We start from the raw sequence: 227,240 nt of genomic DNA on the forward strand, positions 1-227,240 counted from the left end.
GGCGAACTGGTTACCAAGGGTGAGCGCACCGCCGATGTCTTCAACCCGTCCACCGGCCAGGCCGTGCGCAAAGTCGAGTTGGCCAGCCGCGCGACCGTGCAGGAAGCGATCGACTCCGCCAAGGCGGCCTTCCCGGCCTGGCGCAACACCCCGCCGGCCAAGCGCGCCCAGGTGATGTTCCGCTTCAAGCAGCTGCTGGAGCAAAACAAGGAGCGCATCGTCCAGCTGATCAGCCAGGAGCATGGCAAGACCATTGAAGACGCCACCGGCGAGCTGCAGCGCGGCATCGAAAACGTGGAGTTTGCCTGCGCCGCACCGGAAGTACTGAAGGGCGAATACAGCCGCAACGTCGGCCCGAATATCGATGCCTGGAGCGATTTCCAGCCGCTGGGCGTGGTGGCCGGCATCACCCCGTTCAACTTCCCGGCCATGGTGCCGCTGTGGATGTACCCGCTGGCCATTGCCTGCGGCAACTGCTTCATCCTCAAGCCGTCCGAGCGCGACCCCAGCTCCACCCTGCTGATTGCCCAGCTGCTGCACGAAGCCGGCCTGCCCAAGGGCGTGCTGAATGTGGTGAACGGTGACAAGGAAGCCGTTGATGGCCTGATCCAGGCACCGGAAGTGAAAGCCATCAGCTTTGTCGGCTCCACCCCGATTGCCGAATACATCTACACCGAGGCCAACAAGCGCGGCAAACGCGTACAGGCGCTGGGCGGTGCCAAGAACCACGCCGTGGTGCTGCCGGATGCCGACCTGGACAACACCGTCAATGCGCTGATGGGCGCGGCCTACGGTTCCTGCGGCGAACGCTGCATGGCCATTTCCGTGGTGGTAACCGTGGGCGACCAGGTGGCCGACAAGCTGGTGGAAAAACTCAAGCCCAAGATTGCCGAGCTGAAGATCGGTGCCGGCACCTCCTGCGGCCTGGACATGGGTCCGCTGGTGACTGGCGCGGCGCGCGACAAGGTGGTGGGCTATATCGACAGCGGCGTGGAGCAAGGCGCAACCCTGGTGGTGGATGGTCGTGGCCTGAAGGTATCCGGCTGCGAGGAAGGCTTCTTCGTCGGCGGCACCCTGTTCGACCACGTCAAGCCCGGCATGAAGGTCTACGAAGAAGAAATCTTCGGCCCGGTGCTGTGCATCGTGCGGGTGAACAGCCTGGAAGACGCCATGCAACTGATCAACGACCACGAATACGGCAACGGCACCTGCCTGTTTACCCGTGATGGCGAGGCTGCGCATCTGTTCTGCGATGAAATCGAAGTGGGCATGGTGGGCATCAACGTACCGCTGCCGGTGCCGGTGGCCTATCACAGCTTTGGCGGCTGGAAGCGTTCGCTGTTTGGCGACCTGCACGCCTACGGCCCGGATGGCGTGCGCTTCTACACCAAGCGCAAGACCATCACCCAGCGCTGGCCGCAACGCGCCAGCCACGAGGCTTCGCAGTTCGCCTTCCCCAGCCTATAAGCGCAGTACAGCAGACGGCTACAACAGCCCCCGTCCGGTGATGCCGGGCCGGGGCTGTTTTGTCTTGTTGCGGGCAAAAATCGCCAAATTGCTGCCAACAGCGGCATCCTTGCATTAATTTACACGGGATCAATACTTGGCACACAAGTGGTTTACAAATTGCATTTAGCATTCAGGCTTTGGAAATCACTGTCCCTGGCCCATGAAAACCCCGTCCTCCCTGCCCGCCCTGCTGTCCCGCAAACGTCTGCTGCTGCCCTTGTCCGTCCTGCTGCTTGGTGCCAGCGGCTTCCTGCTGTTCAAAAGCCTGTCACATGCCCAGAACATGCCACCGCGCGACATGGTGACACCGGTACAGGTGGCCAGCGCCCGCCGTGCCGACGTGCCGGTCTACCTCAACGCCATCGGCACGGTCACTGCCAATGTCAGCGCCACGGTTACCAGCCGGGTGGATGGCGTGCTGCAGGCGGTGTACTTCACCGAGGGCCAGTGGGTGAAACAGGGCCAGTTGCTGGCGCAGATCGACCCGCGCGCCTATCAGGCCAGCCTGAAGCAGTACCAGGGTGCGCTGGCCGAACACACGGCCTTGCTGCACAGCGCCGAGCTGACGCTGGAGCGCTACCGCAAGCTGTACGCCAGCGACTCGCTGGCCAAGCAGGATCTGGACAGCCAGATCGCCAGCGTCGAGCAATACCGTGGTGAAGTCAAAACCGACCAGGCGCAGATCGAGTCCGCCCGGCTGAACCTGGACTTCACCCGCATCACCGCCCCCATCAGCGGCTTTGCCGGCCTGCGCCTGACCGACCCGGGCAATATGGTGCATTCCACCGACACCACCGGCATCGTCGCCATCAGCCAGTCGCGCCCGATTACCGCCACCTTCAGCCTGCCGGAGGCCAATCTGGCCGATGTGCTGCCGCTGTTGCGCCAAGGCAAGGCGCTGCCGGTGGACGCCTATAACCGCGAACGCAGCACCCTGCTGGCCCATGGCGAAGTGAAGTTCATCAGCAATGCCATCGACACCAGCACCGGCAGCGTCAAGCTCAAGGCGGTGTTTGCCAATACCGACGACAAGCTGTTCCCCAACCAGTTCGTCAATATCCGTCTGCAAACCACCACCCTGCCGCAGGCCGTCATCGTGCCATCGGCAGCGGTACAGCTGGGCAGCAATGGCAGCTATGTCTATGTGGTGAACGGCAACCACACCGTCAGCAAGAAAAACGTCAGCACCGGCCCGGCAAACGGTGACTGGGTGGTAATCAGCAAGGGCGTGGACGCCAGCGCCAGCGTGGTAACCGCCGGCATCGACCACCTGCACGAAGGTGCCAAGGTAGCGCCGGTAGGCGACAACAGCCGTGGCAGCAAGGTGGGCCAATGAACCCGTCGCGCTGGTTTATCGAGCGGCCGGTCGCCACCATCCTGCTGATGGTGGCGGTGCTGCTGTCCGGGCTGTTTGCCTACCGCATGCTGTCCACCTCGGCGCTGCCGCAGGTGGACTACCCCACCATCCAGGTCAGCACCCTTTACCCCGGTGCCAGTGCCGAGGTGATGACATCGTCCGTCACCGCGCCGCTGGAGCGCCAGTTGGGCCAGATGGCCGGCCTCAGCCAGATGTACTCCACCAGTTCCGGCGGGGCCTCGGTGATTACCCTGCGCTTTTCGCTGCAACTGTCACTGGATGTGGCCGAACAGGAAGTGCAAGCCGCCATCAATGCCGCCAATGCCTATCTGCCGGACGACCTGCCCAATCCGCCCACCTATAAGAAGGTGAACCCGGCTGACAGCGCGGTGATCAGCCTGGCGGCCAGTTCGGACGACCTGCCGCTGACCCAGGTGCAAGATCTGGTCAACACCCGGCTGGCACCCAAGCTGTCGCAGATTTCCGGCGTCGGTCTGGTCAGTCTGGCTGGTGGCCAGCAGCCGGCCATCCACGTACAGGTGAACCCGGCGGCACTGGCCGCGCATGGCCTGACACTGGCTCAGGTCAATACCCTGATCAGCAACAGCAATGTGAATGGTTCCAAGGGCGGTTTTGACGGCCAGCACCACTCCATTACCATCGACGCCAACGACCAGATCCGCTCTGCCGACGAGTACGGCGCGCTAATCCTCACCTACCAGAACGGCTCGGCATTGCGCCTGCGTGATATCGCCAGCGTCAGCCAGGCGGCGGAAAACCGCTATCTGTCGGCCTGGGCCAACAACAAGCCGGCCATCATCATTAATGTGCAGCGCCAGCCGGGCGGCAATGTCATCAATGTGGTGGACAGCATCCAGCAGGCACTGCCCACGCTGCAGGCCGCGCTGCCGGACAGTGTGAAAATCAGCGTGCTGTCCGACCGCACCCAGACCATCCGCGCCTCCATCGACGATGTGCAGTTCGAGCTGTTGCTATCGGTGGCGCTGGTGGTGATGGTGACCTTCCTGTTCCTGCGCAATGTGCAGGCCACGCTGATTCCCAGCATTGCCGTGCCGCTGTCGCTGGTGGGCACCTTTGGCGTGATGTATCTGGCCGGTTTCAGCCTGAACAACCTCACCCTGATGGCGCTGACCATTGCCACCGGCTTTGTCATCGACGACGCCATCGTGGTGGTGGAAAACATCGACCGCCTGCTGGCCAGCGGCAAATCGCCGCGCGAGGCGGCGCTGCTGGGTTCGCGCCAGATCGGCTTCACCATTATCTCGCTCACCTTCTCGCTGATTGCGGTGCTGATTCCGCTGCTGTTCATGGGCGATGTGGTGGGCCGGCTGTTCCGCGAATTTGCCATCACGCTGGCGGTGTCCATTCTGGTGTCCATGGTGGTGTCGCTCACCCTCACCCCCATGCTGTGTGCGCAGCTACTGCGCCATGTGCCACCGGAGCGCCAGAGCCGCTTTGCCCGCCGTGGTGGTGAAATCTTCGATGCCATGGTGCGGATGTACGACCGCCTGCTAACCGTGGTGCTGAACCATCAGCGCCTGACCCTGCTGGTGGCCACGGCCACCCTGGCGGTGACCGCGCTGTTGTACGTGCTGATGCCCAAGGGCTTTTTCCCGGCGCAGGATACCGGGCTGATCCAGGGCATTACCGTGGCGTCACAGGATGTGTCCTTCAGCGAGATGGGCCGCCGCCAGCAGGCGCTGACGGCCATTCTGGCGCAGGACCCGGCGGTGGACAGCATTGCCTCCACCATTGGCGTGGACGGCAATAACAGCAGCCTCAACACCGGCCGCCTGCAAATCAGCCTCAAGCCCTTTGCCCAGCGCAGCGAACGCGCCCCGGCCATCATCCAGCGCCTGAACAGCGCGGTGCAGAAGGTAGCCGGCATCACGCTCTACCTGCAGGCCGCGCAGGACCTGAGCATTGATGACCAGGTGACCCCGGCGCAGTACCAGTTCACCCTCAGCGACCCGGACAGCAGCCGGCTGGCCAGCCTGACCCCGCGCCTGCTGCAGGCCATGCGCCAGAACCCGGTATTCAGCGCTGCCACCAGCAATCTGCAAAACCAGGGCATGGTGGCCGACATTCATCTGGACCGCGATGCCGCCGGTCGCTACGGCATAACTGCTGCCGATGTGGACGCGGCCCTGTACAACGCCTATGGCCAGCGTCTGGTCTCCACCATCTTCACCCAGGCCAACCAGTATCGCGTGGTGCTGGAAGTGGCAGCCGACTACCAGCGCAGCCCGCAGGCGCTGGAGGACATCTATCTGGCACCGTCCACCACATCAAGCAGCAGCACATCCAGCAGTAGCAGTTCCAGCAGTCTGGTGCGTCTGGGCAGCATTGCCACGGTCAGCCAGCGCAGCGGCCCGCTGATGTATGGCCGGATCGACCAGTTCCCGGCGGTCACCTTCTCCTTCAACCTGGCCGCCGGACACTCACTGGGCGATGCCCACGCCGCGCTGCAGCAGATTACCGACACCCTCAAGCTGCCGGACACCACCACGCTGAGTTATCAGGGTGCCGCAGCAGCCTTCCAGAGCGCTTCGGCCAACACGCTGTGGCTGATTCTGGCCGCGCTGCTGACGATGTATATCGTGCTGGGCATGCTGTATGAAAGCTTCATTCATCCGGTCACCATCCTGTCCACCCTGCCCTCCGCTGCGGTGGGGGCCATGCTGGCGTTGCTGCTGAGCGGCAGCGAATTCAGCATGATTGCGCTGATCGGGGTGATCCTGCTGATCGGCATCGTCAAGAAAAACGCCATCATGATGATCGACTTCGCGCTGCAGGCCGAGCATGAGCAAAGACTGTCGCCGCGCGAGGCCATTCATCAGGCTTGCCTGCTGCGCTTCCGTCCCATACTGATGACCACCATGGCGGCGCTGATCGGCGCGCTGCCGCTGATGCTGGCCTCCGGTTCCGGGGCCGAGCTGCGTCAGCCACTGGGACTGGTAATCGTGGGCGGGCTGATCTTCAGCCAGATTCTTACCCTGTTTACCACGCCGGTGATCTACCTGCTGTTTGACCGGCTGGCCGTGCGCTGGCGTGCCGCCATGGCACAACGTCGTCAGCAAGAGGCTGCGCGATGAATCTGCCACGCTTTTTCATTGCCCGTCCGGTGGCCACCCTGCTGCTGACACTGTCCATCCTGCTGCTGGGGATTCTGGGCTTTACCCTGCTGCCGGTGGCACCGTTGCCGCAGGTGGCGTTTCCCACCGTGATGGTGTCGGCCTCGCTGCCCGGGGCCAGCCCGGAAACCATGGCCGCCACCGTGGCCACGCCGCTGGAGCGCAGTCTGGGACAGATTGCCGGCATCACCGAGATGACCTCCACCAGCTCGCAAAGCTCCACCACCGTCATCCTGCAATTTGCGCTGGACCGCGACATCAACGGCGCGGCCCGGGATGTGCAGGCCGCCATCAACGGGGCGCGCAGCCTGCTGCCCAGCAGCATGCCTTCGCTGCCCACCTACCGTAAGGCCAATCCGTCCGACGCGCCCATCCTGATGCTGGCACTCACCTCCAAAAGTCGCAGCCGTGGCGAGCTGTACGATCTGGCATCCAGCTATCTGCAGCAGAAAATCGCCCAGGTCAACGGCGTGGGCGAGGTATCGGTACGCGGCGGTTCGCTGCCGGCCGTGCGGGTGGATCTGCAGCCACAGCAGCTGAGCCATCAGGGCATTGCGCTGGACACCGTGCGCAGCGCCATTGCCAATGCCACCTCCAATATCGCCAAGGGCCAGCTGGATGGTGACAGCACGCGCTGGCAGATCCACAGCAACAGCCAGCTGGACAAATCGGCCGACTACCGCACGCTGGTGATCACCCGCGCCAATGGCAGCATTGTGCGGCTGAGCGACGTGGCCCGCGTCTACGATGCGGTGGAAGACCAGTACACCGCCGGCTATTTCAACCAGCAGCCCTCGGTGATGATAGGCATCACCCGCCAGTCCGATGCCAACATGCTGGAGACCATCGACGCCATCAAGGCGCAGTTGCCGGCCCTGAGCAAGTCCCTGCCCGGCGATGTGGAACTGCACATCGCTACCGACCGTTCCGGCACCATCCGTTCCTCGCTGCATGCCACCGAGGAAACCCTGCTGATTGCCGTGCTGCTGGTGATCGTGGTGGTGTTCGTATTCCTGCGCAATCTGCATGCGGTGCTGATTCCCGCCCTCACCCTGCCGGTATCGCTGATCGGCACCTTTGCCGTGATGTATCTGTGCGGCTACAGCCTCAACAACCTGACGCTGATGTCGCTGATCATTGCCACCGGCTTTGTGGTGGACGATGCCATCGTGGTGCTGGAAAACATCACCCGGCATATCGAGGCCGGCATGCGGCCCTTGCGTGCCGCGCTGCAAGGGGCCAGTGAGGTCAGCTTTACCGTGCTGTCGATGACGCTGTCGCTGATTGCCGTGTTCATTCCCATTCTGCTGATGGGCAGCATTGTCGGCCGCCTGTTCCGCGAGTTTGCCGTCACCCTGGCGGTGTCGCTGATGATTTCGCTGCTGATGTCACTCAGCCTCACGCCCATGCTGTGTGCCTATCTGCTGCGCAAGCACCAGCCGGGCGAGCGCGCGCCCAACCGTCTGTCGGGCTGGGTGGAGCGCGTGCTGCAAAGCCTGCAGACCGGCTATGCCCGCGCGCTGGCCGGGGTGATGCGCCACCGCCTGCTGACGCTGCTTAGTTTGTTGCTGACGGTGGCGCTGAATGTGTGGCTGTATACCGCCGTGCCCAAGGGCTTTTTCCCCGATCAGGATACCGGCATGCTGATGGGCCAGCTGCAGGCAGACCAGAACGTCTCCTTTGCTGCCATCAAGCCCAAGCTGCTGCAGTATTCCGCCATCCTGCTACGTGATCCGGCGGTGCAAAGCGTGATGATTTCCACCGGCAGCGGCGGCTTTGGTTCGCGCAACAGCGCCAATCTGTTCGTGCAGCTGAAGGACCAGAGCCAGCGCCAGGACAACGCCTTCCAGATTGCCCGCCGCCTGAGCATGCGCACCCACAATCTGCCCGGTGCCCAGCTGTTCCTGATGCCGGCGCAGGACTTGCGCATAGGCGGGCGCAGCGCCAATGCCACTTATCAGTACAGCATTCGCACCGATGATCTGGCCGTGCTGCGCAGCTGGACTCCGCGCGTGGAGGCGGCACTGAAAAAACTGCCGCAACTCACCAATGTCAGCTCGGATGCCCAGGCTGGCGGGCAGGAGGTGATGATCACCATCGACCGTGACAAGGCCAGCGCGCTAGGGGTGAACATGAACACCATCGACACCCTGCTGAACAATGCCTTCAGCCAGCGCCAGGTGGCCACCATCTACCAGTCGCTCAACCAGTACCACGTGGTGATGATGCTGGCACCGGACTACACCGCCGATCCGCAAACCCTGCAGGACATCCAGGTGGTGACCTCGGCCGGTACGCAAATTCCGCTGTCCAGCTTTGCCAGCTTCAGTGGCAACAGCGCCGCATTGGCAGTAGCCCATCAGGGACAGGCGGCCACGGCTACCGTGGCGTTTGATCTGGCTGCCGGCGTATCGCTGGATCAGGCCGACCAGGCCATCCGTCAGGCCATGGTGTCCATCGGCCTGCCACGGCAGATCCAGTCCGGCTTCCAGGGCACGGCCAAGGAGTTCGAGGCGCTGACGCGCACCATGCCCTGGCTGATCGTGGCCGCGCTGGCGGCGGTGTATATCGTGCTGGGCGTGCTGTATGAAAGCTATATCCACCCGCTCACCATCCTGTCCACCCTGCCCTCGGCCGGGGTGGGGGCGCTGCTGTTGCTGCAGCTTAGCGGCATGCAGCTCACCGTGATTGCGCTGATCGGCATCCTGCTGCTGATCGGCATCGTCAAGAAAAACGCCATCATGATGATCGACTTCGCCCTGCATGCGCAGCGCAGCCGCCAGTTGAGCGCGGCACAAGCCATCGTGGAAGCCTGCCAGCTGCGTTTTCGCCCCATCATGATGACCACGCTGGCCGCCTTTTTCGGCGCGCTGCCGCTGGCGCTGGGCCATGGCGGCGACGCCGACCTGCGCAGCCCGCTGGGGGTGGCCATTGCCGGCGGCCTGGCGCTGAGCCAGCTGCTTACCCTGTTTACCACGCCGGTGGTCTATGTCTATCTGGACCGCCTGAGCCAGTACACGCGCGCGCACTGGCGCCGCCTGCTGTCCGCACCGAAAGAACACGCATGAGCCACACCATCAAGCATCGTCCCCTTACCCGCCTGCTCGGCCTGGCCCTGCTGGGCCTCGGTCTGGCTGGCTGCGCCGTCGGCCCGGACTACCAGCGCCCCAAGGTGGATGTCTCCACCCGCTTCAAGCAGATGGATGGCTGGAAGCAAGCCAGCCCCGCACACACCAGCCTCAGTGCCAACTGGTGGGATGGCTATGGCGATGCCGAACTGTCCGCCCTGCTGGCACAGGTGAGCGTGTCCAACCAGAACGTGGCCAGCTATCAGGCCGCCTATCAGAAAGCCAGGGCGCTGGTCAGCGCCGCCAATGCCGGCTTCTTTCCCACCGTCAGTGCCAGTGCCGCCAGCAGCCGTTCCGGCGGCAACAGCACCAGTACCAGCCGCAGCAACAGCGCCGGCCTGAGCGCCAGCTGGGAACCGGACTTGTGGGGCAAGCTGCGCCGCACTGCCGAGCAGGATAGCGCCAGCGCCCAGGCCAGCCAGGCCGAGCTGGCCGCCGCCACCCTCAGCGCGCAATCCACGCTGGCGCAGGATTACTTCCAGTTGCGGGTACTGGACGAACAAATCCGCCTGTACCAGCAAACCGTCAGCGCCTACCAGCGCTATCAGCAGATCATCCAGCAGCAGTACGCGGTGGGCAGCACCTCGCGCGCCACCCTGTCCACGGCGCAGACCCAGCTGGAAAGCGCCCGCGCCGCGGTACTGGATGTGCAATGGCAACGCGCCCAGCTGGAACACGCCATTGCCGTGCTGATCGGCAAGCCGCCGGCCGAATTCAGCATCAGCGCCAAACCGCTGGCCTACACCATTCCGGCCATTCCGGTGGGCCTGCCCTCGCAGTTGCTGGAACGCCGTCCCGACATTGCCTATGCCGAACGTAATATGGCCGCCGCCAATGCCGCCATCGGCGTGGCCAAGGCCGCCTACTTCCCCGACCTCACCCTCAGCGCCAGCGGCGGCTATAGCAGCTCGGCCTGGCGCAAGCTGTTGAGCGCACCCAATGCGGTATGGTCGACCGGGCTGGAATTGAGCGGGACGGTGCTGGATTTCGGTGCCACCGCCGCCAGTGTGCGCCAGGCCGAGGCCAGCTATGCCGGCCAGCTGGCCACCTATCGCCAGACCGTACTGAGTGCGCTGCAGGAGGTGGAAGACTATCTGGTAGAACTGCACACGCTGGAACAGGAAATTGCCACCCAACGGCTGGCAGCAGGCAGTGCACAGGATGCCGAGCGGCAATACCGCAACCAGTATCAGGCCGGCATGATCAACTACCTGAACGTGGCCACGGCCCAGGCCACCAGCCTGAGCCAGCAGCAAAGCCTGCTCAGCCTGATCAAGCAGCAACTGGTAAGCAGTGTGGAGCTGCTGGTGGCACTGGGTGGCGGCTGGGATGCCGCCAGCCTGAACCGGCAACAGGCGGACTGAGTACCAGCAGACTGATTGCAGGCATGAAAAAGGGAGTCCCAGCGGGACTCCCTTCAGATTATTGACAAACCTCTTCTCGCTTTCTGAATAGAAAGCGAGGCTCCCTTTCTGGGAAAGGGCGGGGGGATTGGGAATAGATGGGAAGGCTGCGGAATCAAGTGCGTGGTCGGAAGGCCCGGCTTTGCCGGGTCCAGTACAAGCGCATCAAATGACTTTGTCAGCAGCCTGAAGGGAGTCCCATCGGGACTCCCTTGTTGTATCCGCTCGTGATCAGAAGCGGTATTCGGCATTCACCCCATAGGTACGCGGCGCGCCCACATAGAAGCCGGTGGTACGCATGCCCAGCACCAGTGTCTGGTTGAAGGCATTTTTCACATAGCCACGCAGGGTGATGTCATGCGTCAGCGCATAGCTCAGCCCCATGTTGACCAGGGTGTAGTCACCGCCCATGGCCGTCTTGGAGTTGGCCGCATCGGTGTAGTACTTGCCGACATACTGCGCATTCAGCCAGCTTTCCCATTGGCCCCAGTGGCGTTTCACGCTGGCCGAAACCGTGGTTTCCGGTGCGTAGGTCAGCTGGTTGCCGGTGGCCGCGCTTAGCCCGCTGGGGGCCTGGTCGATGCGGCTTTGCAGCAAGCCGATACTGGCACCCAGCTCCCAGCCACCGGCCAGTGGCAGCTCCGCCCCCAGCTCCAGGCCATCGGTATGCGCCTTGGGCATGTTGTAGAGGATGGACGAGTAGCTCATCTGGTAGTTGTCGTAATCGTTGTAGAACAGGTTGGCGCTGAATTTCAGCTGCTGCCAGCGCGTCTTGAGCATGGCTTCGTAAGAATTCACGCTTTCGCTGTCGTACTGGTACACCGCGTAGTTGTGGCTGGTGTCAAACGACACGCCGCCCGGGTTATAGCCCTTGCGCACCACGAAGTTGAGATTGGTATCGTCCGACCAGCGATAGCTGACCCCGGCCTTGGGCAGCAGGCTGGTCTTGTCGATGTCGGCCTGCAGGCGGTGGTTGTTGTAGACGATATTGCGCTGCTGTTCTTCCTTCTCCACCCGCACCCCGCCCAGCAAGGACCAGGCCGGGCTGAGTACCCACTCGCCATCACCATACACGGCACCGGTCTTCACGCTATCGCTACCGGACAGCGTGGCGGCACCATAGGCGCTCAGGTCCTGGTCGCGCTGGTACAGGTACATGCCCAGCACGCCATTGACCGCACTATCCGGGCGCTTGAACACCACGCGGCCTTCCACGGTGTGGTTCTGGTCATCCATGCCCAGCGTCATCGCGGTGGGGCGTTGCACGAAGCCGATATGGTTGTCGCTGAAGCTGTACTGCAGGTAGCCGGTGACGCCGGCAGCAAAGGCATACTGCGATTCCAGCGTGGCGGTGGTGTTGTTGGAATCCTGCGTGCGGTAGTTATTGCTGGTGGAAGCAATATAGGTGTAAGCCGATACCGGATTGCTCACCTGGTTCAGGTAATCGCCCTGGTACTGGCGATGCGACAGCGTCAGCTTGGCCTGGAAATCCGGCATGGATGCCGGCGTCCACAATAGCTTGCCGCGTACATCGTAGTTTTGCACATGGGACGGGTTGTCATTGCCGGTCTTACCGGCGTACTGGATGTAGTCGTTCCCCCTCACCCCCTGCGCGGTCAGACGGTAGGCCAGCTCATCCTTTACCAGCGGGCCGGATACCATGCCGGCGGCGTTGGCACGGCCATCGGCGGTTTCCCAGCCCAGGCGCAACGCGCCTTCCGGAACAAAGCTGGGATCGCGGGTCTGTACCAGCACCGCACCGCCAATGGCATTGCGCCCCTGGGTGGTGGATTGCGGGCCGCGTAGCACTTCCACCTGTTTCACATCCCACATGTCGGCATCCATATACTGCTGGCCGGTCCAGGCCTCGGCCACGCCATCCAGCATGGTGGCTACCCGCGGGCGGGCACCGCCAAAGAAGGTATACAGGCCGGTGGCCGGGCCGGTGCTTTCCACGCCGCGGATATTGATGCCGCCAGCCGGGTTCACCACGGCATTGGGTACTTTTTGTGCCAGTTCGTTGACCGAGGAAATATCCCCCTTCTCCAACTGGTCCGCCCCCACCACGGTCACCGCCGTGGTGGCCTTGCTCAGGCTGCGCGGCATTTTCTCGCCACTCACCACCACGGTGTCCAGCTGGCTGTCCGTGGCAGCTGCTGCCTCGCCATGGGCCGCGCCGGCTGCCAGTGACAGCAGGCTGCCGGTCAGTGCCAGCAGCACCTGTCGTGCCAGGGGATTCAGTCGAAGTTCATCACGCTGTGTCATCTTGCGGTTCTCGTTAAGGTCGGTAGTCGATGGGGAATCAATCCGGGGCAAAAGCCAGGCGTAGTACGCGGGCGTAGGCGTAGATGGCCATTTCGCCGTGGTCGTGGTCGGGTACCACGCGGAAATCGGTGTCAAGGCCGGGCACGGCCTGCATGCGGGCGGCAAAGGCTTGTGCCTTTCCCAGCATGTTGCGGGCCTCTACCCGCGTCTTGCGTGCAGGATCGGCACTGACTGCGGCAGCTGGCTGCTCGTTACCGCCTATCCACAAAGCCAGCCGTGCCGCAGGTGGCTGACTGAAGCCCATGTCGGCTACCCGGCCCTCGGCAGCCCACAGCGAGGGGCTGATGGCAAAGTAGCGCTGGAAGGCGGCAGGCTGTTGCAACAGCCGGTACAGGGTGAACAGGCCGCCATAGGAATGTCCCAGCAGCGACTGGCGAGCCGGATTGATAGGAAAACGGGCGGCAATCTGCGGTTTGAGTTCGCGTTCGATGAACAGGGCAAAGGCATCGGCCCCGCTGGGGCTGGAAGTGGATTGCAGCGGCGGCAGGTAATCGCGGCTGCGCAAATCCCGTGTTTGCAGCATGTCACGCCCGTAGCCGATGGCCACCACGATGCCGGGGTCTGGTGCATTGCGACCATGCGCGGCCTGCATGGCCAACGCCTCTGCCGAACGCGGATTGGCCAGATGCAGGGCCGGGAAGCTGCTGTCACCATCCAGCGCATACAGCACCGGGTAGCCACCTGTTGGAGCCGGGGCGTCCGGTACCGACAGGTAGATGATGTAGTTTTGCCCGGTGTAACTGGATGTCATCCCGAACTGGCTGGCCCCGCGCAATAGCACCACGCCATCCTGCCCTGCCGCCAGGGCTGACGCTGTCCCCAGTCCCAGCCACAAGGCAAGGCAGGTAAGAAAATGGAAAACGGCTTGAAACTTGGCATTCATTAAATGATAATCCTTCTCATTATCATTAGTACGGCAGCCATTATCCGGTTTTGTCGTGCGCATTACCTTTGATCAAGATGCAGAATGCTTTTCCGCCCATGCACAATTGTCCTTCCCCCACCATGTGGTCGCAGGAGGCCAGCCCGGGCTTTCTGATCAGCGCCAACAGCCGTCAATCCCATAGCCATGGCCACCAGACCACCAATGCCCCCGGCCTGCGCCTGATCATGGTGCTGGAAGGGGAAATCGACTGCTGCCTGGACCGCGAGCACTTCCTGCTCAGCGCCCGCCAACCGGGGCAGAGCGCCATCCTGATTGCCAACCTGCACGATGAAGTCCGCTTTGAACGCCGCGCCAGCTGCATCGAGCGGGAAAGCAAGCTGTGCCTGACCATCAGCCCGCAATGGCTGGCGCAACACGATCTGCTGCTGCCGCCGGAACTTGGCCAGCGGCCGGGCAAGGCCGCCGTGCACGCCAGCGACTGGCAATGCAGTGGCCGGCTGGCCCAGCTGGGCTGGCAGCTACTGCGTCACCGCACCTCGCGCCCGCTGCTGGACAAGCTGGAAAGGGAAATGCTGGGCCTGCAGCTGCTGGCGGAAACCCTGGCCTGCCTGCTGCCGGAAGCCCAGCCCCGCAGCGGCCCGCATCGCGATAGCCTGCTGCGGCTCAAGGCCATGATTGATGCCGGTGCCGCCAATGACTGGGATATCGGCCAGCTGGCCGCCAGCGTGCACATGAGCAGCAGCACCCTACAGCGTCATTTCCGCCGCGAATTCGGCTGCAGCGTGATGGACTACCTGCGTGTGGCGCGACTGGAACAGGCCAGACAGGCACTGACAGAGGGCCAGTACAGCATCACCCAAATTGCGCTGGATGCAGGCTTCAGCTCCCCAGCCAATTTTTCCACCGCCTTTCGCCGCCGTTTTGGCATCACCCCGCGCGAAGCCATGCGTTGACACAGCACATTGCCGCTGCAGCAAACGTGCTTGCCGTGCCGGCAAACAAATGCAAGCCCGCTACCCGGCATACTGCAGCAGCAATCTGCATCATTTTTTTTCCGCGCACTCAGGCTCTTCAGGACCCATCATGACCCCCTTCCGCTTCTTGCCAGGCCGTGCATTGCACCTTGCCTGCGCCCTGCTGCTGACTTCATTCATGGCCACGGCCAGCAGCGTGGTCGACATTGCCGGCCGCAAGGTCGATATCCCGCCCACGGTGCAACGCGTGCTGCTGGGCGAGGGCCGGCTGTTCTATGCCATGTCACTGCTGGAAGGCAAACAGCCCTTTGCCCGTATTGCCGGCTGGCAAGGCGACTTCCGCCTGCTGGACAAGCAAGGCTACGCCGCCTACCGCCAGCGCTTTCCCCAGATCGACAGCATCCCGCTGATCGGCCAGACCAGCGAGGCCACCATCAGCCCGGAAAAGGTGCTGACCCTGAAACCGGATCTGGCCATCTTCAGTATCTCCGGCCACGGTCCCAATCTGGGCAGCCCGCTGGTGGACCTGCTCACCCGCGCCGGGGTACCGGTGGTGTTTGTGGATTTCCGCGAAAAACCGCTGGAACACACCGTGCCCAGCATGCGCATACTCGGCGCGGCACTGGACCGCCGCAGCCAGGCCGAAGCCTTTGTCCGCTTCTATGAAGACAAGCTCGCGCTGATCCGCCAGCGGGTGGCACGCCTGCCGGCACAGGCAAAACCACTGGTATTCGCCGATGTCCGTGCCGACACCTTTGATAATCTGATGACCGCAGGCAAGGGCAGCTTTGGCGAAATGCTGGAGGTGGCCGGTGGCCGTAATCTGGGCAGCAGCCTGCTGGCAACACCGCTGGGGCCCATCAATATCGAGCAGGTATTGGTCAGCCAGCCAGCCTACTATCTGGCCAGTGGCGCTGCCGCGCCGGGCAGCAGCAAGGGCTTGCAGCTGGGAGCCGCCACCGATGCGGCTACGGCCCGGGCCTCGCTGCAGCGCGTGGGCAATCGCGCACAGCTAAAGGGCCTGCCCGCAGCCCGAGGAGCACATGTATTTGCCGCCTGGCACATGTTCTATGACATGCCGCAACACATCATCCTGATCGAAGCACTGGCCAAATGGCTGCATCCGCAGCAGTTCCGCGATATCGACCCGCAACGCAGCTGGACCGAGATGCATCAGTGCTTTGGCGCCATGCAGCCGGGTGGCACCTACTGGCTGGCACGGCAATGAGCCAGACGCCAACGCCAAGCCTGGCCGCAACACCGCCCCGCAGTTATGCCAGCGTGCAGTGGCGCAAAGCCGCCGGCCTGCTGTGCGCCCTGCTGCTGATAGCGGGCAGCCTGCTGCTGGATTTCACCATCGGTCCTGCCGGGCTAAGCCTGGCACAGCTGGCTGCCGCGCTGCAGCGGCAGGGGGATGCCATGCATGTACTGGTGGTATGGGATATCCGCCTGCCCATGGCCTTACTGGCGGTAACCGTAGGCATGGCGCTGGGCCTGGCCGGGGCAGAGCTGCAAACCGTGCTGGGCAATCCGCTGGCCAGCCCCTTCACCCTGGGTCTGTCGGCCGCCGCAGCACTGGGCGCGGCGCTGGGCATGTTGCTGCAGGATCACCTGCCGGCTTACGGCGGCAGCTGGCTGGTACCGACAGCGGCCTTTGCCTTTGCCATGAGCGTGGCACTGCTGCTGGATCTCACGGGCAGGCTGGCTCGGCTTAGCAGCACCGGCATCATCATGTTCGGCATTGCCTGCGACTTTTCCTGCCATGCGCTGCTATCGCTGGTGCAGTTTGCCGCCACCACCGAGTCGCTGCAGAACATCGTGTTCTGGACCATGGGCAGCCTGAGTCATGCCAGCTGGCAGGCAGTGGGCCTGCTGACGCTAACCCTGCTGCTGAGCCTGCCCTGGGCGCTGACCGACAGCTGGAGGCTCACCGCCCTGCGCATGGGCGAGGAACGTGCCAGCAGCTTCGGCGTGAATGTCGCGGCGCTGCGGCTGCGTGCCTTGTTCCGGGTCAGCCTGCTGGCTGGCACGGCAGTGGCCATGGCCGGCACCATCGGCTTCATCGGCCTGGTGGCACCGCATATCGCCCGTTCGCTGTTCGGTGAGGATCACCGCTTCTTCCTGCCGGCATCCATGCTGGTGGGCGGCATTATCCTGTCCTGCTCCTCGCTGGTATCGCGCCTGCTGCTGCCAGGCATCATCATTCCGGTCGGCATTGTCACCGCGCTGGTCGGCATTCCCTTTTTCATGGTGATTGTCTGTCGCAACGGGAGAAGCAACTGATGCAAGGACTGACTGTGCAAGGACTGACTGTGGAAGCGCTGAGCGTGCATTACGGCCGCCAGCGTGTGCTGGACAATATATCCACCGGCCTGCTGCCGCGCGGAGAGGTCACCGTGCTGCTGGGCCCCAATGGCTGCGGCAAGTCCACCCTGCTCAAGGCCATGGCCGGCCTGCTGCCCAGGCAGGGCCGCATGCTGCTGGATGGCCGCGAGCTGGGCCGTGGCCGGGGGCCGGCAGAGGGCAAGCTGGTTTACTTGCCGCAGAACCTGCCCGGCGATGTAAGACTGCGGGTAGATGAAAGCGTGATGGTGGCGGCCAATGCGCTGCGCAGCGGGCTGGGCGACGACAGCAGGCCGGCGGTGGAACAGCTGCTGCACCGCCTGGGCATCAGCCAGCTGGCCCATCGCCAGTTGGGTGAGTTGTCCGGCGGGCAAAAGCAGATTGTGGCGCTGGCACAGGCGCTGATCCGCGAACCGGACATCCTGCTGCTGGACGAACCGCTGTCGGCACTGGATCTGCGACGGCAGTTTGAAGTGATGCGGCTGATCCAGACCGAAACCCGCCAGCGCAATATGCTGACGTTAATCGTGCTGCATGACCTCAATATCGCCCTCAAGCACGGGGACCGCACCTTGCTGCTGAACCAGGGCCGGCTGCAAGGCTGCGGCCTGCCAGCCGAGGTGATTACTCCGGCACAGCTGGCCAGGGTGTTCGGGGTCAGCGCCCGGGTGGAGCACTGCTCGCACGGCAGGCTGAATGTGCTGATTGACGCTGCCCTGCCAGCCAGCGCCCACTAAACGCGGAACCAGCCCTTCAGCCGGCGTCAGCCTGCCAGCCCAGCCCCAGGCTCTTGTGCAAGGTGGCAAAGGCCTGCAGTAATGCCGCCCGGCTGTCCTGCTCCGCCAGGGTGGCTGTCAACACATTGCGCCGGGCATCGATCAGTTGGCTCTGGTCGGCCACCCCGGCCTGGCGCCGCTGTGCCATCAACTGCGCTTGCTGACTGGCCGAGGCCAGCAGCGCCTGCTGCTTGAGCAGGGTGTCGCGCTCATGGGCGTAGCGTGACAGCGACTGGTTGGCGTCCTGCAGCGCATGCAGCACGGCAGACCGGTAATTGGCATCGGCCTCGTCGCGCTCGGCCTCGGCCTGCTCCACCGCTGCGCCGGTGCGACCAAAGTCCAGCCAGTCCCAGCTGATATAAGGTGCCGCCAGCAGCATGCTGCTGCTACGCGACAACAGCTTGCTGGCCGAGGTGGCCCCCAGGCCGATATCGCCCAGCAGCGTCAGCTTGGGAAAGTAGCCGGCCTTGCGCTGGCCAATACGTGCCGTGCTGGCCACCAGCTGGCGCTCGGCGCTGCGGATATCGGGCCGCTGGCGCAGCAGGCTGGCCACATCGCCCACCGCCACCTCCGCCGGCACCGCCGGAATCTCCCCCACCGTTGCCAGCTCGGCATCCAGCGCACCGGATGGCTGACCGCACAGCAGGGCCAGTTGGTCCAGCGCCTCGGTCAGCGTCTGCCGAGCATCCTGCAGCGCACGCTGGCTGTCCAGCAGATGGCTGCGCTGGCTTGCCAGTTCCATATCGCCAATCACCCCGGCGCTACGTCGTTGCTGCACCAGCTGCAGCAGGTTTTCATCCAGTTGCAGCAGCTGGGTACGCACCTGTACTTCATGTTGCCGCAACCGCAGCTGGGCATAGGCCTGCACCACATCCGCCAACAGGGAAACCTGCGCGTCAGCCAGCCTGGCCTGCGCCTGCCCGGCCTGCGCCGTGGCCGCCTCCACCGCCCGCCGGTTGCCGCCAAACAGATCGACCTCCCAGCTGGCATCCAGGCCCAGATTGTAAAAGCGCAGGCTCTGCGCCGAGTCGGTACCCGGCCCCATGTCCAACGCCAGGCCAACGGCGCTGGCCGCACTCTTGGGCCGGGTATTGGCCTGCTGCTGTGCCAGGCCGGCACGCGACTGGCGCAGGCGCGCCTGTGCCGCTGCCAGATCAGGACTGTCTTGCATGGCACGGGCCAATAGCCGGTCCAGCTCTGCATCGTGCAGGCTTAGCCACCATTGCGCCGGCTGTACCAGCGGGAATGTTGCCGGCGTGGTGGCGCGCACCAGTTGCTGTCCGGTGGGCAGCAGCGGCGCACCGTGGTAATCAGGGCCTACCGTGGTGCAGGCAGTCAGCGGCAGCGCGGCCAGCAGGCCGCTCAGCAACAGGCGGCGGGAGAATTGTGAACGAAACGGCATAAGCAGGCTCTCTTGGAAAACAGGTTCAGTGCGCACCGGGCATGGCCTTTTGCTGGCTGGTCTTGATCAACAGAGCCAGCGGAATGCAGCACAGCATCACCAGACACAGGGCCTGGAAAGTCTGGGCGTAGGTCATCACCATGGCCTGCTGCTGGATCTGCCCGGCCAGCTCGCCCAGCGCCTGCAGTCGGGCGTGGGCAGCATCGCCCACCTGAGCCAGATGGCTGGCAGCACTGCCGGCAATGCGCTCTTGTGTCAGCACCGCATTGGCCGACACCGCGCTATTGAGGGTTTCGCTGTTCAGCGCATTGCGCCGGTCGATGAAGCTGCCAATCACCGCCAGCCCCACCGAACCACCCAGATTGCGCGCCATGTTGTACAGGCCGGCGGCATCGCCGGATTCCTCGCGCGTCACCGCCGCCATTGAGGCCTGGTTGAGCGGCATCATCGCCAGCATCTGCCCCACCCCGCGCAGCAGCTGCGACAGGGTGAAGTCGTGGTCGGCACTTTGTGCGGTAAGGTGGCCGTCCAGATAGCAGCTATAGCCAAACAGCAGCAGGCCGGATACCACCAGCAGACGGTAATCCACCTTGCCGCCCAGCAACAGCGGCAGTAGCGGCATCATGGCAATGGCCGGGATGCCGGACATCAGCAACACACCACCAGACTGCTGGGCGTTGTAGCCGGCAATCACCCCCAGGAACTGCGGTAGCAGATAGGACACGCCATATAGCGCGGCACCAATGGCAAACACGATGATGATCACGCTGGCATAGCTCTTGTTGCGCATCAGGCTGAGCCGCACGATGGGCTTGGCCGCCAGCCGCTGCGACAGCGCCACCAGCAGCAGGCCCAGCAGCGAGCAAGCAGTCAGAAAAATGATCAGGTCGGATTCGAACCAGCGTTCACGCTGCCCCTCTTCCAGCAAGGCAGTCAGCGTGCTCAGGCCCAGCGCCAGCCCGGCAATGCCCAGCCAGTCGGCATCACGAAACGCCTGCAGGCGAGCGGGCTCCGGCGGCAAACCGGCCAGCAACAACAGCACCAGTACCGCGCACACCGGCACATTGAGAAAAAAACACCAGTGCCAGCTGAGGTTTTCCGCCAGCCAGCCCCCGACAACCGGCCCCATCAGCGGCCCCAGCAGCACGGTCATGCCAAACAGCGTCATGCCCTTGGGCAACTGGTGGCGTGGCAAGCGGGTGCGGATGATGGTCTGCGCAGTGGGAATCATCGCGCCACCGGTAAAACCCTGGCCGATACGCGCCAGAATCAGCATGGGCAGACTGCTGGAAATGCCGCATAACATGGAAAACAGGGTAAACAGCAAGGCAATGCCCACCAGGAAATTGCGTAGGCCGAATACCCTGGTGAGCCAGGCGGCCAGCGGGATGATGACGATTTCGGCCATCAGGTAGCCGGTGGAAATCCAGGTGCCCTCAGTGCCGGTGGCGCCCACCGAGCCCTGCACTTGCGGCAGGGCCGAGTTGGTGATGGAGATGTCCAGCACTGCCATCAGCGCGCCCAGCGCACCGGCGATGACAGCAATCCAGTCGGCCATGCTGGCATCGGCTTCGCGCATGGCCTGTGTCGGTCCGGCCTTAGCCATGACTGGCCTCGTGGCGGGTATCCACCTCGGCCGTCACTGACAGGCCCGACAACAGCCGTGCGCGCAGGGCGGGGGGAATATCCAGCCGGATGCGCACCGGCACCCGCTGTACGATCTTGGTGAAATTGCCGGTGGCGTTTTCCGGCGGCAACAGGGCAAACTGCGCCCCGGTTCCCGGCGAAAAGCTTTCCACCACGCCATGCAGTTCGACATCCGGCAGCGCATCAACATGCAGACTGGCGCGCTGCCCCACCTGCATGCGCTGCAGCTGGGTTTCCTTGAAATTGGCCACCAGATACATCTGCTGTACCGGCACAATGCTCATCAGCCGTGTACCGGCCTGCAGCAACTGCCCTACCCTTACGCTCAGGTCGCCCACCCGGCCATCCTGCGGGCTGCGCAACACGGTATCGTCCACATCCAGATGGCTTTGCCGCTGTGCCGCTTCGGCAGCCTTGCGCTGTGCTTCCGCCTGGGCAAGTTGGGCCTGACTGGTGACCAGCCGGGTAGTGGCCGCCTTCAGTACCGCGCTGGCCGCATCCAGATTGGCCTGTGCCTGCGCCTGGTTATTGCGCAGCTCGGCCAGGCGTTCGTCACTGGCAGCTCCGGTAACACTCAGGGGGGCATAGCGCTTCACCTCCTCACTGGCATGTGCCAGCGTCAAGCGCGCCACGGTTTCCTGCGCGCGCGACTGGGCAATTTGCGCCTGTTGCTGGGCGATGTCGGCCCGCGCACGCTGCAAATCGGCCTCGCGTGCTTCCAGCTGTGCCCGGCTCTGTTCCAGCATGGCCTGGTATTGCCGGCCATCCAGCCGCACCAGCGGATCGCCGCGCCGCACCTGCTGATTGGCCGTTACCAGCACCTCACTGGCATAGCCGCCGATCTTGGGGGCAATCACCACGCTATCTGCCTTGAGATAGGCATCATCGGTCGTTTGCAGATAACGCCCGGTTTGCCACCAGTAGCCACCCCAGGCAACTGCCCCTGCGGCGACAGCTGCCAGACCCAGCCAGGCCAGCCGGTAATTGCGCCGTACCGGCGGTGTGGAAGACGGTGCAGTGTGTTCAGCAACAGACATGGTCAATCCAATTTATAACAGATGGTATATTTTTCAGATTCGACAAAAATATGTCAATTGTTATATTTTTAAATTTTTGTAAGACAGGCCCGCCCATGCAGAGCAGCAAAAGTCCGCGCCATCCCAGCGCCGGGGGCTACGCCCGTGGCGAGGAAACACGCCGTCGCCTGATTGAGGTTGCCATCAGGCTGTTTGGGGAAAGAGGCTACGAAGGGGCATCGTCGCGGGAAATCGCGCGGGAAGCCGGTGTCAATGCACCGGCATTGCAGTACTACTTTGACAGCAAGGAAGGCTTGTACCAAGCCTGCGCCCTGCATCTGGCCGAAACAGCCGCCAACCATTTTGGCCCTGCCATTGCCGTGGCCGAAACCCTGCTGGACAAGAGCGATGCGACAGCAGCAGAGCTGATCGAGGCCTTTCTGGGCTTGCAGGACAGCATTGCCGATTTCCTGCTATGTGGCGAGGAAGCCCAGCAGCGCCGCCTGTTCATTGCCCAGGAACAAGCGGGCAACGGTGCCAGCGCACCAGTGCTGGACAGGCCGGAGCGACATCGCATGGGCCACACCTGCAGCGCCATCATTGCCCGCCTTACCGGCAGGCCACTTGACGACCCGCTGACCCGGCTGCGCCAGATGACGGCCAACGGCCAGCTGATGGTGTTTCACGTCGTACCACGCACCGCGCTGCAAGCCATGGGCTGGCAGCATCTGGAAGGCGACAACCTGGCCTTCCTGAAGCAGACCGTGCGTGCGCAAACCCGGGTACTGATTGCCAGCTGGATGCAGCAGGCCGGCAAACTAGCCTGACGCAGGCCAGCCAGCCCGGGCTTCAGGCTCACCGTGCAGGCATAAAAAAACCCGCACGAATGCGGGTTTTAACAAAATGGCGATCAGGACTTGTCGCCATCGTCCTTGCCTGGTGGCACATAACCGGGGAAGGTGAAACCGCTGAACAGTTGCTTGGTCTGCTCCTGCATACGGTTCTGCATTTCCAGGAACATGCCGGTACTCTGCTCCATGTAGCTGGACATCACATTCTGGATGGCCGGCCCCTGCAGCTTCATGAACTCACCCCACATGGTGGAGTTGAACACCGCCTTGTCACCGTATATGGCACGGGTCTGCTCCTGCAATTTCTGCTGCATCTGACCAAACAGCTGCAGGTTCTTTTCCAGGAAGGGGCCCATCATGCCCTGCATGGCCTGACCATAGAAACGGATGAACTGGGTCAGCACCTCGTAACTGAACATGGGCATGCCGCCATTTTCCTCCTCCAGGATGATCTGCAGCAGCACGCTGCGGGTGATGTCATCCTGCGTCTTGGCGTCGACAACCTGGATATCCACGTTTTCGAGCACAAGCTGCTTTACGTCTCCCAAAGTGATGTAGGAACTGGTCGCCGTATCGTACAGGCGACGGTTCGGGTACTTCTTGATGACCCTTTTTTCAACACTCATGTAACACTCCCGGATTATTGTCGTTGGTGTTGTGCACCCGCAATTTATCATAAATACAACAAGCTAGAGCAAAACTTCTATGCCCTTTACGCGGCGCATGCTACATTCCATCTTCATTGTGCAGTGCAATATAAAAAAGATATAAAAGTCCAATCAACACAGAGCTTGTCGGTCATTTCCACGAAATCCAATGATGAGGGTTAAAAACATGTTCAATACCAACGATCAACTGAGCAAGATCTCCCTGTCCGGCTTTGAAGCTGCCCTGCGCGTAGCCCAGATCTCCCTGGACAGCGCCGAACGTCTGGTGAAGCTGAATCTGGAAGCTTCCAAGCAAACCCTGGAAGAAAACGTGAAGGTTGCCAAGGCTCTGGCCGGCGCTACCGATGCACAGGAAGCCCTGAACCAGTTCAACCAGTTGACCAGCCAGTCGGTTGACAAGGCAGTAGCCAACTCCCGTAACGTGTACGAAATCGTTTCCGCCGCTCAGACCGAACTGTCCAAGCTGGCTGAAGAAAATCTCGGCAGCTTCAACAAGAACCTGATCACTGCCCTGGAAGGCGCTGCCAAGAATGCTCCGGCAGGTTCCGACAATGCGCTGAACGCCGTCAAGACCTCGCTGGCTGCTGCTGCAGCTGCCGTCAACAGTTTCAGCAAGGCTGCCCAGCAAGTTGCCGAATTCACCGACAGCAGCATCAAGGCCGCCAGCAGCGCCACCGCTGATGCCGTGAAGACTGCCACCAAGCGCGCTTGATCCTTCGAGCAAGGCTGCATAACCCCGCCGCGGCGGGGTTTTTTGTTTTCCTGATGCGCGCGAGCGACTGCAGGTTTACAATTCCGTTTTTGAGTTCCCGCAAAGACCACAGGTTCAACGCATGAAAATCAGCAGCAACTTTGACGCAGGCAGTATCGACATCGTTTCCATGGAGAGTTTCGACGACATCCAGCTGCGGATTCCGCGTGACAATGCCTCTGACTTTGCCCAATGGTTTTACTTCCGCCTGCAGGGTGCGGCTTATCAGGCTTGTACGCTGCGCTTTCTGAATGCGGGTGAGTGCGCCTATCCGGAAGGCTGGACCAACTACCAGCTGATGGCCTCCTACGACCGCATCAACTGGTTCCGCGTACCTGCACAGTACGATGGCCAAGTGATGACCGTTGAGCACGTTCCGCTGGCCAATAGCGTGTACTACGCCTATTTCGAACCCTACTCGCACGAACAGCACCTGAACCTGCTGGGTCAGGCACAAGGGTCCGGCCTGTGCCAGATTCACGATCTGGGCTTTACCGTGCAGGGCCGTGACATCAACCTGCTGACCATCGGCCACGAAGTGGAATCCGACCTGAAAATCTGGGTGACTGCCCGTCAGCACCCGGGTGAGACCATGGCGGAATGGTTTGTCGAAGGCTTCCTCAACCGCTTGTTGGACCCACTGGATGCCACCTCCCGCGCCCTGCTGGACAAAGCCACTTTCTATGTGGTGCCGAACATGAACCCGGATGGCTCGGTACTGGGCAATCTGCGCACCAATGCCGCCGGCGCCAATCTGAATCGCGAATGGCTGGAGCCAAGCGCCGACAACAGCCCGGAAGTACTGCTGGTGCGCAACAAGATGCAGGAAACCGGCGTCGACCTGTTCCTGGACATTCACGGTGACGAATCCCTGCCCTATGTCTTTGTCGCCGGCACCGAAGGCGTTCCTTCCTATACTGACGCCATCCGTCAGCTGGAAGACAAGTTCAAGCACTATCTGATGGTGTCCAACCCGGACTTCCAGGACGAAGTCGGCTACGACAAGGATGCACCTGGCAGTGCCAACCTGAGTCTGGCCACCAACTGGGTGGGTGAAAACTTCAAATGTCTGGCCTTCACCCTGGAAATGCCATTCAAGGACAATGCCAACCTGCCAGACGACGACTATGGCTGGAACGGCCAGCGCAGCCTGCGCATGGGGGAAGCCATACTGACCCCGATCTACGCCGTGATCAACGAATTGCGCTGAGCTGCAAATAGCAGACGCAAAAAAGCCGGAGCACAGACTCCGGCTTTTTTATTCCTGCAGTTCTGCAAGACGCTTACATCACCAGCGGCAGCTTCTCCAGCGCCTTCACCAGCTCGATCTCGGCCAGGCACCAGTCACTCCCCTTTTCCAGCACCTTGCCTAGCGCAATCTGAAAATGCTTGCTGCGCGCTGTCATGTAGTACTGCTTGCCCAGCGTATATACAGAAATCGGCATGATCAGAGCGTTGATGCGTCGCCCCCCTCTGTCAAACGGTACAAACAGGGAGATATGCCCGGACAGCCAAACCATATCCGCCGGCAGGCTAGGATCAATCAGCTTGCTGTCCACCGGGCGAATGGACGCGGCTACCGGTCGGCTGGACAGCGTTTCCAGACCCAGGTAAATGCGCTCGCGCTGACTGGCTCGCTTAACCCGGCGAATAAGGCCCAGGCTCCAGTTGTTGCTATCCACGTCACGATAGCCTACCAGGCCTCCCAGATTGACCCACTCGTTCCCCAGCGAATCCAGGGTAACGCCCAAGCCGGTCTGGCTGACATTCTCCACCGACCAGCGCAAAAACTCGTCACGCGCATGCACGACAGGCTGCGGCATATCAGTGGAAAGGTTCAGCGGTGCCAGGGCCAGCGTGCTACGGTCACGCTTGCGGCTGGTGACAAAGCCATAAATGCGAATATTGGCAGCATCATCAAAGCTGTCGGTATCTGCCTGCCGCGTCTGCACCATGCTGGCCTCGTCCGGCTGGCGAATCAGCCGATGCAGAGCTGACAGGCGGTGCGCCACTTCGAGATTGCGGTTGGTCACGGCCATACGCTCGGCACGTTCAAAACGCACCGGCTTGGCAGCCCACTCACGACACAGCATGCGCAATAAGCCGGCATCGATACCCGGCTCTACCAGCGGCTTCAGCTCGGGCGGCAAGCGCCCGCCCTCCATGACCGTGGCCCAGCCATGAATGATTTCCACCATGTCGGCGGTGGACCAGAAACGGGCGGCGTCACTGACAAAACCAGCATGAGCACGTGCTGCCGGCATCGCTTCGGTCAAGGTAACGGCAAAACTGGCCTCTTCCGAAAACTGCGGCTGCAGTGACATGCGGTTGGAAACCAGGCAGAGAATCTGATAAGAGAAATTGAACTGACGCAGGCTCAGGTTGCCGCTGCTCAGCAGGGACAGCATCAACATGATCAGATACTGGTCCTGCACCGTCGTCCCCGGGCTTTCCTCGCCAAACAGAAAAACCGGAGTAGAGTCGATGCGCATTTGCTCGGCAAAGCGGTAGAGCTGATTCACATTCAGCCAGAACACATCATCGGGACTGAAATGCCGCAGATACTGCCAGCGGGCAAATTCGCCAAAATAATGCATCATCCGTACCAGAACCAGCGGCAGCATGGCCCGTAGTCGTTCCTCCTGCTGCATATCGGTATCGACAGACAGTGCACGCTGGTAAAACTCGAGAAACTGTTTGCCAAAAGACAGGATTTGCGAACGCAGCTGACCTTCCAGCACCTTGGGCATGCGCGTGTTCATGAAATACTGCGAACACAGGTTTTCATGCAAGGGCTGTATTTCCAGATTCAGCGTCAGCACTGCGTCCAGCAGATCTGCCGTTACATGCGGGGAAAGAGCATTCACCTCCGCCAACATCTCGGTAATTCTCTCATGCGCAGCCGCACCATATTCCTGCTTTAGCGTATCGGCATAAGCCTTGGCGGCAGCTGCATTGGCCAAAGGGTCTGACTTGTTCTTTGAGCCTCGGGAGAAAAAGTCCAACATGTCGTAACTTTCAGTCGGTCATGGTGACAGGGAGCGTTGATGGAGCAGCGGGTGCCGCATTTATTCTTATCAGTATTTATACAAGCAGGCAAATCAGCAAGAAGAACTTGCGTACAAAAACAAAAAGCGCCCATGCAGGCGCTTTTTTCAGGCACTTGGCAGGCCATGTTACATCAGATGGCCAGATCTTCAAGCGTTTTGCCAGCGTTCAGCAGTTCCTGTACCCATACCGGTTTGCGACCACGGCCAGTCCAGGTCAGTTCGGTATTTTCCGGGTGACGATACTTGGCTTCCACCGGCTTGCGAACAGCACCGCCCACCTTGCCCAGCACCTCTTCCACGCTCAGGCCATAAGCCTTTGCCAGTTCGATGATCTGTTTTTTGGCCTTGGTTTTTTCTTCGGACTCACGACGCTTGATTTCGTTTTCAACGTCGTTTTTCAGTGCAACCAGCTCGGTAAAGCTCAGAGTGCTAATATCCATTTTTCCGCCCTTATTATTCAGTTAGACAACAACGATTTCAATTTAGCCAAAAGGAAGTCCATTCGTCAAGACAAAACAGTTAAAATTCCGTAAGCAAACCAATTGCTTATTCATCCTGAGTAACATAGGGCAAAGTCAGACACACCAGCTGATGAAGATATTCCGCTTCCAGGTAAATACCTTTTTCCCAACAAGCGGATTGCACAACCACCAGTGTTTCGTATTCGCCTTCAGCAACTGGACAAATGGCAGCAATCATTCCAATGGATTGTTCAGGTACTTCAGGACTGAATAGCTTGCTGCCCACCGCAGCGAAAGAAGACAGCCTGGCCTTGAATAAGCGTCGTTTCAACTTGCCAAGATATTGGGTGCGCGCCACAATTTCCTGCCCGGGATAGCAACCCTTTTTAAAGCTGACAGCACCAATCAATTCCATATTTGCCATCTGGGGAACAAACTGTTCCTGCGTTGTCTGTGCCACCCAGGCAATACCCGCATCTATATCACGGATATTCCACGCCATGGATGACACCGCAGTTGCCTCTTCAGCAAGCAGTGTCGGCAACAAAGCAGAGCCCTCATCAAGCTGAAGCAGATAACCACCTTCTGGCAAGGCGATGGCTGTTTCCGTGCCCCCCTGCAGCACAGTCAAGGCTACGGGTGCTTCAGCAGCAAAATACTGCTCAATCAGGGCCTGTACTTGCGCACCACGCACACCGGCAATACTGGTCTGTTCAGAATCCAGCACATTCACTTTCACTCTGGAACGCATGACAAACATGGCCAGACGCTTGGCAACCGCCTGACAGATATCCGACGCTACAATCAGGTAATAAGCCGACTGCTGCTTCCAGATAAGAAAACTGGCAAGCATGCGCCCCTTGGCCGTGGAATAGGTGCTGAACCGTGCCGCACCATCGGTAACATCCCGAATATCACCTGACAATTGGCCTTGCAGAAAAGTTTCGGCATCCTCGCCTTCTATCCGGATAATGCTGAAACTATCCAGCATTGCCAGTGCATTTCCATCACGCACAGCCGCAACTTGCCGGAAAACATCCGGAAACTCCAGCCGGTTTTCCGTACCGATATAGCCCTGATTTTTTTCTACCCACGCCTGCCATGTCTTGTTCATGTTGCAACACCTGTGATTAGCACACCAAATTAGTCAAGAATTTTACTTTTTCCCATCAATTTCTGCCAGTACGATAACAATAGCTACTCCCATGCCGCCGCGATATTCTTTTCGCGTCATGCACTTAGTTACACCTCGATACCAAGGCAAAGAAAAAGCTGCCAAAATCACCGCCAAAGCGTTGACAGGCCTGATTCCCATCGGTATAGTTCGCACTCTCTTGGATGTTCCCTGATAGCTCAGTTGGTAGAGCGACGGACTGTTAATCCGCAGGTCGCAGGTTCGAGCCCTGCTCGGGGAGCCAAGACCCCACAATCTAAGCATTGCCCGGTTATTCCCTGATAGCTCAGTTGGTAGAGCGACGGACTGTTAATCCGCAGGTCGCAGGTTCGAGCCCTGCTCGGGGAGCCACTCTCGCAATGCATGCTGTTTTATTCCCTGATAGCTCAGTTGGTAGAGCGACGGACTGTTAATCCGCAGGTCGCAGGTTCGAGCCCTGCTCGGGGAGCCAAATACCTTCACAGAGAACCGCCTTCATGAGGCGGTTTTTTGTTTTATATCTGCCTCTTCTGCCTTCCGCCCACCTGGATTCTTTTTTCCTTTTGACAAGCTCTGCATTGATACCCAAGAATGCGCTGAGCAACATATCAGCATATTCATGCTAAACTAGAGTTTGGTTAACACTGTATTAAACAAAACTCAAAGGATCAGTCATGTCCATTCTGAAAGAATTCAAGGAATTTGCCGTCAAGGGCAATGTAATCGACCTAGCCGTTGGTGTGGTTATTGGCGGTGCCTTCGGCTCCATCGTCAAATCGCTGGTCGATGACGTAATCATGCCCCCTATTGGCCTGCTGGTAGGCAATGTCGACTTTGCCAACCTGTTTCTGGTCCTGAAGGAAGGCGTCAAGCAGGCTGGGCCTTACGCTTCAGTGGCAGCCGCCAAACAGGCTGGTGCAGTGACAATGAATATCGGCCTGTTCATCAATTCGCTGGTGAGCTTTACCATTGTTGCCTTTGCCATTTTCATGCTGGTGAAGGCCATCAACAGACTAAAGCGGGAAGCCCCGGCGGAAGCCGCTCCCACTCCGGCTACCAAGGAATGTCGTTACTGCCTGTCCAGCGTGCCGCTCAAGGCCAGCCGCTGTCCGTGCTGCACCTCGCAGCTGGACTGAATCCTCCTGCAGGCAGGAAAATGAAAAGAGGCCCAAAGGCCTCTTTTTTCATTCTGGCTTGCCATTCAGCGCTTGGTCTTGTTTTCCAGGCCAGCCGCCTCCAGCAGGCTGCTGGGATCAAAACCCAGCCGCAGCGCCCCCCAATGCCGGCCATCCACAAAGACCGGCAATGTCAGCTCGGAAAGAATCTCGCCGGTATCCCGCATATAGGTATGCAGCAGAAAAGGCTCGGTATTACGTGCTGATTTCAGCCCGGCCGGATCAGCAAACATGCGCTTGTCGCGACTGTTTACCAGATCTTTCTCTTCATCGCCGCTCAGGGGCTGGCTATACCAGCTATTGTGCGTTGGGGCGTAGCCATTGGTATCAACCAATAGACAAAAGCGTCCTCCGACTACATCACGCACCAGTGCGTCGTAATGCGGCTGCACCAGCCCTGCCAGCTTCTCGTCATAAGCAGTATGGTATTTGGTTGGTTTGCTGCCGGGAATCGCCTGATAGCGCTTATCAAAGATATCGGCACCACCTTGCAGCTGCTGTTGCAGCATGCCTTGCAGATGATCGCGCAGATGACGTGCCAGGCCGATCATACGGTCAAACTCGCCCTCTCCGATAATGAAGCGGGATACCATTTCCTGAACCTGCTCGGCCACACCAGACAGTTCGTCAGCCACCTGCTCGGTATGATTCAGGCGCTCGGTTACCTGCTGGCCAAGCCCGTGAATCTCGGAGACGTGGCGATTGACCTGCCGGTTGGTTTCGGCAAAGTCCTCCATGGTGCCGGCTATCTGGGTCAGACTGCTGGCGGTAGTTTCAAAATCGCCCATCATGCGGCCAAAATGCTGCGATGCACGGGAAACCACGTCTCTTGCCTGGTGGGTACCGGCAGTAATTTCGTTGGTTTCCACCTGGGTATCCGACACCAGGCCCAGCATGCCATCGATATTGCTGGAAATTTCGTCGGTAGCCTTTTTCACCTTTTCCGCTAGCTTGCGCACTTCATCTGCCACCACAGCAAAACCGCGTCCGGTTTCCCCGGCCCGGGCTGCCTCGATAGCCGCATTCAGTGCCAGCAGATTAGTCTGATCAGAAATATCCTTGATGAGATCGACAATTGTCTTGATGCTGGCCGAACGCTGGCTCAGATCTTCCACGGTCTGATTGAAATGACCCACTTTCTGGCTGATGTCGAAGATGCGATCTGCAACGGTTTTCAGCTCGTCATATGACTCGCGGGCAACATCCAGATTGGACAAGGTGGAAGAGGAAATGGACTGGGTCTGGCCGGTTACCTGGTTGATGCCGCTTGTTGTCTGGTCGCTGGCATCCCGTACCCGGGTGGCAAATTCGTCTTGTCGTACCGCGCTACCCAGCGATTCGCTGACATTCTTGCGGGTACGCGCCGAGTCCATGGCAATACGTACTGTCATCAGGCGCACATTGCTGATGATTTCCCGCATTTTCAACTGGAAGCGGTTATAGGAAACCGAAACATCACGGATTTCATCATGGGTGATGGTTGGAATATCACGCGACAAATCCCCCTCGCCCGCCCCGATTTCATTGAAGATGCCAATAATCATCTTCAATGGCCGTACGATCAGATAGCGCAAGTACCAGACCATGAAGCAAACAAATACAAAACCAGCCAACCACAAGCTTGCAGACCAGAAAATGGCCCCGTCTATGCTGCTGCGAATGCTTTCCAGCGTTGTCGCGCTCATTCCCGAACCATTGAGCTGGCCACGAATATCCGTCAACACCAGATAGACATATACCAGCATGATGAGCTGGAACAGGCTCAAAAAAAAGAAACTGCACAATTTCCTGGTAAGTGTGTAGAAAATCGTCTTCTCAACCAGAGTATAAATGCGCCAGAACCACTCCATGCTCTCTCCTTACGACCTGCTGGTATTACTTGTTATATGTTTAAAGCGGGCGCTACATTTTTACCTGAAATTTGTGAAATGACTACTCAAATTTAGGATAAAACTGATTGCTATCAAGAACCATTACCATCATGGTCATAGAAAACAAAAACTGTAAACAAAGAAACTGAAAGATCATCACTCCCCGCCACTCGCTTCCGCAGGTAGACGCTGCCAAACCATCCAGAACTCCTGACCAGCAAAGACGGGGATGGTGGAGTCAACTGCCCGACACTCCTGCAAGACAAAGTGTCCGGAAAAAAGCTGCTGCAGCGCCGGCAGGCTGGTACCAAACGGTGGTCCCTTCGGTTTCTCGGCCAGAAAAAACACCCCTGCCAGGTAACCACCGGGGCAAATCAACTGACTCATCTTCTGGGTATAGTCGTCCCAGCGGCCTGGCGGCAAGGCACAGAGAAAAGCACGTTCAAATATTGCGTCATAAGCTTGCCGGGCCGGCAGGGCAAAGAAATCTGCCTGCCATAAGCGGGCCGGGGTGTCTTGCAAGGCAAGCGTAGCGCGCTGGATGGCTTCAAGACTGAAGTCGATGGCATCCACTTGCATGCCCGCTTTTACCAACCAGGGCACGTCGCTGGCACTGCCGCAGCCAGGCAGAAGAATCCTGCTAGCTGCAGGCAGCGTGGCAATGAAACGATGCATCTGCTCATCTGGGCTGGCACCTTCCCAGGGGGTCACCCCCTGCTGATAGCGCTGATCCCAGAATTCTGGCAGCGAGCTGTCTTGCGCCATACTTCAGTCCTCTCTTTAATGCTAATTTGCTAACGTAATATATTGGTGCAGTTGCGCTTCCACCCCATCCAGCCCTTGTTCCATGGCCAGCGGCAAGGCCCGGCCATCGGGCAAGCGCAGTTGCAGTTGTGCGTTATGCAGACGTAGCAGGATCGCCCGGCCCTCCAGCCGTACGACACCCCACTCAATGCCGTCCAAGTTTTGCAAGTCGAGCAAGGTACCCAAGCGTTCGGCAATATCCAGCAGTGGCTGGCGTAGCGGCAACCGTTGCCACACCTGTTCGCGCTCTGTGCCTTCCATGAAGCACCAGTTGGAAATCTCGGCAAAACTGCGGGCACAACCACGACAGACATTGTCACCTACCGCAGTCGTGCAACGTGCGATACATGGGGAGTCGGGACGCTCCAACACTATTGATTACTCCTGAATGAAACACTTCCGTCATATTTCTTGACGAACGCAATAAAAATGTCAGATAACTGAAAGACCGCTGCAACACGATAAAGCCCAATGCCTCGCAACGAATTATTGGTTTTCAGAATATTACGCATTCTGCGCGCCAAGCAGGTGCAATATCTGGATGAACGCCAGATCATGACAGCCATCCGGCGCGAAACGGGGGACGAGTTCAACGAGCCCACCATCCATGCGCACCTGCATTACATGCAGCAGCATGGTCTGCTCAAACCGGTCAACCTGAAGCAGCAGGGACGCGGCTATGGGCTGGACTGGGCCGGCTACGACTATCTGGATGCGTCCTGAAGCTGCGGCCCGGGAGCAGAATATCAAGTATACCGACCGACAACACTGGCCCTTGCCTGCACTGGCCTGAAAACACAAAACCCCGGCTTCCCGGGGTTTTTTCATGGCCTGGCCTTGCAGCTCAGGCTGTGGTTGCAGGTGGCTGCGCCAGCATGGCCAGTTCCTGTTCGGTAAACAGGCGCGACAGGGTTACAAAACGCATGCCTTCACTCCCCTCCAACGAAAAGCTGCTGCTGCGCCCTGGCTGGGCATCGATGGTCAGTTGGCAGTTCTGCCAATAACCATACAAAAACGCGCTGATATAAAAAGGGCAGCCGCCGATTTCTCCCAGCAAAATGTCATGATCGCCAACACGGAATTCCTGCTGGGTAAAGCACAGTGGCGCGCTGCCGTCACAACACCCACCAGACTGGTGGAACAGCAAGGAACCATGACGCTGGCACAACACCGACAATAGTTCCGCAGCACGCTCAGTCATGTTGACGCGGGAAATCATGTCATTCCTTTGCGAGATACCGGCGGCGCCAAAGCGAGAGCGGCTCGCGCCACCCCCAAGGAGGACCGCTACTTGCAAGCGGTCACGACCAGGCAGGCCGTGACCGTGCAATGGACTGCTGCCGGCCAGTCGACAGCGTGCGGATGAGCCCCACGCCGCCTATAGCCGGATACACCGTGATTTAGAAGAAGCCCAGTGCCTTCGGGCTATAGCTTACCAGCAGGTTTTTGGTTTGCTGGTAGTGATCCAGCATCATTTTGTGCGTTTCACGACCGATACCGGATTTCTTGTAACCACCAAAGGCAGCATGTGCCGGGTAGAGGTGGTAGCAGTTGGTCCAGACACGGCCAGCCTTGATCTCGCGGCCCATGCGGTAGGCGGTATTGCCGTCACGGGTCCAGACACCGGCTCCCAGGCCAAAGGCGCTGTCGTTGGCAATGCGCAGGGCTTCTTCCTTGTCCTTGAAGGTGGTGACCGCAACCACCGGTCCGAAGATTTCCTCCTGGAACACGCGCATCTTGTTGTGGCCAGCCAGAATCGTCGGCTGCACGTAGAAGCCCTCGGCCAGTTGGCCACCCAGATGTGCCTGACCGCCGCCAGTAAGAATCTGTGCACCTTCGGCACGACCGATATCGATGTAGGACAGGATCTTGTCCAGCTGCTCGCGTGAGGCCTGGGCACCGATCATGGTTGCCATGTCCAGCGGGTTGCCCTGCTTGATGGACTTGACGCGGGCGACCGCACGCTCCATGAAGGCTTCGTAGATGGACTCCTGCACCAGCACGCGCGACGGGCAGGTACATACTTCACCCTGATTCAGGGCAAACATGGCAAAGCCCTCCAGCGCCTTGTCAAAGAAGTCGTCATCTTCGCGCATCACGTCTTCAAAGAAGATGTTGGGCGATTTGCCACCCAGCTCCAGCGTCACCGGAATGATGTTTTCGGCTGCGTATTGCATGATCAGGCGGCCGGTGCCGGTTTCACCGGTAAAGGCCACCTTGGCAATGCGCGGATTGGTGGCCAACGGCTTGCCGGCCTCCACGCCAAAACCGTTCACCACATTGAGCACGCCTTCCGGCAGCAGGTCGGCAATCACTTCCATCAGCACCAGAATGGCCATCGGGGTCTGCTCGGCCGGCTTGAGCACGATGCAGTTACCAGCAGCCAGCGCCGGAGCCAGCTTCCAGGCTGCCATCAGCAGGGGGAAGTTCCACGGGATGATCTGCCCCACCACGCCCAGCGGTTCGTGGAAATGGTAGGCCACGGTGTCTTCGTCCAGCTCGGACAGCGAGCCTTCCTGCGACCGCAGGCAGGAGGCGAAATAGCGGAAGTGATCCACGGCCAGCGGCAGGTCGGCAGCATTGGTTTCGCGGATGGGCTTGCCGTTGTCCAGGGTTTCCACCAGCGCGAGGAAAGGCAGGTACTCTTCCAGACGGTCAGCAATCTTCAGCAATACATTGGCACGCACAGCCGGTGCGGTGCGGCCCCAGCGGTCGGCGGCGGCATGAGCGGCATCCAGTGCCAGTTCGATATCGGCAGCGGTGGAGCGGGCAATGTCACACAGCGGCTTGCCATCGATCGGGCTGATGTTGGTGAAGTACTGGCCCTGTACCGGTGCCACCCAGCGGCCGCCGATGAAGTTGTCGTAACGGGATTTCAGCGGGAGTTTCTTGCTGAGTGCTGCGAGCGCTTGCTGATACATGACGTTGCCTCCTGGCTATTAGAATCGGAGCGCCGGCGTGTCTACCGGCTGCCAGGTCATTGTGCGAAATCGCCCTGCATTCCTCTATTCGACTTTGGTCTTAGAAAAGTAGCAGCAAGCCTGTCAGCTTGATCAGCAGCCGGTAGGCTGTGCCAGTCGGCCCAGATGACCGATGAGCGCGCGCAATTTGGCCGGACGTACCGGCTTGGTCAGCATCGCCCAGTCGCCGGCAGCAATTTCAGCGGCGACTTCCGGCGTACGGTCCGCCGTGATGATGGCGGCCGGAATCCTTTGCTGCAGTTGCTGATAGAGCGCGCGGATCACCTGCGGCCCACGCTCGTCGTGGTCCAGATGGTAATCGGCCAGAATCACATCCGGCGGCCGGCTCAATTGCGCCAGCAAGGCCAGCGCCTGCTCAGCACCACCAGCAGCCAGCGGCAGGCAACCCCAGCCGGATAGCAAGGTGCTCATGCCGGCCAGAATGGCCGGCTCATTATCGATCAGCAGTACTGACAGGCCTTGCAGCTCCGACGGACCGGATACCGCCACCCGCTCCTGCTGGCGTGGCATGGTACTGACGGACTCGGCCTGGCCATAGGGCAGCACAATACCAAAGAAAGAGCCACGGCCATAATGCGAACGCACCACCAGCCGGTGTTGCAAACGACCGGCCAGCCGCTTGACGATGGCCAGTCCCAGCCCCAGGCCCTTGCTGCACATGGCACTGTGCTCGGACAAGCGCTGGAACTCTTCGAACACCAGCGACAGCTTGCCTGCGGGAATGCCCTGCCCCTGGTCCCACACTCCAACCAGCACGCCTTCGGCAGTTCGCCGTGCGCCCAGCAGCACGCGGCCCTGCTCGCTATAGCGCAGCGCATTGCTGAGGAAGTTGCGCAGGATACGCCCCAGCAACACCCAGTCGGTATGCACCACCACCGGCAAGGGATGGCAACGCAGGCTTAATCCGCGCTCGGCCAGCAAGGGGCTAAACTCGATGCTGATCTGACGCAGTAGTTGGTCCAGATGAAAGTGGCTGTGCTCTACTTGCAGCGCACCTGCATCAATGCGGGAAAGCTCCAGCAGCGTATTGATCAAATCATCCACCGCCTCCAGCGAGCTGGCGGCATGTTGTGCCAGGCGCATACCGTCACCGACAGTTTCGCGCTCGGCCAGACTGGCAACAAACAAGCGTGCCGCATTCAACGGCTGCAACAGATCGTGGCTGGCTGCGGCAAAAAAGCGCGTTTTGCTGCGATTGGCCTCTTCTGCCGCCACAATGGCCTCACGCAATTGGGTATTGGCCTGGCGCAGTTCGACGGTTCGTGCCGTCACACTCAACTCCAGCTCTTCTTTGGCCTGCTGCAGCACCTGCTCGGCACGGCGGGTCTGGGTGATGTCCTGGATCAGCGCATAAAAACCATGCACAGCACCATCTTCGCCAATATGGGGAATGAACGCCGCCTGGGCGTATTCCACCGAACGCTTGGGGGCTGGCATCTTGAGTTCGAAGACCGAGGAAATGCCGGCCAGCGCCTGCTCGACAAAATGGCGGCGCGGGTCATACAAGGCGGGTCCCAGCACATCGCGCAGGGTATGGCCGTTGATTTCGTGCACCGGTTTGCCAAACCAGTCTTCATACCCCTTGTTGGTGAAACGGTAGACCTGGTCTTTGTCGACATAGGAAATCAGCGCCGGCAGCGCATCGGTAATCAGCCTTAGCTTGGATTCACTCTCGCGCAGCGCGCGTTCATCGTGCTTGCGGGCAGTGACATCGCTGCAGGTAATCACGAAACCAGCATTGGGCATGGGACAGGATTCGATCTCCAGCACCAGGCCGTGGCCGGTTTCCACTTCGTAACTGCCGTGAACCGGACATAGCAGCGGGATTTCCGCCTCCAGCGGCAGCGCCTGGCCGAGGCGCAGGGTTGAGGGCGGCAGGCCGGCCAGTTCGCAGAAGCGGTGGTTCCAGGCCAACAAGCGCGAGTGCTGGTCGAACACGGCAATACCCTGGCGCAGGCTGTTGACCGTGGCTTCCAGCAACTGACGGTGCGCCGCCTGGTCTTGCTGGCGCAACAACTGCTCCTGGCGCTTGATTTCGGTAATGTCGGTGTAAATGGCTACCCGGCCACCATCTGCGGTGGCGCGTTCGCTGATGCGCAGGCAGCGTCCGTCGCTCAGCGGCTCCAGATAGCTGCCACTACTGTCACGGTGCAGGCTGCTGCGCTGGGCACGCCAGTGATCTGCCTGCCCCAGCGCTTCCAGCGCACTGCCGGAATCAGCCAGATGATCCAGATATTCAGAAAAATACATGCCGGTGTGTACATGTCGTCGCAATGCTGGCTGCAAATCAACAAAGCGCTGGTTGAAGCGCACCAGCCGGTCGTGCTGGTCCCACTGGGCAAAACCGTCTGCAATGGTATCCACCGCCACACCCAGCCGGTTATTAGCCTGCTCGGCCACCAGCCGGGCTTCCTCCAGCGCGATATTGCTGGTTTTCAGGTCGTTGATGGCACGCTCCAGCGCGTGGGTACGCTCCTGGATGCGTTTTTCCAGCTCAGCCGAAACCTGGAAAATGGTAAAGGAATTGCCATTGTCCGCCATGCCGCTTTCCACGCGGTAGATCAGCGCATTGTTGATCTTGCGCAGCTTGGCATTGTCCTTTTCCAGCAGGGCAATGTACTGCAGCAACGCAGGCTTGTCGGCAAGATTGATGTCAGCAGCCGAATCCATGCTTACCCCCGGAATTATCCTGCACGATCAGCGGCATAACCGATGGCAATGCCGGTGAAGGTCTGGTTCACATGCATGGCATTGAATTGCTCGCCATAGGTATTGAAGCCAACAACCCGGTTCTGTACCAGCAGGTGGGACAGCCGGCTTTGCGCATCGGTATTGCTGATCATGATGCGACGCAGTACACAGTCACAACCCAGCACCACCTGCAAGGGGCCAAGCTGGCTGCGCACGCGGGCAAAGGTCTGATCCAGGCTGGCCACCAGATCCTGCGCCTGCGTACCAGACAGCACCACGCCCTCGTCCACGCTACAGAAAAAGGACAACGACAGGTCGGAATTCACGCGCTGGATGGAGCGCACATACGGCACGCCGCCTACTTGCAACACCAGCGGGTGGGCAGCAAAGGTATTGGCGTCCAGCTGGTCCGGGTCCAGCCCCAGCGTGCGGCAATATTCCACCGCGGCCGGCTCGGCATTGATTTCCGTTACCAGCCGGCTGTCGACATCCGCTTCGGTAATCACCATGCGCTCGCCGCTGCGGGCGGCATGTTCGGACTTGAACATTTCAAAGGGATGGCGGCTGGCCACCATGACAAAGGCAGCCGCCTGATTATGAAACCGGCCATCCAGCAATACGGCGGTGTTTTCGAAACGCATATTGTCACCGGCAGACCCCCCCAGCAGCGGGATATTCCCCAGTGCAGATGACAAGCGGCTGGCTACCCGCTCCTCGCAGGCTGCCAGGCCGTCTATCAGCATCAGCGCAAAGCTGTTACGGTCGATGGCTTTGCCGCTGTTGCGCGCCAGCTCGTGCCTGGCCGTCATCACCGCTTCAAATGCGTCGGCCAGCTCGAAAGCGTGCAGATTATCCAGCCGGGAAGCCACGGCAAAAAAATCCGGCTCTGCAAAGCTAACGCCGCTGATGCTGCCTTGCTGATAACCATGGCAGCCGATTTCACCGGCCGTGGTACATCCCACCACCAGCGCAGTACCAAAATGCTGCTGCAAAGCAGGTGCCAGCCGGGTCAGATCATAAGCCGGGGAAATGAACAGCAGCACCAGGGACAGCGCTGGCTGATACAGCTGAGCAAACAGCTCAGCCGCAGCCGGCAGCGGATCCTGCTGCTGGGTGCTGCCCAGCAATACCTGGGGCTTCTCCATCTTGTCTCCACCTTGCTGCCCGGTGCTGCAGGGGCAGCCATTCTTGTGAGTTGGCCGGTTTTATTGATTGATATGCACCGGCTCGTACTTTTGTTGCATGGCAAAATCCGGTCGGCCCTGTCAGGCTTGCCCGAATCCGTTCATTGCATTCTAGCGCTGCATCTGCAGCAGCGGCCAATGCCATCAACAAGATGATGATGTGCAAACATGCTTTTGGTGCAGCATGTCGGGCTCATGCTGCCAGCATCAGCGGTTTCAGGCTATAGTCTTGAACGCTGTCAACGCCGGGCAGCCACTTTTGCGAGGCCGATTCAAGATGGATATGAGTGTATTGATTGCCGATGATCATCCGCTGTTCCGCGAGGCACTGAAGGACGTGGTACTGGAAGCGTTCGGACGAGATATCCGTCTGATTGAATGCACATCACTGGAAGAAGTACAGGCCGCCATCAATGACGACTCTCTGGAACTGGCATTGCTGGACCTCAACATGCCCGGCATGCATGGCCTCAGCGGCATTGCCCTGCTACGGCAAGCCGCACCGGTAGTACCGCTGGTGGTGGTTTCCGCCGACGAGCGCAACGAAGTGGTAACAGCGGCACTGCAACTGGGTGTATGCGGCTTCATACCCAAATCCACCCCGCGCAAACAAATGGCCGATGCGGTACGCCGTATTGCCGAAGATGGAGAAATCTACCAACCTGCGCAACTTGCCGGTCACGACACCAACAGCCTCACACCGCTGCCGCTGTCCCCCGAACAACTGGCCATGCGCAGCCGCATTGCCAGCCTTACCCGACAAGAACGCTGCGTACTGGAAGCCATTGTGGCAGGCAAGCCCAACAAGATTGTCGCCCACGAGTTGAACATTGCCGAAAGCACCGTCAAGGCACATGTCTCGGCCATCCTGCGCAAACTGGAAGTCAATAGTCGAACCCAGGCAGTGATCAAGGCTGGGCCATTACTGGGCTAAAAATAAGCCCTTGCCATCCATTCGCCATCATTTCGCTGACATAACCCATGGTCGGTTGCCCAGGTATGGCAAGCAGCACAAAACCATCACGCCCTGCAAAGCCTTCCCTCGCTCTGCTTTTATCTTACCAATATCAAAAACAGCAGCATGAAATTCAACTAACAGAATTTTCAATTAAGTAGAAAGAAAATAATTTTTACTACTCAGAAAATTACATAAGTACATAAGGAAATAAGACTGAGATTACATATTGACTGATCAAATATAAAACTTGAGGATATAACCACCTGACGCATCAGAAAAATGCATCAGTCAGGTCATATTGCAAACTCAAGGAGCCTACACATGTCTGCAAAACTGCATATTCTCATTCTGACTGCCCTGTTAAGCAGCTCTGGCCTGGCCATTGCCTCCAATGACTCCAGCAAGAGCAGCACTTCGCCTGCCAAATCACCAGCCAAATCACCAGCCAAATACTCAATCAGCTGCAATGACTATCTGGTGCTGAAGGAAACCGACAAACCGGTCATTATCGGTTACGAAATCAGCAAACACAAAAATGGCAAAGTATCCGCAGCGGAAATCATTGCAGACGTTGAGAAAATCGGACCGGAGCTTGATGCCTACTGCAAGGTAAACAAAGATAAAACCATGTGGCAAAAAATCAAGAGTGTATTCTGATCTTATCCTGAATAGCAGGATCAATTTTGATATTCTGCCTAATGTACTGCCTCGACACTTAAATCAATCAGTATAAAACATCATCCTGAAGTGTATTGGCCTGACACTGGTCTTTGGTTTTCTGATTGTTGTACCAGTAAACATATACCCAGGATGACTCCTCGCAGGAAAACCGGAAGCTACAAGCCCCCCTGCTTGCAGCTTCCGGTTTAGCCAGGGCAGCAGCCTAGCATGGCAATTACACCTTATATTGCGCTACAGCCTTGCTCATGCGCTCCACATTGATTTGCAGCTGGCTGGAATCTGACTCGGTGGCGCGTGCAATCTGGAGATTCTGATCTGTCAGCGCAGCCACGGATTCCAGGCTTTGTTCCATCAGATCCATCCCTGCTTTCTGCTCATCTGCCGAATGGCTTATTTCACCCACCATACCCACTGCCCTGCTCATTTGCAGACTGATTTCATCTAGCACCCCATGCGCCTGGTGCACCAGATTCACACTGGTATTCACCTGAGCTGCACTTTGTCGCATGCTGCCAACAGCACCGCTGGTATCCGCCTGGATACGAGCAATCATCTTGTCGATTTCCAGCGTGGCCTTGGCGGTACGCTCAGCCAACTTGCGTACTTCATCAGCCACTACTGCAAAGCCGCGGCCGGTTTCGCCTGCCCGGGCTGCTTCGATGGCAGCATTAAGCGCCAGCAGATTGGTCTGCTCGGCAATGTCCTTGATGACATTAGCCACCTTGCCGATATCCTCGGTTCGCACGCCTAGCTGCTCCACCGTCTCTGCCGAGCCAATCACTGACACCGCCAGAGCACGGATGGTTTCAGTTGCATGCTCGGATAAACGGGAAGCCTCTTCCGCCTTGCTGCCAACATCCCGGGTGACCGATTCGGTATCGTGGGCATGACGTGCAATCAGGCCGATGGAGGCCGCCAGCTGCTCTATGGTTGCAGCTGATTCACTGGTTTTATCCGTCTGCAGGGACGCGGCAGAAACCATTTCAGCCACGCTGCGGTTCAGACTGCCAGAAGTATCCTGCACATTACGCGCAGCATTCTGCATGACCTGCAGTGTCGCCGCGACTGCTGCAGTCTGGTTGTCCAGCTCTGTAGCAATATGGCTGATGATATCGTTGCGCGTAGGCTGCAACGAAGCCTGCAGATTGCCGGTACTGAGCAGGTCATTGAGGAAATGGTGAATGCGGTTGAGTCGACCCATTGTCCTTGGCATCGTGACAAACAACTGCCACAAACCAAACAGCAAGGCCAAGGCAGCCACCCAGTAAAACTGGGAGGTAATATCACTGAAACGGGTAGACAGCAAACCCAGCACCAGGCTGGCCAATAACAAGAACAGCGTAAAATAGAGCTGGAAACCAAAGCCTTTGGCCATCATTCGCCAGGCAGCCTGGTTGCGGACAACCCGACCATTCTCGATACGGATTGAACGGTCCCCTTGCCGGATACGCCGATACAATTGCTCGACAGCGACTACCTCATCGCGCCCCGGCGGTGTTCGCACCGACTGGTAAGCAACAATTCTTCCCTGCTCGCGAACTGGCGATGCATTGGCCCTCACCCAGTAGTAGCCTCCATCCTTGCGCCGGTTTTTGACCAGCCCGCGCCATGGACGACCCTGCTTCAGATTGCGCCACATATCGGCAAAAGCCTCCTCCGGCATGTCCGGATGGCGAATCAGGTTATGTGGCTGCCCCAGCATTTCCGCTTGTTCAAACCCGCTTATTTCTGCAAATGCCTGGTTTGCCTCGGTAATATTTCCTTGTGTGTCGGTTCTCGAGTAAATAAAAACACCATCTGGAACAATGGTTTCCTGCTGGCTGACTGGCTGATTGTTGCGCATGTTTTTATAGATGAATGGTTTGATGTTGAGATTTGTTTTGCAGACCCGTATCCAAGCACAATGCAAGCGGCATCATAGCCAGTAATATTTACATAACCATGATGATTACATTGTTTTTCATCTGCGCGCAATCAATAGGAAATGTTTAAACTATTCCAGCAAAAATTATTGATCAAACAGAAAAACCAAGAAGCAACCAGCCAACTTAATTCGGACACACCAAGCGCCTACATCCAGCCACCAGCAGCAACACCGACCAGTCACCTCCCCCTGAGATGACAACCATGCCAAAATCATAAAAATTTACCAAAAGGTCAAATACAGTTCATCACCAGACCCGGAATTTATCCTTCAAGCCCTACACAACAGTCGTCGCCCCTCGCCTCTGCTCAGCAATATTGCACAACTGAAAATTACATTAGTGCCAAGGTATTATTTACGGCATCAATTCAAAGGAGAAACCCTGCCTGGGTGAGCTACTGCGTTATGTCAGCAACTGCCACGTTTGCTGCGATAGCCGGGCTTGAAGAGGAAATCGGCTACGCCATTGCATAGCAGCTCACTAGTTGAGCCACGACATACCGTGTCCGGAGTCAATGCCTGCTGGCCCGGCTTTCAGGATATGCCGCCAGCACTGGCAACCGTAATGATATTGGCATTAATGAAACAAACCTGCATCCAGGGCCTGCACCCCTTTCCGGCCCCAGATCAACATACGGTGGGCGTTCATATTGATATCTGCCATGTGATCGGTACGCCGGTCGGCATGAAGGTGGCGGGAAAATTGAGCTGATCGAAACCGATGGCAGGACCTTGCTATTCAAAGTCACCTGCCATGACGAGACGGGCCTGATTGGTGAAGCCTTGCATCGGCGCGCATTCATCAACATTGCGCGCCTCATGCAGCCGCTGCAGAAGCAAAGCCCCACTCGGCAATAGCCCCACAGCGATAGGTTTCAAGCGGTATTGGAAATGCTTGAGCATGAACCGATGTCTGCACAACCGATAAAAAACGAACTCGCAATAGAAAGTCCCAGGTATTTTCCTGCTGCCAGATGGCTTCCGCGCTCACCGAGGATGGGTTATTTACAACAATTAACATGATGTTTGTTTGATATAGATCAATAGACATCCTGCGCGAGATGTGTTTTCCCCTGTCCGGCTTAGGCTTTCAGTAAGCGCTTCGTCTTAGAATAATTACGGGAGCTGGACATGAAAAAACCCTACCACCTCGCATGTCTGTCTGTTTTATATCCCTTGTTGATGTTGCTGTTCCAACAGCATGCTTTTGCCTTGCCAAGCTATGCCCGACAAACGGGTGAAGCATGCGTGGCCTGTCATGTCAGCTTCCCGGAGCTGACTCCCTACGGTCGACTGTTCAAATTATCCGGCTACACATTGGGTACGACACAGCGCTTTCCCGTTGCGGCCATGGCAGTAGCCTCTGTCAGCAAGGTATCCAATACGCAAGGCAATGACAGCAGCTACCCGCGCAATAATGAGCTGCAGCTGGAGGGTGGCAGCCTGTTTATTGCCGGCAAGATCGGGGACCATGTCGGCATGTTTTCCCAATGGACCTACAACAACCTCAACAGCACAAGCCAAGCCGATGGCAGCACGACCTTCAGCGGCAAAACCACCGTAGACAACAATGATTGGCGGCTGAGCTGGCACCTAGCCAAGACTGACCTTGACCTGATCTACGGCCTGACACTGAATAACAACCCGACGGTACAGGATGCATGGAATTCCACGCCGGCGTTCGGTTATCCCTACCAATCCTCGCGGCTAGCCGGCGTCTGGGGAATCGGACCACAGGCAACCCTTATTGAAGGGGGACTGGCCCAGCAAGTGGCCGGGCTGAGCGCCTATGCTTTTCTCAACAAGAACTGGTATGCCGAGATAGGCAGCTATCGCGTGGCAGATGGCCCGTTCTCCTTCCTCAGTCACGGGGTGGATCTGAGCAACCGCCTGAGCGGCAACAATCCCTACTTGCGTTTTGCCTATAACCGGGACTGGGGGCTGAATTCCCTTACTGTCGGTGTGTTCGGCATGGATGCCAAAGTCCACGCCGATAGTAGCGACACCAATTCACCGCTGGATCATTACCACGACCGTGGAATCGACATGCAATACCAGTACTTGTCTGATCCGCACATTTTCACCACCCAGCTTTCCTATATTCATGAAAGTACGGACTGGGATGCCTCACATGTCGGCAATGACCGGGCGACAAGCAATAGCAAGCTGAACAGCATTAGGGCCAAGACCAGTTACTGGTATCAGCACACTTATGGACTGACCCTGGGGTATTTTGGCGAACATGGCACAACTGACTGGACCGCCTGGAGCAATACCGGCAGCCCGGATACGACAGGCTATATGCTTGAGTTCGATTACATGATCAAACCCTACTGGCGAGTCGGGCTGCAATATACCGCTTTCATGAAATATCAGGGTGCCAGTCACAACTATGATGGCAATGGCCGTAATGCACGGGACAACAACACGACCTATCTTTACACCTGGATAGCCTTCTAGGAGCGATGGCCATGAAAATCACGAGAATTGCACTGCTTGGCATGCTGATCCTGACTCCACTGCATGTTGCAGCAGCTGGTGCGGCTGAAGATCTGGCACGACAGTGGTGTGCCAATTGCCATGCTGCGGATGGAAATAGCAGCTCCCCTCTGTTTCCACGCCTGGCCGGCCAGCAGGCCGGCTATATCGTGCAGCAATTGCAGGCACTCAAAAACCATAGCCGCAGTGATGAATCCGCCCATGACTATATGTGGGGAGTAGCTGCCACCTTGGATGACAACACCATTGCCAGCATTGCGGAGTATTTTGCCGGGCAAAAGCCGCTGCCCAACCCGGCCACGGTAGCGGCCTCCCTGGTCGACCAGGGAGGGATGCTGTTCAGGAATGGCAATGAAGCCAAGGGAACTCCGCCTTGCATGGCCTGCCATGGACCTAATGGGGAAGGCAGTGAGAGCGGGCCGCGGCTGGCGGGTCAGCATGCTGCCTATGTAGACAAGCAGCTACATGTATTTGCCAGTACACAGCGGCCTTCCGCCGTAGAGATGCAGGCGATTGTCAGAACACTGGATGACAAGGAAATCCGGGCACTGGCAGCCTATATCCAGGCACTGCACTAGCCTGCCACCAGCCGGCTGCCGAATATAGCCAGGGTGCTGCCACGGGATGCTGTACGGATATTATTGCGTCGCAGCCGGCAGTTGCCCACGGGCCGCTGCCAGAAAATCACGCAGCAGATGCATCTGGTACATCAGCCAGCAGGGCACCAGCGCCAACTCTTGAATGTGCGCTTACCTGGCCTCAACTGGCAGGGACGCAGCCATCGAAGAACGCGAATTCCTTTGCCTGGCTCCTGCTTCATCTCCTGACGGGGCTCAGTCTTGCCCGGCGTGTAGTCGCCAGCACTGGCTATATCGGATAGGCCAATGCACAGGCAGGCCATGATGGCAAATTGATAGGGTTTCACTTGGTAATCCGGAGCCAATGAGGCCAATGACAGGCATTATTCCTGAATATCATAAATCCCACCCCAATTCTTTGACCGTCCTTAGGCCCGCACCGCTTAAATGTAGAAAAGCCCACCATGACAGTGGGCTGTACGCGAAGGTGATGCGCTGCTTTTATTGGTGATGCTCAGGCAGTAGTGTCTATTCTTGTCCCGATAGTACCCGATGCCTGTGTAGCTTTCTGCTCGACTTCGTTGGCCTTGCTGTTGTCGTTGTCACCATCACGATCAGTGACACGCTGCGTAGCTTGGCTTGCTGCCCTGCTGACTGATTGATAACCCTGATAAGACGTTGCGCTGCTTACACTCGATATCATGGCCTTGTCCTCTTGATTGAGAGTCTCTCGACATTACTTTCGCAGAACAAGATTAAACGAACCTTAAATCGAGCAATTATTCCCATCATGGGCAAGCCTGGTGGTTGGAATCCAAGCGGCCATGCTCAGACAACCAGTTCGGTGGCAATGTGTATCTCGCCGGTCAGCAGTTTGTGTATCGGGCAGCTGTTGGCTACTTTCAGCAACTGGGCTTGCTGCTCCGGGCTCAACGCCCCCTTTACCTTGATCCGGCGCGTAATCATATTGCCGTTTTCTGGTTTGCCTTCCGGGTTGAGCTGTAATTCAACCTGTACCCCCTGCAATGGGAGTTGGCGGCGGGTAGCCACCATCTGCAAGGTAATCGCCGTGCAAGCACCCAGGCTGGCCAGCAGCAGCCGATCCGGCGTTGGTGCTGTATTGCCCCCACCCACCTCTTCTGGTTCATCGGCCGCCCAGCTATTGCCGAGGTCATCGGTAAATATCACACGGTAAGGCGTGTCTTGCAGCAGGGCCTTGACGGTGGCAGTAGACATTTTCTTCTCCTTATTCAGACAGCAACGCTAAGGTGTTCGGCATGGACAGTCGCCAGTACCTCAACCTTGCTGGCTGCAGCCATGCTCAAACACGCAAGCCAGGCGAATACCGGATCGGGTAGCTATCGGCAATGCGCGGTATGCAGCAGATAGATTACAACATCATCCCGCCGGAAGCCTCAATCCGCTGACCGGTTATCCAGTTGCTTTCAGCAGTAAGCAACGCAGCAATGGCGTCGCCAATGTCACTGGGCAGGCCCGCACGTCCCATCGCCGTATTGGCTGCGATCATGGCATTAACCTGTGGATTGTCGCGCGTGCTGCCACCGCCAAAGTCGGTTTCAATGGCTCCTGGAGCAAGCACGTTTACCGAAATACCACGCGGGCCGAGTTCCTTGGCAAGGTAGCGCGTGAGGGTTTCGATCGCCCCCTTCATCGTGGCGTAAGCAGCGTAGCCGGGAAAGCTGAAGCGCGCCAGGCCGCTGGATATATTCAGAATACGCCCACCATCGGCAATCAGTGGCAGTAGTGTTTGGGTGAGAAAGAAAACACCCTTGAGATGCACATTCATCAGTGCATCGAATTGTTCTTCTGTGGTTTCTGCAAAACTGCCATAGATACCCATACCAGCATTATTGACAAGGTAGTCGATCTGCCCGGCTTGCCACTTGGTCTGCAGCAGATTTTTCAATTGCGCTGTGAAGTCGGCAAAGCCACGCACATTACCTGCATCAAGTTGCAGCGCAGCTGCGCCGCGCCCTAGCTTTTCGATTTCAGCAACCAGTGCCGCAGCTTCATCCTGCCGGGTGTGGTAGGTGAAGATGACGTCAACGCCCTTGGCTGCCAGCTTGAGGGCTGCATTTTTACCGAGACCGCGGCTGCCGCCGGTGATGAGTGCGATGCGTTGAAACATGGTGATCTCCTGATTAGGGTGAGATGGCTCAGGGGCATTGCCGTCCTGATGCTTCGCAGTCTATTGGCAATAAATTACAGGATAAAGCATCAATTTATGGCTAAACTGTCCAATATTTACAAACAAATTCCTGCTCACCATGAACCAGCTCGATTCCATGCAGATTTTTGTGCGTGTTGCCGAACTCTCCAGCTTTACGGCGGCGGCGGAGAGCCTGGGGCTACCCAAGGCAACGGTTTCACTGGCGGTACAGCAGCTTGAGAATCTGCTCGGCACTCGCCTGCTGCACCGCACAACGCGCAGCGTGCAGATGACACAGGACGGGCGAGCCGTGTTCGAACGCAGCAAGGATCTGCTGGCTGATTTTGCTGAACTGCAGCTTCTGTTTCGCAAAGAACCTTCCGCAGTCAGCGGGCGCTTGCGGGTGGATATGCCGATTGCCATCGCACGGGATCTGGTGATTCCTAATCTGTCGGCCTTCCTGCGCCAGCATCCGGCACTGGAATTGGAACTGAGCAGCACCGATCGGCGCGTGGATCTGGTACGCGAGGGTTTCGATTGTGTGTTGCGGGTGGGAGCCTTGCTTGATTCCAGCCTGATTGCCAGGCCGCTTGGGCAGTACCACATGATCAACTGCGCCAGTCCTGCCTACATTGCCGAGTACGGTTTGCCGGCATCGCTTGCCGACCTCAGCCACCACCACCTGGTCCACTATCTCACCAACTTCGGTGGCCGCGAACCCGGCTTTGAATACCTTGATCCCGATACACCTGGCAGCATGCGCCATGTTCCCATGGGCGGTGTGCTCACCGTGAATAACTCCGAGGCCTATACGGCGGCCTGCCTCGCCGGGCTGGGCATCGTACAATCACCCGAGCCGGGCATGCGCAGCTATCTTGCTAACGGGCAACTGGTGGAATTACTACCCGCCTATCGCCCTGCGCCCATGCCCGTTTCTTTGGTTTACGCGAATCGCCGCCATTTGCCACAACGCGTGCAGGTGTTCATGAGCTGGATAAGCAGCCTGCTGCAGCCACGCTTGCTGGATGCTGCCAAGCTGTAACAAGCGGTATACATCCTGGTTTCAATGTCCATGCTTGCCCCTCAGTAAAAAATGGTGGCCCGCATAGTAGGTCTGCTCCGGTAGCCCCCAGCCTTGCCCAGATACGGCAAGACAAACCAGAGCGGCTCACCCAGAGCATACCTCCGGCTTAACGCTTGCCCGCAGCCTCTTCACGCCGGCGCTTGGCTTCTGCCAGCAGATAAACCTGGTAATCGTCCAGATCGCCATCAAAGTCGCTGACGCCACCACGCGACACCATCCAGAACTCGTCACACACCGCACGCAGCAGGGCTCTGTCATGGCTAACCAGCATCACCGAGCCTTCAAACTCGTTGAGCGCTACGCTCAGCGCCTCGCGCGTGGCCAAATCCAGATGGTTGGTCGGTTCATCCAGCAACAGCAGATTGGGACGCAGCCACACAATCATGCACAACACCAGCCGTGCTTTTTCGCCGCCGCTCATGCTGCCTACTGCCTGCTTGACCATGTCCCCACTGAAATTGAAGGTGCCAAGGAAATTGCGCAGCCCCTGCTCACGGCAGTCATTAGCCGGTGGGCGCAGCTGTGTCGGCGTTTCCCGCACCAGCCGCATCATGTGCTGCAACGGGTCGTCTTCCGGCCGTAATACATCCAGCTCCTGCTGGGAGAAGTAGCCGATACTCAGGCCCTTGCCGCGAATAATCTCACCGCTGATGGCACGCAGCGCTTCGGCCACCGTTTTCACCAAGGTAGATTTGCCCTGGCCGTTGGCACCTAGAATGCCAATACGCTGGCCGGCCAATACCGAACGATTCACACCCTGGACAATCACGGTGGGCGGCGTATCTGCCGGAGCACCTTCTGCAGGCGGATAGCCAAACGAAGCCTGTGACATGGTCAGCATGGGGTTGGGCAAGCTACCTGGTTCCTTGAATTCGAACTGGAAGTCGGCATCGGCCAGCACCGGCGCAATCTTCTCCATACGCTCCAGTGCCTTGACCCGGCTTTGTGCCTGCTTGGCCTTGCTGGCCTTGGCCTTGAAGCGGTCGATGAATTTTTGCAGGTGTGCCATCTTTTCCTGCTGCTTGGCCTGTGCTGCCTGCTGCAGAATCATTTGTTCGGCGCGCATGTCCTCGAACTTGCTGTAGTTGCCGCCGTAGCGCACCAGTTTGCCGTGGTCGATATGCAAGGTGACATTGGTTACCGCATCCAGAAATTCACGGTCATGGCTGATCACCACCATGGTGCCGGCGTACTGCTTGAGCCAGGCTTCCAGCCACACCAGCGCATCCAGATCCAGGTGGTTGGTCGGTTCGTCCAGCAGCAGCAAATCAGACGGACACATCAGCGCCCGTGCCAATTGCAGACGCATGCGCCAACCGCCAGAAAAACTGTTTACCGGCTGCTGCAGCTCGGCCACACTGAAGCCCAGCCCCAGAATCAGCGCCTGCGCCCGGGCCGGGGCATCATGTTCACCAGCATCATTCAGCGCGGTATAGGCATGCGCCATGCGCATATAGTCTTCACCGGCCTCGGCTTCCGCCACTTCGCGCCGCGCCGCCAGCAAGGTGATATCACCCTCCACCACAAACTCTGTGGCGGTCTGGGACGTCTCCGGCATGTCCTGCGCCACCTGCGCCATGCGCCATTGGCTGGGAATGGAGAATTCACCGCCGTCTTCGTGCAGGCTGCCATTCAGTACCGCAAACAGCGACGACTTGCCCGCGCCATTACGCCCGACAAGGCCGACTTTTTCGCCGGGGTTGATGCTGACTGTTGCGCTGTCCAGCAAGACTTTGGTGCCGCGACGCAAGGCCACGTTTTTCAGAATGATCATGAGGGAATAGCCGTGCTGCAATGTTTAGGAGGCAAAAAACAGTAACCAGCAGCTACTGTTTTTCGACGGGATCCGATAAAAAAACAGAGCCCCCGGACACATAGGCCGAGGGCGCAGCACAGATTATACGCAGATAAACCCTCGTGCAGTTCACGGCGTTCTCTTGCCCGGCAGAAGACACTCCAGCAAATAGCCAAACGGTATTGATAGGGTCGCACATGGCGCTGGAGCGATGAAGGACCAGGCATCCATTCTCTGCAGGACCAGGTAAAAAACGCCGCAGACAACACATTTGAACGACTCAAGTACCGCCATGCAGAAAAGACTGGTGCGGTGTTTGGCCAGTCCGCCATCGTCTTGATCGAAGCGGAGTGGCTATACCCGCTGGCCATGGCCCATTGAGATCAGCGCGGAGGATTGCGGCGAGCAGACCAGTAGTCGCAAAGTGAAATCGCAACAGCGCACAACCACGCCAGCCCCCGCGCCAGTAGCGGAAGGCTGCCAAAAAACAGGATAGCCACCCCGCAAAGCAACATCAGCAAGCCACCGGCCAATACCGGTGCACCCAGTATCAATAACCATCCCGTCATGCTGTCTCCATGCATTATCTGGATGTTGCGCTGCAGCTCAGTTTAAACGGCCAAATCAAGCTCACATCTCCATCAATCAACCGGTCCCATCACTCAGGAGGCTCTCCGGACCCGAACGTCTCACGATCATGGGTTTCGCCCGGACTGGATGCGACCAACTTCGCAGAGACTCAAGCTGCCTGCAACTGCCCCGATGAAACTCGAGGCAGCACCGCCGCAACAAATCCGTCATTTGACTTGAGTCTATATTTCTATAAACTTGGAAATATGGAAACCTTAAACGCTGCCGAAATCCTCGCCGCCCTCGGGCACGAGTCCCGTCTCGCCATCTTCCGCCTGCTCGTGGAAGCCGGCCCGGAGGGTATCAACGCCTCTGCCATTGGTGAACAACTAAGCATTCCGAATGCCACGCTGTCCTTCCATCTGTCGCACCTGAGCCGTGTTGGCCTCATCAAGGGCGAGCGTGAGAGCCGCTTCATCCACTATTCCGCCGAATACGAGACGATGGATGAGCTGATTGCATTCCTGGCCCACAACTGCTGTCAGGGCAAGGCATGTCTACCAAAGACTGCAGCATGTGACACGGTTGCCAAGCGTCGCACCAAAAAAAACTGAACCCCAAGAGTAATGACCATGAGCCATCCCAAAACCGTCCTCGTCCTGTGCACGGGAAACTCCTGCCGCTCCCAGATGGGCGAAGCAATTCTCAACAACGACCTGGCGGGCCTGGTGCGCGGCATTTCCGCCGGGACAAACCCGCAAGCCAAAGTAGCTGATGGTGCTATCGAAGCCCTGAAGCTGGCAGGTCTACCGACGGAAGGCTTGTTCCCGAAAACAGTCGAAGACGTGATGGAACAGGATATCGACCTGGTGGTCAGCGTCTGCGACAACGCCAAGGAAAGCTGCCCCATCTTCCCGCGTCCGGTAAAGCGTATCCATGTTGGCTTCCATGACCCGCACGGCGAACCGCTGGATAGCTTCCTGGCTGTCCGCGACGACATTCGTGCTCGGCTGGTGCCGGCTGTACGCGAAGCCCTGGGCTTGTAAGGAGCTGCCATGTCTGTTGTGCAATGTGAAGTCAGCGCCAAGGCCGCCGCCGGTGCACCCATGAGCGTCTTCGAGCGCTACCTGACCCTCTGGGTGTTTCTCTGCATCATTGCCGGTATCGCTGCCGGCCAGCTGGCACCCCAGGTATTTCAAGCTATCGGCCACATGGAGGTCGCACAGGTGAATCTGCCGGTCGGCCTGCTCATCTGGGTCATGATTATTCCGATGCTGGTCAAGGTTGATTTCGGTGCCTTGCATGAAGTGAAGCAGCACGTCCGAGGCATCGGCGTCACGCTATTCGTGAACTGGCTGGTGAAGCCGTTTTCGATGGCTTTTCTGGGCTGGTTGTTCGTGCGCAATCTGTTCGCGCCCATGCTTCCGGCCGACCAGTTGGACAGTTATATCGCCGGGTTGATTTTGTTGGCCGCCGCGCCCTGCACCGCCATGGTCTTTGTCTGGAGCCGGCTGTCCAACGGCGACCCGCTGTTCACGCTGTCGCAGGTGGCGATGAACGACACCATCATGGTGTTTGCCTTCGCCCCCATCGTCGCTTTCCTGCTGGGCATATCTTCTATCACCGTGCCATGGGACACGCTGCTGACCTCGGTTGTCCTCTACATCGTGATTCCGGTCATCCTGGCCCAACTTCTGCGCAAGGCCTTGCTGGCCAAGGGGCAGCCTGCCTTCGATGCCGCCATGGCCAAGATTGGCCCGTGGTCCATTTCGGCGCTGCTGGCCACCCTGGTGCTGCTGTTTGCCTTCCAGGGAGAAGCCATCATCAAGCAGCCCTTGGTCATTGCATTACTCGCCGTGCCCATCCTCATCCAGGTTTTCTTCAACTCGGCACTGGCCTACTGGCTGAACAAAGTAGTCGGCGAGAAGCACAATGTCGCTTGCCCATCGGCACTCATTGGGGCATCGAACTTCTTCGAACTGGCCGTGGCGGCTGCCATCAGCCTGTTCGGCTTCGAATCCGGCGCGGCTCTGGCCACCGTGGTGGGCGTGCTCATCGAGGTGCCGGTGATGCTGCTGGTAGTGAAAGTGGTCAATGCATCCAAGGGCTGGTACGAAGCCCAAAACGTATAAGGAGTGGATCATGAAGAAACTCGAAGTATTTGACCCGGCCATGTGTTGCTCCACGGGTGTTTGCGGTGTTGACGTTGACCCGGTACTGGCCCAGTTCGCCGCCGACCTGAAATGGGTGGAACAGCACAGCATCATCGTTGAGCGCCACAACCTCGGCCAGGAACCGCAGGCATTTGCCGCCAATCCGGCCGTGGTCAAGGAAATGGAAGCCGGTATGGACCGGCTGCCTATCCTCGCCGTTGATGGTCACATCGTCTCCACCGGCATGTACCCGTCGCGTGCCCAATTGGCCCAGAAGCTAGGCATCACGCTGACAAGTGCCGAGAAACCGCGCATCAAGGCAGGTGGCTGCGGCTGCAAGCCGGGAACCTGCTGAAAGAGGAGTTAATCATGTCGCTGCCCACTATCCAGACCCGCTACCTGTTCTTTACGGGCAAGGGCGGCGTCGGTAAAACATCACTCTCCTGCGCCACCGGCCTGGCGCTGACCGAGGCTGGCAAGAAGGTGCTCATCGTCAGCACCGACCCCGCCTCCAACCTGGACGAGGTACTGGGCGTAGGGCTGAACCAGTCACCGACTGCCATTCCCGGTGCGCCTGGTTTGTTTGCCTTGAACATCGACCCGGAAGCCGCCGCACATGCCTACCGGGAACGGATGGTGGCACCGTATCGCGGCATCCTGCCAGCCGCAGCCATCCAGAGCATGGAAGAGCAATTCTCAGGTGCCTGTACTGTCGAGATTGCAGCCTTCGACGAGTTCTCGAAGCTACTGGGCGAGCCGGCAGCGACGGCTGAGTTCGACCACGTTATCTTCGACACGGCCCCCACTGGCCACACGCTACGCCTGCTGACGCTGCCCTCGGCCTGGGACGAGTTCATCTCTTCCTCGACTGGCGGTGCCTCCTGCCTGGGCCCCTTGGCCGGCCTGGAAAAACAGAAGGCCTTATATGCTGCAACGGTGGCTCGCCTCTCTAGCGCCAACGAGACGACCGTCGTTCTGGTTGCGCGTGCAGATACGGCCTCCTTGCGTGAGGCCAACCGCACCCGCCTCGAGCTGACTGACCTGGGCATTTGCAACCAAACTCTAGTCATCAACGGCTTGCTCTCTGGCGACACAGCTGGTGATGTGATTGCTGCTGCAATGGTGGCTCGCGCCGCGGCAGCCATCGAAACCATGCCATCAGGACTCGCTGACTTAGCACAAACACGCATTCCCTTCCTGCCACGTGGCACGGTGGGTCTGGATGCCCTGCGCGAGATGGCACATCCCGAGACCGTCATCGCACCCACCAGTACCGTCATGCCACAAACTTCTCTACCACCTAATCTTCGCGGTCTTGTCGAGGACATTGCAGCAACGGGGCATGGGGTCATCATGACCATGGGCAAGGGTGGTGTCGGCAAGACGACGGTGGCGGCAGCCATTGCGGTTGCACTGGCCAAGAAAGGCCACCAGGTGGTGCTATCCACCACCGACCCGGCTGCCCACACAGCGGCAGCCATTGATGGTGTCGTACCCGGACTTGTGGTGACACGCATCGACCCCGTGCAGGAAGTGAAGCAATACAGCGAGGAGGTACTGGCCAAGGCTGGGCAGCATCTTGATGCAGGCGGGCGCGCCATGCTCGAAGAGGACTTGCGCTCACCATGCACCGAAGAAATCGCCGTCTTCCGCGCTTTCGCCCGCACCGTCGATGAAGGCAAGGATGGTTTCGTGGTGCTGGATACCGCACCAACAGGGCATACCATTCTCTTGCTCGATGCGGCTGAGGCGTACCACCGGGAAGTCATGCGCGCCCAGGGCGACATGCCCGAGGCCGTGCTCCAATTGCTGCCGCGGCTGCGCGATCCCAGCTATACCCGGGTGCTCATCGTGACACTACCGGAAGCCACACCAGTCCATGAGGCCGAACGGCTTAGCGCCGACCTGGCCCGGGCAGGTATCCAAGCGCATGCCTGGGTCGTCAACCAGTCGCTCTTGGCGAGCGGAACAAAGCATCCCATTCTTTGCCAGCGTGGTGCTTATGAAGTGCCTTTCATTCGTCGCGTTGCTGACAATCTGTCCAAGCAATCGGCGCTGATACCGTGGCTAGCAGAAGCACCAGTTGGCGAGCGTGGGCTGGAGCACCTTGTCGGCACCTAACTCGAAGGGTAAATGCGCGGGGTGGATTTCGACTGCTCTGCGCATTGTTTCAGCCATTTTGTCAGCGAAGCGAACGACAGCTGCCGATCATGAGATGCACTCCGACAGACTGTCCTGACCCAAGCGATGCCTGTCGCCTGCCGACATGACACCCTGCCTTCACGCAGGGTGTTTTCATTTTCGGATAGCGGTAGAGCATCGATAAGTCGTCTGGATAGGCGGTAAACGCCGCCAGGCCAAACACATTCTGCCGCGGTTCCCGGAGCATAGCTGCTACGTGGAGCCGTTCTGTGGCGCAGCAGCCCTGTACTTCATGAAGAAGTCCGCCACGGTCGAGGTGCTTAACGACATCTTGGGCGAACTGGCAAACCTCTAACGGCATTACGCCATGGCAAGCGTTTGGCTTTGCCGGTATGGGGTCGCAGGAACAGCGACAGGGCGGGCAGTACAGTAACGGCAAGTCAACATCACGACGCGCGGTATCAGAAGCGCAGAGGTATCAGCGACTTCAGCCTGCAGCCTTGCCGGTATGCATAGCTACACCAACTTCCTGGCAGCCGGCGATAGTCAGGGTGCTGGAAGGTATTTGTTCCAGGCTCGCTGTGCATTTTCGGATGCAGCCATGGAGAATGGCGATCATGCCTTCATTGGCCTGCAGGCCAATATTCCCACGCCGGCCAATGTTGAACCCAATACTGAACTGTCCGGACCTGGCGCAGCTATCTGGTGATAGCGCCCTGCTTTACCTGGTATACGGAGAAACTACGGTACAGAGTGCGATTCCTCTGGGTGCGAACTTCCCGCCAATGAAGTCAATCGGTGTGACGGGTGGCACGCGGTATGACCTGATCCGGTACACGCCACCAGGAGAAAATGGTTCGGTCTATGCCAGTATTGAGCAGGTTGGCATGCAGTATGCTGCCGAATAGCCACTATCTCGAGTTGGGACACAATGCAACAGTCAACAACATACTGCTCCCAAATTACCGGCTTGGTGACCGAAGGATTGAAGAAATTTTAGAAAAGGAAGCTGACCGGATACCTTTGAGTAGTAACGGACAAGGCTCACTGTTCTAAACAAGAAATGGCCCCCATGGGGCCATTTTTTTAACTATCACAAGATGTTATTAGTTGGCTAGATAGATAAGGTACAACGAGGTACGGCCAAGTCAAGCCAGAACAATTCTGGCTTTCCCCGCATGTTTGGCATCATACATTGCTCTGTCCGCACGGTTGAGCAAGGCTTCGATATCAATATCATCGCCTGGCCGATGCAAGGCGATACCGATACTTGCATTGACCTGAACAGTCGTCTGTTCAAAAGAGAAGGGCGTTGCAATCTTGGCTAGCATTTTCTGAGCTATTTCCTGCGTTCTATGTGACTCTGGATCTAAGTTTTCCAGAATAACAACAAACTCATCCCCGGCAAGGCGGGCAACGGTATCGGTTTCTCGCAGCAGGCTGGATAAACGTTGGCCAATCTCCCCCAAGAGCAAATCACCAGCATGGTGTCCTTGATCATCGTTCACAGCCTTAAACCCATCCAGATCAATAAAAAGGAGTGCCAGAGCTTGATTACTGCGCTGGCAGCGTACAATGGCCTTGGGTAGCGTCTCAAAAAAAGCACGGCGATTCGGAAGACCTGTCAATGTATCAATCCGAGCTTCTTGCTCACGTAATGCCTCCATCTGTTTGCGTGCAGAAATGTCATGCAAAAATGCACTGAACAATATCTCATCATCAAACTGTAACGCCTGGATACGGACCTCGACAGGGATGATGCTGCCGTCCCTTTTCATTGCTGCAAGCTCTAGCCGGTGGCCAATGACGTCTGATGTTCTCGACTGAAGATAATGCTGCAGTCCCTTGCGATGCCTCTCCTGCATGACCGGGGGAATAATCAGCTCTTCCAGAAGGCTACCAACGGCTTCATCCTTACTCCAACCAAAAGTAATTTCCGCCTGCTGGTTCCACGCACTCACAACACCAGCTTGATTGATGCACACATAAGCATCATTCGCATTTTCAAGAATGGCGCTTAACTCTGTGTCACGTTTGCGTAATGCTTGTTCTGTTTGCAATTGCTGGTTAATGACCGATGCAAGCATTTCGTTGGCCGACCGCAGCTCCTTTGTCCTATCCTTGACACGCTCTTCCAGCGTCCGTCTTAAGTCAGCAAGTGAACTCTCAGCTTCTTTTCTGGATTGGATGTCTTTGATGATTGAGACAAAGTACTCCAGTTGTCCATGTTTATTCAGCTGCTTGGTCACTGTCAAATTGATCCAGACTAGCTTGCCGCTTTTATGAATGTATCGTTTATCCAGTTGGTAACGGTCAATCTCACCCGCCACTAGCTGCTCAAGCATGCTCAAGTCGGCATTCAGATCATCAGCATAGGTAATATGCTGGAACGTCATATGGACTAATTCTTCACGCGTGTAACCCACGATGTCGCATAGTGCATCATTGACCCCGATCCACCCACCGTCAGGGGCAACCATTGCGATCCCGACACCGGCACGCTCGAAAACGGTGCGAAAACGTATTTCCACCGCGTCAATGACATCCTGCGAGTGATTTATTTCTGCCTCAGTCAACAAAAGTGTTTCACGCAATTGCATTTCACGACTGACCATTTCCGCAAAATCAACCAAGATCGCAATCTGATCAGGACTAAGTGTACGAGGGCTCGTGTCAATGGCGCATAGTGTCCCTAATGCTAGACCACCGCAGGACCTTATCTGTACCCCAGCGTAGAAACGGATGTCTGGGGCACTGGTTACCAAGGGATTATGGGAGAACCGGGAGTCAAGTTGTGTATCTTCTACAATCAATGGGTCGGCCTGTGCGATTGCATGTGCGCAGAAGGCGACATCTCTCGGTGTTTGCGCGGCAGTCAGACCCACCTTGGACTTGAACCATTGGCGGTCCTCGTCAACCAGGGAGACCAGTGCAATCGGCACCTTCAACAACTTGGAAACAAGTCGGGTAATTCGGTCAAAAACTTCATCTGGAGGGGTGTCTAGAATGGCCAGCGCATGCAGCAGCTGCAGACGTTCAGGCTCGTCGGGAGGGATTGGATATGAATTTAATTGTATATTCATTGACTATTGTCGCAGGTATCTCTTGTAAAGTAAGCGTAGACCGAATGCAAGAGTCTGGCTATAAATTATGTGTCTCAGCCAAGAGCGGCAACGCAAGACTACATGCCGGCCATTTCCCTGCCGTCGACACCGCGAGCCGGCCTTTCCCTGGGAGGAGGCATGTCCACCATTCTGTACAAACCAGCAATTAGACGCCATCTTGCTGACAGCTGGTTTGAGCCGAACTTAAGACGTATGCACTGTTTATCAGCAATGGTTGGTTTGACCTTAAGCGGCCAAATTTTCCTTTATGCCAGCTTACGATCCAAAGCTGCTGCCGTAACTTGTGAAAGCAGACCTTACACGACAAAGCTCAGCAACCAGCAGATAGAAAACTTGATTGTTTATTCGCGGAAACAACCTGCCATGCAATAAAACCACCTAGGCAGTTAGCTTATTTTTTTCTTCAAAATAAAGCCTTTTAGAATTTCTATAAAGATACCAAGCGATCACGGAGCCAAGAGCAAGCTGAAAAGCATATTTAAAATAAAAACCACCAACCAAGCTAATCAGAAATACAAGTGCAAGCACTGACACGCTTATCGATAGAACTATAGCGATGGGTCTAATTGATGTTGCCAGTAATTTATCCAGCTTTAACCCAACATACAAATAGCCTGCCGCCAATGAAAACTGAACAAGGCAGAATATCCCAACAATCACGTTGAAGTTAGAGCCCTTTGCCATACCAATTCCTTGCAAGGCAGTAATAGTGCCAGCAAAAACAAAATACGCCCTCAGAGACTTCACACTCTCACGCATAGCCATAATTACTCACCTTAATATTAAACAGGGCCGTTGTCACTAGCAACTTCAAATGAAAGAAGTAACTAACTTTCTTTAGCCGTGCTAGTTAACTGCAAGGCTACTTGAGTCCGAGCGCATGCAAATGACCATAACCTTTGCGTCAAAGACTGCTTTGAGCTAATGCCGCGAGAGGACTGCTCTTGGCCAAAAGCAGTAGTTCTAAAAATATCCACTAGAATCTTCGCTCCAGCTCGACCAGAGTAGCCAGCCGGTATGGTGCAGACTACGGTCCGATTTACACAGAATTCTGATAGACCCATTTTTCGCTGCACCCTCCATACCAACCATCGATCTTGATATTAATACAGGCCAGACTAGTACCTTTTGCAAGTATTTATCTCGCCACACAAAATCAACACGCAAAAAATTAAACAACCTACTGCACGCCTTGGATATATTTATCCAAATTATTCAACATGTAAATAACTCGCTGAGACACTTCAATTGGATTCTTAACTTCAATTTCTTTCATCGGAGGATTTTCATCACAAAAAGTCCTATCCAAGTAGTAAAACATTCCACCCTTTGTCGTCAGGACTTTTCCTTTCGAATCATCCTCTCTAACATTGAATGCCCTTATATCATACAAATCCATATCCTTACCATGGGAAGTATAGTTAGTACTATAATAAGAAGTATGTCCGAATTGGATTGTATTATTATCACAATCCAGCGCTATCGTTTTCATCACACCAGACGGGATAGGATAAGCATGCGGCGCATAAGGGCTTGGAGTGTTACGATACAATTTCTGCATAGACAATATTTTGATTGTTTTCACACCACCAGATTCACTGATAGAATTTTTATCATAAAATTCAACTGTGCCTCCTGCGATGTTAAATAAAATCCATCGCCCTTCTATGGTATAAGTCGCCCCTGCCATTGCCAGTCTAAAAAATAATAATAAAAACAAAAAAACCAACTTTCTCATTACACACTCCTTGCGATAAATCTCAAAAATTTAGCTGCTAATTATTGAGTCTCAATCTGCTCAATCACATAGCCATAATACTCACTTGGCATTGTCATGAAAAGCCTCAACTCCCCCCTACTTTCCATACCGCCTGCTCAGAAGCACCGACCCCCTTCCCAATCTGACCACTCCCTGACTTTCCCTACGATTTGCCTCATGACCTGCATCAGGAAATATCGTGTCCCGCACCATCAAACTGATCGTCATCCACTGCGCCGCCAGCCCCAACGGCAAGGTACTCAGCTCCGCGTCTAAATCGGCTGTAGCCGTCATTGACCAGTGGCATGCTCAGCATGGTTGCACCGCCAGCCGGCCGCCATTGCCGCCCATAACCCCAGCCTCAAGGCCATCGGCTACCACTTTGCTATGGATGTCGACGGGACCAAGTCCACTGGCCGCGCCCTGAATGAAGTCGGCGCGCATGTGGCTGGCCACAATGCCAACTCCACCGGCACCCGAAATCCGCTGCGGCCATTGCGGCCGCAAACTCGCCGAGGGCCACGTGCTGGTCCTCAGCATCAAATGCCCGCGCTGCCGGGCGCACAATTATCTGAAGGCCGCCGAGCCTCCTGCCAGCGCGTCATCGCACGCCACTGCAAAGGAAGCACATGCATGGCCCACACCCCACCATCGGTAGCCTGTTCGCCGGCATCGGCGGCTTCGACATCGGCTTTGAAAACGCCGGTTTCACCACTGCCTGGCAAGTCGAAATCAACCCCATCTGCCGCGCCGTCCTCGCCGACCGTTTCCCCCACGCCCGCCAGTTCGACGATGTGCGCACCGTCGGCGCCCACAACCTCAGCGCCGTTGACGTCCTGGTCGGCGGCTTTCCCTGCCAGGACCTCTCCACCATGGGAGCCCGGCAAGGCCTGGCCGGCCAGCGCTCTGGCCTGTTCTTTGAAGTCTGCCGCCTCGCCCGCGAGTTACAACCTCGCTGGCTGGTCCTTGAAAACGTCACGGGGCTGCTCTCTTGCCGAGATGGCCAGGATTTCCAGACAGTCATTTCCACGCTTGCCGAATGCGGGTATCTGGGATGCTGGCGGGTGCTGGATGCTTCATGCTTCGGAGTCCCCACAAAACGCCGTCGCGTATTCATTATTGCCGGTCTTCACGAGCATCCCCCCATCGAGCTGCTGGCTAACGCCAGCCCAGTGGCAACTGTTCCTGGCACGCCGCCAGCGCAACAATACGGGCTCAAGCCTTTCCCTAGACTACTTGCCGGACAGGCCCCCAGCCAGATCCCTATCCATGGTGCAGGCCTCATCGCTCAAGCCGACGGACGGGATTCGATGGCTGAGCGGGCCGGAGCGTCTGAGCATCATGGGCTTCGCCTAGGACTGGATGCGACCAACTTTGCAGAGGCTCAAGCTGCCGGCAACGCCGTTGTGCCGCAAATCGTGGAATGGATCGCCCGGAAGCTGAGGGGGACTTATGTGTAGGGTGGGAGGATAAACAGGACGAAGGGGGCAAAGGCCCCCTTTTATGCATTGTGGATTGGGAGTAAGGTGGCGGGTATCGGCCAGGAGCGGACATAGGGAGAATTGCTCCAAAACAGCCGTAGGTAAGAGGCACTCACAGGATGACAACCGGGAGTGTGACTGGAACAATCCCGACGTCATTGCTCTGCGCCGCATATGTCTGTCATATATTCTCGTGGATATCGCCTGAAATCTCCTGCTCCTGTATCGGTAAGGCTTCCTAGCGGCCATGCTACCCAAGATATACGGCGCGTTGACAGAGTTATATGAAAGTAATGCCATCTATTTTACGTTATGCACCGGATTAATCACTATGGCTAATCGCAGCTATCTCTACTCAACCAACGTCATTCCTGGGCAGAACGCCAAGGCTAATGGTCGAAAACTAGTTGGTATTTCGGAGTGGAACTATGATATACCAATCGTTTTTAAGCTTCTTCTCTCCGGCAATCCCCAAACTTGTCTTTCTTCGATTTGGGACAACCCGGAGGAAATAGCTCTGGTAGGTGATTACTCTGCTGGCGTGAAAAACCTTGAGGAGTTCTTGTCGCAAATAGATCTTCCTGAAGCTCAGGGCTTGATTGCCGAAGCTATCGAGTTTTTGAACAAACCAGAGAACCGAAACCAATACTTCGTTTTGGAGTGCGGCGAAATTTTTGACATGGGTGAAACACCGATTCTTGAGCAGAATTTAGTGCTCCTCGAGGAAGTAAAAAATATCCAGCCAGAAGTAGAGCAGGCGTTACAGTCTTTGGTGCCACCTCCTGTAGTGCCGCCAAAACCAGTTGGTTTCTTCTCAAAACTGTTTGGCCGTACTCCAGAACCTCTGAGCTCTGCACACGATGTGATGAAGCCTGTGTATCACCTCGGACTAGGAAACTGGTCAAACGTCTTGTACTTCGATTTCACCAATGCATAACAAGTCCGGTTACATCCCAGCATAACCGAATGAAAAACATGTCCGATGTGAGCGTGATTGCTAACACTTCATTCAACCCTGACGCGCCAAAGCACTCCGGTTAATTTGGAAATTAGAAGCTATGACAGTGTACGCTTATGACTTGGAAGCCATTCTTCCCCGAATTGTCGGCCCCTTACGAGAAATTTTGGAAGTGGAGCTGAAGGCTGGGAATTCTGTTCAAGAGGTTGCTGCTCCGTGGCCGATGAAACAGGCCAATGTTTGGTTGGCTCAGCGATTTCACAAGGATTATGCTACCGACTACCCTTCGCTTCGCTACACCTACTTGGGCGACCCAAGGAACTGGATTGAAGAATATACGGATGTTGAAAATCAAATCATGGTGGCTGTAAGCGGTTCTGCTCGCTTCTAGACAAGAATAACAGGTCGTTCCAGCGAGCAAGCAGCCAGATTCGCTGTCCGCAAGTTGCTGAACTTCATCGTTGAAGGTCCGCTTTCACAAATCACTACCGACCGTTTTGGGTCGAAAGCAGTCGACAACCAACATGACACCCTGCCTACATGCAGGGTGTTTTCATTTCAGGTAGTGGTAGAGCACGGAGAACCAGGACTGGACCACCCTCCTCCATCACAGGGAAAGGTAGCGGTAAGGAAGTGTTAGATTTTACGATCCGGTGACAAAAGAAGCGCAAATAGTGCCAAAAATCCTGCAAATTGGCAGTGACAATAAAAGTGCAAACGAGTGCCAAAACTGCCGCAAAGTTACACACCCTCCTCCATCACAGGAAAAGGTAGCAGTAAGGAAGCGTTAGATTTTTGCGTACCGGTGACAAAAGAAGCGCAAATAGTGCCAAAAACCCTGCAAATTGGCGGTGACAATAAAAGTGCAAACGAGTGCCAAAACTGCCGCAAAGTTACAGTAAGGTCGTGGCCCCGTGCCAGTCGGCAGATGACCCTGACTTTGTTGCTTACATCCAGTGGGTAACAGAGGGGAATCAACCAGCCGTTAAAGAGGAGACAGAAACAGCCTGATTTGCAGGCTGTTTTGCACTTGTTTCAGCGGCGACTCAGTGCAAAAAGCTGCGCGAAAATGTGCAAATAAGGTCGCGACGCTACAAAAAGTCCCGCACGATATTTGAAGACAACAAAAAAGCCTCCATGCATGGAGGCTTAAGTGTTTGATACTTCTAGTGTTCTTGTGGTCGGGGTGAGAAGATTCGAACTTCCGACCCCCTGCACCCCATGCAGGTGCGCTACCAGGCTGCGCTACACCCCGACTCAAGAGAAACGCATTGTAACCGTTTATTTACTGTTTGCCAACACCTGAATCCAGCCAATTCAAAATTGCTTCCAGTTCGGACCGTACTTCCTGAGCAGTAATCGGCCGTTCCATTTCACCACCGACACCCAGCCGCTGGCGTGCGCCCTGGATGGTAAAGCCATCGTCGTACAGCAGACCACGAATACGACGCACCAGCAGCACTTCGTGGTGCTGGTAGTAACGACGATTGCCACGGCGCTTGACCAGGCGCAACTGGGAGAATTCCTGTTCCCAGTAACGCAGCACATGCGGCTTCACCCCGGTCAGCTCGCTTACTTCGCTGATGGTGAAATAGCGCTTGGACGGGATTGCCGGCAGATCAGCCTTGCTTGTTAGCATGGTATTGCTCAACCATTCCTTTGAGTTTCTGACTGGCGTGGAAGGTCACCACGCGGCGTGCCGTGATGGGAATTTCTTCCCCGGTCTTGGGATTGCGGCCTGGACGTTGCGGCTTGTCGCGCAGCTGGAAATTACCAAATCCGGACAGCTTTACCGAATCACCTGCTTCCAGCGCGATACGGATTTCCTCAAAAAACGTTTCAACCATGTCCTTGGCTTCACGCTTGTTCAGACCTACCTGGTCAAACAACAGGTCGGCCAACTCAGCCTTGGTCAAAGTCATGACTACCCCTTAACTTCTTGAATATACAGATGGAAGGCGGACATTATGCCACGCCTTCCGGCAATAATGGCTTACAGGCGCAATTGGGCTGCGTGTGCGCTTGCAACAGCATCCAGCAGCTTCTGGATGGCCGGCTCGACATCTTCGTCGGTCAGGGTGCGGGCATCATCCTGCAACACCACGCGGAAGGCCAGACTCTTCTTGCCCTCTTCCACACCCTTGCCACGATAGACATCAAACAAGGCCACTTCCTTCACCAGCGCGGATGCATGCTGATGGAAAGTGTCCAGCATAGCAGCAACCGTTACCTGCTCGTCAACCACCAGCGCCAGATCGCGGCGTACCGGCTGCAATTTGCTGACCGGCTGTGCCTTGATGGCAGCGCGTTGTTCAACCGCGGCCAAGTCCAGTTCAAACAGAACCGGCGGGGTTGGCAGACCGTATTGCTGCGCCCACTTGGGATGCAGCTCACCCATCACGCCAATCACCTTGCCATTCAGGCTGATTTCAGCACAACGGCCAGGATGGAAGGCCGGGTGTGCCGCCTTGGCAAAGCTGGCTTGCGCCGGCAGCAGCAGGGCTTCCACATCGGCTTTCACATCGTAAAAATCGATGCGCTCGGCCTTGGTACCCCATTGCTCGGCGACACGCGGACCCCATGCCAAACCGGCCACTTTTTCCGGCTGGGTGGTTTCGTCGGCCTTGCCAGCAGCATTCTTGCCGAACACGCGGGCCACTTCGAACACGCGCACACGCGGCTGTTTGCGGTTGAGGTTGCCTTGCAGCACATTGACCAGACCACCGATCAGGGACGAGCGCATCACGCTCATTTGCGAGGCAATCGGGTTGATCAGGCGCACCGGGTCGGTATTGCCGGCAAAGTCACGTTCCCATGCTTCTTCGACAAAGGCATAGCTGACCACTTCCTGATAGTCGCGACCAGCCAGAAAATGGCGGATGTCTTCACGCGGGCGACGCTCTTCCGGCAGCGCCAGCATGCGCAGGCGGGCAGCCGGTGCTTCGTAGGGGATGGCATCGTAACCATGTACGCGGGCCACTTCCTCGATCAGGTCCTCTTCGATCTCGATGTCGTAGCGGAAGGACGGTGCATGCACCAGGAAACCATCTTCCTGAGTATCGAAAACCAGACCCAGACGGGTGAGAATGGTAGCGATCTGCTCGGCAGACAGGGTAATGCCCAGCAGGCGAGCTACGCGCGCAGTGCGTACTTTCACGCCTTTGCGGACAGGCAATTCGGCAACCTGTTCGTTGAGCGGGCCGGCTTCACCACCGCAGATGGACTGCACCAGTTCGGTGGCGCGCTCCATCGCTTCGCGTTGCAGTTCGAAATCCACACCGCGCTCGAAACGGAAAGAGGAGTCCGAGCCGAAACCCCAGGCGCGGGCCTTGCCGGCAATGGCTGCCGGGGCAAAGAAGGCACTTTCCAGCATGATGTCGGTACTGGCAGTGGTGACACCACTTTCTTCACCACCCATGATGCCGGCAATGGCCAGCACTTTGGCATCATCGGCAATCACCAGATTGTCTTCAGCCAGCGTGACGGTTTTTTCGTTCAGGCACAGCAGCTGCTCGCCAGCCTTGGCCATGCGCACCTGGATACCACCTTCCAGCTTGGCCAGATCGAAGGCGTGCATGGGCTGACCTTGTTCGAGCAGCACATAATTGGTGACATCAACAATGGCGGAAATGGAACGCAGGCCGGAGCGCTCCAGACGGCGCTTCATCCAGTCCGGGGTAGGCGCAGCGGCGTTGACATTGCGAATCACACGGCCGATGTAACGACCGCAGGCTTGCGGAGCAGCGATGGCAACCGGCACCACGTCGTCGATTTGCGGCGCGATGGCGGTGATGGCTTGCAGCTGCAGTGCAGCACCGGTCAGTGCCGCCACTTCGCGCGCAATGCCCTTGATCGACAGGCAGTCGGCACGGTTAGGGGTGATTTTCAGCGTGAACAGCTGGTCGTCCAGACCCAGGTAGTCACGGATGTTCTGGCCCACCGGCGCATCAGCCGGCAGCAGCATCAGGCCATCCACATCTTCCGGCACGCCCAGTTCCTTGCCGGAACACAGCATGCCGCCCGATTCCACGCCACGCATCTTGGTGGGTTTGATCTTGAAGTCACCCGGCAACACCGCGCCTGGCAGTGCGCACGGAATGCGTACGCCCACTGCCACATTCGGCGCACCACAGACAATCTGCACCAGTTCGCCAGTACCGACATCCACCTTGGTCACGCGCAGGCGGTCAGCGTTTTCGTGCTTGACGCATTCCTTGACCTCGCCAATCACCACACCGGTGAAGGCCGGTGCCGCAGCGGTGGTTTCTTCCACTTCCAGACCGGCCATGGTCAGCAGGTAGGACAGTTCCTCGCTGGAAAGGGAAGGATTAACCCAGTTTCTCAGCCATTGTTCGGAAAATTGCATTGTTTATCCCTGCCTGCGCTTAATTGAACTGTTTGAGGAAGTTGAGATCGTTCTCAAAGAACAGTCGCAGGTCATTCACGCCGTAACGCAACATGGCGAAACGGTCCAGACCGATGCCAAAGGCAAAACCGCTGTACTTTTCCGGATCGATATTCACATTGCGCAGCACATTGGGGTGGACCATGCCGCAGCCCCCCACCTCCAGCCAGCCACGCTCGCCCAGCACGTCGATTTCGGCGGACGGTTCGGTGAACGGGAAGAAGGACGGACGGAAACGCACTTGCAGGTCGTCACGCTCGAAGAAGCGGCGCAGGAAGTCGGTCACCACTGCCTTGAGGTCGGCAAAGGACACGCCCTCTTCTACCCACAGGCCTTCCATCTGGTGGAACATCGGCGAATGAGTGGCATCGGAATCCACGCGATACACACGACCGGGAGCCACGATCTTGATCGGCGGCTCGTTGTTCAGCATGTAACGCACCTGGATCGGGCTGGTATGGGTACGCAGCACATCACCACCTTCCACATAGAAGGTGTCGGCCATGGCGCGGGCCGGGTGGTTTTCCGGAATGTTCAGTGCCTGGAAATTGTGGAAGTCGGTTTCGATTTCCGGACCGTCCGCCACCTGGAAACCCATGGAACGGAACAGGGTGGCAATACGCTCCAGTGTCAGCGCCACCGGGTGCAGGCCGCCAGTGGACAAGCCACGGCCTGGCAGGGTTACATCCAGCGACTCTGCAGCCAGCTGGGCTTCCAGCTTCTGGGCATTGATCAGGTCACGACGGGTATTGTGGGCAGTTTCGAAAGCCTGCTTGGCCACATTGATGGTGGCACCGGCAGCCTTGCGCTCCTCTGGAGGGAGCTTGCCCAATTGTTTGAGGAGTTCGGTCAGCTCGCCGCTCTTGCCGAGGTAGCGTGCCTTGACCTGCTCCAGTTCGATGAGGTCGGACGCCGCCTCGACGGCAGCCAGACCGGCTTGGAGAATCGCGTCAACGTTAGTCATTGGGTCTCACACCGTATGCGTCTTTCCGGCCTGACAGCCCGCGATGTGGCAACCATTGCATGACATCAGCGGTACCTTGCATCAACCGGCAGACCGGAACAAAAAGGCTGACCACACTCATGGCAGTCTGGTCAACGCTCTTGCAACATTCTTAAACTACAGGCAAATGAAAAAAAGGGAGGCCTTAGCCTCCCCTTTTACAGTCTTGCTATCAAGCGAGGCTAGCTTTCGCCTTTTCAACGATCTGGGCAAAAGCGGCCTTGTCGAACACGGCCAGGTCGGCCAGGACCTTACGGTCGATTTCGATGGCGGCTTTCTTCAGACCGTTCATGAACTTGCTGTACGGCAGACCGTTTTCACGCGCAGCGGCGTTGATACGGGCAATCCACAGCTGACGGAACTGACGCTTTTTCTGACGACGGTCGCGGTATGCATATTGACCCGCCTTCATCACCGCCTGTTTGGCGATGCGATAGACGTTCTTGCGACGGCCGCGATAGCCTTTCGCCAGGGCAAGGATTTTCTTGTGACGAGCACGTGCGGTTACACCGCGTTTAACGCGTGGCATTATTCAGTCTCCTTATGCGTAGGGCAGCATGGCGCGAACAGAAGCCATGTTGGTAGCGTGTACCAGAGTGGTACCGCGCAACTGGCGCTTGTTCTTGGTGGTTTTCTTGGTCAGGATGTGACGCTTGAACGCATAAGAGCGTTTTACACCGCCATTGCCCAGCACGTTGAGACGCTTTTTCGCGCTCGACTTGGTCTTCATTTTCGGCATGGAAAACTCCTGCAGAATTTCTGAGTTAGATTAGACACAGGGTGACCCGAAGGTACTTGAAACCACTGCGTCACGCTTTTGCGCGGAGCGTTTCCGCCCCACAAAATCAACACGGCAGGGTAGACCCTGCCGTATTGAGAAAACGATTATACCCGATTATTTCTTTTTCGGGGCAATCATCATCACCATTTGACGACCTTCCAGCTTGGGAAACTGCTCTACTGTCGCAATTTCAGCCAAATCGGCCTCAACACGCTTGAGCAGCGCCAGACCGATGTCCTGGTGAGCCATTTCACGACCACGGAAACGCAGGGTGATCTTGGCCTTGTCGCCATCATTGAGGAAACGGATCAGGTTACGCAGCTTGACGTTGTAGTCGCCATCATCAGTACCCGGACGGAACTTGATTTCCTTGATCTGGACCTGTTTCTGCTTCTGCTTGGCTTCGTGACGCTTCTTCGACTGTTCGTACTTGAACTTGCCGTAGTCCATCAGTTTGCAGACCGGGGGCTGAGCGGTCGGGGAAATCTCCACCAGATCCACATCATTTTCCTCGGCCAGTGCCATTGCCTCACGCAGACTGACAACGCCAATCTGCTCACCTTCCATACCTACCAGACGAATCTCGCGAGCGGTAATCTCGCCGTTGATCCGTGCTTCGCGTTCCTGAGCTATAGCCAAATCTCCTATTAATCTATCAAATGCCTGCCGCTGCCGGATCAGGCCTCGGGCATCTCAGCCTTGAGGCGGGCAATGAATGCATCCAGCGTGAGCTGACCCAGGTCTTCACCACGGGCGCGCACGGCAACCAGTTCGCCTGCTTTTTCCTTGTCGCCCACGATGATCTGGTACGGCAGCTTTTGCAGACTGTGCTCGCGGATTTTATAGCCGATCTTCTCGTTTCTCAAGTCAAGATCAACGCGGAAGCCTTGTTTCTGCAATGTTTCCACGATTTGTGCAGCATAATCCGCCTGCGCTTCGGTAATATTCATCACTACCATCTGCACCGGAGCAAGCCACAAGGGGAAGGCCCCGGCGTGGTTTTCAATCAGAATACCCAGGAAGCGCTCCAGCGAACCCAGCGCAGCGCGGTGCAGCATCACCGGACGCTTGCGGCTGTTATCATCGGCCACATACTCGGCATCCAGACTTTCCGGCAGCATGAAGTCCAGCTGCAGGGTACCACATTGCCAGGAGCGACCCAGCGCATCCTTGACGTGGTATTCGATCTTCGGCCCGTAGAAGGCACCCTCACCCGGCAGTTCTTCCCAGGCCACACCGCAAGCCTGCAGTGCATCGCGCATGCCCTGCTCGGCCTTATCCCAGGTTTCTTCCGCACCCAGGCGTTTTTCCGGACGCAGCGCCAGCTTGATGGACACCTTGTCAAAACCGAAGCGCTCATACACTTCCATCACCAGACGATGGAAAGCCTTGGCTTCCTGGTTGATCTGGTCTTCGGTGCAGAAGATATGGCCATCATCCTGCACGAAACCACGTACACGCATGATGCCATGCAGCGCGCCACCCGGTTCGTTACGGTGACAGGAACCAAACTCGGCATAGCGCAGCGGCAGGTCACGATAGGAACGCAGGCCGCTGTTGAAAATCTGGATATGGCCCGGGCAGTTCATCGGCTTGACGGCGTAGTCGCGCTTTTCCGATTCGGTGATAAACATGTTTTCCTTGTAGTTCTGCCAGTGACCCGACTTCTTCCACAATTCCACATCCATCATCATCGGCGTGCGAACTTCCTGATAACCCTCTTTCACCAGCTTGCCGCGCATGTATTGCTCGACGTTCTGCCACAACTGCCAGCCCTTGGGATGCCAGAACACCATGCCCGGCGCTTCGTCCTGCAGGTGGAACAGGTCCATCTGCACGCCCAGCTTGCGGTGGTCGCGTTTTTCCGCCTCTTCCAGCATGTACAGATAGGCTTCCAGGTCTTCCTTCTTGGCCCAGGCCGTGCCGTAGATACGCTGCAGCATTTCGTTCTTGCTGTCGCCGCGCCAGTAGGCACCGGCCACCTTCATCAGCTTGAACACTTTCAGCTTGCCGGTGGACGGCACGTGCGGGCCACGACACAGGTCGGTGAATTCGCCTTCGCGGTACAGGCTCAGCACCTCACCCTGCGGAATGGATTCGATGATCTCGGCCTTGTAGGCTTCGCCAATGCTCTTGAAGTAGGCAATGGCTTCATCACGCGGCAGCTCGTAGCGCTCGACCGGAATATCCTTCTTCGCCAGTTCGCTCATCTTCTTTTCGATGGCGGCGAGGTCTTCCGGGGTAAACGGGCGCTTGTAGGCGAAGTCGTAGTAGAAACCGTTTTCGATTTCCGGCCCGATGGTCACCTGCGCCTCGGGGAACAACTCTTTTACCGCATAGGCCAGCAAGTGGGCGGTGGAGTGGCGAATGATGCCAAGGCCATCGGCATCCTTGTCGGTCACGATGGCCAGATCGGCATTGCGGTCGATGCGGTACGAGGTATCCACCAGCACGCCATCGACGCGACCTGCCAGCGCAGCGCGCGCCAGACCGGTACCGATGGACGCAGCCACTTCATGAACCGTTACCGGTTTGTCGAAGGATCGAACCGAGCCGTCAGGCAGGCGAATGTCAGGCATGTCAACTCCAAACAGGGCGTAATATCGTTGCGAAGGGTAAAAAAAAAGAGCGGCCTGAGCCGCTCTTTTTTGCATGGTACAACCCGCAAGGCTCAGCTAACGTGAGAAAGTCGGGTTGTGGTAGTTCGCCAGTGTTTCATCTGGGATAACTCCATGCTGTGTATTTGGTAGGCACGATTGGACTCGAACCAACGACCCCCACCATGTCAAGGTGGTGCTCTAACCAGCTGAGCTACGTGCCTGTCGTCGAGTTGGCAATACTAAAGGCCTGGCCGCGAAAAAGCAAGCCCCTGACCGCATGAATCCGCAAGACAGGCTGTTGCAAAGGCTGCCTGACCTGAAGCACCCGGCCAGTCTCATCCGCCCCGTACATTGACATCTTCTGCGGGGATTTTCCCTGCCACGGCAACAGCCACGCCCGCTTGCTGTATACTAGCGCGCTGATTTTGCATAACAAATACACCCCATGCTGAAGTTTACCGTACACAAAACATCCGGCGGCGCGCGGCGCGGCACACTGGAACTCAACCACGGCACGGTGGAAACCCCGGTTTTCCAGCCGGTAGGCACCTATGGCTCAGTCAAGGCCATGAGCCCGGTGGAACTGAACGACATCGGCGCGCAGATCATTCTGGGCAACACCTTCCACCTGTGGCTGCGCCCGGGTCTGGAGGTGATCGAGCAGTTTGGCGGCCTGCACGAATTCATCGGCTGGGACAAACCCATTCTGACTGACTCGGGCGGCTTCCAGGTTTTCAGCCTGGCCGACATGCGCAAGCTGACCGAGGAAGGCTGCACCTTCCAAAGCCCGATCAACGGCAACAAGCTGTTTTTGAGCCCGGAAATCTCGATGAAGATCCAGACCGTGCTCAATTCGGACATCGTGATGCAGCTGGACGAATGCACGCCGGGCCAGGTGGATCATGCCACCGCGCAGAAATCGCTGCAGATGAGCCTGCGCTGGGCCGAGCGCTCGCGCCGTGCCTTTGACGACCTGAAAAACCCCAATGCCCTGTTCGGCATCGTGCAAGGCAATCTGTATACCGACTTGCGTCAGGAGTCGCTGGAAGGCCTGCTGCAAGTGGGCTTTGACGGTTACGCCATTGGCGGCCTGTCGGTAGGCGAGCCCAAGCCGGAAATGTACCGCATGCTGAGCGAGCTGAACGGCATGCTGCCGGCGGATAAGCCGCACTACCTGATGGGCGTGGGCACACCGGAAGATCTGGTGCACGGCGTGGCCAACGGCATCGACATGTTCGATTGCGTGATGCCCACCCGCAATGCGCGCAACGGCTGGATCTTCACCCAGTACGGCGACATCAAGATCAAGAATGCGCGCTACAAGGATGACAAGAAGCCACTGGACGAGGAGTGTGGCTGCTACGCCTGCCGCAACTTCAGCCGCGCCTATCTGCACCATCTGCACCGCGTGGGTGAAATCCTGGGCGCACGCCTGAACACCATTCACAATCTGTATTATTACCAAGAGCTGATGCGCGAAATGCGCAAGGCCATCGAGGAAAACCGCTTCGAAGACTTCCGTCTGGAGTTCGCCGACAAGCGCGCACGCGGCGTGTCATAAAGCGTGGGAACCTGCCACTTCGCCAAGTGGTCTGAGCCTGCGTTCAGGCCGGAAGGTTGGAAAAGACACGCAGCGTGGCTACAATGGCCCGTTTGTTTCACCATCAACACTATAACAAGGGAGCAAATCCATGCCCTTTATTGACAAGGCTTTCGCCGCTGGCACCGCACCGGGCGGTTTTGACATCATGTCTTTTCTGCCGATGATCGTCATTTTCGTACTGTTCTGGTTCCTGATGGTGCGTCCGCAGCAAAAGAAAATGAAAGAACACCAGAAGATGCTGTCAGAAATCCAGAAGGGTGACGAAGTTATTACCCAGGGTGGCATTCTGGGCCGGGTAGTGAAGTCCGGTGAGCAGTTCCTGACCCTGGAAATCGCCAATGGCGTGGAAATCAATGTGCAGCGCCCGGCCGTTACCGGCAAGGTGGAAAAGGGCACGCTGAAGTCCCTGTAATTCCCCAGCATGGCCGTCAGCCCGGTATCACCGGATGACGGCCAGTTTCGTTTCCTAGCTCCGATATCACTCATGAACCGCTATCCTCTCTGGAAATACCTCGTCATTGCGGTAGCCCTGATCATTGCCACGATCTATACGCTACCCAACTTCTACGGCGAGACTCCCGCGGTACAGGTCTCCAGCACCCGCCAGTCCATTCCGGTGGACACCGCCCTGATGGGCCGCGTGGAAGAGGCACTGAAAGCCCAGAACATCAGCCCGGACGGTCTTTATCTGGACGGCAGCAGCCTGAAGATCCGCTTCAGGGATGCCGACACCCAGATCAAGGCCCGGGATGCCATCCAGCGTGCGCTGGGTGACAGCTACATCATTGCGCTGAACCTGCTGCCGGCATCGCCGCAGTGGCTGGCCGACCTGAAGGCCTACCCCATGTTCCTGGGTCTGGACTTGCGCGGTGGCGTGCACTTCCTGCTGCAGGTTGACATGCAGGCTGCCATCGACAAAACCATGGAACGCTACGCCGGCGACATCCGCCGCGAGCTGAAGAACAAGCAAGTGCGCTACGGCACCATCAAGCGCAATGGCAATGTGCTGGAAGTGCAGCTGCGTGATGCCGACACCCTGAAGGCCGCGCAGGCTGTGGTAAGCCGCACCCTGCCCACCCTGGTGCTGAACAGCGACGATGCCAATTACAAACTGACCGCCACCCTGAAGCCGGAAGAAGTCACCAAGATCCAGGGCGATGCGGTCAAGCAGAACATCTCCACCCTGCACAACCGGGTGAACGAGCTGGGCACGTCTGAACCCATCATCCAGCAGGCCGGCCCCAACCGCATCGTGGTGGAACTGCCCGGCATCCAGGACACGGCCCGCGCCAAGGACATCATCGGCCGTACTGCCACGCTGGAAGTGCGCATGGTGGAAGACGACCAGGGCAAGGTCAGCGACGCACTGGCCGGGAATATTCCGGCCGGTTACGACCTGCTGGACGAGGCCACCTCGCATGGCGACAGCAAGATTCTGGTGAAGAAGGACGTGGAACTGACCGGCGACAACATCAACGACGCGCAAGCGGGCTTTGATGAAAACGGCGCACCGGCAGTACACATCAATCTGGACTCCACCGGCGCTTCCATCTTCCGTCAGGTGACTGCGGAAAACATCGGCAAGCGCATGGCGATGATCCTGGTGGAAAAAGGCCGTGCCGAAGTGGTGACTGCCCCTGTCATCCGCTCGGAAATCGGTGGTGGCCGCGTGCAGATCTCCGGCAGCATGAACCCGGCCGAAGCCAATGACACCGCCCTCTTGCTGCGCGCCGGCTCGCTGGCCGCGCCGATGAACATCATCGAAGAGCGTACCGTCGGCCCGAGCCTGGGTAAGGAAAACATCGAGAAGGGCTTCCACTCCACCCTGTGGGGCTTTGCTGCCATCGCGGTGTTCATGGTGATCTACTACGGCGTGTTTGGCGTGTTCTCCGCCATCTCGCTGGCGGTCAACGTGTTCCTGCTGCTGGCCATCCTGTCCATCCTGCAGGCCACGCTCACTCTGCCCGGCATTGCCGCCATTGCGCTGGCGCTGGGTATGGCGATTGACGCCAACGTGCTGATCAACGAGCGTATCCGTGAAGAGCTGCGCAACGGCGTGCCGCCGCACTCTGCCATCCAGGCCGGTTACGGCCATGCCTGGGCGACGATTCTGGACTCCAACGTCACCACCCTGATTGCCGGTCTGGCCTTGCTGATTTTCGGCACCGGCCCGGTACGCGGCTTTGCCGTGGTGCACTGTATCGGCATCCTGACTTCCATGTTCTCCGCCGTACTGGTATCGCGCGGTCTGGTGAACCTGTGGTACGGCCGCCGTCGCAAACTGACCTCACTGGCCATTGGCCAGGTGTGGAAACCTGAGAAATAAGGACGGGACAGACAATGGAGCTTTTCCGCATCAAACGGGACATCCCGTTCATGAGCTACGGCAGGTTGACCACGGCAATTTCGCTGGTCACCTTCATTCTTGCCGTGTTCTTTCTGGCGACCCGCGGGCTCAACTACAGTGTTGAATTCACCGGTGGCACCGTGCTGGAAGTGCAGTACCAGCAGTCAGCCGACCTGAACCTGATCCGCGATACCGTGGACAGCCTCAAGCTGGGCGAAGCCACCGTGCAAAGCCTGGGCAGCAGCAGCGACGTGATGATCCGCCTGCCCAACAAGCCGGGCACCACCTCGGCCCAGCTGTCGGAAAAGGTGATGGGCCTGCTCAAGGCCAAGGACGGCACCGTACAGCTGCGCAAGGTGGACTTTGTCGGCCCGAGCGTGGGTGAGGAGCTGGTTTCCCACGGCCTGACCGCTGCCATCCTGGTGTGCCTGGGCATCATGGCTTACCTGGCCCTGCGCTTTGAATGGCGCTTTGCCGTGTCGGCCATCATCGCCAACATGCACGACGTGGTGATCATCCTTGGCTGCTTTGCCTTTTTCCGCTGGGAGTTCTCGCTGACCGTACTGGCCGGCGTACTGGCGGTACTGGGCTATTCGGTGAACGAATCGGTGGTGGTGTTCGACCGTATCCGGGAAAACTTCCGCAAGCCGGGCCTGCGTGGCAAGACCACCGCCAGCATCATCGACAATGCCATTACCGCCACCATGAGCCGTACCATCATCACCCACTTCTCCACCGAGATGATGGTGGTGTCGATGCTGGTATTCGGCGGCCCGGCGCTGCACGGCTTTGCCATGGCGCTGACCATTGGCATCATCTTCGGCATTTACTCCTCGGTACTGGTGGCCAGCCCGATCGCACTGTGGCTGGGTGTCAGCCGCGAGCACATGATCAAGCCGACCAAACCGAAAGAAGAAGCGGTGGTCTGAGCCTGACCCTGCATCTGCTGTAATGACTGGCCGGCTTGTCCGGCCAGTTTTTCATCCTCCACAGACCAAACCGGTGTCCCCATGGAAGCCATCACTTTTCTGCTCGACTTCATCCTGCACATCGACGTCCATCTGGCCCAGCTGGTGGCTCAGTACGGCGTCTGGATCTACGCCATCCTGTTCCTCATCATCTTTTGCGAAACCGGCCTGGTGGTAACGCCCTTCCTGCCGGGCGACTCGCTGCTGTTCGTCGCGGGTGCGCTGGCTGCCATGGGCAAGATGGATGTGCACATGCTGGTGCTGCTGCTGACCGTGGCCGGCATCCTGGGCAATACCGTCAACTACACCATCGGCAAACTGCTGGGCGCACGGCTGCTGCAACGCTTTCCGCGCCTGATCAAGCCAGAATACCTGGCCAAGACCCACGCCTTTTACGACCGTCATGGCGGCAAGACCATCATCTTCACCCGCTTCGTGCCCATCATTCGCACCTTTGCGCCGTTTGTGGCCGGCATCGGCAGCATGGGCTACCGCCAGTTCACCGTGTACAACGTGGCCGGTGCGGTGCTGTGGGTGGCCGGCTTCTGCTATGCCGGTTACTTCTTTGGCAACCTGCCCTTCGTGCGCAAGAACCTGGAGCTGCTGATCTTCGGCATCATCTTTGTGTCCTTCCTGCCCGCCATCATCGAGTTCTGGCGGCACAAGCGCGCCGCACAGCGCCAGTAAGCCTTGCCCGCTCCCGCCCGCTGCGGCGGGAGCATTGCCCTACCCTTCCTGCCAGTCCGGCATTATCATCAACGGCCTATGAAACGCATTCACAAGCTCCCTGATCACCTGGTCAACCAGATTGCCGCTGGCGAAGTGGTGGAACGCCCCGCCTCTGCCCTGAAGGAAATGCTGGAAAACAGCCTGGATGCCGGTGCCAGCAAGATCACCGTCGATCTGGCCCAGGGCGGCATCAAGCTGATCCGCGTCACCGACAACGGCGGCGGCATTGCAGCCGATGATTTGCCGCTGGCGCTGGACCGCCATGCCACCAGCAAGATTGCCTCGCTGGACGACCTGGAGCAGGTGGGCACCCTGGGCTTTCGCGGTGAAGGGCTGGCCAGCGTGGCCTCCGTCTCGCGCCTCACCCTCACCAGCCGCCCGCACGCTGCCGAGCACGCCCACCAGATCATCGCCATTGACGGCGCACTGCATCCGGTAGAGCCCGCCGCGCACGCCCCCGGCACCAGCGTGGAAGTGGTGGACCTGTACTTCAACACCCCGGCGCGGCGCAAATTCCTCAAGAGTGAAAACACCGAATACGCCCACTGCGAAGCCACGTTCGAGCGCATTGCGCTGGCACATCCGCAGGTGGAGTTCATGCTGCGCCACAATGGCAAGGTGATCTGGCGCTTGCCGGCGCAAGACATGCAGGCCCGCGTGGGCGCGCTGCTGGGCAAGGATTTTATTGCCGAAGCCATCACGGTGGAAACCGCTGCCGGCAGCATGACGCTGAACGGCTTTGTCGGCTCGCCCACCTATTCCAAGGCCAGCCGCGACGCACAGTATTTTTATGTGAATGGCCGCTTTGTGCGTGACAAGACAGCCCAGCACGCACTGCGCCAGGCCTACCGCGATGTGCTGCATCACGAGCGCCACCCGGTGTATGCGCTGTTCCTGTCGATGGACCCGGCCGGCGTGGACGTAAATGTCCATCCCACCAAAATCGAAGTACGCTTTCGCGAAAGCCAGGCCATCCACCAGTTCCTGTTTCACAGCATCAACAAGGCGCTGGCAGCCACCACCGCCGGTAGCAGCAGCCCGATACCGGCGCAGGGTGACATCAACACCAGCGCCAATGTCAGCGAGCCGCAAGCGGCACTGTTTCCGCCGCGTAGCCCGGCAACGGCAACCGGCGGCGGCAGCCACACCCCGGTGCGGCCTTTCAGCTACCAGCAGCAGAGCATGCCGCTGCATGTGACACGCGAGGCCATTGGCACTTACGACAAGATGTTCGGCGGCCTGCGCGAGGAAGAAAGCCGTCGCCTGGCCGAGGAAGCGCCAGCCCCAGCCAGCCCCCTGCCCGCCATGTTGTCGCCAACCCAGCTGCAAGCCCTGCCGCAAGCCAGCGAGGGCATTCCGCCGCTGGGCTTTGCCCTGGCCCAGCTGCACGGGGTCTACATCCTCAGCCAGTGCGAAGACGGGCTGATCGTGGTGGACATGCATGCCGCCCACGAACGCATTGTCTACGAACGGCTGAAAACCGCGCTGGAGGCCGACACCATTCCGATGCAGCCCCTGCTGCTGCCGGTGTCGTTTGCCGCCGACCGCATGGAAGTGGCCACCGTGCATGAACATGGCGAACAGATGAAGCAACTGGGCGTGGAACTGGCACCGCTGTCTCCCACCCAGATTGCCGTGCGCGGTGTACCGGTATGGCTGCAAGATGGCAATCCGGTGGATCTGGCCCGTGCCGTGCTGAAAGATGTGCGCGAATTCGGCCTCAGCCAGGTACTGACCGAGCGCCGTAACGAGCTGCTGGCCACCATGGCCTGCCACGGCGCGGTGCGCGCCAATCGCCAGCTGACGCTGACCGAAATGAACGCGCTGCTGCGCGACATGGAAAACACCGAACGCTCCAACCAGTGCAATCATGGCCGCCCCACCTGGTCGCGCCTGAGCATGAAAGACCTGGACAATCTGTTCATGCGCGGGCGCTGAACCACACCGGACCACAAGACAGAACACCTATGGCCAAACTGTTTTTCCGTTACGCCGCCATGAACAGCGGCAAAAGCACCCAGCTGCTGCAAATTGCCAACAATTACGAAACCATGGGTAAGCAGGTGGCACTGTATACCGCCGCTATTGACGACCGCTTTGGTGTGGGGATGATTTCCTCACGGCTGGGCATCCAGCGCCAGGCGCACACCTTTGCCGGTGATACCGACTTTTTGTCACTGGACTGGGCCGGCATCAGTTGCATCCTGCTGGACGAAGCCCAGTTCCTGAGCCCGGATCAGGTCTGCCAACTGCACCGCCTGGCCCACACCCGCAATATCCCGGTGATCTGCTTTGGCCTGCGGGTGGATTTTCAGGGCCACCCCTTTGCCGGCTCCACCTGGCTGCTGACCCGCGCCGAAGAGATTGAAGAAATCAAGACCATCTGCGCCTGCGGCAAGAAAGCCACCATGCATATCCGCATCAATGCCGATGGCAGCCGTGTGATACAAGGCCCGCAAGTGGAGATAGGCGGCGAGGCGCGCTATCGCGCCGTGTGCGGTCGCTGCTTCCATCAGAGCTGACCCGCCGGCCCTTGCGCCGCCCGGCAGCCTTGCCCCAGACTGCCAGCCTCTGCCTCGCTCAACCATGACGATACCGCCATGCATACATTCTTCTGGCACGACTATGAAACCTTCGGCGCCGTGCCGCGCCAGGACCGCCCCTCACAATTTGCCGGGGTGCGTACCGATGCCGAGCTGAACGAAATCGGCGAACCGCTGATGCTGTACTGCCAGCCGGCCCCAGACTACTTGCCCGCGCCGGAAGCCTGCCTGCTCACCGGCATCACCCCGCAACACTGCGTGCAGCAAGGCGTGGCCGAGCATGAATTTGCCGGCGTGATCGAGCGCGAGCTAGCCTCACCCGGCACTATTGGCGTGGGTTACAACTCGCTGCGCTTTGACGATGAGGTCAGCCGCTTTTTGTTCTGGCGCAACCTGATTGATCCTTATGCGCGCGAATGGCAGAACCAGTGTGGCCGCTGGGACATTCTGGACCTGGTGCGCGCCACTTATGCGCTGCGCCCGGAAGGCATTGAATGGCCACAACACGAAGATGGCCGCCCCAGTTTCAAGCTGGAACACCTGTCCGCCGCCAACGGCCTGCTGCACGAAGCCGCCCATGACGCGCTGTCCGATGTGCGCGCCACCATTGCACTGGCGCGGCTGATCAAGCAAAAGCAGCCCAAGCTGTTCGACTATTACCTCAGCCTGCGCAAGAAAGACGCGGTGAAGGCACAGCTGAACCTGCACAAGCCGCAGCCGCTGCTGCACATCTCCGGCATGTACGGTGCCGAGCGCGGCAATATGGCCATTGTCTGGCCGCTGGCCCAGCACCCCACCAATGGCAATGAAGTGATCGTATGGGACCTGGCCTTCGACCCGGCCATGCTGCGCGGCCTGAGTGCCGACGACATCCGCCAGCGCATCTACACCCGCACCGAAGAGCTGCCGGAAGGCATGACGCGGCTGCCGCTCAAGACCATCCACATCAACAAATCGCCCTTTGTCGTGGTCAACCTCAAGGTACTGGGCGCAGACCGGGCAGCGCACTGGGGCGTGGACATGGCACAGATTCAGCAGCATGCCGCCAGCGCTGCCGCCCTGCCCGACCTGACACATACATGGCGGCAGGTGTATCGCCGTGAAGCGGGCGAGCCGCGCGATGTGGATGAAAACCTGTATGGCGGTTTTGTCAGCAATAACGACCGCAAGGTGCTGAACAAGCTGAAGCAAATGTCCGCCGCACAGCTCACCGGTGAAATGGCCTTTTTCGAAGACGCCCAACTGGGTGAGTTGCTGTTCCGCTACCGCGCGCGCAACTTCCCCGCCAGCCTGTCAGACGAAGAAAGCCAGCGCTGGCGTAACTGGTGCCAGCACAAGCTGCAGGACGGCGTGGGCGGACGCAGCCTGGCGCAGTTCCAGCAGGAAATGGCAGCGGTGCGCGAACGCGAGCTGACACCAGCCCAGCAGGACATCCTGCAACAGCTGGACAGCTACGCCGCCAGCCTGCTGGCGCCACAGCCGTAAAAGCGGTTCCGGGGCGGGTACAGCTATGCGACAATCCCGCCCCAGACCCAGCCCGTACAAAGACCACACCATGTCACACACTCCCGACGCCATTCTGTTGATGGGCCCCACCGCTTCCGGCAAGACCGGCCTGGCGCTGGCGCTGGCCCGCCATTTTCCGGTGGAAATCATCAGCGTGGACTCGGCCCTGGTGTATCGCGGCATGGATATCGGCAGCGCCAAACCCACTCCCGAGGAAATGGCCGCCTGCCCGCACCATCTGATCGACATCATCAGCCCGCTGGAGACGTATTCCGCTGCGCAGTTTCATGCCGATGCCAACCGCTTGATCACGGAAATCCGTGCGCGTGGCAATATGCCGCTGCTGGTGGGGGGCACCATGCTGTACTACAAGGCCTTGCTGGAAGGCCTGTCCGACCTGCCGCAAGCCGACCCGGCACTGCGCGCCGAACTGGACGCTGAAGCCGGCCGCATCGGCTGGCCCGCCATGCACGCCAGACTGGCCGTGCTGGACCCGGACACCGCCGCCCGCCTCAACCCCAATGACGCGCAGCGCATTCACCGTGCGCTGGAAATCTGCCTGCTCAGCGGCCAGACCATGTCCAGCCTGATTGCCCGCGGCAAGGAAGCGGCGGCCGATTTCCACTGCCTGCCACTGGCACTGGTGCCGGAAGAACGCAGCTGGCTGCACCAACGCATTGCCCAGCGCTTCGACCTGATGCTGCAGCAGGATTTTCTCTCCGAGGTTCGCCGCCTGCGTCAGGACTACCCGACGCTTACTCCCGACCTGCCCTCGATGCGCTGCGTCGGTTATCGCCAGGCCTGGGACTATCTGGACGGACAGTGCAGCGAGGCGGAATTCATCGAACGCGGCGTGGCCGCCACCCGCCAGTTGTGCAAACGCCAGCTGACCTGGATGCGCAGCCTGCCGGTGCTGCCGGTCAGCGCGCAGCGCGCCGATCTGGCCGACAGCGTGCTGCAAGCCTGTAGCGATTTCATCGCCGGCCAGCCGGTAGCGGACACACTGCGCTACACGGGCAGTTTCTGAGCACAACGCTCACACAAGAAAAAACCCGCCGTAGCGGGTTTTTTCTTGTTCAGCCAGACAGCGCTCAGCTGGCAGCCACCAGCTTGATTTCCACTTTCCACGCAGGGTTGGCCAGCTTGGCTTCCACCGTGGCACGCGCCGGCACATTGCCAGCCGGCACCCAGGCATCCCAGGCCGCGTTCATTGCATCGTAGTCGGCCAGGCTGGCCAGGAAAATGGTGACATCCAGAATCTTGCTCTTGTCCGAGCCCAGTTCGGCCAGCAGGGTGTCGATCTGGGCCAGCACATTGGCAGTTTGCGCCTGGGCGTCGGCATCAGTGTTTTCCGGCACCTGACCGGCCAGGAAAATCATGCCGTTGCACACGGCGGCTTCGGCCAGACGGGCGCCCTGCTTGTGACGATAGATGCTCATGCTGCTTCCTTTATTGCTAGGTGGGGAAGCGCCGATTCTACCGCTAAAGCGCGTATGGCACAGTGCTTATGCCTGGGTCGGACGCCCGGCGAAAAATGGCAGAACAGTCTGTTTCAGCAGGCTGGGGGAACTTTTTTGCTGCAATAGCAAAAAAGCCGGCGGGCATGATTGACACCGGTAAAGTCGGAGGACTAGAATCCGCGCATCTTTTTAATTCAGGTCTACTGCCTTGGACTGCCCCAGTCATCAACAAACTGTTTTGAGCTGATCCGGTAAGACCTGCGCCGTATTCCCCCGCCGCCGTCTTGTCAGATCAAGATGGTGCGCATCTGCTTCACCCCCTTTGTTTCACCCCTGTGCACCCCGCCCTACCAGTTGCCCATGCAGCATTGCGCTGTCGCCAAGTCATGGCTTGCTGCCTTGCTTGCGCTTGCAGCCTGATGCCGCATTGCCTTGCTGACTCGGCAGCCTCTGCGCCAGATCCGGCCACAGACGGAAAGGAGCCGCCATGCCATCAGACAATGATCGATGTCCTTGCTTGCCCATGAAATCTTTTTTCACGGGCACTGCCTGATTCGTCTGTAAGCGACATCATCAGGCAGCGTCCGGACCCGTTTCAGGAGCCTGATCATGCACTACGCAATGCTGCTGTCTACAGAACACAAACAAGCCCGGCAACTGCCGGACCACTTTACATTCGCCTGCCGCGATGAAAGCGTATGGAGCTGGCTGTGCTGCCGACTGCGCATCGCCCTGCGTGGGCGCAAGCAGACATAAGCCTGGCCACAAGCAATCCAGACAACAGCGTTTTACCAGCAAACCCGCATTGCCACGGCAAGGAAAGGACAGACATGGACCCCTACCCCAGTAGCGCGGTCGCACAGAGCAGCATGACGGCGAGCAGTACGATGAGGATGGCCTATCGGCATTGATATTTCCTCCCCACGCGCCATCCCTCTCTATGTGACCTCCCCGGCAACACCGGCCCTTGCGGCCTCAATTAAAAATTTTGTTGCACCGACCTCGCCACGACAAACCAGCAGGATGCCTGGATATCTCGCGTTTCATGCCCGCCATGAGAGCAGACATCCATACCCCCTGAAAGGCAGACCCGAGCCGTCGGACCGTGCAGCAAACCCTTTGCAGCAATAGTTTCAGGGAGCAACACATGTCCAAACAAGATAACCGTACCGCCGTACTGGATAGCGCCCACATCGGCGATATCCGCGGCGCACTGGGCACTATCCGTCACAACGACACCGATGCCCGCCATGGCTGGATGGCCAAATTCAAAACCCTGCTGGCCATTCTCGGCCCCGGCCTCATCGTGATGGTGGGCGACAACGACGCCGGTGCCTTCAGCACCTATGCCCAGGCCGGCCAAAACTATGGCACTTCGCTGCTATGGACGCTGGCGCTGCTGATTCCGGTACTGTACGTGAACCAGGAAATGGTGCTGCGCCTGGGTGCCGTCACCGGCGTGGGCCATGCCCGGTTGATCCTCGAACGCTTTGGCAAGTTCTGGGGAGCATTCAGCGCCATCGACCTGTTCCTGCTCAATGCGCTAACCATCGTCACCGAATTCATCGGCATCAGCCTGGGGATGGACTTTCTGGGCGTGCCCAAAATCATCGGCGTGGGCTTGGCAGCCGTGTTCATCATGTTGTCGGCCAGCACCGGTGACTTCCGCCGCTTCGAGCGCTTTTCGCTGATTCTGGTGGCCGGCAGCCTGTTGCTGGTTCCCATTCTGGTGATGGTGCACCCGCCGATGACCCAGGTGGCGCATGATTTCCTGCTGCCGCAAATGCCGGCAGGCGGCAAGCTGGCCGACGTGATGCTGCTGATCATCGGCATTGTCGGCACCACCGTGGCACCGTGGCAGCTGTTCTTCCAGCAAAGCTACCTGATCGACAAACGCATCACTCCGCGCTTCATCTCCTACGAGCGCGCCGACCTGTGGCTGGGCATCGCCTTGGTGGTGATTGGTGCGGTGGCGATGATTGCCTTCACCGCCAAGGTGTTCATGGGCCATCCGGAGTTCGGCCACTTCCAGGATGCCGGTGCCGTCGCCAACGGACTGGCCAAATACTATGGCCGCCTGCCTGGCACGCTGTTTGCCATCGCCCTGATTGACGCCAGCATCATTGGTGCCATGGCGGTATCACTGTCCACCGCCTATGCACTGGGCGATGTGCTGAGCCTCAAGCATTCGCTGCACCGCAAGCCGGGCGACGCCAAGGGTTTTTATGCCATGTACTGCGGCCTGATCGTACTGGCAGCGGCACTAGTGCTGATTCCGGGCGTGCCGCTGGGCCTGCTGACCAATGCCGTGCAGACCCTGGCCGGCGTATTGCTGCCCAGCGCCACTGTCTTTCTGCTATTGCTGTGCAATGACAAGGATGTACTGGGTCCGTGGGTGAATGGCCGCTTCTTCAATCTGCTGTCGGCCATCATCGTGGCGGTGCTGGTGCTGCTGTCCATCATCCTGACTGCCGCCGTGGTGTTCCCCGACATGTCTGGCGAAGTCATCAGTGACATCCTGATTGGCGGCAGTGTGGTCGGACTGGTCATTGCCATTGCGGTGAATGTGCTGCATGCACGTGAAGAAATGGAAGCGGGTGGACACGCGCATCACAAGGCGCACAAGCTGGACCGTAAGCAGCGCTACGAATGGCGCATGCCGGCACTGGAACAACTACCGCCCTTGCAGCTGTCACAGCGCAACAAGCTGTGGATGGCGGTGATGCGGGGTTATCTGCTTATCGCCATGGGCATGGTGATTTATAAAGTCATTGTCTCCATCCTGTGATGGATAAGCGCTTCGATAAGAGCAGTACTGCCCGCTAAAAAAAATCCCGCCAGCCCGGCGGGATTTTTTTTGCAGCCAAACCAGCCCCATCAGGCCATGGCTGTCATCCGCAGGTTCAGGGCAAAACGCTCCAGCGCGGCAATGCCGGACTGCTCGGCCCGCAGGCACCAGTCCTGCAATTCGTGCAGCAGTTGCTCCCGTGTAAGCGAGGAGCGCTCCCACAGCCGGCATAGTTCCTGTCGCATGGTATAGACGGTGGTCAGCGTGGGGCTGTGCTGCAACAACAGCGCCAACTGCTGCTTGTCGCACTCCGGCGTATCCTTGGCGTCTTGCTTCAGCCAGATCTTCATCTTGCGCACCAGATCATCCATTTCCGGCAGACTGACCTGTTCCAGCTCCTTGCGATACACCTCTTTGAGTTCGCGCGCATAACGGGCGGCAATGGCGTAGCGGTTGGCGATGATGGCCTGCAGGTGTTCAAGGTCCAGTTGCGGACGGCTGGCATCCTGTGCCAGACGCGGCGCTACCCGGCGAACCTTGGCCAGATGGCAGATTTCCAGCATGCGGATGTACATCCAGCCGATGTCAAATTCGTACCATTTGTACGACAGCTTGGCCGAGGTGCCGAAAGTGTGGTGATTATTGTGCAACTCCTCACCCCCCACGATGATGCCCCAGGGGAAAATATTGGTTGAGGCGTCTTCGTTTTCGAAATTGCGGTAACCCCACCAGTGGCCCAGGCCATTGATGACGCCCGCCGCCCAGAACGGAATCCACACCATCTGCACCGCCCAGATGGACAAGCCCGCAGGGCCGAACAGCAACAGGTCGATGGCCAGCATCAGGATGATGCCCTTGCCAAAGTGCGGTGTGTACAGCTTGTGCTCGATCCAGTCATCCGGCGTGCCGTGGCCGAACTTGTCCATGATGGACTGGTCCTTGCAGGCGGCGCGGTAAAGCTCCACGCCTTCCCACAACACTTTCCTGATACCCAGGATCTGCGGGCTGTGCGGGTCATCCGGGGTTTCGCACTTGGCGTGGTGCTTGCGGTGGATGGCCGCCCACTGCTTGGTTACCATGCCGGTGGTCAGCCACAACCAGAAGCGGAAGAAATGGCTGGCGGCCGGGTGCAGGTCCAGCGCACGGTGCGCCTGATGACGATGCAGATAAATGGTGACCGACGCAATGGTGACATGCGTCAGAATCAGTGCCGCGACGATGTATCCCCACCACGGGAGATCCAGCAAACCGTTAAGCCAATAATGCATGTGTACGGACAACCTTGAGCGAAATTTTGGGCAATCCTCCATTTTAACCAATTGATCCGGCAGTGTCAGACTGTTTTCTACGGTTCGACTTGTGGCGCGCATGGTGTACCATAGGGCCTCAATCCACACACCCTTCAGAAAAACGCTTGTGTTGCCAAAACGACGTCTGATTATTGCGGGAGCCACTCTGGGTGGCCTGTTGGTGTTCAACGGTGCGGCGGCCTTCTGGGCCGGCATGAAAGCCGAGGACACGCTGGAAGAACAGCACAAGATGCTGGCCAGCCTGCCGCTGTTCAAGGTGAAGTCCCACAGCTACGACCGCGGCTGGTTCTCCTCCACCGAGACCACCGAACTGGAGTTCAACCGCCGCCTGTCCGGGCCGTATGAAAACATGCTGCCGGACAACTTCAAGCCGCTGCTGAACTCCACCATCAAGTTCACCCACCACATCAAGCATGGCCCCTTCCCCGGCCTGTCCAGCCTGGACTTCCGTCCTGCGCGCGCGCTGGTCACCACGGAATTTGCCATGAGTGATGCCACCCGCAAGACGCTCAAGACCTTCTTTGGCGACAAGGACCCGATCACCGTCACCAACCGCTTGGGCTTTGGCGGCGGTGGCGAGCTGAATGTCAACGTGCCCTCCTTCGACTACGAAGAAGCACTGTCCGGCGTGAAGATGAAATGGAAAGGCTTCGACCTGAAGCTGGACTACGCCTCCGGCTACAAGGAATACAAGACCGAAGCCAACTCGCCCGGCTTCCTGCTGGAAGCCTCCAGCAAGGGCAGCCTAGCCTTTGACGGCGTGCGCTATGTGTCCGACATCCGCCCCGGCGTCACCGGCATCAAGCTGGGCACCAGCGAGCTGACCGTGGGCAATGTGCAGCTCAACTGGAAGGATAGTGTTCCTTACAGCATCAAGCTGAACGAGCTGGTTTACCTGATGACGCGCATGCGCGTGGGTGAGTTCATCAACCCGTCCGGTGAATTCAAGCCGTCGGCGGTGTCGCTGAAGAACTTCCGCTACCAGATTGTCAGCAGCGAACAGGATGAATTCATCAATACCCGCGGCAAGCTGGATTTTGCCGAATTCAACTACAACGATCAGCACTATGGCCCGATGCGGCTGGATGTGTCGGCCAATCACCTGCACGGCCCCACCTTGCTGAAGCTGGATCAGGCCATCAGCCAGATTCCGTTCGAAGGCGTGGATCCGGCAGTATTGCGCAAGCAGTACATCGACACCATCAAGCACACCGGCACTCCGCTGCTGACCAACAATCCCAAGCTGGTGATCAACGACTTCTACCTGAAGATGCCCAGTGGCGAAACCACGCTGCAAGGCAGCCTGGGGCTCAATGGCCTGCAGGAAGCCGACTTGAACAACTCCACCGCCTTCCTCAAGCGCTTTGAAGTGGAAGCCAAGCTGAGCTTGCCGCGCAAGACCCTGGAAAACCTGGTGGTGGCACAGGCACGCACCCTGTTCATGGTGGACCAGAGCGCAGAAGTGCAGCCCAATATGGGTGAAGTGGAAGACCTGGCGCGCAATCTGCTGGACAGCCAACTGACGCAGTGGAAAGACGAGAAATACATCAACGAGGACAAGGGGCAGATTTCCACCCAGCTCAATTACAAGAACGGCAACCTGGCCATCAACAGCAAGAAGGTTGGCCTGCCGTGGGAAGAGCAGGAAGACCCGACACCCGATGCCTCGGCCCCCGCCGCCAAGGTGCAGGCCAGTGCCGGCAAGTAGGCCGTTGGCAGATACGACAAAGGGGGCCTTGGCCCCCTTTTTTCTTGCCGGTGCACTCCCCCGGCCATCATGATATTGCTGTCTGACAACTCAGGCGGCGGCACGCCCCGGATGACACGCTTCCATCTGCTGCAGCGTTTCCTTGCGCAGCTGGTTGGCACAGCAGGCGCATTTGCCGCATTCGGCAGCCACACCCAGTTCCGCCCGCAGGTCACACATGCGCGTGGCACCGTCTTCCACCGCCTGACGGATCTGGCTGTCGGTTACCGCATTGCACAAGCAGACATACATGGCCAAAACCTTGAATGAGAATAATTCTCTATATAGTATTTTCAAATAATAACGATTGTCAATTAGATTAAGGACAGGCAGATGCAATGGAAGCCAAATACCACAGTAGCCACCATCGTAGAGTGTGATGGCCGCTACCTGATGGTGGAAGAAGAAACCGAGCAGGGCCTGCGTTTCAATCAACCAGCCGGTCATCTGGAACACGGTGAAACCCTGTTTGCCGCCGCCCTGCGCGAGACGCGCGAGGAAACCGGCTGGGAGGTGGAATTACAACACCTGGTGGGCATCTACATGGTGGACAAGCCGGATAGTGACATTACCTGGCTGCGTTTTGCCTTTGCCGCGCGTGCGGTGCAACATCACCCGACAGAAAAACTGGATGCAGGGATTGTCAGCGCGCACTGGCTTACTTACGATGAAATCGCCGCCCGCCTGTCGCAACACCGCAGCCCGGTTGTCATGCAATGTCTGGATGACTACCGGCTGGGACAACGTTTTGCCCTGGACCTGATTCACCATCAACCCTGAAGCTGGCGGCAAGGGAGGAAACCTTGCGCCACCTTCACCTGCTGCTGCGCCGTTGCCTGTGGCTTGGCATGCTGCTTGCCGCCGGGACGCTGCATGCGGACCCCTTGCAGCTCTGTTATGATTACGGCTGCGCCAAACAGCTGGAAGTGGAAGTTTCCGAGGAAGCCCGCGACTGGCTGGCCCGGCTGTTTGATCATGCGCCGGATGCCAGCAGCGAACGCGAGCAGATCCAGCGTGCCGTACAGGCGCTGTACTGGCTGTCGGCACAAGACAGCCCGCTGTGGCATGACAAGGGCGGCGACCGCTTCGACAACGATGCCGATGGCCGCATGGACTGCATCGATCACAGCCATAACGACTCAGCCTTCCTGCAGTTCCTGGCAACCCAGGGCTGGCTGCATTTTCACCGGGTCGACCCCATTGTGCGCCGCACCCGCTGGCTGGTGACCCAACACTTTGCCAGCCATATCACCGAGCAGGACACCGGCCAGGAATGGGTGGTGGACAGCTGGTTCAATTCATTCGGGGAACCGCCCGTGGTGGTGCCCCTGGCTCTCTGGAAAGAAGGATTTTCCCCGTGACGGGTAAGAAACGTATTGTCGTCGGCATGTCCGGCGGTGTGGATTCGTCGGTAACCGCCTGGCTGCTCAAGCAACAGGGCCATGAAGTCATCGGCGTATTCATGCAGAACTGGGAAGACGACAACGACGACGAATATTGCTCCATCAAGCAGGATGCACTGGATGCCATGAGCGTGGCCGACATCGTCGGCATCGACATGGAAATCGTCAATTTCGCCAAGGAATACAAGGACCGCGTGTTCTCGTACTTCCTCAAGGAATACTCGGCTGGCCGCACCCCCAATCCGGATGTGCTGTGCAATGCCGAAATCAAGTTCAAGGCCTTTCTGGACTACGCACTGGAACTGGGTGCCGACTGCATCGCCACCGGTCACTACGCGCGCAAGATGGAAAAGGACGGGCTGCACTACCTGATGAAGGCGGTGGACCACACCAAGGACCAAAGCTACTTCCTGTACCGCTTGCAGCAACACCAGCTGGCAAAAGCCATCTTCCCGCTGGGCGACATCCGCAAGACCGAAGTGCGCAAGCTGGCCGAGGAAGCCGGCCTGCCGACTGCTGCCAAGAAGGACTCCACCGGCATCTGCTTTATCGGCGAGCGTCCGTTCCGCGAGTTCCTGCAACGTTATCTGCCCACCCAGCCGGGCCCGATGGTGACGGCTGAGGGCAAGGTGGTGGGCGAGCACATGGGCCTGATGTACTACACACTAGGTCAGCGCAAGGGCCTGACCATTGGCGGCAGCAAGGATGGCAGTGGCGAGCCGTGGTTTGTTGCCGGCAAGGATATTCCGGGCAACAAGCTGATCGTGGTGCAGGGGCATGATCACCCGCTGCTGCTCAAGCCCACGCTGGCGATGAGCGATTTGTCCTGGACGCTGAACGGCGCACCGGCAGCCGGCGAATACGCAGCCAAGAACCGCTATCGCATGGCCGATGCTGCCTGTTCGCTGTCGCCGGTAGTGGATGGCCAGGCCACCCTCACCTTCCGCGAAAAGCAGTGGGCGGTGACGCCGGGCCAGTCTGCCGTGCTGTACGACGGTGATATCTGTCTGGGTGGCGGCATCATCCAGTAAATCACCGGCTGCCTCAGCGGTACTAGCTATTGCGGAAATGTGCAATGGCTATTTAGGTCATTGCATATCGCTTCAATCATTGCTCAGAATCGTCGATTCTATTGGCCACCACCATTCATGGTGGCATGGCCCGATCATCACAATGGAGGCAGTATGCTTAGAATAGCCGTAGCACTGCTTGCAACCCTGTCTAGTCCAGTTTTCGCTGCCAATACCAGCAAGACGCAAATCTTCGCGACTGCCTTCCTGGATGTACAAGGTTTATTCCCGAATACGCTGCAATCCTGCGCCGCCATCGCCCCGGCCAGCGTAGCCCCCTTGCAAGCCGCTTATGCACAATGGCAAGCGAGACATGGTGCATATCAACAGGAATTGCAGCAGATCATCCGCAAAAATCTGCTTCTTGAAGTTGGTCCGGAAAAAACAGAACAGGCCATTGCTGCTTTCAAAAATGCAGCCAGCAAACAAATCGCACCGATTCATTTCCCACAAAACTACCATTTCAAGGATGACTATTTCTGCACCCGTTCCTTACTCAGAGAATTTGCCGAAGGCAGCGATGATAGTGGCGGGCTCCCTTTGAAATTTGCCGACTATGTCAGGGAATGGAAACAGCAATCGACACCGGCAAAATGATCAATACAAGATCTGAATAAGCCAGTGCGATATCTGCCTGGGCGGCATCATCCAGTAAGCAAGCCCGTTGTCACACACAAAGCCTGCCACGCGCAGGCTTTTTCACGCCCGGCTGGCGCGCAGAAACACCGAAAACAGCTCGGATTGCGAATTGATGCCCAACTTGCTGTACAGGTGTTTCTTGTGTACACGCACGGTTTCCACCGATATCTGCAGACGCTGGGCAATCGCCTTGCTGGAATGACCGCCCAGCATCAACTGCGCCACCTCGTTCTCGCGCAGGGTGAGGCCCTGCCCCTCCAGCCCGACCGGGGCTGCCTGCGGGGCGGCCACAGTAGGCTTGCTGGCCGCCAGTTGCTCGAAATGCAGGCGCTGGCGCATCAGGGCCAGTACCCAGGGCTGCAACAGGCTGAGCGTGGCCATCTGCTCCGGGCTGAAACGCTGCCCCGCCCCCAGCGACAGGCACAAGGTACTGCCATCCTCACCGGGCAGATTGAACTGCACCTCGTCCTCGACAATATTCAGGCGGAAGTAGCGCTGGTAGTAATCGGTAAACGGAAAACGGTCCGGTGCCACCTCGTCCAGCCGCAGCAGCCCGGCATGGCGGTACTCCAGGCTGGCGACATAAAACGGGTCCAGCCGGTACAGGCCTTGCAGGTAGTCCTGAAACAGCGTATCCACCCCGCCATCGGCCATGGCCTGCTCGGCCAGCACCGTGGGCGGGCGATCCGGGTAAAACAGCAGCACCACCCAGCTGTCAAAGGCCACATAATCGGCCAGCACCCCCAGCAGGGACGGCCAGAACACCGGTTTGTCCAGCTGATCAATCAAACGCCCCACCGTGCGATGCCAGGCGATATCCTGTATTTCCAAGGCCACGACTACCCCAATCTGGTTACCCACTTGATGTAATTTTCATACGCCTGACAGCAGCCGATACTGAGCCCTGCGCTGACAGCTTCTCACGCTAGCACGCTTCCAGACTCTCCAACAGCCTCCCTGCTGACAACGGGGCAGAGCCAGCGATGTAGTCTGACAACATTCAACCAAGGAGACAGCATGATTGTAGAACTGGCCCAACTGCCTGGCGTGGATGGCGACATCCCGGCCAACACCGCCAGCGCCCTGCAGGCCATCGCCCGTTGCGGGCCGGATACCCGCCTGCTGGTATTCCCGGAAACCTATCTCAGCGGTTTTCCCACTGCAGACAATATCGCCGCCCTGGCCCAGCCCATTGACGGCCCGGCCATCAGCACCATCCAGCAGGCAGCGCGCGACAAAAACATCAGTGTGGCCATCGGCTTTGCCGAGGCACATGAGGGCCGCTTTTACAATACCACCGCCCTGCTCACCCCACACGGCGTGGCCATGGCTTACCGCAAAACGCATCTGTGGGCATCCGACCACGGCATCTTCACCCCCGGTGATGCACTGCTGAGCTGTGAGTGGGAAGGCCTGCGCGTGGGCATCCTCATCTGCTACGACATCGAGTTTCCGGAAACCGCCCGCGCCCTGGCGCAGCAAGAGGTGGACCTGCTGATTGTCACCAACGGCAATATGGACCCGTACGGCCCGGTGCATCGCACTGCGATTACCGCCCGTGCCATGGAAAACCAGCTGTTTGCGGTGATGACCAATCGCTGCGGCAGCGGCGACGGCCTGCAATTTGCCGGCGAAAGCGCGGTGATCAACCCCTTTGGCCAAGTGGTGGCCAGCTGTGGACGCGACCCGCAGCAGCTACGTGTAGCCCTGGATCTGAACCAGTTGGCCGCCAGCCGCCGCGACTACCGTTATCTGCACGACCGGCGCATTGCCCTGGCTGGTGAGGTGAGCAACGGCGAAAACGGCCAGCGCAGCTTCCGCATCCGGCACTAGCCACGCCGCAGCAATCACTGGCAGTCAAAACAAAAGAGACAGGCTCATGACAACAAACACAAACATGAGCAACAAAGGAGAAACAATGGAAACGAAACAACTGGAGCGCTCGCTGACGCTGGGCTCCGTGGTGCTGTTTGGCCTTGCCTACATGACACCCATCATCGTGCTGGGGACCTTTGGCATCCTGGCGCAAATGACCGATGGCATGGTCCCCGCCTCCTACCTGGTGGCGCTGGTGGCCATGCTGTTTACCGCCTACAGCTATGGCCGCATGGCGGCGGCCTTCCCGGTGGCAGGTTCTGCCTACACCTACACCCGCAAATCCATCCACGCCAAACTGGGCTTTCTGGTGGGCTGGGCGGTACTGCTGGATTATCTGTTTTTGCCGATGGCCATCTGGCTGATCGGCGCGGCCTATCTGGCGTCAGCCTTCCCCGGCATTCCGATGGCGGTGTGGGTGATCGCCTTCATCGTGTTCACCACGCTGATCAACATCGTCGGGCTGAAGATGGCCAATACCGTCAACTACCTGATGATGCTGCTGCAATTCCTGGTGCTGCTGGCCTTTGTCGCGCTGTGCATCCACTATGTGGCGGGCGACGCCAGCAAACCCTTGTGGAATCTGGCGCCCTTCTTCCGTGGCGACATGAAACTGCCGATGATCATGGCCGGTGCCGCCGTGGCCTGTTATTCCTTTCTGGGTTTTGATGCGGTCAGCACACTTACTGAAGAAACCCGCGATGCTCGCCATACCATTCCGCGCGCCATCATGTGGATTACCATCATCGGCGGGCTGATTTTCGTGGTGGCGTCTTACTTCGTGCAGCTGGCCCACCCGTCCAGCCAGTTCAAGAGCGTGGATGATGCCGCGTTCGAAATTGCCAAGAATATCGGCGGCGACCTGTTTGCCAGCATTTTCCTGATCGGCCTGATCATCGGCCAGTTTGCCTCCGGCCTGTCGGCACAAGCCAGCGCCTCGCGCCTGCTGTACGCCATGGGCCGCGACGCAGTACTGCCGCAGTCCATCTTTGGCAAGCTGCATGCGCGCTTTCGCACGCCGGTGAACAATCTGGTGATCTGCGGCGTAGTGGCCCTGCTGGCGCTGAAGCTGGATGTCACCACCTCGACTTCCTTCATCAACTTTGGTGCTTTCCTGGCGTTCAGCTTCGTCAATCTGTCGGTGATTGCGCACTACTACGTGCGTCAGCGCCGCCGCGCGCCGCGTGACTTCTTCCTGTTCCTGCTGTTTCCGCTGATTGGCATGCTGGCCGACCTGTGGCTGCTGATCAGCCTGGATAGCCGCGCCATCATGCTGGGACTGATCTGGCTGGCAGTGGGGATTGCCTATCTGGCCAAGCTCACCGGCTTCTTCCGCCGCGAGCCGCCGGAACTGGACTTTGTCGAAGCCGAAGGCTGATTCCCGCTGCTACAGACGCAAAAAAGCCCTGATGTCTCAGGGCTTTTTCTTTGGCATCAGACCTGCGCGGCTTAAACCGACAGATAGGACGACTGCTTCAGACCACGGCAGAACTCGGCAAAGAACACATTGCGCTCGTCGCTGGACAGGTCGGCCGCACGGGCCTTTTCTTCGTAGCGGTTGAGGATTTCCTCCGGCGACAGGTGCACATAGCGCAGCATGTCTTCGATGGTGTCATGCTCCTCGACACCGGCAAATTCCAGCTGGCCGTTGTCGCGCACATAAACGTTGACCGAGTCGGTATCGCCGAACAGATTGTGCATGTCACCCAGGATTTCCTGGTAGGCACCCACCATGAACACGGCAATCAGGTATTCCTTGCCGGGTTCGACATCATGGACCGACATGCTCGATTCAATGCTTTGCTGGTCGACATATTGCTTCACCTTGCCGTCCGAATCGCAGGTCAAATCCTGCAGCACGGCGCGACGGGTGGGCTGCTCGTCCAGCCGGTGTACCGGCATGATGGGCAGGATCTGGTCGATGGCCCAGGTATCCGGCAGGCTCTGGAACACCGAGAAGTTGCAGAAATACTTGTCCGCCAGCTTGTCAGTCAGCTCGTCATACACCTGGCGCTGCGAACGCTGGCTGGCTTGCAACTGGCGATGCAGGCGACGGCACAGGGTGGCGTGCACGTCCTCGGCCATGGCCTTTTCCTTCAGCGAAATGCGGCCGGCGGAATACAGGTCGGACACATCGGACGCATAGTGGCTGGCACGGTAATAGATTTCCGTCACCATTTCCTCGTCGGTCAGCTCCATCAGCTCGAACAGCTTGCGCACCGGCTTGGCCAGTACCGACAGGTCGGCCACTTCCGGCACGCTTTCCGGCAGGCGTTCGACATCGGTCACGTTCATGATCAGCACCGCGTGGTGCGCAGTCATGGCACGGCCGGATTCGGACAGGATGCGCGGGTGCGGAATGCCGTTTTCGTCGCAGAACTCAGCCAGCATCGACACGATGACCTGGGCGTATTCGTCCATGTCGTAGTTGATGGAGCTGGCATTGCGCGAATGGGTACCATCGTAATCCACACCCAGACCACCGCCGACATCGACGTGGTCAATCGGCAGGCCCAGCGCACGTAGTTCGGCAAAGTAACGCACGGCTTCGCGGAAGCCGGCACGGTAGTCGCCGATATTGGCAATCTGCGAACCCATGTGGAAGTGCATCAGCCGCACGCAGTCGGACATGCCGGCTGCAGCCAGCTTGTCGGCAGCAGAAATCAGCTGGGCGGCGGACAGGCCGAACTTGCCCTTGTCGCCACCGGTATCCGCCCACTTGCTGCTGGCCAGCGAGGACAGGCGCACGCGCATGCCCAGCATCGGGCGCACGCCCAGCTTCTGGCTTTCTTCAATGGCCAGATCGACTTCGGATTCTTTTTCGATGACGATGAACACCTGATGGCCCAGCTTCTGGCCGATCAGCGCCAGGCGCACGAATTCGCGGTCCTTGTAGCCATTGCAGATGATGGTGCCGCCCTTGGGCGCCAGCGCCAGCACGGCCATCAGTTCCGGCTTGGAGCCGGCTTCCAGGCCAATGGACACGTCGCGGGTGGCGATGATGCTTTTCACCACCGCTTCTTGCTGGTTCACCTTGATCGGGTAAATGGCGGTATAGCGATTGCCGTAGTTTTGCGTGGCAATGGCATTGTCAAACGCGCGGCACAGGCGCGTCACGCGGTCTTGCAGGATGTCCGGAAAGCGCACCAAGAGCGGCAGATCCAGCCCCTTGGCCCCCAGTTGTCGGCTCAATTCCAGCAGATCGATGCGTGTAGCCTGACGTACATTGGGCTGCACCTGGATGCATCCGTTGTCGCCCACGTCGAAATAGCCCGCCCCCCAATGCCGGATGCCATACAGGCTCCGGCTATCAGCCACAGTCCAAGCCATGAGATTTTCCCTCAATGATTCGATGGATAACCCCGCTCCTTAGTGCGCGGCTTTCGGGCTACAAAGCTTTTATGTGGGCCTGGGATGTCGGAGCGAAACAATTGATTGTCGGTGTTTTGCATTGCAAAACGAGCGCGGATTTTAACAACATCACGCAGCTTGACAAGTAAAAATTTGATGACGTGGCTACCAGAGCGCTTTTCGGAACCATCCCTCCTACCCGGATGTCCTGCTCCATGAAAAAAAAACGGCAAATATGCTGTCTGATCATGATTTTGACGGCATATCTTCCACTGCCCAACCGCAATGAAAAAAATCAGCCAGCAGCCGGTTTTTCTTTGCGCTAGCTGCGGCCAGGCAGCGTGTTACAGGGCATCCATCATTCGATAATAGGCCATGCCCAGCACCAGCGCGGGCGTGCGCAGCAATTTTCCTCCCGGAAAATCGCGATGCTGCAGACGACCAAACAGGTCCAGCCGCCCGGCCGTTCCGGCAATGGCCTCGGCCACCACCTTGCCGGCAATGCCGGTGATGTTGACACCATGTCCGGAGAAACCCTGCATGTAATACACATTGCTTTGCAGCCGCCCCAGGTCAGGGGCACGGTTGACGGTAATGTCGCAAAAACCACCCCAGGCATAGTCCACATTCACATCCGCCAGCTGCGGAAACACCCGCAGCATGTCCTGGCGCATGGCTGCCGCCAAATCACGCGGCTCCCGCCCGGAATAGCTGACCTTGCCACCAAACAGCAGACGGTGGTCAGCCGACAGCCGGTAATAATCCAGCACGAAATTGGTGTCGCACACCGCCATATTGTTGGCAATCAGACTGGCGGCGCGCTCTGCACCCAGCGGTTCGGTGGCAATCACATAGGTACCGGCCGGCATGATCTTGCGCTCCAGCTGCGGCACCAGTTGGCCGATATAGGCATTGCAGGCCAGCACTACATGCTGGCAGCGCACCAGCCCCTGCTCGGCATGCACCACAGGCTGCGCCCCCTGCTCCAGCCGCAATACCGGCGTCTGTTCATAAATCCTCACCCCGGCGGCCAATGCCGCACGCGCCAGGCCCAGCGTGTAATTGAGTGGATGCAAATGGCCGGAGCGCGGATCGAACAAGCCACCCAGATAGCGTGTGCTGCCCAGTTGCTGGCGCAAGCTTGCGCCATCCCACAGCTCCATGCCCGCATAGCCGTACACCAGCTCGGCCTCCTGCTGCCAGACTTCCAGCTCCTGCATGTGGCGCGGCTTGACCGCAGCGTTGCAGAAGCCGCGCGTCCAGTCGCAATCAATGCCATGGCGGCGCACCCGCTCATCGATGATGTCCACCGCCTCCACCGACATGTCCCACATCACCCGCGACAGTTCGCTGCCAAGTTGCGTGCGCATGGTGTCGATACCACAGGCATAGCCGGCTATCACCTGACCACCGTTACGGCCAGAGGCACCAAAACCGACACTCGTTCCCTCAAGCAGAACAACCGAAAAGCCACGCTCGGCCAGATTCAGCGCAGCAGACAAACCGGCCAGGCCACCACCTACCACGCAGACATCGGCCGATTGCGCCCCCTGCAGCGGCGGACAAGGCGTCCAGCGACTGGCCGTTGCCTGGTAGTAGGATGAGACAGCAGGCTGATGGGCGAAGCGCAGCATGAGAACCTCGTTTTCAAGGACATGAAACAACAGGAAGTCTGGCCAGCCGGTCACATTCCGCAGCAAACAGTCCGTGACGGGCGCAAAAAAAGCGGACACTCTGACGACGTATCCGCTTTTACCAACCGGGAAGCCCTTACTGGGTCAACACCACCGGAGCATCCGAACGCCAGCTCATGAATACCGGATCACCCCAGGTGGGCGCGGTTTCATCTGCGTCGTACCAACGTGAGGACGGCACCACCGACTTGACGATCTTGCCGCTGGCCAGCTTGACGTGAAAGATGGAATAGCTGCCCATGTAGGCAATGTTTTCCACCACACCGGAGGTCATGTTGGGGCCGGCAGCCACGGTCTTGCGATCCAGACGCACATCTTCCGGACGGACACTGGCCCAGACATGCATACCCTTGGGACCGGTAATGCCGTGGTCGATACGGACCACACCACCCAGCTCCTGCGAGGTGATTTCCACCCGGTCGGATTCATCCACCGTCACGGCACCCTCAAACATATTGGTTTCACCGATGAATTCGGCGGTGAAACGACAGTTGGGGTAGTCGTAGATCTCGGTCGGGGTGCCAACTTGCAGCAGCTTGCCTTCGGACATGATGCCGATGCGATCGGCCATGGTCATGGCTTCTTCCTGGTCATGGGTCACCATGATGCAGGTTACACCAACCTTTTCGATGGTATTCACCAGTTCCAGCTGGGTTTGCTGACGCAGCTTTTTGTCCAGTGCACCCAGCGGTTCGTCCAGCAGCAGCAGCTTCGGGCGCTTGGCCAGGCTGCGCGCCAGGGCCACACGTTGCTGCTGACCACCGGAAAGCTGGTGCGGCTTGCGGTTGGCGTATTTGCGCATCTGCACCAGGTCCAGCATCTCGTCAACGCGGGCGCTGATTTCAGCCTTGGGCAGCTTGTCCTGCTTCAGGCCAAAGGCAACGTTCTCGGCCACGGTCATGTGGGGGAACAGTGCATAGCTCTGGAACATCATGTTGACCGGGCGCTCGTAAGGCTCCAGGCCGATGACATCCTCGCCATCCAGAATGATTTTGCCCGAAGTCGGGGAATCCATGCCTGCCAGCATGCGCAGCAAAGTGGATTTGCCGCAGCCGGAACTGCCCAGCAAGGCAAAGATTTCGTGCTGTCTAATGTCCAGATCAACATGATCAACGGCAACGTTGTCACCAAATTTCTTTACTACCCCACTGATTCTCAGATAGGGCTTGTCATTGGCTTGCACGCTCTGAACCTGCTTGGCAGCCTGTGCACCAGCAACTGATTGAACCGGCTTATTGGCCGCTACAGCATCCGTCATGATTTTGCTCCCTCCTACTATTCCAGCCTTGGCGGCTGATTTCGCGTGTCTGCGACCTGATTATCGGGTCAGCTTCCAGGATGGGCAGACTGGCTGCCCCTTCCACTCGCACCTGATCCGCTTTCAAAACAATACCAGTCCCTACCGCGAATGGGCAGTGTCCGGCATAGAAAAAAGCGGGAAAAAAACGATCAAACCGGAAACGATAACACTGCGAGGAGGCTTGCTGAAACAGGTGTAGCCTGTCTTGCCGTCGTGGATGGCAATGTGTGCTGCGGTGTATTTCATGCTGGCTCCTCCCCTACTCTCCCAAACTACGTTCAGTCCCGGGGCCAGATCACAGACGGATGATTTCATGTCGGCGATCTAACTTCCCATTGCTGCCCAGAGCAGTCTTTACTGCTGCTCTTTTCTGGAGTGAAGCCTAGCTTACGTTTAATAAATTTGACAAGCCTCAAATCAAAACTTGATCAAAAGTGACATGACAATGTGGCTTCCCAGCCTCACAGAGCGTGTTTTTTGGAAAATTAAAACAGAAGGCAGAAAATATTTGATACAAAACCGGCAAAACCAAACCGCTTGTTTAATTCATCCAACATCCACAGATCCAGCCTGCTCCGCCGCTGGCGATTGCTGGCGACGCTCGACAAACAAGGCCGTACCAGCCTGCTTCTTGGCCTGCTTCTTGGCCTCGGCCGTAGCCGAACCCACTTCATAGTGACTGGGGTACTGTCCCGGCCCCACCCTGACCACGCCCACGGAAAGGCTGGTCAGCGGGAAACGGACTTGCTCGCCGCTGCGTCCGGTCATTTCAAAGCCGCCAGCGGCCAGGTGTGCCGGATCAAAAAAACCACGCACGCTACGATCGAACTCCAGCAACATGGCTTCCAGCTTTTGCTGCCAGTCAGCGGACTGCAGCAACAGGGCAAAGTCATCGCCACCCACATGACCGACAAAATCACGATCCGGATCGGCACACTCCAGCAGCAGACGCCCTACCAGCTGGATCATCTCGTCGCCAGCGGCATAGCCATACAAATCGTTGAAAGGTTTGAAATTATCCAGATCAGCGTAGGCCACAACAAAAGGCAGCCGAGCCTCCAGCAGACGATCAATGGCTTCGGACAAGGGAACATTGCCCGGCAAGCCGGTCAGGGGATTGGCATAACGCGCAGCCGAAATCTGCAGCTCGGTCATTTTGCGCATCAATGCAAAGCCGGTTCCCATCCCCGCATAGCGCCCGTTTTCAGTAATGATGAAGCCATCCACCAGATAACGCTGTTCGGATGCCACCACCAGCGCCGACAGTTCGTGCACATTGATGTCGGCACTGACAATCAGCGGCTGCTTGTCCATCATCACGGTGCAGGGCTTTTTGCCGTACAGTTCGCGATTGAAGGGTTTGGCAAAACTCTCCAGCAGGTGATGACGCCGTAGCAAGCCGATCGGCACACCCTGCTCCACCACCGGAATGGCAAAGCGCGCCGGATCACTGGCAAACAGGCGGTAAGCCGCCTCATTGGGGATGTTCGCTTCCAGATAAGGTACTTCCTGCAGCAGGTCGCGTGCCGTTGCCGACATTTGCCAGGGCAAGCGCGACCGCCCTCCTGACCAAGCCACGCCATTGACATGAATCTGTAAATCCAGCGCCGGCACCGGGCTGGGCCGCGCCAGCAGATAGCCTTGGCCGTAGCGCACACCCAAGCGCTGCAAGGTACGCAATTCAGCTACGGTTTCGATACCCTCGGCCACCAGCAAGGCACCGGACTGCCGGGCGATATCCACCATCGAACGGACAAACTGCTCTTTCAGTGGATCCAGGTGCAACTGCTGGACAAAGTGCTTGTCCAGCTTGACGAAATCCGGCCGTAGTTCCGACCACAGCCGGAGATTGGAAAAACCCTCACCCAGATCATCCAGCGCAATGCGAAAGCCATTGTCGCGGTAGTGCTCGGTTGCGCGGCGCAAGGTGGAATAGCAGGCACTTGGCGTGGTTTCGGTCACCTCGATGATGATGCGTTCCGCCGGCAGGCCGATTTTGGAGAGAAACGCCAGCGTCTCGCCCTGGCGATGCTCCGGTGCCAGCAAGGTAGCCGGACAGATATTCAGGAACAACAAACCGGACAAACCCAGTTCAACAAAGCGTTCCATGGTGACCTGGCGGCAGGTACGATCCAGCTGCACAGTCAGATTGCAGCGTTCGGCCTGATCAAACAGATTGACCGGCGCATGCAGCGGGCTGTTGGACGGGCCGCGAATCAGGCCTTCATAGCCGAAAACACAACCACTCTCGAGGTCGACAATAGGCTGGAACACCGGCTGCAGGCGCCGTTCGTTAATAATCAGCTCCAGTTCCTGACAGCGCGAGCCCAACTGCTCCAGCCCGACCATTTCCCTCTCAGACATACGGTTCATATCCGGTGATCACATCATCCCGCCATTGCACATGCCAGCACTTTAAACCGGATTGATGACAGTCTGTTTACCCGCCCCCGCTATCTTTCAGCAAAACCACAGCCTGGCTGGCCCTGCGACAGCAATGCAGCCTAGAATAAGAACAATACGGTGCCGCCATCCGGGAGCCTTTTCATGCCTCACATCACACTAAACGGTCATGCGCTGTTCTATGAAATCAGCGGACATGGCCAGCACACCCTGATGCTGTTCAACGGCATCACCATGTCGACTCCGGCCTGGTCGCTGCTCACGCCGATGCTGGAAAGACAATACCGGGTGCTACGGCTGGACTTTCTCGGCCAGGGACAGAGCGACAAGCCGGTTGCCGAAAAATATGCGCTGACCGAACAGGCCGATCTGGCCGCTGCCCTGCTGGATGCCTTGCAGCTGGAAAAGGTGTTTCTGGTAGGTCTGTCCTACGGCGGCATGGTGGCGCAGCACTTTGCCCACCGGCATGGTCAGCGGCTGCACAAGCTGCTGCTGGCATCCACGCTGGCATGGTCGGACGAGGTAAACAACCGCATCAGCCAAAGCTGGATCGAGTGCAATCAGGCCGGAGGGCTGGACTTGCGCTATAGCGCCAGCGTGCCCTGGCTGTTTTCCAGCCGCTTTCTGGCAGCCAATGCCGCCATGCTGGATGACATGAAAGACATGGCCGGCATGGTGGACTGGGATGCCGTCATTCGCCTGATCAACGGCGTAAGGGAACATGACGCCCGCAACTGGCTGCAACAGATCAAACTGCCTTGCCATATCCTGCTGGGCAACGAAGACCGCCTGACCCCGCTCTACCAGGCACAGCTATTACAGGAAAGAATCAGCGGGTCCACGCTGGAGCTGATTCCCCACGCCGCCCACGTATTGCATATTGAAGCGGCAGAAGCCTTTACCCGCAGCATATTCCGCTTCTGCCAGCCATAAACCTGCATCCACAACAACAACAAGGAGAAACGTATGGAAGACGCCGTATTGCTGAAAGTCAGCCCGCAAGGCATCGCCACCATCAATCTGAACCGGGGCGAGTTGCACAATGCGCTGGATGACAAAATGGTGGATCTGCTGACTGCCACCTTGCAGACACTGGCCGAGGATGCCAGCGTACGTGTGGTGGTTCTGACTGGGGCCGGCATCAGCTTTTCCGCCGGGCATGACAGCGCCTGGCTGCGCAAGCTGACGGAATTTGATGAAACCCGGCAACGTCGCGACGCCCAAAAGCTGTCCACCCTGCTGGAAACGCTGGACCAGTTGCCCAAACCCACCATCGCCCGGGTACAAGGCTCTGCCTTTGGCATCGGGGCGGCACTGGTGGCCTGCTGCGATGTATCCATCAGCGTTTCCGAAGCCCTGTTTTGCTTTTCCGATGTCAAACTGGGCATCATCCCGGCCCTGGCTGCCCCCTATATCGTGCGCGCCATCGGTCCGCGTGCAGCGCGTCGCTACTTTGTCACCGCCGAGCGTATCAATGCAGGCAAGGCCCGCAGACTGGGCCTGATTCACCAAACCGTAGAAAACGACGAGCTGGACGACGCAGTCGAACATATGTGCCGCCAGCTGCTGCTGAACGGCCCGCAAGCCATGGTAGCGGCTAAGCAGTTGATCCGTGACATCGAGCATCGCGATATCACGCCGGAAGTCATCGACCTCACCATCGACCGCATGGTGGCCCTGCGTCGCAGCGAAGAGGGGCAAGAAGGCGTAAAAGCCTTCCTGGAAATGCGCAAGCCAGGCTGGATAGACTGAAGTTTGCCCAGAAACGGCATGCCCGTTCATCAGCGCGGCATGCCGGCTGCACACCGGACGGAAATGGTTACAATCAGCCATTCACATTGCGCATGGACTGCCGATGACCATCTCACCCTCCCGCTTTCTGCAACAGGTGCTGCAAGCCACGGCACCGGTATCGCATCCGCATGACTGGCATCTGGCCAGCGGCGTGCTGGCACGCTGGCACGCCGATAACGCGGTAGAACTACTGCCCGCCCTTGCCAATCAGGAAGGCAGCCACATCCTGCTGTCCTGCGGCATACACGGTAACGAGACGGCACCAATCGAGGTTGTGGACAGCATACTGGCCGATATCGGCAGCGGCCACCTGCTTCTGCAGCACCGCCTGCTGGTGCTGTTTGGCAACCCCGCAGCCATACGCCAGGGCGAGCGCTATCTGGATTACGATCTCAACCGCCTGTTTGCTGGCGCACACCGACAGCACGCCGATGCACGCGAGGCAGAACGTGCAGCCCAGCTGGAACAACTGGCCGAGCTGTTTTTCTCCCGAGCACCGGCAGCCTCCACCCGTCTGCACTACGATCTGCACACCGCCATTCGTGGCTCGGTGTATGAAAAATTTGCCATCTACCCTTTCCTGCAGCACAGGGCGCACGATCCGGCCCAACTGGCATGGCTCAGGCATTGCGGTATCGAAGCGGTGCTGCTGCACAGCAAACCGGCCAATACCTTCAGCTACTACACCAGCCACTACCATCAGGCGCATGCCTTCACGCTGGAGCTGGGCAAGGCCCGCCCGTTTGGCCAGAACGATCTGTCACGCTTTACTGGCATTGATCAGGCACTGCGTCAGTTGCTGAGTGATACCACACCGCAGCTGGCCGCCTATCAACCGGGTGACTATCCGCTGTTCCGTGCCAAGTACGACCTGATCAAGCACAGCGAGGCCTTCCGCCTGCACCTGGATGCCAATGTGGAGAATTTCACCACCCTGCCCAACGGTTTTGTAATCGCCGAAGACGGTACCCAGCGCTATGTGGCCGAGGGTGGCAAAGAGCGCATCCTGTTCCCCAATCCCGGCGTCAAGCCCGGCCTGCGTGCTGGCATCGTGGTGGAGCCGGCAACGCTGTAAGGCCTGTTGTCTGAGCATGAAAAACGGCCACAATCCAGTGGCCGTTTTGTATTTCGCCCGACACCTGCGCAAATCAGGACATGTAATTGAACAGCGACAGGTTGGTAACCTTGTTGTACACCAGCTGGCTGTATTTCAGTGAGGTCTGCGTCTGGGTAAAGCTGGTGATCGCACTGGGCATGTCCAAATCCTGCAGGTCGCTGATACCACTCTTGTACTGCAAACCCAGCTGCGTGCCCATATCCTGCACACTTTGGTTTTCCTGTCGGCGCGCGCCGATGGACGCAATATTGGTTGACAGGTTTTTCTGGGCGGTATCCAGCGCAGAAACGATATTGCCCATGTCCGTGCTATAGGTGGCGGGCTTGGGGTTCTGTGCCAGCAGATCGTTAAAGGACTTGAGTGCATCAAATATCGCGGTTGGGCTGCTGGCATTGCCAAAGACATTGCTGCCGGCATCGGAAATCTGCATATTGCGCGAGGCGCTGATCGGCACATTGCGCTGGCCGGTATCGCCCTGATAGGTTGCGGCATACGTTGCATCCAGCACAAATGGTGGCGTATCCACCTTGTTGCCGCTGAACAGATAATTGCCCTTGCCATCGGTGGCGTTGGCATAACCGGTCATTTCGGAAATGCCTTCCTGCACCTGCTTCTGGATCATCAGCAGCTGGTCTGACGACAACACGGTATTACCAGCCTGAATGGCAGCCGCCTTCAGGCTGGTCAGCAGATTGGAAGCATTGGTCAGTTGCGATTCGGTCAACGACAAGGTGGATTCAACCGCCTTGGTATTGGTGATGTACTGCGAATTCATGCCATCAGACTGGTTCAGCTGCAAGATGCGTGCAGCCGCCACCGGGTCATCCGCAGGGGTTACCACCCGCTTCTGGGTATCAAGCTGTGACTGCAGCGATTGCAACTGCGACTGCAGCGACTGCATGTCGTAGGTGCCGGTCAAGTAGGAAGTAGCGGTACTGATTCTCATGATTCAACCCTCGCCTCAGCCACCCATTTGCAGGATTTGCTGGAATAGTGTCTGTGCAATCTGGAGAACCTTGCCAGATGCCTGGTATGCCTGTTGGTACTTGATAAGATCAGCGGCTTCCTGATCCATATTCACCCCGCTGACATTGGAGCGCGAGGTGGTAGCCTGCTGCAGCAGGGTGGTTTGCGACGCAGCAGCCAGCTTCACCGTATTGGTAGCATTACCCACATAGCTGACCGTGGTGGAATAGTAGGTCTGGAAAGACTGTAGGCCGCTATTGGTGCCGTTTTTGTTTTCATCCACGATTTTACGTGTCTGCATGCCTATCATCTCGCCCAGATTGTTACCGTTGCCAATCACGGCAGTGCCGGTAGGTACTGGGGAGACATTGATGGCCATGCCGGCCTTCATCTGGCCGGACAACTGGAACTTGATCCCCAGATCATTGGCAGGCGTGGCGCTGTCCACCAGCTTGTAGCCATTGGAGACCGTAGGGTCCGGCACCACATTGAAGGTCTGGCCGTTGTCCGGACCACCGGTCAATGTTGCCGTAATGCTGGTGGCGCTGGTGGCATTGATGGTCATGCCGGTCAGGCCGGTTACCGGATGAGTCGATACCGAAGGCGGCGTCGAAGTATTGGCCCAGCCATAGGTACCAGGCATGCTGGCCCACACACCAGACAAGGTAACGCCGCTACCCGCAGGTGTAATGCCGCCAGCCCCCAGCTGCAGGGAGGAAGACGCCGCCAGCTTGGACGGATCAGCCAGCAGCAGCTGCATATTGGCGACGGCATCCTGCGGATGGGAAGCGTAGCTGCTCATATCGGAAAAGATCAGTCCACCCTGATTACCCGACAGGTCCCGACCCAGTTGGTTCTGGTAGTTCATTGCCGTGGTGAAGTCGATGGCCAGCGTCCCCAGCTTCTGCTGAGTTGTCAGCAAGGCACCGTCGCGAAAAGACATATAGCCAGCCAACTGACCACCGGACAAGGCGGTGCTGGGCACAACCGTATTGCTGCCATTTGCATTGGGATAGGTCACCTGCACATTCTGCGGATTGGCCGGATCATTCTGGGTACCCAGCTTGGTAAACTGGTTGCCCATCACCAGTGCCTGGCCATTACCGATGAATACGCTGTATGTTCCGTCCGACTGTGGAACTGCCTTGGCAGTCACCAGCTTGTTCAACTGCTCCATGGCCTGATCGCGCTGGTCCATCAGATCATTGGGCTGCTGCTGGCTGTTGCCGGCGGCGGCGGCGGCAATCTGGCCATTCAGATCGGCAATATTCTGCGCCAGCGCATTAATGCTGTTCACTGTGCTGGTAATTTGCGAGTTGACCCCGGCCTGCATCTGCGTCAGGTTGTTGCCGATGGCAGTGAAATTGGATACCAGCGCCTGCGACATATTGACCACGGTCTGACGGCTGGGAATGGACGACGGGTCCTGCGACAGCGTCTGCAAACCGCTATAAAAACTCTGGAACGAGTTGCTCAGGCCGACAGTCGGGTCGGACAGCAGGTTGTTGATCTGGTTAAGCTGTGACAGTTGGCTGGAATAATAATTGCTGCCAGATTGCGCAGCCAGCACCTGGGAGTCGAGGTAGCTGTCGTAGATGCGGCTGACGCCGGTGATGTCCACGCCCTGCCCCAGATAGCCAAAGCCTTCTTGCTGCGGCATACGTGCCGCCTGACTCAGTATCTGGCGGTTGTAGCCGGGGGTGTTGCCATTGGCAATGTTCTGGCCGACAACAGACAGCGCGGTTTGCGCTGCATTCAGGCCACTAACGCCAATGGAAAAAATATTCGAGCCCATCATCACCTCTCTGCTGTCTTATCGACCGCAACTGCTGAAACTTTAATCAAGACCGAACTGCTTGTTGTGCCAGCGAGGCTGCCACATCCACCAGTTTGCGGGCATAGCGCGGATCAGTGGCATAGCCACCGTTTTGCAGCCCTTGGGCAAAGCCGGCGACATTGCGTCCCTGGTTGAGTGCTGCCTGATACCGCGGCGAGTCTTTCAGCATGCGCGCATAGTCACTGAAGGCATCGGCATACGAATCGTAGGAGCGGAATTTCTCCACTTTCTTCTGCGCGGTGCCGTTTACATATTCGGTGGTAGTGATACTGGTGGATTTGCCCTGCCAGTCACCCGTTGCCTTGATACCGAACAGATTGTGCGAATCACTGCCATCGGCATTACGAATGGCACGCTTGCCCCAGCCGCTTTCCAGCGCTGCATGTGCCACCACGAATTCCGGTGCCACCCCCAACTGGGCGGCAGCCGTACGCGCATGTGGCAACATGCCCTGCACAAAACCCTTGCCATCGCTGCTACCCGTACTGCTACTTGCCGGGATGCCAGTAGCGCTACCAGCGGTTATCGCTTCGTTCTGTGCGGCTTGATAGGCCTTCAGACCGCTGGACTGACTGAAACGGGCCGGCAATACCGGACCGGATGAAGCTGGGCGTAACGCTGTTGCATCCTGTCCCGGATCGAAACCGGCTTGCTTGGCAATTTGCTTGTACACCAGATTGGCAATTCCCATACCGCCAGCACGACTGAGTGACTGCACCATCTGCTGATCCAGCATGCCGCGGTAGGTATCCATGTCTGAATCCTGCTCGTCGTCAAACTTGGTCTGGCGCATGGTTTTGAGCATGGTACCCATCAGCAGGGCTTCAAACTGTGACGCAGCTTCCTTGGCAGCCCCTTTGGGATCCTTGGCCATACGCGAACGCAGACTGGACATCTGGGTAGGATCTACCGCCAGTTGCTGGTTCATGGCATCGGCTGCCGAATAGGTATTGGAAAACTGCGTCGTCATTTATCGCTCCTTGCCCGCCTACATAGCAAAAAGCGGGCCAATACAAAAAGGCCCCGCAAGCGGGGCCTTTTCAGCAATTAACACCGGGCTCAGATAATCTGCAGATCCGCCCTCAGCGAACCGGCTGCCTTCATTGCCTGCAGGATGGAGATCAGGTCTTGCGGGGTTGCCCCCAGAGCATTGAGCGCAGAGACAACCTGGTTGAGATTGGCGCTCTTGGCCACTTTCAGCACCTTGCCGCCATCGCTGGTGACACTGACATTAGCCTGATTGGTGGCCACGGTCTGACCACCGGACAAGGCTGGTGGCTGGCTGACCTGCGGGTTGTTGCTGATGGTGACGGTAAGGTTGCCATGGGCAATGGCGCAAGGTTCCAGCTGCACGGCCTGGTTCATCACGATGGAGCCGGTTCGGGCATTGATGATGACCAGAGGGGAAACTTCTGCCGGGTCAACGGCAAGATTTTCCATCCGCGACAAAAATTGTACCCGCTGATTGGAATCAAAAGGCGCACGGACTTCCACCATGCCACCATCCACCGCACGAGCAGTGCCACTGCCAAAAGCCTTGTTGATGGCCTGCACCACGCGATTGGCCATGGTGAAATTGGCTTCCTGCAATTCCAGGTTGATGAATTCGCCACTTCCCAGCGCGGTAGGCACTTCGCGCTCCACCGTGGCACCACCGGCGATACGCCCCACACTGAGCTGGTTGATCTGTGCCTTGCTGCCTCCGGCAGAGGCTCCCGCTCCGCCAACCAGTACATTACCCTGGGCCATGCCGTAGATCTGGCCATCCGCACCTTTTAGCGGCGACAGCAGCAAGGTGCCGCCACGCAAGCTTTTGGCATCGCCAATGGACGACACCGTCACATCCAGCGCCTGCCCCTTGCGGGCAAACGGCGGCAGGGTTGCGGTAAGGCTGACTGCCGCCACGTTCTTGGGGTCAACCTTGGTACCCGGCGGAATCTGCACGCCCAGTTGGGTCAGCATGTTGGACAGGGATTGGCCGGTAAACGGCGAAGAAGTCACCTTGTCACCGCTGCCATCCAGCCCTACCACCAAGCCATAGCCCAGCAATTGGTTGGAGCGCACACCAGCGATATTGGTGATGTCTTTCAGACGCTCAGCCGCCAGCACTTGCGCCCCCAGCATCAGGCAAGTCAATGCAAGCAGGAATTTTTTCATGATGTCATCCAGTCCTGGCCATCAAATGGGAATGATGCTGAGGAAAAACTTGGCCAGCCAACCCGGCTCATTATACAGGCGGTTATTACCCTTGGTTTCCTGCTCGATACGAGCATCGGCCACCTTGAGCGAGGACACCGAACGATCGGCGGCGATGTCCCGCGGATTGACCACACCGGACAGACGGATGGATTCGGTATCGCCATTGATGCGCACCACCTTTTCGCCGCTGACAATGAGATTGCCGTTGGACAGCACTTCAATCACCGTCACGGTGATTGAGCTGACAAAAGTAGTGGCCACCTGGTTGGTTCCCTTGCCGGTGTTGCTGGCCGAACCGCTACCATTGAGCGATGCCCCCAAGCCCTTGGTGAGGCTGCCGGGAACGAAGGGCAGCTGCATGCCGCTGGAGATGGTGTCCGACAAGGCCGAAGAACGGGTGGCCGTGGTTTGTTCCGACTGCGAGGTGGAGGACTTTTCCTGGATGTTGATGGTAAGCGTGTCACCCACCAGCGCCGGCATCTTGTCCTCGAACATGGCACGGTAGCTGCCCGACTGGAAGATGGAGCCATTGGCAGGCAAGGTGGCGGCCTGCGGCTGCGGTCTAGCCGTCATCGGCAGGGTTACCAGCGGGGGCTCTTGGGCTGCACACCCGGCCAGCACGGCCACCAGGCCCAGCATCATCCATTTCAGTATGTTCATCTTGCCCCTCCTCCTAGCTCGCGTACCGGTTTGAAACGCGATTCCAGCCCTTAATTGCTCCCTGCAAAACTGCGGGATAATGCCTACAGGGCATTGCCTGCGCGGCTGCCGGGTATTATCTGCCTTACATCTGCGTCAGTTTCTGCAGCATCTGGTCCGCCGTGGTGATGGCCTTGGAATTCATTTCAAAAGACCGCTGGGCGGTAATCATGTTGACCAGTTCTTCAGTCACATTCACGTTGGAGCCTTCCAGAAAGCCCTGCATGACCTGTCCGCGGCTGTCGGTACCCGGATCGCCATCCTGCGGATCGCCCGAGGAGGCACTTTGCAGGTACAGATTATTGCCCACGCTCTCCAGACCTTGCGGGTTGATGAAGGTGGTGAGCTGGATGGTGCCGGCAGTTTGCGGTGCCGGATTATTGGGCAGGAAGTACTGCACCACACCAGCGGTGGAAACGGTAATTTGCGAAGCCGTGCTGGGAATATTGATATTGGGGTTCAGCTGATAACCATCGGAGGTAACGATGTCGCCGCTGGAGTTGCGCTTGAATTCGCCATCGCGGGTGTATGCCGTAGTACCATCCGGACGCTGGATGCGGAAGAAACCATCACCGGTGATGGCCCAGTCCAGCGGCTGGCTGCTTTGCGTCATATTGCCCTGGGTGAAGTTTTTGGCTGTGGCTACGGCAGTGGCACCGGTACCAACCTGCAAGCCGGTCGGCGTGGTGCTGCCATCAGCCAGCTGTGCACCCGGCTGACGCAGGGTCTGATAGTACAGATCCTCGAAAATGGCGCGCCCACGCTTGAAACCGACGGTATTGACGTTGGCCAGGTTGTTGGAGATCACATCCAGGTTGAACTGGCTGGAATCCATCCCGGTTTTGGCAACATAAAGCGCACGCATCATAGCGGTGTTTCCTCAGAATTCTTGTTTGTTTTCAGTATGGCGGGGTGCGGCACTTAGCCCATGGCCAGCAGTTGGGTGGCTTTCTGGTCGTTCTGGTCAGCATTGGTCATCAGCTTGATGTTCATGTCGTACTGACGACCATGGGAAATCATCTGCACCAGACTTTCCACGGCATTCACATTGCTGGCTTCCAACGTTTCCGGCACCAGCTTGACGTTGGTATCTGCCGTGGCATTGTCACCGCTATTCATGCGAAACAGCCCATCCGGACCTTTGTACACTTCCTTGTTACCCGGATTGACCAGCTTGATCTGCCCCAGCAGCTGCGGTGTGCGATCCTTGCCATTCTGCGGCACGCCCACCACCGAACCATCCTGCCCCAGTTGCACCTGATAGCCGGCAGGAACCGTGATGGGGCCGCCATCACCGCTGATGGGCAGACCACTGCGGGTACGCATCATTCCGTTGGCGTCCAGAATATAACCACCATCGCGGGTATAGGCTTCGCTGCCATCCGATGCCTGTACGGCAAAGAAGCCGGGAGAACCCAGAGCGAAGTCGCTGGGGCTACCCGTGTGCATAAGACTACCCTGGCTCATGTCATGGCCAATGGTATTGTCGACCACATAGGTACGGGTGGGAGCGCCCGGTCCGACTACCGGCAAGGCGCGGAAAGACGCCAGATCGGCCTTGAATGCGTTGGTATTGGCATTGGACAGATTATTGGCCGTGGTTGCCTGCTGCAAATCGATATGCTTGGCACCGGTCATGGCCAGGTACAACATCTTATCCATTGATTCCCCGCTTCCTCAGGCTGCTCTGTTCAGTATTGATTACAGATTGATGATGGTCTGCATCAAGGTGTCTTCGGTCTTGATGGTCTGGGCGTTGGCCTGATAGAAGCGCTGCGCCGTGATCATGTTGACCAGCTCCGCCGTCAGGTCGACGTTGGAATCCTCCAGTGCCTGCGATTGTACGGTACCGGAATTGCCCGAGCCCGGCGCATTGTAGGCCGGTACACCGGATGCCAGCGTCTGCTGCCAGCGGTTGCCGCCTTCGTTCTGCAGGCCTTGCGCATTGGTGAAGGTGGCCAGGGCCACCTGCCCGATGATCTTGTTCTGACCATTGGAAAAGCTGGCCATGATATTGCCGTGGGTGTCGATATTCATGCTACTCAGCGTGCCCGGCGCATAGCCATCAACCGTTTCGGTCGGGGTGCCGGAAGCCTGGGCCACCTGAGTGGAGCCAGTGTAATCAATGCTCAGGGTAACCGGCGAGGAAGAACCATTTACCGGCGTGGGGCTGAAGGTGACACTAAACGGCGTGGTATTGGTCAGGTTGCCGGAGGTGTCGTAATTCATGGTATAGGTGTTGGTGCCACTGGCCGGATTACCATCCACATAGGCAGTCACCGTCCACGGCGTGCCAGTGGCGGTTGCCGTTCCCTTGACGTAATACAGGGTCAGATTGTGCTGATTACCCAGGCTGTCGTACACCTGTGCCGCATTGGACCAGTTGAAGGTATTGGTATTGGTCGGATTCAGCGGGGTGACGGTAGGCGTGGTCAGACGCGAATCGACGTTGACACCCATGGTGACCTTGGTGGTGGCTGCCGGCGAAATCAGGTTGGTCTGCAGCTTGAGGTCGGTCACCGGGCCCTGGGTTACCACGCCGTTATTGGCCATCCAGCCTTGCAGGCGATCGTTGCCATTGACGATGTAACCATCCTTGTCCACCTGGAACTGGCCGTTACGGGTATAGGCCAGCGAGCCGGTGGTGGAGGTGGGGTTCTGCCGCATGATGAAAAAGCCATTGTTGTTAATGGCCAGATCCAGGCTGCGGCCAGTGGGCGTGATGTTGCCGGCACTGAAAGACTGGGTCACCGCATTCACCTGCGAGCCGATACCGGCACTGGTATTGGCTACGCCGTAAAAGCTGGTGGAAAACAGATCACTGAACTCGGTACGCGAACTCTTGAAACCCACCGTGCTGGCATTGGATACGTTGTTGCCAATGGTATCCAGCTGCGAGGATGCCGAATTCAGACCACTCAGACCTTGTTGAAAACCCATGTTGCTACTCCCCGAAACCTGATTGCACTAATGACCTGGATTTAAGACAACTGCGCCACGTTGGCCAAGCCGACGCTGGTACCGTCCTTCATGATCAGCTGCGGCGAACCGCTAGCCCAGCTGACTGCGGTCACCGCCTGATTGGCATAGGGCGTTGCCGTGACTGCCGTGCTACTGGCGCTGGTAGCCTGTGCGCTGAAAGTGTATTTGCCGCTGGGCAACTGATTGCCATTGGCATCCTTGCCATCCCAATTGAAGGAATTCAGACCCGTGCTTGGGCTCTTCACCGTAAGCGTATCCACCACATTGCCGTTGGCATCCTTGATGCTGACGGTGTAGTCGGTGGCAGCACCACTGAGGCTTACCGCACCCTGCACCGAGCTGCCACTGGTCATATTGAGCGCACTGCCAGGCACCAGCGCCTGCTTGCCAATCATGGAAGCCGCCATCAGCGACTGATTGGCTGCCTGCGACTGCACCAGGCTCTGCATGGCGGTGTTCAGGGTCTGCATGCCGGAAACCTGGCTGATCTGCGCCATCTGACTGGTGATCTGGCTGTTGTCCATCGGATTCATCGGATCCTGTGCCTGCAGCTGGGTTACCAGCAGCTTCAGGAAACGGTCCTGAATCCCCTGCGCACTGGTGTCAGTGTTGGCATTGGTCGAGCTGGTACCGGTGGCACCACTGGAGCTGCCATTCAGTACTGCATACGGATTGGACGAGGAATTAACCGAGCTGGTCATGGCACTGGCCTTTCATCACTGGCCCAGCTGCAGGGTTTTCTGCAGCAGGCTCTTGGCGGTATTCATCATTTCCACATTGGTCTGATACGAGCGCGAAGCGGAAATCATGTCTGACATTTCCTCGACCGGATTGACATTGGGCATGTTCACATAACCCTTCTCGTCCGCCAGAGGGTTGCTGGGGTCATACTTCAGGCGCGGTGGCGTCTGGTCTTCCACGATGGAAGTCACCCGCACGCCAGCCACCTGCGGCTGCGATGCATTCACCGGCAATGCGGTAAATACCACATGGCGCCCCTTGTAGGGCTGACCCGTGGAGCTGGTGGCGCTTTCCGCATTGGCAATATTGCTGGCCACTACGTTAAGCCGCATGGATTGTGCCGTCAGCGCAGAACCGGAAATGGCAAAGATATTGGCTAGCGACATGCTTACTGACCTCCGGTAATGGCGCTGTTCAGGCTGGAAATACGCTTGCTCAGGAAAGTGAGCGTGGACTGGTACTGCAGCGCGTTATCAGCAAAGGCCGCACGCTCCACATCCATGTCCACCGTGTTACCGTCCAGGCTTTGCTGCACGGCATTGCGATACTGCACCGAGGGCTTGCCGGCAGCACCAGCAGCATCGCCCGGCAAATGACGGGCATCGGTCACATTCATCGCCAGCTTGCTCTGACCACCCTGTGCCGACTGCAATGCCTGCTTGAAATCGAAATCCACAGCCTTGTAATTGGGGGTATCGGCGTTGGCGATATTGCTGGCAATGACTTCCTGGCGGTAAGCGCGCAGATTCAGCGCTCGCTGCTGAAAATCGAATTCCTTGCCAATCTTGTCCAACATGACCGTTTCTCCCTGGATGCGTCCCGATCCATAGCAGGAATCATGCCAGCAATGGAAAAACCCGTAGATGCCTGATTTTATTGACTGAAACACATGCAACACCCCATCCATCACCAGACTGGGCTGCACAGAGCGGCAAGTTTTGCCGCCGCTCATTACCGGCTGCCGCCACCGGCAAAAACAAGGCCGCCGACACCTGATGGCATCGGCGGCCTTATCTGATAACAAAGGGCACACTGCACGCCCTGGCGCTGGCTCAGTCGGCGCGCACCTCAAAATCGTGCGTAATGTCAGCGGTCTTGCCCAGCATGATGGAAGCCGAGCAGTATTTTTCTGCCGACAGCTTGATGGCACGTTCCACCACTTCCGGCTTCAGTTCACGCCCGGTCACCACAAAATGAAAATGGATTTTGGTGAACACCTTGGGTTCGGTATCGGCTCGTTCGGCTTCCATTTCCACCCAGCAGTCCGTCACCTGCTGGCGCGACTTCTTCAGGATGGAAATCACGTCATAGCTGGTGCAGCCGGCAGTCCCCAGCAACAGCAATTCCATTGGTCGCGGGCCCAGATTGCGACCACCGCCTTCCGGCGCTCCATCCATCACCACCGCGTGACCGCTGCCGCTCTCACCCATGAAACACACGCCATCCACCCATTTCAGCCTTGCTTTCACTGCCTGTCCCTTCATGTTTTGTTGCGCGCTGATGCGCCAGATCGCCACAGACTATCATTCCCGATTTGGGCAGACAAAGATTAGCCGGTAAAATGGAAAGATTGCCCTGTTATAAAGCCATCATGCTGGTACTTGGAATCGAATCATCGTGCGACGAAACCGGCGTTGCACTGTACGACCTCACGGCGGGCCTGGTTGCCCACCAACTGCATACGCAAATGGCCATGCACGCCGAATACGGTGGCGTGGTGCCAGAACTGGCCAGCCGCGACCATATCCGCCGCGTCATCCCGCTCACCGAAGCCTGCCTGGCCGACGCCGGCAAAACCCTGGCCGATGTGGATGCCATTGCCTACACCCAGGGCCCCGGCCTTGGCGGTGCGCTGATGGTGGGGGCAAGTGTGGCCAATGCGCTGGCCTTCGGCCTGAACATTCCGGTGATTGGCGTGCATCATCTGGAAGGTCATTTGTTGTCGCCGCTGCTGGCCGACCCGCGCCCGGAATTCCCCTTCATTGCCTTGCTGGTTTCCGGCGGCCACACCCAGCTGATGGCAGTGCATGGGATCGGCCAGTATGAAGTGCTGGGCGAAACGCTGGACGACGCCGCCGGCGAAGCCTTTGACAAGACGGCAAAGCTGCTGGGCCTGCCCTACCCCGGCGGCCCGCTGCTGTCACGCCTGGCAGAAGAAGGCGACCCGACACGCTTCAACCTGCCGCGCCCCATGCTGCACAGTGACAACCTGGACATGAGCTTCTCCGGCCTGAAAACCGCCGTGCTCACCCTGAGCAAGCAAGTGGAGGCCGAGCACGGCCAGATTGACGAGCAAACCCGCAAGGACATTTGCCGCGCCTTCCAGGAAGCCATTGTCGAGGTGCTGGTCAGCAAATCGCTCAAGGCGCTGAAACAGAGCGGCATGAAAAAGCTGGTGGTAGCCGGCGGTGTCGGTGCCAACAAACAGCTGCGTGCCGCGCTGGATCAGGCCGCCAGCCGCCGCAAGCTGGAGGTGTACTACCCGCCGCTGGCGCTGTGCACCGACAATGGTGCCATGATTGCCTTTGCCGGTGCCATGCGCCTGAAACACGCCACCGCACCGGGCAGCTACTCCATCAAACCGCGCTGGGATCTGTCCACCCTTCCCGCTGCTTAATATCCCGTCGGCACAGCGCGCTGTGCCGCGCAGAAACCCGACATGATCCAATTGAAAAACCTCAGCCTGCGTCGCGGGCTGAAAGACTTGCTGGTCAACGCCAGCCTCACCCTCAACCCGGGGTATAAAACCGGCCTGGTCGGTGCCAACGGCGTGGGCAAGTCCAGCCTGTTTGCCCTGCTCAAGGGTGAATTGCACGCCGATGCCGGCGATGCCGACATTCCCAAGCAATGGGTGATGGCACACGTGGCGCAGGAAACCCCGGCACTGGACACCGCCGCCATCGACTATGTGCTGGATGGCGATCAGGAATTGCGCCAGCTGGAAGCCGAACTGGCCGCCGCCGAGGCAAGTGACGATGGCAGTGCCATTGGTCATCTGCACGGAGAGCTAGCCCGCATCGAGGCCTATTCCGCCCCGGCCCGCGCTGCCAAACTGCTGACCGGCCTGGGCTTTGCCGTGGAAGCGCACCGCAACCCGGTGAAGAGTTTCTCCGGCGGCTGGCGCATGCGGCTGAACCTGGCCCAGGCGCTGATGTGCCGCTCCGACCTGCTGCTGCTGGACGAGCCCACCAACCACCTGGACCTGGAAACCGTGCTGTGGCTGGAAGACTGGCTGCAAAGCTATCCGGGCACCTTGCTGATCATCTCGCACGACCGCGACTTCCTGGACAGCATCTGCAGCCATATTGCCGAAGTGGCCAACCAGACCCTGACGCTCTACACCGGCAATTACAGCCAGTTTGAAACCATGCGCGCGGAAAAACTGGCACGCCAGCAAGGCGAGTTTGACAAGCAGCAACGCCAGATTGCCCATCTGGAATCCTTCATCACCCGCTTCAAGGCCAAGGCCAGCAAGGCCAGGCAGGCACAGAGCCGGGTAAAGGCGCTGGAAAAGCTGGAGCGCATTGCCCCGGCCCATATTGCCTCGCCGTTTGATTTCCATTTCGACAGCCCGGACAACCTGCCCAACCCGCTGCTGCGGCTGGACAAGGTGGATATCGGCTATGGCAGCAGCACCATCTTGCGCGGGCTGTCGCTGTCGGTGGAAGCCGGCAGCCGCATCGGCCTGCTGGGGGTGAACGGTGCCGGTAAATCCACGCTGGTGAAACTGCTGGCGGGCGATCTGCCGCAGCAGGCTGGCGAGGTGATCAAGGCGCAAACGCTGAAGATTGGCTACTTTGCCCAGCACCAGCTGGAAACCCTGCGCGAGGTTGAATCGCCGTTGCAGCACATGCAGCGGCTGGCCCCGACGGTGCGCGAGCTGGAACTGCGCAGCTTTCTGGGCGGTTTCAACTTCCGTGGCGACAGTGCCACCGATCTGGTCGGCCCGATGTCCGGTGGCGAAAAAGCCCGTCTGGCGCTGGCGATGATCGTCTGGCAAAAGCCCAATCTCTTGCTGCTGGACGAACCCACCAACCACCTGGACCTGGAAATGCGCCACGCACTGACGCTGGCCTTGCAGGACTTCTCCGGTGCGCTGATTGTGGTTTCGCACGACCGCAGCTTGCTGGAGTCCACTACCGATCTGTTCTGGCTGGTGAGCGACGGCACGGTCAAGCCATTTGATGGCGATCTGGAAGACTACCGTCAGTGGCGGCTGTCCCAGCTTGCCGAGGGCAACAAGCCCTCCAGCGGTGACGCCCAGTTGGTCAACCGCAAGGAACAAAAGCGCCAGGAAGCCGAAGCCCGCCAGAAACTGGCCCAGCTGAAAAAACCGCTGCTAAGCAAGCTCACCAAGCTGGAAAAGCAGCTGGAACAGCTGAGTAGCGAGAAAAACCAGCTGGATGCCTTCATGTCCGGTGAAGAAGCCTACTCCGACGCCAACAAGGGCAAGCTGGCCGAGGCAGTCAAACGCCTGGGCGTGGTCAGCAGCGAACTGGCGCAGGTAGAAGAAGACTGGATGCTGCTGCAGGAAGAGCTGGAAACGCTGGAAAACAGCAGCACGCAGGACAGCTGAAACCGGCTAACAACAAGGACTGTGGCCATGACTGCCATGACATGGTCCTTGCAGCTGGCTGCAATTATCCACAGCAATCAGCGGATAACTCTGTGGATAAGTATTGAACAAATAAAAAAAGTCTTTTGCCGTGAGCTACTTGCTGGCACTGCCTAGAAAAAAGGCAGAACCGGACAAAATGGTCAGCTATTCGCTCTTATCCTCAGCACGCTAATACGGCAAATCAACAACTAACTACAAGCTGTTGTTTTTATTTGATTATTTATATTTTTCATTGACAGGTAATTGTCCATATTCTGAATAAAAATACCATATGGATACCCACTTACCAGCCACGGTTCACCACGCTGCCGTACAGTGATCAAGCCAGCAGTTTTCCCGGATTCATGATGCCATTCGGATCAAATACCGCCCTCACCCCGCGCATCAGCGCAATATCCGCTGCCGAGCGCGTCACCGCCAGATAGTCACGCTTTAGCAAGCCCACGCCATGCTCGGCCGACATGCTGCCGGCAAACTCAGCCACCAGTGCAAACACCTGCTCATTCACCTGCTCGCAGGCATGCTGGAAATCTGCCAGCGCCCAATCAACCGGCTTCAGTACATTGATATGCAGATTGCCATCGCCGATATGGCCGTACCACAACACCTCGAAATCCGGATAGTCCCGCGTCAACAAGGCTTGTAGCCGGGTAACAAACACCGGTAGCTGGCTAACCAGCACGGAAATATCATTCTTGTACGGGGTAAACGGCGTAATGGCAGCGCTGATGCCCTCACGCAAGCGCCACAGCGCCTTGGCCTGCTGCTGCGACTGTGCCAGCACGCCATCGGTCACCCAGCCCTGCTCCATACAGCGGGAAAACTGCTGCAGGGCCTGCTCTTCGGCATCCGGTGTCGGGGCTTCCAGCTCCAGCAGCACATAGAAAGGCTGCCGCTCTGCCAGCGGCGCTGTTGCATGCTCAGCCGCCAGCACATGGGTCAGTGCCAGATCGGAAAAGAATTCGAAGGCCTGCAGCGTGAGCGCGCTGCGGAAGGCGTGAAACACCGCCATGATGTCTTCCAGCCTGGGCAAGGCCAGCAATAGCACCGTGGTGGCCGGCGGCGGATCGGTCAGGCGCATGGTGGCTTCTACCACCAGCCCCAGCGTGCCTTCCGAGCCGATGAACAGGTGACGGAAGTCGTAGCCGGTATTGTTCTTGGCCAGGCCCAGATTGCACTCCAGCACTTCGCCGCTACCGGTCACCACCGTGAGGCCGGCCACCCACTCCCGCGTCATGCCATAGCGCACCACCCGGATACCGCCTGCATTGGTGGCGATATTGCCACCGATCTGGCTGGAGCCACTGGAGGCAAAGTCCACCGGGTAGTAAAGACCGTTGTCGGTGGCAAACTGCTGCAGCGCGGCGGTGATCACCCCGGCCTGGCAGCGTACGGTGCGCGCCAGCGGATCAAAACCGTCAATCCGGTTCATGCGCTCCAGCGACACCACTACCTCGCCCTGCGCGGCAACAGCACCGCCAGACAGGCCGGTACGGCCACCAGAAGGCACAATGCCCACACCGGCCACATTGGCCCAGCGCACCAGCGCCTGCACTTCTTCAATACTGACGGGAAACACGATGGCCGCTGCCTGTGGCGTGGTGTAGCGCGTCCAGTCCTGGCCATAGCGTTTGCACATGTTGGCATCAAGATGGATGCGGTCGACAGGCAGAATGGCTTGCAGGCTGGTCAACTGGGAGACGGTAAGCACGGGGCGCTTTCGGTAGACAAGAAATTCGGCAGACCGCCAGCCTAGCACAGTCGTCTGCCATGAAAAAAGCCGCTTCCGGTGGAAGCGGCTTGATCCTGGAGCGCAGTCGCTCAGGCGACGGCTGGCTGTCTTTGCAGCATGGCTACCAGCTCGGCAACCTTGCGCTTGAGTTCGCGGCGATCAACGATCATGTCGATGGCACCCTTTTCCAGCAGGAATTCGGAACGCTGGAAGCCTTCCGGCAGGGTTTCCCGTACGGTCTGTTCGATCACGCGCGGGCCGGCAAAGCCGATCAGTGCGCCCGGCTCGCCAATCACTACATCCCCCAGGAAGGCGAAGGAAGCAGAAACACCGCCCATGGTCGGATCAGTCAGTACCGAAATGAAAGGCAGCTGGTGATCGGTCAGCAATTGCAGCGCAGCACTGGTCTTGGCCATCTGCATCAGCGAGTTCAGGCCTTCCTGCATGCGCGCACCACCGGACGCCGCCACGCAGATGAACGGTGCCTTGGCTTCGATGGCGGCTTGTACGCCACGCACGAAACGCTCACCCACCACCGAACCCATGGAACCGCCGATGAAACGGAATTCAAAGGCTGCCACTACGGCAGGCATGGAGTGGATGCTGCCTTGCATCACCACCAGCGCATCGTCTTCGCCGGTGCTGCTTTGCGCCGCTGCCAGGCGATCGGGATAGCGCTTGCCATCCTTGAACTTGAGAATATCTACCGGCTTGATCTCGCTACCGATCTCGCGACGGCCTTCGTCATCCAGAAACATATCCAGACGCTGACGGGCATTCAGCGGATGGTGATGATTACATTTCGGACAAACCTGCAGATTGCTCTCCAGGTCGGTGTAATACAGTACGGCTTCACATGCCGGGCACTTGCTCCACAGCCCCTCCGGTACCGCTGAAGGCTTGTCAGCGCGGGAATCGCGCTTGATCTTCGGCGGCAGGAGCTTGTTCAACCAGCTCATGCTGACTCCTTGCTCAACACAACCAGGCCGAACAGGCCTGGTTGTCAGTAAAACGGGCTGTTGCCACCCCGTTTGCGTGTTCCTTAAAGAATGGCAGCTTTCAACTCCGCTACCAGACCGGTCAACCGCTCTTTGGCAGTTTGTTCTGTAGCCGCCTCAATTTCCTGCACCAGACGGCTCCCTACCACCACCGCATCGGCTGTCACGGAGATGGCCTTGGCAGTAGCGGCATCGCGAATGCCGAAGCCAACGCCGATGGGAACCTGAATATGTGCTCTAAGGGCGGCAATTTTACGCGCTACATCGTCAATGTCCAGATTTCCTGCACCAGTGACGCCTTTGAGCGACACATAATAGACATAACCACGTGCGTGACGGGCGATTTCGCGCACCCGCGCCTCTGGCGTGGTAGGTGCAATCAGGAATACCGGGTCCAGATCGGCAGCGATCAGCGCGGCGGACAGATCGGCCGCTTCTTCCGGCGGGCAGTCCACCGTCAGCACGCCATCCACACCGGCAGCGTGAGCCTGTTCGGCAAAGGCGGTATAGCCCATGACGAACACCGGGTTCAGATAACCCATCAGCACTACGGGGGTGGTGGTATTGCTCTTGCGGAACTCGGCCACCATGGCCAGCACATCGCGCAGGCCCACCTTGTGCACCAGTGCGCGTTCCGATGCGCGCTGGATCACCGGACCGTCGGCCATCGGATCGGAAAACGGCACGCCCAGCTCGATGATGTCGGCACCGCCATCCACCAGGCCGTGCATCAGCTCGACGGTGCGGGACGGATGCGGGTCACCGGCGGTAATGAAGGGAATCAGCGCCTTCTTGCCCTGCAGGGCGGCAAAACATGCAGCAATACGTGACATAAGCCTTCCTTCGCCTTATTACAGCGTGATACCGGCCAGGCCGGCCACGGTATTGATGTCCTTGTCGCCACGGCCGGACAGGTTGACCAGAATCACCTTGTCCTTGCCCATGGTGGGCGCAACCTTGGCAGCCCAGGCCAGCGCATGGCTGGATTCCAGTGCCGGGATGATGCCTTCCAGATGACAGCAGTCGTGGAAGGCTTGCAGCGCTTCCTTGTCCTCGATGGCAACATACTCGGCGCGGCCGATGTCCTTGAGGTAGCTGTGCTCCGGACCAACGCCGGGGTAATCCAGACCGGCAGACACCGAATGGGTTTCCACCACCTGGCCGTTGGCATCCTGCATCAGATAGCTCTTGGCACCGTGCAGCACACCCACACCGGCCCCGCCGGAAATGGGGGCGGCATGCAGGCCGCTGTCAATGCCGTGACCACCGGCTTCCACACCGACCATGCGCACGCCCTCAACATTGATGTAGGGATAGAACATGCCGATGGCGTTGGAACCGCCACCCACGCAGGCCACCACCACATCCGGCTGGCGGCCAGCCACTTCGGGCATTTGCTCCTTGGACTCTTCGCCAATCACCGACAGGAAGTCACGCACCATCATCGGGTAAGGATGCGGGCCGGCTGCCGTGCCCAGGATGTAGAAGGTGCTGTCGACATTGGTGACCCAGTCGCGCATGGCTTCGTTCAGTGCGTCCTTCAGGGTTTTGGAGCCAGACTCCACCGGCACCACGGTGGCACCCAGCAGCTTCATGCGGAAGACATTGGGCGACTGGCGCTTGATGTCCTCGGCACCCATGTAGACAAAACATTCCATGCCGTAGCGGGCTGCCACTGTGGCGGTGGCCACGCCATGCTGGCCGGCACCGGTTTCGGCAATCACGCGCTTTTTGCCCATGCGGCGTGCCAGCAGAGCCTGACCGATGGCATTGCTGATCTTGTGCGCACCGGTGTGGTTGAGGTCTTCGCGCTTGAGGAAGATCTGCGCACCGCCCAGTTGTTCCGACCAGCGCTTGGCATGGTAGATGGGGCTGGGGCGGCCCACATAGTGTTTCAGCTCGTGGCGAAACTCTTCCCAGAAGGTGGGATCAGCCTTGACGCGCTCGTATTCGTTCTTGAGCTCGTCCAGTGCCGCCATCAAGGTTTCGGCAACATAGACACCACCATACGGGCCGAAATGGCCTTTTGCATCCGGAAGATCATACCGCTCCATGCCTTGCTCCTGATATGAACGCTGCCATTCTGGCAGCATCTTTGATTCCCTTGGCTGCTTCCACTCCGCTGGAAACATCCACCGCCGCCGGCCGCACTGCGGCCACGGCTTGTTCTATATTGCTGTCGTCCAGCCCGCCGGACAAAATCAACGGCAGGGACAGGTTTGCTGGCAGCAAGGTCCAGTCAAAGGTGGTACCGGTGCCACCGTGCGCGCCTTCGACAAAAGCATCGGTCAACAGACCGCGCGCATCCGGGTATTGGGCGGCTGCGGCCATAAGGTCCAGCCCGGGCTTCACCCGTACTGCCTTGAGATAAGGCCGCTGGAAAGAACGGCAGAATTCTGCGCTTTCTTCACCATGAAACTGCAGGATGTCGATGCTGCAGGCAGCCAGCACCTCTTCCACCCAGTTGCGCTCCGGGTTCACGAACAGTGCCACCACGCTGACAAAGGGCGGCAAGGCGGCAATCACCGCCTGCGCCTGGGCGATGCTGACATTGCGCGGGCTTTTCGGGTAAAACACCAGACCGATGGCATCGGCACCCAGGCGGGCGGCTTCGGCACCATCTTGCGGGCGGGTAATACCGCAAATCTTGATTCTGACTGTCACTTCATCTCCACAAAGCCAGGCGCGCCGGTTCCGCCTGCGTCGGCAGGGCAAACTGCACGGGATAGCCCACCCCGGTCAGATACAGGCCATCCGGCATGAAGGTGGGCGGTGCCCGGGTCCTGTCGCGTGCCGCCAGCAGGGCTTGCAGGTCAGCCTCATCCAGGCTGCCTTTGCCGACATACAGCAGCGCGCCGACGATATTGCGCACCATGTGGTGCAGGAAGGCATCGGCCATCAGATCGAAACGAATCAGGCCACCCTGCTCGCTGATATCCAGCTGCTGCAAGTGCTTGAGCGGGCTCTTGGCCTGGCATTCGGCAGCACGGAAACTGGAAAAATCATGCTGCCCCAACAAACACCGTGCAGCACGGCGCATGGCATCCACATCCAGTTGCTGGTGATACCAACCCACCTTGCCTGCCAGCAGACAGGGGCGCACCGGGTGGGTCAGCAGGAAATAGCTGTAGGAACGCGAAAATGCCGAGAACCGCGCATGAAAGTCATCACTCACTTCCCTTGCCCATACAACAGCGACTTCCGGTGGCAGCAGCGCGTTGACGCCACGTACCCAGGCATTCAGCTGCCGTTCGGTTGTCGTATCAAAATGCACCACCTGCATGGCGGCGTGCACACCGGCATCGGTTCGACCGGCGGCCAGGGTTGTAATCTTTTGTCCGGCAATCTGGCTGATGGCCTGATTCAATCTGTCCTGGACGGTATTGCCATGCGGCTGAGTCTGCCAGCCGGAAAATGCCCGGCCGTCATACTCGATGCCGAGCGCTATTCTCATGCCCACACCTTACATGCAAAACTTCCCGCAGTCAGCGCACAGGCGACTGTCAGCGGGGCGATAAAGCATCAACTCTACCCTATCCTGCGTGGTTTACGCCATGCCGACATTCAAGAAGCCACGTCCAGCAGCCCTGCTGACAGCAGGCCGTAGCGGCATGAAAAACGGGGATGCTGCTGCATCCCCGTGTCGATTCCCTGCGCCAATAGCTAGACAGTCTGCCCTGCTTCCTTCATCAGCGCTTCGGCGGTTTCCTTGTCGCCCATTTCCAGATACAGCTTGGCCAGCTCCATCTTGTCATTGGCTTCGGACTGCGGCGTGGGGGCCGGAGCCGGCGTTGCCGGGGCTGGTTTGCTGACCGGAGGCTCAAGCTTCACCGACTCGGGAAGATCGGATAGAAAATCCATGTCCAGCATCGGCTCAGCTGCCTGATTCGCTACGCTTTCCAGTTCCTGCTCCCCCAGTGAGGCAAAGGCATCCAGCCCGCTCAAGGCGGTATTCTGTCCGGTAGCTGGCGGCAAGGGAGCCGGACCCGCCGGTTCTTTCTCAATGAAATCCATCGCCAGCGGTTCTTCCGGCGGCGGTTCCAGTGCACCCAGTTCGGCGGCCAGGTCTACCGGCACACTGCCGACATTCTGCGCAGCCGCGGTCATAGGCACATCAGCGGCAGCCTGCACCCTCACCGGTTCAAGATCCAGCGGCGACACTGCCGGAGCCGGGCGCGCATCAAACAGCGGATGGTCTGGCACCAGAGTACGACCGAGTTCGCACACCCGCATCCACAGTGTGCTGTCCTTGCCGAAAATGCCGCGCGCCGTGGTAGCCTCGGCCACAAAGCCATCCTTGTCCGACTGGATTGCCAGCACTTCCAGCAACTTGTAACGCAGATCCTGCCGCATCGGTTCGCGCACCAGGCCTTCACGGAGGATTTCCAGTGCCTGATCGGTACGACCATAGGCCAGATACACCTCGGCTTCCGCGATCAGATCCACCGAAGCCAGATCAATCCCCTCGCCACGCTTGATGCCACTCATCAGGGTGGTAAGCGGCCCCATGGTCAGCAAGGAAGCGTTATCAGGCACCGGCTTTCCTTCGGGCTTGCTTTCCGGCGTGGCAATCTTGCGCTGACGCCGACGCTGAGCCAGCAACAAGGCTGCCAGCGCAGCCACGGCCGCACCGCCAGCAATCATGGTGCTGTTGTTGCGCAACCCCGTCAGCACATCATCGACCAGGAAGCTTGGTGCCGCAGCCTCCTCCGGAGGCTTGACTGCCACTGGCTTGGGTATAGACGCCGGTGCTGCCTTGCTGCTTGCCACTGTGGGCGCAGAAGCAGGGACTTGCGCGGCAACTGGTGCTGCTGGCGCAGCCACGGCAACGCTGGCAGGAGCAGCATGCGCAACGATGGCCTTGTCTGCCGGCTGGCTGGCAACAGCCTTGTTCTGGCTGGCGATGGCAGCAGCACTGGCTTCGGCTGCCTTGGCCAGCTGCAGATTACGGATTTTCTGTTCCAGCTCCTGGGTTTTTTGCTGGGCCTGCTGCAATGCTTGGTCCTGCCGTTGCAGGAGGTTTTTCAGCCTGGCCTCCTGGGCATTCTCAACTGCCTTGCCTGGCGTTACTGCCTTGACTGCCGCGACCTGCGGAGCAGAAGCCACCGGTTTGGCCGCTGATGCCACCGCTTTAGTCTGCACGGCAGGCGGCTTCACCATGGGCTTGAGCGTAATGGTTTCGGGGCCGCCAAGTGGCTTGACCGACGCATCCGCCCTGCTGGCAACAGCCGGGGGTGCCACTTGAGGCTCGGCAGCCTTGGCATGCATGGCTGGTGCGACCGCATTGGCCATGTGCCACTCTGCCGGATACTTCAGTGCCGTCCCGGCGCGCAGGCGATTGACATCACCGGCAATAAAGGCATCCGGATTGCCGCGATACAACCGTCTGGCGGCTTCCGCCTGATTGCCAGCACCCTTCATGCGGGCTGCAATCAGCGACAGGCTATCGCCATGCAATACCCGGTATATCTTCAATGGCTGTGCTTTGCCGACGCTACGCACCGGCTTGTCGGCATCGCCACTATCAGAGGCGTGCTCTTCGACGGTATAACCGTTCGGATCCAACAGCAGCGTATAGCGTTTTTGCGCGTGGACATTGGCAGCGCCCACGTCCAGCCGGAAGGCAAGAAAAGGCTCGGTCAACGGCCGCGTACTGCGCAACAGCAGCATGGATTTTCCAGCGGCAGACCGGGTCAACTGATGGGACATGGAGGCCACCAACTGCAGCTGTTCGGCACTGGGAGCACCCTGCAAGCTGTCAGCAGCCAATGCCACGTGGACATTGTCGGTCTGTTTTACTGCGGTGCCAAACAACTCCAGTTCAGCCACCAGCGGTTCGCCCAGCTTGGACTTTACCTTCAGTTCACCCAACCCCAGGCTGCTCAGACGTGGCATCTGGTCGGGAGATACTGCGGTTTTCTTCACCGTATCGTCGTGACCAGGCTGCTTGTCCTTGCGCGGCGGACCATCCCTCAGATAGTCAACCTCGAACTCGCGCACCAACCGGCCTGCCGGCCAGCTCATTTCCACGGCAAAACGCAACAGGGACTCGTCGAAACGGCTAGGCCCCTTGACCAGAATCTTCTGGATACTGCCATCCGGCTTGCGGATAGCAGAAAACTTCAATACGGAAGCAGACTGACTGTAGGTGGAAACCAGAGGATATTTGTTGCGATCAGCCAGGCTGACCAGCACATTCCCTTGCGGATCCTCGTCTACCACGGGAATTTCCGCCTCGAAAGGCTGACCTTCCGAGGACAGTACGTGGATGGGCCCCAAGCCAGCCAGCGCCGATCCTGCAGAGCCCATGCCAGCCAACAGGATGGCCAGCAAGGTCATGCGATGTCTTGAAGCCATGATACGGACTTCCCTGATTCCTGCTTTGGCAGGTTTTATTGCTAATGAACTACCCGGCTTAAACGTGTGCCATGCAAAATAAAACCGGCAAAATCGGCAAGGCAGTGCTTGCGCACTGCCTGCATCACAAGCTGAACCCGATCAGCAAGCCGAGCTACCTCAGCTGCTGATTTTGGTCAGCAAAGCCTGGGCTTCTTCTTTCAGACTGCCTTGTGCCTCACCGACCAGGTCCTGCAATACTTCCCTTGCACCGTCGCGATCACCCATGTCGAGATAAACCTTGGCCAGATCCAGCTTGGTGGACAACGGGTCGTCCAGCAGCGTCATGCCTTCGGCTGCAACCGGAGCATCAGCAGGTACGGTAGGAGAAGGAGCAGGTGCCGGCGTAGCAGCCACCATGTCTTCGTACAGCGATTCAAAACCATCACTTGCGGCTGGTGTCGATGGTAATTCCAGCGTTGCCACAGCCGGTTCTTCCGCTTTGGCCGGCTCGATATCGCTCGCCAGCCCATCCAGATTGAAATCAAAATCCAGCAGATTGGTATCGGCAGCAGGCTCTGCAGCCGGCTTTTCCGGCTCGGTGGCAGGTGCTGGTGCCAGAGCTGCCAGTTCGGCATCCAGATCAAAATCCATCAGGTTGGATTCTGCCGCCGGTGCCGGTGTCACTGCTTCTTCTTCGGCAAACAGGGCGGCACGCAGCGGATCATCGACAGCAACCGGTGCGGCAGCCTCGACAGGCTTGGCGACAACGGGCTCGGACACTGCCTCGCCAAACAGTTCCTGATCCAGATCGATCACGCCATCGCCAGCAGCAGCCGTACTTTCTGCAGGTACGTCATCTGCAGCAAGCTGGTACAGCGCATTGGCCGGATCAATAGCCAGCCCCATCGCAGCCACCTTGGCCCAGGCCTGACCCTTGCCATCGGTGCTGACGTGGAATTCACGTGCCAGCTTCTCGAAGCTGCCTGCATCCGGGCGTGCCGCATACAGTTCCAACAGTTTCTGGCGCACTTCCTGGCGCGACGGATCCTTGGCCAGCGCATCCTTGAGGATTTCCTCGGCCTGCGCATCACGGCCATAGGCCATATACACTTCGGCTTCCGCTACCGGGTCAACCTCTGCCGCATCAATCGCACCGGAGGACTGGGTAAAATTGGTCATGAAGGAGTGGCCGCCACTGACCGAGCTGGGCCCGCTGCCCACAGCATTGCGACCCAATACTGCATTATTGGCCTGGGCGGACAGCTGCAGCGAAGACCCTGCAGCAGCCTTGCGGCGACGGGAAATCATCACGCCAAGCGCACCGAGAAGGCCGACACCCGCCACGCCACCACCGATCAATGGCAGGTTGTCAATCAGGCCATCCAGCCAGGAACGTTCCGGCGGCGGAGGCGGGGGAGTAACCGGCTTGGGTGCAACAACCGGCTTGGGGGCCGGCACAGCGGCAACCGGCGCACTAGCCTGAACAACAGGCTCCACAGCCGGTACCGAGGCGGCCTGTACCACCGCATCTGGCTGCGATGCCTGCGGCTTGCCGCCTTGCATGGCCTTGAGTTGTTGTTCCAGTGCAGCAATACGCGCTTCGGCATCTTTCAACGACTGCTCGCGGGCACTTACCTGCTGCTCCAATACCGAAAGCTTGGCATCCGGCTGGCCGCCTGCGGCATCCGGCGGCACCAGTTTAAGCACGTCAGTGCCCTTGCCTTTGGCTACAGGCTGCTTGGCTGTAGCCGGTACGGCTGCCGGCGGCTGGGCTGCTGCAGGAGCAGCACCATCAGGATGCAGAATGGTGCTGACCTGATCAGCCGACAGCGCCTTGACCTTGCCCGCAGTCGGCACCTTCAGGGTAACACCGGCTTTTAGCTTGTTGGGATTGCCATCATTGAAGGCATGCGGGTTATTCTGCACCAGCGCTGCCATGGTTTGCTCCAGCGATGCACCTGCCGGCTTCACTCGTGCCGCCATGCCACGCAGCGTGGAGCCGGATCGGGTTTGCACCACGCCCGGAATCATTGCATGCGCCGGTCTGACCGGTTTACCCGCATAGCGGCTGGACAGATTCTCCTCGGCATATTGGGGCATGTCCTGCACGATGGATTTGGCTTGCGGCGCATTGTATGTCGCCGGATCAAGCAACACCGTGTACTCGCGTACCGAACGACCGGAACTGGTCTTTGCTTCCACAACGAAGCGCAGGTAAGGATCGTTGATGGGGACGGCAGAGCTGACCCGGATGACGGCACCATGCGCGGAGGGAACCACGTGAAAGCGCAATGCGGACATGCTGCCGCTGTAATCGACATTCAAGTCCCGAAAGGTATCCGGGCTGGCCAGCCCGATACGGGCGGTTTCCAGCTCGCTCGAGCGAACTCCGGTCAACTCGATATCTGCGTGAAAGGTCTCCCCCAGGAAGGATCGTACATTGATCCTGCCAAGACCGGCCCATACATTTGCCGAACACACCATGGCGACAGCCAGTACGCTCAGCTTGAATTTTGCCTGATTATTCACAGTCTACCTTCCGGCACTCATTTATCTTGATTTTATTTCGCCCGCTCTACCCGCACGGACACACAACTGGCAACTAGTGCCATATTAGGCCCTAGCAAAGCTTTTAGCTAGATAACATAACAAGAAAACCCCGGACTGGCCGGGGCTTTACAATTATTCAAACACACCGGCTTTATTCAGCGACTCCGCCAACAGAACGCAATTGAGTGCGGCACCAACCCGGACATTGTCTGCGCTCAACCAGAAACTGAGCGAATTTCCGGTTTTGCGCAGGCGGCTAATCCAGACGCCGCCATTACCAGTTGCCTCCATAGGCGTAATGTAGCCACCGTGCTGATCGGCAGAAATCAATTGCAATCCTGCCGCCAACAGACGATTACGCACTTGTAGCAGATCAATATCCCCATCCACTTCAAGGCTTACTGCCCAAGAGTGGCCAAAGAATACCGGCACGCGAACACAACTGGCTTCTACCTGCAGCGCAGGCTGCTGCAGCAGGCGGCGTAATTCATTAACCAGGGAAAGCTCTTCAGCGGAAGTACCATCCGCATCAACGTCGCCAATCTGCGGAAGCACATTAAAGGCAATGCGCTTGGCAAAAACTGTATTTTCAGATTCTCGCTGCGAGAATAATGCAGTTGTTTGCTCGGCCAGCTCTTCCAGTGCCTTTTGCCCGGCACCGGATACCGACTGATAGGTGGCAACAGTCAGGCGGCGCGGCTGCAGCGGCAGCAAGGGGTGCAGAGCCATGGCCAACGGTGTGACCGTGCAATTGGGTGCGGACACCAGGGCCCCGGCCTCCAAGCCCTCCAGTTGAGCACCATTCACTGACGGCACCACCAGCGGCACTTCGGCATCCAGGCGGTAGGCATCGCTGAAGTCAATCACGGTTACGCCTGCGGCGCGGGCTTGCGGGACATATTCGCGCGCCACATCGCTGCCGGCGACAAAAATGGCCAGCGCTACATTCTCGAAACCGAATTCATCAAGCTGACGGATGTCCAGTTCCAGATTGCCATAAGCAACGGTAGACGCCTCATGTTCCGGGCCATCAACGGCAAACACACGTTCTGCCGGGAACTGGCGTTCGGCCAGCAGTTCGAGAACAGATTGGCCAACCAGGCCAGCGGCACCTACTACAGCAAGCTGCATCATCCGAATAAATCCTTACATTCCTGAAATAGGCTGATTTTAACTCAGCCAAAAGCAAAGGGCGCGAGAAGCGCCCTTTGCAGTGTAGTCGATCCCGGCTGTATGCCGGTTAAAAAAGCGTATCGACCATTTTAACCCGAATCAGCGTTCGATGAGGATACGCAGCATACGGCGCAGCGGTTCAGCCGCGCCCCACAGCAGCTGGTCACCAATCACGAAGGCGGACAGGTATTCGCCACCCATGTTCAGCTTGCGTACGCGACCCACGCCAACTTCCAGGCCGCCGGTGATGGCAGCCGGGGTCAGTTCCTTGACGCTGATTTCGCGGTCGTTCGGCACCCATTTCACCCAGTCGTTGCCAGACTTGATGATGGCTTCGATTTCTTCCAGCGGCAGGTCTTTCTTCAGCTTCACGGTAAGCGCCAGGCTATGGCAGCGCATGGCACCGATGCGCACGCACAGGCCGTCAACCGGAATGGTGGCGTCGGTGCCGAGGATCTTGTTGACTTCGGCCTGACCCTTCCACTCTTCCTTGGACTGGCCGTTGTCCAGCTGCTTGTCGATCCACGGGATCAGACCGCCAGCCAGCGGCGCACCGAAGAATTCGGTCGGCACGTCTTCACGGATGGCGGCAGCCACCTTGCGGTCGATCTCCAGAATGGCGGACGACGGGGTAGCCAGTTCGTCGGCCACGGCAGCGTGTACCACGCCCATGCCCTTGATGAGTTCGCGCATGTGGTTGGCACCACCGCCGGAGGCTGCCTGGTAGGTCATGGAGGAAACCCACTCCACCAGACCCTCACGGAACAGACCGCCCATGCCCATCAGCATGATGGAGTTGGTACAGTTGCCGCCGATGTAATCTTTTACGCCCTTGGCCAGTGCGCTGTCGATCACATTGCGGTTGACCGGGTCCAGCACGATGACGGCATCGTCAGCCATGCGCAGGGTGGAGGCCGCGTCGATCCAGTAGCCAGTCCAGCCGGCGGCACGCAGTTTCGGATAGATATCGCTGGTGTAATCGCCGCCCTGACAGGTGACAATGGCGTCCATTGTCTTCAGTTCGTCGATGTTCTTGGCGTCTTTCAGCGCCGGTACATCACGGCCGATGTCCGGGCCTTTGCCGCCGACATTGGAGGTGGTGAAGAACACCGGTTCGTTGATGACAGCGAAATCGTTCTCTTCACGCATACGTTGCATCAGCACGGAACCAACCATGCCACGCCAGCCTACAAAGCCTACTTTCACGGGTTTCTCCTGGGATCTGTCTCTAAAGTTGCGATTGGCCCGTCAACGCAAGCGTTAGCGGGCCAAGTATTTTTATTACCCCATTGTGCAGCGCGATAGCGCAGGTGGCAATGGGGTCAACCCTATCCGGGTGAAGTTTTTTTTACAGCGCTGCCACCACCGCGTCACCCATGCCGGAGCAGCTGACTTTCTGGCAGCCCGCTTCGAAGATGTCGCCGGTGCGGTAGCCTTGGGCCAGCACCGTCTTGACCGCGTTTTCCACGCGCTGGGCAGCTTCTTCCTGGGCAAAGGTGTAGCGCAGCATCATGGCGGCAGACAGGATGGTGGCCAGCGGATTGGCCAGGTTTTTGCCGGCGATGTCCGGTGCAGAACCGTGCGAGGGCTCGTACAGGCCCTTGTTGTTCTGGTCCAGCGAGGCCGACGGCAGCATGCCGATGGAGCCGGTGAGCATGGAGGCTTCGTCGGACAGGATGTCGCCAAAGATGTTGCCGGTCACCATCACGTCGAACTGCTTGGGGTTGCGCACCAGCTGCATGGCGGCATTGTCCACATACATGTGGCTCAGCTCTACCTGCGGGTATTCGCGCGCCACGTCGATCATGATTTCTTTCCAGAACTCGGTGGTTTCCAGCACATTGGCCTTGTCGACCGAACACAGCTTCTTGTTGCGCTTCATGGCAATGCCAAAGGCAACGTGAGCGATGCGACGCACTTCGCTTTCGCTGTAGCGCATGGTGTTGAAGGCTTCGCGCTCGCCCTGCTCGTTCACACCCATGCCACGCGGCTGACCAAAGTAGATGTCACCGGTGAGTTCGCGCACGATCATGATGTCCAGACCCGACACCACTTCCGGCTTCAGGGTGGAGGCATTGGCCAGTTCCGGGTACAGGATGGCCGGACGCAGGTTGGCAAACAGGTTCAGGTCCTTGCGGATGGCCAGCAGACCGCGCTCGGGACGCAGCGGGCGATCCAGCGTGTCGTATTGCGGGCCGCCAACGGCACCCAGCAGCACGGCGTCGGCTGCACGGCACAGCTTCTGGGTGAATTCCGGATACGGCACGCCATAGGCGTCGTAGCCGGCACCGCCCAGCGGGGCTTCTTCCAGCTCGATCGGCAGGCCGTCCTGACGCAGTACATCCAGCACGCGACGTGCCTGGGCAATGATTTCCGGACCAATGCCGTCACCCGGCAATACGGCGATTTTCATGATTTATCCTTTGCTGTCTCTGATTACTTAGTATTTTGAAATCTTCATGCTGCCCACAGTACGATCACGTCGACGGTAAAGCTGCCATCGGCCTCGATGGCGTAGTAGTCGCGCACTTCCTGCCCCACCGACTGCTGTAACAGGCGAATGGCCTCGCGCATGGTTTGCGGTGTGCGCATGCGTTCCACCCACACGCCGAATTCCAGCCGCAGCTTTTGCCGCGTCACCTGCTGCACTTGCCAGCCGGCAGCGGACAGTGCGCCCAGCCATTCGGCCATGGCGTAGTTGTGCACATGGCTGGTATCGCGCAGCACTTCCACTGCTTGCAGATAGGTATCCAGCAGCGGCTGGCCGGGCGACATCACGTCGATGAAGGCAAGCTTGCCACCGGGTTTGAGCACCCGACGCGCCTCGCGCAGCGCGAGGCCCAGATCACCCCAGTGGTGGGCGGAGTAGCGGCTGAACACGAAGTCGAATTCGCCATCGGCAAATGGGAGTTGTTCGGCCGCGCCTTGCCGGGTGGTGAGCGTGCCAAGGCCTCGCGCTGCCGCTTCGTCCGCCACCACTTGCAGCATGCTGGCCGACAAGTCGTAAGCCACTACGCTGCCAGCATATTCGGCCACCTGGAAGCTGACATGGCCGGCACCGCAGCCCAGGTCCAGCACCCGCGCCTTGCCATGCTCACGCACGGCTTGCTGTAGCTGGGCAAACTCCGCGCCCTGAGCGTGTACCTGGCTGTGCAGGTAGGCCGCGGCCTGGGCACCGAATTGTTGCTGGACGTGTTCTGCGTGTGCGCTCTGGCTCATGTCATTCTCCGGTTCAGGCCTGGTGGAACAACCAGGGCTGGGACTGGCGGCGGGCCGCCTCGTAGGTCTTGATTTCGTCCGCGTGCTGCAAGGTGAGGCCGATTTCATCCAGACCGCCCAGCAGGCAGTGCTTGCGATGCTCGGTGACATCAAAGGCAAACGACTGGCCGGACGGGGTGGTGATGGTCTGCGCTGCCAGATCCACCGTCAGGCGGTAGCCTTCGCTGGCTTCGCACTCGCGGAACAGCTGGTCCACTACGTCAGCCGGCTGCACGATGGGCAACAGGCCGTTCTTGTAGCAGTTGTTGAAGAAGATGTCGGCAAAGCTGGGGGCGATCACCACGCGGAAGCCCTGGTCGTCCAGTGCCCACGGTGCGTGTTCGCGGCTGGAACCACAGCCGAAGTTTTCACGCGCCAGCAGCACTTGCGCACCGGCGTAGCGCGGGAAGTTGAGCACGAAGTCCGGATTGAGCGGACGTACGCTGTTGTCCATGCCCGGTTCGCCGTGGTCCAGATAGCGCCACTCGTCGAACAGGTTGGGGCCAAAGCCGGAACGCTTGATCGACTTGAGAAACTGCTTGGGGATGATCGCGTCGGTATCAACATTGGCGCGATCGAGCGGGCACACCAGCCCGTCCAGTTTATTGAATGCTTTCATGAGATTCTTTCCGAATCAGGCTGCCCTTACTGGGCAGCGTTTTCGATGGCCTGTCCGGCCTTCTGGATGCCGTGGCCGACAGCCTGGCCACCTTGTTTGAGGTCTTCACCCGCGCCGTGTAAGGTATTGCAGGCAGACAGCAGAATGGCCACAAACAGGCTGAGTGCAATTTTTTTCATGGATGAATTCCTTTCGCAGAGTTAAAGCTGACGGATGTCAACAAAATGGCCGGTCACCCCTGCTGCCGCCGCCATGGCCGGGCTGACCAGATGGGTACGCCCACCCTGCCCCTGACGGCCTTCGAAGTTGCGGTTGGAGGTGGAGGCGCAACGCTCGCCCGGTTGCAGACGGTCGGCATTCATCGCCAGACACATGGAGCAACCCGGCTCGCGCCATTCAAAACCTGCCGCGATGAAAATCTTGTCCAGTCCTTCGGCTTCAGCCTGTGCCTTCACCAGACCGGAACCTGGCACCACCAGTACCTGTTTTACGCTAGCCGCCTTGGTGCGGCCACGGGCCACGGCAGCGGCTTCACGCAGGTCTTCGATACGGGAATTGGTACAGGAGCCGATAAACACGATGTCGACCGGAATCTCTTTCACCGGGGTATTGGCGGTCAGACCCATATAGGCCAGCGCGCGTTCAATACTGCCCTTCTTCACCGGGTCGGCTTCGGCAGCCGGGTCCGGCACGATGCCGTCAATATCGGTCACCATTTCCGGCGAGGTGCCCCAGGTCACTTGCGGCTTGATGTCGCTGGCTTCCAGCTCCACCACGGCGTCAAAATGCGCACCTTCGTCGGTATGCAAGGTGTTCCAGTAGGCCACGGCTGCGTCCCACTGCGCCCCACTCGGTGCAAACGGACGGCCCTTGACGTAGTCGATGGTCTTGTCATCCACCGCCACCATGCCGGAACGGGCACCGGCTTCGATGGCCATATTGCACAAGGTCATGCGGCCTTCCATCGACAGGCTGCGGATAGCCTCACCACCGAATTCGATGGCATAGCCGGTACCGCCCGCAGTGCCGATCTTGCCGATGATGGCCAGCGCCACGTCCTTGCCGGTAATGCCGGCAGGCAGCGGGCCATTCACCTTCACCAGCATGTTCTTGGACTTCTTGGCTACCAGGCACTGGGTCGCCATCACGTGTTCCACTTCCGAAGTGCCGATGCCGTGTGCCAGCGCACCGAAGGCACCGTGGGTGGAGGTGTGGCTGTCACCACAGACCACGGTCATGCCCGGCAGAGTGGCGCCCTGTTCCGGCCCCATCACATGCACAATGCCCTGCCCCTTGTCCTTGAACGGGAAGTAAGCCAGGGCGCCAAAGGACTTGATGTTGGCGTCCAGGGTTTCCACCTGCTGGCGCGAGATCGGGTCCTTGATGCCTTCGTCCCAGTGGTCGGTCGGGGTGTTGTGGTCGGCGGTGGATACCACCGAGTCCACACGCCACAGGCCGCGACCGGCCAGTTTCAGGCCTTCAAAGGCTTGCGGGCTGGTGACTTCATGCACCAGGTGACGGTCGATATAAAGAAGAACCGTACCGTCGGCCTCTTCCCGCACTACATGGCTGGACCAGAGCTTGTCGTAAAGAGTTTGTGCTGTCATGGCTTCCTGCTCGTGAAATGGCGGTTGCAACACCGCCGGTTTGCCGGATACAAGGCAGCCATTCTGTCACGCTGATCATTACCGCCACAAGGCTGTCCTGCTTGCCTTGGCCGCTGTGCGCCACAGTGATTGGCTGCTGTTGGCACACATCATCGCGCAGCTTTTTTCCTAGTACAAGATAAGCATTTATACTAGTACTAGCACTACCACATTAAAGTGGAAACTCCATCAGGAATCAGCATGAGCCAGAGCAAAACCACCAGCCCGCTGGGCGAGTTCATCCGTGCCCATCGCGAAAGGGTCAGCCCGCAGCAAGCCGGGCTGCCAGCCGGCGCGCGCCGTCGTGCCAAAGGCCTGCGGCGCGAAGAAGTGGCCGCACTGTGCGGCATCAGCCCCACCTGGCTGACCTGGATTGAACAGGGGCGCAGCCAGTCGGTATCCGCCCCCACGCTGTCACGCCTGGCCGATGCCCTGCTGCTGACCCATGCCGAGCGCGATTACCTGTTCAAGCTGGCCGGACTGAAAAACCCGCAGGACAGGCCTGTCGAACGCAATCCGCAATCGCGTCAGGCCTTGCGTGACGCGGTAGATGTCATTGGCGCACCGGCTTATGTACTGGATGCCAACTGGGATGCACTGGCCTGGAATACGCTGGCGGCCGAATTGTTCAGCGGCTGGCTGGACCAGCCACTGGCACGGCACAATTTGCTGGATTTCATGTTTTTGCGCGCCGAGTCACGCCAGCTGGTAGAGGACTGGCCGGTACGGGCGCGGCGCATGGTGGCAGAGTTTCGCGCCGATGCGGGTGAGCGGCTGGAGGAAAACAACATCCGGCAATGGGTGGACACCCTGCGTCAGGGCAGTGCGGAATTCGATACGCTGTGGCAACAGCATGACGTGCAGGGTCGCGAAGGCGGCGAGCGCGCCTTCAACCATCCGCAGCGCGGCCGCCTGGTGTATCAGCAGCTGACGCTGAATCTGGCTGCTGCACCGGAACTGAAGCTGATCATGCTGCTGTAGGCTTGGCGCAGGGTTCCGGCCGCAACCAGCGCAGGCACACCAGCACGCCCAGCGCGGCGGCCACTACCGACATGCCAAACGTCAGCAACATGCCGCCATGCGGCCACAACAAACCGCCAACCAGCCCGCCAGAACTGCCGCCCACACCAAACGAGGCGATGATGTACAAGCCCTGCGCCCGGCCCTGGTGCTGCTGGGCAAACAGGCGGTGAATCAGCCCCACCGAAGTGGCATGGTGCAGGCCGAAGGTCAGCGCATGCATGCTTTGCGCCAGCACCGCCAGCACCGGCTGCTCCACCGCACAGGCAATCAACACAAAGCGCCATACCGCGGTCAGCAGTGAAGCCAGCATCAGCCGCTCCAGCGAAAACCGTCCCATGATGCGCGGCATCAGCAGGAACACCAGGATTTCGCTGATCACCCCCACCGACCACAACAAGCCGATGGCACCCTTGTCATAACCTGCATGGCGCAGGCCGATGGAATAAAAGGTGTAATAAGGCCCGTGGGCATAAGCCATCAGGAAGCAACAGGCAAACAAGGCCAGCACGCGTGGCTGGCGCAAGGTCTGCCAGATCGGCCCGGCCGCTTGATGATGGCGAGGGTTGCTGACATCCGGCACGAACCAGCCTGCCAACACGATGAATGCCAGCAACAGCAGCAAGGCCCAGGGCAGATTGACCAGATGGATCAGGTCCAGCACATAGCCGCCCACCATGGACAGGCAGACAAAGCCGATGGATCCCCACACTCGTACCCGGCTGTAGCGCCCCGGCTGGGCACGCGTCAGATTGGCCGTGCTGGCTTCCACCAGCGGCAAGGCCCCGGCCCAAAAGAAATGCGATACAGCCAGACTGGTGAAAATCCACCAGAAGCCATTACCCAGCCCCACCAGCGCAAACGCCAGCGCCGAACACAGCGAGGTACTGATGATGATGGCCCGTCGCCGCCCTTGCCGGTCTGCCAGCCAGCCCCAGAAGCCGGGTGCCACGATACGCGCCAGCGTGGACAGCGCCATCAGCACGGAAATCTGCAGTGCTGAGAATGACAGAGACTCCAGATACAAGCCCCAGAACGGGCCGAACAAACCCTGAAAGGCAAAATAGGCAAAATAGAACAGCGCGAAAGGACGCAGGGAGGGAGCAGCAACAGCAGATGAGGCAGACATCAATACACAATCAGATAAAGCTGCTACCGTCCGGAATCTGGAACGGTGGCATGGTCATTACAGGGTGCCCTTGAAGCGGGAAATATCCCGCCGGGCTTTCTTGGTGGGACGGCCTTCGCCATGCGGAAAGCTGGCATGTTCTGCCTTCAGCAGCAGCATGCGCTCCTCGCGCTCAGCCTTGCTCGCTTCGTCCTCCTGATACATCAGCACGGCCTCCTTGGCCGGACGACGCTGGGTGGCCAGTTGCAACACGGTAATGCGGTATTCCAGCTGGTTGATGCGCAGCAACAGTTCATCACCCTCGCGCACGATGCGCGAAGCCTTCACCCGCTCGCCACTCACCAGCACCCGCCCCAGCTCCAGCGCCTCGTGCGCCAGCTGGCGCGTCTTGTAAAAGCGCGCAGCCCATAGCCACTTGTCCAGCCTTACCTTGCCATCGTCTTCGTCCTGCTCGCGCGGGCGGCTCATGCGACCACCGTCCAGTCGGCACTCACCACACCGTCCAGTTGCAGATGCAGCACATCACCCGCGTGCAGCGCAGCCACGCCTTGCGGCGTGCCGGTGTAGATCAGATCGCCTGCCGTCAGGCCGTAGGTCTGCGACAGGTAATGGATGATGGTGGCCAGTGGATACAGCATCAGGCTGGTATCGCCCTGCTGACGGGTTTCACCATTCACCTGCAGGCTGAAGGTGAATGGCTGCCCCAAGTCGAGACAGGAAGCCGCAACAAAATCAGACACGCAGGCCGCATGGCGAAAGCCCTTGGCCTTGGTCCAGGGCTTGCCACCCTGCTTGGCCTCACTTTGCACATCGCGCGCGGTCAGGTCCAGACCGATGCCCACTCCCGCAATCTGAGACAGCGCATCCGCCGCGGCAATATCACTGCCACCCTTGCCGATCAGCAGGACCAGCTCACACTCGTGGTGCACGTCTGAGGAATAGGCCGGCAGCGCAATATCCTGCCTGCTCATGGTGAGGGCCGAGGTAGGCTTGAGGAACACCAGCGGCTCCTCTTCCAGCTGATTTCCCAGCTCCGCCACATGGGCCGCATAATTGCGACCGATGCAGAAAATATTGCCAATTTTCTGTTCCACGCCTTCAAACATGACAACCGCCATGGTGCACTCCTTCCGGTTCAAGCTGCTGATTATCCCAGATGTAACCGTCTGGCGGGAGGCCGTCATTAATTATACAAACGTCATTTATGGCACAATCTCTGCTACCATGCAGCCCGCTCCTGCCAACTTCAGGACGATGACATGACACGGAAACAGGGCAAACCCTGTGTCATTGGGTTAAGGACATGGACATGATTTGTGCATTGCCGCAACAGCCCTGCACTCACCGTGGATTTTTTCAGGCCGGCATACCGCCAGCCGGTGAAATTGTCATACAGTCCTGTTACAGTCAGCGAGTACCCCGGCGGCGGCACCGCCCGACCGCCCCGGACAGCACGTATCCACCCACCTCTCACGGCATGTTAAGGAGATGTACCTTGACTCAGGACACGACCGCTTCCCTGGAGAGTTTCTTCTCCAGCCTCTCAGAGGCTAACCAACAGTGGATGCAGCAGTTTGTCAATTCGATGACCGCCGGCATGCCACTGGACGCAGCTGCCAACCCCATTTCCGGTGCCTGGAACCAGATGGTGAGCAACACCAACCAGATGCTGGCCATGCAGACCAATCTCTACCAGCAGCAAATGAATATGTGGCTGCAGTTCCTCGGCCAGAAACCAGCTGAGGCAGCCGCCGCACCGGCTGCCGGCAGCGATCGTCGCTTTGCCGCACCGGAGTGGAACGAACACCCCTTCTACAGCTTCCTCAAGCAAAGCTATCTGCAAACATCCAAGTGGATGACCGAGCTGGTCGATCAGTCCCAGCTTGAAGACGAGTCCAAGGAAAAGCTGGCCTTTGCCACCCGCCAGTACCTGGATGCGATGGCCCCCACCAACTTCATGCTGACCAACCCGGAAGTCATCAAGCGGGCACTGGAAACCAAGGGCGAAAGCCTGGTGGAAGGCATGAAGAACATGGCCGAAGACATCCAGAAGGGCCATATCTCGATGTCGGATGAAAGCAAGTTCGACATCGGCAAGAATATCGCCACCACGCCGGGCGAAGTGATTTTCCGCAACGAGCTGATCGAACTGATCCAGTACACCCCCACCACCACCGAGGTGTACGAAAAACCGCTGCTCATCGTGCCGCCCTGCATCAACAAGTACTACCTGATGGACCTGCAGCCGGACAATTCCATGGTGCGCCACTTCGTGGCCCAGGGTTACAAGGTCTTCCTGATCAGCTGGCGCTCGGCCGTACCGGAAATGAAGCATTTCACCTGGGAAAGCTATATCGAAAAAGGCGTGATTGCCGCGGCGGAAACCGTCAAGAAAATCACCAAGCAACCAAGCATGAACGCGCTGGGCTTCTGCGTTGGTGGCGTCATCCTCAATACCTCGCTGTGCGTGATGCAGGCCAAGGGTATCAAACTGATCGACAGCGCCACTTTCATGACTTCGCTGGTTGACCATGAAGATCCGGGTGAGATCAAGGTATTCATCGACGAAAAGCTGGTCGCCAGCCGCGAAGCCAAGCTGGCCAGCGGTGGCATAGTCAGCGGCAAGGAAATCGGCCGCACCTTTGCCAGCCTGCGCGCCAACGATCTGGTATGGAACTACGTGGTCAACAACTACCTGCTGGGCAAGACCCCGGCCCCGTTTGACCTCTTGTACTGGAACAACGACGCCGTCGACCTGCCCCTGCCAATGCATACCTTCTTCCTGCGCCAGTTCTACCTGAACAATGCGCTGGTAAAGAAAAATGCCATCACCCTGTGTGATATTCCCATCGACATCAGCAAACTGGATATTCCGCTGTACGTGTTTGCCGCACGCGAAGACCACATCGTACCGTGGAAGTCCGCCTTCTCCGGTATCAAGTACATGACCGGTGCACCGTCGCGCCGCTTCGTACTGGGTGCGTCCGGCCATATTGCCGGCTCCATCAACCCGGTTACCAAGGACAAGCGTAACTACTGGGTGAATGAAAATCTGGTCGATGACCCGGAAGTATGGCTGGAAAATGCTGAAAGCCGTCCGGGCAGTTGGTGGAAGGACTGGGACAACTGGTTGGCCCCGCAGTCGGGCAAGAAAGTTGCCGCTCCCAAAACTGCCGGCAGCAAGGAGTTCCCGGCTCTGGTAGCCGCCCCTGGCACTTATGTACTGGCCAAGGCCATGCCCAGCACGGTAGCCAGCCTGCAATAATCACCCGATGCCCGGCACATGCATGCCGGGCACATGCTCCTGACAGGAGCCCCCACCGCAGAACCATAACGGAGAGTTAGCTATGCAAGAAATCGTGATTGTTGCCGCCCTGCGCACTGCCGTAGGCAGTTTTGGTGGTGCACTGTCCAAGGTACCGGCACCCGAACTGGGTGCCACCGTCATCAAGGGCCTGCTGGCCCAGACCGGCGTAAAACCGGAAGACGTCAGTGAAGTGATTCTGGGCCAGGTGCTGACTGCTGGCTCTGGCCAGAACCCGGCCCGCCAGGCCGTGATCAAGGCAGGCCTGCCGATCACCACTCCTGCCTCCACCCTGAACGTGGTATGCGGCTCCGGCCTGCGTGCCGTGCATCTGGCAGCCCAGGCCATTGCCAATGGCGATGCCGAAATCGTAATTGCCGGCGGTCAGGAAAACATGTCACTGTCCCCGCACATTCTGCCAGGTTCGCGTGATGGTTTCCGCATGGGCAATGCCCAGTTGGTGGATACCATGGTCGCCGATGGTCTGACCGACGTATACAACCAGTACCACATGGGTATCACCGCTGAGAATGTGGCTGAGAAATACGGCATCAGCCGCGAAGAACAGGACGCGTTGGCCCTGGCCTCGCAGAACCGCGCTGAAGCAGCCCAGAAGGCCGGCAAGTTCAAGGACGAAATCATTCCGGTACTGGTTCCGCAGCGCAAGGGCGACCCGCTGGCTGTTGATGCCGACGAATACATCAAGGCAGGCACCACCGCCGAAACCCTGGCCAAACTGCGTCCGGCCTTCAAGAAAGATGGCACCGTGACCGCCGGTAACGCCTCCGGCATCAATGACGGTGCAGCTGCCGTGATGCTGATGACTGCTGCCAAGGCTGAACAGCTGGGCCTGAAACCGCTGGCCGTGATCCGTGGTTATGCCCTGACTGGTTGCGCACCGGAAATCATGGGTATCGGCCCGGTTGCCGCCACCCGCAAGGCCGTGGAAAAAGCTGGCTGGTCTGTGGAACAGCTGGATCTGGTAGAGGCCAACGAAGCCTTCGCTGCCCAGGCTCTGGGTGTGGCGCGTGAACTGGGCTGGAGTGCGGACAAGGTTAACGTCAATGGTGGTGCTATTGCGCTGGGCCATCCGATTGGTGCATCCGGCTGCCGCGTTCTGGTTACCCTGCTGCATGAAATGCAGCGTCGCGATGCCAAGAAAGGCCTGGCAACCCTGTGCATTGGTGGTGGCATGGGCGTGGCACTTGCAGTTGAGCGCCGCTGATCGATCCAGCCGAAGCCAGACAGAAAACCGGGCACATGCCCGGTTTTTTATTGCCACAAAAAAGCCCCGGCGTACTGGCCGGGGCAGTTTCGGTCAACCGCCCTGCTGGCTGGCCGAGGTGGAGACATTACGCAAGACGGCAGGGTATTTATCCTGCAGCACACAGCGTTTTTTCAGCATAGCGGGCAGTACATCGATTCCCAGTGAAAATATATGGCTTTTAGTCCAGTTGCAAACGCGGCAAGCCGTTTTGAGCCCGTGCTCGATTACACGCTTCTTCATAAATGCCAATACTGGCGCGAGCACCAAACTCACGACAGGGAGAAGGCCGCTCGCTGTAAATGCCACAACTGACCGATTCCCCCACCTTGCCCACCAGGGCAATGCAGCGCGGGCGGGCATAATCGGTACCACGCATGCGCATGATGGTGGCAGTTTCCTCATCAGCCAGCCGTGCCGGAACGCAGCCCCCCGGCTCGGTATCCAGTTCGGAGTAATGAAAACTCACCCGGAAGGCGGCACAGCAGGCACCACAGCGCTGACAGATGTTTTGCTCGGCTTGGGACATACGGATAAACCAGAGATTCAAGTCGGCACAGTATGCCTGTAAGCTGGGTGGATTTCAGCCGTATTGCGAGTTTTCATGCCCTCTTCGCTCTCCATGCTCTTTCCCGGCAGCCATTGGCCCGATTACCAGGGTGGCAGCCTGCTCAATCTCATGGCCAGCCTGAGCCGCGAACTGGGCGGCCCACATACCGGGCATGCCGGGCTACACCAGCCATGGCTGTCCGGTATCACCCGGCACCAGCATGTGGTACTGATACTCATTGATGGTCTGGGCGAACAGCAGCTGCGCACACTAGGCCCGGACAGCATGCTGTACCGTCATCAGCTAACCACCCTGAGCAGCGTGTTTCCAGCAACTACGGCAGCAGCCATCACCACCTTGCTGACCGGCCACACCCCCGCCAGCCATGGGCTGATTGGCTGGCATCTGTATTGCCAGGCCAGGGAGGCCGGACAAGAGAGTATTGTGGCTCCCTTGCCCATGTCGGTACGGCATCCAGCCGTAAGTACGCGAACACCGGAACAACTGGCACGCCAGTTGCTGGTGTGCCCACCCTTGCTGCCACAACTGGGGCGGAAGGCAGAGATACTGCAACCACACTACATTGCGGATTCTCCCTACAGTCTGCACCATGCAGGAAACATCAAGCGTACTGCCTATCGGGATGTTGAGGATGCCTTTGCCCAGTTGGCCACCAGCCTGCAGCAAGATCAGGCACCGGGTTTCCACTATCTTTACCTGCCACAATTGGACAGCCTGATGCACCGACAGGGCTGTCACTCGCGCCCAGTACAAGCCTTGTTTACCCAGCTAGATGCGGCCTTTACCCAGTTGGCTGACATTGCCGACCAAACCGACAGTGCCATCCTACTTACCGCCGACCATGGTTTTATCGATACCCCCCGCGCACGGCAGATCAGTCTGGACGAGGATTTCCCGGCACTGTACACCATGCTGAACCAGCCCCTGTCCGGCGAGCGCCGGGCGGTGTTCTGCCACGTAAAACCGGGGCTGCGCGACGCCTTCATCAGTCTGGCCCGACAGCAGCTAGGCCATGCTTGCTGGGTAGTGGACAGCAGACAGTTGCTGGAGGCCGGTGCCTTTGGTCCGGGCAACATACATCCGCAACTGGCAAGCCGTTGCGGTGATGTCACCCTGCTGGCACAAGATGACTGGAGCATCCGCGATACCCTACCGCAGGAGAAACCACTTCATCTGCCCGGCCAACATGGCGGGGTGAGCGCAGCGGAAATGTACGTGCCACTGATCCTGCGCCTCCCCCAGAAGGAGTAGCCGTTCTGATGCCTGCGGCTGATACCGCCAAGCCTGCCATGCATCGCACAATGAGGCATGACATCCAATAAATTTCCTCTGGTCTACGCTTGTTCGGGCTGCTCCAGCGCCGCCCAGATGGCTAATGACCTTGCGCTGCGCCTGGATCGTGAAGGTCTGGCGGAAATGTCCTGTATCGCCGGTGTTGGCGGCGGTGTGCCCGGTCTGGTTAAACTGGCCCAATCCGGTCGCCCCATTCTGGCATTAGACGGATGCCGTCTTTCCTGTGTGCAGGCCTGCCTGCGCCAGGCGGGAGTGCAGGCCGACCATGCCTTGCTGCTGTCTGACCAGGGAGTGGTCAAATACAAGCACCAGGCTTATGCCATCAGCCAGGCAGAAGAAGTGTGGCCGCTGATCCGGGACAGTGCCGGCGCACTGGCCAACAAAAAAACAGAATCAGAATAAACCACTCTGCAACTGTTGCTGCTCCAGCGAGGCCAGCTCTTCGGCAAACTGCTGTTCCAGCTCTTGCAGATGCTGGCGCTGGACATGTACCGGCATCAGCACCCGGGAGATGGGCTGCAACTGCCCCAGTATCACTTGCTCGTAGCTGAGGGCAGTCACATCATCAGCATCCACCCTATCATGCAGTACGCCCATGCGGTTCAGGCAGATGGTTTGTGCTTCGACACGGAAAAAACCTTCCGGCTGCTCCAGTACCTCGCGTACTACGTCAAGAATGCCATCCAGCTCGGTCAGTCGCGCCAGGGGCTGTAACTGCAGCTGCACTTCGGCCTCGCGCTGACGCAAGGTCTGGGCATCAGCCGGCTGCAGACGGGCCAGGGTGCCAGCCCCTCCGGTGGCATCAATCACCACCCGCCCCTCCTGTCCGAAAGTAGCCAGCTTTAGCTGAAGCTGTTCCAGCTCGGTCTGTAAATCCAGCCGCATTTGTTGCAGCAACTTGATGCGACGATCGATCACGGCAACCAGAACGGTAAGACCATGGTGACGGGTACTCTGTTGCAGATCCTCCGGAGTGGCAGATGGGTCGATCAGGCGATGCTGGTCGAAACTGACAACTTGCTGGGCGACATCAGTACGGACTTCGCCATTGTGCTCCACCATGCCAAAGCGTACGGTTTCGCTGCGGCTCATGCTCATAATGGCCCAGGCTTCGTCACCCTGACTGGCAGATAGAAAAAACGACTGCAGCGGAGCACTGCCTTTCAGGCACAGCAACAGGCTGAGCGGGCTGGAAAACAACAGGCCCAGCCTGCGATCGGTGGCAAAGCTGCGCAGGGAGAGTTCCAGCGGCGCAATACGCTGCCAGGGCAGCCCGGCCAGATATTCCAGCGTACGCCGGGTTCCGGGGAGCAGACGCTGCTGATAGCCCGGCAACAATCGCAGTCGACCATCGCAGCCATCAATCACTGTCTCGATAGCATGCAGCAAATCAGCCTTCTTTTGCCTTGAAGCCTCATCCAGGCCCAGTTTCTGCCACAGCCAGTCCAGCATTGGGACCTCTCCCTCAAACAAAAACAGTAGTATGCCCGGTATGCTGTACCCGGCAGTGGTCATGGATCAAGTCTGCGGCGTTGTCACCTGCAAAATATCCTTCAAGGCAGCCACAGTCTCTATGGCAGACACGACGGGCAGGACATGGGTTCCACCATCGATGGTGATCAGCGGTGCATCCAACTGCAAGGCCAAGCGCTGACCGATGTGCAAGGGAAAAATTTCATCCTGCGTCCCCCACACCACCGCAGCCGGCATGGTCAGCGGCTGCTTGAGGCGCTCGACATGCGCCTGCTGGCCGGTGGCCAGTTCCTGCATCAACGCACGCAGCTGCGGTGCACGGTCACGGTAATAGAATTGCCAGACATCCCTGAGCAAGTACTGCGGTGCGCGCGCCAGCGGACTGCCCACCAGCGCCATCATGCGGGCAAGGGCTTGGGCATCGCTTGGTACAAACAGCTGTTCGGCAGTCTGCACCTGCGCCCGTGCCAGCAGATCTTGCTGGTCATCCGGCGTGTAGGCCATGCCCGGCGAAGCCATGATGACCAGCCGCCCTATCTTTTCCGGCATCCGCCGTGCCAGCTCCAGCGCCACAAAGCCACCATAGGACAAACCCACCAGTTGTACCGTACCCGGTACGCAGGAGCGGATCAGCACTTCCAGTGCATCTGCCTGCGCCAGTAGCGCCGGCTCACCCGTTGCATGGCTGCGACCAAACCAGAGCAAATCCGGAACCAGTACGTGGTGGCGCTTGACCAGCGCAGCCATCACCCGGCCCCAACTGGTGGGGCCGTCACCGCCAAAGCCGTGAATCAGCAATACGCTGTGGCCACTACCACCTTCCAGATAAGCCAGCTCGCCATCCGGGAGAGACAGCCGGCGGCTGCGAAACCCCGCCAGCCACAGACTGCAACGTAACAGCCACTGGCCGGCAGCAGAGGGAAAACAACACAGGAGCAGCAGACTGGAAAATACCAGCAGCACTATCGTCAGCATCAGGTTCATGCCCTTGATGATGTCATGCCCGCCCGACAAATCCAAGCCGGATATTGCAATGCAAAACGGCGACCTCCGGTCGCCGTTGCACTGCGTCGGTCAAACCCGGCCTGACAGGGTCAGAACATCTCGTCATCACGCAGATAACGCCACTGCCCGGTGGGCAGATTACCCAGCTTGATGTTGCCAATGCGAATGCGCTTGAGCCCCACCACGCGCAGGCCCACCAGCTCGCACATACGGCGGATCTGGCGCTTCTTGCCTTCACGCAAGACAAAACGCAGCTGGTCTTCATTCTGCCAGGCAACTTCTGCCGGTTTGAGCGCTTCGCCATCCAGCGACAGGCCATGGTTGAGCAAGGCCAGTCCACGGTCACTCAATTCACCAGTCACCCGAACCAGGTATTCTTTCTCGACTGTAGAATTTTCTCCAATGACATGCTTGGCCACCCGACCATCCTGAGTCAGTATCAGCAAGCCCACCGAATCGATGTCCAAACGCCCGGCCGGTGCGAGGCCACGCAGATGCGCCGGAATGAAGCGCTTCTTGCTGGGGTCTTCCGACCAGTGATTTTCAGGCTTGACCAGCGTGACAGCAGGCAGATAGCCCTTCTCAGCCTGACCGGACACATAACCCACCGGTTTGTTGAGCAAAATGGTCACACGTGACGATTGGGCATCCTGTGCCTTCTTCAGCACTTCAATGGTGTTGTGCGGCAGCACCTTCTGGCCAAGCACGGCCACTTCGCCGTCTACCTTGACCCAGCCTTGTTCGATATAGCTGTCCGCCTCGCGACGGGAGCAAATACCCAGTTCGGCCATCCGCTTGGAAAGGCGTACGGGTTCCATGTAAAGCATCCTGTAATAAAAAAAGCGGGTAGCACCGGTTGCGCACTGCCAGTGCAAAATTATCCCGGGCAGCACGTCACCACCGGCACAGCCGCTGTTGATCTGGCGCTATTGTAGGGGATAGACCGCAGACTGACCATGATTACCACCATGCGCCAGGTCCTGACACGAGGTCACCGCAGGGGAAAACACAGCAGGGAGCAAAAGACGGGCAAGAAAATGCCCGGTGAAACGGGGAGGAATCACCGGGCCGAGCTAAAGCCAATACTGAAGAGGAACAAAAGCCAGAAGTACTTCAACTACAAAGCAAAATTGAGGTTGGCAGGTACTGCAGGAGATCCAATAAGTACGGGCACTGCCAACAGACGTAACTTTAGTAGGAAGCTGTCTTTTTAACCATCCGTAGAAATCCGTAGTCAACACCGCATCAGTCGGCGGCGGATAGCTCCACAGCCACCTGCTGGCGGCTGACAGAGCGACGGCTGAGCGAACCCAGCACAATGCCGGTAAAAATGGCCGCCAGACCGGCTACATGGTACCAGTGCAACTCCTCCCCCAGCAGCAGGATGGACTGCACCGCACCAAAAGCCGGCATCAGATAGAGAAAACCCGCCGCCTTGGCCGCCCCCACCTGGGCAATGGCGCGGTTATACATCAGAAAAGCCAGCACCGAAGGGAATATCCCCAGATACAGCAAGGCCGCCCCGGCAGACAGGGACAGCAAGTGAAAACCGCCAGCCTGCCAGGTTTCCTGCACGAATGCAGGCAACAGCATGCACTCCCCCACCAGCAACAACACCATCATCATCACCAATGCATCCAGCCCTGGCAGCAAGGTACGCAGCCCCAGGGTATACACGGCCCAGCACAAACCCGCCGCCAGCACCAGCAAATCGCCCCGGCTGAACTGCATCGTGCTCATGCCCATCACATTGCCCTTCAGCACAATCAACAGGGCCCCGGCCATGGCCACCAGCATGCCGGCCCACTGCCGACGCGCCAGCTTTTGCCGGAAATACAGCGAGCCCAGCACCAGCACCATCATCGGGGTGGCGCTATTGAGGATGACAGCATTGGTGGCCGTGGTGGTGCGCACTGCCACATACACCAGCGTATTGGTCAGCCCGATGCCAAACACCCCCAGCAGCAGCAATTTCTGCCATTGCTGGCGCAGCAGCGGCCAGGCGCGGCCAAGCCGTGGCAGACCGAAGGGCAGCAGGCAGAGCAAGGCAATGGCCCAGCGCCCGAAAGCCAGACCAAAAGGCCCGATCTGGCCATGAATGGCACGGGCGATGACAAAGTTGGTAGACCACAGCAGCATGGTCAGCACCAGCAGGATATAGGCAGAGCGAGGGGATGAAGCGATACGCGTCATGATGATGAGCACAATTTGAAATTGCTGTAGATTCTACCCAAGCCACACACCACATAAGTTCAAATTTAAACAAAAAATAATTGTTTAAATTTTTTATTTTCAAATTAATTGAAATTAAAAACCAATAATACAAAAAATAAAGCAACACTATAAAATTGCAATATCAACATTGCCAACCAAAACCGATTATGCTGAACGGATTTTGTCAGCACCAGGAAGAAACCATGACATTTTTCCCGGAATACGAAGAACACGACGGCCTGTCCCTGGCCAGCCTGCTGGCAAGCGGCCAGATCAGCCAGGCGGAGCTGCTGCGCGCGGCGCGGGAAAGAATGGATGCCCGCAATCCACCATTGAATGCGGTGATCCAGCGCCTGGACCACATGGCAGACCGGCAACGGGTGCAAGCCGGCAGCAGCCCGCTGGCCGGCCTGCCCATCCTGCTCAAAGACCTGCTGGCCGACGTGGCCGGCACTCCCACCAGCAACGGCAGCCGCCTGTTTGCCGAGCACGTTCCGCAGCAGGATGCCGAGCTAGTACGCCGCTACCGGGCAGCCGGACTGGTGTTTGCCGGCAAGACGGCCACACCGGAATTCGGCCTCTACCCCTATACCGAATCCGCCCTGACCGGAGCGACACGCAACCCCTGGAACCTCGCCCTCAGTTGCGGTGGCTCCAGTGGCGGTTCGGCGGCTGCCGTCGCCGCGGGGATGGTCCCGATTGCACATGGTGGCGATGGCGGCGGCTCCATCCGCATACCGGCATCCAATTGTGGGCTGTTCGGCCTCAAGCCCAGCCGCGGGCGCTCGCCATGCGGCCCGAGCCGCTCGGAAAGCTGGCAGGGCTTTACCAGCGAACACGTGCTGACCCGCAGCGTACGTGACAGCGCAGCCATGCTGGATATCCTGTGCCAGGGCCATGACAGCGGCGATGCCTACCATTGCCCGCCACCGCCACAGCCGTTTCTGGCCGGCCTGGCACAGCCTCCCGGCAAGCTGCGCATTGCCTACACGCGCCGCCCCTTCATGGGCGGGCAGTTGCATCCCGAGTGCGATGCCGCCCTCAGTCACAGCCTGCGCCTGCTGGAAAACCTGGGACACAGCGTAGAAGAAGCCCACCCACCACTGGACGGTGCCGAAGAAATGTGTCGTGCCATGCTGGTGATGGTGTGCGGTGAAATGGCCAGCCTGATGCGCAACAGCATGCGCCTGTGCGGACGTCAGGCCAGCTTCAGGCTGGTGGAACCGTCCAGCTGGACGCTGGCGCGCTATGGAGAGCTGCTGTCTGCTGGCGAGTTTGCCTGGATGCGCGACTTTGCCCTGCGCCAAGGGCGCAGCATGCAAGCCTTTCATCAACGCTACGATGTGCTGGTGACGCCGGTACTGAACCAGCTGCCGGCAGCCATTGGCAGCCTGGGAACCTCCCGCCTTGAGGACGCGCTGTCCACTCTGTTGCTAGGCCATCTAGGCTGGGACTGGACACTGAAACTGAGCCAACTGGTGCCGGAGCACTCACGCAAGCTGATGGAATACATCGGCTGGACCATTCCCTTCAACATGAGCGGCCAGCCTGCCATGAGCGTGCCGCTGTACTGGACTGCCAGCAATATCCCGGTGGGTACCCAGTTTGTCGCGGCCAAAGAGCAAGACAGCTTGCTGCTGCAGCTGGCGGCGCAACTGGAAAATGCCCAGCCCTGGTTCCAGCGCCGCCCGTCTTCTGTTACGCGTTAGCGTACCGGATGCAGCCAGTCGGCGTGCGCAGCCAACGCCGTGGCAATCTGCCGGCTCAAGTCATCCAGCAGCACCTGCTGTGCAGCTACCAGGCCAGCGCTGTCCATGGCGCTGGCTTGGTGTTGCTGACTGAAATAACCCTGCAGCAATACGCCCCCCGGCCCCGGTCGCAGTACGCGCCATGCGGCGCTCAATGTCGCACCCTGCCCTTGCTGCAGGCGGAAGTCACGCACATCCAGCTGCAGGACCAGATCTGCACGCGCCAGGCCCAGTTGCGGCGCGGCATACACGCTGGACAGGCCCAGTTGCGCAGCCAGATTGCCGGCGAGCGCCTGTGTCAGCAGACGGGACAAGCTGGCTGTCCAATAATGCTGTTCCAGCAACTGCGGGCGGCCCTGAGCATCGAGCAACAGCAACTGAGGCCGATCGCTGCCAGCAGGCAGGCTGGCCTGCTCCACCAGCAATACCGCACCGGGCTGCAAGGCTTGCGCACTGGCCAGGCCTGCTTGCAGCTGATGGTAATGCACCGGTACCGAACTGCAGGCCGTCAATCCCGTAATCAATAGCATCGCAGCCAGGCGGCGGATCAGGGCGAATTGCTTGCTCATGGTTTGCTTTCCTGTTTACCGCGGATCAGCGCTTCCGGGTGGCGATCCAGATAATCACTCAGGGCGCGGAAGCTGCGCGCGGTTTCTGATACTTCCTGTGCTGCCTTGCGCACATCCTGCTGCAGCGGCGAATTGCTCTGCAATGCCTGATTGGCGTTATCCAGCGTCTGCTGCAGCTGCTGCAGGGTTTGCAGCGTCTGCGGCACCACCTTGCCATCCAGGCTATTACCCAGCTGCTGCACCGTGCCAAGCGTGGCGTGCAGCTCCTTGATGGTGGCATCCAGCTCCTGGCCTATGCTGTCGAACGGCACCTTGTCCAGCTTGCGCGCAATGCGTTGCAGCACGCCTTGCAGCTCCTCCAGATCGCCCGGAATGGTGGGCAGCACGTCCATGCCCTGACTGCGGCCAAGACGTGCCGGCTTGGCATCGCGGAAGAAATCCAGCGCCACGAACAACTGGCCGGTCAGCAGGCTGCCCGAACGCAGCTGCGCCCGCATGCCGTGCTCCACCATCTTGTCCAGTTTCAGCTGATGCAGCCGGGTTTCGTCCAGATTGCTGGACATGCTGATCAGCCGGCTGGGGAAGATGCGAATGGTAACCAGCATGTTGAAATCCTTGCGCGGCGCATCGTATTCCATGCCGATGGCGGTGACTTCACCAATGACGATGCCACGGAAATCCACCGGAGCCCCCACGGTAAGACCGCGCACTGACTGCTGGAACTTGAGCTGCAGCGGTACTACTTCATGGTCTGGCGACTGCATGGCCTGCTCGCGGGTATTGGACAAGGTAAAAGTGGCCCCTGCCCCGGCCTGCTTGCCTTCATCGGGGGCAACCGGGGTTTCGAACGCCACGCCGCCCAGCATGATGGCGCTGAGCGACTGGGTATTCACCTTCAGGCCATTGGCCGATACCGACAGGTCGATACCACTGGCATGCCAGAAGCGGCTGTCAGCGGTGACAAAGCGGTCGTATGGCGCATTGACGAACACGGTGATGTCGACATTGCGACCGTTACGATCCAGCTGGTAGGCCACTACCTGCCCCACCGGCACACGGCGGAAATACACCGGTGCGCCGATGTCCAGCGATCCCAGCTCCGATGCTTTCAGCACAAACTGGCGGCCCGGCAGGTCACCGGTAATGATGGGCGGCACATCCAGCCCGGTAAAGTGCTGGCTCATCTCGCTGCTCTTGCCGGCATCCATGCCGACATAGGCACCGGACAGCAGCGTGCCAAGGCCGGATACGCTGCCGCCGGCAATGCGCGGCCGCACGATCCAGAAGCGACTGTCGCGCGCCAGAAAGCGCTCGGCCTCCTTGCTCAGTTGGGCAGTGGCCTCGATATTCTTGCTGTCCGGGCTGATGCGTACCGCCGTCACTTCGCCAATATCCACATCCTTGTACTTGATGCGGGTCTTGCCGGCTTCCAGCCCTTCACCACTGCGGAAGGTAATAGTGATGGTGGGGCCGCGCGCCAGAATGGCCTGCACCGCCAGATAGCCGCCAATCAGCGCCGCCACCAGCGGAATCAGCCACACCAGCGAAGGCGACCAGCGGCCGGGCCGGGCGGGCCGGGCCACTGCCAGCGGCACGCCATCAGGGCTACGGGGATCATCAGCGCCGGTCGCGCTGTCATGCTCGTCAGTCGTTTGCGGCAGAGGCTTGTCGCTCATCATCATCCTCGAAAACATCCCAGATCAGCCTGGGATCAAAATGCATGGCGGAAAGCATGGTCAGCACCACCACGGCACCAAAGGCAACAGCCCCCGGACCGGCCTTGATGGTGGCCAGCGATTGCAGCTGCACCAGCGCCACCAGCAAACCGACCACATAAATATCCAGCATGGACCACGGCCCCACCACTTCCAGCAGGCGGTACAGCCGGGTGCGCTGCCGGGGTGCCCAGCGCGAACGCCAGTGCACGGTCAGCAGCAATAGCAGCATGGACAGTATTTTCAGCAAGGGCACCAGCACACTGGCGATGAACACCACCAGCGCCAGCGGCCAGGAGCCATTGCGCCACAGATAGGCCACCCCGCTCATGATGGTATCGCGCTGGGTGCCGGACAGCATTTCCGTCAGCATGATGGGCATCAGGTTGGCCGGGATGTAGCACACGATGGCGGCCAGCAAAAAGGCCCAGGCATATTGCAGGCTGTGCGGCTTGCGCCGGTGCAGCCCGGCCCCGCAGCGCGGGCAGCAGGATGCGCGGTCAGCCTGGGTCTTGCCGACGCGGCACAGCAGCCCGCAGCCGTGGCAAGTCCACAGCCCTTGGCTGGCCGCACTGTTTACCTGGTAGCGCGGCATGCCAGATAGCGCTCCCACAGCAAGCCCGGATCAAAACGGCTGGCATTACCTGCCAGCAAGATGATCAGGGCAAAAAACGACCACAGGCCGATGCCCGGATGCACTTCGGCCATATGGGCAAGTTTTACCAGCGACACCAGCACGCCCAACAGAAATACCTCCACCATGCCCCACGGGTGCAACACGCGCACCAGGCGCATCACCCGGGCAAAGCCAGGCGGCGCATGCCCCAGTGCCAAGGGAAGCAGCAGGTAGAGCAGGCAGAGCAGCTCCAGCCCCGGCGTCAGCACGCCGGTCAGCAATACCAGCAAGGCTACCGGCTCCATTTGCTGCTGCGATAGCTGCCAGGCCGTCCCCAGCAGGGTGGTGGCCGTCTTGACCCCGTTGGCCTCCAGACCGACAACCGGAAACACATTGGCCAGCACAAACACCAGCAAACCGGCCAGCACCAGCGCCAGCGAGGTGGTAGGACGATAAGCCGGCCCCGGCAGCAGCTGGCAGCCACAGCGACAACACAATGCGCCCTGCTCCGTTTGCGGCGGGGCAGATTGCAGCAGATCGCATTCGTGACAGGCCAGCAGGCGTGTGCCTGTAGCTGGCTGGCGGATATTTTGACTCATGGCGCGCTATTGTACAGCCGGCGGCAGCAGGCTGACAGCTTGCCCGGCCTGCCACTGCTTGCGCCGGGCCGTAAAGTGCCACCAGGGCAGCGCCTGATCATGCTGCAGGGAATGGCAGACCGAGATGAAGACATCCAGTACACAGGGGTCCTGTCTGGTCCCGCTCAGGCTGCACAGCTGAAGGTAAAGCGCATGGGGATCAGCACCGGCCAGCGACTGCGGCGTCTCGTGTCCGAGCAGGCGCAAGTCTGCTGCCATGGCCGCGCCGACATTGGGAAGCTGCAGCAGGCTGTGCGCCTGCGCGGCAGGGGGACAACGTTGCGGCTTCATCAGGATCTCCGGTTATTTGCTGCGGGCAGGCTACAAGGACTTTACCCGCTGCGCTGTGGGCAAAGCTGAAATTCTTATCCTGACTCAAGGCTAGGTAAGCCTGGCCTGCGACAAAATCCGGGCTTCACCACCCTCAAGCAGGAAGAACACCATGACCACGCTGTCCCCCCAGCTGAATACCAGCTATTTGTTCGATGCTCGCGGTATTGCCAAGCGCTTCCGCCATGCTGCCATTTTCGGCGCACTTGAATCGCTGCACGATGGCGAAGTGATGCGCTTTGTCAATGATCACGACCCGCTGCCCTTGCTGGAACAGGTCCGCCAGCGTTATGGCCATCAAATCACCTTCCGCTATGCCGAGCGCCAGCCGGAAATGATCGTGATCGAATTCCAGATCAGCCTGGGCAAGCCCCAGGAAACCGCCCCGGCCAGCGGTGGTGGTTGCGGTGGCGGCGGCGGTTGCGGCTGCTCCGGTCAGTAAGCCACGCTCCAGGCTACGCAGTATTTCCCCTTGCGGCATGACAATCGTTGTTGCAGGGTCAGGACATTTACCCGACCTGACTCTGTAACAGATTGTTATAAACCCAAGCCGTCAGTGCGGAATAAAAAAACACTTCAAATCAATACCTTGCCATTCCATCAGCGCAAGATCATGCCATGGCCATTTCCTGCCAAACGCTTTTCAATACTTACTAACATTTCACAGCTTGTCCATTTCACCCCACCTTCACTAGACTGCCGCCACTTACACAGTGGATTAGCGAATCATGCAAATGAATAAATGGATTTCGGTAATTGCCCTCAGCCTGGCAGCAACTGCAGCCCAGGCCGGCTCGACAACAGATGCGATTCTTGGTGGTGCAGTAGGTGGTGCAGCAGGTGCAGCAGTCGGTAATGCCGTGGGTGGCCGCAATGGTGCCATCATCGGCAGCGCGGTGGGTGGAGCCACCGGCGTGGCCATTACCACCAAGGATCAGCGCCAGGACGGCCCGGCGCGTGATGAGGGACGCCATCATCATCACCATCGTCATCACGACCATGGCCGTCACCGCGGCTGGGACAAGCACGACTGAGTCTTCAGCGGGCAACAAGACAAAAGACCACGCGATTTAGCGTGGTCTTTTTCATTTCAGCCAGCAAGCCGGATTCAGCCATGCAGCCAGGGCTGCAACATGTCCCAGGCCAGCTTGCCTATCAGCACCGTGGTAAGCAGCAGGAATAGGATACGGACAAAGCCCGCCCCCTTCTTCATCGCCACCCAGGAACCGGTCATGGCACCCAGCACATTGAAACCGGCCATCGGAATGGCGTACTGGAACAGCACATTGCCGGTGGGGATGAAAAACGCCAGCGCTGCCACATTGGTGGTGAGGTTGACCACTTTGGCCGCGGCCGAGGCATGCAGGAAGTCGAAGGCAAAAAAGCGGATGAACAGGAAGATCAGGAAGCTGCCAGTGCCCGGCCCGAACAGACCGTCATAAAAACCGATGGCCCCGCCAATGGCCATGCCCACCACCATTTCGCGCCGGCCTATCGTCACCGGCTTGTGCAGCTTGCCAAAGTCTTTTTTCCACAGCGTGTACATGGCCATCAACACCAGCAGCACCAGCACCAGCGGGCGGATCACCGACTTGGGGATGGCATTTACCGTGGCCGCACCGGCAAAGGACATGATAAAGGCGGTGATGGCTGCCGGTATCACCAGCTTCCACGGCAGACGCACCCGCTGCAGATAAGACCGCGTGGCCGACAGCGTTCCCACTGCCGAAGACATCTTGTTGGTGCCAAACAGCGTGGCTGCCGAATACTGCGGCAGAAAATTGAACAGTGCCGGTGTCTGGATCAGGCCGCCACCGCCGACGGCGGCGTCGATCAGACCGGCCATGAAAGAGAAGAAACACAAGAATCCCAAGGTCAACAACATGACTGCCTCCTGATAATGGAAGCCATTGTAGGGCTTGCACCGACCATGTTGTTGCAATACCGTATTGCAAATTCTGCAATCTGGTAAGTATATGAAGCTGTTATGGGAACTGCAGGTCTTCTGCGCCGTGGTGGAACGCAAAAGCTTTGTCTCGGCTGCGCGTCAGTTGGGGACATCACCCAGCACCGCCACGCGTGCGGTGCAGGCGCTGGAAGAAAGCCTGGGCACCAGTCTGCTGGCCCGCTCGCAAAAGCAGGTCAGCCTGACCATGGCCGGCGAAGCCTATTACGATACCGCGCGGCAGATGCTGCAATTGCAAGAAGAAGTGGAAGACGACCTGGCCGCCCTGGGCAGTGCGCCACGCGGCTGGCTGCGCTTTTCCGCACCCGAGGTGATGGCCAGCCATTTCCTGCCGCCCATCCTGCAGCAACTGGCCAACAGCAACCCGCAACTGCGCTTTGACATCCTGTACAGCGACACCATCCTGGAGCCGATACGCGAAAAGCTGGACTTCAGCATCCGCGGGGCCTACCCCGCTTCCAGCGAGCTGATCGGCTTTCCGCTCTGGCCCTATCAGCGCCGGCTGTACGCCAGCCCGGCCTATGTCGCCAGCCACGGCCTGCCGCAGCAGCCAGAAGAGCTGAGCGAGCACGCCATCCTGATTCATGCCGCACCGCGCATTCTCAAGGCCTGGAATTTTGTCTCGGCTACCCATCAGGTCAGCCTCAACCTAAATGCCAGCCACCGCGTCAGCTCCGGCAATGCAGTGCTGCAGGCCGCACTGGCCGGCTGGGGCGTGGCACGCATGGGCGACTGGCTGGCCGAACCACTGGTGGCAAGCGGCCAGCTGGTGCGGCTGTGCCCGGACTACCGCATCGTGTCCAACCGTGGGGAGGATGCGCAGATGCATGCCGTGTTTGCCAGCCGTCGGATTCCACGCAAGGCCAGGCTGGTGCTGGATGCCATCCGCAGCGCCGCCACGGCGGCAGGTTTTGCCAGCCGCTGAAATGCGCAAGAGCCGGCAAGGCCGGCTCTGTTTGCTACACATCAGGCTACACGGGGTTTACATGGCTGCACGGTAGATGGCGCAGATTTCTTCGTGCGTGGCCTGAACCGGATTGGTAAAGCCGCATGCGTCTTTCAAGGCATTGGTCGCCAGTACCGGGATGTCCTCTACTTTCACCCCCAATTGCGTCAGACCCGCCGGGATACCCACCTTGGCAGCCAACTGACGGATGGCTTCAATCGCATCTTCTGCACCAGCCTTCACGCCCAGCGCCACGCCGACATCAGCCAGACGCGCAGCAGCCACCTTGCTGTTGTACACCTGCACGTGCGGCAGCAATACCGCATTGCACACGCCGTGCGGCAGGTCGTAGAAGCCGCCCAGCTGGTGTGCCATCGCATGCACATAACCCAGCGAGGCATTGTTGAACGCCATTCCAGCCAGGAACTGGGCATAGGCCATCTGTTCGCGCGCTTCCATGTCCTGGCCGTTTTCCACGGCACGCGGCAGAAAAGCCGCGATCAGGCTCATGGCCTTGAGCGCGCAGGCGTCGGTAATCGGGGTGGCAATGGTCGACACATAGGCTTCGATGGCGTGAGTCAGTGCATCCATGCCGGTGGCGGCAGTGAGCGAAGGCGGCATGCCGGCCATGGTTTCCGGGTCGTTTACCGACAGGATGGGCGTGGTGTGCTTGTCCACGATGGCCATCTTGATGTGGCGCGCCTCGTCGGTGATGATGCAAAAACGCGTCATCTCACTGGCCGTGCCCGCCGTGGTATTGATGGCCACCAGCGGCAGCTGCGGCTTGGCCGACTTGTCCACGCCTTCGTAATCCTGGATCTTGCCGCCATTCACCGCGACCAGGGCAATGCCCTTGGCACAGTCATGCGGCGAGCCGCCACCCAGCGAAATCACCACATCACATTGTTTTTCCTGCAACAGTGCCAAGCCAGCATTGACGTTGGCGCAGGTCGGATTGGGGTGTACGCCATCGAATACTGCCGACTGGATATCAGCCGCAGCCAGCAGCGCGGCCACCTTGTCGGCAAGACCGGTCTTGACCAAGCCGGCATCGGTCACGATCAGCGCACGTTTGAAACCCTGGGCCTGCATGCTGTCTACGGCCTGCTGCAAGCAGCCGGCTCCCATCAGGTTGACGGAAGGAATGAAGAAAGCGCTGGTAGCCATGATGATCTCCTTAGGGTGGGGTGGGTGCGGCCGGCTCGCATTGGAAAGCGAACCGGAAACAGGAGAACCATTCGGCCCTTCCTGCCGCGCCAGTAAGGTTTGGCTCCATCTTGGCACTCCAGTGGAATGGCATATTGCGTCAGATCAAACCCGGTCCCTTGTAGCTGCAGCACTACAAAGCCCGGTTGCGACAAGGCCTTGCCACCAGACACCGCAGACAGTAGATGCACACCCGTGCGCATGGGGCGATAATCGCGTTTTCACTTGCCAGAGCACGCCATGCACACCCTGCTTGCCCGCGACTATCCGGCCACACCATGGAAAAATGGCGGCGGCACCACCCGCCAGATCCTGATTGCCCCACCGGATGCCACACTGGATGATTTCGACTACCGCATCAGCATGGCCAGCGTGGCCAGTGACGGTCCGTTTTCGCACTTTGCCGGGGTGGACCGCCAGTTGCTGCTGCTGGATGGCAATGGCCTGCTCCTGCAACGCGGCGATGGCAGCAACAGCCTGCTGCAAATCAACAGCCAGCCGCTGGCCTTTGCCGGGGAAGAAGCCATCACCAGCCAGTTGCAGGATGGGCCGGTGACCGACTTCAACGTCATGACCCGCCGCGGCCGTTACCGTCAGCAAACAGAGCGTTTGGCAGTGCAAGGCAAGCTGCATGTGCACAGTGATGATGAGGTATTGCTGGTGATGCTGGCAGCCGGCAGCACGCTGGAGGTGTACCGTGAAGATGGCCGGCACTGCCGGCTGGGGCCGCGGGATGCGGTGTGGCAGGCGCTGGCCGTGGGCCTCACCCTGTTCAGCACAGACAGGGCGGATGTCATCGTGGTGAGACTCAATCGCCAGAGTGCCGCATGAACTACCTGGCCCACCTGCATCTGGCACCGGACGATGCGGCGGCACGGGTGGGGAATCTGCTGGGCGACTTCCTCAAGCCATCCCAGGCCGGGCACCTGCCCCTCCCCTTGCAACAGGGCATGGCCCTGCACCGGCAGATCGACAGCCATACCGACAGCCACCCGCTGGTGAGGCAAAGCAAGAACCGCATTGCGCCCATGCGACGCCGCTATGCCGGCATTCTGGTGGACATCTTTTACGACCATTTCCTGGCACGGCACTGGACTGTTTTTTCCAGCATGCCACTGACCGATTTCACCGCGCGCAGCTATGCAGAACTGCAGGCACATCGCCAATGGCTGCCGCCACGGCTGCTGGAAATCCTGCCGCGCATGCAGGCACAGGACTGGCTGGGGTCGTATGCAGAAACCGAAGGCATTGCCGCCGTGCTACGCGGCTTTTCCCGCCACCGCATCCAGCGTGACAACCCGGTGGCCAACGGGATTGACGACCTACTGCAGCAGTACACTGCACTGGAGGCGGATTTTCTTGCCTTTTATCCGCAACTGCAGCAAGCCGTGGCCCAAGGGTTTGGCCTAGCGGCGCAGTAGGTCGGCGTTGTTCTGGATCAGCTCGACAAACAGCTGCTCCACCCCTTCCCACATGATTTGCACCCCCAGACACATCAGGATGAAGGCCGACAGGCGCAGGAACACCACCGAGCCGGTTTGTCCCAGATAGCCCAACAGCTTGTCGGCATGGCGATAACACATGTACACCAGCACGGCGAGGGACAGTACGGCGGCCAGGCTGGCCATCGGCACCAGCATGTACTTGACCATGGGCTTGCCGGCAACCGACATCGACGCACCCAGGGTGATGGACACCGAAATGGAACCCGGCCCCACGGTCAGCGGGAAGGTCAGCGGATAAAAGGCCCGCTGCTTGAGTTCGTCCCGGTTTTCCTGGCGTGCCGATTCAGTGGAGGGCTGATTGCTTTCCGCCGGATTGTCATTGAGCATGCGCCAGGCAGCCAGCGAAATCAGCAAGCCACCGGACAACTGCACCACCGGCAGCGAAACACCGAAAAACTCCAGCACAAAGCTGCCCACATACATGCTGCCCAGCAGCAGCAAAAAGCAGTACAGCGCAATGCGGCGCGCCAGAAAAGCCCGCTGCTGCTTGCTGTTGCGCGCGGTCATCGAAATGAAAATGGGCACCAATCCGGGAGGATTGATAATGGGCAGCAGCGCTGCCAGCACAAACAGATATTTGCTGAAAAAAAGTGACATCAGGGCCATATTATTGTTCTCCGGGCAGGCTCCGGCCTGCTTGGTGGGGGATGGTGCGTCTCGTGATGCATCTTGTCATGCCGTGCATTGCGCGGCGATTGTAACGTGCGTATCACTACCATACAGCGCAGCCGACAAAAAATTTGTGTGCCAGACCAGCACATTCATGAAAAAGGCCCGGCAACGCCGGGCCTTTTCATCAGGGTAGAAGATGCCCTCAGTCCGCAGCCCGCTCCGCCAGACGACCGGACGGCTCGACCGGCTCCAACTGGGCATGTGCTTCGGCCAGTTCAATCCGCTCCAGCGCAATCAGCGTGCTGCCATGCTTCCATTTGTAGCCCAGCCACAGCAGCAGAAACAGCGGAATGCCGATATAGGTGGCGATAATGCCATTCCAGTCGACCTTGGCGCTGGTGAAGGCGGCATAGTTCTGCCCCAGCATGATCAGCATGCACAGCGCAAAGGCAAACAGCGGCCCCAGCGGAAACCAGCGGGCGCGGTAAGGCAGATCGGCCAGATCATAGCCCTGCTGCACATAGGCACGGCGGAAACGGTAATGGCAGATGGCAATCCCCAGCCAGGCGATGAAACCGGTCATGCCGGAGGAATTCAGCAGCCACAGGTATACCGCATTGCTCTCGAACAGCGAGGTAAGGAAGCACAGGCCGGCCACCAGCGTGGTGGCATACAGGGCATTGCGCGGCACGCCACTGGCGGACAGCTTGCCGAACCAGGCCGGGGCCATCTTGTTCTGCGCCATCACGTACAGCATGCGGGTGGAAGCATACATGCCGGAATTCCCCGCCGACAGGATGGCCGACAGGATCACCGCATTCATCAGGCTGGCCGACAAGGCGAGGCCGGCGCGGCTGAACACCAGGGTGAACGGGCTGGCACCTACGTCCTGCACATCGTTCTTCAGCAGCATCGGATCGTTATACGGCAGGATGAAGCCGATGATCAGGATGGACAGCATGTAGAACATCAGGATACGCCAGAAAATCTGCTTCACGGCGCGCGGGATCGTTTTGGCCGGGTGGCTGGATTCGCCCGCAGCCACGCCGATCAGCTCAGTGCCCTGGAAGGAGAAACCCACAATCATCGACACGCTGACAAAAGCCGCCATGCCGCCGACAAAGGGGCCATCGCCATGCATGAACACATTCAGGCCAGGCGAATAACGGCTACTGTCCGGATTGGTCATGATGCCCCAGATCATCATGAAACCCACGATGATGAAGGCAATGATGGTGACCACCTTGAGCATGGAGCACCAGAATTCAGCCTCACCAAAGCCTTTTACCGAGAAATAGTTAAGCGCAAAGATGACGGCCAGGAACACCGCGCTCCACACCACGCCCGGTACATGGGGTAGCCAGTAATGCATGACGATGGAAGCCGCTGCCAGTTCCACCGCAATGGTGACCGCCCAGTTGTACCAGTAATTCCAGCCCTGGGCGAAGCCGAAGGAGTGGTCGACAAAGCGCGAACCGTATACCTGGAAGGAGCCGGACACCGGCATGAAAGCTGCCATCTCCCCCAGACTGGTCATCAGGAAATACACCATCAACCCGATCAGCGCATACGACAGCAAGGCCCCACCCGGCCCGGCCGAAGCTACCGTGGCACCGGAAGCCAGAAACAGGCCGGTACCGATGGAGCCGCCAATGGCGATCATGGACAAATGGCGCGCCTGCAGGCTGCGCCTAAGTCCTTCGCCTTCTCTATTGTTTTCCATAAGTCTGTCCTACTGCAGAGTTTACAACTGATAGCGTTTTGCTCCACATGCAATATCAGCAAAACGTGATGATCGAAACTCTACAGGATGTCAGTAAGAGAAAGATTTATCCAGTGCATTTTTGTATTGAATTGTAAGAATATGAATAATGAATTTTCCTTTTGTGACACACATCAAGTATTCAGTGCGCATCAGCACCGCCACTCATCCCATCACCCTGCCCTATTGCCTGTAGCAGCCGCCCACCATCGAGTAGAAAAACACCTGCACAGCAAGCAACTGACAGCCCACAGGACTACGCCGCATGCAACAACATACAACCGCGCTAAGCTGCGGATGCATAAGTGTTTTTGCCATCACCAGGCCAAACCCGGCTGCCAATGTGAAGCCACTGTGCATTTGCACTGACAAATCAGCCATTTAGCTGTATAATGCGCGCTGCCTCCTTCCGGACCGGTCCCCAACCGGGGTTTCAATCCGTCTGCCTTGCCTTGGTAACGGCACATTTTTGCCATGTGCTGCCAGTCTTACCTGCTTGGTTATCGATAGAAGCAATCTGTTATCACAGATCGTGCGGCGCTCCGTGAGGGACTGCCGCATGGGCTATTGGCCCACCCGTTACACTGAAAGGAATCGTTAATGTCCAAAGAAGACATGATCGAACTGCAAGGCGTCGTTATTGAAATGCTGCCGGAATCGCGCTTTCGAGTGCGCCTGGACAACAATGTTGAAATCCTGGCCTATGGCTCGGGAAAAATGAAGATGCACCGCATCCGCGTACTGGTCGGTGACCGTGTGACCGTGGAAATGTCACCGTACGACCTGACCAAGGGTCGCATCAACTTCCGCCACCCGACTGCTCCTGTCGGCGGCCCGGCTCCGCAGCACTTCAAGCGCCGCTAAGCAGCCACGCCTGTCTCGCGGCCACTCAGCCCACCTGTGGGTCGCGCAGCCTCCCCCTTCTGCACTGTCGCCGGCAAGCAGCCCGGCACGCATGCAGAAATGCTCCGTTATTGCCTTAAAGCTGGCCTGCCACGTGCTGGCATCGGCAAGGCCGACGGCTGCACCTCAACCGCCCTCCGCCGCTTTTTTCATAAAACATACACACACCAGCCACGTCATAACCGGTTCTGCTTACTAAATCGGTACTTATCCGTTTTTTAACTGGAAAGATTGCATGACACCTGCTTAGATTGAGGAATACTCACTCCTCCATCAGCGCGTCAGCCATGACCAGCAAACCACCAAGACAGATCCTGCTTGCCGAAGACAGCAGCAGTCAGCGCAATCTGCTGAAAGCACTGTGTCAGCAGATTCCGAATGCCGTGGTGCATGAGGCAGCCGATGGCAGCTGGGCCTTCCAGCTCAGCCGCCAGATTCCGAAGCTGGATCTGGTGATCACCGACCTCAACATGCCGGGCATGGATGGCATCGAACTGGTGGAACACCTGTCTCGCCAGCCGCACATCCCATCGCTCATGCTCATCAGCGGTCACTCGCCGGAATTGCTGGCCAATAGTGTGCGCGCCGCACAGGAGCTGGGTTTTACCGGCATTGGCCATCTGGCCAAACCGATTGATGACGACCTGTTCCTCACCGAGATCACCCGCCTGCTGGATGTGCCACAGGACATCATCGACAACAAGAGCAGCCTGCCGCTGATCGACATCATTACCGGCCTGGCGCACAACCAGTTCTGTGCGTTCTATCAGCCCATTTATGACCTGCGCCAGGGCAAGGCGGTGCAGATCGAAGCCTTGGCGCGCTGGCGTCACCCCACCATGGGCATTCTGGGACCCAACCAGTTCATCGGCATGCTGGAACATGAAGGCTTCATTTCCCTGCTGACCCACCGCATCGTGCAAACCAGTCTGGATTTGCTGATCCGCGGGCCGGACACGCAGGACCTGCGACTGTCCATTAATCTGTCGCGCCGCCTGCTGGATGACCGGGAATTCCTGGACTGGCTGGTAGAGCAGGTATCCTCGCGCGGGCTGGCTTTCGACCGCATCGTGCTGGAAATCACCGAAACCATGGCCTTTACCAATTTTGGTCACACCCTGGCCACGCTGCTGCGGCTGCGCATGCGTGGTTTCGAATTGTCACTGGATGATTTTGGCACCGGCCACACCACGCTGGAGCACATCAAGAACCTGCCACTGACCGAGCTGAAGTTTGACCGCATCCTGATCAAGGACATCCACCGCGACGCCCGTAGTCAGAGCATCATCGCCGGCATGGCCAACATCGCCCGCGAGCTGGGCTTGCGCATGGTGGCCGAAGGCATAGACGACACCCAGGATCTGGATTACCTGTGTGCGCACCACCCCGACATCGAATTGCAAGGCTTCCTGCTATGCAAGCCGGTACCGGCGGAAGAGCTGGGCAAGCACATATTCCCCAGCTGCCAGGCCAGCCGCCGCGCCTGAACCCACTCAGCTGCGCTCAGTCATCCACCCTGCCCCGCAAGGCCTTGATGCCGCTGCGCCGGGATTTTCCCTCCAGCCGGCGCTGACGCGAACCATAGGTAGGGCGCGTGGCATGTCGCGTCTTGGGCTGCTGGGACACGCCATCCACCATGGTTTGCAGCCGGGCCAGCGCATCATCGCGATTCAGCTCCTGGGTACGGTGCTGCTGCGCCTTGATGATGATCACACCGTCCTTGCTCAAGCGGGCATCCGCCAGCGCCAGCAGGCGCTGCTTGATATGATCGGGCAGGCTCGAGGCCATCACATCAAAGCGCAGATGGATAGCCGAGGACACCTTGTTAACGTTCTGACCACCCGCACCCTGGGCGCGAATGGCCGTCAGCTCTACCTGCTGCGGATCAACCGGATAGCGACTCACCGTCACCCTTCCCTGCTGCCAAAGCCTGCAACACCTGCGCGGTACTGCGCACCCTCCCCAGTCGCGGAAAGATGTGCTTGACCGAAAACTGGTGGCACTCCAGCAACTGGCAGCTCATGGCATCTTCGGCCAGGACGACCGCATAGCCGCGCTCCCAGGCAGAACGCGCAGTGGAGTCCACGCCGATATGGGTGGAAATACCCGCCAGCACGATGGTGCGGATGCCACGACGGCGCAGCTGCAGGTCCAGCTCGGTACCGTAAAACGCATTCCACTGCCGTTTGATGATCTGGATATCGCTGGCAGCCACTTCCAGCTCGGCCGGCTGCTGCAACCAGTTGTCCGGCACCGGCGTAGAGGGCGGCACCAGATCAGTGGGCAGCTTGAGCGCATCGCCACCATCAGCCGACCACCCCACCCGCACCAACACCACCGGTGCACCAGCCGCACGGAATGCTTTGGCCATGGCAGCAGAATGCTCCAGCACTTGCTCGGTGTCATAAGGCTGCTTGGCAAAACCCAGAATTCCCTGCTGCAAGTCGATCAGAATCAGGGCGGTGGTGGCGGGGTCCAGACGATCCGGCATGACTATCCTCAAGAGTGAATTTGCAGCCGAGACAATACTACCGGCCATACCTTACAGACAAGAAAAATGGCGAGGTGCCGCAGCACATCGCCATTTTGTCGCGTCCGTCCAGCCAGACGGGTGACCATGGTACTCAGTCCGGCAAGGCTACTTTGCCATCTTTGCTGAACTGGTAGTCCTTGAACACATGCTCGGCACTGAGGATCTGGTAGCTGCCGTCTTCATTGCGACGGGTGGTGTCCTTCAGGCGATAGGTGTACTGACCGCAGGTCCAGCAGTCGAAATTGCGCATATGGGTGCACAGACAGGTCTTGTCCATCACCTTGATGCGGCGCTCACCCGGATGGGCTGCCACTTCGCGGTTGTAAGCCTGGATGTAGGAACAGCTGCCATTGGCGTCCAGCAGATAGCCGTAGGCCTCGCAATTGGGGCGAATGCCATCGCCAATGGCCGGGCAGGACTTGATCATGCGCATCGGGTAACCGGTCGGCGACAGCTGATTGACCTCGATATCGTCTTCGTTGGCCTTGAAGTATTCCTGCTGTACCTTTTCCGGCAGACCGCATTCGCTGGTGACGGTAAAGCGGGTGGCCACCTGCACCGCGCCGGCACCGTTTTCCAGAAAACCGACTGCATCACTGCCGGTAAAGATGCCACCGGCCGGAATCAGCGGGATATCCAGCTGCTCTGCCTGCATCCAGGTGCGGATTTCAGCCACGATGGTGGCCAGATCGTACTCTGCCCAGTCCATGCCAAAGCCCAAGTGGCCGCCAGCCAGCGGGCCTTCCACCACCACATAGTCCGGCAGACGGCCGGTACGGGAGGACTTTTTCAGGAACAGCTGCAGGGCGCGCAAGGACGAAACAATAATGCCCAGCTTCACGTCGCGGAAACGCGGGTGATCTTCAATCAGCGCGAAGGAACCCAGGTGCAGGCCGGCTGCCAGAGTAATGCCGTCAATGCCGGCATCCATGGCAGTTTGCATGCGTACGCGCAGGGTTTCCTTGGGCGCGTTCATGGTGAGCTTTTCCATGCAGTTGATGAAAATCAGCCCGTCGCCCTTTTTGGCTTCCATGGCCGAGCCCACATGCAGCTTGGTGGCTTCAGCCAGAATGCCCAGGTCGAACTTCACCACCGACTTGTCGGCGTTCTCGACGTTGAATTTGTACTGCTTGAGCTTGTCCTTGACGAACTTGGTGTTGAAGCGACGGTCCGTCACCGTAGGCACCATGGCATCGGAGATATGGCCGATACCACCCAGACGGGCAGCCTCCAGCGACAGGGCCACGGTGGAAATGTCCACGCCCATGCCGCCCACCATGATGGGAACCAGTTCTTGCTTGCCCAGACGCAGGCGGAAATCGTCAACACACTTCATTTTGATGCACCTCAGTTTGGCTGGGCGGCATTATCCCCCATCCCTCGCCACAAAATCCACTTTTCTAGAGTTTTTGCTCACACCCCAGGTAAGTGGCGCTGAACAGCAGCAGTGCGGGACCGGCAAACAGGCATCCACACTCAGCTTAGACCGGCTTTGTTACGCCCAGTGCATGGATTCAGCTCTCTTTGAGCGGTAGCTGATGGCGGCTGTCCTTCAGGGTTTTCATCACGATGTGCGAGCAGATGTCGCGCATGCCCGGCACCTTGTTGAGACGCTCCACGATAAAGTCGGAAAAGGCTGCCAGATTACGGCAACGCAGCTGCAGGATGTAATTGCACGGCCCGGTCACCACATAGGCAGCCGTCACCTCCTCAAAGGCCTGCATCTGCTGCAAGAACTCGCCATGCCAGTCCTCGCGGCTGCGATCCAGCGTCACCTGCACGATGGCCTCCAGCTCGAAGCCCAGCGCTACCGCATCCAGCTCGGCACGGTAAGCGCGGATCAGGCCCTCCTCTTCCAGCGTTCGCACCCGGCGCAGGCAGGCCGATGGCGACAGCGCCACCTGGTCGGCCAGGTCCTGATTGCTCAGGCGGCCATTGTCCTGCAAGGCGCGTAGGATGCGCATGTCGATTGCGTCGAGCTGCATTTGCACGTTTCTTTCATGATTCATTCACTAATTCGAATAATCTGCAAAATACTGGCAATCAGCAAGCAGAACTTGCAATTATTCACAATAAAGCCAGTGCTACCATGATGTCCCCCCCCTCCAAGGAGACTGCACCATGCTGACGCGTGAACACTGCCTGGCTGCCGATGCCAGCGACGAACTGGCCGGACTGCGCCAGCAATTCCGACTGCCGCAAGATGTGATTTATCTGGATGGCAACTCGCTGGGCGTGCTGCCACAGGCCGCTGAAGAGCGCAGCTTGCAAGTGCTGCGCCAGGAATGGGGCGAAGGGCTGATCCGCAGCTGGAACAGCGCTGGCTGGTTCGAGCTACCGCGCCGGCTGGGCAACAAGCTGGGCCAGCTGCTTGGTGCCGGTGCGGATGAAGTGGTGATCACCGATACCACCTCGCTAAATATTTTCAAGGCGCTGGCTGCCGCCATCCGCATCCAGCAAGCCAATGCACCGCAGCGCAAGGTGATTGTGTCCGAGCGCGACAACTTCCCCACCGACCTGTACATGATCCAGGGCATGATCGATCTGCTACAGCAGGGCTACGCAATGCGGCTGATCGACGACAGCCTGCCGCTGGAACAGGCACTGGACGAAGACGTGGCGGTGCTGCTGCTGTCCCACGTCAATTACCGTACCGGTGCCATGCATGACATGGCGGCAGTGACGGCTCAGGCACACCGTCATGGCGCCCTCACCATCTGGGACCTGGCCCACGCCGCCGGGGCGGTACCGGTCGACCTCAATGCCAGCGAGGCCGACTTTGCCGTGGGCTGTACTTATAAATACCTGAATGGCGGGCCAGGTGCTCCGGCTTTCATCTGGGTGGCAGCACGGCATCAGGACTGCTTCTGGCAACCGCTATCCGGCTGGTGGGGCCACTCCCGGCCCTTCGACATGGCCGTGGACTACCAGCCAGCCCAGGGCATACGGCGCTTTCTGTGCGGTACCCAGCCCATCCTGTCGATGGCGCTGGTGGAGTGCGGGCTGGACGCCACCTTGCAAACCAGCATGGCGGCACTGCGCGAAAAATCGCTGGCGCTGACCGACCTGTTCATCCAGCTGGTGGAACAGCGCTGCGGCCATCATCCGCTGACGCTGATCACCCCGCGGAATCATGCACAGCGCGGCAGCCATGTCAGCTATCGCCACCCGCAAGGCTATGCGGTGATGCAGGCACTGATTGCCCGTGGGGTGATTGGCGACTACCGCGAGCCGGAAGTGCTGCGCTTTGGCATCACCCCGCTCTACCTGCGCCATGTGGACGTGTGGGACGCAGTGGAAACCCTGCGCGACATTCTGGACAACACCAGTTGGGACCAGCCGCAGTTCCAGCAGCGCCATGCGGTGACCTGATTCCCTGCCTGTGCGCACAAAAAAAAGCCACCCTGCGGGGTGGCTTTTAGGCTGCTGAGAAAGTGATTTGGTTCGATTGCACTGGCCCCGGCAAAGCCGGGCCTTTCGACTAAGTAACTTATTCCGCAGCCTTCCTTTTATTCCCTATCCCCCACCCTTTCCCTGCCAATATAAGAGAAAAAGTGAGCCTCGCTTTCTTTTCAGAAAGCGAGAGGGACTTGTCAATAATCTGAAAAACCTATCAGGCGCGCAGGCGGCGCAGCACTTCTTCCTTGCCAATCAGCGCCAGCACCGCATCCACCGACGGGGTCTGGGTGGTGCCACACACCAGCACGCGCAGCGGCATGCCCAGCTGGCCCATCTTGATGCCTTCTTCGGCGCAGAAAGGCTTGAACAGTTCGTGGATGCTTTCGGCGGTCCAGCTATCCAGTGCCGCCAGCTTGTCGGCAAAGCGGCCCATGCGTGCCACGGCATCGCCAGCCAGGTGCTTTTCCACATCGGCAGCAGCGGCTTCGCGCTTCTTGTAGAAGTAATCCACTTCCAGTGCCAGCGCGTTCAGGTCCTGGATGCGCTCTTTTACCAGCGCAATCACGTACTCGATGGCCGGGCCGGTGGCGGTATCCACACCAGCGGCAGCCAGGCGCGGGGCAATCAGCGCCGCCAGACGGCTGTTGTCAGCGGCCTTGATGTGCTGGGCATTCAGCCACAGGAATTTTTCCTGATTGAAACGGCTGGCCGAGGCGCTGACTGCTTCCAGACTGAACCATTCGACAAACTGCTTCATGTCGAAGAATTCGTCATCGCCGTGGCCCCAGCCCAGACGGGCCAGGTAGTTGAGCAGTGCTTCAGGCAGGATGCCCTTGTCGGCGTAATCCACCACGCTCACCGCGTCGCGGCGCTTGGACATCTTCTGGCCGTCCTCATTCAGGATCATCGGCAGATGGCCATACACCGGCAGCGGCGCATTCAGCGCCTTCAGGATGTTGATCTGGCGCGGGGTATTGTTGACGTGGTCGTCACCGCGGATCACATGGGTGATCTGCATGTCCCAGTCGTCCACCACCACGCAGAAGTTGTAGGTGGGGCTGCCATCCGGGCGGGCGATGATCAGGTCGTCCAGCTCGGTATTGGAGAATTCAATACGGCCCTTCACCGCGTCGTCCCAGGCGACGGTGCCGTCCAGCGGGGTGCGGAAGCGGATTACCGGCTCCACGTCAGCCGGAATCGCCGGCAGGGTTTTGCCTTCTTCCGGACGCCAGCGGCGGTCGTAACGCGGCTTTTCACCCTTGGCTTCCTGCTCGGCGCGCATGGCTTCCAGCTCTTCCTTGCTGCAATAGCAGCGATAGGCATGGCCGGATTCCAGCAGCTGCTGGATGACTTCCTTGTAGCGGTCGAAACGCTGGGTCTGGTAGAACGGACCTTCGTCATAATCCAGGCCTACCCAGTGCATGCCGTCCATGATGGCCTTGACCGACTCCGGCGTGGAGCGTTCAAGGTCGGTGTCCTCGATGCGCAGCACGAAAACGCCGTTGTTCTTGCGGGCATAGGCCCAGGAAAAGAGTGCGGTACGCACGCCACCAATGTGCAGATAGCCGGTGGGGCTGGGGGCAAAGCGGGTACGGATCATGATGGAATGAGGTCCAGCCGGATGAAGAAAGGCGCTATTGTACGCCGCCAACAAAACAGCCCGCAAATGCGGGCTCGGATTATCGGCCAAGCCCTCCCGCTTACCAGACTGAGGGAGGGCCGGAGAACAGATCAGAACCGATCAGATCAGCGCGCTGACCACCGGCAACATATGGGCTGGCAGCATCTGCGCCATCAGCCAGAACGCAGTACCGGCCAGCATGGCGGCCATGCCGCAGTTGAAGGCGCGCAAGCGCCGCGGCGAAGCCAGCCAGCGACGGATGGCCACGCCACTGCCCGCCCACAGCGCAATGCAGGGCAGGCCCACGGCAAAGGTGATGACGGCAAACAACAGGCCGGCAGCCAGCGGGTCCATATGCTTGGGCAAAAACACCACCGCAATATTGAAACCCATCAGCCACACCTTGGGGTTGAGCCAGTTGAACAGCAAGCCACCACTAAAGCCCATCGGTGCCGCCGCGCCATCAGCCTTGTCCACCGCGCCTGCCCGCGCCATGCCCCAGGACAGCCACAACAGATAACTGCAGCCGGCCAGTGCCAGATACAGCTGCACGCTGCTGATCAGCCCTGCCACTTGCCCCAGGAACACCGTCATCAGGCCGATCTGCACGGCCAGTCCCAGCGCCATGCCCAGCAAGGCCGGCAGCGTGCGGCTGAAACCGTAATTGACGCCGGACGAGGCCAGCACCAGGTTGTTGGGGCCGGGGGTGATGGACATCACCAACAGATAGGTGACCAGGGCAACAAGATTCATGACAACTCCAGAGCAGTGCTGGCGGTGGACAGGCTTGCCGTAATCCGGCTTGTGGCCCGACAGGCAAACCCTGCCACCGCACCATGTTTTTGATGCTGTCATGGTACGTAAAGCAGCTGGACAATAACAGATTCAGAAAAATACAATTGAGACCATAACAGTTTTACAATATCCAAACTGTTATGGTCCACTTTGCCAAAAACTGTGCCGGACAGCCGTCCGCCGCCCAAGGAATGCACCATGAATCAGGAGCCGCTCTACCAGCAGCTGGTCAATGAATGGATCACGCTGATCCAGAACGGCGTGATGCAGGCTGGCGAGCGCCTGCCTTCTGTCCGCAAGGCCTGCGACATCCACAAGGTCAGCCCGTCCACCATTCTGCTGGCCTATCGCACACTGGAAGACCGCGGCTTTATCGAAGCGCGGCCGCAATCCGGCTTTTATGTCAAAGCCGCCGCCAGCCTGCCGCTGCCACGCATGCGCCGCCAGAGCGAAGCCGCGCCCACCGGCGAAGTGGTGGACCATATCGAAGCGGTAATGCGGGTGCAGACGTCAGCTGATTTCATCGACCTGTCGCTGGCCAGCCCGCGCGGCAGCGACTTCTACCCTACCAACCGCTTCAAGCACATCATGGGGCGCTTGCTGCGCCAGCAACCGGAGCTGACCACCGATTACCCCTTCCCGCCCGGCTCGGCCCGCTTGCGCCGCCAGATTGCCCAGCGCGCGGTCAGCTGGGGCTGCGTGCTGGCCCCGGACGACATCGTCATCACCAATGGCTGTTCCGAAGCGCTGCAGCTGGCCTTGCGCGCCGTGTGCAAGCCCGGTGATACGGTGGGGCTGGAATCACCCACCTATTTTTACCTGCTGCCACTGCTGAAAAGCCTGGGCCTGTCGGTGATCGAGATTCCCACCCACCCCAATAGCGGGCTGTCGCTGGACGCACTGGAATTGCTGCTGTCGGAAAAGCGGCTGCAAGCCATCGTGGCCATGCCCACCGTGCACAACCCGCTGGGCAGCACCATGCCGCCGGAAGCCAAGCGCCGGCTGGCACAGCTGGTCAACGACTACCGGGTGCCCCTGATCGAGGATGCGCCGCACGCCGACCTGCATTACGGCAACCAGACGCCGGACGCAGTAAAGGCCTTCGACCGCGATGGCTGGGTGCTGCTGTGCTCCAGCTACAGCAAAACGCTGGCACCGGGTTTTCGCATTGGCTGGATTGCCGCCGGGCGCTTTGCCCGCGAAGTGTTGCAACTGAAATGCGCCAGCTCGCTGGGTCAGCCACGCCTACTGGAAGAAACCCTGGCCGAATACCTGGAAAGCGGTGGTTACGACCACCACCTGCGGCTGATCCGTCGCCATTTCATGAGCCAGATGGAAAGGCTGCGTGGCACGGTGGCCAGCCGCTTTCCACAAGGCACCCGCGCCACCCTGCCCTCCGGCGGCTGCCTGCTGTGGGTGGAACTACCAGCTGGCGTGGACACGCTGGAGCTGTTTCATGCCGCGCTGGCCGAGCGTATTACCGTGGTGCCCGGGGTGATGTATTCGGCGCGTGGCCGTTATCGCAACTGCCTGCGGCTGTCGTGCTGCTATCCGTGGAACGAAGCCTACGAACGGGCGCTGGTGCGGGTGGGCGAGCTGGCCTCCGGCATGGGTGGCAGCGGGCTGATCACGCTGGGGGACTGAAGCATGCAACAAGTCTGATCCTGGTCAGAGCCTGTTACCCGCAGCGTGGCTAAGCTGCCCGGCCCGGTGTCGGACAATTGTCGCTCCGACGTGAATCGACTATGCTCGAAACAGGCCGGACGGCACGCCCCGACCGGCTGTCACACCCGATACACCCCACATCTGCGAGCTATGACCCCATGTGCCAGCTATTAGGCATGAATTGCAATACCCCGACCGACATCCTGTTTTCCTTTGAAGGCTTCCACCGCCGTGGCGGCCTCACCGATCACCATGCCGATGGCTGGGGCATTGCCTTCTTTGAAGGCAAAGGCTGCCGCATCTTTCTGGATGACAAGCCCTCGGTGGAATCCGCCGTCGCCCATCTGGTACGCAATTACCCGATCAAGTCGCAAAACGTCATCGCCCATATCCGCAAGGCCACTCAGGGCGAGGTGAATCTGGCCAACACCCACCCCTTCATGCGCGAGATGTGGGGCCAGTACTGGATTTTCGCCCACAATGGCGACCTGAAAACCTTCCAGCCCGAAGCAGGTTGCCACTTCAACCCGGTAGGCAGCACCGATTCGGAACGGGCATTTTGCTACCTGCTGGAGCAATTGCGCCGCAAATGGTGCAGCGCCCCGCAGTTGGATGAGCTGTTTGCCGAAATCGACCGTCTGGCCGGTGAAATACGCCAGCACGGCGTGTTCAACTTCATGCTGAGCAATGGCGAAGTGCTGTTTGCCCACTGCGCCACCAATCTGCACTACATCATCCGCCAGGCGCCGTTCAACAAGGCCCATCTGGTGGACGACGATGTCACGGTGGATTTTTCCACCGTCACCACGCCCTACGACCGCGTGGCCGTGGTAGCCACCCAGCCGCTGACCGACAACGAAAACTGGACCCAGCTGCAGCCCGGCCAGCTATTGCTGTTCCGTGACGGAGCCCCGCTACAGGCCAGTGCCGCTTGATGCCCTGCTCGCCCGTTAGCAATAAGCCGCCTCCTCCGGGAAGCGGCTTTTTCATTCTCTGCCCGGCACTTCCGCGTTATGCTGCAGCAAAGACCGCTTTTACAAGATGGATAACAACCGCGCCACCGGAGAGACATCATGAGCCGCTTCGACTTCAGCCATCCGCCCTTCGACACCCTGACGCCCAGCGAACAGCAAACGCTGGAAAAACACGCCGACATCCAGTTTTTTGCCGATGAGGAATGCCTGCTCGGCCCCAGCGACCGGGTAGAAGCCCTGTATGTGGTGCTCAAAGGTAGTGTGCGCGAAATGGCGGGCGACGAAGTCATCACCCTCTACCGCGAACGCGATACCTTTGACGCCCGCGCCATGGTGGCCGGCCAGACCCCGCACCGCTTTGTGGTGCACGAAGAAGCCCTGCTCTACACCCTGCCGCGTGACATGGTGATGGCGCTGACCGAGCAGAACCCGCGTTTTGGCGCTTACTTTTATGCCAGCGTGTCGGAGAAATTCGGCAGCATGGCGCAGCGTGCCGGCAACCGCGAACTGCAAACCCTGCTGACCGCCACCGTAGGCGATGTCGGGGGGCGTACCCCGGTGTTCGTGGACGGCAGCACCAGCGTGCGTGAAGCGGCGCGGGTGATGAAGGACAACAAGGTCAAGTCGGTGCTGGTACGCCATGACGGCAAGCTGGGCATTTTCACCACCACCGATTTTCGCGACATCGTGCTCAACGAAGTCCCCGGCAGCACGCCACTGGCCACCCTGTGCCGCTTCGAACTGCTCACCGTCGACGTGGGCGACTTCCTGTTCAATGCGCTGCTGATCATGACCCGGCGCAATATCCGCCGCCTGGTGGTCACCGACAATGGCCAGGCCATCGGCATTTTGTCCCAGGTGGACATCCTGTCCTACTTCTCCAACCACTCCCACCTGATTGCACAGCGGCTGGAACGCGCGGATACGCTGGACGAACTGGCGGAAATCGCCGGTCAGATCACCCGTCTGGTACAAATCCTGTTCAGCCACGGCGTGAAAGCCCCGCAACTGGGCCGGCTGGTGCAAACGCTCAATGCCCGGCTGTTCTCCCGCACCTGGCAACTACTGGCCCCGGCAGAAGTGCAAGACAATAGCTGCCTGCTAGTGATGGGCTCGGAAGGACGTGGCGAACAGATCCTCAAGACCGATCAGGACAATGCGCTGATCCTGCGCAACGGCTTCAACCACCCGGAACTGCCCGCCATCTGCGAAGCCTTTTCCGCCGCACTGGCCCGCTTTGGCTACCCGCCCTGCCAGGGCCAGATCATGGTCAACAATGCCGCCTGGCGGCTGACCGAAAGTCAGCTGCAACAGCAGATTCACCAATGGGTGTATCAGCCGGACGGTGCTGCGCTGATGAACCTGGCCATTTACGTGGATGCCGAAGCCGTAGCCGGCGATGCCAGCCTGCTGGAACGCAGCCATGACTATTTGCTGCAACAGCTACGCGACGATGCCAGCTTTTTCTCGCGCTTTGCCCGCGCCATCGAACAATTCGACACACCGCTGGGACTGTTTTCACACCTGCTCACCAAGGAGCGCAACGGCAAGGCCATGCTGGATCTGAAAAAAGGCGGCATTTTCCCGCTGGTGCATGGTGTGCGTTCGCTCTCGCTGGAACACGGAATCAGCCAATGCAACACCTTCGACCGGCTGCATGCGCTGGCCGAAGCCGGGCACCTGGACAGGGAGCTGGCCAATGAAATTGCCGAATCGCTGTCCTTCCTGCTCACCCTCAAGCTCAGTCAGGGCTTGCAGCAGGTCTCGCTGGGCAAGCTGCCGGGCAACCAGATCGAACCGGACCAGCTCTCCACGCTGGAACGCGACCTGCTGAAAGACGCCCTGGGCGTGGTAAAGAAATTCCGCGCCCAGCTGCGTCATCACTTCCGCCTGGGGAGCTTCTGATGCTGGGCAATCTCAAACGCCAGTGGCAGCGCCGCATGCTGAAGGACCCACGTTATGCCACGCTGTTTGCCGAGGATGAGACGGAAATCGTCAGTGTGGATTGCGAAACCACCAGTCTGAAAGTGCAGGAAGCCGAGCTGTTGTCGATTGGTGCAGTACGGCTGCGCGGCAACCGCATCCTGTCCAGCCAGGCCTTTTATGTGCTGGTAAAACCCACGCGCAAACTGGAAAGCCGCAACATTAGCATTCACGGGCTGCGGCCGATGGATGTGTCGGAAGGTCTGGATGCGGACGACGCGGTACGGCAATTGCTGGACTTCATTGGCGGGCGACCGCTGGTGGGTTACTACCTGGAATACGATGTGGCCGTGCTCAACAAATACGTGCGCAGCATCACCGGCATCAGCCTGCCCAACCGCCAGATCGAGGTATCCGGCCGTTATTACGACTACAAGTTCAAGCAGAACCCGGGGGCGTACATCGACCTGCGGCTGGCGGAACTGATCAGCGATCTGAACGTACCTGCGCTACCACGCCACGACGCGCTGAACGACGCCATTACCGCAGGCATGTTGTACCTGGCCTTGAAACAACGCGGCTTTGGCTGAGCGGCAAGCTGCCGCCTGAAAAACAAAAACCCGGCCATGGCCGGGTTTGTCCTGCATGCCTGCTGTCAGCGCAGGCTCAATAGCCCATTTCCTCGTGCTGGGTTTCTACTTGTGTGCCAGCACCCAGCGACATCATCAGCAAGGCAACGCGCTCGTGTACGATCACGGTATGGCTGTTACCGGAAAACTGCATGAAGCGGCGCAGATCCTCACGCACCTTACGCGAGCCGGTCACGTCGATGATGATGTCCACCTGATCACCCTGCTCGGCAATCTCGATGAAATTGCTGGTTACCGGCACACCGCGTGCCCGCGCCAGCTCGATACCGGGCAGACGCAAATCCAGATCGGCCACCCCGACCATTTCAACAAACGGGGCATCCAGCAGTTGCTGGAGCAGCGGGGTGCCGGTTACACCTGCGCCTATCATGCCGATTCTGTATTTTTCCATATCACCCTCGAAGCGTGCGGCAGATTATGCCTTTAGAATAAGAGCCGACACTCTAACAGCAGCGACAAGGCCCTGATTTGAGACAAATCAAACTGCTTGCAGCCAAAGGAAGCGAAAAGGGAAACACACTGGCCTGACGGGCCAAAAAACCACAATACCCGTCCGGTACGGCACTGCCGCAACAGGACGGGCCCAATAGCAATGCTTGCAGCACCAGACGGGCATGCGCAGATGCAGTGCCGCTAATGCAGGCTTTGCCGAGACAGAAAGCGCAGATAGCCCACGCCCTCCAGCCAGAAGCCGCCATCAGCCAGCGGCGTGGCATCTTCCAGGTCACCCAGCGTCAACACCAAGTCCTGACCATCGACATGGGCTTCCAGCACGATATCATCTTCATCAGCAAATTCTTCCGACCCTCCGTGCTGATCCGGCTTGATAAACTGGTTGTTGACCTGAATGTAATCGGACTCATTCAGCAAGCGCAGGATGTTCATGGCAACCTCCGTGTGATGCAGTTGAGAGACAAGGTCACAGCCGACAGTCACCAGCCAGATGCGTCCGTCAGCTGGCGCAGCACTGTCAGGCTGCTCAGCATCGATCCGCATCTTCCATCACAAGCAGCCAAGCTCGGCCATCGACACCGCCTGGCTGCCCGTTACCACAAAATGGTCCAGCAAACGACAATCCAGCAAGGCCAGCGCGGCACGCAGGCTTTCGGTGAGCGCCCGGTCCGCCGCCGAAGGTTCTGCCACCCCGGATGGATGGTTGTGTGCCACGATCACGGCAGCTGCATTGTGTTGCAGACAGCGCCGTGCTACCTCGCGCGGGTAGACACGGGCCTCGGTGAGCGTACCGCTGGCTACTTCCTCCACGGTAATCACCCGGTGCTGCGCCGTCAGAAACAGCACCACAAATACTTCGATATCGCGCCGACCTATCACCCAGCGCAGGTAGTTCTTTACCGCATCCGGCCCATCCAGCGCATCACTCAGCTTCATTTCTTCGGCAAGCGCCCGGCTCGACAGTTCCTTGCATGCCATCAGCTGCGCATACTTGGCAGCCCCAAGACCTGGGCAGCGCTCAAAATCATCCAACCGGCAACCCAGCAGTGCCGCCAGCGAGCCAAACTGTGTCAGCAATTGGCGCGCCATGTCCACGGCGGTCATCCCCCTGATGCCGGTACGCAGGAAGATGGCCAGTAATTCGGCATCCGACAGGGCCGCCGCACCCTGGGCCAGCAATTTTTCACGAGGACGTTCGGCCAGCGGCCAATCGGTGATGGACATGAATGATTTACCCTTACTCTGGCTATAGCCTGTTTGGAAGCAGTCGGCAAACATCATATCCATGCACCGTCATCCACCCCGCCCGGCCAAGGGCCAGTTGCAAGCCGGCAGCGCGGCTAGCGGGAAATTCCGGTAAACTTTCGGCTTTATTGCACAGTTCCCAGGAAGCCCGATGACAGCCAGACGCATCCTGCTTGGCGTAAGCGGTGGCATTGCCGCCTACAAAACTGCCGAACTGACCCGCCTGCTGGTCAAGGCCGGCCATCAGGTAGAAGTGGTGATGACTGAAGCGGCTACCCGCTTTGTTACCCCGGTCACCTTTCAGGCCCTGTCGGGCAATGCGGTCTACACTGATATTTGGGACCCGCGTCCGGACAATGCCATGGCGCACATCCAGCTGTCGCGCCGTGCAGATGCCTTCCTGATTGCCCCGGCCAGTACCAACCTGCTGTTCAAGCTGGCCCACGGCGTGAGCGATGACCTGATCTCCACCCTGGCCGCCGCCCGCACCTGTCCGCTGATTGTCGCTCCGGCGATGAATCGCCAGATGTGGCAAAACCCGCCCACCCAGCGCAATGTCGCTCAGCTCAAGGCTGATGGCGTGGCCGTATGGGGGCCGGACTCCGGCGCGCAAGCCTGCGGTGAAGTAGGTGAAGGCCGCATGCTGGAACCAGAAGCGCTGGCCGAGATGCTGGAAGGCTTTTTCGTGGCCAAGACCCTGGCGGGCAAAAAAGTGCTGCTCACCGCCGGCCCCACTTTTGAAGCCATCGATACCGTACGCGGCATCACCAATATCAGCTCCGGCAAGATGGGTTATGCGCTGGCACGTGCCTGTCGCGATGCCGGTGCCGAGGTAACGCTGATTTCCGGCCCCACCGGCATGCCGGCACCTATAGGCATGCGCCGCATTGACGTTGACAGTGCCCGGCAAATGTACGATGGCGTGATGCAGGAAGTGGGTCATGCGGACATTTTCATCAGCGTGGCCGCCGTAGCGGACTACCGGGTGAAAAACCGTTCCGAGCACAAGATCAAGAAAGGTGCCGGCCTGCCGGTGATCGAACTGGAAGAAAACCCGGACATCCTGGCTACCGTGGCCAGTCTGCCCGCCGCACCGTTCTGTGTCGGCTTTGCCGCCGAAAGCCAGAACCTGCTGGAATTTGCCGAGAGCAAACGCAAGAAAAAACGGCTGCCGCTGCTGGTGGCCAATCTGGCGCAACACGCCATGGGTGCGGACAGCAACCAGGTTGTGCTGCTGGACGATGCCGGTGCGCATGCGCTGCCGGACCTGCCCAAGCCCGCCGTGGCCCGGGCCATTGTCGAGCACCTTACCCGCCTGCTGCCCCGTTAAGTCGCAACCACAACCCGACCTTGCCCGACAAGGCAGGCCCACGCGGCCTGCCTGCCCATTTCATTTGCAGGAAAACCATCATGAAACCTGTTGTAGACGTCAAAGTGCTGGACCCGCGCCTGCACGACAACCTGCCCGACTACGCCACGCCGGGCTCCGCCGGCCTCGACCTGCGCGCTGCCATCGACAAGGACTTGCTGATTGCGCCGGGTGAAACCCAGCTGGTCCCCACTGGCATGGCCATCCATATTGCCGATCCCAAGCTGGCGGCAATGATCCTGCCGCGCTCCGGCCTTGGCCACAAGCATGGCATCGTGCTAGGCAACCTGGTTGGCCTGATCGACTCGGACTATCAGGGCCAGCTGTTTGTCTCGGTATGGAACCGGGGCCACACTGCCTTCCGCCTGGCTCCGCTGGAACGCATTGCACAGATGATCATCGTGCCGGTGGTACAGGTGGAATTCAACCTGGTGGATGACTTCAGCCAGTCCGAACGCGGCGAAGGCGGCTTCGGCAGCACTGGTCGCAGTTGATGATACATGGCCGGTCAGCACATGGCCGGCCACCTGTTACCACCCTTGTCATTGACTGCCTATAATGAAGCCACCATTTGTCATGAAACAGCTCAGATGCAAGGGATGTGGCCTCAATGGAAATACGCAGTACCTCTTCACTCACCCAGCCATCCACGCTCCCTCTGCCGGAAATCCTGGATAGCCTGGTTGAACTGACGGCCCAGCGCGAGCGCAGAACGCTGGAGATCAGCCTGCTGGCCACGCTGCGCGAGCTGATGGCCGACTGCACCATTGCGCTGTACAACTGTCGCTGGATAGACGGCCACCCCTGGTGGCGCATTCAGTTGGACAGTCTGGAAGAACCCCCCGCACAAAATCAACCCTGGACCCTGCCGGGCAGCAAGATGTTACGCATCCTGTTGCAGCAGGATCAACACCAGGCCATCCACCCTATCGATACCGGCCTGTGTGTACCGCTATACCAGACCAATCAGGTGGTGGCCGTCCTGATGGTGACGCCGTCTGCCCAGGCTGTAGTGGACCACAAACTGCTGATTGCCCTGGCACGCATCCATGAGAATTTTCTCAATCTGCTGCATGCATCTGACAGTGACACCCTCACCGGTCTCTACAACCGACGCAAATTCGACAGCCAACTGTTCTCGCTGGTGGGAGATCCATCTGGTGACAAGCGCCGCATACCGTTGCTGGCCTTGCTGGATATCGATCACTTCAAGCAAGTCAATGACAACTACGGGCATATCATCGGCGATGAAGTCCTGCTGATGCTGGCCCAGCGCATGCAACAGTTTTTTGGCGAGGACGATGGCCTGTACCGCTACGGAGGCGAGGAGTTTGCCATTCTGTTCCACAGCGTCAGCGAGGAAAAAGCCCAGGCTATTCTTGAAGGTTTCTGCACCCGTATTTCCAACCACCCCTTTCCACAAGTGGGCCAGGTAACGGTTAGCATTGGCTTTACCCGACTGGATCAGGGCCTGGTGCCGGCACAAGTCATCGACCGGGCCGACAAGGCGCTGTACTACGTCAAAACCCATGGTCGCAATCAGGTCTACCAGTTTGAAACCCTGTTGCGGCAGGGACTGGTGCAAGAGGTCGAAATCGCCAGCGGCGACATCGACCTGTTCTGAAATCTAAGCAGCGGTCAGCAGCCAGATCAACGCAGGGAAAAGGCCTCGTGGTGGAAACGCGGCGGCACGGCACGGCTGGCCAGTTGGCGCTGCAAGCTTTGCCCCAGACCCTCCGGCCCACAGAACCATACATCCGCAGCCTCAGGCAGCGCTCCGACATCCAGCCGCTGACCATGATCGCTCTCCAGCAAGTGCAGGCGAATACCCAGCCGCTGGCAGGCATGGCGCACCTCATCCAGCCCAGCAGCTTCGCTGGCCTTGCGTACGCAATAAAAAAAATCCACCGGTATGCCCGCGGGCTGCCAGGAAGACTGCAACCAGGCCAGGAAAGGCGTCACCCCCACCCCACCTGCTACCCACACCTGCGGCCCGGACAAGGGACGACCATCCACCCCGCCGGTAAAACCGCCATAAGGCCCTTCCAGCATCACCTTGCTACCGGTTTGCACACGACCAGGCAGGCCTGAGGTGTAATCACCCAGCGCCTTGATGACAAAGCGCAGCTCACCATGCCCCGGCCAGGCCGAGGCAATGGTAAAGGGATGCGCGCCCTCGGCAGCATCCAGTCGCAACAAGGCAAACTGCCCAGACTGATGACCTGGCCAGCGCGGTACATCACAACGGATTTCCAGCATATTGCCCGGCAGAGCCTGCACCGCGGTAACCGTGCCGGCATGACGCTGCAAGCTGCCCACCTTGCGCCGCAGAGAAGCCAGTGCGGCATAGACGCCAGCCAGCAGCAGCACCGCCAGCGCCCAGCCCAGCGGGGTCCACCAGAACGCCGTCGGCGTCAGGATGACGCTATGAAACACCCCCATCAGGTAAACCGGGGCAAACAGCTTGTGCAATTTACGCCAGAAGCCATACGGCACCATGCGCAGCAAGGCAATGATCACCAGCCCCAGCACGGCCCAGGCCGCCCACTCTCCCACCTGCTTGGCCAAGCCAGTCCAGGAAAACACATGCGGATGAAATGACCGCACCTTTGGCGCAATCAGACCCAGCTGGATCAGCCAGCGCGGCGACAGATCCAGCAGCCAATGGGCAGACAGCATCAGTCCTGCGGCAATACCCAGCCGGCGGTGCAGCCGGTACAGCTTGTCCAGCCCGCCCCACAGCCTTTCCAGCCACAGGGGGCGCATGCCCAACAGCATGCCCAGCGACATCAGCATGATCAGCTCCACGCCGCTTAACAGCATGAATTCTCGACGCCAGGCAAAGTAATTGTCCGGCCAGGGAATGTACAGCGCGTGACACAGCACGAAAGCCAGTGCGGTCAGCAACATGGCACTGGTTAGCGGATAGGCAGTCCAGCGAAAAGTTTTCATGTCCAGCGTCCTGATTGGAAAGATTGAGGACATTGGACTACAGCAGCTTGTCCTACCCTTTAAGCAGCAAGGACGAGATGTTGCTTTGTAATAACAGGGAGGCCAGCCTTAACAATTATTCGCAAATCAGCACAAAACCAGCTACACCAGCGGCAGTGCTATTGACATCCACCCCGGCGGCCCCATTTAATTCCCACTTTTAGCGCGCCGTATACTTTGCAGCGTCACACTTACTCTCCCCGAACAGGAAAATCTCATGGCCATTACCGTTAACGGCGTCGAAATCACTGAAGCCATGGTGCAAGCAGAACAGGAAAACCACGCAGATGCGCCCAATCCGCGCGATGCAACCATCCAGGAACTGGTGCTGCGTGAACTGCTGCTGCAAAAAGCCAAGGCCGAAGGCCTGGACGCTGCCAACCCCAATGCAGCCATTGGCGCCCTGCTGGAAAAGGAAATTCAGGTTGATCCGGTAGACGAAGCCACTTGCCGCGCCTTCTACGATCAATACCCGGAACGTTTCGCCGGCGGCGAATCCGCCGTGGCCAGCCACATCCTGTTCCCGCTGGGTGGCGGTGACGAACTGGGCAATATGCTGGCCAAATCCAAGGCCGAAGGCGTGCTGGCTGAAGTACAGGCCAATCCGTCGCGCTTTGCCGATCTGGCTCGCGAACACTCCACCTGCCCGTCCGGCCAGCAAGGTGGCAGCCTGGGCCAGTTTGGCCGTGGTCAGATGGTGCCGGAATTCGAGCAGGCCGTATTCAGTACCGAAGCCGGTCAAATCACCCCCAACCTGGTGCAAACCCAGTTTGGCTACCACATCATCCAGGTCAACGAACGCAACCAGGGCGGTCAGATCAGCTTTGACGACGTCAAGGAACGCCTGCAGCAATACCTGACCCAGATGGCCGGCAACAAGGCCATGCACGAATACCTGGCCAGCCTGGTACAAGCCGCCAAGATCGAAGGCTACAGCATGCCGGCACTGTAATCCGGCCCGCTGTTAGAGCAAGAGCAAAAGCCGGGTTCACCCGGCTTTGTTCCGCCAGAAGATTAAACAAACAAAAATAACTGTTTCAAACAATCATCCAATCCTGTTACATCCGGTCTGTTATCAAGAAGGACACACCCATGCACTTGTTCTGGTTTTTGATTGTAGGTGTACTTGCCGGCTGGCTGGCGGGAGTGCTGGTCAAGGGGGAAGGTTTTGGCCTGCTGGGCGATATGCTGATCGGCATCATCGGTGCCTATGTCGGCGGCTTCCTGTTTCGTGCGCTGGGCTTGAGCGCCCATGGCATGCTGGGCAGCATCATCATGTCCACCATCGGGGCGGTAGCACTGCTGCTGATCGTGCGGCTACTCAAGCGGATATAGCCGTCCGCATCGCCCGTATCAGGCGTGCAGCCTGACCAGCACAACACGGTCTCAGCGGGCCACTGGCGAGCAGCGCAATGCAGACAGCAGTACGTGACCCGCACTTCACCCAGCCAACACCAGAACTCAAGCCCGTGGCGGCTGATTCAGACCGGCCTGAACCGCTGGACGTGCCAGGAAGGCATCCAGCACGCGCTGCACCTCGACAAAATCGGCATAGCCCACCAGTTCGCCGGCACCATAAAACTGCACCAGGTTACGCACCCAGGGCAGGATGGCCATATCGGCGATGGTGTAATCATCGCCCATGATCCAGCTACGCCCCTTCAAGCGGGCATCCAGCACGCCCAGCAGGCGGCGCGACTCCGCCACGTAGCGGTCACGCGGCCGCTTGTCCTCGAAATCCTTGCCGGCAAACTTGTGAAAGAAGCCCAGCTGGCCAAACATTGGCCCCACTCCACCCATCTGGAACATCAGCCACTGGATGGTTTCATAGCGCAGTGCCGCGTCAGCGGGCAGGAACTTGCCGGTTTTCTCCGCCAGATACAGCAGGATGGCGCCGGATTCGAACAAGGCCAGCGGCTTGCCATCCGGACCCTTGGGGTCAAGGATGGCCGGAATCTTGTTATTGGGATTGAGTGACAGGAATTCCGGGCTGAACTGGTCGTTGCTGTCGAAACTCACCAGATGCGCCTCATACGGCAGGCCACACTCCTCCAGCATAATGGACACCTTCACACCATTGGGCGTGGGCAGGGAATACAGCTGCAGACGATCCGGGTGCTGCGCAGGCCATTTGCGGGTAATGGGGAAGGAAGACAGATTGTTCATGAGGATGCCTTTGTAAGTGCCAGCCTGGCTGGCTGCGTGAGAGCGGAAGACAACAATCGCACTTGCATAGTATGGGCAAAGAAGGCCCCAACAAGAACGATTTGCAGAACGCTGTGTTTTGCAACAACGATCAGTGCCCCATCAAACGCGCCAGCACCCAGGCCGCGGCCCGTCCGGGCTGACGGGCTTGCGACCACACCAGATCCACCTGCACCGCCTTGGGCCAGCCGGCCACTTTCAGCTCGGTCAACTCATCCCCGCCAAAGTTGATGGCCAGCCAGCTAGGCAGCTCGGACCAGCCAAAGCCCAGCCGCGTCATTTCCAGCAACAGCAGGTAGCTGGGGGCGGACCAGCAGCGCACACTGAGGGTGGCGCTGGGCGGGCCGTAATAGGTATTGAGCCGCAGTTCACGTTCGGCAGCCAGTTGCTCGCGGCTGACACTGTGCAAGCCCGCCAGCGGATGATTGCTGCTGACATACAAGCTGCTCTGACTGGCATCCGGCATGGGGTAATAACCGATATCCGCCGGATAGCGCGCCAGCCCGGAAACAAAGCCCAGTTGCGCACGACCACTCTCCACCAGGTCGATGACGTCTTCCTTTTCGGCCACCAGGGTTTCCAGCTCCAGCGCGGGGAACTGCTGTTCAAACAGACGCAGCATCTGCTCCAGCGATTCGGACTGAAAAGTATCGGACAGCACGATGGTGAGCCGTGGCTCCAACCCGCCTCCCAGCAGCCCGGCCACCCGACTGAGGGCATCGCCGGCATCCAGCAACTGGCGGGCATGGCTGAGCAATTGCTGCCCGGCCGGAGTGAGCACCGGCTGCCTGCCACTGCGCTCGAACAGGCTGACACCCAGATCAATCTCCAGATTGGCAATGGCCTCACTGATGGTGGACTGACTCTTGCCCAGCCGACGCGCCGCAGCAGAGAACGAACCCAGCTCGGCTGCCGTGCTGAAGGCGGCAATGGCATCTAGCGACCAGGACATATCGGTTTCTCCGATGGATTTTATTTTTTAACTATCCGACAAACCAATCACAATGTCACCCGAATCACCCGATACCACTACTGGAAAGGACAGCACCATGTCTGCCAACGACAAAAAACACCTTGGCGAACGCATATTGCATGCCGTGTTGTATGAAGTCTGCGCCATGGTGATGCTGGTGCCGCTGGCGGCCCTGCTGACCGGCAGCGGAGTCGGCCAGATGGGTGTGCTGGCGCTGATGATGTCTTGCGTGGCCATGCTGTTCAATATGTTGTTCAACGCGCTGTTCGAGCGGGCAGAACGGCACTGGGGCCTGCAACGCACGCGATGGGTGCGCTGCGCACATGCCCTGCTGTTTGAGGGCGGACTGGTGGTGATGCTGGTGCCGCTGGCGGCCTGGTGGCTTGAGACATCGCTGTGGCAGGCATTACTGCTGGACCTGGGCTTTTTCGCCTTTTTCCTGCCCTATACCTATCTATTCAATCTGGCTTACGACCACTTGCGTCAGCGTGTCATGCAAAACCGGCAAACTGCACTGCCACAAACCAAATAAACCAAGGGAGGCCGAGATGAACAACAACGCCTGGATTTTCCTGAGCATCGCCATTGTGGCCGAGGTGGTGGCCACCTCGTCGATGAAGCTGACTGAAGGTTTTACCCGGCTTGGCCCTTCGCTGCTGACGGCTGCCGGTTACATGCTGTCGCTGTACATGTTGTCGCTGACACTGCGTCACGTACCGGTTGGTGTGGTGTACGCCATCTGGTCCGGTGTCGGCATCGTGCTGGTTTCGCTGGTGGCCTGGCAGCTGTACGGGCAGAAGCTGGACTTGCCGGCCATCGTGGGCATGGCCATGATTATTGGTGGTGTACTGGTGCTGAACCTGTTTTCCCGCTCCGCCGTGCACTAAGACAGGCCGACAGGACGCAAGCAAGACAAAGGGGCAGCTGCCCCTTTGTTCATGCATGCCTGTTCAGAGCTGGGCCAGCGGCAAATCGCTCCCCTGCGAGGCCAGCATACCGCCGCACACCTGATTGCGACCGCTGTGCTTGGCCTGATAAAGATAGTTATCCGCCTGTTTTAGCAGATTGCCGATGTCGCTTTCTTCGGTGGCCGCCATGCCGATGCTGACGGTAAAACGCAAATCTCCCAACGGCGTACTGATTTCCAGATTGGCCAGTGCGCGACGCAGCTTATCCAGTTGGCCCAGCATCACCGCCGCATTCACTTGCTGGCTGAGAATGACAAACTCCTCGCCGCCGAAACGGGCGATGATATCGTCCGGGAAAAATGACTCCAGCAGTCGTGCCGTCTGGTAGATCACCCGATCACCCACATCATGGCCGTAACCATCGTTGATGCGTTTGAACAGATCGATATCCAGCACCGCCACGCCGATATCGTGGCGCAGCCCGCTGGCCTGTTCAAAAAAATGCCGCCGGTTGGACAGGCCGGACAGGTGATCCTTATTGGCGGATTCCTTCAGTGCCTGCAGGTTTTCCACAAACTCCACATTACGAGTAACCCGGCAGAAGAATTCTTCGTAATTGAAGGGTTTTTGCAGATAATCATCGGCCCCGGCCTTGATGAAGCGGGCAGTCATGGTGGGGTCCTGGCTGCCGGAGATCCCGATGATGGCCAGATGGGTGTGGTCCAGAAAACGGCGTACGGTGCTGGTCATCCGCACCCCGTCCATGCCGGGCATGTCGTGATCGGTCAGCACCAGCTTGATACCGCGCTCGTGCCGCAGGATGGCCAGTGCCTGTTCGGCATCAGCCGCCTCTATCACCTGGTAAAGATGCCGCTCCAGCTGTGTACGCAGAAACTGCCGCACTGCCTGGGAGTCATCCACCACCAGCACCTTGATGCCGGGGTTGATGCGGATGCGGCGTAGCATCTTCATCACGTACTCGAAGGCCGACGGGCTTTCCTTTGGAATGTAGTCCACCACCGGCATACCCAGTACGCGTTCGCGCGTTGGCATGTCGTTATGTGCGGTCAGCACCACGGTGGGAATGCGGTTTTCCAGCAACAGTGGCAACACCTCACCGCTGGGGGCATCTGGCAGACAGTAGTCTGCCACCGCTGCCATGAAGCGTGGATCTTCGGCCAGCGCCTGGCGTACCTCGGCCAGACTGGTTACCGGCACTGCAACAAAGCCTTGCTTGTTGACCAGACGGCACAGGGGGCGAATCAGCATCAGGCTGTCTTCGATCACGAGAATGCGCGGTGCGTCCATGCGTATGGTGAATTGCTGTCCGTCAAGAAAGATGCATGCATTATTGACGAAGCCCGCCTATCTGTCAGTAAAGCTTGTGTGAAACAAGCAACATCCGCCAGCGCCAGCCGGCTCGGAGAACGCTGCGAAAACAGGTATAATCGACCCATTTTTCCGTATAAAGAAGCGCCATTCATCATGGAACTTGCCAAGAGCTTTGAACCGGGCGATATCGAACGCCGCTGGTACCAACAATGGGAACAGGCCGGCTACTTCAAGCCGAGCATGGACACCAGCAAACCGTCCTTCGCCATCCAGCTGCCGCCGCCCAACGTCACCGGCACCCTGCATATGGGCCACGCCTTCAACCAGACCATCATGGATGGCCTGACGCGCTACTACCGCATGAAGGGCGACAACACGGTATGGATTCCCGGCACCGACCACGCCGGCATTGCCACCCAGATCGTGGTGGAGCGCCAGCTGGCCGAACAAGGCATCAACCGCCACGACATGGGCCGCGAAGCGTTCACCGCCAAGGTGTGGGAATGGAAGGAAAAATCCGGCGGCACCATCACCAGCCAGATGCGCCGCGTGGGCTGCTCGGTGGACTGGAGCCGTGAATACTTCACCATGGACGACGTGCGTGCCGAGGTGGTGACCGAAGTATTCGTGCGCCTGTACGAACAAGGCCTGATCTACCGTGGCAAGCGCCTGTCCAACTGGGATGCCAAGCTGGGCACCGCCATCTCCGACCTGGAAGTGATTTCCGAGGAAGAAGACGGCCACATGTGGCACATCAAATACCCGGTAGTCGGTAGCGAGGAATTTGTCACCGTAGCCACCACCCGCCCGGAAACCCTGCTGGGCGACGTGGCCGTGGCCATCAACCCGGAAGACGAACGCTACCAGCATCTGCTGGGCAAACAGCTGCAACTGCCGCTGACCGGCCGCACCATTCCGGTGATTGCCGACAGCTATGTGGACAAGGAATTCGGCACCGGCTTCGTCAAGATCACCCCGGCACACGACTTCAACGACTACGAAGTGGGCAAGCGCCACAACACCCAGCTCATCAATGTAATGAGCCTGCAAGCCACCATCCTGCCCAAGGCGCAGATCTTCGGCTTTGACGGCAGCGCCCAGGGCAGCATCGAACTGCCGGCCGCCTACGCCGGCCTCAGCACCCAGGACGCGCGCAAGGCCATGCTGGCCGACCTGCAAGCCCAGGGCCTGCTGCTGGACACCAAGCCGCACAAGCTGATGGTGCCGCGCGGTGACCGTACCGGCACCGTCATCGAACCCCTGCTGACCGACCAGTGGTTCGTCGCCATGAGCAAGGTGGGCGAAGGCGACGCCACCGGCCAGTCCATCGCGCAAAAAGCCATCGAAGCGGTGGAATCCGGCGAAGTGCGCTTCATCCCGGAAAACTGGGTCAACACCTACAACCAGTGGATGAAGAACATCCAGGACTGGTGTATCTCCCGTCAGCTGTGGTGGGGCCACCAGATTCCGGCCTGGTACGACGAAGACGGCAATATCGTGGTTGCCCGCAGCGAAGCAGAAGCCCAGGCCAAGGCCCCGGGCAAGACGCTGCGCCGCGAACAGGATGTACTGGACACCTGGTTCTCCTCCGCGCTGGTGCCCTTCTCCACCCTGGGCTGGCCGGAAGAAACCCCGGAACTGAACGCCTTTGTCACCTCCAATGTGCTGGTGACCGGCTATGAAATCATCTTCTTCTGGGTTGCCCGGATGATCATGATGACCAAGCACTTTACCGGCAAGGTGCCGTTCCGCGACGTGTATATCCACGGCATGGTGCGCGACCACGAAGGCAAGAAGATGTCCAAGTCCGAGGGCAATGTGATTGACCCGGTGGACTTGATCGACGGTATCGCGCTGGAACCACTGGTGGAAAAACGCACCACCGGCCTGCGCCGCCCGGAAAAAGCCCCGCAGATTGCCAAGGCCACCGAAAAGCTGTTCCCGGAAGGCATTCCGGCCTATGGCACCGACGCCCTGCGTTTCACCATGGCCAGCTACGCCACCCTGGGCCGCAGCGTCAACTTCGATTTCAAGCGCGCCGAAGGCTACCGCAACTTCTGCAACAAGCTGTGGAACGCCACCCGCTTCGTGATGATGAATGTGGAAGGCAAGGACTGCGGTCAGGACGAAAGCCTGCCGCTGGAATTCAGCTTTGTTGACCAGTGGATCATCGGCCGCCTGCAACAAGCCGAAGCCGACGTCACCAATGCGCTGGAAACCTACCGTTTCGACCTGGCCGCCCAGATCATTTACGAGTTCATCTGGAACGAGTACTGCGACTGGTATGTGGAACTGGCCAAGGTACAGCTGCAAAACGGCAACGAAGCCCAGCAACGCGCCACCCGCCGCACCATCGTGCGCGTGCTGGAAGTGGCCCTGCGCCTGACCCACCCGCTGATGCCCTTCATCACCGAAGAGCTGTGGCAAACCGTCGCCCCGCTGGCCAATGCCAAGCACAGCGACTCCATCATGCTGGCGCAATGGCCGGTGGCCGTGCCGGAGAAGATCAATGCCGAGGCCAACGCCCGCATGGATGGCTTCAAGGACATGGTGAACGCGGTACGCAACCTGCGTGGCGAAATGGGCATCGGCCCGGCCGTGAAGGCCCCGCTGTTCATTGAAACCGGCGATGCCTCGGTAGCGGATTTCATCCCCTACCTGAAGCTGCTGGCCCGCCTGACCGAAGGCAGCATCGTCGCCACCCTGCCGGCGGATGACGCACCGGTGGCCATGTCCGGCAACGCCCGCCTGATGTTGAAAGTGGAAGTGGACAAGGCCGCCGAAACCGCTCGCCTCACCAAGGAGCTGGGCAAGTTGGATGCCGAGCTGGCCAAGCTGACCGCCAAACTGGAAAAACCAGGCTATGTGGACAAGGCCCCGGCGCATCTGGTGGAGCGTGACAAGGCGCAACTGGCAGAGCTGAACGACAAGATGGACAAGGTGAAGGGGCAGCTGGCCAAGTTGGCCTGATTAGCTTCATCCCGCATGCACAGCCCACCGTTTGGTGGGCTTTTTTGTGCCTGGCCTCAAGAAAGACGCATGTGCTAACCAACTATGCAGACCGCAGAAAGAGCACCGGCCAGAAAAACTGGCATAACACGAAAATGGCTATTAATCGACCAGAAGCGATCTTTGACGATAAGTATGCTTTCGGCTCATGTTTGGCGTAAGCTGACCTTACAACTATCTGATTAGACTGCCCACTGCCAAATATGGACCCGCTTTTCATTAATGGATTCATATCATATAAAACAGAGCCAGAATTATGGTTATTTCAGCGCAGGAAAATCCTGCAAAACATACCCACCCCACCAGTATCATTATGAGCTGGACAAAGCTAGCACCACAAAAGCTGCTCAGACTGAGTAGCACCACTTATGCAACAAGACCCGATCAACCCCGTTGAACATGCATGAAAAAAGCCAGCGGCAATGACTGCAGCTGGCTTTTTGAAAAATCTCACATCAGGTCAATGGAACGACCACAGGAGCTGGTGCTTGTGGTTCGCGCGTATCGACATAGCCACCGCTGATAGCCGGCTTCTTCTGCAACAGATCATAACTAATAATCGCAGCTGCATTATCCCACTGATAGCCGACACCAACAGGAATGCCAAATTTCAGATCTTTGGAGAAGGGATAAAAGCTCACACCAGCGGCCCCGATCCCACGATTTTCCTTGCGAGTAGTTGTTGCTTGCAATGTCAACCCTAAACCACCGTCGGATTTATTAGAGTCATACGCGTACGTCACACCAAAAAAAGCGCCAACATCTGCTGCGTGAACATTGATTGCAGCCAGTGACATGGCAGCGGCGAGCACAATTTTTTTCATACAATCCACCCTTGTTGAGCCTATGTTTTTCCAATATAGCAGGTAAAAAATATGTGCCACATGATTTTATACTTCCAACGCGCGTCAAATTATTGCCAAATTAAGGAGCCCGAAGAAAAGGCGACCCGCCGCGCCGCGAAACCCCGCCACAGCTGCAACGCAGGAAGCCTGGCGTGACTGTCTGGGGAGCAATTTAGCCCTCTCAGTGAAGTACAGCCTTATGTTGAGAAAGTGCTTGCCCAATCTCGCACGGCTTGCGTAAACAACCGTAATGCCGTTGGTGGGTGTCGATTGGAGGGATAGTACAAGCAAGCTCCGGGAGCCGCTGGACTCCATTCTGGTAATAGATGGACAAGTCGCCCTTCATCCAGGTGCTGAATGACATAATAATCCGGAACCCAAGCGACCCCAACGCCCGCCAGTGCAGCCTCAACCATCAAAGGTGGAGAGCTCAGGGTGAGGGGGCCATCCACATCCATATCATAGTTGGTCGCTCCTCGTGAGAAGTGCCAACGATATAAGCGTCCACCGGCAAAACGGAAACGGATGCAGCGGTGCCTGGCTAGTTCTTGAGGTGTCTGCGGAGTGCCATGCTGTTCAAGGTATGCCGGTGACGCGACCGCTACAAGTCTCATATCCGGACCAAAGCGAATGGCAATCATGTCGCGTGGCACGTCCTCAAAAAGCCTGACTCCAGCATCGAATCCATCGGCAACGATATCGACAAAGCGCGTATCCACAATAAACTCCACGTGGATCTCAGGGTAGGTCGCGAGAAAATCCGGCAAGACATGCTGAATTAAAGGTTTTGCACTAGCTTCAGCCGCACTAATCCTGATTGAGCCTGATGGGCGATTACGTGAGCTTGAGATTTCATTGACGGCCTCATTCAAATCAGTCATCAGCGGTTGAACACGTCTGTAAAACTGCTCCCCTGCTTCTGTCAGCCCTACTGAGCGCGTCGTTCTGTTAAATAGCCGCGCATTCAGCTTCTCCTCCAAGCCACGAATTGAATGACTGAGCGCCGATGGCGTAAGACCGAGCACCCCTGCAGCCATCCGGAAGTTTCGATGCTCCGCCACCGCAATAAATGCGGTCAGTTCCGACAAATCCGGATGTGCCATAGTTGAATTTCGCTCACTACGCTGTGCAAATTATGCCGCATTGTAGAGTGATATACAGCAATCTACAATCGACTGCATCAAGGCTATCTTCTCCATTTCGGGAGAGGGCTACATGAAAAGGACTGTCCGATGAGCAACAACATCGCAGGAAAAGTGGTCGTCATCACCGGTGCCAGTAGTGGCCTTGGCGAAGCGACTGCCCGCCACCTGAGCGCCCAAGGTGCTGTTGTAGCCCTGGGCGCACGCCGTCTGGAACGCATCCAGGCCTTGGCCGATGAGTTGAATCGTAATGGCGGGAAAGCGATTGCCCTTGCAACCGATGTAACAAAGCACGAAGAGGTAAAAGCACTGGTTGATGCCGCAGTACAGGCTTTTGGTCGCATTGATGTCATGGTTAATAACGCAGGTTTGATGCCGCACTCACCACTTGAGCGCCTCAAGATTGATGACTGGAATCAGACTATCGACGTCAACATCAAGGGGGTTCTCTACGGCATTGCCGCCGCCCTTCCTTATATGCAGCAACAAAAGAGCGGACACATCATTAATGTCTCATCGGTTGCCGGTCGAACAGTCCGTCCTAGCAGTGCAGTTTATGCCGCAACCAAGAGTGCCGTGCTGATGATTTCCGAAGGACTGCGTCAAGAAGTCAAACCTTATGACATTCGAACGACGGTGGTTTCACCCGGTGCCATTGCTACAGAACTACCCAACAGTGTGACGGAACCTGATGTCGCGGGGGCAATCAGCAAGTTCTATCAGCAATATGCAATCCCTGCTGAATCGTTTGCGCGAGTAGTGGCGTTTGCTATCAGCCAACCGCCTGAGGTGGATGTGAACGAAGTGCTATTCCGCCCCACACGGCAAGAAGGCTAAGTCATTGACGCATGCAGCCCAAGATGATGAGCGATTGGATTCTGATGAAATCAATTTTCGGCGGACTTATTTGTGTCCTTCTCTTCAATTCTGCTTGGGCTGCTACCCAGGCGGGTGAAGACTCAGGGCCAGCCAGTACGGATATATCGGTTTTAGCCAGAATCTCGCCGCAGTCTTCCCGGCCTGTCGTCATTGCAGCACCTGACCATTTCACTGGGAGAGTGCGTGTTGCTCCTTTGTTTTCAGCGACTGCATCTACGCATGCTTCTGGTGCCTACGTCACATTCGAGCCCGGTGCACGAACAGACTGGCACAGCCATCCTGCCGGTCAAACCCTCGTCATCACTGCCGGGTCTGGCTTTGTACAGTTCTGGGGTGGGCCGGTTCAAAGCATTTCAGTTGGCGATGTCGTGTGGATTCCACCAGGCCAGAAGCACTGGCATGGAGCCTCGAGAAACGAAGCAATGACCCACCTTGCCATTCAAGAACAGGTAGAAGGAAGCACGGTCAGCTGGATGGAAAAAGTCAGTCAGCAACAATATGGCGCAGCCGGCGGTACACAAAGCCCGGCACCTGCCAGTCGCGCTCAACAGCTGATGGGTGATATTGCACCCAAATTGGCAGACCTGACGGATAGCGTCCTCTATCAGGACATCTGGGAACGACCAGGGCTGTCGAAGCGGGACCGCAGTCTGGTGACGGTGAGTGCCTTGATTGCACTGAACCGTCCAGACCAACTGCGCTCGCATCTGGTTTTAGCGCTTAAAAACGGTGTCACCGCAGAAGAGCTCTCAGAAACGATAACTCACATGGCATTTTACGCAGGATGGCCAAGTGCGGTCTCGGCCATTACTGCTGCACGTGAAGTGCTTTCTAAGGAAGCAGGGCACCCCACTGCGTCGGAGCCGCCAAGCCGCGTTTCTCCTGCCGATTCAGTTGGGCCAGCTTCCACGCCGGCCCGCTAAGTACTACCCACGATACAAGTCCAGATACCAAGGAGTATTTGCAATGTCTCTTTCCCCCATGACATCCGTTGTTGTTGCTGCCAGTCTTGCAATTGCATCAGGTGCTGCCGACGCAGCTGATTATCGGAATAATCCGTTCACTCTTACCTATGACGGCGCTATCACGCAGAACCTGCCAGGAAGGGTCAATATCCATCCGGTAACCTATAAACTGAATGGCTTGGACATCTCCGCAAATGTCTACACGCCTCCGAATTACGACCCAAAGAAAACCTATGCCGCCATCGTTATTGCACATCCGAATGGTGGCGTGAAAGAACAAACTGCCGGCTTGTATGCGCAAAGGCTTGCAGAGCAAGGCTACATCACCCTGGCCGCCGATGCCGCCTATCAGGGAGCAAGCGGTGGGCTGCCACGTTACGTCGACAAACCTTCCAACCGGGTTGAAGACATCCATGGTATGGCCGATTACATCTCTTCGTACGCGGGTGTCGATAAGGCTCGTCTAGGCTTGCTTGGTATCTGTGGGGGTGGTGGATACTCATTGAAAGCAGCTCAAACGGACAAACGCTTCAAGGCAGTTGCCACGTTAAGCATGTTCAATTCCGGTCGCGTACGCCGCAATGGCTTTATGGATTCCCAGCTCTCCAGCGTCCAGGCTCGATTACAGCAGGCTTCCGAAGCCCGGGCGCAGGAGGCTGCTGGCGGAAAAGTCCTCTATGCCAATGACGTGGTACTCACCGATGAGCAGATTGCAAAACTTCCCTTCGAAATGTACCGCCAGGGTTTTGAGTATTACGGCAAAACCCACATGCACCCGAACGCTAGTGCGAAATACACCCTGAGCAGTCTGCTGGACTTGATGAGTTTTGATGCCACAAATCAGATTGAGCTTATCAATCAACCTTTGCTGATGATTGCCGGCAGCAAGGCCGATAGCCTTTATATGAGCGAAGATGCCTTCTCGAAAGCAACAGGCACCAAAGATAAGGAGCTATTCAAAATTGATGGTGCGACCCACATCGAAACGTACTGGCTGCCCAAATATGTGAATACTGCGGTGGCCAAGTTGACGCAGTTTTACGCAAGAACGCTTTAAGGCCGCGGGTAACAGAAATGCAAAAACGAAAGCCGGGAAGCAGCAATCTTGAAGTGCCGGTGCCTGGCTTTGGTGGTATGGGGTTAAGCCATGGCTAAGGCCCTGCCATTGAAAGAGCGCAAGCAATATCGCTTAGCCGTTCAGCAGTCGACAAGGGTGTTACTTTAAGCGCCTGCAATGTTTAAGCGATTTGACGTTAGCAAATCGCGAGTTCAGGCGCGCCTCGCTCCGGGCGGGATCTGTCGGGCAGCCGCAGGCCATGCTTGCCGGGGTGGCCTTGGAGGTGAAGGAGGGCTTGGCCAAGCAAGCCCTCCTTCCCGTTTGCCGCGCGGAAGCGGCAAGAAAATTCATCATCTGCGTGAGCGGATACTTGTCTCGGTGCTCACCGGTCTATACACAGCTTCGCCAAAAGAAAGAACCCAAAGAAAAGGCGACCCGCAGCGCGTCGAAACCCCGCCACAGCCGCACCGCCCAGGGCGCGGCCGGAACTTGCGGCGCGCTAACGTCGCGCCGCTTCGAACAGCCGACCGCTTAAGACCCTGAGCGGCACGTCTGTGTCGGCTTGCGCTGACGGGACCGGGTTTCGTTGGTACGGTGCTTGCGATAGCGAATCGCAGTACAGATGAGTCCCCGATGCAGGTCAATACTCTCATCATGCCAATGTGCTAGCATGACTGGTATCGGCCAGAACCAGTCATCTACTAGCCAGTAGCTGTTTTTGGAATGCTGCCAAAAATTATACTCATTTCAACCATATTTTTTGCCATCAGTTATTAATATGTTATCTCGCATACTTTCCGCCTTTCTGGTATTTGTTACATTCTTGATCGTTCAACTCTCATTGTCTTTTTTGTGTGGGGAACTTGTGGATTGGTTACTGCTAGATAACAACCCCGATTGGTACGAAGGGCCGTTTGGTGGTATTCATCAATTTTTCGTATTTGTTTTTCTAATTCCATTTTCTATTTTCATTACTGTTAAAGCATGGCGGAGTAGAAGAAGCACATGGAAAGCAAAGCGAAAATTATAATTTAATTGCGGTTCGATATTGAATACTGCAAGAAATATGATTACTACTCAGTAATATTGATGGAATTTGGCAAAACCCACCTCTTGGTCAAGATGGAGAATCATCTTTGAAAATGTCAATAAATATATTTGCATTAGCCATGATATTGATGCAAGGGAGTGCTAATGCCTTTACTTTCTCTCGCCCTCTGGAAGATGTAGGCAGAGATGGTAAAGTAGCCAAGTACAAATTTACGCTACATGATTCATTTGTGCCAACCAGCATCGCATGGAGTGGTGATGGAAAAGAAATTGCGACATCCAGCCTTCAGAGCGATGAAGTTCACATATGGGACTTGAGCCAGAAAAAGATAATTAAAATTTTGGCTTTTCCAGTTCCTCCACATGCTGGATTCCATACGTTGGCATGGAGTCCAGATGGGAAATTTATAGCCACCTGTACATCCTCGCCAAGCGAGAGGCCAATGGTAATGAGAGTGTGGAACACCAAGGATTGGTTTGTTGCAGCTGAGTCGAAAACTCGGAATTGCCATACTTTAAAATTTAGTAGTGACAGTAAATATCTAGTTGTAGCATACCAAGCGGATTCAAAAGATAAGCATTATACCTTTCCAGTGGCAGTTGTAATCTCTTCATCAAGTTGGGTTGTGGAAAAAATTCAAGCATGGGAAGAATTTAAATTTGCAGAAATACATGATATCGCATTCCTTCCTGATGGGGCTGGAATAGTTTTTGCATATGGTCAGCCAAACTTTAAATATGATAAGGAATTTCCCCTTCATCAGGGCGGTGTTCTTTTTGGGAGTATTTCAGGCAAAGTGGGAAATGATAATGATTTCATGCAATTATTTAGACCGCCTCATGGTTCAGAGGCTATCAGCATTGCTGTAAACAGAACTACTGAGGAAATTGCTGTTGGTTCATATAAAAATATGCAAGTGCAAGGGAAGTATTTCTCAAGTGATTCGGTGCGTATTGTCGACATCAAGAAAAGATTATTACTAGCCACCCCTCTTGATGGAAATGAGTATGGAAGACAATACGGCTTGGCATATACATCAAATGGTAAATATCTAATTGCTGGAAGTGCGGATTATCGACTCCCTATAGTGAGCATAATTAGCACAGAGTCTCGACGAGTGGTGGATACCGTATCTGCATCGGGTGCAATTCACGCACTGGCTACGCAGAAAGATGGCAACCTTTTTGCTGTATCTTCCAGTGAAGACATTGCCGTGTGGGAAATTAAATAATTGCATTTTTCTGACACGTACTCTTGCAATGAGAGTTGGTGCTACTTGCTCGTTAAATAAACAGCGTCCGCTTCGGGTCGAAAGCAGAAATCTATTCGGTGGCATCCGAAATCGTCTTAGCTGCTAGATTCCCCACCGCACCAACGCGCCCACCGGCCCCGTCAAGCTTGCCGACGGGTGGCGCTGCTGCGGTTTTAAGCGGCTGGCTGTTTGAGCGATTGGACGTTAGCCAATCGCGAGTTCCAGCCGTGCCGCAGCAGTGTCAGGCCCCGGAGGGCAGCCTCAGGCCATGCTTGCCGGGGTGGCCTTGGAGGTGAAGGAGGGCTTGGCCAGGCAAGCCCTCCTTCACCTCCGCCGCGCGGAAGCGGCACTCAACACATCATCCGCAGCAGCGGATGCAAGAACACCACCTGCACCACTTGCCAGCCTGCTCCATGCCTCCAACCCTTGCGACTCACCCGCTTGCTGTTTAGCCTTTGCGAGTTGCACTTAAACAGCGCAACCGGGTTTGGCGACCTGATTATCCGGACAGGAAATCATCTACCACCATATTGATGGAGACATCACCATGTCCGCAGAAAACAAATCCGCAAAAACACCACCACCCCTCACCCTCCACTACCTCGGCAAACCCATCCGCCTCACCCTCCACCAAACCCCGCCCAGCTGGCCACTGCCCGCCCTGCTGCAAGTCCTGCGCCGCAGCCGCAAACCCGCCGCCCGCCAGCTACGCCGCTGGCTAAGCCGCGAACTGCTTCCCGCCCTGCACCAGCTACCGCCCCATGCCCCACGCTGGGAGCAAGCCCTCAGCCTGGCGGCCGAAGCGGGGCAGCAAATCAGCCATGCCGTACTGCAAACCGTGCTGCAGCAGGAAGAAAACTGGCAGCACGCCCACTGGCTGCTGACGCTGAATTACACCCCGGACCACCCGCGCCGCCATAGCCATGGCCGACTCAGTCCGCTGGAATGCAGCGCCACGCCCTTGCAGGCGCTGGCTGATGAAATTGCACAGCCCAAGGGCCTGGGCATGCCGAACGGGGATTTGCTGAAACTGGTAGCGGCCTGCCATCAGCAACTGGCGCGGCGCATGAACAAACAGGCGTGGCGGGAAATGGCGAACAAAGGGGATGCAGGCTGAGGCTGGAGCACCAGCCTGCAGGCCGGAACTGAAATGGGCAAAACGGTGCCGGATGGCATCATCCGCATGCTGACACCCAAGCCGACTTAGCCAGTTTCTGTTGCCGTGTGGAAGATACCGGCATAGCGATAAAGCTGGCCAAACCATGGATGTATCAGCCGGAAATCCATGGCGAAGCAATCCGGGCCCAAGGCGGTTTCAGCAATCGAGGTATGCCCCAGCAACAGCCACTCGGGCAGGAGGAGCTTTAGCCTGCCCAAGCGCAGTACGTAACATGTGCCGGCATACTGCAAGCCCGTGGCATGTACTGAGGGACGCATGCGCAAGGCAAGAAAACCGTTGACCCGTTCTTCTATCTCGCCGTTGGCAAGCGGCTGCCATTCACTGTTGAAGTGTTTCTCCACCCCTCCAGGCAAGGTGATACGCCGTTGCCAGTATTGCCTGCCCTGCTGCATGTGTTTGTGCACTTCCGTGGGCAGCCGGCTACCTGTTTGATTAATCAGTGCTCCACACAGGTAGAGCAGGTTTAATGGCTTTTGCAGCCAAGCCGGGTAGTCGATATCCAGATAGCCACGGTCAACACACGCTGCAGCGGCATAATGGGTTTGCAAGGCGCGGGGCAGCCGATGCCAGTCAGCACCCAGCACGGTTTGAATAGGGCTTTTCATCCGCTGGCTCCCGGCACATGCTTGCTCACCATCAAGACAACAACCATGACCATGGCAAGGAAAGCAGGCAGCCCCAGGTAGAACCAGTACCGCGCGTACTGCCAATAGTGTTGGGGTAAAGGATGGCCAAGGCACAAGGCTTGTGTGGAGATATCCCGCATGCGGATTTGTAACCACACGACAGGCAGCCAGCAACAACCGGCCAAGACATAGAGCGCCAGCGAAACGAGCACCCAGTTGGTGGAGAGTGGCAACTGCAGCTGCGATAGCATCCATAGCCCGCTGATGGGCTGAAACAGCACGGTGGGTGTGGTAAACAGCCAGTCAGCCAGCACGACATGGCGGTTGGTGGTTGCGATGGTTTCCAAGCGGCCTGAACGGTCGGCCATCCATTTGTAGAATGCACTGCCAAATCCGGTACCAAACAGCAGGACCATACTGAGGATGTGTAATGTCTTGATGGCAGGATAACTCATCTTGATTCTCCGGCTGAGCTGGCAAGGGCATGCAGCGGCGACTGCGGCATGCGACCCAGGAGTTCGACAAAGGGTTGCAGCTCGCCGTAGCTACCTGTCTGGAGCATGTCCAGTGCATCGGTCTGGAGCAGCGGGTGCAGTCCCTGGCCAATCAGGCAAATCAGGCGTGCCAGTGATAGTGGCAGACGACAGAAGCGTGCCACCGCCAAGTCCTGCTGTTGGCGCAGCGCAGCAACCCAATCAAGCAAGGTATATCGACGCGGCCCGACAGCAGCGACAACACGACATGCGGGTTCTTGCTCTAGGGCATGCAGCAAGGCAAGGGCAACATCTTCGATATGGACAGGTTGAATCACTTGCTTGCCATCGCCCGGTATCGGAATCAACGGCAACCGTGCCAGTTGCTGCATTAAATGACTGCTGATCCCTCCTTTGCCGACAACCAAGGAGGGGCGCAACACCATCCATTTGAGTGGAAGCATTTGCAAAAAGGCATCTGACCTGCCCTTGCTGCGCAGAAACGGGGTGTGCGCATGGACATCCGCCCCCAGGGCGGATACTTGCACAACCCGCGCAATGCCCGCTTCGGCACAGGCCTGGAACAGGGCGACGGGGGCGTCGGTATGCACCCGGTCAAAGGTATGGTGGCGCGTGGCTGCGAATATACCTGCGCAATTGATTACGGCATCCAGCCCCTTGACCCAGGGCAGCCAGTGTCGGGGTTGGGTCATGCTGGCAAAGTCACAGCCATGGCGTCTGGAGAGCAGGCGCGTTTCATGTCCAGCCGCTTGCAATTGTGCATGCACGTGACGGCCAATGAAGCCATCCCCACCCGTAAGTAGAAGCTTCATGCCGTAGGCTCCTGCTTGGGACTTGCACTGGCATCCTGTGCCGGGATGGCAATGAAGCGGTCAAGATGGCGCTTGATCCTCATCAGGGCAAATAGCAAACCACCAAAGATCGACAGCAAGCTGACACGCAGGCTGTCGACAAGGTTGGCGTTCCGGAACAGCCAATCGCTGATAATGAGAAGGAGCAGCGGCACCAGTACCAAGATCAGCCGGGTATAGTCGCGCCAGAATGCAGCGGCAGTGGCGTCCTGGCACAGGCGCTGCAGCAAACCAGCCAGGTGCTGCTGCAAAATACTGATGACAACTGCGCTGATGGCAAGACTCAGCACGCATTTCAAAACCAGGGGAAGAATGTCGACCATTTTGAGCTCCACAAGTGTGTTCAGGAGCTCTCAGCATGATTTCCACTACCAGGCAAAGCTTCCGCTCGGCACAAACAGAAGCATTTATTTACTGCGGAATGATAAAACAGAAGCACTTCATACCGATTTTTCCGTACTCATCAGCTTTCGATAGCTACCCGGCGTCATGCCTTGGATTTCGCGGAATGCTTCATAAAAGTTTGATTGCGAGGCAAAACCAACGCTCAAGCCAACCGACAACACCGATGCCGATGGCTCTGCCAGCAGCATGGTGCAGGCTGCGGCCACGCGTTGTTCACGCAGATAACGTGAAAAGCCTTTGGCCAGGCGGATATTGAGCAGCTCTGATAATTGATGTGCGCCCAATTCCAGCTGTTGAGCCAACATCGGCAAACTAAGCTCTGCATTTTGGTACAGGCGTTCCTCACGCATGAGCTGCTCCAGCCTGGCTTGTACCCGCTCGCAGTCCACATTGCCGAGGGTGCTGGTGCGATAGGCTTCATTGGCAGCGGCAACAATGTCTTCCTGCATGGCCGGGCGTAAGCCCAAGGTCAATTGCGTCAACCACAACGCCATACCGATGGCACAGGAATACAGCGCAAAAAATTGCGTGGTATGAATGCGCATGGGCAGCAAACCGGCCAGGGCAACCAGGGCAGCAATCAGCACAACGCACCCTACCAGCACCAGTTCGCGCTGAAAACGTTCGCGCTCTGCGCGAAGTCGATAGATGGAGCGGGCAAACCACAGCAGATACGCCATGCCCAAGGCAAAAGCCAGGGGGAAGGCGAGTGCAAATGGCAGCATTGTGCCTAGCAACACAGGCAGCAGGTGCGGCCATTTGCGCCACAGCGTGCCCTTGCTCAATGACGGGTGTAGTAAGGGATGGCTGTAGAAATAGAAACAGGGCGCGGCGGCAAACAAACAGGCCCGATAAAGTCCAGATGCCAAACCATCGGGATAGCCAAGCAACAAGGCAGCATGCACCCCCTGCAGCACGGCCAGTGTCAACAAGAAAGCGATACCCATCTGGCGTGAATGGGGCTGGTCCGGATAACTGCCGGAGCGAAAGTGCGTGATGGCAAGCAGCAGGCAACTGAATATTGAGTAACCGGCCAATAACAGGCCGCAAGCAACGATCATGGCAGTAATAGGGTGTCCATCAGGTGAAGGCTGATTGTAAGCGAGCAGGCTGACGACGTCAGGTCTTCAGACCTCCCCATCATCCCACTGCCTTACACCGCCTTGCGCAGCGCCCAGTCAAAAGCGCGGGTGGATAGCACGCGACGCAGTACCCAGAACACCTTGGTGGGCTTGGTGATGCGGTAGCGGGCCTTGGGACGGCGGGCGTTGACTGCTTGCCATACCGCCTCGCCCACGGCGGTGGCGGGCAGGGTGAAGGGGGCGGCGTGGCCTTCTTTTTTCAGGCGCACCAGTTGGCGTTCGTACTCCACGCGGTGCACGCTGCCAACCACATCGATATTTTTCAGAAAGCGCTGCAAGGCATTGGGGCGGAAGCGGCTTTCAATCGGCCCCGGCTCCACCAGCGAGACAAAAATGCCGGTTCCGTGCAGCTCTTGCCGCAGGGTGTCGCACATGCCTTCCATGGCAAACTTGCTGGCGTTGTAGGCGCCGCGCCAGCGCATGGCGGCAAAACCCAGAATGGAGCTGTTATAGATGATGCGGCCATGGCCCTGGGCCCGCATGACGGGCAGTACGGCGTTGGTGAGTTCCCACGGGCCGAACAGATTGGTTTCGAACTGCTCGCGCATGGCCTGACGGTGGATGTCTTCCACCGCGCCGGGCTGGCCGAAACCTGCATTGTTGAACAGGGCGTCCAGCCGACCGCCAGTCTGCCCCAGCACGGTTTGCAGTGCGCGGTGAATGGAAGCGCTGTCGGTAACATCCAGTTGCAAGCTTTCCAGTCCCTCGGCCTGTAGCCGCTCAACATCGGCAGCGCTGCGGCAGCTGGCAAATACGCGCCAGCCGCGCTGGGCGAACAGTTTTGCCGTGTGATAGCCAATACCGCTGGAGCAGCCGGTAATCAGAATGCAAGGGGGGTGGGACACTGGGTAGCCTTGTCAAAATCAGGGAAACAGGCGAAACCCTACACTATCCGGGCAGCATTGCTAAAGCAGTTTCACCGCCGTAGCCGGGCCTGACAAAGTTATCGTGTTGCCGTGGAAATGGAATAAAATGGCCGACTACCGATTTTGCGACAAGGAAAACGCCATGGCGAAATCCGCCAAAGCCCCGGCCAGCTTTGAAACCGCGCTGGCGCAGCTGGAGGACATCATCCAGGCGATGGAAGGCGGCGATGTGCCGCTGGAAACGGCGCTCGCGTCCTACAAGCAAGGCATCGAGCTGATCAAGTTCTGCCAGGGCAAATTGTCCGACGCCGAGCAGCAATTGAAAATTCTGGAAAACGACGAACTCAAACCGCTGGACCTCAGTAATGGCCAATGAATCCTTCATCGGCTGGATGACGCAGATCCAGCAAACCATGGAAACCGCCCTCGCCCGCTTTCTGCCCTCGGCGGACACCTTGCCGCAGCGCCTGCATCAGGCCATGCGCTATGCCACGCTGGAAGGCGGCAAGCGGGTGCGGCCGCTGCTGGCTTTTGCCGCAGGCGAATTAAGCGGTGCCAGCGCGGAAAACCTGGCACGCGTAGCGGCGGCGGTGGAGATGATCCACGCCTATTCGCTGGTACACGACGACCTGCCCTGCATGGACGACGATGTGCTGCGCCGTGGCAAGCCCACCTGTCATGTGGAGTTCGACGAGGCCACTGCGCTGTTGGTGGGCGATGCCCTGCAAACCCTGGCATTCGAGCTGATTGCCACCCCGATGGAAGGCGTGAGCCCGGCCAGCCAGCTGGCCATGTGCCACACACTGGCACGTGCTTCCGGCCACAGCGGCATGGCCGGTGGCCAGGCGATTGACCTGGCCAGCGTGGGCCAGACGCTGAACCTGCCCGAGCTGGAATTCATGCACATGCTGAAGACCGGTGCGCTGATTCGCGCTGCCGTGCTGCTGGGTGCAATGGCAGGCCAGCCCCTGTCGGCCAAACAGACCGAACAGCTGGATATCTTTGCCAAGCGCATTGGTCTGGCCTTTCAGGTGGTGGATGACGTGCTGGATTGCGAAGCCGACACCGCCACGCTGGGCAAGACCGCCGGCAAGGACGCCGCCAACGACAAGCCCACTTACGTCAGCCTGATGGGCCTGGCCGAGGCCAAACAGTTTGCCCGCGAGCTGCGCGAGCAGGCCTTTGCCGCGCTGGAAGACTTTGGCCCGGCTGCCGATAGACTGAAACAACTGGCCGACTACATTGTGGCCCGCTCGTTTTAACCGCAGAAGAACAACAATGACTCCGCTGCTCGACACCATTCATCAGCCCTCCGACCTGCGTGCGCTGGGCCGCCAGCAACTGCCGCAACTGGCGACGGAACTGCGCGAATTCCTGGTCGATACGGTCAGCAAGACCGGTGGCCATTTTGCGTCCAACCTGGGCAGCATCGAGCTGACCATCGCCCTGCACTATGTGTTCAACACCCCGGACGACCGTCTGGTATGGGATGTGGGCCACCAGACTTATCCGCACAAGATTCTCACCGGCCGCCGCGAGCGCATGGGCAGCATGCGGCAGAAAGGCGGGCTGGCGGGCTTTCCCAAGCGCGAGGAATCCCCTTACGACACCTTTGGCGTCGGCCATTCGTCCACCTCCATCGGTGCGGCGCTGGGCATGGCGGCCGCCGCCAAACTGCAAGGGCTGGACCGCAAATGCGTGGCCATCATCGGCGATGGCGCGATGACCGCCGGTCAGGCTTTCGAAGCGCTGAACAACGCCGGTGCGATGGATACCAACCTGCTGGTCATCCTCAACGACAACGATATGTCGATTTCGCCCAATGTGGGCGCGCTGAACAATTATCTGGCCAAGCTGATGTCAGGCCGCTTTTACGCCGCCATGCGCGAGGGCTCCAGCAAGGTGCTGGGCATGGCCCCGCCCTTGAAGGAAATTGCCAGCAAGGTGGAAGAGCACGTCAAGGGCTTCTTCACCCCCGGTACGCTGTTCGAGGAATTCGGCTTCAACTATATCGGCCCGATCGACGGACACGATCTGGACGTGCTGGTGGATACGCTGAAGAACATCCGCAGCCTGAAAGGGCCGCAGTTCCTGCATATCGTCACCAAGAAGGGCCACGGCTACAAACTGGCGGAAAACGACCCGGTGAAATACCACGGCGTCACCAAGTTCGACCCGGCCAATGGCCTGGCCGGCGGCAAGAGTGGTGGCAAGCCGCAGTACACCCAGGTGTTTGGCGACTGGATTTGCGATATGGCCAAGCTGGACAAGCGTCTGGTGGGCATCACCCCGGCCATGCGCGAAGGCTCCGGCCTGGTGCGTTTCGAGAAGGAGCACCCGGATCGCTACTTCGACGTGGCCATTGCCGAGCAGCACGCGGTTACCTTTGCCGCCGGTCTCGCCTGTGATGGTGCCAAACCGGTGGTGGCGATTTACTCGACCTTCCTGCAGCGCGGTTACGACCAGCTGATCCACGATGTTGCGCTGCAGAACCTGCCGGTGCTGTTTGCCATCGACCGCGCCGGTCTGGTGGGTGCCGACGGCCCCACACATGCCGGTGCCTTCGACATTTCCTTCCTGCGCTGCATTCCCAACATGACGGTGCTGGCTCCGTCTGACGAAAACGAATGCCGCCAACTGCTGTACACCGCCTTCTGCATGGACAGCCCCACCGCCGTGCGCTACCCGCGTGGCGTGGGCCCCGGCGTGGACATCCAGCAGGAAATGACCGCCCTGCCGGTGGGCAAGGGTGTGCTGCGCCGCAGCGGCCAGGGCAAGGTGGCCATTCTGGCTTTTGGCAGCATGGTGGCTCCGGCACTGGCAGCCGCAGAAGCGCTGGATGCCTCGGTAGCCGACATGCGCTTTGTCAAACCGCTGGATACCGGCCTGATCCGCCAGCTGGCGGAAACGCATGACTACATCGTCACCGTGGAAGAAAACGTGGTGATGGGCGGTGCCGGCTCCGGCTGTCTGGAGGCCATGCAGGCCATGGGCATCGTCAAGCCTGCCTTGCTGCTGGGCCTGCCGGACGACTATGTTGAACATGGCGACCCCACGGTATTGCTGGCTGATTGCGGCCTGAATGCAGCGGGCATTGAAGAGAGCATCCGCAACTGGTTGCCCCAACAATAAACAATACGAGGCGACGTCATGGGCAGTTTTGATCTGGCAACATGGCTGAACCTCAAAGGCAGCCCTTTCGAGGCGCTGCCGCTGTTTGTCACCAGTCTGGCCATCGGCCTGTTGATGGGGGTGGAGCGCGAACGCAAGCACCACACCCTGGCGGGCATCCGCACCTTTCCGCTCACCGCCATCTTCGGCACCCTGGCCGCCATGCTGGATGCCCCCACGCATGGCGTGCTGCTGCAAACCGTCGGCCTGCTGGCCGTGGCCTCCTTCGGCTTTCTGCCGGAACGCTGCGCCGACAGCGACAAGACCGAGCCGCGCACCACCACCGTGGCCTCCTTGCTGGTCATCTACTGCTTGGGCGCGCTGGTATGGCACGGATATGGCGGCGTTGCCGTAGCAGTGGGCATTGTTGCCACCGCCCTGCTCTACCTCAAGCCCGAGCTGTCCGGCCTCACCCACAAACTGGACCGGCGCGACCTGCTGTCGCTGCTGCAGTTTGCCGCCTTGTCCTTCATCGTCCTGCCCTTGCTGCCCAACCGCACCTTCGGCCCCTATCAGGCGGTGAACCCGCACCAGGTGTGGCTGATGGTGACGCTGATCGTGGGCATCAGCCTGTCCGGCTATCTGGCGGTAAAGCTGCTGGGCCAGCGCGTGGGCGGCCCCTTGCTGGGCATTCTGGGCGGACTGGTGTCGTCCACCGCCACCAGCCTGATCTACGCCCGCGAAGCACGCGCCAATCCGCTGTCGCTCAATCTGGGTACGGCCGTCATCCTGCTGGCCAATCTGGTGCTGTTTGTGCGGCTGCTGGTGCTGGCCGCAGTGGTACAAACCAGTGTGCTACCGGCGGCTGCCTGGGTGTTGCTGCCCGGCCTGCTGTGCGGGTTGAGCGCGGCACTGTGGCAGCTGCGCCAGCACAATAACGGCCAGCCACAGCCGGAGCTGCAACTGAGCAACCCTTCCGAAATGAAGCTGGCACTAGGCTTTGGTGCCATGTTTGCGCTGGTGATGTTTTGCGCCGCCTGGCTGAATGCCGAATTCGGCAGCAAGGGTGTGTATGTGGTGGCGCTGATTTCCGGCCTTAACGATGTGGATGCCATCTCGCTGACGGCTTTCAACCTGTTTGGTGAAAACCGGCTGGACGGCCAGCAGGTGGCCACCACGCTGGCGCTGGCCATTACTGCCAACAATGTATTCAAGTTCAGCCTGATCGCCAGCCTGGGCGGCAGTGCGCTGGCGCGCCGCTGCCTGCCCACCCTGCTGGCGGCCAGCGGCGGCATGCTGGCCGGTTTGCTGGTGCTGGCCAGCAGTTACTGAGCCGCGGCCTGCAGGCCGGGCAGCAATTGCAGAATGGTCTGCGCCGTCTGCTGTGGCGCTTCCAGTGGAAACAGATGGCTGCCCGCCACTTCATGCAGCTGCATGCCAAAGTGCCGCTGCATGTAGCGCAGGTCGGACGGGCGCACCACATCGTGCCGGCTGGCGGCCACAAAAGCCGTCGGCACCGTCAACTGCCCCCGATAACGTGGAAAATCATGCGGCAGGCCGCAGTAGATCTGGTGCTCGATCTGCGGCCGAAAGCGCAGCCGCCGCCCACCCTGGCCATCGTCCTCGCTGCCGTGCAAGGCGTAGTCGGCCAGGCAGTCCGGATCGAAACGGGCAAACGCCGGCTTGCGGGCAAAGTAGTCGTGCATCATTTCCACGCTGGCCCAGCTGTCACGCCGTCCCAGGGTATTGCCACCGGGGGTGATGCGGGCTATCAGCCCCAGTTTCTTGGCCAGCCAGATGAAACCGGCTCGGCGTGGCCCCATCAGCGGCGAATCCAGGATCACCAATGCCTTGAACAGTTCCGGTGCGCGGATGGCCGCATAAAACAGCAGATAGCCGCCCAGTGAATGACCCACGCCAATCACTGGCTGGCGGTAGCTGCTGAGCACGGCAATGGTTTCGTCCACCAGATGCGGCCAGCAGTCCGTCACCGGATAGCGCGGGTCGTGGCCGATACAATCCAGCCAGCCCAGTTGGTAGTGCTGGCCCAGTGCACGCAGCAGCTTGCCGTACACCGGGGCGGGGAAGCTGTTGGCATGGGAAAAATGAATGATGTCCTGCATGATGTGATGTTGCGCCCTTTATTGTTTGTTATGGCTCGATACTACCGTAAAATGGCGTTTTGCCAGACGCAGTGACCGGGTTGCACCCACCCGCGGCCCAAAGCACGGAACCGGCTGGCACCTTGCTGGTCAACCCTTGCATCATCCAGATAACGCACCATCATGCCGCACTCCCTGTTACGCCTGTTATCCCCCTTGTGGCGCCTGCTGGCGCTGCTCAGCCTGCTTGGTGTCAGCACAACCACCCTGGCAGTGAATCAGGAAGACCTGCTCCCCCCGGACAAGGCTTTTGCCGTCAGCGTGGAACGCCAGCCGGACCACCTGCTGGTGCAGCTGAAAGTGGCCGACAGTTATTACGTCTACCGTGACCGGCTATCCTTCACCACCGAGCCGGCCGGTTTGCTGGGCAGTCCGGTGCTGCCGGCAGGCCAGATCAAGCAGGACGCTTTCTTTGGCAAGCAGGTGATTTACCACGGCCAGCAGCTGATCAAGCTGCCCTTGCATGCCGGTGCACCCGCGCAGTTCAAGCTGCATGTAAAGCTGCAGGGCTGCTCTACTGCCGGGGTGTGCTACCCGCCCTATACCCATCATCTGGACATCAATGCCTACGGCAGTGCCAGCAATGGCAGCAACAGCTGGCTGGCGGATGCTGCTGCGGGAAAGCCGGCGGGTAGTGGCGGCAATCTGGCGGCCAAGGGCTGGCTGGCCGCGCTGGGCAGCTTTTTCTTGGCTGGCATCGGCATGGCCTTTACCGCCTGCATGTATCCGCTGCTACCCATTGTTTCCTCACTGATTGCCGGTGAAGGCCAGCACATCACCCGCCGGCGCGGCTTCTGGTTGTCACTCACTTATGTGCAGGGACTGGCGCTCAGCTATACCGTCATCGGCATCATTGCCGGGCTCACCGGTTCGCTGCTTACCGTCTGGCTGCAGCAACCAGCCGTCATCCTGAGTGCCAGCGTACTGATGGTGGTATTTGCGCTGTCCATGTTCGATCTCTACACCATCCAGCTGCCGTCTGCCCTGCAGTCCCGGCTGGCCGATGCCTCCAACCGCCTGTCCGGTGGCAAGCTGGCCACGGTGTTTGCCATGGGCGTGCTGTCGGCACTGATCATCGGCCCCTGCGTGGCCCCGCCGCTGGCGCTGGCGCTGGGTTATATCGGTAGCACCGGCGACGCAGTGCTGGGTGGTGCCGCCCTGTATGCGATGGCACTGGGACTGGGCCTGCCGCTGATCCTGATCGGCACCTTTGGCGGCCATGTGCTGCCACGTGCCGGTGGCTGGATGAAGGCAGTGAAAAGTACCTTCGGGGTGCTGATGCTGGGTCTGGCCATCTGGATGGCCACACCCTTCCTGCCGGCTGCACTGGTACTGCTGCTGTGGGCGGCGCTGTGTGTGGGGGCTGCAGTCTTCCTCAAGGCCTTTGAAACCCTGCCAGGCAATGCCCACATCAGCCACAAGCTGGGCAAGGGCCTGGGCCTGATGCTGTTTCTGGTGGGCGCGGCCCAGCTAGCCGGCGCACTGGCCGGGGAAACCGACCCGCGCTACCCGCTGAAATGGCTGGCCGGTAACAAGGCCCAGGCCAGTGCCAGCCAGCAACCGATGTTTGCCCCGATAGGTAGCAGCGCCGAGCTGGACAGCAAGCTGGCTGAGGCCCGGGCTGCCGGCAAGCCGCTGCTGCTGGATTTCTATGCCGACTGGTGTGTCTCTTGCAAGGAAATGGAAAGCGACACCTTCCCGGCAGCCGCCGTAGCCAGCAAGCTGCAAGGCTATGTGCTGCTGCGCGCCGATGTCACCGCCAATCTGCCGGCACATCAGGCGCTGCTCAAACGCTTTGGCCTGTACGGCCCGCCGGGCATCATCCTGTTTGACGCCAATGGCAAGGAGCGCGACCGCATCATCGGCTTTACTCCAGCTGATGCCTTCGCCGCCCGGCTGTAAGCCAGGCCGCCGCCCAAGGGTGGCGGCTTTTCCATCCTGCATACCGGCGGCTGACAAATCCCGCTACAATTCGGCTCTGGCGGCATGCTGCGCCGCCATCACCGCCACCCGGACCTTTTCATGACGCCAAAACCCTTTCCCAGCATCAGCGTGATGGCCGTATTGCGCATCGCCGTCATGGGCTTACTCATCCTGTCCTGCCTCAAGGTGATCCAGCCCTTTCTCGGTGCGCTGACCTGGGCGGCCATCATCGCCATTTCCGCCTGGCCGCTGTTTACCCGGCTGCGCTTACGGCTGAATGGCCGCGCCAAGCTGGCTGCGGTGATCATTGTGGGTACGCTGTCGCTAACGCTGGCCATTCCCATCGGCCTGATGGCGCTGACCCTGGCCGACACCATTCCGCAACTGGCGTCGATGTCGCGCGATCTCACCAGCATCCACCTGCCGGATGCCCCTGCCTGGGTAAATACCCTGCCGCTGGCGGGTGAGTCGCTGCACAAATTCTGGGTAAGCGTGCAGGTGGATCTGCCCGGCTTTATCGACAAAATCCGCCCGGCCATCAACAAGGCTGCACTGTGGGCACTGGAGAGCGGAGCTTCTGCCAGCCTGAGCATGCTGGAAATCGTGCTGGCCATCGTGATTGCCGGCCTGTTGCTGATCAATGGCGACAAGCTGTGGGGTTCGGCCGAGCTGGCCATCAGCAAGCTGGGCGGTGCCACGGCAGACGAATTGCCCGAGGTGATTGCCCGTACCATCCGCAGCGTCACCACCGGGGTAGTGGGTACCGCGCTGGCGCAAACCGTGCTGTGCGTGATCGGCCTGTTGATTGCCGGAGTGCCTGGCGCACTGGTGCTGGGTTTCCTGTGCTTCATCGTGGCGGTGGCCCAGCTGCCCACGCTGATCATCTGGCTGCCTGCCGCGGCCTGGGTGTTTTACTCAGGCGCCACCGGCATGGGTATTTTCCTGCTGCTGTGGGGTTTTTTGCTGGTCAACACCATCGACAATGTGCTCAAGCCGCTGCTGATCAGCCAGGGCGCGCAAATGCCCTTGTCCATCATTTTCATGGGGGTGATTGGCGGCTTGCTGGCCTGGGGCCTGCTGGGCCTGTTTATCGGCCCTACCCTGCTGGCGGTGGGCTTTACCCTGTTCCGTCACTGGCTGCGGCCGGAAGACTACCCGGAACTGCCGGAAGATACCGAGCAGCCGTGCGGGCCGGCTGAACAACCCCGCTAAGCCAGTATCCCGCTAATGACAAAAGCGCCCCCAAGGGCGCTTTTGTTTTGCCTGCTTAAGTGCTTACAGCAGTTCCAACGCCACCGCGGTGGCTTCGCCGCCACCAATACACAGGCTGGCTACGCCACGTTTGCCGCCATGCTGACGCAGCGCGGACAGCAAGGTCACCATCACCCGTGCACCGGATGCGCCAATCGGGTGGCCCAGTGCGCAGGCCCCGCCATGCACATTCACCTTGTCATGCGGCAGGCCCAGGTCCTGCATCGCCGCCATGGTGACCACGGCAAAGGCTTCGTTGATTTCAAACAGGTCGACATCGCCCACCGTCCAGCCAGTCCTGGCCAACAGCTTGCGCATGGCACCCACCGGCGCGGTGGTGAACAGGCCCGGCTCCTGCGCGTGGGTGGCATGCGCCACCAAGCGGGCCAGCGGCTTGAGCCCACGGCGGGCGGCTTCGCTGGCCGTCATCAACACCAGCGCGGCAGCACCATCGGAAATGGAGCTGGAATTGGCCGCCGTCACCGTACCGTCCTTGCGAAAAGCCGGTTTCAGGCTGGCAATCTTGTCCAGCTTTGCCTTGAGCGGCTGCTCGTCAATTTCCATGGCTTGTGCACCATTCCTGCCTTCCACCAGCACCGGGGTGATTTCCTCGCGAAAGCGGCCCTCGCTAATGGCTTGCTGGGCGCGAGTGAGCGAGGCGATGGCAAAGGCATCCTGTGCTTCGCGGCTGAAACCGTAATCACCGGCACAGTTTTCGGCAAACACGCCCATCAGCTTGCCCTTGTCGTAGGCATCTTCCAGCCCATCGAGGAACATGTGGTCCTTGATTTCACCATGCCCCAGGCGCAGGCCGCCACGCGCCTTGGGAATCAGATAGGGTGAATTGCTCATGCTCTCCATGCCACCGGCCACCATCACGCTGGCCGAGCCGGCCAATAGCAGGTCGTGCGCCAGCATGGAGGCTTTCATGCCGGAGCCACACATCTTGTTGATGGTGGTACAACCGGCCGCCAGCGGCAGCCCGGCACCCAGCGCGGCCTGGCGGGCCGGGGCCTGGCCCTGCCCGGCGGGCAGCACGCAGCCCATGATCACCTCGTCGACATCCTCGGCAGCCACACCAGACCGCTCTACGGCGGCGCGGATGGCAGCTGCACCCAGCTGGCTGGCAGTCTGGCTGGCAAACATGCCCTGAAAACCACCCATGGCGGTACGGGCCATGCCCACAATGACAATCGATTCTTGCTGTTGCATCTGTCTGTTCCTTCCTGAATGGCTTGCTTGCCCGGCTACGGTGTTGATGATGCCTGCTTGCCCAGTGCCTTTTCGCATTGGCTGCGGATCTGGCTGATTTCCCCCATCACCACGCGGATGTCGTCCAGCTGTTCCTGCAATTGCTGTTCCTTGCGGCTGAGGATGCGGATGAATTCGCGCAGCTGCGGTTCGTCGTTGCTGGCGGCATCGTACAAATCGAACAGCTCGCGGATTTCCAGCAAGGACAGGCCGATGCGTTTGCCACGCAAAATCAGCATCAGCCGCACCCGGTCGCGCCGGGTATAGATGCGGCGCTGGCCATCGCGTTGCGGCTCCAGCAGCCCCTGGTCTTCGTAAAAGCGGATGGTGCGCGTGGTGACATCAAATTCCTGCGCCAGCTGGCTGATGCTGTAGGTCACACCTTGCATGCCTGTTCCCCTGTTGTTGTTTTGGCCCTGCCCTTTGCCTGCTGGCAGCAGCTGGCCGTGTTTTGATCCCCGATGCCGGATTGTTGATTGACGTTGACGTAAACGTCAAGTTATTGTGATAAAAACAACGCAGGAGAACAGCACATGACAACACAAAAAATCGGCGTGATTGGTGCAGGCACCATGGGCAACGGCATTGCCCAGGTGTTTGCCATGCATGGCTTTGAAGTCCGGCTGGCCGATGTCAGCGAGGCGGCTTTGCACAAAGGACTGGCCGCCATTGGCAACAGCCTGGCGCGCATGGCGAAGAAAGGCAGCATTGCCGAAGCCGACATCGCCGGCATTCTGGCGCGTATCCACCCCACCACCCTGCTGGCCGAGTTGGCTGACCGCGACCTGGTGGTGGAAGCCGCCACCGAAAACCCGGCCATCAAGGAAGCCATCTTCCGCGAACTGGGCAGCGTGGTGCGGGCGGATGCCATTCTGGCGTCCAATACCTCGTCCATTTCGCTCACCCGTATTGCCGCCTGGGTGCCACAGCCCGAGCGCGTGGTGGGCATGCACTTCATGAACCCGGTTCCGCTGATGCAGCTGGTGGAAATCATCCGCGCCATCCAGACCGCCGACCACACTTACCAGAAGGTATTCGAACTGGCGGTGGCACTGGGCAAGACCCCGGTGACGGTGAAGGACGGCCCGGGCTTTGTCTCCAACCGCATCCTGATGCCGATGATCAACGAAGCGGCCTTTGCCCTGTTCGAAAACCTGGCCACCGCTGAGGACATCGACACGGTGATGAAGCTGGGCATGAACCACCCCATCGGCCCGCTGGCACTGGCCGACCTGATTGGCCTGGACACCTGCCTGTCCATCATGGACATCCTGTATACCGAATTCCGTGACAGCAAATACCGCGCCTGCCCGCTGCTGGCACAACTGGTGGCGGCCGGGCATCTGGGGCGCAAGAGCGGCAAGGGTTTTTATCACTACGACTGACATACCAAGACGGCACACAAGCCGCCAAGCACAGGAGAGTTGCAGATGAAACAGGCTGTTCCCAGCGTCAAGCTGCTGATCAACGGTGAATTCGTCGAATCGCAGAGCCAAGAGTGGCGCGACATCATCAACCCGGCCACGCAAGAAGTACTGGCACGGGTCCCCATTGCCACCGCCGGGGAAGTCGAGGCCGCGGTTGCCAGCGCCAAAACGGCCTTCGCCAGTTGGAAGAAAACCCCCATCGGCAGCCGCGCACGGATTTTCCTCAAGTACCAGCAACTGATCCGCGAGCACATGAAAGAACTGGCCGCCCTGCTGACGGCGGAACAGGGCAAAACCCTGGCCGATGCCGAGGGCGATATCTTCCGCGGGCTGGAAGTGGTGGAACACGCCGCCAGCATTGGCAATCTGCAACTGGGTGAATACGCCGAAAACGTGGCCGGTGGCGTGGACACCTATACCGTGCAACAGCCGCTGGGCGTGTGTGCCGGCATCACTCCCTTCAACTTCCCGGCCATGATTCCGCTGTGGATGTTCCCGATGGCCATTGCCACCGGCAATACCTTTGTGCTGAAACCGTCCGAACAGGACCCGATGGTAACCATGCGGCTGGTGGAGCTGGCCTTGCAGGCCGGCATCCCGGCGGGCGTACTGAATGTGGTGCATGGTGGCGAGGCGGTGGTGAATGCCATTTGCGACCACCCGGACATCAAGGCCATCTCCTTTGTCGGTTCCAGCCGCGTAGGCACTCATGTGTACAACCGCGCCAGCCTGGCCGGCAAACGCGTGCAATGCATGATGGGAGCCAAGAACCACGCCATCGTGCTGCCGGATGCCAACAAGGAACAGGCGCTGAACCAGCTGACCGGCGCGGCATTCGGCGCAGCAGGCCAGCGTTGCATGGCCTTGAGCGTGGCAGTGCTGGTGGGCGAAGCACGCAGCTGGATTCCCGATCTGGTGGCCAAAGCCAAGTCCCTGCGCGTGGGCGCAGGCAAGGACAACCCGGACCTGGGCCCACTGATTTCCTGCGCTGCCCGCGAACGGGTGACCAGCCTGATCAAGCAAGGCGTGGCCGAAGGCGCGGTGCTGGAGCTGGATGGCCGGGAAGTACAAGTGGATGGCTACCCGGACGGTAACTTTGTCGGCCCCACCATTTTCTCTGGCGTGACCACCGACATGGCGATTTACCGGCAGGAAATCTTCGGCCCGGTGCTGTGCCTGCTGGGCGTGGACACGCTGGATGAGGCCATTGCCATCATCAATGCCAACCCCAATGGCAACGGCACCGCCATCTTCACCCAGAGCGGCGCTGCCGCACGGCGCTTCCAGGAGGACATCGATGTCGGTCAGGTGGGCATCAATGTGCCGATTCCGGTGCCGGTGCCGCTGTTCAGCTTTACCGGCTCGCGCGGTTCCAAGCTGGGTGACCTCGGCCCCTACGGCAAGCAGGTGATCCTGTTCTACACCCAGACCAAAACCGTCACCAGCCGCTGGTTCGACGACGAGGCCAGCAGTGGCAAGGTGCACACCACCATTGCGCTGCGCTGAGTTGCACTGATCAAGGCAGACCGATTCACGTCAGATAAAACAAGACAGCAGCAGGCCGCCATCCCCCACCGGCCCTGCTGCTGCAAGAGGAGAAACCGACATGGACTTTGCACTCAACGAACAGCAACTGGCCTTCCAGGACAGCGCGCGCGACTTTGCCAGCAGCCGCCTGGCCCCGTTTGCCGCCGAATGGGACCTGGAAGAAACCTTTCCGCTCGCCACCATCCGCGAAGCCGGCGACATGGGCTTTCTCGGCCTGTACACCCCGGAAAGCCACGGCGGGCTGGGCCTGTCGCGGCTGGATTCGGCCATCGTGTTTGAAGAACTGGCCGCCGGCTGCACCTCCACCGCCGCCTATCTCACCATCCACAATATGGTGAGCTGGATGATTGCCAGCTTCGGCAGCACCACGCTGGCCGGGGAATGGGTGCCGCGCATGGTCAGCGGCGAATTGCTGGGCAGCTACTGTCTGACCGAGCCGGGTGCCGGCTCCGATGCCGCCTCGCTCAAGACTCGTGCCGACAAACAGGGCGATGGCTATGTGCTTAACGGCAGCAAGATGTTCATCTCCGGCGCAGGCAGCACCGATGTGCTGGTGGTGATGGCCCGTACCGGCGGCCCCGGCCCCAAGGGCGTGTCGGCCTTTGTGGTGCCCGCCAATGCGCCCGGTGTGCAGTACGGCAAGAAGGAAAAGAAAATGGGCTGGAACAGCCAGCCCACCCGCGCCATCACCTTCGACAATGTGGAAATTCCGGCAGGCAACCTGCTGGGCGAGGAAGGCATGGGCTTTGCCTATGCGATGAAGGGGCTGGATGGCGGCCGCATCAATATCGCCACCTGCGCCGTTGGCACCGCCCAGTCCGCGCTGAACGCCGCCCAGCGCTATGTGCAGGAGCGGCAACAGTTTGGCCAGCCGCTGGCCGACTTCCAGACCGTGCAGTTCCGCCTGGCCGACATGCTGACCGAGCTGGTGGCCGCGCGCCAGATGGTACGCCTGGCCGCCTTCAAGCTGGACAGTGGCAGCCCGGACGCCAGCGCCTACTGCGCCATGGCCAAGCGCTTTGCCACCGATCTGTCATTCAATGTCGCCAATAATGCCTTGCAGCTGTTTGGCGGCTATGGCTATCTGAAGGACTTCCCGCTGGAACGCCATGTACGCGACGCCCGCGTACACCAGATTCTGGAAGGCACCAACGAGGTGATGCGCATGATCGTCGCCCGGCAGTTGCTGAAGGACGGCGCGCTGGAAAACCTCCGTTGAGAACCTCCATGCACCCTGTTTGTGTGGTGCATGTTGCAATACAGGATTGATGTTGACGACGCAGCCACGGCCCCATCAAGCCTGCCGCCGGATGGCAGGCCCGAGGTATTAAGCGGCTGCATGTTTGAGCCCTGCACCGCTAGTGCAGGGCGAGTTCAGCCGCGCCTCGGGACTGACAGGATCCGGCGGGCAGCCGCAGGCCAGGCTTGCCGGGGTGGCCTTTAGGGGTGGAGGGGATATTTGGCCACGCAAATATCCCCTCCCTGCCGCCGGGCAGCCCCGGCAAACCAAACCGGCATCCGCGACGCGGATTCAAGACAACAAAGATCGTATACAGACTGTAGGCACGACTTACCAATGATCGGGAACGCCATGACACATTACGCTCATCTGCAAGTGGAAATACGCGGCCACACCGCCCAGGCCACCATCGACAACCCGCCAGCCAACACCTGGAACCGCGCCAGCCTGAACGCGCTCAAGCGACTGGTGGCAGACCTGAACGCGGACGACAACATCTACGCGCTGGTGATTACCGGCGGCGGCAGCAAGTTCTTCTCCGCCGGGGCCGACCTCAATCTGTTTGCCGACGGCAACAAGCTGGTGGCCACCGAAATGACCATGCTGTTTGGTGAAGCCTTCGAGGCGCTGGCCGCCTTCCGTGGTGTCAGCATTGCCGCCATCAACGGCTATGCCATGGGCGGCGGGCTGGAATGCGCGCTGGCCTGCGACATCCGCATTGCCGAAGTACAGGCGCAAATGGCGCTGCCGGAAGCTGCGGTCGGCCTGCTGCCCTGCGCTGGCGGCACCCAGCAATTGCCGTGGCTGGTGGGCGAAGGCTGGGCCAAGCGCATGATTCTGTGTGGCGAGCGGGTGGATGCCGATACCGCCGAGCGCATCGGTCTGGTGGAAGAAGTGGTCGGTCAGGGCCAGGCGCTGGAAGCCGCACTCAAGCTGGCGGAAAAAGTGGCGCGCCAGTCGCCCTCCTCGGTCAAGGTGTGCAAGCAGCTGGTACAGCGCGCACGCATCGAGCCGCCCGGCTATAACCTGATTCACGAGCGCGAGCAGTTCATCAAGCTGTTCGACACTGCCGACCAGCAGGAAGGCGTGCAGGCCTTCCTCGCCAAACGTACGCCACAATGGCACAACCGCTGACAGGAGCCGTCATGCCCGATGTTGTCTTGTTTGAAGAACGCCGCTGTGCCGATGGCAAACGCATCGGCATTGCCACCCTCAATAGCGAAAAGTCGCTCAATGCGCTGACGCTGGAGATGATCCGCCTGCTGCAAGCCAAGCTTGCCGCCTGGGAAGCCGACCCCGACATCGCCGCCGTGCTACTGCGCGGTGCCGGGGAAAAAGCCTTCTGCGCCGGTGGCGATGTGCGCGCCCTGCGCGAAGCGCTGCTGAGCGACGACAGCCACCCGCAGCCGCAGGCGCTGGCCTTCTTCCGCGAAGAATACACACTGGACTACCACATCCACTGCTATGCCAAGCCGCTCATCGTCTGGGGCCACGGCATCGTGATGGGTGGCGGGCTGGGGCTGATGGCCGGGGCCAGCCACCGCGTGGCCACCAGTGCCACCCGCATTGCCATGCCGGAAATCACCATCGGCCTGTATCCGGACGTGGCCGGCAGCTGGTTTCTGCAACGCATGCCGGCCCGCGTAGGGCTGTTCCTCGGCCTCACCGGCGCACCGCTGAATGCGCACGACGCGCTGATCTGCAATCTGGCCGACCACGTACTGGCCACCGATGCCTGGCCGCAGCTGCTGGAGCAGCTGCAGCAGCAATACTGGGATGCCGACAGCGCCACCCGCAGCGCCCAGGTTTCCGCCCTGCTCAGCCAGCTGGAGCACGCCGCGCGCAGCAGCCTGCCGCCATCCAATGTCGCCCCCAATCTGTTGGCCATCCATCAACTGATGACCCTGGGCGATCTGGCCAGCGTGGCAGACAGCCTGACCACGCAGCAGTTTGACAATGACTGGCTGGCCAGTGCGGCCAAAAACTTCCGTCACGGCTGCCCAGTGTCTGCCGCCGTGACCTGGGAAATCTTCCAGCGCGCCCGCCACCTGTCGCTGGCCGAAGCGCTGCGCATGGAGCTGATCCTGTCGCTCAACTTCTGCCACAAACCGGACTTCCGCGAAGGCGTGCGCGCGCTGCTGGTGGACAAGGACAGGCAACCGCAATGGCACTACCGCCAGTTGGCCGACATCCCGCAAGACTGGGTGGACAGCCACTTTGTGGCACCATGGCCGGCAGAACAGCACCCGCTGGCGGACTTGCGCTAAGCAGTACACAACAGGAGAGACGCAATGACACACATCGCCTTCATCGGCCTGGGCAATATGGGCGGGCCAATGGCGCTCAATCTGGTGGCCAAGGGTTTTAGCGTCGCCGCTTTTGATTTGTCGGCAGATGCGCTGGCCAAGCTGCAAGCAGCCGGTGCCCGTGCCGCCAGCAGCGCGCTGGACGCAGTGCAAGGGGCCAGCGTGGTGATTTCCATGCTGCCGGCCGGCAAGCATGTGCAGGCGCTGTATCTGGGCGAGCAAGGGCTGTTTGCCAGCCTGCCAGCCGGCACGCTGGTGATTGACTGCAGCACCATTGCCGCCAGTGATGCGCGCAAGGTGGCCGAAGCCGCCAGCACAGCTGGCCTGCGCATGCTGGACGCACCGGTTTCCGGCGGTACCGCCGGGGCCGCTGCCGGTACGCTTACCTTTATCGTCGGCGGCGCGGAGGCAGACCTGACCGAAGCACGCCCGCTGCTGGAAGCCATGGGCAAGAACATTTTTCATGCCGGAGGCAATGGCGCGGGCCAGACCGCCAAGATCTGCAACAACATGCTGCTGGGCATCCTGATGGCAGGCACTGCCGAGGCGCTGGCGCTGGGGGTGAAGAACGGGCTGGATCCGAAAGTCCTGTCCGACATCATGAGCAAGAGTTCCGGCCGCAACTGGGCGCTGGAACTGTACAACCCCTGGCCGGGCGTGATGGAAACTGCCCCGGCCAGCCGTGGCTACAGTGGCGGCTTCATGACCGCGCTGATGCTGAAAGACCTGGGTCTGGCCGAGGCCACTGCGCTGGACAGCCACGCGGCCACCCCGCTGGGGTCGCTGGCGCGTAATCTGTATGAAAGCCATGCGGCTGAGGGCAAGGGTCAGCTGGATTTTTCCAGCATCCTGCAGCACTTCTATCATCAGGATTGACACACCCTATGCAGACATCAGCCCGGCCCTTGCGCCGGGCTTTTTCATGCTTGCGCTCTGCGCATCAGGGCCATTCGGCCTGTTGCAGCAAGACGGCGGAAACCTGGCGATGGGCAGCGAGTCCAACGGCCTTCATGACGACGTATTTCAACCGCTCAGGAAACCAGCCATGAAAACCAGAAAACTGCTTGCCTCCGCCCTGCTGCTGGCTGCCGCCAGCCAGGCATCCAGCGCCGCCGGGGTGCTGAATGTCTATAACTGGTCCGACTACATTGCCAAGGACACCATTCCCGGCTTTGAAAAGCAGACCGGCATCAAGGTGCGCTACGACAATTACGACAGCAATGAAACCCTGCAATCCAAGCTGCTGACCGGCAGCTCCGGCTACGACATCGTCACCCCCACCTCGGACTTCATGGCCAAGCAGATTCAGGCCGGGGCCTTCCAGAAGCTGGACAAGAGCAAGCTGCCCAATCTGGGTAATCTGGACCCGGCACTGATGGCCAAGATAGCCGGAGCCGACCCGGGCAATCTGTATGGCGTGCCCTGGGCCTATGGCACCGATGGCCTGGGTTACAACCTGACCAAGGTGCAGCCGCTACTGGGCAAGGACACGCCGCTGGACGACTGGGACAACCTGTTCAACCCGCAAAAAGCGGCAAAACTGAAAGGCTGCGGCATCTCGGTGCTGGACGATGCCAAGGCGGTATTTGCCACCACCCTGCACTATCTGGGCAAACAACCTAACAGCCGCAACCCGGCCGACTATCAGGCGGCCTTCCAGACCCTGCAAAAAATCCGCCCCTATATCAAGCGCTTCAGCTCGTCCGGTTATATCAACGAACTGGCCAATGGCGATATCTGCATGGTGCTGGGCTACTCCGGTGACGTGGTGATCGCCAAAACCCGCGCCGCCGAAGCCAAACGCCCCTACCAGCTGGCCTATTACATCCCCAGGACCGGTGCACCACTGTGGTTTGACGTGATGGTGATTCCCAAGGGAGCCAAGAATGTCGATTCCGCCCTGCAGTGGATCAACTACATGCAAACCCCGCAGGTGAACGCCGGCATCACCAATACCGTGTTCTACCCCACCGCCAATGCGGTGGCGCGCAAGTTCGTGAAACCGGAGATTGCCAATGACCCGGCCATCTACCCGCCACCGGCCCTCATCAACAAACTGTTCCTGCTGGAACCGGTACCGGCTGACATCATGCGGCTGCAAAACCGGCTGTGGACACAGCTGAAGACCGGGCGCTGACCTGCAAAGGGAAGCATGTCAACCAAATGAACAAACCAGGGGATACCATGCAGGCTATTTATCTTGTTTTGTGTCTGCTAGGCAGTGTCCTGCCATTCACCCAGCTTGCCCCCTGGCTGGCTCAGCATGGACTGCAGCCGGTGTTGCTGCTGCAGACTGCGCTGGCCACGCCAGTGGCTGCTTTTGCCTGGGCAGACGTGCTGCTGTCTGCCGTCACCATGGCCGTGTTCATCATGATGGAGAGTCGGCGTATCGGCATGCGTCGGTGGTGGTTACCCCTGCTTGCCCTGCTGTGTGTGGGTGTTTCACTGGCGCTGCCCTTGTTTCTGCTGCTGCGTGAACAACACTCCAACGCCAATGCTGCGACGTCGTCGCACTGAGGACTGGGTACAAAATAGCGCACAACACACCTTAATCCCTATCGCACAGGGTATACCCCGCCGCCGTCAGTGCCTTGCGCCATTCGGCGATAGCGATTTCCACCAGCTGGCGCTGGCCGGTAAAACCGAAGTCGATATGCATCTGCGGGATGGTGTCGCTGCCAAAGCTGGGCAGGCTGGACAGCTTGAGGGCAGGATAGCGCTGGCTGAAATCCTGCATCAGGGTGATCAGGTCACCCTCGCGCGCGTCCAGCGCAATCACGCCCTGCTCCACATCCGGGCTGTCATTGAACAGATGGAGGTACTGGCTATCCAGCACCCATTCGATCATCGGCCAGGCCATGGCCGGGAAGCCCGGCACAAAATGCACATCGCCATGCGAGAAACCGGCAATCTGATTCACCGGATTGGGGATGATACGGCTGCCCGGCGGGAACATCGCCATATTGATACGGTGCGGATAGGCATCGGCACCGAAACGCGCTTCTATCAGGGCTCCGGCTTCGGGGTGAACCTCCAGCGGCAAGCCCAGCGCCTGTCCGGCACAGCTGCGGGTATGGTCGTCCGGGGTAGCACCGATGCCGCCAAAACTGAACACCAGTTCGCCGCTGGCAAAAGCACGTTGCAAGGCGACGGTGATGCGTGCCGGGTCGTCGCCCACGTATTCCGCAGCGGCCAGGCTCAGGCCGCGCGCCGCCAGAATGCGGATCAGGGATTGCAAATGCTTGTCCTGCCGTTTGCCGGACAATAATTCATCGCCGATGATGATGGCTGCAACTTTCACGCTTCACACCTCTTGCTCGGAGTTAACCCGGCTTTAGTCCGGCTGCGTGGCCCTGCCGTGCAACCAGCCTTGTACCGAGTAAAAGAAAATGCCCAGCCATTCGCGCAAGGCGGAATGGCATTCCTGCATGGCCCGCCCGGTGGGCAGATACCAGGCCAGACCTGCGCCATCATAACGGACAAAACCAGTGGGCGCAGGCAGCACATTCAGGCCCTGGGCCTGGAAAAACGGCAGCGCGCGGCGCAGATGCCAGCCCTGGCTGACCAGCACAATGCGGCTGATGCCCGCCTTTTTCAGCATGAGGGCACTGTAGCGGGCATTCTCCAGCGTGGTGATGGACTGCATCTCCACCCATCGCACCGGCAGGCCGTAATCCTGTTGCAGGGTACGTGCCATCACCTCGCCTTCCGGCTCGCCACCATAGGGCGAACCGCCAGTCACCAGCAAGGGCAGATGGGTACGCCGTACCAGAAAGGCGGCGTAGCGCAGCCGGGTCTGGGTATCGGCACTGGGTTCATTGCGCTCGTATTCCGGTGCCGGTTTCTTGCCGCCCCCCAGCACCACGATGGCCTGTTGCTGTTGCAGCTGGGCCATGCTTGCCACCGGGTAGCGCTCCAGTCCGGTATTCAGCCACATGGCAGTACGCGGGATGGACAGCAGATAGGCCAGCAGCAGGCCAAGACATGCCAGGCTTGTTCCCATGGCTGGCGCACGGCGGCGCAGCAACAGGCCCAGAACGATGGGGAGAATGAAAAGCAGCGGGGGCAATAAAAAGGCCCCGAAGAGCTGGTGGACCAGTACTTCGGGGCTAATCGTTGCTGTCATTGAAGACTCTTTTGCTTACTCGCCGAGGTAGGCGTTACGTACGCGTTCGTCGTCGAGCAATTCGCGCGCCGGACC

The 227,240-nt window shown here is 58.9% G+C and carries 212 protein-coding genes, 5 tRNA genes and 1 pseudogene (1 of these 218 running past the window's edge); 103 read left to right on the forward strand and 115 right to left on the reverse strand.

From position 1 onward, the window contains the following. The 5 genes from QVF59_RS00745 to QVF59_RS00765 form a co-directional block, all read left to right on the forward strand. On the forward strand, positions 1–1,467 hold a 1,467-nt coding region (locus tag QVF59_RS00745), incomplete at its 5' end, for a CoA-acylating methylmalonate-semialdehyde dehydrogenase (RefSeq protein WP_287876766.1). Positions 1,468–1,669: 202 nt separating this feature from the next. Beyond that, positions 1,670–2,845 carry an MdtA/MuxA family multidrug efflux RND transporter periplasmic adaptor subunit gene (locus QVF59_RS00750; RefSeq protein ID WP_287876767.1) on the forward strand — a complete coding sequence of 392 codons (1,176 nt, stop codon included), beginning with the start codon at positions 1,670–1,672 and terminating at the stop codon, positions 2,843–2,845. Continuing rightward, positions 2,842–5,982, forward strand: a complete 3,141-nt coding sequence (locus QVF59_RS00755) for a multidrug efflux RND transporter permease subunit (protein ID WP_287876768.1) — start codon at positions 2,842–2,844, stop codon at positions 5,980–5,982. The genes QVF59_RS00750 and QVF59_RS00755 overlap by 4 nt, the downstream gene beginning before the upstream one ends. Then, entirely contained in the window at positions 5,979–9,089 is a 3,111-nt protein-coding gene (locus QVF59_RS00760; protein ID WP_287876769.1) for a multidrug efflux RND transporter permease subunit, read from the forward strand. The genes QVF59_RS00755 and QVF59_RS00760 overlap by 4 nt, the downstream gene beginning before the upstream one ends. Next, the gene (locus tag QVF59_RS00765; protein WP_287876770.1) at positions 9,086–10,513 is read left to right on the forward strand and encodes an efflux transporter outer membrane subunit; all 1,428 of its coding nucleotides are present in this window, start codon (positions 9,086–9,088) and stop codon (positions 10,511–10,513) included. Before QVF59_RS00760 ends, QVF59_RS00765 begins: the two co-directional genes overlap by 4 nt. Positions 10,514–10,783: 270 nt before the next feature. Here QVF59_RS00765 and QVF59_RS00770 read toward each other — a convergent pair whose 3' ends face one another. Continuing rightward, a complete protein-coding gene (locus QVF59_RS00770) occupies positions 10,784–12,817 on the reverse strand; it encodes a TonB-dependent receptor (RefSeq protein ID WP_287876771.1) in 2,034 nt (677 codons plus the stop codon). Positions 12,818–12,854: 37 nt separating this feature from the next. Continuing rightward, the gene (locus QVF59_RS00775; protein WP_287876773.1) at positions 12,855–13,760 is read right to left on the reverse strand and encodes an alpha/beta hydrolase; all 906 of its coding nucleotides are present in this window, start codon (positions 13,758–13,760) and stop codon (positions 12,855–12,857) included. Positions 13,761–13,837: 77 nt separating this feature from the next. On the opposite strand from QVF59_RS00775, the gene QVF59_RS00780 reads away from it, so the two are divergent. The 4 genes from QVF59_RS00780 (at position 13,838) to QVF59_RS00795 (ending at position 17,817) form a co-directional block, all read left to right on the forward strand. Continuing rightward, a complete protein-coding gene (locus tag QVF59_RS00780) occupies positions 13,838–14,716 on the forward strand; it encodes a helix-turn-helix transcriptional regulator (RefSeq protein ID WP_287876775.1) in 879 nt (292 codons plus the stop codon). Positions 14,717–14,846: 130 nt separating this feature from the next. Continuing rightward, a complete protein-coding gene (locus QVF59_RS00785; protein ID WP_287876776.1) occupies positions 14,847–15,965 on the forward strand; it encodes an ABC transporter substrate-binding protein in 1,119 nt (372 codons plus the stop codon). Further along, positions 15,962–17,020, forward strand: a complete 1,059-nt coding sequence (locus tag QVF59_RS00790; RefSeq protein WP_159875758.1) for a FecCD family ABC transporter permease — start codon at positions 15,962–15,964, stop codon at positions 17,018–17,020. The genes QVF59_RS00785 and QVF59_RS00790 overlap by 4 nt, the downstream gene beginning before the upstream one ends. After that, positions 17,020–17,817, forward strand: coding sequence for an ABC transporter ATP-binding protein (locus tag QVF59_RS00795; RefSeq protein WP_287876777.1), 798 nt, complete (start codon positions 17,020–17,022; stop codon positions 17,815–17,817). The genes QVF59_RS00790 and QVF59_RS00795 overlap by 1 nt, the downstream gene beginning before the upstream one ends. A 16-nt stretch (positions 17,818–17,833) precedes the next feature. On the opposite strand, the gene QVF59_RS00800 is transcribed toward QVF59_RS00795, so the two are convergent. The 3 genes from QVF59_RS00800 to QVF59_RS00810 are packed head-to-tail and all read right to left on the reverse strand — an operon-like array spanning position 17,834 to position 21,942. Beyond that, positions 17,834–19,258 (reverse strand): efflux transporter outer membrane subunit, encoded by a 1,425-nt coding sequence (locus QVF59_RS00800; protein WP_287876779.1) that lies wholly within the window; start codon positions 19,256–19,258, stop codon positions 17,834–17,836. 25 nt (positions 19,259–19,283) lie between these two features. Then, complete coding sequence (locus QVF59_RS00805; protein ID WP_287876781.1) at positions 19,284–20,864, reverse strand: MDR family MFS transporter; 1,581 nt, start codon at positions 20,862–20,864, stop codon at positions 19,284–19,286. Continuing rightward, the gene (locus tag QVF59_RS00810) at positions 20,857–21,942 is read right to left on the reverse strand and encodes an HlyD family secretion protein (protein WP_287876782.1); all 1,086 of its coding nucleotides are present in this window, start codon (positions 21,940–21,942) and stop codon (positions 20,857–20,859) included. Before QVF59_RS00810 ends, QVF59_RS00805 begins: the two co-directional genes overlap by 8 nt. 95 nt (positions 21,943–22,037) lie before the next feature. On the opposite strand from QVF59_RS00810, the gene QVF59_RS00815 reads away from it, so the two are divergent. Beyond that, positions 22,038–22,748, forward strand: coding sequence for a CerR family C-terminal domain-containing protein (locus QVF59_RS00815; protein WP_287876783.1), 711 nt, complete (start codon positions 22,038–22,040; stop codon positions 22,746–22,748). An 83-nt stretch (positions 22,749–22,831) separates the two neighbouring features. On the opposite strand, the gene phaR is transcribed toward QVF59_RS00815, so the two are convergent. Next, positions 22,832–23,398: a polyhydroxyalkanoate synthesis repressor PhaR gene (phaR, locus tag QVF59_RS00820; protein WP_159875746.1), complete on the reverse strand. Its 567-nt coding sequence runs from the start codon at positions 23,396–23,398 to the stop codon at positions 22,832–22,834. A gap of 208 nt (positions 23,399–23,606) precedes the next feature. Here phaR and QVF59_RS00825 point away from each other — a divergent pair, with 208 nt between their 5' ends. After that, positions 23,607–24,152, forward strand: a complete 546-nt coding sequence (locus QVF59_RS00825) for a phasin family protein (protein WP_089086160.1) — start codon at positions 23,607–23,609, stop codon at positions 24,150–24,152. Positions 24,153–24,273: 121 nt separating this feature from the next. After that, positions 24,274–25,401 carry a M14 family metallopeptidase gene (locus QVF59_RS00830; RefSeq protein ID WP_287876788.1) on the forward strand — a complete coding sequence of 376 codons (1,128 nt, stop codon included), beginning with the start codon at positions 24,274–24,276 and terminating at the stop codon, positions 25,399–25,401. Positions 25,402–25,474: 73 nt separating this feature from the next. On the opposite strand, the gene QVF59_RS00835 is transcribed toward QVF59_RS00830, so the two are convergent. From QVF59_RS00835 to ygfZ, 3 genes are all read right to left on the reverse strand, one after another. Then, the gene (locus QVF59_RS00835) at positions 25,475–27,199 is read right to left on the reverse strand and encodes a cyclic-di-GMP receptor FimW-related protein (protein WP_287876789.1); all 1,725 of its coding nucleotides are present in this window, start codon (positions 27,197–27,199) and stop codon (positions 25,475–25,477) included. 173 nt (positions 27,200–27,372) lie between these two features. After that, positions 27,373–27,681 carry an H-NS histone family protein gene (locus QVF59_RS00840; RefSeq protein WP_287876790.1) on the reverse strand — a complete coding sequence of 103 codons (309 nt, stop codon included), beginning with the start codon at positions 27,679–27,681 and terminating at the stop codon, positions 27,373–27,375. 106 nt (positions 27,682–27,787) lie between these two features. Beyond that, positions 27,788–28,816, reverse strand: a complete 1,029-nt coding sequence (gene ygfZ / locus QVF59_RS00845) for a CAF17-like 4Fe-4S cluster assembly/insertion protein YgfZ (RefSeq protein ID WP_287876792.1) — start codon at positions 28,814–28,816, stop codon at positions 27,788–27,790. 228 nt (positions 28,817–29,044) lie between these two features. Here ygfZ and QVF59_RS00850 point away from each other — a divergent pair. The 4 genes from QVF59_RS00850 to mscL all read left to right on the forward strand — a co-directional run bounded on the left by QVF59_RS00850 (position 29,045) and on the right by mscL (position 29,991). Then, positions 29,045–29,120: transfer RNA gene (locus tag QVF59_RS00850), tRNA-Asn, on the forward strand. Positions 29,121–29,151: 31 nt separating this feature from the next. Next, positions 29,152–29,227 (forward strand) — tRNA-Asn (locus QVF59_RS00855). 24 nt (positions 29,228–29,251) lie between these two features. Next, positions 29,252–29,327, forward strand: a tRNA-Asn gene (locus QVF59_RS00860). A 202-nt stretch (positions 29,328–29,529) separates the two neighbouring features. After that, positions 29,530–29,991, forward strand: a complete 462-nt coding sequence (gene mscL, locus QVF59_RS00865; protein ID WP_159875736.1) for a large conductance mechanosensitive channel protein MscL — start codon at positions 29,530–29,532, stop codon at positions 29,989–29,991. A 65-nt stretch (positions 29,992–30,056) separates the two neighbouring features. Here the strand turns inward: mscL and QVF59_RS00870 are convergent, their stop codons facing one another. The 3 genes from QVF59_RS00870 to QVF59_RS00880 all read right to left on the reverse strand — a co-directional run bounded on the left by QVF59_RS00870 (position 30,057) and on the right by QVF59_RS00880 (position 33,077). Next, positions 30,057–31,796 carry a methyl-accepting chemotaxis protein gene (locus tag QVF59_RS00870; RefSeq protein ID WP_287876793.1) on the reverse strand — a complete coding sequence of 580 codons (1,740 nt, stop codon included), beginning with the start codon at positions 31,794–31,796 and terminating at the stop codon, positions 30,057–30,059. Positions 31,797–32,057: 261 nt separating this feature from the next. Beyond that, complete coding sequence (locus tag QVF59_RS00875; protein ID WP_287876794.1) at positions 32,058–32,666, reverse strand: methyltransferase domain-containing protein; 609 nt, start codon at positions 32,664–32,666, stop codon at positions 32,058–32,060. 21 nt (positions 32,667–32,687) lie between these two features. Next, a complete protein-coding gene (locus QVF59_RS00880; RefSeq protein WP_287876795.1) occupies positions 32,688–33,077 on the reverse strand; it encodes a DUF1289 domain-containing protein in 390 nt (129 codons plus the stop codon). 99 nt (positions 33,078–33,176) lie between these two features. Between QVF59_RS00880 and QVF59_RS00885 the strand changes: the two genes are divergently transcribed. Beyond that, positions 33,177–33,428: a hypothetical protein gene (locus QVF59_RS00885; protein ID WP_159875730.1), complete on the forward strand. Its 252-nt coding sequence runs from the start codon at positions 33,177–33,179 to the stop codon at positions 33,426–33,428. A 121-nt stretch (positions 33,429–33,549) separates the two neighbouring features. On the opposite strand, the gene QVF59_RS00890 is transcribed toward QVF59_RS00885, so the two are convergent. From QVF59_RS00890 to nosP, 4 genes are all read right to left on the reverse strand, one after another. Further along, entirely contained in the window at positions 33,550–33,924 is a 375-nt protein-coding gene (locus QVF59_RS00890) for a DUF779 domain-containing protein (protein ID WP_159875728.1), read from the reverse strand. A 181-nt stretch (positions 33,925–34,105) separates the two neighbouring features. After that, complete coding sequence (adh, locus tag QVF59_RS00895; RefSeq protein ID WP_287876797.1) at positions 34,106–35,626, reverse strand: aldehyde dehydrogenase; 1,521 nt, start codon at positions 35,624–35,626, stop codon at positions 34,106–34,108. Positions 35,627–35,758: 132 nt separating this feature from the next. Then, a complete protein-coding gene (locus tag QVF59_RS00900; RefSeq protein ID WP_287876799.1) occupies positions 35,759–38,356 on the reverse strand; it encodes a hybrid sensor histidine kinase/response regulator in 2,598 nt (865 codons plus the stop codon). Positions 38,357–38,370: 14 nt separating this feature from the next. Further along, positions 38,371–39,522, reverse strand: coding sequence for a nitric oxide-sensing protein NosP (gene nosP / locus QVF59_RS00905; RefSeq protein ID WP_159875722.1), 1,152 nt, complete (start codon positions 39,520–39,522; stop codon positions 38,371–38,373). 322 nt (positions 39,523–39,844) lie between these two features. On the opposite strand from nosP, the gene QVF59_RS00910 reads away from it, so the two are divergent. Continuing rightward, on the forward strand, positions 39,845–40,495 hold the full coding sequence (locus tag QVF59_RS00910; protein WP_240902617.1) for a response regulator: 651 nt from the start codon (positions 39,845–39,847) through the stop codon (positions 40,493–40,495). 345 nt (positions 40,496–40,840) lie between these two features. Beyond that, a complete protein-coding gene (locus QVF59_RS00915) occupies positions 40,841–41,176 on the forward strand; it encodes an HdeA/HdeB family chaperone (RefSeq protein ID WP_287876801.1) in 336 nt (111 codons plus the stop codon). Between the two features lie 238 nt (positions 41,177–41,414). Here QVF59_RS00915 and QVF59_RS00920 read toward each other — a convergent pair whose 3' ends face one another. Further along, entirely contained in the window at positions 41,415–43,043 is a 1,629-nt protein-coding gene (locus tag QVF59_RS00920; RefSeq protein WP_287876802.1) for a methyl-accepting chemotaxis protein, read from the reverse strand. A 583-nt stretch (positions 43,044–43,626) separates the two neighbouring features. On the opposite strand from QVF59_RS00920, the gene QVF59_RS00925 reads away from it, so the two are divergent. Both QVF59_RS00925 and QVF59_RS20900 read left to right on the forward strand, forming a co-directional pair. Next, entirely contained in the window at positions 43,627–43,836 is a 210-nt protein-coding gene (locus QVF59_RS00925; RefSeq protein WP_287876804.1) for a thioesterase, FlK family, read from the forward strand. 20 nt (positions 43,837–43,856) lie between these two features. After that, positions 43,857–43,982, forward strand: coding sequence for a hypothetical protein (locus QVF59_RS20900; protein ID WP_420837515.1), 126 nt, complete (start codon positions 43,857–43,859; stop codon positions 43,980–43,982). Here QVF59_RS20900 and QVF59_RS00930 read toward each other — a convergent pair. Further along, positions 43,942–44,145, reverse strand: coding sequence for a hypothetical protein (locus QVF59_RS00930; protein WP_287876806.1), 204 nt, complete (start codon positions 44,143–44,145; stop codon positions 43,942–43,944). The two genes, QVF59_RS20900 and QVF59_RS00930, sit on opposite strands and share 41 nt — an antisense overlap. Positions 44,146–44,255: 110 nt before the next feature. Here QVF59_RS00930 and QVF59_RS00935 point away from each other — a divergent pair, with 110 nt between their 5' ends. Beyond that, the gene (locus tag QVF59_RS00935; protein ID WP_287876808.1) at positions 44,256–45,584 is read left to right on the forward strand and encodes a hypothetical protein; all 1,329 of its coding nucleotides are present in this window, start codon (positions 44,256–44,258) and stop codon (positions 45,582–45,584) included. 11 nt (positions 45,585–45,595) lie between these two features. Then, complete coding sequence (locus tag QVF59_RS00940; RefSeq protein WP_287876809.1) at positions 45,596–46,201, forward strand: c-type cytochrome; 606 nt, start codon at positions 45,596–45,598, stop codon at positions 46,199–46,201. A gap of 828 nt (positions 46,202–47,029) precedes the next feature. Here QVF59_RS00940 and QVF59_RS00945 read toward each other — a convergent pair. Then, a complete protein-coding gene (locus QVF59_RS00945) occupies positions 47,030–47,437 on the reverse strand; it encodes an OsmC family protein (RefSeq protein WP_287876810.1) in 408 nt (135 codons plus the stop codon). Between the two features lie 154 nt (positions 47,438–47,591). Then, positions 47,592–48,350 (reverse strand): SDR family NAD(P)-dependent oxidoreductase, encoded by a 759-nt coding sequence (locus QVF59_RS00950; protein WP_159875710.1) that lies wholly within the window; start codon positions 48,348–48,350, stop codon positions 47,592–47,594. Positions 48,351–48,489: 139 nt separating this feature from the next. On the opposite strand from QVF59_RS00950, the gene QVF59_RS00955 reads away from it, so the two are divergent. Next, positions 48,490–49,413, forward strand: a complete 924-nt coding sequence (locus QVF59_RS00955; RefSeq protein ID WP_287876812.1) for a LysR family transcriptional regulator — start codon at positions 48,490–48,492, stop codon at positions 49,411–49,413. A 148-nt stretch (positions 49,414–49,561) separates the two neighbouring features. Here the strand turns inward: QVF59_RS00955 and QVF59_RS00960 are convergent, their stop codons facing one another. Continuing rightward, positions 49,562–51,229, reverse strand: a complete 1,668-nt coding sequence (locus QVF59_RS00960; RefSeq protein ID WP_287876813.1) for an ABC-F family ATP-binding cassette domain-containing protein — start codon at positions 51,227–51,229, stop codon at positions 49,562–49,564. A 404-nt stretch (positions 51,230–51,633) separates the two neighbouring features. Beyond that, on the reverse strand, positions 51,634–51,819 hold the full coding sequence (locus QVF59_RS00965) for a hypothetical protein (RefSeq protein WP_287876814.1): 186 nt from the start codon (positions 51,817–51,819) through the stop codon (positions 51,634–51,636). A gap of 9 nt (positions 51,820–51,828) precedes the next feature. Here QVF59_RS00965 and QVF59_RS00970 point away from each other — a divergent pair, with 9 nt between their 5' ends. From QVF59_RS00970 to QVF59_RS00995, 6 genes and pseudogenes are all read left to right on the forward strand, one after another. Further along, on the forward strand, positions 51,829–52,434 hold the full coding sequence (locus tag QVF59_RS00970) for an ArsR/SmtB family transcription factor (RefSeq protein WP_287876815.1): 606 nt from the start codon (positions 51,829–51,831) through the stop codon (positions 52,432–52,434). An 18-nt stretch (positions 52,435–52,452) separates the two neighbouring features. Next, positions 52,453–52,866 (forward strand): arsenate reductase ArsC, encoded by a 414-nt coding sequence (locus QVF59_RS00975; protein WP_287876816.1) that lies wholly within the window; start codon positions 52,453–52,455, stop codon positions 52,864–52,866. Between the two features lie 9 nt (positions 52,867–52,875). Beyond that, positions 52,876–53,952: an ACR3 family arsenite efflux transporter gene (gene arsB / locus QVF59_RS00980; RefSeq protein WP_287876817.1), complete on the forward strand. Its 1,077-nt coding sequence runs from the start codon at positions 52,876–52,878 to the stop codon at positions 53,950–53,952. Positions 53,953–53,962: 10 nt separating this feature from the next. Then, positions 53,963–54,328 (forward strand): arsenite efflux transporter metallochaperone ArsD, encoded by a 366-nt coding sequence (gene arsD / locus QVF59_RS00985; RefSeq protein ID WP_287876818.1) that lies wholly within the window; start codon positions 53,963–53,965, stop codon positions 54,326–54,328. A 14-nt stretch (positions 54,329–54,342) separates the two neighbouring features. After that, positions 54,343–56,094 carry an arsenical pump-driving ATPase gene (arsA, locus tag QVF59_RS00990; protein WP_287876820.1) on the forward strand — a complete coding sequence of 584 codons (1,752 nt, stop codon included), beginning with the start codon at positions 54,343–54,345 and terminating at the stop codon, positions 56,092–56,094. Positions 56,095–56,308: 214 nt separating this feature from the next. Further along, a pseudogene (locus tag QVF59_RS00995) lies at positions 56,309–56,467 on the forward strand (DNA adenine methylase); the annotation flags it as partial. A gap of 796 nt (positions 56,468–57,263) precedes the next feature. Here the strand turns inward: QVF59_RS00995 and QVF59_RS01000 are convergent. After that, complete coding sequence (locus QVF59_RS01000; RefSeq protein ID WP_287876821.1) at positions 57,264–59,198, reverse strand: diguanylate cyclase domain-containing protein; 1,935 nt, start codon at positions 59,196–59,198, stop codon at positions 57,264–57,266. A gap of 159 nt (positions 59,199–59,357) precedes the next feature. Between QVF59_RS01000 and QVF59_RS01005 the strand changes: the two genes are divergently transcribed. After that, the gene (locus QVF59_RS01005) at positions 59,358–59,612 is read left to right on the forward strand and encodes a hypothetical protein (RefSeq protein WP_287876822.1); all 255 of its coding nucleotides are present in this window, start codon (positions 59,358–59,360) and stop codon (positions 59,610–59,612) included. 6 nt (positions 59,613–59,618) lie between these two features. On the opposite strand, the gene QVF59_RS01010 is transcribed toward QVF59_RS01005, so the two are convergent. Further along, positions 59,619–60,005 (reverse strand): hypothetical protein, encoded by a 387-nt coding sequence (locus QVF59_RS01010; protein WP_159875701.1) that lies wholly within the window; start codon positions 60,003–60,005, stop codon positions 59,619–59,621. A 415-nt stretch (positions 60,006–60,420) separates the two neighbouring features. Further along, positions 60,421–60,978, reverse strand: a complete 558-nt coding sequence (locus QVF59_RS01015) for a hypothetical protein (RefSeq protein WP_287876824.1) — start codon at positions 60,976–60,978, stop codon at positions 60,421–60,423. Positions 60,979–61,456: 478 nt separating this feature from the next. Between QVF59_RS01015 and QVF59_RS01020 the strand changes: the two genes are divergently transcribed. From QVF59_RS01020 to QVF59_RS01035, 4 genes are all read left to right on the forward strand, one after another. Continuing rightward, positions 61,457–61,657, forward strand: coding sequence for a Com family DNA-binding transcriptional regulator (locus QVF59_RS01020; protein WP_287877058.1), 201 nt, complete (start codon positions 61,457–61,459; stop codon positions 61,655–61,657). Beyond that, positions 61,629–62,459, forward strand: a complete 831-nt coding sequence (locus tag QVF59_RS01025) for a DNA cytosine methyltransferase (RefSeq protein WP_287876826.1) — start codon at positions 61,629–61,631, stop codon at positions 62,457–62,459. Before QVF59_RS01020 ends, QVF59_RS01025 begins: the two co-directional genes overlap by 29 nt. 352 nt (positions 62,460–62,811) lie before the next feature. Next, the gene (locus QVF59_RS01030; protein WP_287876827.1) at positions 62,812–63,417 is read left to right on the forward strand and encodes a DUF7822 domain-containing protein; all 606 of its coding nucleotides are present in this window, start codon (positions 62,812–62,814) and stop codon (positions 63,415–63,417) included. Positions 63,418–63,538: 121 nt separating this feature from the next. Continuing rightward, positions 63,539–63,829, forward strand: a complete 291-nt coding sequence (locus QVF59_RS01035; RefSeq protein ID WP_287876829.1) for a hypothetical protein — start codon at positions 63,539–63,541, stop codon at positions 63,827–63,829. Between the two features lie 787 nt (positions 63,830–64,616). On the opposite strand, the gene QVF59_RS01040 is transcribed toward QVF59_RS01035, so the two are convergent. The 10 genes from QVF59_RS01040 to QVF59_RS01085 form a co-directional block, all read right to left on the reverse strand. Continuing rightward, positions 64,617–64,693: transfer RNA gene (locus QVF59_RS01040), tRNA-Pro, on the reverse strand. 30 nt (positions 64,694–64,723) lie between these two features. Further along, positions 64,724–65,077, reverse strand: coding sequence for a MerR family transcriptional regulator (locus QVF59_RS01045; RefSeq protein WP_287876831.1), 354 nt, complete (start codon positions 65,075–65,077; stop codon positions 64,724–64,726). Further along, positions 65,058–65,360 (reverse strand): integration host factor subunit alpha, encoded by a 303-nt coding sequence (locus QVF59_RS01050; protein ID WP_045845169.1) that lies wholly within the window; start codon positions 65,358–65,360, stop codon positions 65,058–65,060. Before QVF59_RS01050 ends, QVF59_RS01045 begins: the two co-directional genes overlap by 20 nt. 71 nt (positions 65,361–65,431) lie before the next feature. Then, the gene (gene pheT, locus QVF59_RS01055; protein WP_287876835.1) at positions 65,432–67,804 is read right to left on the reverse strand and encodes a phenylalanine--tRNA ligase subunit beta; all 2,373 of its coding nucleotides are present in this window, start codon (positions 67,802–67,804) and stop codon (positions 65,432–65,434) included. Between the two features lie 19 nt (positions 67,805–67,823). Continuing rightward, positions 67,824–68,807, reverse strand: a complete 984-nt coding sequence (pheS, locus tag QVF59_RS01060; RefSeq protein ID WP_159875683.1) for a phenylalanine--tRNA ligase subunit alpha — start codon at positions 68,805–68,807, stop codon at positions 67,824–67,826. A gap of 211 nt (positions 68,808–69,018) precedes the next feature. Beyond that, entirely contained in the window at positions 69,019–69,375 is a 357-nt protein-coding gene (rplT, locus tag QVF59_RS01065) for a 50S ribosomal protein L20 (RefSeq protein ID WP_045845172.1), read from the reverse strand. 12 nt (positions 69,376–69,387) lie between these two features. Further along, positions 69,388–69,585: a 50S ribosomal protein L35 gene (rpmI, locus tag QVF59_RS01070; RefSeq protein WP_159875682.1), complete on the reverse strand. Its 198-nt coding sequence runs from the start codon at positions 69,583–69,585 to the stop codon at positions 69,388–69,390. A gap of 156 nt (positions 69,586–69,741) precedes the next feature. Then, a complete protein-coding gene (infC, locus tag QVF59_RS01075; RefSeq protein ID WP_159875681.1) occupies positions 69,742–70,266 on the reverse strand; it encodes a translation initiation factor IF-3 in 525 nt (174 codons plus the stop codon). 38 nt (positions 70,267–70,304) lie between these two features. Beyond that, entirely contained in the window at positions 70,305–72,206 is a 1,902-nt protein-coding gene (gene thrS, locus QVF59_RS01080; RefSeq protein ID WP_287876839.1) for a threonine--tRNA ligase, read from the reverse strand. 165 nt (positions 72,207–72,371) lie between these two features. Further along, positions 72,372–72,448: transfer RNA gene (locus QVF59_RS01085), tRNA-Val, on the reverse strand. A gap of 224 nt (positions 72,449–72,672) precedes the next feature. Here QVF59_RS01085 and tgt point away from each other — a divergent pair. From tgt to miaA, 9 genes are all read left to right on the forward strand, one after another. Further along, the gene (tgt, locus tag QVF59_RS01090) at positions 72,673–73,788 is read left to right on the forward strand and encodes a tRNA guanosine(34) transglycosylase Tgt (RefSeq protein WP_287876841.1); all 1,116 of its coding nucleotides are present in this window, start codon (positions 72,673–72,675) and stop codon (positions 73,786–73,788) included. 130 nt (positions 73,789–73,918) lie between these two features. Next, complete coding sequence (gene yajC, locus QVF59_RS01095; protein ID WP_159875678.1) at positions 73,919–74,242, forward strand: preprotein translocase subunit YajC; 324 nt, start codon at positions 73,919–73,921, stop codon at positions 74,240–74,242. Between the two features lie 72 nt (positions 74,243–74,314). Then, on the forward strand, positions 74,315–76,156 hold the full coding sequence (gene secD / locus QVF59_RS01100) for a protein translocase subunit SecD (RefSeq protein ID WP_287876844.1): 1,842 nt from the start codon (positions 74,315–74,317) through the stop codon (positions 76,154–76,156). A gap of 14 nt (positions 76,157–76,170) precedes the next feature. Further along, on the forward strand, positions 76,171–77,106 hold the full coding sequence (gene secF / locus QVF59_RS01105) for a protein translocase subunit SecF (RefSeq protein ID WP_159875676.1): 936 nt from the start codon (positions 76,171–76,173) through the stop codon (positions 77,104–77,106). Between the two features lie 81 nt (positions 77,107–77,187). Further along, entirely contained in the window at positions 77,188–77,832 is a 645-nt protein-coding gene (locus tag QVF59_RS01110) for a DedA family protein (protein ID WP_045845179.1), read from the forward strand. Positions 77,833–77,910: 78 nt separating this feature from the next. Beyond that, on the forward strand, positions 77,911–79,812 hold the full coding sequence (gene mutL, locus QVF59_RS01115) for a DNA mismatch repair endonuclease MutL (RefSeq protein ID WP_287876847.1): 1,902 nt from the start codon (positions 77,911–77,913) through the stop codon (positions 79,810–79,812). A gap of 29 nt (positions 79,813–79,841) precedes the next feature. Further along, positions 79,842–80,396, forward strand: a complete 555-nt coding sequence (locus tag QVF59_RS01120; protein WP_287876849.1) for a thymidine kinase — start codon at positions 79,842–79,844, stop codon at positions 80,394–80,396. 78 nt (positions 80,397–80,474) lie between these two features. Further along, on the forward strand, positions 80,475–81,902 hold the full coding sequence (gene sbcB / locus QVF59_RS01125) for an exodeoxyribonuclease I (RefSeq protein WP_287876851.1): 1,428 nt from the start codon (positions 80,475–80,477) through the stop codon (positions 81,900–81,902). A 70-nt stretch (positions 81,903–81,972) separates the two neighbouring features. Beyond that, the gene (miaA, locus tag QVF59_RS01130) at positions 81,973–82,950 is read left to right on the forward strand and encodes a tRNA (adenosine(37)-N6)-dimethylallyltransferase MiaA (RefSeq protein ID WP_287876853.1); all 978 of its coding nucleotides are present in this window, start codon (positions 81,973–81,975) and stop codon (positions 82,948–82,950) included. A 64-nt stretch (positions 82,951–83,014) separates the two neighbouring features. On the opposite strand, the gene QVF59_RS01135 is transcribed toward miaA, so the two are convergent. Continuing rightward, entirely contained in the window at positions 83,015–83,362 is a 348-nt protein-coding gene (locus QVF59_RS01135; protein WP_062788479.1) for a RidA family protein, read from the reverse strand. A 630-nt stretch (positions 83,363–83,992) separates the two neighbouring features. Between QVF59_RS01135 and QVF59_RS01140 the strand changes: the two genes are divergently transcribed. After that, positions 83,993–84,139 (forward strand): hypothetical protein, encoded by a 147-nt coding sequence (locus tag QVF59_RS01140; RefSeq protein WP_159875670.1) that lies wholly within the window; start codon positions 83,993–83,995, stop codon positions 84,137–84,139. A gap of 391 nt (positions 84,140–84,530) precedes the next feature. Continuing rightward, on the forward strand, positions 84,531–86,171 hold the full coding sequence (locus tag QVF59_RS01145; RefSeq protein WP_287876859.1) for an Nramp family divalent metal transporter: 1,641 nt from the start codon (positions 84,531–84,533) through the stop codon (positions 86,169–86,171). A gap of 89 nt (positions 86,172–86,260) precedes the next feature. On the opposite strand, the gene QVF59_RS01150 is transcribed toward QVF59_RS01145, so the two are convergent. After that, positions 86,261–87,439, reverse strand: a complete 1,179-nt coding sequence (locus tag QVF59_RS01150) for a DesA family fatty acid desaturase (protein WP_287876861.1) — start codon at positions 87,437–87,439, stop codon at positions 86,261–86,263. 148 nt (positions 87,440–87,587) lie between these two features. Here QVF59_RS01150 and QVF59_RS01155 point away from each other — a divergent pair, with 148 nt between their 5' ends. Then, the gene (locus tag QVF59_RS01155) at positions 87,588–89,189 is read left to right on the forward strand and encodes a YdgA family protein (protein ID WP_287876863.1); all 1,602 of its coding nucleotides are present in this window, start codon (positions 87,588–87,590) and stop codon (positions 89,187–89,189) included. 90 nt (positions 89,190–89,279) lie between these two features. On the opposite strand, the gene QVF59_RS01160 is transcribed toward QVF59_RS01155, so the two are convergent. Further along, a complete protein-coding gene (locus QVF59_RS01160; protein ID WP_159875666.1) occupies positions 89,280–89,480 on the reverse strand; it encodes a (2Fe-2S)-binding protein in 201 nt (66 codons plus the stop codon). An 81-nt stretch (positions 89,481–89,561) separates the two neighbouring features. Here QVF59_RS01160 and QVF59_RS01165 point away from each other — a divergent pair, with 81 nt between their 5' ends. The 4 genes from QVF59_RS01165 (at position 89,562) to QVF59_RS01180 (ending at position 92,298) form a co-directional block, all read left to right on the forward strand. Continuing rightward, positions 89,562–90,008: an NUDIX hydrolase gene (locus QVF59_RS01165; protein ID WP_159875665.1), complete on the forward strand. Its 447-nt coding sequence runs from the start codon at positions 89,562–89,564 to the stop codon at positions 90,006–90,008. Between the two features lie 23 nt (positions 90,009–90,031). Further along, complete coding sequence (locus QVF59_RS01170; RefSeq protein WP_287876866.1) at positions 90,032–90,589, forward strand: hypothetical protein; 558 nt, start codon at positions 90,032–90,034, stop codon at positions 90,587–90,589. Further along, complete coding sequence (gene mnmA / locus QVF59_RS01175; protein ID WP_287876868.1) at positions 90,586–91,662, forward strand: tRNA 2-thiouridine(34) synthase MnmA; 1,077 nt, start codon at positions 90,586–90,588, stop codon at positions 91,660–91,662. The genes QVF59_RS01170 and mnmA overlap by 4 nt, the downstream gene beginning before the upstream one ends. Before the next feature lie 153 nt (positions 91,663–91,815). After that, positions 91,816–92,298 carry a hypothetical protein gene (locus QVF59_RS01180; protein WP_287876870.1) on the forward strand — a complete coding sequence of 161 codons (483 nt, stop codon included), beginning with the start codon at positions 91,816–91,818 and terminating at the stop codon, positions 92,296–92,298. 102 nt (positions 92,299–92,400) lie between these two features. On the opposite strand, the gene QVF59_RS01185 is transcribed toward QVF59_RS01180, so the two are convergent. Beyond that, entirely contained in the window at positions 92,401–93,177 is a 777-nt protein-coding gene (locus tag QVF59_RS01185; RefSeq protein ID WP_159875662.1) for a helix-turn-helix transcriptional regulator, read from the reverse strand. Between the two features lie 180 nt (positions 93,178–93,357). Between QVF59_RS01185 and QVF59_RS01190 the strand changes: the two genes are divergently transcribed. Further along, entirely contained in the window at positions 93,358–94,173 is an 816-nt protein-coding gene (locus QVF59_RS01190; RefSeq protein WP_287876874.1) for a carbon-nitrogen hydrolase family protein, read from the forward strand. Between the two features lie 85 nt (positions 94,174–94,258). Next, on the forward strand, positions 94,259–95,593 hold the full coding sequence (locus tag QVF59_RS01195; RefSeq protein ID WP_287876876.1) for an APC family permease: 1,335 nt from the start codon (positions 94,259–94,261) through the stop codon (positions 95,591–95,593). Positions 95,594–95,664: 71 nt separating this feature from the next. On the opposite strand, the gene speA is transcribed toward QVF59_RS01195, so the two are convergent. From speA to QVF59_RS01220, 5 genes are all read right to left on the reverse strand, one after another. Continuing rightward, the gene (speA, locus tag QVF59_RS01200; protein WP_287876877.1) at positions 95,665–97,545 is read right to left on the reverse strand and encodes an arginine decarboxylase; all 1,881 of its coding nucleotides are present in this window, start codon (positions 97,543–97,545) and stop codon (positions 95,665–95,667) included. A 365-nt stretch (positions 97,546–97,910) separates the two neighbouring features. Further along, a complete protein-coding gene (locus tag QVF59_RS01205; RefSeq protein ID WP_287876879.1) occupies positions 97,911–99,200 on the reverse strand; it encodes an NAD(P)/FAD-dependent oxidoreductase in 1,290 nt (429 codons plus the stop codon). A 136-nt stretch (positions 99,201–99,336) separates the two neighbouring features. Then, positions 99,337–100,518 (reverse strand): ABC transporter ATP-binding protein, encoded by a 1,182-nt coding sequence (locus QVF59_RS01210; protein ID WP_159875657.1) that lies wholly within the window; start codon positions 100,516–100,518, stop codon positions 99,337–99,339. A gap of 141 nt (positions 100,519–100,659) precedes the next feature. Further along, complete coding sequence (locus QVF59_RS01215; RefSeq protein ID WP_159875656.1) at positions 100,660–100,806, reverse strand: hypothetical protein; 147 nt, start codon at positions 100,804–100,806, stop codon at positions 100,660–100,662. Positions 100,807–101,106: 300 nt separating this feature from the next. Continuing rightward, positions 101,107–102,924 (reverse strand): GGDEF domain-containing protein, encoded by a 1,818-nt coding sequence (locus QVF59_RS01220; protein ID WP_287876882.1) that lies wholly within the window; start codon positions 102,922–102,924, stop codon positions 101,107–101,109. 183 nt (positions 102,925–103,107) lie between these two features. On the opposite strand from QVF59_RS01220, the gene QVF59_RS01225 reads away from it, so the two are divergent. From QVF59_RS01225 to astE, 3 genes are all read left to right on the forward strand, one after another. Then, complete coding sequence (locus tag QVF59_RS01225; protein ID WP_159875654.1) at positions 103,108–103,896, forward strand: alpha/beta fold hydrolase; 789 nt, start codon at positions 103,108–103,110, stop codon at positions 103,894–103,896. 33 nt (positions 103,897–103,929) lie between these two features. Then, the gene (locus QVF59_RS01230; protein ID WP_159875653.1) at positions 103,930–104,715 is read left to right on the forward strand and encodes an enoyl-CoA hydratase-related protein; all 786 of its coding nucleotides are present in this window, start codon (positions 103,930–103,932) and stop codon (positions 104,713–104,715) included. A 103-nt stretch (positions 104,716–104,818) separates the two neighbouring features. Then, on the forward strand, positions 104,819–105,832 hold the full coding sequence (gene astE, locus QVF59_RS01235; protein ID WP_287876886.1) for a succinylglutamate desuccinylase: 1,014 nt from the start codon (positions 104,819–104,821) through the stop codon (positions 105,830–105,832). Positions 105,833–105,905: 73 nt separating this feature from the next. Here astE and flgL read toward each other — a convergent pair whose 3' ends face one another. The 12 genes from flgL to QVF59_RS01295 form a co-directional block, all read right to left on the reverse strand. Beyond that, the gene (gene flgL / locus QVF59_RS01240) at positions 105,906–106,820 is read right to left on the reverse strand and encodes a flagellar hook-associated protein FlgL (protein WP_159875651.1); all 915 of its coding nucleotides are present in this window, start codon (positions 106,818–106,820) and stop codon (positions 105,906–105,908) included. A gap of 15 nt (positions 106,821–106,835) precedes the next feature. Beyond that, a complete protein-coding gene (gene flgK, locus QVF59_RS01245) occupies positions 106,836–108,638 on the reverse strand; it encodes a flagellar hook-associated protein FlgK (protein ID WP_240902614.1) in 1,803 nt (600 codons plus the stop codon). Positions 108,639–108,681: 43 nt separating this feature from the next. Continuing rightward, positions 108,682–109,647: a flagellar assembly peptidoglycan hydrolase FlgJ gene (gene flgJ, locus QVF59_RS01250; RefSeq protein ID WP_159875650.1), complete on the reverse strand. Its 966-nt coding sequence runs from the start codon at positions 109,645–109,647 to the stop codon at positions 108,682–108,684. Between the two features lie 89 nt (positions 109,648–109,736). Beyond that, positions 109,737–110,834 (reverse strand): flagellar basal body P-ring protein FlgI, encoded by a 1,098-nt coding sequence (locus QVF59_RS01255; protein WP_159875649.1) that lies wholly within the window; start codon positions 110,832–110,834, stop codon positions 109,737–109,739. A gap of 21 nt (positions 110,835–110,855) precedes the next feature. Further along, on the reverse strand, positions 110,856–111,536 hold the full coding sequence (locus QVF59_RS01260; RefSeq protein ID WP_287876891.1) for a flagellar basal body L-ring protein FlgH: 681 nt from the start codon (positions 111,534–111,536) through the stop codon (positions 110,856–110,858). Positions 111,537–111,660: 124 nt separating this feature from the next. Then, positions 111,661–112,443: a flagellar basal-body rod protein FlgG gene (gene flgG / locus QVF59_RS01265; RefSeq protein ID WP_159875648.1), complete on the reverse strand. Its 783-nt coding sequence runs from the start codon at positions 112,441–112,443 to the stop codon at positions 111,661–111,663. A gap of 53 nt (positions 112,444–112,496) precedes the next feature. After that, complete coding sequence (locus QVF59_RS01270) at positions 112,497–113,237, reverse strand: flagellar basal body rod protein FlgF (RefSeq protein WP_159875647.1); 741 nt, start codon at positions 113,235–113,237, stop codon at positions 112,497–112,499. A gap of 39 nt (positions 113,238–113,276) precedes the next feature. Continuing rightward, positions 113,277–114,515: a flagellar hook protein FlgE gene (gene flgE / locus QVF59_RS01275; protein WP_159875646.1), complete on the reverse strand. Its 1,239-nt coding sequence runs from the start codon at positions 114,513–114,515 to the stop codon at positions 113,277–113,279. A 41-nt stretch (positions 114,516–114,556) separates the two neighbouring features. After that, on the reverse strand, positions 114,557–115,258 hold the full coding sequence (locus tag QVF59_RS01280) for a flagellar hook assembly protein FlgD (RefSeq protein WP_287876894.1): 702 nt from the start codon (positions 115,256–115,258) through the stop codon (positions 114,557–114,559). A gap of 15 nt (positions 115,259–115,273) precedes the next feature. Further along, positions 115,274–115,684 (reverse strand): flagellar basal body rod protein FlgC, encoded by a 411-nt coding sequence (flgC, locus tag QVF59_RS01285; RefSeq protein ID WP_159875644.1) that lies wholly within the window; start codon positions 115,682–115,684, stop codon positions 115,274–115,276. 2 nt (positions 115,685–115,686) lie between these two features. Further along, positions 115,687–116,094, reverse strand: a complete 408-nt coding sequence (flgB, locus tag QVF59_RS01290; RefSeq protein ID WP_159875643.1) for a flagellar basal body rod protein FlgB — start codon at positions 116,092–116,094, stop codon at positions 115,687–115,689. Positions 116,095–116,350: 256 nt separating this feature from the next. After that, entirely contained in the window at positions 116,351–116,767 is a 417-nt protein-coding gene (locus tag QVF59_RS01295) for an OsmC family protein (RefSeq protein WP_159880747.1), read from the reverse strand. A 122-nt stretch (positions 116,768–116,889) separates the two neighbouring features. Between QVF59_RS01295 and tsaD the strand changes: the two genes are divergently transcribed. Both tsaD and QVF59_RS01305 read left to right on the forward strand, forming a co-directional pair. Continuing rightward, a complete protein-coding gene (gene tsaD, locus QVF59_RS01300) occupies positions 116,890–117,915 on the forward strand; it encodes a tRNA (adenosine(37)-N6)-threonylcarbamoyltransferase complex transferase subunit TsaD (protein WP_287876898.1) in 1,026 nt (341 codons plus the stop codon). Between the two features lie 42 nt (positions 117,916–117,957). Next, a complete protein-coding gene (locus QVF59_RS01305) occupies positions 117,958–119,874 on the forward strand; it encodes an ATP-binding cassette domain-containing protein (RefSeq protein ID WP_287876900.1) in 1,917 nt (638 codons plus the stop codon). 361 nt (positions 119,875–120,235) lie between these two features. On the opposite strand, the gene QVF59_RS01310 is transcribed toward QVF59_RS01305, so the two are convergent. From QVF59_RS01310 to leuC, 15 genes are all read right to left on the reverse strand, one after another. Continuing rightward, entirely contained in the window at positions 120,236–121,627 is a 1,392-nt protein-coding gene (locus QVF59_RS01310) for a D-2-hydroxyglutarate dehydrogenase (RefSeq protein ID WP_287876902.1), read from the reverse strand. A gap of 110 nt (positions 121,628–121,737) precedes the next feature. Next, complete coding sequence (accD, locus tag QVF59_RS01315; RefSeq protein WP_159875640.1) at positions 121,738–122,607, reverse strand: acetyl-CoA carboxylase, carboxyltransferase subunit beta; 870 nt, start codon at positions 122,605–122,607, stop codon at positions 121,738–121,740. An 83-nt stretch (positions 122,608–122,690) separates the two neighbouring features. Beyond that, positions 122,691–123,479 (reverse strand): tryptophan synthase subunit alpha, encoded by a 789-nt coding sequence (gene trpA / locus QVF59_RS01320; protein ID WP_159875639.1) that lies wholly within the window; start codon positions 123,477–123,479, stop codon positions 122,691–122,693. A gap of 18 nt (positions 123,480–123,497) precedes the next feature. Continuing rightward, complete coding sequence (trpB, locus tag QVF59_RS01325; protein ID WP_287876905.1) at positions 123,498–124,700, reverse strand: tryptophan synthase subunit beta; 1,203 nt, start codon at positions 124,698–124,700, stop codon at positions 123,498–123,500. Continuing rightward, positions 124,687–125,310 carry a phosphoribosylanthranilate isomerase gene (locus tag QVF59_RS01330; RefSeq protein WP_287876907.1) on the reverse strand — a complete coding sequence of 208 codons (624 nt, stop codon included), beginning with the start codon at positions 125,308–125,310 and terminating at the stop codon, positions 124,687–124,689. The genes trpB and QVF59_RS01330 overlap by 14 nt, the downstream gene beginning before the upstream one ends. A gap of 1 nt (position 125,311) precedes the next feature. Continuing rightward, on the reverse strand, positions 125,312–126,100 hold the full coding sequence (truA, locus tag QVF59_RS01335; RefSeq protein WP_287876908.1) for a tRNA pseudouridine(38-40) synthase TruA: 789 nt from the start codon (positions 126,098–126,100) through the stop codon (positions 125,312–125,314). A 209-nt stretch (positions 126,101–126,309) separates the two neighbouring features. After that, the gene (locus tag QVF59_RS01340) at positions 126,310–129,003 is read right to left on the reverse strand and encodes a type IV pilus assembly protein FimV (RefSeq protein ID WP_287876909.1); all 2,694 of its coding nucleotides are present in this window, start codon (positions 129,001–129,003) and stop codon (positions 126,310–126,312) included. A 159-nt stretch (positions 129,004–129,162) separates the two neighbouring features. Further along, positions 129,163–131,514: a motility hub landmark protein FimV gene (locus QVF59_RS01345; RefSeq protein WP_287876910.1), complete on the reverse strand. Its 2,352-nt coding sequence runs from the start codon at positions 131,512–131,514 to the stop codon at positions 129,163–129,165. A 153-nt stretch (positions 131,515–131,667) separates the two neighbouring features. Beyond that, on the reverse strand, positions 131,668–132,669 hold the full coding sequence (locus tag QVF59_RS01350) for an aspartate-semialdehyde dehydrogenase (RefSeq protein WP_287876912.1): 1,002 nt from the start codon (positions 132,667–132,669) through the stop codon (positions 131,668–131,670). 138 nt (positions 132,670–132,807) lie between these two features. Beyond that, a complete protein-coding gene (gene asd, locus QVF59_RS01355) occupies positions 132,808–133,914 on the reverse strand; it encodes an aspartate-semialdehyde dehydrogenase (RefSeq protein ID WP_287876914.1) in 1,107 nt (368 codons plus the stop codon). Positions 133,915–134,056: 142 nt separating this feature from the next. After that, entirely contained in the window at positions 134,057–135,121 is a 1,065-nt protein-coding gene (gene leuB, locus QVF59_RS01360; protein ID WP_089086082.1) for a 3-isopropylmalate dehydrogenase, read from the reverse strand. A gap of 44 nt (positions 135,122–135,165) precedes the next feature. Then, entirely contained in the window at positions 135,166–135,927 is a 762-nt protein-coding gene (locus QVF59_RS01365) for a class I SAM-dependent methyltransferase (protein ID WP_287876916.1), read from the reverse strand. 13 nt (positions 135,928–135,940) lie between these two features. Next, the gene (gene leuD / locus QVF59_RS01370; RefSeq protein WP_287876917.1) at positions 135,941–136,585 is read right to left on the reverse strand and encodes a 3-isopropylmalate dehydratase small subunit; all 645 of its coding nucleotides are present in this window, start codon (positions 136,583–136,585) and stop codon (positions 135,941–135,943) included. Between the two features lie 26 nt (positions 136,586–136,611). Further along, positions 136,612–136,764 carry an entericidin EcnAB gene (locus QVF59_RS01375; RefSeq protein WP_159875629.1) on the reverse strand — a complete coding sequence of 51 codons (153 nt, stop codon included), beginning with the start codon at positions 136,762–136,764 and terminating at the stop codon, positions 136,612–136,614. A gap of 21 nt (positions 136,765–136,785) precedes the next feature. Further along, positions 136,786–138,192, reverse strand: coding sequence for a 3-isopropylmalate dehydratase large subunit (leuC, locus tag QVF59_RS01380; protein ID WP_287876920.1), 1,407 nt, complete (start codon positions 138,190–138,192; stop codon positions 136,786–136,788). A 240-nt stretch (positions 138,193–138,432) separates the two neighbouring features. On the opposite strand from leuC, the gene QVF59_RS01385 reads away from it, so the two are divergent. Continuing rightward, on the forward strand, positions 138,433–139,212 hold the full coding sequence (locus QVF59_RS01385) for a helix-turn-helix transcriptional regulator (protein ID WP_287876922.1): 780 nt from the start codon (positions 138,433–138,435) through the stop codon (positions 139,210–139,212). Here QVF59_RS01385 and QVF59_RS01390 read toward each other — a convergent pair. Genes QVF59_RS01390 through QVF59_RS01400 form a run of 3 tightly spaced genes read right to left on the reverse strand, consistent with a single transcriptional unit; the run spans position 139,199 to position 141,498 of the window. Beyond that, the gene (locus tag QVF59_RS01390) at positions 139,199–140,380 is read right to left on the reverse strand and encodes an MFS transporter (RefSeq protein ID WP_287876924.1); all 1,182 of its coding nucleotides are present in this window, start codon (positions 140,378–140,380) and stop codon (positions 139,199–139,201) included. The genes QVF59_RS01385 and QVF59_RS01390 overlap by 14 nt on opposite strands. A 57-nt stretch (positions 140,381–140,437) precedes the next feature. Continuing rightward, a complete protein-coding gene (locus QVF59_RS01395; protein WP_287876926.1) occupies positions 140,438–140,848 on the reverse strand; it encodes an RNA-binding S4 domain-containing protein in 411 nt (136 codons plus the stop codon). Further along, entirely contained in the window at positions 140,845–141,498 is a 654-nt protein-coding gene (locus QVF59_RS01400; protein WP_287876928.1) for a fumarylacetoacetate hydrolase family protein, read from the reverse strand. Before QVF59_RS01400 ends, QVF59_RS01395 begins: the two co-directional genes overlap by 4 nt. Before the next feature lie 446 nt (positions 141,499–141,944). On the opposite strand from QVF59_RS01400, the gene QVF59_RS01405 reads away from it, so the two are divergent. Together QVF59_RS01405 and QVF59_RS01410 are read left to right on the forward strand one after the other, a co-directional pair. After that, a complete protein-coding gene (locus QVF59_RS01405; RefSeq protein ID WP_502866790.1) occupies positions 141,945–143,645 on the forward strand; it encodes a PHA/PHB synthase family protein in 1,701 nt (566 codons plus the stop codon). Positions 143,646–143,727: 82 nt separating this feature from the next. Next, positions 143,728–144,909, forward strand: coding sequence for an acetyl-CoA C-acetyltransferase (locus QVF59_RS01410; RefSeq protein ID WP_159875622.1), 1,182 nt, complete (start codon positions 143,728–143,730; stop codon positions 144,907–144,909). Between the two features lie 220 nt (positions 144,910–145,129). Here QVF59_RS01410 and QVF59_RS01415 read toward each other — a convergent pair whose 3' ends face one another. Further along, complete coding sequence (locus tag QVF59_RS01415; RefSeq protein WP_159875621.1) at positions 145,130–145,477, reverse strand: YkgJ family cysteine cluster protein; 348 nt, start codon at positions 145,475–145,477, stop codon at positions 145,130–145,132. A 75-nt stretch (positions 145,478–145,552) separates the two neighbouring features. On the opposite strand from QVF59_RS01415, the gene QVF59_RS01420 reads away from it, so the two are divergent. Together QVF59_RS01420 and QVF59_RS01425 are read left to right on the forward strand one after the other, a co-directional pair. Further along, positions 145,553–146,770 (forward strand): alkaline phosphatase family protein, encoded by a 1,218-nt coding sequence (locus QVF59_RS01420; protein ID WP_287876932.1) that lies wholly within the window; start codon positions 145,553–145,555, stop codon positions 146,768–146,770. Between the two features lie 57 nt (positions 146,771–146,827). Continuing rightward, positions 146,828–147,214: a putative zinc-binding protein gene (locus QVF59_RS01425; RefSeq protein WP_287876934.1), complete on the forward strand. Its 387-nt coding sequence runs from the start codon at positions 146,828–146,830 to the stop codon at positions 147,212–147,214. On the opposite strand, the gene QVF59_RS01430 is transcribed toward QVF59_RS01425, so the two are convergent. The 4 genes from QVF59_RS01430 to QVF59_RS01445 form a co-directional block, all read right to left on the reverse strand. Continuing rightward, positions 147,206–148,264, reverse strand: a complete 1,059-nt coding sequence (locus tag QVF59_RS01430) for a hypothetical protein (RefSeq protein WP_287876935.1) — start codon at positions 148,262–148,264, stop codon at positions 147,206–147,208. The two genes, QVF59_RS01425 and QVF59_RS01430, sit on opposite strands and share 9 nt — an antisense overlap. Before the next feature lie 66 nt (positions 148,265–148,330). Next, the gene (locus QVF59_RS01435; protein WP_287876936.1) at positions 148,331–149,305 is read right to left on the reverse strand and encodes an alpha/beta fold hydrolase; all 975 of its coding nucleotides are present in this window, start codon (positions 149,303–149,305) and stop codon (positions 148,331–148,333) included. Between the two features lie 74 nt (positions 149,306–149,379). Further along, positions 149,380–150,108 carry a pseudouridine synthase gene (locus QVF59_RS01440; RefSeq protein ID WP_159875617.1) on the reverse strand — a complete coding sequence of 243 codons (729 nt, stop codon included), beginning with the start codon at positions 150,106–150,108 and terminating at the stop codon, positions 149,380–149,382. A 427-nt stretch (positions 150,109–150,535) separates the two neighbouring features. Then, positions 150,536–151,483 (reverse strand): DMT family transporter, encoded by a 948-nt coding sequence (locus QVF59_RS01445; RefSeq protein ID WP_159875616.1) that lies wholly within the window; start codon positions 151,481–151,483, stop codon positions 150,536–150,538. A gap of 224 nt (positions 151,484–151,707) precedes the next feature. Here QVF59_RS01445 and QVF59_RS01450 point away from each other — a divergent pair, with 224 nt between their 5' ends. Further along, positions 151,708–153,213 carry an amidase gene (locus QVF59_RS01450; protein ID WP_287876938.1) on the forward strand — a complete coding sequence of 502 codons (1,506 nt, stop codon included), beginning with the start codon at positions 151,708–151,710 and terminating at the stop codon, positions 153,211–153,213. Here QVF59_RS01450 and QVF59_RS01455 read toward each other — a convergent pair. The 5 genes from QVF59_RS01455 to QVF59_RS01475 are packed head-to-tail and all read right to left on the reverse strand — an operon-like array spanning position 153,210 to position 157,081. Then, positions 153,210–153,821: a PqiC family protein gene (locus QVF59_RS01455; protein ID WP_159875614.1), complete on the reverse strand. Its 612-nt coding sequence runs from the start codon at positions 153,819–153,821 to the stop codon at positions 153,210–153,212. The two genes, QVF59_RS01450 and QVF59_RS01455, sit on opposite strands and share 4 nt — an antisense overlap. After that, positions 153,818–155,497 carry a PqiB family protein gene (locus QVF59_RS01460; protein ID WP_287876939.1) on the reverse strand — a complete coding sequence of 560 codons (1,680 nt, stop codon included), beginning with the start codon at positions 155,495–155,497 and terminating at the stop codon, positions 153,818–153,820. Before QVF59_RS01460 ends, QVF59_RS01455 begins: the two co-directional genes overlap by 4 nt. Next, positions 155,466–156,131, reverse strand: a complete 666-nt coding sequence (locus QVF59_RS01465; protein ID WP_159875612.1) for a paraquat-inducible protein A — start codon at positions 156,129–156,131, stop codon at positions 155,466–155,468. Before QVF59_RS01465 ends, QVF59_RS01460 begins: the two co-directional genes overlap by 32 nt. Beyond that, complete coding sequence (locus QVF59_RS01470; protein ID WP_287876940.1) at positions 156,113–156,751, reverse strand: paraquat-inducible protein A; 639 nt, start codon at positions 156,749–156,751, stop codon at positions 156,113–156,115. Before QVF59_RS01470 ends, QVF59_RS01465 begins: the two co-directional genes overlap by 19 nt. Before the next feature lie 6 nt (positions 156,752–156,757). Then, the gene (locus QVF59_RS01475; RefSeq protein ID WP_287876941.1) at positions 156,758–157,081 is read right to left on the reverse strand and encodes a helix-hairpin-helix domain-containing protein; all 324 of its coding nucleotides are present in this window, start codon (positions 157,079–157,081) and stop codon (positions 156,758–156,760) included. Between the two features lie 151 nt (positions 157,082–157,232). Here QVF59_RS01475 and QVF59_RS01480 point away from each other — a divergent pair, with 151 nt between their 5' ends. Further along, positions 157,233–157,562 carry a DUF2249 domain-containing protein gene (locus QVF59_RS01480; protein WP_287876942.1) on the forward strand — a complete coding sequence of 110 codons (330 nt, stop codon included), beginning with the start codon at positions 157,233–157,235 and terminating at the stop codon, positions 157,560–157,562. A gap of 286 nt (positions 157,563–157,848) precedes the next feature. Then, on the forward strand, positions 157,849–158,154 hold the full coding sequence (locus QVF59_RS01485; protein WP_287876943.1) for a YMGG-like glycine zipper-containing protein: 306 nt from the start codon (positions 157,849–157,851) through the stop codon (positions 158,152–158,154). 74 nt (positions 158,155–158,228) lie between these two features. Here the strand turns inward: QVF59_RS01485 and QVF59_RS01490 are convergent, their stop codons facing one another. Then, a complete protein-coding gene (locus QVF59_RS01490) occupies positions 158,229–159,005 on the reverse strand; it encodes a sulfite exporter TauE/SafE family protein (RefSeq protein ID WP_287876944.1) in 777 nt (258 codons plus the stop codon). A 91-nt stretch (positions 159,006–159,096) separates the two neighbouring features. On the opposite strand from QVF59_RS01490, the gene QVF59_RS01495 reads away from it, so the two are divergent. Beyond that, entirely contained in the window at positions 159,097–160,011 is a 915-nt protein-coding gene (locus tag QVF59_RS01495) for a LysR family transcriptional regulator (protein WP_287876946.1), read from the forward strand. Positions 160,012–160,068: 57 nt separating this feature from the next. On the opposite strand, the gene yiaY is transcribed toward QVF59_RS01495, so the two are convergent. Further along, positions 160,069–161,199: an L-threonine dehydrogenase gene (gene yiaY / locus QVF59_RS01500; RefSeq protein WP_159875607.1), complete on the reverse strand. Its 1,131-nt coding sequence runs from the start codon at positions 161,197–161,199 to the stop codon at positions 160,069–160,071. 279 nt (positions 161,200–161,478) lie between these two features. On the opposite strand from yiaY, the gene QVF59_RS01505 reads away from it, so the two are divergent. Continuing rightward, positions 161,479–162,069: a HutD/Ves family protein gene (locus QVF59_RS01505; RefSeq protein ID WP_287876948.1), complete on the forward strand. Its 591-nt coding sequence runs from the start codon at positions 161,479–161,481 to the stop codon at positions 162,067–162,069. Continuing rightward, positions 162,066–162,659 (forward strand): acyl carrier protein phosphodiesterase, encoded by a 594-nt coding sequence (locus QVF59_RS01510; protein WP_287876950.1) that lies wholly within the window; start codon positions 162,066–162,068, stop codon positions 162,657–162,659. Before QVF59_RS01505 ends, QVF59_RS01510 begins: the two co-directional genes overlap by 4 nt. Here QVF59_RS01510 and QVF59_RS01515 read toward each other — a convergent pair. Together QVF59_RS01515 and QVF59_RS01520 are read right to left on the reverse strand one after the other, a co-directional pair. Next, entirely contained in the window at positions 162,645–163,340 is a 696-nt protein-coding gene (locus tag QVF59_RS01515; RefSeq protein ID WP_287876951.1) for a MarC family protein, read from the reverse strand. The genes QVF59_RS01510 and QVF59_RS01515 overlap by 15 nt on opposite strands. A gap of 217 nt (positions 163,341–163,557) precedes the next feature. Continuing rightward, positions 163,558–165,078: an amino acid permease gene (locus QVF59_RS01520; protein WP_287876953.1), complete on the reverse strand. Its 1,521-nt coding sequence runs from the start codon at positions 165,076–165,078 to the stop codon at positions 163,558–163,560. Positions 165,079–165,717: 639 nt separating this feature from the next. Between QVF59_RS01520 and infA the strand changes: the two genes are divergently transcribed. Continuing rightward, positions 165,718–165,981 carry a translation initiation factor IF-1 gene (gene infA, locus QVF59_RS01525; protein ID WP_089086053.1) on the forward strand — a complete coding sequence of 88 codons (264 nt, stop codon included), beginning with the start codon at positions 165,718–165,720 and terminating at the stop codon, positions 165,979–165,981. A 326-nt stretch (positions 165,982–166,307) separates the two neighbouring features. Next, positions 166,308–167,507, forward strand: coding sequence for an EAL domain-containing response regulator (locus QVF59_RS01530; RefSeq protein WP_287876955.1), 1,200 nt, complete (start codon positions 166,308–166,310; stop codon positions 167,505–167,507). A gap of 16 nt (positions 167,508–167,523) precedes the next feature. On the opposite strand, the gene arfB is transcribed toward QVF59_RS01530, so the two are convergent. The 4 genes from arfB to QVF59_RS01550 all read right to left on the reverse strand — a co-directional run bounded on the left by arfB (position 167,524) and on the right by QVF59_RS01550 (position 170,538). Beyond that, entirely contained in the window at positions 167,524–167,925 is a 402-nt protein-coding gene (arfB, locus tag QVF59_RS01535; protein WP_159875601.1) for an alternative ribosome rescue aminoacyl-tRNA hydrolase ArfB, read from the reverse strand. Continuing rightward, positions 167,906–168,511 carry a hydrolase gene (locus tag QVF59_RS01540; RefSeq protein ID WP_287876956.1) on the reverse strand — a complete coding sequence of 202 codons (606 nt, stop codon included), beginning with the start codon at positions 168,509–168,511 and terminating at the stop codon, positions 167,906–167,908. The genes arfB and QVF59_RS01540 overlap by 20 nt, the downstream gene beginning before the upstream one ends. 133 nt (positions 168,512–168,644) lie before the next feature. After that, positions 168,645–169,889: a nitronate monooxygenase gene (locus tag QVF59_RS01545; RefSeq protein WP_287876957.1), complete on the reverse strand. Its 1,245-nt coding sequence runs from the start codon at positions 169,887–169,889 to the stop codon at positions 168,645–168,647. 178 nt (positions 169,890–170,067) lie between these two features. Next, a complete protein-coding gene (locus QVF59_RS01550) occupies positions 170,068–170,538 on the reverse strand; it encodes an Lrp/AsnC family transcriptional regulator (protein WP_287876958.1) in 471 nt (156 codons plus the stop codon). A 136-nt stretch (positions 170,539–170,674) separates the two neighbouring features. Here QVF59_RS01550 and kynU point away from each other — a divergent pair, with 136 nt between their 5' ends. Next, on the forward strand, positions 170,675–171,925 hold the full coding sequence (kynU, locus tag QVF59_RS01555) for a kynureninase (RefSeq protein ID WP_287876959.1): 1,251 nt from the start codon (positions 170,675–170,677) through the stop codon (positions 171,923–171,925). Positions 171,926–172,166: 241 nt separating this feature from the next. Here kynU and gltX read toward each other — a convergent pair whose 3' ends face one another. Then, positions 172,167–173,552, reverse strand: coding sequence for a glutamate--tRNA ligase (gltX, locus tag QVF59_RS01560; RefSeq protein ID WP_287876960.1), 1,386 nt, complete (start codon positions 173,550–173,552; stop codon positions 172,167–172,169). A 141-nt stretch (positions 173,553–173,693) separates the two neighbouring features. After that, a complete protein-coding gene (locus QVF59_RS01565) occupies positions 173,694–174,326 on the reverse strand; it encodes a LysE family translocator (protein ID WP_089086045.1) in 633 nt (210 codons plus the stop codon). Positions 174,327–174,566: 240 nt separating this feature from the next. Between QVF59_RS01565 and QVF59_RS01570 the strand changes: the two genes are divergently transcribed. The 4 genes from QVF59_RS01570 to QVF59_RS01585 all read left to right on the forward strand — a co-directional run bounded on the left by QVF59_RS01570 (position 174,567) and on the right by QVF59_RS01585 (position 179,520). After that, a complete protein-coding gene (locus QVF59_RS01570) occupies positions 174,567–176,012 on the forward strand; it encodes an aminotransferase-like domain-containing protein (protein ID WP_287876961.1) in 1,446 nt (481 codons plus the stop codon). 179 nt (positions 176,013–176,191) lie between these two features. Continuing rightward, positions 176,192–176,968: a class II glutamine amidotransferase gene (locus QVF59_RS01575; RefSeq protein ID WP_287876962.1), complete on the forward strand. Its 777-nt coding sequence runs from the start codon at positions 176,192–176,194 to the stop codon at positions 176,966–176,968. A 138-nt stretch (positions 176,969–177,106) separates the two neighbouring features. Next, entirely contained in the window at positions 177,107–178,912 is a 1,806-nt protein-coding gene (locus QVF59_RS01580) for a putative nucleotidyltransferase substrate binding domain-containing protein (protein WP_287876964.1), read from the forward strand. Then, entirely contained in the window at positions 178,912–179,520 is a 609-nt protein-coding gene (locus tag QVF59_RS01585) for a 3'-5' exonuclease (protein ID WP_287876966.1), read from the forward strand. The genes QVF59_RS01580 and QVF59_RS01585 overlap by 1 nt, the downstream gene beginning before the upstream one ends. A gap of 76 nt (positions 179,521–179,596) precedes the next feature. Here the strand turns inward: QVF59_RS01585 and QVF59_RS01590 are convergent, their stop codons facing one another. The 3 genes from QVF59_RS01590 to radC form a co-directional block, all read right to left on the reverse strand. Beyond that, positions 179,597–179,971 (reverse strand): oxidoreductase, encoded by a 375-nt coding sequence (locus QVF59_RS01590; RefSeq protein WP_159875591.1) that lies wholly within the window; start codon positions 179,969–179,971, stop codon positions 179,597–179,599. A gap of 242 nt (positions 179,972–180,213) precedes the next feature. Beyond that, positions 180,214–180,465, reverse strand: coding sequence for a hypothetical protein (locus QVF59_RS01595; RefSeq protein WP_159875590.1), 252 nt, complete (start codon positions 180,463–180,465; stop codon positions 180,214–180,216). 117 nt (positions 180,466–180,582) lie between these two features. Further along, positions 180,583–181,257 carry a RadC family protein gene (gene radC, locus QVF59_RS01600; RefSeq protein WP_159875589.1) on the reverse strand — a complete coding sequence of 225 codons (675 nt, stop codon included), beginning with the start codon at positions 181,255–181,257 and terminating at the stop codon, positions 180,583–180,585. A 172-nt stretch (positions 181,258–181,429) separates the two neighbouring features. Between radC and coaBC the strand changes: the two genes are divergently transcribed. The 3 genes from coaBC to QVF59_RS01615 all read left to right on the forward strand — a co-directional run bounded on the left by coaBC (position 181,430) and on the right by QVF59_RS01615 (position 184,271). Continuing rightward, positions 181,430–182,608: a bifunctional phosphopantothenoylcysteine decarboxylase/phosphopantothenate--cysteine ligase CoaBC gene (gene coaBC, locus QVF59_RS01605; RefSeq protein ID WP_287876968.1), complete on the forward strand. Its 1,179-nt coding sequence runs from the start codon at positions 181,430–181,432 to the stop codon at positions 182,606–182,608. Positions 182,609–182,688: 80 nt separating this feature from the next. Continuing rightward, positions 182,689–183,141 (forward strand): dUTP diphosphatase, encoded by a 453-nt coding sequence (dut, locus tag QVF59_RS01610; protein WP_159875587.1) that lies wholly within the window; start codon positions 182,689–182,691, stop codon positions 183,139–183,141. A 116-nt stretch (positions 183,142–183,257) separates the two neighbouring features. After that, on the forward strand, positions 183,258–184,271 hold the full coding sequence (locus tag QVF59_RS01615; RefSeq protein WP_287876969.1) for a GGDEF domain-containing protein: 1,014 nt from the start codon (positions 183,258–183,260) through the stop codon (positions 184,269–184,271). 26 nt (positions 184,272–184,297) lie between these two features. On the opposite strand, the gene QVF59_RS01620 is transcribed toward QVF59_RS01615, so the two are convergent. After that, a complete protein-coding gene (locus tag QVF59_RS01620; RefSeq protein WP_287876971.1) occupies positions 184,298–185,599 on the reverse strand; it encodes a ferredoxin reductase family protein in 1,302 nt (433 codons plus the stop codon). 256 nt (positions 185,600–185,855) lie between these two features. Here QVF59_RS01620 and QVF59_RS01625 point away from each other — a divergent pair, with 256 nt between their 5' ends. Together QVF59_RS01625 and QVF59_RS01630 are read left to right on the forward strand one after the other, a co-directional pair. Next, positions 185,856–186,590, forward strand: coding sequence for a peptidylprolyl isomerase (locus tag QVF59_RS01625; RefSeq protein ID WP_159875584.1), 735 nt, complete (start codon positions 185,856–185,858; stop codon positions 186,588–186,590). 140 nt (positions 186,591–186,730) lie between these two features. Further along, positions 186,731–186,973 carry a GlsB/YeaQ/YmgE family stress response membrane protein gene (locus tag QVF59_RS01630; protein ID WP_159875583.1) on the forward strand — a complete coding sequence of 81 codons (243 nt, stop codon included), beginning with the start codon at positions 186,731–186,733 and terminating at the stop codon, positions 186,971–186,973. Positions 186,974–187,099: 126 nt separating this feature from the next. Here the strand turns inward: QVF59_RS01630 and QVF59_RS01635 are convergent, their stop codons facing one another. After that, a complete protein-coding gene (locus QVF59_RS01635; protein ID WP_287876974.1) occupies positions 187,100–187,804 on the reverse strand; it encodes a glutathione S-transferase N-terminal domain-containing protein in 705 nt (234 codons plus the stop codon). A 130-nt stretch (positions 187,805–187,934) separates the two neighbouring features. Next, positions 187,935–188,795 (reverse strand): LysR family transcriptional regulator, encoded by an 861-nt coding sequence (locus QVF59_RS01640; protein WP_287876975.1) that lies wholly within the window; start codon positions 188,793–188,795, stop codon positions 187,935–187,937. Between the two features lie 97 nt (positions 188,796–188,892). Here QVF59_RS01640 and QVF59_RS01645 point away from each other — a divergent pair, with 97 nt between their 5' ends. Both QVF59_RS01645 and QVF59_RS01650 read left to right on the forward strand, forming a co-directional pair. Beyond that, positions 188,893–189,348 carry a multidrug/biocide efflux PACE transporter gene (locus QVF59_RS01645; protein WP_287876977.1) on the forward strand — a complete coding sequence of 152 codons (456 nt, stop codon included), beginning with the start codon at positions 188,893–188,895 and terminating at the stop codon, positions 189,346–189,348. A 16-nt stretch (positions 189,349–189,364) separates the two neighbouring features. Then, positions 189,365–189,703 (forward strand): DMT family transporter, encoded by a 339-nt coding sequence (locus tag QVF59_RS01650; protein WP_159875579.1) that lies wholly within the window; start codon positions 189,365–189,367, stop codon positions 189,701–189,703. Between the two features lie 63 nt (positions 189,704–189,766). Here the strand turns inward: QVF59_RS01650 and QVF59_RS01655 are convergent, their stop codons facing one another. Beyond that, positions 189,767–191,032, reverse strand: coding sequence for a diguanylate cyclase (locus QVF59_RS01655; RefSeq protein ID WP_159875578.1), 1,266 nt, complete (start codon positions 191,030–191,032; stop codon positions 189,767–189,769). Positions 191,033–191,209: 177 nt separating this feature from the next. Between QVF59_RS01655 and QVF59_RS01660 the strand changes: the two genes are divergently transcribed. Next, positions 191,210–194,026, forward strand: a complete 2,817-nt coding sequence (locus QVF59_RS01660; RefSeq protein ID WP_287876980.1) for a valine--tRNA ligase — start codon at positions 191,210–191,212, stop codon at positions 194,024–194,026. 494 nt (positions 194,027–194,520) lie between these two features. On the opposite strand, the gene QVF59_RS01665 is transcribed toward QVF59_RS01660, so the two are convergent. Further along, positions 194,521–194,889 carry a hypothetical protein gene (locus QVF59_RS01665; protein ID WP_287876982.1) on the reverse strand — a complete coding sequence of 123 codons (369 nt, stop codon included), beginning with the start codon at positions 194,887–194,889 and terminating at the stop codon, positions 194,521–194,523. 218 nt (positions 194,890–195,107) lie between these two features. Continuing rightward, entirely contained in the window at positions 195,108–196,013 is a 906-nt protein-coding gene (locus QVF59_RS01670) for a LysR family transcriptional regulator (protein ID WP_159875575.1), read from the reverse strand. A gap of 129 nt (positions 196,014–196,142) precedes the next feature. Here QVF59_RS01670 and QVF59_RS01675 point away from each other — a divergent pair, with 129 nt between their 5' ends. The 5 genes from QVF59_RS01675 (at position 196,143) to QVF59_RS01695 (ending at position 202,373) form a co-directional block, all read left to right on the forward strand. Further along, positions 196,143–196,889, forward strand: a complete 747-nt coding sequence (locus tag QVF59_RS01675) for an SDR family oxidoreductase (RefSeq protein ID WP_287876984.1) — start codon at positions 196,143–196,145, stop codon at positions 196,887–196,889. Positions 196,890–196,912: 23 nt separating this feature from the next. After that, the gene (locus QVF59_RS01680; RefSeq protein WP_287876986.1) at positions 196,913–197,854 is read left to right on the forward strand and encodes a (R)-mandelonitrile lyase; all 942 of its coding nucleotides are present in this window, start codon (positions 196,913–196,915) and stop codon (positions 197,852–197,854) included. Positions 197,855–197,897: 43 nt separating this feature from the next. After that, positions 197,898–198,953: an alpha/beta hydrolase gene (locus tag QVF59_RS01685; RefSeq protein WP_287876988.1), complete on the forward strand. Its 1,056-nt coding sequence runs from the start codon at positions 197,898–197,900 to the stop codon at positions 198,951–198,953. Positions 198,954–200,122: 1,169 nt separating this feature from the next. Then, complete coding sequence (locus tag QVF59_RS01690; RefSeq protein WP_287876990.1) at positions 200,123–201,235, forward strand: WD40 repeat domain-containing protein; 1,113 nt, start codon at positions 200,123–200,125, stop codon at positions 201,233–201,235. 568 nt (positions 201,236–201,803) lie between these two features. After that, on the forward strand, positions 201,804–202,373 hold the full coding sequence (locus QVF59_RS01695; RefSeq protein ID WP_287876992.1) for a BRO-N domain-containing protein: 570 nt from the start codon (positions 201,804–201,806) through the stop codon (positions 202,371–202,373). An 86-nt stretch (positions 202,374–202,459) separates the two neighbouring features. Here the strand turns inward: QVF59_RS01695 and QVF59_RS01700 are convergent, their stop codons facing one another. From QVF59_RS01700 to QVF59_RS01725, 6 genes are all read right to left on the reverse strand, one after another. Then, on the reverse strand, positions 202,460–203,041 hold the full coding sequence (locus QVF59_RS01700) for a DUF4166 domain-containing protein (RefSeq protein WP_287876994.1): 582 nt from the start codon (positions 203,039–203,041) through the stop codon (positions 202,460–202,462). Next, positions 203,038–203,517 (reverse strand): DUF2269 family protein, encoded by a 480-nt coding sequence (locus QVF59_RS01705; RefSeq protein WP_287876996.1) that lies wholly within the window; start codon positions 203,515–203,517, stop codon positions 203,038–203,040. Before QVF59_RS01705 ends, QVF59_RS01700 begins: the two co-directional genes overlap by 4 nt. Continuing rightward, a complete protein-coding gene (locus QVF59_RS01710; protein ID WP_287876997.1) occupies positions 203,514–204,368 on the reverse strand; it encodes an NAD-dependent epimerase/dehydratase family protein in 855 nt (284 codons plus the stop codon). Before QVF59_RS01710 ends, QVF59_RS01705 begins: the two co-directional genes overlap by 4 nt. Then, a complete protein-coding gene (locus tag QVF59_RS01715) occupies positions 204,365–204,730 on the reverse strand; it encodes a hypothetical protein (protein ID WP_287876999.1) in 366 nt (121 codons plus the stop codon). The genes QVF59_RS01710 and QVF59_RS01715 overlap by 4 nt, the downstream gene beginning before the upstream one ends. A 117-nt stretch (positions 204,731–204,847) precedes the next feature. Further along, the gene (locus tag QVF59_RS01720) at positions 204,848–205,873 is read right to left on the reverse strand and encodes a helix-turn-helix domain-containing protein (protein ID WP_287877000.1); all 1,026 of its coding nucleotides are present in this window, start codon (positions 205,871–205,873) and stop codon (positions 204,848–204,850) included. A 92-nt stretch (positions 205,874–205,965) separates the two neighbouring features. Beyond that, entirely contained in the window at positions 205,966–206,799 is an 834-nt protein-coding gene (locus QVF59_RS01725; protein WP_287877001.1) for an SDR family NAD(P)-dependent oxidoreductase, read from the reverse strand. Positions 206,800–206,962: 163 nt separating this feature from the next. On the opposite strand from QVF59_RS01725, the gene QVF59_RS01730 reads away from it, so the two are divergent. From QVF59_RS01730 to QVF59_RS01745, 4 genes are read left to right on the forward strand one after another with little or no spacing between them, the layout of a single operon-like run. Beyond that, positions 206,963–207,196, forward strand: coding sequence for an exodeoxyribonuclease VII small subunit (locus tag QVF59_RS01730; protein ID WP_089086346.1), 234 nt, complete (start codon positions 206,963–206,965; stop codon positions 207,194–207,196). After that, on the forward strand, positions 207,186–208,082 hold the full coding sequence (locus QVF59_RS01735) for a polyprenyl synthetase family protein (RefSeq protein ID WP_287877003.1): 897 nt from the start codon (positions 207,186–207,188) through the stop codon (positions 208,080–208,082). The genes QVF59_RS01730 and QVF59_RS01735 overlap by 11 nt, the downstream gene beginning before the upstream one ends. Before the next feature lie 16 nt (positions 208,083–208,098). Continuing rightward, positions 208,099–209,952: a 1-deoxy-D-xylulose-5-phosphate synthase gene (dxs, locus tag QVF59_RS01740; RefSeq protein WP_287877005.1), complete on the forward strand. Its 1,854-nt coding sequence runs from the start codon at positions 208,099–208,101 to the stop codon at positions 209,950–209,952. Between the two features lie 18 nt (positions 209,953–209,970). Next, positions 209,971–211,263: an MgtC/SapB family protein gene (locus QVF59_RS01745; RefSeq protein WP_287877007.1), complete on the forward strand. Its 1,293-nt coding sequence runs from the start codon at positions 209,971–209,973 to the stop codon at positions 211,261–211,263. On the opposite strand, the gene QVF59_RS01750 is transcribed toward QVF59_RS01745, so the two are convergent. After that, positions 211,257–212,054 (reverse strand): alpha/beta fold hydrolase, encoded by a 798-nt coding sequence (locus QVF59_RS01750; RefSeq protein WP_287877009.1) that lies wholly within the window; start codon positions 212,052–212,054, stop codon positions 211,257–211,259. The two genes, QVF59_RS01745 and QVF59_RS01750, sit on opposite strands and share 7 nt — an antisense overlap. A gap of 162 nt (positions 212,055–212,216) precedes the next feature. Here QVF59_RS01750 and dsbD point away from each other — a divergent pair, with 162 nt between their 5' ends. Together dsbD and QVF59_RS01760 are read left to right on the forward strand one after the other, a co-directional pair. After that, positions 212,217–213,995 (forward strand): protein-disulfide reductase DsbD, encoded by a 1,779-nt coding sequence (dsbD, locus tag QVF59_RS01755; RefSeq protein ID WP_287877011.1) that lies wholly within the window; start codon positions 212,217–212,219, stop codon positions 213,993–213,995. Positions 213,996–214,115: 120 nt separating this feature from the next. Continuing rightward, positions 214,116–215,228 carry an AI-2E family transporter gene (locus tag QVF59_RS01760; protein WP_287877013.1) on the forward strand — a complete coding sequence of 371 codons (1,113 nt, stop codon included), beginning with the start codon at positions 214,116–214,118 and terminating at the stop codon, positions 215,226–215,228. Positions 215,229–215,291: 63 nt separating this feature from the next. On the opposite strand, the gene QVF59_RS01765 is transcribed toward QVF59_RS01760, so the two are convergent. Further along, a complete protein-coding gene (locus QVF59_RS01765) occupies positions 215,292–216,479 on the reverse strand; it encodes an acetyl-CoA C-acyltransferase (protein ID WP_287877015.1) in 1,188 nt (395 codons plus the stop codon). A gap of 35 nt (positions 216,480–216,514) precedes the next feature. Next, the gene (locus QVF59_RS01770) at positions 216,515–216,907 is read right to left on the reverse strand and encodes a MerR family transcriptional regulator (protein WP_159875562.1); all 393 of its coding nucleotides are present in this window, start codon (positions 216,905–216,907) and stop codon (positions 216,515–216,517) included. Between the two features lie 144 nt (positions 216,908–217,051). Between QVF59_RS01770 and QVF59_RS01775 the strand changes: the two genes are divergently transcribed. The 8 genes from QVF59_RS01775 to QVF59_RS01810 all read left to right on the forward strand — a co-directional run bounded on the left by QVF59_RS01775 (position 217,052) and on the right by QVF59_RS01810 (position 225,556). Then, positions 217,052–217,903: a 3-hydroxybutyryl-CoA dehydrogenase gene (locus tag QVF59_RS01775; protein WP_159875561.1), complete on the forward strand. Its 852-nt coding sequence runs from the start codon at positions 217,052–217,054 to the stop codon at positions 217,901–217,903. A gap of 45 nt (positions 217,904–217,948) precedes the next feature. Beyond that, positions 217,949–219,451: a CoA-acylating methylmalonate-semialdehyde dehydrogenase gene (locus QVF59_RS01780; protein ID WP_287877017.1), complete on the forward strand. Its 1,503-nt coding sequence runs from the start codon at positions 217,949–217,951 to the stop codon at positions 219,449–219,451. 100 nt (positions 219,452–219,551) lie between these two features. Next, entirely contained in the window at positions 219,552–220,712 is a 1,161-nt protein-coding gene (locus QVF59_RS01785; protein ID WP_287877018.1) for an acyl-CoA dehydrogenase family protein, read from the forward strand. A gap of 372 nt (positions 220,713–221,084) precedes the next feature. Further along, entirely contained in the window at positions 221,085–221,867 is a 783-nt protein-coding gene (locus QVF59_RS01790; protein WP_287877019.1) for an enoyl-CoA hydratase, read from the forward strand. Positions 221,868–221,878: 11 nt separating this feature from the next. Then, positions 221,879–223,000 (forward strand): enoyl-CoA hydratase/isomerase family protein, encoded by a 1,122-nt coding sequence (locus QVF59_RS01795; protein ID WP_287877020.1) that lies wholly within the window; start codon positions 221,879–221,881, stop codon positions 222,998–223,000. Positions 223,001–223,024: 24 nt separating this feature from the next. Next, positions 223,025–223,915, forward strand: a complete 891-nt coding sequence (gene mmsB / locus QVF59_RS01800; RefSeq protein ID WP_287877021.1) for a 3-hydroxyisobutyrate dehydrogenase — start codon at positions 223,025–223,027, stop codon at positions 223,913–223,915. Between the two features lie 169 nt (positions 223,916–224,084). Then, positions 224,085–225,176 (forward strand): polyamine ABC transporter substrate-binding protein, encoded by a 1,092-nt coding sequence (locus tag QVF59_RS01805; protein ID WP_287877023.1) that lies wholly within the window; start codon positions 224,085–224,087, stop codon positions 225,174–225,176. Positions 225,177–225,223: 47 nt separating this feature from the next. After that, positions 225,224–225,556: a DUF2834 domain-containing protein gene (locus tag QVF59_RS01810; RefSeq protein WP_287877024.1), complete on the forward strand. Its 333-nt coding sequence runs from the start codon at positions 225,224–225,226 to the stop codon at positions 225,554–225,556. Between the two features lie 31 nt (positions 225,557–225,587). Here QVF59_RS01810 and QVF59_RS01815 read toward each other — a convergent pair whose 3' ends face one another. The 3 genes in view from QVF59_RS01815 to QVF59_RS01825 are tightly spaced (at most 33 nt apart) and all read right to left on the reverse strand, a layout consistent with a single transcriptional unit that may run on beyond the window. After that, on the reverse strand, positions 225,588–226,340 hold the full coding sequence (locus tag QVF59_RS01815) for a competence/damage-inducible protein A (RefSeq protein WP_287877025.1): 753 nt from the start codon (positions 226,338–226,340) through the stop codon (positions 225,588–225,590). A 33-nt stretch (positions 226,341–226,373) separates the two neighbouring features. Next, the gene (locus QVF59_RS01820; protein ID WP_287877026.1) at positions 226,374–227,165 is read right to left on the reverse strand and encodes a YdcF family protein; all 792 of its coding nucleotides are present in this window, start codon (positions 227,163–227,165) and stop codon (positions 226,374–226,376) included. A 15-nt stretch (positions 227,166–227,180) separates the two neighbouring features. Beyond that, a protein-coding gene (locus tag QVF59_RS01825; protein WP_159875550.1) for an ABC transporter ATP-binding protein crosses the window boundary here: on the reverse strand, positions 227,181–227,240 show its final stretch. Its footprint extends 651 nt past the window's final position; the window shows 60 of its 711 coding nt (coding positions 652–711); its start codon lies beyond the right edge, outside the window; it ends in the stop codon at positions 227,181–227,183.

Origin of the sequence: Aquitalea sp., from assembly GCF_030150775.1 — a bacterium.
Lineage (GTDB): Bacteria > Pseudomonadota > Gammaproteobacteria > Burkholderiales > Chromobacteriaceae > Aquitalea > Aquitalea denitrificans.

Excerpts from the sequence above, each read along its gene's own strand:
- QVF59_RS01665 (WP_287876982.1), bottom strand. The coding sequence starts at position 194,889 with ATGAAAAAAATTGTGCTCGCCGCTGCCATGTCACTGGCTGCAATCAAT.
- QVF59_RS00835 (WP_287876789.1), bottom strand. The coding sequence starts at position 27,199 with ATGTTGGACTTTTTCTCCCGAGGCTCAAAGAACAAGTCAGACCCTTTG.
- QVF59_RS01135 (WP_062788479.1), bottom strand. The coding sequence starts at position 83,362 with ATGAGCATCTATCGTCACAAGCAGGGCGCCCGTCTGGCCGAAGCCGCC.
- QVF59_RS00810 (WP_287876782.1), bottom strand. The coding sequence starts at position 21,942 with ATGTCTGTTGCTGAACACACTGCACCGTCTTCCACACCGCCGGTACGG.
- flgB (WP_159875643.1), bottom strand. The coding sequence starts at position 116,094 with ATGTTGGACAAGATTGGCAAGGAATTCGATTTTCAGCAGCGAGCGCTG.
- dut (WP_159875587.1), top strand. The coding sequence starts at position 182,689 with ATGAAACCTGTTGTAGACGTCAAAGTGCTGGACCCGCGCCTGCACGAC.
- QVF59_RS01205 (WP_287876879.1), bottom strand. The coding sequence starts at position 99,200 with ATGCTGCGCTTCGCCCATCAGCCTGCTGTCTCATCCTACTACCAGGCA.
- thrS (WP_287876839.1), bottom strand. The coding sequence starts at position 72,206 with ATGCCTGACATTCGCCTGCCTGACGGCTCGGTTCGATCCTTCGACAAA.
- QVF59_RS01465 (WP_159875612.1), bottom strand. The coding sequence starts at position 156,131 with ATGCCGCGCTACCAGGTAAACAGTGCGGCCAGCCAAGGGCTGTGGACT.
- QVF59_RS01695 (WP_287876992.1), top strand. The coding sequence starts at position 201,804 with ATGTCCGCAGAAAACAAATCCGCAAAAACACCACCACCCCTCACCCTC.
- flgE (WP_159875646.1), bottom strand. The coding sequence starts at position 114,515 with ATGGGTTTTCAACAAGGTCTGAGTGGTCTGAATTCGGCATCCTCGCAG.
- QVF59_RS01220 (WP_287876882.1), bottom strand. The coding sequence starts at position 102,924 with ATGTCTGAGAGGGAAATGGTCGGGCTGGAGCAGTTGGGCTCGCGCTGT.
- QVF59_RS01775 (WP_159875561.1), top strand. The coding sequence starts at position 217,052 with ATGACAACACAAAAAATCGGCGTGATTGGTGCAGGCACCATGGGCAAC.
- QVF59_RS00965 (WP_287876814.1), bottom strand. The coding sequence starts at position 51,819 with ATGACGGGATGGTTATTGATACTGGGTGCACCGGTATTGGCCGGTGGC.
- QVF59_RS01710 (WP_287876997.1), bottom strand. The coding sequence starts at position 204,368 with ATGAAGCTTCTACTTACGGGTGGGGATGGCTTCATTGGCCGTCACGTG.
- QVF59_RS01675 (WP_287876984.1), top strand. The coding sequence starts at position 196,143 with ATGAGCAACAACATCGCAGGAAAAGTGGTCGTCATCACCGGTGCCAGT.
- QVF59_RS00755 (WP_287876768.1), top strand. The coding sequence starts at position 2,842 with ATGAACCCGTCGCGCTGGTTTATCGAGCGGCCGGTCGCCACCATCCTG.
- QVF59_RS01785 (WP_287877018.1), top strand. The coding sequence starts at position 219,552 with ATGGACTTTGCACTCAACGAACAGCAACTGGCCTTCCAGGACAGCGCG.
- rpmI (WP_159875682.1), bottom strand. The coding sequence starts at position 69,585 with ATGCCGAAAATGAAGACCAAGTCGAGCGCGAAAAAGCGTCTCAACGTG.
- QVF59_RS01530 (WP_287876955.1), top strand. The coding sequence starts at position 166,308 with ATGACCAGCAAACCACCAAGACAGATCCTGCTTGCCGAAGACAGCAGC.
- QVF59_RS01545 (WP_287876957.1), bottom strand. The coding sequence starts at position 169,889 with ATGAAGTGTGTTGACGATTTCCGCCTGCGTCTGGGCAAGCAAGAACTG.
- QVF59_RS00920 (WP_287876802.1), bottom strand. The coding sequence starts at position 43,043 with ATGCGCAACAATCAGCCAGTCAGCCAGCAGGAAACCATTGTTCCAGAT.
- QVF59_RS01680 (WP_287876986.1), top strand. The coding sequence starts at position 196,913 with ATGATGAGCGATTGGATTCTGATGAAATCAATTTTCGGCGGACTTATT.
- QVF59_RS01425 (WP_287876934.1), top strand. The coding sequence starts at position 146,828 with ATGACATCCAATAAATTTCCTCTGGTCTACGCTTGTTCGGGCTGCTCC.
- QVF59_RS01255 (WP_159875649.1), bottom strand. The coding sequence starts at position 110,834 with ATGAAAAAATTCCTGCTTGCATTGACTTGCCTGATGCTGGGGGCGCAA.
- QVF59_RS01270 (WP_159875647.1), bottom strand. The coding sequence starts at position 113,237 with ATGGATAAGATGTTGTACCTGGCCATGACCGGTGCCAAGCATATCGAT.
- QVF59_RS00960 (WP_287876813.1), bottom strand. The coding sequence starts at position 51,229 with ATGATCATTCTGAAAAACGTGGCCTTGCGTCGCGGCACCAAAGTCTTG.
- QVF59_RS01570 (WP_287876961.1), top strand. The coding sequence starts at position 174,567 with ATGAATCAGGAGCCGCTCTACCAGCAGCTGGTCAATGAATGGATCACG.
- adh (WP_287876797.1), bottom strand. The coding sequence starts at position 35,626 with ATGTATCAGCAAGCGCTCGCAGCACTCAGCAAGAAACTCCCGCTGAAA.
- QVF59_RS01520 (WP_287876953.1), bottom strand. The coding sequence starts at position 165,078 with ATGGAAAACAATAGAGAAGGCGAAGGACTTAGGCGCAGCCTGCAGGCG.
- QVF59_RS01180 (WP_287876870.1), top strand. The coding sequence starts at position 91,816 with ATGCTTAGAATAGCCGTAGCACTGCTTGCAACCCTGTCTAGTCCAGTT.
- QVF59_RS01510 (WP_287876950.1), top strand. The coding sequence starts at position 162,066 with ATGAACTACCTGGCCCACCTGCATCTGGCACCGGACGATGCGGCGGCA.
- QVF59_RS00785 (WP_287876776.1), top strand. The coding sequence starts at position 14,847 with ATGACCCCCTTCCGCTTCTTGCCAGGCCGTGCATTGCACCTTGCCTGC.
- trpB (WP_287876905.1), bottom strand. The coding sequence starts at position 124,700 with ATGGAGCGGTATGATCTTCCGGATGCAAAAGGCCATTTCGGCCCGTAT.
- QVF59_RS01000 (WP_287876821.1), bottom strand. The coding sequence starts at position 59,198 with ATGAATATACAATTAAATTCATATCCAATCCCTCCCGACGAGCCTGAA.
- QVF59_RS01760 (WP_287877013.1), top strand. The coding sequence starts at position 214,116 with ATGACGCCAAAACCCTTTCCCAGCATCAGCGTGATGGCCGTATTGCGC.
- leuC (WP_287876920.1), bottom strand. The coding sequence starts at position 138,192 with ATGACAGCACAAACTCTTTACGACAAGCTCTGGTCCAGCCATGTAGTG.
- QVF59_RS00890 (WP_159875728.1), bottom strand. The coding sequence starts at position 33,924 with ATGATTTCCCGCGTCAACATGACTGAGCGTGCTGCGGAACTATTGTCG.
- nosP (WP_159875722.1), bottom strand. The coding sequence starts at position 39,522 with ATGGAGAAGCCCCAGGTATTGCTGGGCAGCACCCAGCAGCAGGATCCG.
- QVF59_RS01010 (WP_159875701.1), bottom strand. The coding sequence starts at position 60,005 with ATGGCTATGCGTGAGAGTGTGAAGTCTCTGAGGGCGTATTTTGTTTTT.
- QVF59_RS00935 (WP_287876808.1), top strand. The coding sequence starts at position 44,256 with ATGAAAAAACCCTACCACCTCGCATGTCTGTCTGTTTTATATCCCTTG.
- QVF59_RS01420 (WP_287876932.1), top strand. The coding sequence starts at position 145,553 with ATGCCCTCTTCGCTCTCCATGCTCTTTCCCGGCAGCCATTGGCCCGAT.
- gltX (WP_287876960.1), bottom strand. The coding sequence starts at position 173,552 with ATGATCCGTACCCGCTTTGCCCCCAGCCCCACCGGCTATCTGCACATT.
- QVF59_RS00765 (WP_287876770.1), top strand. The coding sequence starts at position 9,086 with ATGAGCCACACCATCAAGCATCGTCCCCTTACCCGCCTGCTCGGCCTG.
- QVF59_RS00780 (WP_287876775.1), top strand. The coding sequence starts at position 13,838 with ATGCAGAATGCTTTTCCGCCCATGCACAATTGTCCTTCCCCCACCATG.
- QVF59_RS01790 (WP_287877019.1), top strand. The coding sequence starts at position 221,085 with ATGACACATTACGCTCATCTGCAAGTGGAAATACGCGGCCACACCGCC.
- arsD (WP_287876818.1), top strand. The coding sequence starts at position 53,963 with ATGAAGAAACTCGAAGTATTTGACCCGGCCATGTGTTGCTCCACGGGT.
- QVF59_RS00825 (WP_089086160.1), top strand. The coding sequence starts at position 23,607 with ATGTTCAATACCAACGATCAACTGAGCAAGATCTCCCTGTCCGGCTTT.
- mmsB (WP_287877021.1), top strand. The coding sequence starts at position 223,025 with ATGACACACATCGCCTTCATCGGCCTGGGCAATATGGGCGGGCCAATG.
- QVF59_RS01490 (WP_287876944.1), bottom strand. The coding sequence starts at position 159,005 with ATGTTGTTGACCTTGGGATTCTTGTGTTTCTTCTCTTTCATGGCCGGT.
- QVF59_RS01670 (WP_159875575.1), bottom strand. The coding sequence starts at position 196,013 with ATGGCACATCCGGATTTGTCGGAACTGACCGCATTTATTGCGGTGGCG.
- QVF59_RS00770 (WP_287876771.1), bottom strand. The coding sequence starts at position 12,817 with ATGACACAGCGTGATGAACTTCGACTGAATCCCCTGGCACGACAGGTG.
- QVF59_RS01595 (WP_159875590.1), bottom strand. The coding sequence starts at position 180,465 with ATGAACATCCTGCGCTTGCTGAATGAGTCCGATTACATTCAGGTCAAC.
- QVF59_RS01020 (WP_287877058.1), top strand. The coding sequence starts at position 61,457 with ATGCCAACTCCACCGGCACCCGAAATCCGCTGCGGCCATTGCGGCCGC.
- QVF59_RS01580 (WP_287876964.1), top strand. The coding sequence starts at position 177,107 with ATGAGCCGCTTCGACTTCAGCCATCCGCCCTTCGACACCCTGACGCCC.
- QVF59_RS01050 (WP_045845169.1), bottom strand. The coding sequence starts at position 65,360 with ATGACTTTGACCAAGGCTGAGTTGGCCGACCTGTTGTTTGACCAGGTA.
- sbcB (WP_287876851.1), top strand. The coding sequence starts at position 80,475 with ATGCATACATTCTTCTGGCACGACTATGAAACCTTCGGCGCCGTGCCG.
- QVF59_RS01195 (WP_287876876.1), top strand. The coding sequence starts at position 94,259 with ATGGAAACGAAACAACTGGAGCGCTCGCTGACGCTGGGCTCCGTGGTG.
- QVF59_RS00750 (WP_287876767.1), top strand. The coding sequence starts at position 1,670 with ATGAAAACCCCGTCCTCCCTGCCCGCCCTGCTGTCCCGCAAACGTCTG.
- QVF59_RS01540 (WP_287876956.1), bottom strand. The coding sequence starts at position 168,511 with ATGCCGGATCGTCTGGACCCCGCCACCACCGCCCTGATTCTGATCGAC.
- QVF59_RS00945 (WP_287876810.1), bottom strand. The coding sequence starts at position 47,437 with ATGTCTACTGCCACCGTCAAGGCCCTGCTGCAAGACACGCCTTACCGT.
- QVF59_RS01750 (WP_287877009.1), bottom strand. The coding sequence starts at position 212,054 with ATGCAGGACATCATTCATTTTTCCCATGCCAACAGCTTCCCCGCCCCG.
- QVF59_RS01415 (WP_159875621.1), bottom strand. The coding sequence starts at position 145,477 with ATGTCCCAAGCCGAGCAAAACATCTGTCAGCGCTGTGGTGCCTGCTGT.
- QVF59_RS01690 (WP_287876990.1), top strand. The coding sequence starts at position 200,123 with ATGATATTGATGCAAGGGAGTGCTAATGCCTTTACTTTCTCTCGCCCT.
- QVF59_RS01770 (WP_159875562.1), bottom strand. The coding sequence starts at position 216,907 with ATGCAAGGTGTGACCTACAGCATCAGCCAGCTGGCGCAGGAATTTGAT.
- QVF59_RS00830 (WP_287876788.1), top strand. The coding sequence starts at position 24,274 with ATGAAAATCAGCAGCAACTTTGACGCAGGCAGTATCGACATCGTTTCC.
- QVF59_RS01165 (WP_159875665.1), top strand. The coding sequence starts at position 89,562 with ATGCAATGGAAGCCAAATACCACAGTAGCCACCATCGTAGAGTGTGAT.
- QVF59_RS01645 (WP_287876977.1), top strand. The coding sequence starts at position 188,893 with ATGTCTGCCAACGACAAAAAACACCTTGGCGAACGCATATTGCATGCC.
- leuD (WP_287876917.1), bottom strand. The coding sequence starts at position 136,585 with ATGAAAGCATTCAATAAACTGGACGGGCTGGTGTGCCCGCTCGATCGC.
- QVF59_RS01515 (WP_287876951.1), bottom strand. The coding sequence starts at position 163,340 with ATGTCACTTTTTTTCAGCAAATATCTGTTTGTGCTGGCAGCGCTGCTG.
- secF (WP_159875676.1), top strand. The coding sequence starts at position 76,171 with ATGGAGCTTTTCCGCATCAAACGGGACATCCCGTTCATGAGCTACGGC.
- QVF59_RS00840 (WP_287876790.1), bottom strand. The coding sequence starts at position 27,681 with ATGGATATTAGCACTCTGAGCTTTACCGAGCTGGTTGCACTGAAAAAC.
- QVF59_RS01470 (WP_287876940.1), bottom strand. The coding sequence starts at position 156,751 with ATGAGTCAAAATATCCGCCAGCCAGCTACAGGCACACGCCTGCTGGCC.
- QVF59_RS01045 (WP_287876831.1), bottom strand. The coding sequence starts at position 65,077 with ATGCTAACAAGCAAGGCTGATCTGCCGGCAATCCCGTCCAAGCGCTAT.
- QVF59_RS00915 (WP_287876801.1), top strand. The coding sequence starts at position 40,841 with ATGTCTGCAAAACTGCATATTCTCATTCTGACTGCCCTGTTAAGCAGC.
- flgC (WP_159875644.1), bottom strand. The coding sequence starts at position 115,684 with ATGTCGCTAGCCAATATCTTTGCCATTTCCGGTTCTGCGCTGACGGCA.
- flgJ (WP_159875650.1), bottom strand. The coding sequence starts at position 109,647 with ATGACGACGCAGTTTTCCAATACCTATTCGGCAGCCGATGCCATGAAC.
- dsbD (WP_287877011.1), top strand. The coding sequence starts at position 212,217 with ATGCCGCACTCCCTGTTACGCCTGTTATCCCCCTTGTGGCGCCTGCTG.
- radC (WP_159875589.1), bottom strand. The coding sequence starts at position 181,257 with ATGTCCATCACCGATTGGCCGCTGGCCGAACGTCCTCGTGAAAAATTG.
- QVF59_RS01765 (WP_287877015.1), bottom strand. The coding sequence starts at position 216,479 with ATGCAACAGCAAGAATCGATTGTCATTGTGGGCATGGCCCGTACCGCC.
- QVF59_RS01550 (WP_287876958.1), bottom strand. The coding sequence starts at position 170,538 with ATGCAGCTCGACGCAATCGACATGCGCATCCTACGCGCCTTGCAGGAC.
- speA (WP_287876877.1), bottom strand. The coding sequence starts at position 97,545 with ATGGCTTGGACTGTGGCTGATAGCCGGAGCCTGTATGGCATCCGGCAT.
- tsaD (WP_287876898.1), top strand. The coding sequence starts at position 116,890 with ATGCTGGTACTTGGAATCGAATCATCGTGCGACGAAACCGGCGTTGCA.
- QVF59_RS00795 (WP_287876777.1), top strand. The coding sequence starts at position 17,020 with ATGCAAGGACTGACTGTGCAAGGACTGACTGTGGAAGCGCTGAGCGTG.
- kynU (WP_287876959.1), top strand. The coding sequence starts at position 170,675 with ATGCTGACGCGTGAACACTGCCTGGCTGCCGATGCCAGCGACGAACTG.
- QVF59_RS01810 (WP_287877024.1), top strand. The coding sequence starts at position 225,224 with ATGCAGGCTATTTATCTTGTTTTGTGTCTGCTAGGCAGTGTCCTGCCA.
- QVF59_RS01475 (WP_287876941.1), bottom strand. The coding sequence starts at position 157,081 with ATGAAGCCGCAACGTTGTCCCCCTGCCGCGCAGGCGCACAGCCTGCTG.
- QVF59_RS01110 (WP_045845179.1), top strand. The coding sequence starts at position 77,188 with ATGGAAGCCATCACTTTTCTGCTCGACTTCATCCTGCACATCGACGTC.
- QVF59_RS01635 (WP_287876974.1), bottom strand. The coding sequence starts at position 187,804 with ATGAACAATCTGTCTTCCTTCCCCATTACCCGCAAATGGCCTGCGCAG.
- QVF59_RS01485 (WP_287876943.1), top strand. The coding sequence starts at position 157,849 with ATGCAAATGAATAAATGGATTTCGGTAATTGCCCTCAGCCTGGCAGCA.
- QVF59_RS00790 (WP_159875758.1), top strand. The coding sequence starts at position 15,962 with ATGAGCCAGACGCCAACGCCAAGCCTGGCCGCAACACCGCCCCGCAGT.
- QVF59_RS01735 (WP_287877003.1), top strand. The coding sequence starts at position 207,186 with ATGGCCAATGAATCCTTCATCGGCTGGATGACGCAGATCCAGCAAACC.
- QVF59_RS01385 (WP_287876922.1), top strand. The coding sequence starts at position 138,433 with ATGAGCCAGAGCAAAACCACCAGCCCGCTGGGCGAGTTCATCCGTGCC.
- QVF59_RS01015 (WP_287876824.1), bottom strand. The coding sequence starts at position 60,978 with ATGAGAAAGTTGGTTTTTTTGTTTTTATTATTATTTTTTAGACTGGCA.
- QVF59_RS01440 (WP_159875617.1), bottom strand. The coding sequence starts at position 150,108 with ATGGAACCCGTACGCCTTTCCAAGCGGATGGCCGAACTGGGTATTTGC.
- accD (WP_159875640.1), bottom strand. The coding sequence starts at position 122,607 with ATGAGCTGGTTGAACAAGCTCCTGCCGCCGAAGATCAAGCGCGATTCC.
- QVF59_RS01455 (WP_159875614.1), bottom strand. The coding sequence starts at position 153,821 with ATGAGCAAGCAATTCGCCCTGATCCGCCGCCTGGCTGCGATGCTATTG.
- QVF59_RS01780 (WP_287877017.1), top strand. The coding sequence starts at position 217,949 with ATGAAACAGGCTGTTCCCAGCGTCAAGCTGCTGATCAACGGTGAATTC.
- QVF59_RS01375 (WP_159875629.1), bottom strand. The coding sequence starts at position 136,764 with ATGAAAAAAATTGCACTCAGCCTGTTTGTGGCCATTCTGCTGTCTGCC.
- QVF59_RS01160 (WP_159875666.1), bottom strand. The coding sequence starts at position 89,480 with ATGTATGTCTGCTTGTGCAATGCGGTAACCGACAGCCAGATCCGTCAG.
- QVF59_RS01365 (WP_287876916.1), bottom strand. The coding sequence starts at position 135,927 with ATGAGCCAGAGCGCACACGCAGAACACGTCCAGCAACAATTCGGTGCC.
- QVF59_RS01625 (WP_159875584.1), top strand. The coding sequence starts at position 185,856 with ATGGCCATTACCGTTAACGGCGTCGAAATCACTGAAGCCATGGTGCAA.
- QVF59_RS01190 (WP_287876874.1), top strand. The coding sequence starts at position 93,358 with ATGATTGTAGAACTGGCCCAACTGCCTGGCGTGGATGGCGACATCCCG.
- QVF59_RS01005 (WP_287876822.1), top strand. The coding sequence starts at position 59,358 with ATGTCCACCATTCTGTACAAACCAGCAATTAGACGCCATCTTGCTGAC.
- QVF59_RS01150 (WP_287876861.1), bottom strand. The coding sequence starts at position 87,439 with ATGCATTATTGGCTTAACGGTTTGCTGGATCTCCCGTGGTGGGGATAC.
- QVF59_RS01260 (WP_287876891.1), bottom strand. The coding sequence starts at position 111,536 with ATGAACATACTGAAATGGATGATGCTGGGCCTGGTGGCCGTGCTGGCC.
- QVF59_RS01585 (WP_287876966.1), top strand. The coding sequence starts at position 178,912 with ATGCTGGGCAATCTCAAACGCCAGTGGCAGCGCCGCATGCTGAAGGAC.
- coaBC (WP_287876968.1), top strand. The coding sequence starts at position 181,430 with ATGACAGCCAGACGCATCCTGCTTGGCGTAAGCGGTGGCATTGCCGCC.
- yiaY (WP_159875607.1), bottom strand. The coding sequence starts at position 161,199 with ATGGCTACCAGCGCTTTCTTCATTCCTTCCGTCAACCTGATGGGAGCC.
- trpA (WP_159875639.1), bottom strand. The coding sequence starts at position 123,479 with ATGTCACGTATTGCTGCATGTTTTGCCGCCCTGCAGGGCAAGAAGGCG.
- QVF59_RS00885 (WP_159875730.1), top strand. The coding sequence starts at position 33,177 with ATGCCTCGCAACGAATTATTGGTTTTCAGAATATTACGCATTCTGCGC.
- dxs (WP_287877005.1), top strand. The coding sequence starts at position 208,099 with ATGACTCCGCTGCTCGACACCATTCATCAGCCCTCCGACCTGCGTGCG.
- QVF59_RS01225 (WP_159875654.1), top strand. The coding sequence starts at position 103,108 with ATGCCTCACATCACACTAAACGGTCATGCGCTGTTCTATGAAATCAGC.
- QVF59_RS00930 (WP_287876806.1), bottom strand. The coding sequence starts at position 44,145 with ATGTTAATTGTTGTAAATAACCCATCCTCGGTGAGCGCGGAAGCCATC.
- QVF59_RS01805 (WP_287877023.1), top strand. The coding sequence starts at position 224,085 with ATGAAAACCAGAAAACTGCTTGCCTCCGCCCTGCTGCTGGCTGCCGCC.
- QVF59_RS01705 (WP_287876996.1), bottom strand. The coding sequence starts at position 203,517 with ATGAGTTATCCTGCCATCAAGACATTACACATCCTCAGTATGGTCCTG.
- tgt (WP_287876841.1), top strand. The coding sequence starts at position 72,673 with ATGCTGAAGTTTACCGTACACAAAACATCCGGCGGCGCGCGGCGCGGC.
- truA (WP_287876908.1), bottom strand. The coding sequence starts at position 126,100 with ATGAGAATAGCGCTCGGCATCGAGTATGACGGCCGGGCATTTTCCGGC.
- QVF59_RS01795 (WP_287877020.1), top strand. The coding sequence starts at position 221,879 with ATGCCCGATGTTGTCTTGTTTGAAGAACGCCGCTGTGCCGATGGCAAA.
- yajC (WP_159875678.1), top strand. The coding sequence starts at position 73,919 with ATGCCCTTTATTGACAAGGCTTTCGCCGCTGGCACCGCACCGGGCGGT.
- QVF59_RS01820 (WP_287877026.1), bottom strand. The coding sequence starts at position 227,165 with ATGACAGCAACGATTAGCCCCGAAGTACTGGTCCACCAGCTCTTCGGG.
- mutL (WP_287876847.1), top strand. The coding sequence starts at position 77,911 with ATGAAACGCATTCACAAGCTCCCTGATCACCTGGTCAACCAGATTGCC.
- QVF59_RS01640 (WP_287876975.1), bottom strand. The coding sequence starts at position 188,795 with ATGTCCTGGTCGCTAGATGCCATTGCCGCCTTCAGCACGGCAGCCGAG.
- QVF59_RS01145 (WP_287876859.1), top strand. The coding sequence starts at position 84,531 with ATGTCCAAACAAGATAACCGTACCGCCGTACTGGATAGCGCCCACATC.
- infA (WP_089086053.1), top strand. The coding sequence starts at position 165,718 with ATGTCCAAAGAAGACATGATCGAACTGCAAGGCGTCGTTATTGAAATG.
- QVF59_RS01280 (WP_287876894.1), bottom strand. The coding sequence starts at position 115,258 with ATGACCAGCTCGGTTAATTCCTCGTCCAATCCGTATGCAGTACTGAAT.
- QVF59_RS01340 (WP_287876909.1), bottom strand. The coding sequence starts at position 129,003 with ATGGCTTCAAGACATCGCATGACCTTGCTGGCCATCCTGTTGGCTGGC.
- QVF59_RS01730 (WP_089086346.1), top strand. The coding sequence starts at position 206,963 with ATGGCGAAATCCGCCAAAGCCCCGGCCAGCTTTGAAACCGCGCTGGCG.
- QVF59_RS01745 (WP_287877007.1), top strand. The coding sequence starts at position 209,971 with ATGGGCAGTTTTGATCTGGCAACATGGCTGAACCTCAAAGGCAGCCCT.
- QVF59_RS01660 (WP_287876980.1), top strand. The coding sequence starts at position 191,210 with ATGGAACTTGCCAAGAGCTTTGAACCGGGCGATATCGAACGCCGCTGG.
- QVF59_RS00800 (WP_287876779.1), bottom strand. The coding sequence starts at position 19,258 with ATGCCGTTTCGTTCACAATTCTCCCGCCGCCTGTTGCTGAGCGGCCTG.
- QVF59_RS01215 (WP_159875656.1), bottom strand. The coding sequence starts at position 100,806 with ATGAAATACACCGCAGCACACATTGCCATCCACGACGGCAAGACAGGC.
- flgG (WP_159875648.1), bottom strand. The coding sequence starts at position 112,443 with ATGATGCGTGCGCTTTATGTTGCCAAAACCGGGATGGATTCCAGCCAG.
- QVF59_RS01655 (WP_159875578.1), bottom strand. The coding sequence starts at position 191,032 with ATGGACGCACCGCGCATTCTCGTGATCGAAGACAGCCTGATGCTGATT.
- pheT (WP_287876835.1), bottom strand. The coding sequence starts at position 67,804 with ATGCAATTTTCCGAACAATGGCTGAGAAACTGGGTTAATCCTTCCCTT.
- QVF59_RS01390 (WP_287876924.1), bottom strand. The coding sequence starts at position 140,380 with ATGTCTGCCTCATCTGCTGTTGCTGCTCCCTCCCTGCGTCCTTTCGCG.
- pheS (WP_159875683.1), bottom strand. The coding sequence starts at position 68,807 with ATGACTAACGTTGACGCGATTCTCCAAGCCGGTCTGGCTGCCGTCGAG.
- QVF59_RS00970 (WP_287876815.1), top strand. The coding sequence starts at position 51,829 with ATGCATTATCTGGATGTTGCGCTGCAGCTCAGTTTAAACGGCCAAATC.
- astE (WP_287876886.1), top strand. The coding sequence starts at position 104,819 with ATGACCATCTCACCCTCCCGCTTTCTGCAACAGGTGCTGCAAGCCACG.
- QVF59_RS00760 (WP_287876769.1), top strand. The coding sequence starts at position 5,979 with ATGAATCTGCCACGCTTTTTCATTGCCCGTCCGGTGGCCACCCTGCTG.
- QVF59_RS01685 (WP_287876988.1), top strand. The coding sequence starts at position 197,898 with ATGTCTCTTTCCCCCATGACATCCGTTGTTGTTGCTGCCAGTCTTGCA.
- QVF59_RS01575 (WP_287876962.1), top strand. The coding sequence starts at position 176,192 with ATGTGCCAGCTATTAGGCATGAATTGCAATACCCCGACCGACATCCTG.
- QVF59_RS01700 (WP_287876994.1), bottom strand. The coding sequence starts at position 203,041 with ATGAAAAGCCCTATTCAAACCGTGCTGGGTGCTGACTGGCATCGGCTG.
- QVF59_RS01460 (WP_287876939.1), bottom strand. The coding sequence starts at position 155,497 with ATGAGCGACAAGCCTCTGCCGCAAACGACTGACGAGCATGACAGCGCG.
- QVF59_RS01620 (WP_287876971.1), bottom strand. The coding sequence starts at position 185,599 with ATGAAAACTTTTCGCTGGACTGCCTATCCGCTAACCAGTGCCATGTTG.
- QVF59_RS01650 (WP_159875579.1), top strand. The coding sequence starts at position 189,365 with ATGAACAACAACGCCTGGATTTTCCTGAGCATCGCCATTGTGGCCGAG.
- QVF59_RS01140 (WP_159875670.1), top strand. The coding sequence starts at position 83,993 with ATGCACTACGCAATGCTGCTGTCTACAGAACACAAACAAGCCCGGCAA.
- QVF59_RS01210 (WP_159875657.1), bottom strand. The coding sequence starts at position 100,518 with ATGACGGATGCTGTAGCGGCCAATAAGCCGGTTCAATCAGTTGCTGGT.
- QVF59_RS00775 (WP_287876773.1), bottom strand. The coding sequence starts at position 13,760 with ATGAATGCCAAGTTTCAAGCCGTTTTCCATTTTCTTACCTGCCTTGCC.
- QVF59_RS00815 (WP_287876783.1), top strand. The coding sequence starts at position 22,038 with ATGCAGAGCAGCAAAAGTCCGCGCCATCCCAGCGCCGGGGGCTACGCC.
- QVF59_RS01630 (WP_159875583.1), top strand. The coding sequence starts at position 186,731 with ATGCACTTGTTCTGGTTTTTGATTGTAGGTGTACTTGCCGGCTGGCTG.
- QVF59_RS01120 (WP_287876849.1), top strand. The coding sequence starts at position 79,842 with ATGGCCAAACTGTTTTTCCGTTACGCCGCCATGAACAGCGGCAAAAGC.
- QVF59_RS01445 (WP_159875616.1), bottom strand. The coding sequence starts at position 151,483 with ATGACGCGTATCGCTTCATCCCCTCGCTCTGCCTATATCCTGCTGGTG.
- QVF59_RS01035 (WP_287876829.1), top strand. The coding sequence starts at position 63,539 with ATGACAGTGTACGCTTATGACTTGGAAGCCATTCTTCCCCGAATTGTC.
- QVF59_RS01495 (WP_287876946.1), top strand. The coding sequence starts at position 159,097 with ATGAAGCTGTTATGGGAACTGCAGGTCTTCTGCGCCGTGGTGGAACGC.
- flgK (WP_240902614.1), bottom strand. The coding sequence starts at position 108,638 with ATGATGGGCTCGAATATTTTTTCCATTGGCGTTAGTGGCCTGAATGCA.
- QVF59_RS01030 (WP_287876827.1), top strand. The coding sequence starts at position 62,812 with ATGGCTAATCGCAGCTATCTCTACTCAACCAACGTCATTCCTGGGCAG.
- QVF59_RS01025 (WP_287876826.1), top strand. The coding sequence starts at position 61,629 with ATGCATGGCCCACACCCCACCATCGGTAGCCTGTTCGCCGGCATCGGC.
- QVF59_RS00805 (WP_287876781.1), bottom strand. The coding sequence starts at position 20,864 with ATGGCTAAGGCCGGACCGACACAGGCCATGCGCGAAGCCGATGCCAGC.
- rplT (WP_045845172.1), bottom strand. The coding sequence starts at position 69,375 with ATGCCACGCGTTAAACGCGGTGTAACCGCACGTGCTCGTCACAAGAAA.
- leuB (WP_089086082.1), bottom strand. The coding sequence starts at position 135,121 with ATGAAAATCGCCGTATTGCCGGGTGACGGCATTGGTCCGGAAATCATT.
- QVF59_RS01430 (WP_287876935.1), bottom strand. The coding sequence starts at position 148,264 with ATGCTGGACTGGCTGTGGCAGAAACTGGGCCTGGATGAGGCTTCAAGG.
- QVF59_RS01400 (WP_287876928.1), bottom strand. The coding sequence starts at position 141,498 with ATGGCGGTTGTCATGTTTGAAGGCGTGGAACAGAAAATTGGCAATATT.
- ygfZ (WP_287876792.1), bottom strand. The coding sequence starts at position 28,816 with ATGAACAAGACATGGCAGGCGTGGGTAGAAAAAAATCAGGGCTATATC.
- QVF59_RS01450 (WP_287876938.1), top strand. The coding sequence starts at position 151,708 with ATGACATTTTTCCCGGAATACGAAGAACACGACGGCCTGTCCCTGGCC.
- secD (WP_287876844.1), top strand. The coding sequence starts at position 74,315 with ATGAACCGCTATCCTCTCTGGAAATACCTCGTCATTGCGGTAGCCCTG.
- QVF59_RS01565 (WP_089086045.1), bottom strand. The coding sequence starts at position 174,326 with ATGAATCTTGTTGCCCTGGTCACCTATCTGTTGGTGATGTCCATCACC.
- flgL (WP_159875651.1), bottom strand. The coding sequence starts at position 106,820 with ATGAGAATCAGTACCGCTACTTCCTACTTGACCGGCACCTACGACATG.
- QVF59_RS01720 (WP_287877000.1), bottom strand. The coding sequence starts at position 205,873 with ATGATCGTTGCTTGCGGCCTGTTATTGGCCGGTTACTCAATATTCAGT.
- arsB (WP_287876817.1), top strand. The coding sequence starts at position 52,876 with ATGTCTGTTGTGCAATGTGAAGTCAGCGCCAAGGCCGCCGCCGGTGCA.
- QVF59_RS01350 (WP_287876912.1), bottom strand. The coding sequence starts at position 132,669 with ATGATGCAGCTTGCTGTAGTAGGTGCCGCTGGCCTGGTTGGCCAATCT.
- QVF59_RS01410 (WP_159875622.1), top strand. The coding sequence starts at position 143,728 with ATGCAAGAAATCGTGATTGTTGCCGCCCTGCGCACTGCCGTAGGCAGT.
- QVF59_RS01480 (WP_287876942.1), top strand. The coding sequence starts at position 157,233 with ATGACCACGCTGTCCCCCCAGCTGAATACCAGCTATTTGTTCGATGCT.
- arsA (WP_287876820.1), top strand. The coding sequence starts at position 54,343 with ATGTCGCTGCCCACTATCCAGACCCGCTACCTGTTCTTTACGGGCAAG.
- QVF59_RS00900 (WP_287876799.1), bottom strand. The coding sequence starts at position 38,356 with ATGGATTCGGCTGCTGACATCAATCTTGCCGACAAGCCTGCGTTGCTG.
- QVF59_RS00940 (WP_287876809.1), top strand. The coding sequence starts at position 45,596 with ATGAAAATCACGAGAATTGCACTGCTTGGCATGCTGATCCTGACTCCA.
- mscL (WP_159875736.1), top strand. The coding sequence starts at position 29,530 with ATGTCCATTCTGAAAGAATTCAAGGAATTTGCCGTCAAGGGCAATGTA.
- QVF59_RS01230 (WP_159875653.1), top strand. The coding sequence starts at position 103,930 with ATGGAAGACGCCGTATTGCTGAAAGTCAGCCCGCAAGGCATCGCCACC.
- QVF59_RS01590 (WP_159875591.1), bottom strand. The coding sequence starts at position 179,971 with ATGGAAAAATACAGAATCGGCATGATAGGCGCAGGTGTAACCGGCACC.
- QVF59_RS01395 (WP_287876926.1), bottom strand. The coding sequence starts at position 140,848 with ATGAGCCGCCCGCGCGAGCAGGACGAAGACGATGGCAAGGTAAGGCTG.
- QVF59_RS01305 (WP_287876900.1), top strand. The coding sequence starts at position 117,958 with ATGATCCAATTGAAAAACCTCAGCCTGCGTCGCGGGCTGAAAGACTTG.
- QVF59_RS00910 (WP_240902617.1), top strand. The coding sequence starts at position 39,845 with ATGAGTGTATTGATTGCCGATGATCATCCGCTGTTCCGCGAGGCACTG.
- QVF59_RS00950 (WP_159875710.1), bottom strand. The coding sequence starts at position 48,350 with ATGTTTCAACGCATCGCACTCATCACCGGCGGCAGCCGCGGTCTCGGT.
- QVF59_RS01405 (WP_502866790.1), top strand. The coding sequence starts at position 141,945 with ATGCAGCAGTTTGTCAATTCGATGACCGCCGGCATGCCACTGGACGCA.
- QVF59_RS01615 (WP_287876969.1), top strand. The coding sequence starts at position 183,258 with ATGGAAATACGCAGTACCTCTTCACTCACCCAGCCATCCACGCTCCCT.
- QVF59_RS00875 (WP_287876794.1), bottom strand. The coding sequence starts at position 32,666 with ATGGCGCAAGACAGCTCGCTGCCAGAATTCTGGGATCAGCGCTATCAG.
- QVF59_RS00955 (WP_287876812.1), top strand. The coding sequence starts at position 48,490 with ATGAACCAGCTCGATTCCATGCAGATTTTTGTGCGTGTTGCCGAACTC.
- miaA (WP_287876853.1), top strand. The coding sequence starts at position 81,973 with ATGTCACACACTCCCGACGCCATTCTGTTGATGGGCCCCACCGCTTCC.
- QVF59_RS01715 (WP_287876999.1), bottom strand. The coding sequence starts at position 204,730 with ATGGTCGACATTCTTCCCCTGGTTTTGAAATGCGTGCTGAGTCTTGCC.
- QVF59_RS00975 (WP_287876816.1), top strand. The coding sequence starts at position 52,453 with ATGAGCCATCCCAAAACCGTCCTCGTCCTGTGCACGGGAAACTCCTGC.
- phaR (WP_159875746.1), bottom strand. The coding sequence starts at position 23,398 with ATGAGTGTTGAAAAAAGGGTCATCAAGAAGTACCCGAACCGTCGCCTG.
- QVF59_RS01505 (WP_287876948.1), top strand. The coding sequence starts at position 161,479 with ATGCACACCCTGCTTGCCCGCGACTATCCGGCCACACCATGGAAAAAT.